174 protein-coding genes, 1 pseudogene and 1 riboswitch (1 of these 176 cut by a window edge) are annotated in these 230686 nt (G+C 43.7%); of the genes and pseudogenes, 51 read left to right on the plus strand and 124 right to left on the minus strand.

The genetic code is table 11. The features are described from left to right. Positions 1 to 497 precede the first annotated feature (497 nt). From FAM09_RS01505 to FAM09_RS01530, 6 genes are all read right to left on the minus strand, one after another. Positions 498 to 1097, minus strand: a complete 600-nt coding sequence (locus tag FAM09_RS01505; RefSeq protein ID WP_166436994.1) for an RNA polymerase sigma factor — start codon at positions 1095 to 1097, stop codon at positions 498 to 500. 47 nt (positions 1098 to 1144) lie between these two features. Beyond that, a complete protein-coding gene (locus FAM09_RS01510) occupies positions 1145 to 2365 on the minus strand; it encodes a FecR family protein (protein ID WP_136575309.1) in 1221 nt (406 codons plus the stop codon). A gap of 148 nt (positions 2366 to 2513) precedes the next feature. After that, positions 2514 to 3110, minus strand: a complete 597-nt coding sequence (locus tag FAM09_RS01515) for an RNA polymerase sigma factor (RefSeq protein ID WP_136575310.1) — start codon at positions 3108 to 3110, stop codon at positions 2514 to 2516. A 601-nt stretch (positions 3111 to 3711) separates the two neighbouring features. Beyond that, positions 3712 to 4350, minus strand: a complete 639-nt coding sequence (locus tag FAM09_RS01520) for a DUF6266 family protein (RefSeq protein ID WP_136575311.1) — start codon at positions 4348 to 4350, stop codon at positions 3712 to 3714. 500 nt (positions 4351 to 4850) lie between these two features. Further along, a complete protein-coding gene (locus tag FAM09_RS01525; protein WP_136575312.1) occupies positions 4851 to 5060 on the minus strand; it encodes a hypothetical protein in 210 nt (69 codons plus the stop codon). An 18-nt stretch (positions 5061 to 5078) separates the two neighbouring features. Beyond that, positions 5079 to 5447: a hypothetical protein gene (locus tag FAM09_RS01530; RefSeq protein WP_136575313.1), complete on the minus strand. Its 369-nt coding sequence runs from the start codon at positions 5445 to 5447 to the stop codon at positions 5079 to 5081. A gap of 337 nt (positions 5448 to 5784) precedes the next feature. Between FAM09_RS01530 and FAM09_RS01535 the strand changes: the two genes are divergently transcribed. Further along, positions 5785 to 6228, plus strand: a complete 444-nt coding sequence (locus FAM09_RS01535; protein WP_136575314.1) for a lipocalin family protein — start codon at positions 5785 to 5787, stop codon at positions 6226 to 6228. Positions 6229 to 6374: 146 nt separating this feature from the next. Here the strand turns inward: FAM09_RS01535 and FAM09_RS01540 are convergent, their stop codons facing one another. The 3 genes from FAM09_RS01540 to FAM09_RS01550 all read right to left on the minus strand — a co-directional run bounded on the left by FAM09_RS01540 (position 6375) and on the right by FAM09_RS01550 (position 8485). Beyond that, a complete protein-coding gene (locus FAM09_RS01540; protein ID WP_166436995.1) occupies positions 6375 to 6770 on the minus strand; it encodes a protease inhibitor I42 family protein in 396 nt (131 codons plus the stop codon). A 124-nt stretch (positions 6771 to 6894) separates the two neighbouring features. Beyond that, on the minus strand, positions 6895 to 7320 hold the full coding sequence (locus FAM09_RS01545) for a hypothetical protein (protein WP_136575316.1): 426 nt from the start codon (positions 7318 to 7320) through the stop codon (positions 6895 to 6897). A gap of 52 nt (positions 7321 to 7372) precedes the next feature. Then, a complete protein-coding gene (locus FAM09_RS01550) occupies positions 7373 to 8485 on the minus strand; it encodes a C1 family peptidase (RefSeq protein WP_136575317.1) in 1113 nt (370 codons plus the stop codon). 566 nt (positions 8486 to 9051) lie between these two features. Here FAM09_RS01550 and FAM09_RS01555 point away from each other — a divergent pair. After that, on the plus strand, positions 9052 to 10767 hold the full coding sequence (locus FAM09_RS01555) for a hypothetical protein (protein WP_136575318.1): 1716 nt from the start codon (positions 9052 to 9054) through the stop codon (positions 10765 to 10767). A 47-nt stretch (positions 10768 to 10814) separates the two neighbouring features. On the opposite strand, the gene FAM09_RS01560 is transcribed toward FAM09_RS01555, so the two are convergent. The 9 genes from FAM09_RS01560 to FAM09_RS01600 all read right to left on the minus strand — a co-directional run bounded on the left by FAM09_RS01560 (position 10815) and on the right by FAM09_RS01600 (position 21131). Next, positions 10815 to 11318 (minus strand): RrF2 family transcriptional regulator, encoded by a 504-nt coding sequence (locus FAM09_RS01560; RefSeq protein WP_136575319.1) that lies wholly within the window; start codon positions 11316 to 11318, stop codon positions 10815 to 10817. A 121-nt stretch (positions 11319 to 11439) separates the two neighbouring features. Next, a complete protein-coding gene (locus FAM09_RS01565; protein ID WP_136575320.1) occupies positions 11440 to 11751 on the minus strand; it encodes an iron-sulfur cluster assembly protein in 312 nt (103 codons plus the stop codon). After that, positions 11717 to 12190 carry a SufE family protein gene (locus FAM09_RS01570; protein WP_136575321.1) on the minus strand — a complete coding sequence of 158 codons (474 nt, stop codon included), beginning with the start codon at positions 12188 to 12190 and terminating at the stop codon, positions 11717 to 11719. The genes FAM09_RS01565 and FAM09_RS01570 overlap by 35 nt, the downstream gene beginning before the upstream one ends. A 2-nt stretch (positions 12191 to 12192) precedes the next feature. Continuing rightward, entirely contained in the window at positions 12193 to 13434 is a 1242-nt protein-coding gene (locus tag FAM09_RS01575; RefSeq protein WP_136575322.1) for a cysteine desulfurase, read from the minus strand. Next, positions 13431 to 14735, minus strand: a complete 1305-nt coding sequence (sufD, locus tag FAM09_RS01580; RefSeq protein ID WP_136575323.1) for a Fe-S cluster assembly protein SufD — start codon at positions 14733 to 14735, stop codon at positions 13431 to 13433. Before sufD ends, FAM09_RS01575 begins: the two co-directional genes overlap by 4 nt. A gap of 143 nt (positions 14736 to 14878) precedes the next feature. Then, positions 14879 to 15637 (minus strand): Fe-S cluster assembly ATPase SufC, encoded by a 759-nt coding sequence (gene sufC, locus FAM09_RS01585; protein WP_136575324.1) that lies wholly within the window; start codon positions 15635 to 15637, stop codon positions 14879 to 14881. A gap of 119 nt (positions 15638 to 15756) precedes the next feature. After that, positions 15757 to 17202: a Fe-S cluster assembly protein SufB gene (gene sufB, locus FAM09_RS01590; RefSeq protein WP_136575325.1), complete on the minus strand. Its 1446-nt coding sequence runs from the start codon at positions 17200 to 17202 to the stop codon at positions 15757 to 15759. A gap of 354 nt (positions 17203 to 17556) precedes the next feature. After that, positions 17557 to 20211 carry a T9SS type A sorting domain-containing protein gene (locus tag FAM09_RS01595; protein ID WP_136575326.1) on the minus strand — a complete coding sequence of 885 codons (2655 nt, stop codon included), beginning with the start codon at positions 20209 to 20211 and terminating at the stop codon, positions 17557 to 17559. A gap of 200 nt (positions 20212 to 20411) precedes the next feature. Then, positions 20412 to 21131, minus strand: coding sequence for an arylesterase (locus FAM09_RS01600; RefSeq protein ID WP_136575327.1), 720 nt, complete (start codon positions 21129 to 21131; stop codon positions 20412 to 20414). A 294-nt stretch (positions 21132 to 21425) separates the two neighbouring features. Between FAM09_RS01600 and FAM09_RS01605 the strand changes: the two genes are divergently transcribed. Together FAM09_RS01605 and FAM09_RS01610 are read left to right on the plus strand one after the other, a co-directional pair. After that, positions 21426 to 22097, plus strand: coding sequence for an ABC transporter ATP-binding protein (locus FAM09_RS01605; RefSeq protein WP_136575328.1), 672 nt, complete (start codon positions 21426 to 21428; stop codon positions 22095 to 22097). A gap of 70 nt (positions 22098 to 22167) precedes the next feature. Beyond that, the gene (locus tag FAM09_RS01610; protein WP_136575329.1) at positions 22168 to 24726 is read left to right on the plus strand and encodes an ABC transporter permease; all 2559 of its coding nucleotides are present in this window, start codon (positions 22168 to 22170) and stop codon (positions 24724 to 24726) included. 236 nt (positions 24727 to 24962) lie between these two features. Here FAM09_RS01610 and FAM09_RS01615 read toward each other — a convergent pair whose 3' ends face one another. From FAM09_RS01615 to FAM09_RS01625, 3 genes are read right to left on the minus strand one after another with little or no spacing between them, the layout of a single operon-like run. After that, the gene (locus FAM09_RS01615) at positions 24963 to 25697 is read right to left on the minus strand and encodes a hypothetical protein (RefSeq protein ID WP_136575330.1); all 735 of its coding nucleotides are present in this window, start codon (positions 25695 to 25697) and stop codon (positions 24963 to 24965) included. Then, complete coding sequence (locus FAM09_RS01620; RefSeq protein ID WP_136575331.1) at positions 25697 to 26440, minus strand: LVIVD repeat-containing protein; 744 nt, start codon at positions 26438 to 26440, stop codon at positions 25697 to 25699. The genes FAM09_RS01615 and FAM09_RS01620 overlap by 1 nt, the downstream gene beginning before the upstream one ends. Positions 26441 to 26451: 11 nt before the next feature. Next, positions 26452 to 26985, minus strand: a complete 534-nt coding sequence (locus FAM09_RS01625; protein ID WP_136575332.1) for an LVIVD repeat-containing protein — start codon at positions 26983 to 26985, stop codon at positions 26452 to 26454. Positions 26986 to 27369: 384 nt separating this feature from the next. Here FAM09_RS01625 and FAM09_RS01630 point away from each other — a divergent pair, with 384 nt between their 5' ends. Together FAM09_RS01630 and FAM09_RS01635 are read left to right on the plus strand one after the other, a co-directional pair. Then, a complete protein-coding gene (locus tag FAM09_RS01630) occupies positions 27370 to 32460 on the plus strand; it encodes a PKD domain-containing protein (protein WP_136575333.1) in 5091 nt (1696 codons plus the stop codon). A gap of 56 nt (positions 32461 to 32516) precedes the next feature. Further along, positions 32517 to 33746, plus strand: a complete 1230-nt coding sequence (locus FAM09_RS01635) for a PorP/SprF family type IX secretion system membrane protein (RefSeq protein ID WP_136575334.1) — start codon at positions 32517 to 32519, stop codon at positions 33744 to 33746. A gap of 195 nt (positions 33747 to 33941) precedes the next feature. Here FAM09_RS01635 and FAM09_RS01640 read toward each other — a convergent pair whose 3' ends face one another. Further along, positions 33942 to 34172 carry a hypothetical protein gene (locus FAM09_RS01640; protein WP_136575335.1) on the minus strand — a complete coding sequence of 77 codons (231 nt, stop codon included), beginning with the start codon at positions 34170 to 34172 and terminating at the stop codon, positions 33942 to 33944. A gap of 140 nt (positions 34173 to 34312) precedes the next feature. Further along, a complete protein-coding gene (locus FAM09_RS01645; RefSeq protein WP_136575336.1) occupies positions 34313 to 35140 on the minus strand; it encodes an MOSC domain-containing protein in 828 nt (275 codons plus the stop codon). 502 nt (positions 35141 to 35642) lie between these two features. Here FAM09_RS01645 and FAM09_RS01650 point away from each other — a divergent pair. From FAM09_RS01650 to FAM09_RS01670, 5 genes are all read left to right on the plus strand, one after another. Then, positions 35643 to 36452 (plus strand): MBL fold metallo-hydrolase, encoded by an 810-nt coding sequence (locus FAM09_RS01650; RefSeq protein ID WP_136575337.1) that lies wholly within the window; start codon positions 35643 to 35645, stop codon positions 36450 to 36452. A 368-nt stretch (positions 36453 to 36820) separates the two neighbouring features. After that, positions 36821 to 37492 (plus strand): RNA polymerase sigma-70 factor, encoded by a 672-nt coding sequence (locus tag FAM09_RS01655; RefSeq protein ID WP_136575338.1) that lies wholly within the window; start codon positions 36821 to 36823, stop codon positions 37490 to 37492. Positions 37493 to 37591: 99 nt separating this feature from the next. After that, a complete protein-coding gene (locus tag FAM09_RS01660) occupies positions 37592 to 38881 on the plus strand; it encodes a FecR family protein (RefSeq protein WP_136575339.1) in 1290 nt (429 codons plus the stop codon). Positions 38882 to 39265: 384 nt separating this feature from the next. Next, positions 39266 to 42727, plus strand: coding sequence for a SusC/RagA family TonB-linked outer membrane protein (locus tag FAM09_RS01665; protein ID WP_136575340.1), 3462 nt, complete (start codon positions 39266 to 39268; stop codon positions 42725 to 42727). Positions 42728 to 42819: 92 nt separating this feature from the next. Further along, positions 42820 to 44094: a RagB/SusD family nutrient uptake outer membrane protein gene (locus FAM09_RS01670; RefSeq protein WP_166436996.1), complete on the plus strand. Its 1275-nt coding sequence runs from the start codon at positions 42820 to 42822 to the stop codon at positions 44092 to 44094. A gap of 165 nt (positions 44095 to 44259) precedes the next feature. Here the strand turns inward: FAM09_RS01670 and FAM09_RS01675 are convergent, their stop codons facing one another. The 5 genes from FAM09_RS01675 to FAM09_RS01695 all read right to left on the minus strand — a co-directional run bounded on the left by FAM09_RS01675 (position 44260) and on the right by FAM09_RS01695 (position 47500). Then, positions 44260 to 44517, minus strand: a complete 258-nt coding sequence (locus tag FAM09_RS01675; protein WP_136575342.1) for a DUF6520 family protein — start codon at positions 44515 to 44517, stop codon at positions 44260 to 44262. Positions 44518 to 44668: 151 nt separating this feature from the next. Beyond that, positions 44669 to 45100, minus strand: a complete 432-nt coding sequence (locus tag FAM09_RS01680) for a MauE/DoxX family redox-associated membrane protein (RefSeq protein WP_166436997.1) — start codon at positions 45098 to 45100, stop codon at positions 44669 to 44671. Between the two features lie 842 nt (positions 45101 to 45942). Next, positions 45943 to 46209, minus strand: a complete 267-nt coding sequence (locus FAM09_RS01685) for a DUF6520 family protein (RefSeq protein WP_136575344.1) — start codon at positions 46207 to 46209, stop codon at positions 45943 to 45945. A 676-nt stretch (positions 46210 to 46885) separates the two neighbouring features. Further along, on the minus strand, positions 46886 to 47251 hold the full coding sequence (locus FAM09_RS01690) for a phage holin family protein (RefSeq protein WP_136575345.1): 366 nt from the start codon (positions 47249 to 47251) through the stop codon (positions 46886 to 46888). Positions 47252 to 47278: 27 nt separating this feature from the next. Next, the gene (locus tag FAM09_RS01695) at positions 47279 to 47500 is read right to left on the minus strand and encodes a YtxH domain-containing protein (protein ID WP_136575346.1); all 222 of its coding nucleotides are present in this window, start codon (positions 47498 to 47500) and stop codon (positions 47279 to 47281) included. A gap of 262 nt (positions 47501 to 47762) precedes the next feature. Between FAM09_RS01695 and FAM09_RS01700 the strand changes: the two genes are divergently transcribed. Beyond that, complete coding sequence (locus FAM09_RS01700; protein WP_166436998.1) at positions 47763 to 49844, plus strand: PAS domain-containing sensor histidine kinase; 2082 nt, start codon at positions 47763 to 47765, stop codon at positions 49842 to 49844. A 53-nt stretch (positions 49845 to 49897) separates the two neighbouring features. Here the strand turns inward: FAM09_RS01700 and FAM09_RS01705 are convergent, their stop codons facing one another. The 6 genes from FAM09_RS01705 to FAM09_RS01730 form a co-directional block, all read right to left on the minus strand. Then, a complete protein-coding gene (locus FAM09_RS01705) occupies positions 49898 to 51532 on the minus strand; it encodes a RagB/SusD family nutrient uptake outer membrane protein (RefSeq protein WP_136575348.1) in 1635 nt (544 codons plus the stop codon). A gap of 67 nt (positions 51533 to 51599) precedes the next feature. After that, positions 51600 to 54536, minus strand: coding sequence for a SusC/RagA family TonB-linked outer membrane protein (locus FAM09_RS01710; RefSeq protein ID WP_243751557.1), 2937 nt, complete (start codon positions 54534 to 54536; stop codon positions 51600 to 51602). Positions 54537 to 54809: 273 nt separating this feature from the next. After that, complete coding sequence (locus FAM09_RS01715) at positions 54810 to 55826, minus strand: LacI family DNA-binding transcriptional regulator (RefSeq protein ID WP_136575350.1); 1017 nt, start codon at positions 55824 to 55826, stop codon at positions 54810 to 54812. A gap of 12 nt (positions 55827 to 55838) precedes the next feature. Further along, entirely contained in the window at positions 55839 to 58130 is a 2292-nt protein-coding gene (locus tag FAM09_RS01720; RefSeq protein ID WP_136575351.1) for a GH92 family glycosyl hydrolase, read from the minus strand. Positions 58131 to 58256: 126 nt separating this feature from the next. Beyond that, the gene (locus tag FAM09_RS01725) at positions 58257 to 59396 is read right to left on the minus strand and encodes a formylglycine-generating enzyme family protein (RefSeq protein ID WP_243751558.1); all 1140 of its coding nucleotides are present in this window, start codon (positions 59394 to 59396) and stop codon (positions 58257 to 58259) included. Positions 59397 to 59398: 2 nt separating this feature from the next. Beyond that, complete coding sequence (locus FAM09_RS01730) at positions 59399 to 60862, minus strand: arylsulfatase (protein ID WP_136575352.1); 1464 nt, start codon at positions 60860 to 60862, stop codon at positions 59399 to 59401. A gap of 188 nt (positions 60863 to 61050) precedes the next feature. On the opposite strand from FAM09_RS01730, the gene FAM09_RS31185 reads away from it, so the two are divergent. Further along, positions 61051 to 61290: a nucleoside phosphorylase-I family protein gene (locus tag FAM09_RS31185; RefSeq protein WP_243751559.1), complete on the plus strand. Its 240-nt coding sequence runs from the start codon at positions 61051 to 61053 to the stop codon at positions 61288 to 61290. Positions 61291 to 61302: 12 nt separating this feature from the next. After that, a pseudogene (locus FAM09_RS31190) lies at positions 61303 to 61872 on the plus strand (purine-nucleoside phosphorylase); the annotation flags it as partial. A 98-nt stretch (positions 61873 to 61970) separates the two neighbouring features. On the opposite strand, the gene FAM09_RS01740 reads toward FAM09_RS31190, so the two are convergent. Then, a complete protein-coding gene (locus tag FAM09_RS01740) occupies positions 61971 to 62357 on the minus strand; it encodes a response regulator (RefSeq protein ID WP_136575353.1) in 387 nt (128 codons plus the stop codon). A 209-nt stretch (positions 62358 to 62566) separates the two neighbouring features. On the opposite strand from FAM09_RS01740, the gene FAM09_RS01745 reads away from it, so the two are divergent. Continuing rightward, positions 62567 to 63400: a serine hydrolase gene (locus FAM09_RS01745; protein WP_243751561.1), complete on the plus strand. Its 834-nt coding sequence runs from the start codon at positions 62567 to 62569 to the stop codon at positions 63398 to 63400. 16 nt (positions 63401 to 63416) lie between these two features. Here the strand turns inward: FAM09_RS01745 and FAM09_RS01750 are convergent, their stop codons facing one another. The 7 genes from FAM09_RS01750 to FAM09_RS01780 form a co-directional block, all read right to left on the minus strand. Then, positions 63417 to 64370, minus strand: a complete 954-nt coding sequence (locus FAM09_RS01750) for a cation diffusion facilitator family transporter (protein WP_136575355.1) — start codon at positions 64368 to 64370, stop codon at positions 63417 to 63419. A 334-nt stretch (positions 64371 to 64704) separates the two neighbouring features. After that, positions 64705 to 65394, minus strand: coding sequence for a hypothetical protein (locus FAM09_RS01755; RefSeq protein WP_136575356.1), 690 nt, complete (start codon positions 65392 to 65394; stop codon positions 64705 to 64707). A 175-nt stretch (positions 65395 to 65569) separates the two neighbouring features. Further along, positions 65570 to 67636 carry an alpha-ketoacid dehydrogenase subunit alpha/beta gene (locus FAM09_RS01760; RefSeq protein WP_136575357.1) on the minus strand — a complete coding sequence of 689 codons (2067 nt, stop codon included), beginning with the start codon at positions 67634 to 67636 and terminating at the stop codon, positions 65570 to 65572. A 233-nt stretch (positions 67637 to 67869) separates the two neighbouring features. After that, positions 67870 to 68481 carry a fumarylacetoacetate hydrolase family protein gene (locus FAM09_RS01765; RefSeq protein ID WP_136575358.1) on the minus strand — a complete coding sequence of 204 codons (612 nt, stop codon included), beginning with the start codon at positions 68479 to 68481 and terminating at the stop codon, positions 67870 to 67872. A 148-nt stretch (positions 68482 to 68629) separates the two neighbouring features. After that, positions 68630 to 69205, minus strand: coding sequence for an aminoacyl-tRNA hydrolase (gene pth, locus FAM09_RS01770; protein WP_136575359.1), 576 nt, complete (start codon positions 69203 to 69205; stop codon positions 68630 to 68632). Positions 69206 to 69477: 272 nt separating this feature from the next. Beyond that, positions 69478 to 70113 (minus strand): 50S ribosomal protein L25, encoded by a 636-nt coding sequence (locus FAM09_RS01775; RefSeq protein WP_136575360.1) that lies wholly within the window; start codon positions 70111 to 70113, stop codon positions 69478 to 69480. A gap of 139 nt (positions 70114 to 70252) precedes the next feature. After that, positions 70253 to 71203, minus strand: a complete 951-nt coding sequence (locus tag FAM09_RS01780) for a ribose-phosphate pyrophosphokinase (RefSeq protein ID WP_136575361.1) — start codon at positions 71201 to 71203, stop codon at positions 70253 to 70255. A gap of 485 nt (positions 71204 to 71688) precedes the next feature. On the opposite strand from FAM09_RS01780, the gene radC reads away from it, so the two are divergent. Then, entirely contained in the window at positions 71689 to 72381 is a 693-nt protein-coding gene (radC, locus tag FAM09_RS01785) for a RadC family protein (RefSeq protein WP_136575362.1), read from the plus strand. 133 nt (positions 72382 to 72514) lie between these two features. On the opposite strand, the gene FAM09_RS01790 is transcribed toward radC, so the two are convergent. From FAM09_RS01790 to FAM09_RS01825, 8 genes are all read right to left on the minus strand, one after another. Continuing rightward, positions 72515 to 72829 (minus strand): DUF3467 domain-containing protein, encoded by a 315-nt coding sequence (locus FAM09_RS01790; RefSeq protein WP_166436999.1) that lies wholly within the window; start codon positions 72827 to 72829, stop codon positions 72515 to 72517. A 152-nt stretch (positions 72830 to 72981) separates the two neighbouring features. Beyond that, positions 72982 to 74409 (minus strand): SusD/RagB family nutrient-binding outer membrane lipoprotein, encoded by a 1428-nt coding sequence (locus FAM09_RS01795; protein ID WP_136575364.1) that lies wholly within the window; start codon positions 74407 to 74409, stop codon positions 72982 to 72984. An 11-nt stretch (positions 74410 to 74420) separates the two neighbouring features. Beyond that, complete coding sequence (locus tag FAM09_RS01800; protein ID WP_136575365.1) at positions 74421 to 77615, minus strand: SusC/RagA family TonB-linked outer membrane protein; 3195 nt, start codon at positions 77613 to 77615, stop codon at positions 74421 to 74423. A gap of 397 nt (positions 77616 to 78012) precedes the next feature. Continuing rightward, positions 78013 to 78894: a BT_3044 domain-containing protein gene (locus FAM09_RS01805; RefSeq protein ID WP_166437000.1), complete on the minus strand. Its 882-nt coding sequence runs from the start codon at positions 78892 to 78894 to the stop codon at positions 78013 to 78015. A 54-nt stretch (positions 78895 to 78948) separates the two neighbouring features. Further along, positions 78949 to 80445: a SusD/RagB family nutrient-binding outer membrane lipoprotein gene (locus FAM09_RS01810; protein WP_136575367.1), complete on the minus strand. Its 1497-nt coding sequence runs from the start codon at positions 80443 to 80445 to the stop codon at positions 78949 to 78951. Positions 80446 to 80465: 20 nt separating this feature from the next. Next, complete coding sequence (locus FAM09_RS01815; RefSeq protein WP_136575368.1) at positions 80466 to 83675, minus strand: SusC/RagA family TonB-linked outer membrane protein; 3210 nt, start codon at positions 83673 to 83675, stop codon at positions 80466 to 80468. A 436-nt stretch (positions 83676 to 84111) separates the two neighbouring features. Then, positions 84112 to 86184 carry a helix-hairpin-helix domain-containing protein gene (locus FAM09_RS01820; RefSeq protein WP_136575369.1) on the minus strand — a complete coding sequence of 691 codons (2073 nt, stop codon included), beginning with the start codon at positions 86182 to 86184 and terminating at the stop codon, positions 84112 to 84114. Next, the gene (locus FAM09_RS01825; RefSeq protein WP_136575370.1) at positions 86181 to 87002 is read right to left on the minus strand and encodes a hypothetical protein; all 822 of its coding nucleotides are present in this window, start codon (positions 87000 to 87002) and stop codon (positions 86181 to 86183) included. Before FAM09_RS01825 ends, FAM09_RS01820 begins: the two co-directional genes overlap by 4 nt. Positions 87003 to 87111: 109 nt before the next feature. On the opposite strand from FAM09_RS01825, the gene folD reads away from it, so the two are divergent. The 6 genes from folD (at position 87112) to FAM09_RS01855 (ending at position 97308) form a co-directional block, all read left to right on the plus strand. Next, on the plus strand, positions 87112 to 87987 hold the full coding sequence (gene folD, locus FAM09_RS01830) for a bifunctional methylenetetrahydrofolate dehydrogenase/methenyltetrahydrofolate cyclohydrolase FolD (protein WP_136575371.1): 876 nt from the start codon (positions 87112 to 87114) through the stop codon (positions 87985 to 87987). Positions 87988 to 88048: 61 nt separating this feature from the next. Continuing rightward, positions 88049 to 88777: a 7-carboxy-7-deazaguanine synthase QueE gene (locus FAM09_RS01835; protein ID WP_243751562.1), complete on the plus strand. Its 729-nt coding sequence runs from the start codon at positions 88049 to 88051 to the stop codon at positions 88775 to 88777. 389 nt (positions 88778 to 89166) lie between these two features. Then, a complete protein-coding gene (locus FAM09_RS01840) occupies positions 89167 to 91074 on the plus strand; it encodes an OmpA family protein (protein ID WP_136575372.1) in 1908 nt (635 codons plus the stop codon). A gap of 212 nt (positions 91075 to 91286) precedes the next feature. Continuing rightward, complete coding sequence (dprA, locus tag FAM09_RS01845; protein ID WP_136575373.1) at positions 91287 to 92405, plus strand: DNA-processing protein DprA; 1119 nt, start codon at positions 91287 to 91289, stop codon at positions 92403 to 92405. 550 nt (positions 92406 to 92955) lie between these two features. Then, complete coding sequence (gene secA / locus FAM09_RS01850; RefSeq protein ID WP_136575374.1) at positions 92956 to 96276, plus strand: preprotein translocase subunit SecA; 3321 nt, start codon at positions 92956 to 92958, stop codon at positions 96274 to 96276. Positions 96277 to 96804: 528 nt separating this feature from the next. Further along, positions 96805 to 97308, plus strand: a complete 504-nt coding sequence (locus FAM09_RS01855; RefSeq protein ID WP_136575375.1) for a methyltransferase family protein — start codon at positions 96805 to 96807, stop codon at positions 97306 to 97308. A 100-nt stretch (positions 97309 to 97408) separates the two neighbouring features. On the opposite strand, the gene FAM09_RS01860 is transcribed toward FAM09_RS01855, so the two are convergent. The 4 genes from FAM09_RS01860 to FAM09_RS01875 all read right to left on the minus strand — a co-directional run bounded on the left by FAM09_RS01860 (position 97409) and on the right by FAM09_RS01875 (position 103650). Beyond that, positions 97409 to 98230: a 3-keto-disaccharide hydrolase gene (locus FAM09_RS01860; RefSeq protein ID WP_136575376.1), complete on the minus strand. Its 822-nt coding sequence runs from the start codon at positions 98228 to 98230 to the stop codon at positions 97409 to 97411. A gap of 185 nt (positions 98231 to 98415) precedes the next feature. Beyond that, positions 98416 to 99006, minus strand: a complete 591-nt coding sequence (locus FAM09_RS01865) for a c-type cytochrome (protein ID WP_136575377.1) — start codon at positions 99004 to 99006, stop codon at positions 98416 to 98418. A 203-nt stretch (positions 99007 to 99209) separates the two neighbouring features. Continuing rightward, the gene (locus FAM09_RS01870; RefSeq protein ID WP_136575378.1) at positions 99210 to 100517 is read right to left on the minus strand and encodes an amidohydrolase family protein; all 1308 of its coding nucleotides are present in this window, start codon (positions 100515 to 100517) and stop codon (positions 99210 to 99212) included. Between the two features lie 46 nt (positions 100518 to 100563). After that, a complete protein-coding gene (locus tag FAM09_RS01875) occupies positions 100564 to 103650 on the minus strand; it encodes an amidohydrolase family protein (protein WP_136575379.1) in 3087 nt (1028 codons plus the stop codon). 100 nt (positions 103651 to 103750) lie between these two features. On the opposite strand from FAM09_RS01875, the gene deoC reads away from it, so the two are divergent. From deoC to FAM09_RS01890, 3 genes are all read left to right on the plus strand, one after another. Then, positions 103751 to 104425, plus strand: coding sequence for a deoxyribose-phosphate aldolase (gene deoC / locus FAM09_RS01880; protein WP_136575380.1), 675 nt, complete (start codon positions 103751 to 103753; stop codon positions 104423 to 104425). Between the two features lie 253 nt (positions 104426 to 104678). Beyond that, positions 104679 to 105104: an SPOR domain-containing protein gene (locus FAM09_RS01885; RefSeq protein WP_136575381.1), complete on the plus strand. Its 426-nt coding sequence runs from the start codon at positions 104679 to 104681 to the stop codon at positions 105102 to 105104. Between the two features lie 37 nt (positions 105105 to 105141). Further along, entirely contained in the window at positions 105142 to 106329 is a 1188-nt protein-coding gene (locus FAM09_RS01890; protein WP_136575382.1) for a M20 metallopeptidase family protein, read from the plus strand. A 19-nt stretch (positions 106330 to 106348) separates the two neighbouring features. Here the strand turns inward: FAM09_RS01890 and FAM09_RS01895 are convergent, their stop codons facing one another. The 8 genes from FAM09_RS01895 to FAM09_RS01930 form a co-directional block, all read right to left on the minus strand. Beyond that, the gene (locus tag FAM09_RS01895) at positions 106349 to 107125 is read right to left on the minus strand and encodes an ABC transporter permease (RefSeq protein WP_136575383.1); all 777 of its coding nucleotides are present in this window, start codon (positions 107123 to 107125) and stop codon (positions 106349 to 106351) included. 2 nt (positions 107126 to 107127) lie between these two features. Continuing rightward, the gene (locus tag FAM09_RS01900; protein ID WP_136575384.1) at positions 107128 to 108036 is read right to left on the minus strand and encodes an ABC transporter ATP-binding protein; all 909 of its coding nucleotides are present in this window, start codon (positions 108034 to 108036) and stop codon (positions 107128 to 107130) included. Positions 108037 to 108043: 7 nt separating this feature from the next. After that, positions 108044 to 108238 carry a hypothetical protein gene (locus FAM09_RS01905; RefSeq protein ID WP_136575385.1) on the minus strand — a complete coding sequence of 65 codons (195 nt, stop codon included), beginning with the start codon at positions 108236 to 108238 and terminating at the stop codon, positions 108044 to 108046. Between the two features lie 5 nt (positions 108239 to 108243). After that, entirely contained in the window at positions 108244 to 108945 is a 702-nt protein-coding gene (locus FAM09_RS01910; RefSeq protein ID WP_136575386.1) for a hypothetical protein, read from the minus strand. A 77-nt stretch (positions 108946 to 109022) separates the two neighbouring features. Continuing rightward, complete coding sequence (locus FAM09_RS01915; RefSeq protein WP_136575387.1) at positions 109023 to 109394, minus strand: GntR family transcriptional regulator; 372 nt, start codon at positions 109392 to 109394, stop codon at positions 109023 to 109025. A gap of 17 nt (positions 109395 to 109411) precedes the next feature. After that, positions 109412 to 110239: a hypothetical protein gene (locus FAM09_RS01920; protein WP_136575388.1), complete on the minus strand. Its 828-nt coding sequence runs from the start codon at positions 110237 to 110239 to the stop codon at positions 109412 to 109414. Between the two features lie 9 nt (positions 110240 to 110248). Then, positions 110249 to 111082 (minus strand): ABC transporter ATP-binding protein, encoded by an 834-nt coding sequence (locus FAM09_RS01925; protein ID WP_136575389.1) that lies wholly within the window; start codon positions 111080 to 111082, stop codon positions 110249 to 110251. A gap of 347 nt (positions 111083 to 111429) precedes the next feature. Continuing rightward, entirely contained in the window at positions 111430 to 112968 is a 1539-nt protein-coding gene (locus FAM09_RS01930; RefSeq protein ID WP_136575390.1) for a DUF1565 domain-containing protein, read from the minus strand. Between the two features lie 1327 nt (positions 112969 to 114295). On the opposite strand from FAM09_RS01930, the gene FAM09_RS01935 reads away from it, so the two are divergent. The 4 genes from FAM09_RS01935 to sucD all read left to right on the plus strand — a co-directional run bounded on the left by FAM09_RS01935 (position 114296) and on the right by sucD (position 119731). Then, on the plus strand, positions 114296 to 116617 hold the full coding sequence (locus FAM09_RS01935) for an NADP-dependent malic enzyme (protein WP_136575391.1): 2322 nt from the start codon (positions 114296 to 114298) through the stop codon (positions 116615 to 116617). A gap of 256 nt (positions 116618 to 116873) precedes the next feature. Then, positions 116874 to 117614 (plus strand): MlaE family ABC transporter permease, encoded by a 741-nt coding sequence (locus tag FAM09_RS01940; RefSeq protein WP_136575392.1) that lies wholly within the window; start codon positions 116874 to 116876, stop codon positions 117612 to 117614. A 132-nt stretch (positions 117615 to 117746) separates the two neighbouring features. After that, a complete protein-coding gene (locus FAM09_RS01945; RefSeq protein ID WP_136575393.1) occupies positions 117747 to 118556 on the plus strand; it encodes an ABC transporter ATP-binding protein in 810 nt (269 codons plus the stop codon). Between the two features lie 302 nt (positions 118557 to 118858). Further along, on the plus strand, positions 118859 to 119731 hold the full coding sequence (gene sucD, locus FAM09_RS01950) for a succinate--CoA ligase subunit alpha (protein ID WP_136575394.1): 873 nt from the start codon (positions 118859 to 118861) through the stop codon (positions 119729 to 119731). A 145-nt stretch (positions 119732 to 119876) separates the two neighbouring features. On the opposite strand, the gene FAM09_RS01955 is transcribed toward sucD, so the two are convergent. Beyond that, entirely contained in the window at positions 119877 to 120620 is a 744-nt protein-coding gene (locus tag FAM09_RS01955; protein ID WP_136575395.1) for a DUF4476 domain-containing protein, read from the minus strand. A 271-nt stretch (positions 120621 to 120891) separates the two neighbouring features. Between FAM09_RS01955 and FAM09_RS01960 the strand changes: the two genes are divergently transcribed. The 3 genes from FAM09_RS01960 to FAM09_RS01970 all read left to right on the plus strand — a co-directional run bounded on the left by FAM09_RS01960 (position 120892) and on the right by FAM09_RS01970 (position 128811). Next, positions 120892 to 127023 carry an alpha-2-macroglobulin family protein gene (locus tag FAM09_RS01960; protein ID WP_136575396.1) on the plus strand — a complete coding sequence of 2044 codons (6132 nt, stop codon included), beginning with the start codon at positions 120892 to 120894 and terminating at the stop codon, positions 127021 to 127023. A 211-nt stretch (positions 127024 to 127234) separates the two neighbouring features. Then, a complete protein-coding gene (locus tag FAM09_RS01965) occupies positions 127235 to 128290 on the plus strand; it encodes an NAD(P)/FAD-dependent oxidoreductase (protein WP_136575397.1) in 1056 nt (351 codons plus the stop codon). A gap of 95 nt (positions 128291 to 128385) precedes the next feature. Further along, complete coding sequence (locus FAM09_RS01970; protein ID WP_208025464.1) at positions 128386 to 128811, plus strand: hypothetical protein; 426 nt, start codon at positions 128386 to 128388, stop codon at positions 128809 to 128811. A gap of 3 nt (positions 128812 to 128814) precedes the next feature. Here the strand turns inward: FAM09_RS01970 and FAM09_RS01975 are convergent, their stop codons facing one another. From FAM09_RS01975 to FAM09_RS02010, 9 genes are all read right to left on the minus strand, one after another. After that, positions 128815 to 129894 (minus strand): hypothetical protein, encoded by a 1080-nt coding sequence (locus FAM09_RS01975; RefSeq protein WP_136575398.1) that lies wholly within the window; start codon positions 129892 to 129894, stop codon positions 128815 to 128817. Between the two features lie 71 nt (positions 129895 to 129965). Further along, positions 129966 to 131573, minus strand: coding sequence for an FAD-dependent oxidoreductase (locus tag FAM09_RS01980; protein ID WP_136575399.1), 1608 nt, complete (start codon positions 131571 to 131573; stop codon positions 129966 to 129968). 1 nt (position 131574) lies between these two features. Then, positions 131575 to 133077, minus strand: a complete 1503-nt coding sequence (locus tag FAM09_RS01985) for a polyamine aminopropyltransferase (RefSeq protein ID WP_136575400.1) — start codon at positions 133075 to 133077, stop codon at positions 131575 to 131577. 15 nt (positions 133078 to 133092) lie between these two features. Then, positions 133093 to 133293, minus strand: a complete 201-nt coding sequence (locus FAM09_RS01990) for a DUF350 domain-containing protein (RefSeq protein ID WP_136575401.1) — start codon at positions 133291 to 133293, stop codon at positions 133093 to 133095. Between the two features lie 33 nt (positions 133294 to 133326). Next, positions 133327 to 133479 carry a hypothetical protein gene (locus tag FAM09_RS30595; RefSeq protein ID WP_153825435.1) on the minus strand — a complete coding sequence of 51 codons (153 nt, stop codon included), beginning with the start codon at positions 133477 to 133479 and terminating at the stop codon, positions 133327 to 133329. A gap of 9 nt (positions 133480 to 133488) precedes the next feature. Further along, positions 133489 to 135378, minus strand: a complete 1890-nt coding sequence (locus FAM09_RS01995; RefSeq protein WP_136575402.1) for a DUF4178 domain-containing protein — start codon at positions 135376 to 135378, stop codon at positions 133489 to 133491. A 7-nt stretch (positions 135379 to 135385) separates the two neighbouring features. Continuing rightward, entirely contained in the window at positions 135386 to 135739 is a 354-nt protein-coding gene (locus FAM09_RS02000) for an S-adenosylmethionine decarboxylase family protein (protein WP_136575403.1), read from the minus strand. Positions 135740 to 135935: 196 nt separating this feature from the next. Beyond that, complete coding sequence (locus FAM09_RS02005; protein ID WP_136575404.1) at positions 135936 to 136736, minus strand: zinc-dependent peptidase; 801 nt, start codon at positions 136734 to 136736, stop codon at positions 135936 to 135938. A 209-nt stretch (positions 136737 to 136945) separates the two neighbouring features. Next, a complete protein-coding gene (locus FAM09_RS02010; protein ID WP_136575405.1) occupies positions 136946 to 137758 on the minus strand; it encodes a zinc-dependent peptidase in 813 nt (270 codons plus the stop codon). 607 nt (positions 137759 to 138365) lie between these two features. Between FAM09_RS02010 and aspS the strand changes: the two genes are divergently transcribed. The 6 genes from aspS (at position 138366) to FAM09_RS02040 (ending at position 144371) form a co-directional block, all read left to right on the plus strand. After that, the gene (gene aspS, locus FAM09_RS02015) at positions 138366 to 140192 is read left to right on the plus strand and encodes an aspartate--tRNA ligase (RefSeq protein WP_136575406.1); all 1827 of its coding nucleotides are present in this window, start codon (positions 138366 to 138368) and stop codon (positions 140190 to 140192) included. A 51-nt stretch (positions 140193 to 140243) separates the two neighbouring features. Next, positions 140244 to 140744 (plus strand): hypothetical protein, encoded by a 501-nt coding sequence (locus tag FAM09_RS02020; protein WP_136575407.1) that lies wholly within the window; start codon positions 140244 to 140246, stop codon positions 140742 to 140744. Positions 140745 to 140977: 233 nt separating this feature from the next. Further along, entirely contained in the window at positions 140978 to 142237 is a 1260-nt protein-coding gene (locus FAM09_RS02025) for a replication-associated recombination protein A (protein ID WP_136575408.1), read from the plus strand. 13 nt (positions 142238 to 142250) lie between these two features. Further along, the gene (locus FAM09_RS02030; RefSeq protein ID WP_243751563.1) at positions 142251 to 142769 is read left to right on the plus strand and encodes a GNAT family N-acetyltransferase; all 519 of its coding nucleotides are present in this window, start codon (positions 142251 to 142253) and stop codon (positions 142767 to 142769) included. Between the two features lie 149 nt (positions 142770 to 142918). After that, entirely contained in the window at positions 142919 to 143875 is a 957-nt protein-coding gene (locus tag FAM09_RS02035) for a DUF6089 family protein (protein WP_136575409.1), read from the plus strand. An 88-nt stretch (positions 143876 to 143963) separates the two neighbouring features. Then, positions 143964 to 144371, plus strand: a complete 408-nt coding sequence (locus tag FAM09_RS02040; RefSeq protein WP_136575410.1) for a T9SS type A sorting domain-containing protein — start codon at positions 143964 to 143966, stop codon at positions 144369 to 144371. Positions 144372 to 144817: 446 nt separating this feature from the next. Here FAM09_RS02040 and FAM09_RS02045 read toward each other — a convergent pair whose 3' ends face one another. The 4 genes from FAM09_RS02045 to uvrA form a co-directional block, all read right to left on the minus strand. After that, entirely contained in the window at positions 144818 to 146308 is a 1491-nt protein-coding gene (locus FAM09_RS02045; protein WP_136575411.1) for a RagB/SusD family nutrient uptake outer membrane protein, read from the minus strand. 26 nt (positions 146309 to 146334) lie between these two features. Beyond that, the gene (locus FAM09_RS02050; protein ID WP_136575412.1) at positions 146335 to 149412 is read right to left on the minus strand and encodes a SusC/RagA family TonB-linked outer membrane protein; all 3078 of its coding nucleotides are present in this window, start codon (positions 149410 to 149412) and stop codon (positions 146335 to 146337) included. 363 nt (positions 149413 to 149775) lie between these two features. Then, positions 149776 to 150300: a 5' nucleotidase, NT5C type gene (locus FAM09_RS02055; protein WP_136575413.1), complete on the minus strand. Its 525-nt coding sequence runs from the start codon at positions 150298 to 150300 to the stop codon at positions 149776 to 149778. 7 nt (positions 150301 to 150307) lie between these two features. Continuing rightward, positions 150308 to 153241 (minus strand): excinuclease ABC subunit UvrA, encoded by a 2934-nt coding sequence (gene uvrA, locus FAM09_RS02060; protein ID WP_136575414.1) that lies wholly within the window; start codon positions 153239 to 153241, stop codon positions 150308 to 150310. Positions 153242 to 153461: 220 nt separating this feature from the next. Here uvrA and FAM09_RS02065 point away from each other — a divergent pair, with 220 nt between their 5' ends. From FAM09_RS02065 to FAM09_RS02090, 6 genes are all read left to right on the plus strand, one after another. Beyond that, the gene (locus tag FAM09_RS02065; RefSeq protein ID WP_136575415.1) at positions 153462 to 154136 is read left to right on the plus strand and encodes an OmpA family protein; all 675 of its coding nucleotides are present in this window, start codon (positions 153462 to 153464) and stop codon (positions 154134 to 154136) included. 63 nt (positions 154137 to 154199) lie between these two features. Continuing rightward, a complete protein-coding gene (locus FAM09_RS02070) occupies positions 154200 to 154853 on the plus strand; it encodes a porin family protein (protein ID WP_136575416.1) in 654 nt (217 codons plus the stop codon). Positions 154854 to 155094: 241 nt separating this feature from the next. Further along, on the plus strand, positions 155095 to 155763 hold the full coding sequence (locus FAM09_RS02075; protein WP_136575417.1) for a porin family protein: 669 nt from the start codon (positions 155095 to 155097) through the stop codon (positions 155761 to 155763). A 183-nt stretch (positions 155764 to 155946) separates the two neighbouring features. Next, a riboswitch (SAM riboswitch) is annotated at positions 155947 to 156067 on the plus strand. 307 nt (positions 156068 to 156374) lie between these two features. Then, positions 156375 to 157559: a cystathionine gamma-synthase gene (locus FAM09_RS02080; RefSeq protein ID WP_136575418.1), complete on the plus strand. Its 1185-nt coding sequence runs from the start codon at positions 156375 to 156377 to the stop codon at positions 157557 to 157559. 49 nt (positions 157560 to 157608) lie between these two features. Beyond that, positions 157609 to 158061 carry a preQ(1) synthase gene (queF, locus tag FAM09_RS02085; protein ID WP_136575419.1) on the plus strand — a complete coding sequence of 151 codons (453 nt, stop codon included), beginning with the start codon at positions 157609 to 157611 and terminating at the stop codon, positions 158059 to 158061. 56 nt (positions 158062 to 158117) lie between these two features. After that, complete coding sequence (locus FAM09_RS02090) at positions 158118 to 159374, plus strand: homoserine dehydrogenase (protein ID WP_136575420.1); 1257 nt, start codon at positions 158118 to 158120, stop codon at positions 159372 to 159374. Positions 159375 to 159459: 85 nt separating this feature from the next. Here the strand turns inward: FAM09_RS02090 and FAM09_RS02095 are convergent, their stop codons facing one another. The 4 genes from FAM09_RS02095 to thrA all read right to left on the minus strand — a co-directional run bounded on the left by FAM09_RS02095 (position 159460) and on the right by thrA (position 165501). After that, positions 159460 to 160416 (minus strand): DUF2167 domain-containing protein, encoded by a 957-nt coding sequence (locus FAM09_RS02095; RefSeq protein ID WP_136575421.1) that lies wholly within the window; start codon positions 160414 to 160416, stop codon positions 159460 to 159462. Between the two features lie 130 nt (positions 160417 to 160546). Further along, complete coding sequence (thrC, locus tag FAM09_RS02100; RefSeq protein WP_243751564.1) at positions 160547 to 161902, minus strand: threonine synthase; 1356 nt, start codon at positions 161900 to 161902, stop codon at positions 160547 to 160549. 83 nt (positions 161903 to 161985) lie between these two features. Beyond that, the gene (locus tag FAM09_RS02105) at positions 161986 to 162939 is read right to left on the minus strand and encodes a homoserine kinase (RefSeq protein WP_136575422.1); all 954 of its coding nucleotides are present in this window, start codon (positions 162937 to 162939) and stop codon (positions 161986 to 161988) included. 111 nt (positions 162940 to 163050) lie between these two features. Then, positions 163051 to 165501 carry a bifunctional aspartate kinase/homoserine dehydrogenase I gene (gene thrA / locus FAM09_RS02110; RefSeq protein WP_136575423.1) on the minus strand — a complete coding sequence of 817 codons (2451 nt, stop codon included), beginning with the start codon at positions 165499 to 165501 and terminating at the stop codon, positions 163051 to 163053. 454 nt (positions 165502 to 165955) lie between these two features. Here thrA and FAM09_RS02115 point away from each other — a divergent pair, with 454 nt between their 5' ends. Further along, positions 165956 to 168535: a phosphoenolpyruvate carboxylase gene (locus FAM09_RS02115; RefSeq protein WP_136575424.1), complete on the plus strand. Its 2580-nt coding sequence runs from the start codon at positions 165956 to 165958 to the stop codon at positions 168533 to 168535. Positions 168536 to 169506: 971 nt separating this feature from the next. Here FAM09_RS02115 and FAM09_RS02120 read toward each other — a convergent pair. From FAM09_RS02120 to FAM09_RS02190, 15 genes are all read right to left on the minus strand, one after another. Then, complete coding sequence (locus tag FAM09_RS02120; RefSeq protein WP_136575425.1) at positions 169507 to 170577, minus strand: outer membrane beta-barrel protein; 1071 nt, start codon at positions 170575 to 170577, stop codon at positions 169507 to 169509. 101 nt (positions 170578 to 170678) lie between these two features. Continuing rightward, positions 170679 to 172073: an ammonium transporter gene (locus tag FAM09_RS02125; RefSeq protein WP_136575426.1), complete on the minus strand. Its 1395-nt coding sequence runs from the start codon at positions 172071 to 172073 to the stop codon at positions 170679 to 170681. 407 nt (positions 172074 to 172480) lie between these two features. Beyond that, on the minus strand, positions 172481 to 173986 hold the full coding sequence (locus tag FAM09_RS02130) for a glutamate synthase subunit beta (RefSeq protein WP_136575427.1): 1506 nt from the start codon (positions 173984 to 173986) through the stop codon (positions 172481 to 172483). A gap of 125 nt (positions 173987 to 174111) precedes the next feature. After that, the gene (gene gltB / locus FAM09_RS02135) at positions 174112 to 178638 is read right to left on the minus strand and encodes a glutamate synthase large subunit (RefSeq protein ID WP_136575428.1); all 4527 of its coding nucleotides are present in this window, start codon (positions 178636 to 178638) and stop codon (positions 174112 to 174114) included. 255 nt (positions 178639 to 178893) lie between these two features. Then, positions 178894 to 179148 (minus strand): hypothetical protein, encoded by a 255-nt coding sequence (locus FAM09_RS02140; protein WP_136575429.1) that lies wholly within the window; start codon positions 179146 to 179148, stop codon positions 178894 to 178896. A 1226-nt stretch (positions 179149 to 180374) separates the two neighbouring features. After that, complete coding sequence (gene ilvA / locus FAM09_RS02145) at positions 180375 to 181631, minus strand: threonine ammonia-lyase (RefSeq protein WP_136575430.1); 1257 nt, start codon at positions 181629 to 181631, stop codon at positions 180375 to 180377. A 209-nt stretch (positions 181632 to 181840) separates the two neighbouring features. Then, a complete protein-coding gene (gene ilvC, locus FAM09_RS02150; RefSeq protein ID WP_136575431.1) occupies positions 181841 to 182908 on the minus strand; it encodes a ketol-acid reductoisomerase in 1068 nt (355 codons plus the stop codon). Positions 182909 to 183006: 98 nt separating this feature from the next. Then, positions 183007 to 183594 (minus strand): acetolactate synthase small subunit, encoded by a 588-nt coding sequence (ilvN, locus tag FAM09_RS02155; RefSeq protein WP_208025465.1) that lies wholly within the window; start codon positions 183592 to 183594, stop codon positions 183007 to 183009. A 67-nt stretch (positions 183595 to 183661) separates the two neighbouring features. Beyond that, entirely contained in the window at positions 183662 to 184438 is a 777-nt protein-coding gene (locus FAM09_RS02160; protein WP_136575433.1) for a class I SAM-dependent methyltransferase, read from the minus strand. Between the two features lie 16 nt (positions 184439 to 184454). Beyond that, positions 184455 to 186200, minus strand: a complete 1746-nt coding sequence (gene ilvB / locus FAM09_RS02165) for a biosynthetic-type acetolactate synthase large subunit (RefSeq protein ID WP_136575434.1) — start codon at positions 186198 to 186200, stop codon at positions 184455 to 184457. Between the two features lie 70 nt (positions 186201 to 186270). Further along, positions 186271 to 187956 (minus strand): dihydroxy-acid dehydratase, encoded by a 1686-nt coding sequence (ilvD, locus tag FAM09_RS02170; protein ID WP_136575435.1) that lies wholly within the window; start codon positions 187954 to 187956, stop codon positions 186271 to 186273. A gap of 108 nt (positions 187957 to 188064) precedes the next feature. After that, a complete protein-coding gene (locus FAM09_RS02175) occupies positions 188065 to 188958 on the minus strand; it encodes a branched-chain amino acid transaminase (protein ID WP_136575436.1) in 894 nt (297 codons plus the stop codon). A gap of 440 nt (positions 188959 to 189398) precedes the next feature. Next, complete coding sequence (gene leuB, locus FAM09_RS02180) at positions 189399 to 190514, minus strand: 3-isopropylmalate dehydrogenase (RefSeq protein ID WP_136575437.1); 1116 nt, start codon at positions 190512 to 190514, stop codon at positions 189399 to 189401. 53 nt (positions 190515 to 190567) lie between these two features. Beyond that, a complete protein-coding gene (locus FAM09_RS02185) occupies positions 190568 to 190786 on the minus strand; it encodes a hypothetical protein (protein ID WP_136575438.1) in 219 nt (72 codons plus the stop codon). A 102-nt stretch (positions 190787 to 190888) separates the two neighbouring features. Further along, positions 190889 to 192052 (minus strand): 2-isopropylmalate synthase, encoded by a 1164-nt coding sequence (locus FAM09_RS02190; protein WP_136575439.1) that lies wholly within the window; start codon positions 192050 to 192052, stop codon positions 190889 to 190891. A gap of 215 nt (positions 192053 to 192267) precedes the next feature. Here FAM09_RS02190 and FAM09_RS02195 point away from each other — a divergent pair, with 215 nt between their 5' ends. Beyond that, a complete protein-coding gene (locus tag FAM09_RS02195; RefSeq protein ID WP_136575440.1) occupies positions 192268 to 193833 on the plus strand; it encodes a hypothetical protein in 1566 nt (521 codons plus the stop codon). A gap of 72 nt (positions 193834 to 193905) precedes the next feature. Here FAM09_RS02195 and FAM09_RS02200 read toward each other — a convergent pair whose 3' ends face one another. The 5 genes from FAM09_RS02200 to FAM09_RS30600 all read right to left on the minus strand — a co-directional run bounded on the left by FAM09_RS02200 (position 193906) and on the right by FAM09_RS30600 (position 199758). Then, on the minus strand, positions 193906 to 196269 hold the full coding sequence (locus tag FAM09_RS02200; RefSeq protein WP_166437001.1) for a TonB-dependent receptor domain-containing protein: 2364 nt from the start codon (positions 196267 to 196269) through the stop codon (positions 193906 to 193908). 146 nt (positions 196270 to 196415) lie between these two features. Continuing rightward, positions 196416 to 197744, minus strand: a complete 1329-nt coding sequence (locus tag FAM09_RS02205) for a hypothetical protein (RefSeq protein WP_136575442.1) — start codon at positions 197742 to 197744, stop codon at positions 196416 to 196418. A 53-nt stretch (positions 197745 to 197797) separates the two neighbouring features. Further along, positions 197798 to 199105: a cupin domain-containing protein gene (locus FAM09_RS02210; protein WP_136575443.1), complete on the minus strand. Its 1308-nt coding sequence runs from the start codon at positions 199103 to 199105 to the stop codon at positions 197798 to 197800. A gap of 21 nt (positions 199106 to 199126) precedes the next feature. After that, entirely contained in the window at positions 199127 to 199534 is a 408-nt protein-coding gene (locus FAM09_RS02215) for a hypothetical protein (protein WP_136575444.1), read from the minus strand. Positions 199535 to 199602: 68 nt separating this feature from the next. Beyond that, positions 199603 to 199758: a hypothetical protein gene (locus tag FAM09_RS30600; protein WP_153825436.1), complete on the minus strand. Its 156-nt coding sequence runs from the start codon at positions 199756 to 199758 to the stop codon at positions 199603 to 199605. Positions 199759 to 199878: 120 nt separating this feature from the next. On the opposite strand from FAM09_RS30600, the gene FAM09_RS02220 reads away from it, so the two are divergent. Then, entirely contained in the window at positions 199879 to 202098 is a 2220-nt protein-coding gene (locus FAM09_RS02220) for a peptidase domain-containing ABC transporter (protein ID WP_136575445.1), read from the plus strand. A gap of 29 nt (positions 202099 to 202127) precedes the next feature. Continuing rightward, a complete protein-coding gene (locus tag FAM09_RS02225; RefSeq protein WP_136575446.1) occupies positions 202128 to 202847 on the plus strand; it encodes a putative HlyD family type I secretion protein in 720 nt (239 codons plus the stop codon). Between the two features lie 3 nt (positions 202848 to 202850). Here FAM09_RS02225 and moeB read toward each other — a convergent pair whose 3' ends face one another. From moeB to FAM09_RS02245, 4 genes are all read right to left on the minus strand, one after another. Next, positions 202851 to 204008 (minus strand): molybdopterin-synthase adenylyltransferase MoeB, encoded by a 1158-nt coding sequence (gene moeB, locus FAM09_RS02230; RefSeq protein ID WP_136575447.1) that lies wholly within the window; start codon positions 204006 to 204008, stop codon positions 202851 to 202853. Positions 204009 to 204140: 132 nt separating this feature from the next. After that, entirely contained in the window at positions 204141 to 204416 is a 276-nt protein-coding gene (locus FAM09_RS02235) for a MoaD/ThiS family protein (RefSeq protein WP_136575448.1), read from the minus strand. A gap of 399 nt (positions 204417 to 204815) precedes the next feature. After that, the gene (locus FAM09_RS02240; protein ID WP_136575449.1) at positions 204816 to 205241 is read right to left on the minus strand and encodes a Mov34/MPN/PAD-1 family protein; all 426 of its coding nucleotides are present in this window, start codon (positions 205239 to 205241) and stop codon (positions 204816 to 204818) included. Position 205242: 1 nt separating this feature from the next. After that, entirely contained in the window at positions 205243 to 206181 is a 939-nt protein-coding gene (locus FAM09_RS02245; protein WP_136575450.1) for a PLP-dependent cysteine synthase family protein, read from the minus strand. Between the two features lie 701 nt (positions 206182 to 206882). Here FAM09_RS02245 and FAM09_RS31360 point away from each other — a divergent pair. Continuing rightward, complete coding sequence (locus FAM09_RS31360) at positions 206883 to 207008, plus strand: hypothetical protein (RefSeq protein WP_262711629.1); 126 nt, start codon at positions 206883 to 206885, stop codon at positions 207006 to 207008. 92 nt (positions 207009 to 207100) lie between these two features. Here FAM09_RS31360 and FAM09_RS02250 read toward each other — a convergent pair whose 3' ends face one another. The 20 genes from FAM09_RS02250 to FAM09_RS02345 all read right to left on the minus strand — a co-directional run bounded on the left by FAM09_RS02250 (position 207101) and on the right by FAM09_RS02345 (position 229676). Beyond that, on the minus strand, positions 207101 to 208399 hold the full coding sequence (locus FAM09_RS02250; protein ID WP_136575451.1) for a BNR repeat-containing protein: 1299 nt from the start codon (positions 208397 to 208399) through the stop codon (positions 207101 to 207103). A 1-nt stretch (position 208400) separates the two neighbouring features. Beyond that, positions 208401 to 209255: a fumarylacetoacetate hydrolase family protein gene (locus tag FAM09_RS02255; RefSeq protein ID WP_136575452.1), complete on the minus strand. Its 855-nt coding sequence runs from the start codon at positions 209253 to 209255 to the stop codon at positions 208401 to 208403. A gap of 65 nt (positions 209256 to 209320) precedes the next feature. After that, positions 209321 to 210424, minus strand: coding sequence for a glycosyltransferase family 4 protein (locus tag FAM09_RS02260; RefSeq protein WP_166437002.1), 1104 nt, complete (start codon positions 210422 to 210424; stop codon positions 209321 to 209323). 35 nt (positions 210425 to 210459) lie between these two features. Continuing rightward, positions 210460 to 210852, minus strand: coding sequence for a VanZ family protein (locus tag FAM09_RS02265; RefSeq protein ID WP_136575454.1), 393 nt, complete (start codon positions 210850 to 210852; stop codon positions 210460 to 210462). Next, positions 210842 to 212233, minus strand: coding sequence for an undecaprenyl-phosphate glucose phosphotransferase (locus tag FAM09_RS02270; RefSeq protein WP_136575455.1), 1392 nt, complete (start codon positions 212231 to 212233; stop codon positions 210842 to 210844). Before FAM09_RS02270 ends, FAM09_RS02265 begins: the two co-directional genes overlap by 11 nt. A gap of 206 nt (positions 212234 to 212439) precedes the next feature. Then, complete coding sequence (locus tag FAM09_RS02275; protein WP_136575456.1) at positions 212440 to 213198, minus strand: WecB/TagA/CpsF family glycosyltransferase; 759 nt, start codon at positions 213196 to 213198, stop codon at positions 212440 to 212442. Between the two features lie 28 nt (positions 213199 to 213226). After that, positions 213227 to 213784 (minus strand): acyltransferase, encoded by a 558-nt coding sequence (locus FAM09_RS02280; RefSeq protein WP_136575457.1) that lies wholly within the window; start codon positions 213782 to 213784, stop codon positions 213227 to 213229. Positions 213785 to 213835: 51 nt separating this feature from the next. Continuing rightward, entirely contained in the window at positions 213836 to 214936 is a 1101-nt protein-coding gene (locus FAM09_RS02285) for a glycosyltransferase family 4 protein (protein WP_136575458.1), read from the minus strand. Then, positions 214936 to 216168 (minus strand): glycosyltransferase family 4 protein, encoded by a 1233-nt coding sequence (locus tag FAM09_RS02290; RefSeq protein ID WP_136575459.1) that lies wholly within the window; start codon positions 216166 to 216168, stop codon positions 214936 to 214938. The genes FAM09_RS02285 and FAM09_RS02290 overlap by 1 nt, the downstream gene beginning before the upstream one ends. Positions 216169 to 216198: 30 nt before the next feature. After that, on the minus strand, positions 216199 to 216723 hold the full coding sequence (locus FAM09_RS02295) for a serine O-acetyltransferase (RefSeq protein ID WP_136575460.1): 525 nt from the start codon (positions 216721 to 216723) through the stop codon (positions 216199 to 216201). A 299-nt stretch (positions 216724 to 217022) separates the two neighbouring features. Beyond that, positions 217023 to 218189, minus strand: a complete 1167-nt coding sequence (locus FAM09_RS02300; RefSeq protein WP_136575461.1) for a glycosyltransferase family 4 protein — start codon at positions 218187 to 218189, stop codon at positions 217023 to 217025. 33 nt (positions 218190 to 218222) lie between these two features. After that, entirely contained in the window at positions 218223 to 219686 is a 1464-nt protein-coding gene (locus FAM09_RS02305) for a lipopolysaccharide biosynthesis protein (protein ID WP_136575462.1), read from the minus strand. Continuing rightward, positions 219646 to 220971 carry an O-antigen ligase family protein gene (locus FAM09_RS02310; protein WP_136575463.1) on the minus strand — a complete coding sequence of 442 codons (1326 nt, stop codon included), beginning with the start codon at positions 220969 to 220971 and terminating at the stop codon, positions 219646 to 219648. The genes FAM09_RS02305 and FAM09_RS02310 overlap by 41 nt, the downstream gene beginning before the upstream one ends. A 36-nt stretch (positions 220972 to 221007) precedes the next feature. Continuing rightward, positions 221008 to 222105 (minus strand): GDP-mannose 4,6-dehydratase, encoded by a 1098-nt coding sequence (gene gmd, locus FAM09_RS02315; protein WP_136575464.1) that lies wholly within the window; start codon positions 222103 to 222105, stop codon positions 221008 to 221010. Positions 222106 to 222158: 53 nt separating this feature from the next. Beyond that, positions 222159 to 223100 (minus strand): GDP-L-fucose synthase, encoded by a 942-nt coding sequence (gene fcl / locus FAM09_RS02320; RefSeq protein WP_136575465.1) that lies wholly within the window; start codon positions 223098 to 223100, stop codon positions 222159 to 222161. Further along, positions 223084 to 223632 (minus strand): UpxY family transcription antiterminator, encoded by a 549-nt coding sequence (locus FAM09_RS02325; RefSeq protein ID WP_136575466.1) that lies wholly within the window; start codon positions 223630 to 223632, stop codon positions 223084 to 223086. Before FAM09_RS02325 ends, fcl begins: the two co-directional genes overlap by 17 nt. A 177-nt stretch (positions 223633 to 223809) precedes the next feature. After that, positions 223810 to 226239 (minus strand): GumC family protein, encoded by a 2430-nt coding sequence (locus FAM09_RS02330; protein WP_136575467.1) that lies wholly within the window; start codon positions 226237 to 226239, stop codon positions 223810 to 223812. 10 nt (positions 226240 to 226249) lie between these two features. Continuing rightward, positions 226250 to 226987, minus strand: a complete 738-nt coding sequence (locus tag FAM09_RS02335) for a polysaccharide biosynthesis/export family protein (RefSeq protein ID WP_243751617.1) — start codon at positions 226985 to 226987, stop codon at positions 226250 to 226252. 306 nt (positions 226988 to 227293) lie between these two features. After that, on the minus strand, positions 227294 to 228430 hold the full coding sequence (locus tag FAM09_RS02340; protein ID WP_136575469.1) for a mannose-1-phosphate guanylyltransferase: 1137 nt from the start codon (positions 228428 to 228430) through the stop codon (positions 227294 to 227296). A 520-nt stretch (positions 228431 to 228950) separates the two neighbouring features. After that, positions 228951 to 229676 (minus strand): hypothetical protein, encoded by a 726-nt coding sequence (locus FAM09_RS02345; protein ID WP_136575470.1) that lies wholly within the window; start codon positions 229674 to 229676, stop codon positions 228951 to 228953. Positions 229677 to 229845: 169 nt separating this feature from the next. On the opposite strand from FAM09_RS02345, the gene FAM09_RS02350 reads away from it, so the two are divergent. After that, positions 229846 to 230376, plus strand: coding sequence for a DinB family protein (locus FAM09_RS02350; RefSeq protein WP_136575471.1), 531 nt, complete (start codon positions 229846 to 229848; stop codon positions 230374 to 230376). 210 nt (positions 230377 to 230586) lie between these two features. Then, positions 230587 to 230686, plus strand: partial view of a right-handed parallel beta-helix repeat-containing protein gene (locus FAM09_RS02355; protein ID WP_136575472.1) — the beginning only. 803 nt of this gene lie beyond the right edge of the window; only the first 100 of its 903 coding nucleotides appear in the window; the start codon lies at positions 230587 to 230589; the stop codon falls past the right edge of the window.

Here is a 230686-nt window from a genome sequence, read left to right on the forward strand (position 1 = left end):
CCAGCTTAAATAAAGAAGAATAGATAGCAGAGAAAGTAAATTGAATGCCCCTGAGAACACACAGGAGAAAAATAACTGCGTAGCATGCTATGGTCATACCAATAACCAAACAGAGGCTCATAAATTGCCTTGTTGCTTTCATGTTCGTAGCGGTTTTTAACAGTTTACTATACATAGGTTGTAACGCTCAGGCCATACAACCGTTAGATGCTTTTCATATGCCTGGCAGTTGCACTAACGCTGCTCAATCATATGAAACTTTGTATCTTTAAAACAGTGCTACCGTCATATTACATATAGCATTATCCTAAAAACTTCTACGCAATCTTTTTCGGCAGCACTGTTTTCAACTAATTTTCAATACCAGGCCTTAACCAGCTTGTAAAGAAAGCCCCTACCCTGCAGTAGATAAGGGCTTTTCAGTCGGTGAAGTATCCACTATCTGGATTTCTTATAATCAGAGTTAATGAGAAAAGAACTGTTGAATAAGGTTTGATTTATGCAGCGGTTGACAATTCCAACTCCCGGCTTACATATTGTTGCACTTTCTTCATGGCTATATTTATACTGTTGTCAATCGTGTTGACTGAAACTTTCATTATATCAGCGATCTCTTTCCGCCCCAATCCCATATCCCGGTATATAAACACTTTCTTCTGCTTCTCCGGTAATTTCTGTACTGCTTTCAAGGCAATCCGGCTTATTTCCTTTACTACTACTTCGTCGTGGTAATACGCATCTTTATGAGACTGACAATAGTTTTTATACAGTGGCCTTTTCCGTACTTCCTTTTTATAATGTGTGTGGCAACTGTTCCTGGCCATTATGAACAGGTAACCTTCTGCATTTTTCAGTATACTGCTGATGCGGTCGAACTGCAGCCACAGCTTCAAAAAAACTTCCTGCGCCATATCTTCCGCCTCTTCCTTCGATCCTGTATATACATACGCATAACTGTACACTTTGTACCAGTTATGTTTGTAAATATTGCCAAAGAACTTCTCTTTTTCTGGCTCGCCCGCCTGTAGCTCTAGCGAAGGCTGGGGCGTCTGCAGTTCGTTTTTTTCTACTGTCGTATATGTACATTCGGGTTTCATGTTGCAATCCTTTTCATTCATGCTACATGCTGTATGTCACATGAACGTTATCCTTTAATAATTAACTTTTTTCCTTCTATTTTGAAATTTACTTCCAACACATTCAGGAGTTTCAACACTTCGGATAAGTTTGCAGTTCGATATATTTTTCCGCTGAATTCCTCATTGCTTATAGTACCCTCGTACACCACATCGACATCGTACCAGCGGGAGATCTGTCGCATAATAGTTTTCAAATTCTCATTCTTGAAATAGAACAGCCCATTCTTCCACGCAACTTCCTTGCTAATATTTACACCAGTCTTTACATCAATACTTTTATCTGTTGCCTCTGCCTGCTCGCCTGGCTTTATCATCACCTGTTGATCTCCCTTTTTCACTTTCACCGCACCTTTCAGCAAGGTGGTCTTCACAGCGCCTTCATCAGTGTATGAATTAACATTAAACACGGTGCCCACTACCTGCACTTCCATGCCAGCCACCGAAACTATAAATGGCTTCCGGCTGTTATGGGCAATTTCAAAATACGCTTCACCGGTAATATCAACTCTTCTTTCCTGTTCATTAAATGCTACAGGAAAACGGATTGAAGAGGAAGAGTTGAGCCAAACAGCACTACCATCAGAAAGTCTTACAGGGTACATTTGTCCCCGCGATGTTTTCAATGTATTGTATAGCGCTTTCGTTTCCAGGGTCGCATCTCTTTTATACACCAGTTGCCCATCAGCATTCATCACCTGCATGTTTCCCTGTTGCGCCAGCTTTCCTGAACCGGCACTGTCAAGGTCAATAGCTGAACCGTCTGACAGGATCAATTGTGCTTTATAGCTGCCCGGTGTTACATCATTCTTTAATTCGTTTTCAACTGGTTGAATTGTAGCAACGGGTTGTTTCGTATCTTTCTTTAACAATAACCAGGCGCCCGTACCAATCACTGCTGTTACTACTGCTGCTGCGGCCACTGTTTTCCAAATACTATGCGTGGCGCGCTTCATGGGTGTTACCAGAGCGCCGGGAAAAAGCAGGTCGGTAACGCGTCTTCTTACATCTTCCTTTGTCCCTTCTATTTCATGACGCTGGTTCAGCTTTGCCTGTAATTCCTCGTCATTCGTTAATGACGCAAAAAGCCGTTTATTTTCCGGTGATGCATTTGTCCAATTATCCAGTATTGTTTTTTCTTCTTCGGTGATCTCTCCCTGGTAGTACTTAAATATAAGGCTTCCCACTTCGAACAACTCATTGGATTGATTATAGGATTCTTCAGCCATTCATTAAGCATTTAAAAATGTGATCTGATTAAGTTTACTTGCCCTGCCTTAACCGAAAAAAATAACAATTTGGTAACCGTTATATAATAGAAACGGATGGCAGAGTCACTTTGTCCAAGAAATTTTAAAATATTTTTTTTTAAGATCTCTACAGGTCTAAACCAGCCAGGGCCAGGCAAAAGAATACATAGCCTTCCTGCGAAAATGCATGCTTCAAATGTTTGATGGCCAAAGACCTTTGTGTAGTTACCGCGCTCTCGGATATTTGTAGAACGGATGCGATCTCCTTCGTCTTTAAGCCCTTAAAATAGGTAAGAATGAAAATCTCGCGGCACCGGTTGGGCAGTTTCTGCACCTCTTTGTAGATCTTATTGATGAGGTCTGATTCGATGATAAGATGATCTGACTGCTTTTTTTCTTCCTCGCTGAGCAGGTGCGTTTCATATTCCCTTTTCACTTCGTTCAACCGTTGTCTGTACCGTAAATAATCAAGACACTGGTTACGGATAGTGATATATAAAAAGGCCTTTATATTGTTGGCTGTTTGAAAGTTGTCTTTTAAACTCCAGAATTTACGAAAGACGGTGATCACAATGTCCTGCGCCTCTTCGCGATTGCTAACCAGGCGCTCGGCGAAGTATTGCAATTGCGTATAATATTCGTTAAATAAATAATCGAATACCCGGCTGTCGTTGCTCTTTAAGCCGTCAATAATTTGAGTCTCAGTAAATTGGCTAGATTTCATTGATTACTCCTGTGGCATTCATAGGGGAATTGAACGTATAATTTAATTTACTGAAAGACAATGCAATCAATTGCAATGGAATGCTTTGCATTCATTGTAAAAGCCGCGGTATTTTGCGGCGGATGCGCTAGGTTAATGATTATTTGAGTGCGAGAATAAGGCGGATAGGTTATATGGATAACAGACACCCATACGGCACGAATTTAAGGGGAAAAAACGGCTTATCCAATGGAGCCCGAAAACAAGAATTTCCACATTTTCAACATCGACTGGATATTAAGTTACAAAAAAACAGCTTTCTTTATAATTAATGTTACGAATTTAATTTTTTCCCTTACCTATTATTTTCATACGTTATATCTTAGAAAACAAAGGATTTATGAAAAGATCTGCATAAAAATTCATGCCGTACTACTAACGTCTCCTTGGATAGTGTAATACAATCCAATAATTATAATAAGATTCCCTTCTTTGCCAAATTAGCCAATTCCGCTTAAAACGCCTGCTTGTCTTGATCTGACCACTCTATAAGTATGTTTAATCAAAAAAAGCCATCCCGCTTTCGCGGAACAGCTTCTTTTTAGGGTACCGATACCTGCCGTTAGGTGATCATTACCTCACCCGCATAAGAACTGTCGTAAACAGTTACTCCATCGGCTGAAATGAAAGCCACCCAGGCATGTACCTTTTGTCCGCTGAAACCGGGCATTTCAAGAGAACCTGTGCCTGTACTGCGGTCTGGTCCCTGTATTGTAAATACACTTACTTTATGTGTTTCACAATGCGCAACCAGGATCGCCTTGTCTGTAGGCTTGTTCAGGTTCGAAGCATACCCATAGTTCCATTTGAACGTAATGGTCTCTGCCACAGTTGACGCAACTGAAGCTCGAAGTAGCCCGTCGCGTTCGCCACGACTTACCATTACCTGGGTGTAATCGATCCTGTAATCAGGCGAGTTGCCGGTGACAGCAGTTTTTAATATCTGCTTCACTGCAGCGTTGTAACCTGACATTTTAATTGCCTTTTCGCGGAAACTAATCTTCACCACCGATTTGATGGATCGTACAAAGTCAACCACCAGAGACAATTTGGATCTGTGTTCTTCCTGACGTGGGGTGGTAGGTTGATTGCTACGTGTTCCGATACTGCGGATGTAGTCTACACCATTCCATTTACCACCCACTAATTTGCCGACTTTTCCTTTAAAGGCGCCGTGCATGCCTTCTTCAATTCGTGCCATAAAACTTGTTTTTAAAATGTGAATGAATAATTGTTAATGCACATAGCGCATGTTCATAACCGGTATTTGTTCAATTGCCTTGTGCGATACAAATGTAAGGTCAATAAAATATAAAAAACAACAGTGATGAATATCCCACAGCCGTAAACGGTACGATTGAGCCGAAATGGTTCATAATAGCCGAAATTGTACAAAACAGCCGTTTTTGGTCAAAAGCAGCATGTGAAAACGTTCACCTGTTGCTTACCTATGGCTTACCATTCCCTTACCTCCCGCTTACCTGTTGGTTATATTTCCCTTATACATACCTTACTATTCCTTTACCTTTTCTTTACCTCACAGGTAGAAAAAGGTAAGTCAGGTATAAAGGAGGTATAAAGAACAAGTAAGACGGGTAGTACAAAAAGGTTAAGAATAAGTAAAAGCAACCTAATGGTATATAATGCAAAATCCTTCACAGATAACTGTGAAGGATCTCTAATTTCATGATTACTTATTTCCTACATCTGCCCTACGCCATTCTCGGCCATTCGCCGCATCTTCCTGATCATTCGGCCCGCACGGCGTTCCTGTATATGCCTGGGTATAAAGTCAGGGTCCTTTTCATCATGGCACCCGCCACCTCTTTGCTTGATCTTAGCGCGTGGCACTATCACTTTTTTCTTTTTATATCCACGGTTCCTGACCGTTTTCTTATTTCTTAACTTCATAGCAATCGTTTTTAATTATTAGTTGTAATAAATTTCGTGCATTGCCAGCAAACCTAACACGTACTGCTCTACCCGCTTTTCAGAAACGCCTGTGTACTTAATGAACTCAGTGATGAGCAGCCCACGGCCAGGCGCCTTGCCTTCCTTTTGACGAATTGCGGTAACCAGCCAACTGGCTTCAACAGGCTTTATGCCCAGGAGGTAAATAATATCTTTCTTATAAAAAACCTTCTTTCTTAAAATCCCTTCATACTTTAGAATATTGTCGAAAAGCGCATCGGGCGGCGCCGTGAAAGCGCCTTCTGAAACGAAATACATCTCTAATATAGCAAACTCCAGCGGGTTCTCCTTCGGCGTCTTTCCCTTCCTTTTTGATGAACCAGCCATATAGTTTAATGTTTAATTGTAAAGTCAATATCGCCAGTGGCGTTTGGGTAAACAACTGATGTAAATCAGGAATTATGCCTTCGCGTTGGCATATACATATCTTTTTTTCTTATTTTTATGCTACCCATCATTCTTGAAAAAACCATCGGTTAATGGCACTGACATTGGTTGCAGCGTTTTTATCCTTCCAGTAGCTGACAGAATCTGATGGGCTATCTCACTCTGCTCACCATGGCCGGTCAATAACCAGCCCTCCCTTCAAAACTATAGACATATGTACCTGGCAACGCCTTACCAGCGTGCCTCTTGTTCGTTAATCAAAACCTTGGGGAATTTCATGATGCACATTGTACCAAACCGTGTTACCGGGTTGCGCCCGTTAACATCCTTCGCCTGTATGGCCTTTTTCACTGTATTGATCGCCGGGGCCTGTAAAAAAAAGGACGAAAAAGGGGTAACAGAAAGACTGATGAATAAATGGAGCCTCGTTCAAATGTTGGATACCGTCTATGCTTCCGGCGCCGCTCCTGTACCTGGCCAATACTCCGGTAAAAGCGGTGATTATATGGACTTCCGGAAAGATGGCAAGCGGTATTCCTTCATCGACAACAACTACGACACGGCCAATTACACCTATTCTGAGCAAAATCTCAAAGTGAACGTGAGTGGCCGCAAATACAACATCCTCATCTTAACCGATAATACCATGGTCCTGCACGAACCTAAATATGCCACCTCTAGTACCGATTATGTTGCTTACAAGATCACGTTGAAAAGGTGAATGGTCAATGGTGAAGAACCGCTTTAAGCTGTAAGCCGTAAGCTACAAGCTGCAAGCAAATACAGCTTCCGCGCAGTGTTTTGTCTTTTGCCTTTCGCTTGCGGCTTGAAGCGTGAAGCTTGTAGCGGTATTTCATTAGCACATTATCATTGAATCTGATAACTAATACTAAACTGCTTACCTGCCTTCGACGCGTCTTCCCAGGAACGCCGGTATAAAAATCGGATGGAACCATTCTGCACCTGGGTTTGCGGGTTCAGTTCAAATACGTCCATGCCGCCTGCCCCTATGCCGGCATCGGCCTGCGTTCTGTATTGATGCGACACACTGAAATGATTATTGGGCAGCACCTCCCAATTGTATCCTGTGCCCGGACTGGCGGGCAATTTTATCACTACATGATCATCCATTTTCAATTGCAACTTCCTGCCATTATCGGCTTCACTTAATTGATACTCCTGCATACAATGCATATTTAAAAAACTAAACAATACTATCAGCACAAATACTACTTCGGCAGGCCATATATGCTGCTTCGCCATACGCCGTTTATGGGTATTTTGCCTCTCCATAATATAGCCTGCCAAAATAGTTTTGCCCCGTGACACGGTTTCCCTTCAACTTAGGTTGGTACCGTGGCACGGATTGAATGAAACTTACGACCGCTTACCATGCATACATCTCAATGATCTGGTCATTCTCGATCAACACATTTACAAAGGTTTGCTTTTCCAAAGCATGTGTAGTAAGTATATTAAAGGCAACGATCGAAGAATCTGAGCCACTATACAATTTCTTCCAGCCCAGATCGGTGAGGTTTACCCATGCATTGCGCGTTTGGGCAATGGTCCATACACCAACCACTTTCTTATTGGTATGCCACACCCCGGCGCCATAGGCTTCTTCTGCCTGTCCTTTTTCAAACTCTTTAATAGAGTCGAATGGTGTAGCAAGGGCGCTGCCGCCCGATTTACCGTTCTCTCCTTTTGAAACCGGTAATAAAGGTTGTGCATCCGGAATAATGGTGTCGCTTACTGATGCTGAAACTGATGCTGCTGACGGCAGTTCAGTTGGTATGTTCTTCTTGGACATGTTATAATTTTTTGGGTGATTATTACAAACTGATGAACTCATGAACCTGCATTTATGCATACACTTCTGTAATGATGCCATCTACAATATGGGCAGAAACATTACGTCCGGCTGTTTTTGCAGTTGCCAGGTCATTCAACAGGAGGTAGAAATTGGCATCGTTAGAGGGAGAGATCCTTTTCCAACCTTCGTTACCCAGGTAAGCATATGCATTGCGGTCGCTCTTGTTGTTCCACAAACCTCTTACGCTGATATTGTTCAACCAGGCTGTATCAACAAGCGCATCAACACCCTGCATGGCGCTATCGATACCACACTCGCCGTAGCCGATGCGGAAATAACCACTTTCGCCCCAGCCTGCGCCCCAACTGTTCTTACAGATCCAGAACTGTTGCGCATCGTTATACCCTACGCAGCATACGCAGTGGCCGCCACGGAATTGTGCATTGGCCGATTTACGATACACACCACTGTTATAAGCGAAGAAATCGGAGTATACAGAGAAACAGGCGATCATTGGGCCATTGGTGCTCAACCACTCTTTAATAGCGGCAATGTTCGTTTTGTTTGAGTAGGTTTGAACCTTGGTTACACGATTTTGCCAATCGGCGCAACGTCCGGTACAGTTTTGATCGCCGGGCGTATACGGATAACAGGCTTCATCTGTAACACCGGTAGTTTTATAATTTTCAAGGGCTCTTTCAGGCCACCAGCCGTTACCGCAGTTACGGCTTTCAGCTCTTGCCAAACAATAAAAGAGGTGAGCTTCGGAATGGTCAACCGCATAAGCGGCATTGTTCTTAATGATCTTGATCCTGCTTTCTACAGCAGCAATGGTACCAAAGGCTACGCAGGAACCGCAACTACCCTGGTCTTTAATGGGTGTTAAGAAGTTGAGGCCGCCTTTGTTGCGCCAGTCGAATGATGCCGGAGCGCCAAACTCATTGCCATAAGCGCTTTTACGTACATTAAAATTAAGCAGGTTGGCCTGGGCCATAGCTTCCTGTTCAGAAAAGCTTGGCTCGCCCGGACCGGGGGTATAACCCAGGCGTTTGCTCTGCTCTTCTTCTGAGAGTTCAAAGATCATGTTAGTTCCAGCATTCCAGGTGCTGTCATTTTGCAGCAGGTTGCTGCGGAGCGCATTCAGTTCTTCTGACTTGTTCATAAGCGCATGATTTAAATGGTTAAAGAAAAAATAATTACAAGTGCATTCAGGCCGATATTTTCACATCGATCGGGTATTGCTTATTGTAAGGCGTACAGATAAATGTGCTTTGTTGAAAAAAACAAAGCATACAGGATCCTTAACCGTATTGTTTCAAACTGTGCCTACTGCCAGAGCTGCTGCTGAAAAACTTAATTTGGTTGAGAAGAAAAGTTTAGAAGGGATATACGGAACTGTTAGAAAATTCTGCCTAAGCTACATTAAATAAATTTAATAATCAATACCTCAAAGTGGTTATATCATTCATTAATGATCACTTATTGTACATTATTGTACAACACGACTTACTTGTTGCCAGTATAAAAATTGAACCGCTTATCTGGCAACACATAGCGTACATGCGACCCTAACAATTGAAGTACACCATATTATCCACATTATTAATGAATTATATTCTTTTTATATACCAAAAAACAATAATAAACGTTATTAATAATAACACTCCCTGCTTTTTATACAATGCATTGAAAACCAGGCGAGCGTTCACTCTATAAAACCAGTACCTCATGAATTACCAACAACTCGTATCGGTATGCTCTTACACCGGCATCGTAATTTTACTAGTTGCGTGCCATACTACGCACCACACTACGGTATATACTAATGGTCAACCACCCCCACAAACCAAGGTCATTGTAGTTAAGGAACCGCCTCGTGTTGTTGAAAAGGTGGTGATCGTTAAAGAACAACAACCCGTTCAAACTGAGCGTGTAGTTGTAGTAAACAATACGCAAACCACTTATAAGAATACCCGCACCACTACCCCTGCTACAACCCAAAATAATAATAACCCTACTCCGCCTCCGGCGCAGCGGCCAACATACCCTTACAAATCAAAAGAGCAGAAAGAGCGTGAAGAGAAAGAACGTCTTGAAAAGGAACGATTGGAAAAAGAACGCATTGAAAAAGAAAAGAAAGATAAAGAGGACAAGGAACGACTGGAGAAAGAAAGAAAAGAATGGGGTCAAAATATGCGCAAGGATAAAATCATTCCGGGCGGCGGCGTGAAAGAGCGCGAAGAAAAAGAAAAGAAGGAGCGTGAAGAGAAAGAGCGTTTTGAGAAAGAAAAGAAAGATAAAGAAGACAAAGAGCGGGCTGATAAGGAGAAGAAAGATAAAGAGGATAAAGACCGCGCTGACAAGGAAAAGAAAGACAGGGAAAATAAAGAACGCGTAGCCAAAGAGCAGAAAGATAAAGAGGACAAAGAGCGTGCTGACAAAGAGAAGAAAGATAAAGAGGACAAAGACCGCGCTGACAAGGAAAAGAAAGACAGGGAAGATAAAGAGCGTGCTGACAAAGAGAAGAAAGATAAAGAGGATAAAGAGCGTGCTGATAAAGAGAAGAAAGATAAAGAGGATAAAGATCGCGCTGACAAGGAAAAGAAAGACAGGGAAGATAAAGAACGCGTAGCAAAAGAGCAGAAAGATAAAGAGGATAAAGAGCGTGCTGACAAAGAGAAGAAAGATAAAGAGGATAAAGACCGCGCTGACAAGGAAAAGAAAGACAGGGAAGATAAAGAACGCGTAGCAAAAGAACAGAAAGACAAAGAGGAAAAAGACCGTGCTGATAAAGAAAAGAAGGATCGTGAAGAAAAAGAACGCGTAGCCAAAGAGCACAAAGACAAAGAGGACAAAGAGCGCGCAGAGAAAGAAAAAAAGGATCATGAAGAGAAAGAACGCGTAGCCAAAGAGCAGAAAGATAAAGAGGACAAAGAGCGCGCTGATAAAGAAAAAAAGGATCGTGAAGAAAAAGAACGCGTAGCCAAAGAGCAGAAAGATAAAGAGGACAAAGAGCGCGCTGATAAAGAAAAAAAGGATCATGAAGAAAAAGAGCGCATAGCTAAAGAGCAAAAAGAGAAGGAAGAAAAAGAACGCGCCGAGAAAGAGCAAAAGGACCGTGAAGAAAAAGAGCGGGTAGCTAAAGAGCAAAAAGACAAAGAAGAAAAAGAGCGCATCGCCAAAGAGCACAAAGAGAAGGAAGAAAAAGAGCGCGCCGAGAAAGAACAAAAAGATCGTGAAGAGAAGGAAAGAATAGCTAAAGAGCATAAGGAAAAAGAAGAGAAAGAACGCGTAGCTAAAGAGCAAAAAGAGAAGGAAGAAAAAGAACGCGCCTCCAGGGAACAAAAAGACAAAGAAGAGAAAGAAAAAAAGGACAGCGAAGAAAAGAGCAAAGGGGAGAAAGAAGGCGGTGAAGAAAAAGAAAAGAAAGGAAAGAAGGATTAATAACAACCAAAGACCCCGGCAGACAATGTTCCGTCGGGGTCTTTGCTTTATTGTTCAGGAGCAATGATCTGCATGATGCTCCGCTTCAATGCCGGATCGGGTTCCAGCATCTGGTATAAGATCTTGATGGATTCTTTCTCTGAATTAACGAGGTCGTGGAGGGTGACCTTATCTAATAACTGGTCTAACGTATACTGGATCATTTGCCATAAAGAACGGGCCGAACAATCTACCGAGTTGGTACATAACTTCATGGTACCAGTATGCGAACCGCAGAAGGTGCTGTTAAACATAGGACCACCCAATGCCTTCAACGCATCATTGATCACGATTTCCTTCGCAGGCTTGGCCAGTACGTAACCACCTTTATAGCCGGGCGTACTGTTTATAAATCCTTTCATTCGTAAAATACGGGTCAGCTTGGCAACATACGTGCCGGTAAGCCCTTCCGCTTCACTTAACTGCGGAATGCTCATACCATTGGTATCCTTGCACGCCGCAAGTCGTATCAATATCCGCAGACCGTATTCTTCCTGTGCAGTTATTTTCATTAGTTCTTATTTAAAGCTAGTGGCGAGTGGCGAGTAGCTAGTGGGTTTATTCTCATAACCCGCTACTTTCTGTAACTTCCTGTATTCCCCTACTCGCTTCTAACTACTTACTACTTGCCGTCTACATAAATCCCAATTCCAATTGTGCCGCTTCCGACATCATGCTTTTATCCCAGGCCGGGGTCCAGGTTACTGCTACATGCACGTCGTTCACCCCTTCTATTAAGCGTACCTTCTGATCAACTTCTACCGGTAACGATTGGGCTGCCGGGCAACCGGGCGCCGTTAACGTCATCACGATCTGAACATTATTGATCGGCAGCACATTTATTTCATATATCAAACCCAACTCCCAAATACTTACCGGTAATTCAGGATCGAAAATGGTTTGTAATACCTCAATTACTTTTTGTTTCAGTGCTTCGTTCTCCATGCTGCATCGAATTTTTGATTTTATAGGCAAGCGCAAAATTCTTCATCTGCTTTACCATCGCCAGCAACCCGTTTGAGCGGGTTTGCGCCAGGTGGGTCGTCATGCCTATCTTTTGAATAAATCCCAGGCTCGCTTGTATAATTTCATCCGGCGTATGTCCCGACAGTACCCTGATCAGCATACTGATCAATCCCTTCACGATCACCGCATCGCTATCGGCTTTAAAATATACTTTTCCATTCTCACTATCTGCTACCAGCCATACGGTGCTCTGACATCCGCGCACCTTATTCTCATCCAGCTTGTGCTTGTCTTCCAATACAGGCAGCTTCTTTCCCAGGTCGATGATATATTCGTATTTATCGTCCCACGAATCGAACAGCGAAAACTCTTCCACTATTTCGTTCTCTGTTTCCTGTATTGTTTTATGATCGCTCATTATTATAATAACATTTTTATAGCCTTCTGCAATCCTACGATCAGTTGATCTACTTCTTCCTTCGTATTGTACATGGCAAAAGAAGCACGGATGGTTCCGGGTATCCCAAAGCAATGCATCAATGGTTGCGCGCAATGGTGGCCGGTTCTTACCGCAATACCGCGGTTATCGAGCAAAATGCCAATATCCTGCGGGTGTATTTTGTCTATCACGAAGGAAACCACGCTCACTTTGGTGGCGGCAGTGCCAATGATGCGTACACCTGGTAACTGTACCAACTGTTCCGTTGCATAGGCCAGTAATTCAATTTCATGATTCCGCACCTTTTCTTTGCCGATCCTGGTCACAAAATCCAACGCCGCTTTTAACACCACGGCATCGCCGATATTCGGGGTACCGGCTTCAAATTTATACGGCAGATCATTGAAGGTGGTCTTTTCAAGCGTTACTTCTTTGATCATTTCTCCCCCACCCTGAAATGGCGGCATGGCTTCCAGCAAATGCTTCTTTCCATACAATACGCCAATACCGGTTGGGCCGTATACTTTGTGCGAGGAGAAAGCAAAAAAATCGCAATCCATCGCCTGTACATCAATATCCAGGTGAACGGTTGACTGAGCGCCATCCACCATCACCAAAGCGCCGGCCTGGTGCGCCAGTTGAATGATGGCTGATACCGGGTTCACAGTTCCCAATGCATTTGACACATGCACTACAGAAACCAGTTTTGTTTTTGAGCTCAGCAGCTTTTTATATTCATCCAGCAACAACTCCCCGTCTTGCTGAGGAATTACTTTTAGCACCGCGCCTTTTTCTTCACATAACATTTGCCAGGGAACGATGTTGGAGTGGTGCTCCATTTCTGTAATAATGATCTCGTCCCCTGCATTTATATTTTTACGTCCCCAGCTATAGGCTACCAGGTTAATACCTTCGGTAGTGCCCCGGGTAAAGATGATCTCTTCTCTTGAGGAAGCATTGATAAAACGTTGGGCTGCATCGCGACTGGCTTCAAAAGCAGCGGTTGCTTCTTCGGCCAGCGTATGGATACCCCGATGCACGTTTGCGTTATAGTTGGTATAATAATCAACCAGTGCATCTATCACCACCTGCGGCTTCTGCGTAGTAGCGGCATTATCAAAATAAACCAATGGCTGTCCCTTCACTTGCCGGTTCAGCGCCGGGAACTGTTTGCGTATGGCAAATACGTCCAGCTCCTTTGTTATGGTGTTGCTCTGTATCATGCAAATTCAAATTCCAAACGTTCTGAAATCAGTTTATCAACATACTCGCGGATGGGAGTGAGTTTAATTTGCTCCAGGATATCAACGGCAAAGCCATGCAACAACAAAGAGCGGGCAATGCTTTCTGAAATACCTCTCGAGCGCAGGTAAAACAAACTTTCTTCATCGAGCTGGCCAATGGTACAACCGTGCGAACATTTTACATCATCTGCAAAGATCTCCAACTGCGGTTTGGTGTTTACACTGGCGCCTTCTGACAGCAATACATTTTTATTGCTCTGGTACGCATTGGTTTTCTGCGCATCCTGCCGTACAAATATTTTTCCATTGAACACACCGGTACTTTGATCGTCGAGCATGCCTTTGTACAGCTCATTGCTTTCGCAATTGGGTTTTGCATGATCTACAACGGTATGGTTATCGATGTGGCTTTGGCCTTGTTGTAAATAGATACCGTACAAATGTGCTTCGCAATATTGTTCGTCGAGCACAATGTTCAGGTTATTGCGAACCAGGCCCGAATTCAGTGAAACCGTTACGGTATGTGTAGAGCTTTTTCCAATTTGCTGAATGTGCGTAGTAGCTACCTGGCTGGCATGCGATGCATCGGTTTGTATTTTATAATACTCGGTGATGGCATCTTTCTCCACCACGATCTCTATAACGCGGTTGGTAAAGCTTTCCTGTGTGCCCAGGGTATTGAAGGTTTCTACAAACTTCACCTGTGCGTTCTCGCCAACATATACGAGTGTACGCGGCTGCGCCAGTACATTGGCCTGGCGGGCATCGGTAATGTTGTAAATGTAAATGGGATGTTCAACGATCTGGCCTTTCTTCACGTGCACAAATAACCCATCCTGCACAAATGCCGTACTCAGGGCATTGATGCCGTCTTTTAAATAATTGCTGCTATGGCCCAGGTGCTTTGAAACAATATCCTTGTATTCGTTCCTGGCTGCTTCCTGCAAGAACTGCACTGTTAATCCTTTTGATCGGATCACAGATAGCTCAGCGGAATAGCGGCCATTTATGTAGAATAATTCGTTGGCCTGCTCATAACCCGGTAAACGAATGGCTGCCAGGTCTGCTGCACTTACTGCAGACTGGTTTGCCTGGTACTGGTATTCTTTATTGAAGAAGCTACCGATACGGGTATACTTCCACTCTTCGTGGCGGGTGGTGGGAATGCCCATATTATTTAACGCCTCAAATGCCTTTTGACGAATAACGCCCAGTCCATTCAGGTCGTTTACAGAAGGTAGTTGGTTAAAACGTTCCTTAATATATTCTAAATTATTCATTTTAATTTATCGCATTTCAGTTTCCAAATTCCGCCCGGTTACCAGTTTCGGGTTACCGGGGTCTTGAGCTCTCGGATCTCTAACTATTAATCGAACACCCTGCATTGGGGGCCTGGTAACCGGTAACCGGCGACCGGTAACAATTACGCTTCTACTTTATTCTCATCCCTGATAAAGTCGTATCCTTTCTCTTCCAACTCAAACGCCAGTTCTTTAGGTCCTGATTTTACAATTCGTCCGTTATACAATACATGCACATAATCAGGTACGATATAATCGAGCAGGCGTTGATAGTGGGTAACCACCAGCACCGCGTTATCCTTGTTGCGTAATTTATTTACGCCATTGGCTACGATACGGATGGCATCGATATCCAGACCAGAGTCTGTTTCGTCGAGGATAGCCAGTTTGGGTTGCAACATGGCCATCTGAAATACTTCGTTCCTTTTCTTTTCACCGCCTGAAAAACCTTCGTTCAGTGAACGGCTCAGTAATGACTGGTCGATGTTAACCATCGCCATTTTCTCTTTCATAAGCTTCAGGAATGCTACTGCATCCAGTGCTTCTTCGCCACGGTACTTACGTACTTCATTCACCGCAGTTTTTATAAAGTTGGTGGTGCTTAAACCTGGAATTTCTACCGGGTATTGAAAAGCGAGGAACAACCCTTCGCCGGCTCTTTCTTCGGGCGACAGTTCCAGCAGGTCTTTTCCGGCAAACTCAACTGTACCTTCTGTTACTTCATAATGTTCACGGCCGGCCAATACCGACGCCAGGGTGCTTTTACCAGATCCATTCGGTCCCATGATGGCATGCACTTCACCTGGTTTAATTTCGAGGTTAATACCTTTCAAAATTTTCTTCTCGTCAATATTTGCATGCAGGTTCTTAATTGATAACATAGTTGTTGATATATTTATCTTAATCGTAAATTTTATTCGTGAATGGTCAAAGGTGAATTATGAAACGGCAAACGTGAATGGATTTCATTTTCAAATTTTCAAATTTGCACATTTTCAAATTAACCAACACTGCCTTCAAGACTAATCGCCAATAATTTCTGCGCCTCTACCGCAAACTCCATCGGCAGCTGGTTCATAACTTCTTTGGCAAAGCCGTTAATGATGAGGGCAACGGCTGTTTCGGTATCAATACCGCGCTGGTTGCAATAGAAGATCTGGTCTTCACCGATCTTTGAAGTAGTAGCTTCATGCTCTACTACGCCTGTATTGTTTTTCACTTCAATGTAAGGGAAGGTATGTGCGCCGCATTTGTCGCCCAGCAACAAAGAATCGCACTGGGAGAAGTTACGGGCATTGGCGGCGTTCTTACCAACATGCACCAGTCCACGATAACTATTGTTACTTACACCGGCCGAAATACCTTTTGATACAATGCGGCTGCGGGTATTTTTACCCAGGTGCATCATCTTGGTGCCGGTATCGGCCTGTTGATGGTTATTGGTTACCGCAACGGAGTAAAACTCCCCTACTGAATAATCGCCTTTCAGAATTACGCTGGGGTATTTCCAGGTAATGGATGAACCGGTTTCTACCTGCGTCCAGCTTATTTTTGAATGGGCTCCCTGGCAAATGCCGCGTTTGGTTACGAAGTTGTAAATACCACCCACGCCGTCTTTATCGCCGGGATACCAGTTTTGAACGGTTGAATATTTGATCTCTGCATTTTCCATGGCGATCAGCTCTACCACGGCAGCGTGTAACTGATTTTCATCGCGAATGGGCGCTGTACAACCTTCGAGGTAGCTAACGTAGCTGCCTTCATCGGCGATGAGCAGTGTACGCTCAAACTGACCGGTACCTTCCGCATTGATACGGAAGTAGGTTGATAATTCCATGGGGCAACGAACGCCTTTTGGAATGTAGCAGAAAGAACCATCGCTGAAAACGGCTGAATTCAATGCCGAGAAATAGTTATCGGTGATAGGCACTACTGATCCTATATATTTCTTTACCAGTTCAGGATGTTCCTGAATGGCTTCGCTGATGGAGCAGAAGATGATGCCCAGCTCAGCCAGTTGCTCCTTGAAAGTGGTGCCGATTGAAACGCTGTCGATCACTGCGTCGATGGCCACACCGGAAAGGCGTTTTTGCTCGTCGAGCGAAATACCCAGCCTTTCGAATGTTTTGCGTAACTCAGGATCAATTTCGTCGAGGCTGTTTACTTTCTTTTTTTGTTTGGGAGCAGAATAATATATAATGTCCTGATAATTAATTTTATCGTACTTAATATTGGCCCAGGTAGGCTCTTCCATCTTAAGCCAGTGTTTATAAGCTTTTAGCCGCCATTCCAACATCCACTCCGGTTCGTTCTTTTTGGCAGAAATAAAACGGATCGTGTCTTCATTTAATCCGGGAGGCGCTTCATCCGCTTCAATTTCAGTTACAAAACCATATTTGTAATCACTGAGAACCGTTTTCTCAATTGCACTAAGCTCATTATTCATATCAAAATCTTTTGAATTGACCTGTTTTCGATTTAGGAGTCACAAAGGTACAATAATCTATACTAAAAAGTATAAACAGTGTTATATCATTTCTTCTTATAAAGGGATAAATTATTTTTATCACGACGTTTTGACTGATTATCAACGTGTTTGAAGTAGATCAGCAGGTGGTTTTCCTGCTTCTGTGATAAATGTGTTCAGCGGGTGGTAATGGCCGGGTATCTGGTTGCGCCGCAAAGGTAGGGGAAAAGGAAGTTATCCCCAACCCTAAAGAGGAGCCTTTAAAAGCTAAAAAAGGCAGGACTGCCTTTTCCGGCTGCCCTACCCTTTGTTTTATAATATAAATAATGCCTTCTATTGCTTAATCAGGCTGATCTGTTTGTTCAGGGAACCGCCCCGTATATGAAGATAATACATGCCTTTTGCTAACTGACTCATATCTATTGTCAATGAGGTGCTACCTGCGGCCAGGTCCCAATGCTGCACTTGCACCAGTTTACCTATGTTATCGATAAGGCGGGCCTGCACCTTTGTGGCCTTATCGAGGGTGATGGTGAGGCTGGCTTCGCTATAAACCGGGTTGGGGTAACATACCACCTGGTTGCCTGTTTTACCAACCGGTAACAGCACAACCCGGCTATAGGTGCTCTTGCCATCCAGATCTTTCTGTTTAAGGCGGTAATAAAGGACAGGTGCGCTTAACAAATGAACATCCCGATCGGTAAAGGCATATTGATGCACGCCATCGCTATTGGCAGCGGGCACGGTACCTGCAGTTGTATAGTAACGGCCATCGGTACTTCTTTCTACAATAAATTCCCGGGTATTTATTTCGTTATCGGTTTTCCAGGTCAACAGGGCGTTGTTGTTGTTGATGCGGCCATTGAATTCGGTTAGGCGAAGGGGGAGAATGGTCAGCGGGCCGAGGCTCTTTACATAAACACTGCCATTCATATAGGAGACTACAGGAGAATTAACGGCATCAAAAGCAAGGGAAACGCCCACATAAAGCTTGCCGGCAATCATGCCGGGTGTTCCCACAGCCACCCAATTGGCGCCATCAAATTTTTTCACAGCAATATCAGTCCTGTCCGGATAGGAATAAGCTACATAAAGAACATCATTTCCATCCACCGCCAACACCACATTACCATTCGGGCCAACATCCACCGGTCCCATATCAATCCAGTTGCTCCCATCAAACTTTTTAACTTTAACTTCTGAATCAGAATACGCCCCATAAAGCGTACCGTTGCCATCGAATGCCAAACAAGTACGGTAGGTTGTACTGGCGAAAATACCGGGCGTGCCTACATCGACCCAGGCGCTGCCGTCATACTTTTTAACCATGGCCATATCGCCGTTCCCTGCATCGGAGTATGTTACATAAGGAGTGCCGCTGGCATCCAGCACTAAAGAAATATAATTAACGGCTCCTGCCGAAAAACCAGCCTGCCCAACATACACCCAATTACTGCCATCAAATTTTTGAACGTTGATCTTAGTCGACACCAAATCTTTATAAGCTATATACGGCGTGCCGCCCGCGTCAATTGCTATGGCAGTATTATCTATTCCGGAAGCAAAAAAACCGGGCGTTCCCACATTTACCCAATTACTGCCGTCAAATTTTTTGACTATAACGCCATCATTATTATCACCATAAAATACATACGGAATGTTATTGGGCCCCATAGCAATGGCGGGCTCACCTGCCCCATTAAGTGAAAGTGCTCCCTGGCCTACGGGCGCCCAACTGCTGCCATCGTATTTTTGTACCGTTGCATTCCATTTATTATATAGATCCGAATACACCACATAAGGCACGCCGTTGCTATTTGTTACCATCCTGGCAGCACGGACGCCGCCTGCTGAAACGCCCTGGCCGCCTAAGGTTGTCCATGTACTGCCTGTTAACTTTTTTACTATAGCTTTATTGACAACTGCAGATTGAGTGAATATAACATAAGGGATACCTGCTGCATCGAGCGCCATTCGCTGCCGGTTTTCCGCTCCTACGGAGATATCAGATGCGGCATCAATCCAGTTACTGCCATCAAATTTTTTCACCATGGTTTTACTACTGTTTCCCGCATCGCCATAAACAAGGTATGAGGTACCGCTGCCATCAATTTTTAATCCAACATTTTGTGCTGCGCCCACTGAAAAACCAGGTGTTCCTACATCGATCCAATTGGCCCCATCAAATTTTTTTACTGCTATTTTGTTTCCGTTAGCACCGTCTGTGAAAGCGACATAAGGCGTGCCGGCGGCATCCATTGCAATGGAAGTATAACTTACGCTTCCGGCCGAAAACCCTGCTGTACCTACAGGTAACCAACCGGTTGCCGTAAACCTTAATACAGAAATTGCGCCACCATTGCTGTTATCCCTGAAGGCTACGTATGGCAATCCATTGGCATCTAATACCATGGAAACAGCAGCAACACTCCCGGATGTAATTCCTGTAGAAGGTCCCCGGTCAAACCATGTGTTACCAAAACTAGCCTTCACCATTAGTTTACCACCAATGTTAAGATCAGTGTAGGCAACAAATAACGTATTGTAGACCCCTTCTGCCATAGCAATATTAACAGCTGTACTGGCCGACAAGCCTCCTGTTCCCTGTTCAACCCAGCTACCGAACACAAAAACTTTAACGGTTGCCCTGCCGATATTAGCAGCATCCTGGTATACAACTGTCGGAAGGCCGTCAGCACTGATCAAAATTGAAAAATCAGCATTCGAGAATAAAGAAATGCCCGGGTTGCCCACTTCTTCCCAGGTACTGCCGTTAAACTTTCTCACATGCCCGGTACCGGTATATTCGTCCCTATAGGTTACATAAGGATGTCCACTGGCGTCAATGGCAATTGATGTACTGGTACATTGGTTCAAAGAAGGCTCATTAAAATCATCGGGCCCCAATGGCTGCCAGGTTTGGCTTTTGGCTGAAGAAAATAAAAGAACAGAAGTTACAAGAACTAAAAAAGAATAAAGAACGCGCATACAAGTTTTGGTTGGGTTTTTGAGCTCCTGATTTAATTTTCAAGGATTACGGGCGCGAAATTACCTCCAAAACATATATTATCTATTTTAAATAAATAGACGTGCAGTTTAAGCAATAGACGTGTTATTTCAGGCAATAAGTGTGTACGGGACAAATACAGAAGTACCGAAACCTGGAACTGAAAACTGAAAATTGAAAACTATGAACTAAGAACTAACTCCCTCAACACCTGCCACACATTCTCCGCAACGATCTTATGTCCTTCGGGATTGGGATGAATGCCATCGGGCAGGTTCAGGGATGAAACACCGCCCACCCGTTCGAGCAGGAAGGGAATGAGCACCAGGTTGTTCCTGGCCGCCAGTTGCTGAAACGTTACGCGGAATGCCGTAGCATAGGTACGGCCCATATTCGGCGGCACCTGCATACCAGCAAGGATGATCCTGGCGTCAGGATATTTTTCTCTTACGCGGTCAATAATAGCCTGCAGGTTACGGGAGGTTTCTGCAATGGGAATGCCACGCAGTCCGTCATTACCGCCCAACTCCAGAATAAATATGTTTACGGGTTGACGCAGAATCCAGTCGATCCGGCTTTTGCCACCGGCTGTTGTTTCACCGCTTAACCCGGCATTGACCACTTTATATGGTAATTGCAACGAATCTATTTTTTCCTGCACCAGGGCGGGAAACGCTTCCGACGGATCTACGCCGTATCCGGCCGTTAGACTGTTGCCATAAAACACAATTGTTTTTGCTTTTTCCTTTTCCGGCGTTGACGGCACCTGTTCCCGCTTTTGCTTCGCTGCCTCATTTGTTTTATCTGAATTGCTCCCGCAACCGGTCAGCAATCCTATCAACAGCACACTGACCACCATAAATTTTCCACCCATATAAAAATTACTGCTAAACTGTTTCATCGGCGCCTCCGTTTAAAAATTTCCTCGTATATTTTAATTACCGACCAGACCTGTGTGGTGTTCGCTTTCCTCTTCAAAATAACATTAATTTAAGCAACTTTATTACCACATAACTGTAATTAAAAGTTTAATTTATTAGCTGGTAGTAAGTGGCGAGTCGCGAGTAGGTATTCCATCCTGCCCCCTGATAAAACGCTAATTATTCAGAACAGCAGGCAAGCAGAAAATAGGGAGTTACGAATAGAACTCCCACTAGCTACTTGCTACTAGCCACCAGCTTTAAAATATGATTAAATGCTCAACGTAAAAAATGTAAGTAAAACCTACCAGGGCGCCGGGCAAACCCTGACGGTGCTCAATGATGTGAATTTTACGGTAGAAGCGGGTTCTACCGTTTCTATTGTGGGGCCTTCGGGAAGCGGCAAAACCACGCTGTTGGGTTTATGCGCCGGGCTCGACCGCGCCAGCCTGGGTTCGGTTGAACTGAATAACATCCGGCTCGACCAACTGAGCGAAGATGAGCGGGCACAGGTACGCAACCGGTATGTGGGTTTTATATTTCAGAACTTTCAGTTGTTGCCCACCCTTACCGCACTGGAAAATGTGATGGTGCCGCTGGAATTGCGCGGCGAAAAGAATGTGCGGGCTAGAAGCATCAGCCTGCTCGATAAAGTGGGATTGCATAACCGCTTGCATCACTACCCTGCCCAGTTATCGGGCGGTGAACAGCAACGGGTATCGCTGGCCCGGGCTTTTGCCAATAATCCCCGCATTTTATTTGCCGATGAACCAACCGGCAACCTCGATGTTGAAACCAGCGATAAAGTGATCAAATTATTATTCGACCTGAACCAGGAAGCCGGTACTACTTTAATTATTGTAACGCATAACCTGGAACTGGCTTCGCAAACGAAAAGAATTATAAGGATAAAAGGCGGGCATATAGTTGCTGACGAAAATAATTAATGGTTTGATTGCCTGATCGCTGATACTAACCATCAAACAATTAAGCCATCTGAACAGAAAGCATGCAGGAATGGATATAGCAAGATTTAAATATAAAAGAAAACTTCGCTTTGGCTGGTTATTGAAGATGGCCTGGCGCGATAGCCGCCGTAACCGGTCGCGCTTGTTCTTATTTATCTCATCTATTGTGTTGGGCATTGCGGCACTGGTAGCCATTTTTTCGCTGGGCGATAATGTGCGTAGTGATATTGAATCGCAGGCAAAAACACTGGTGGGCGCCGACCTGGTTATTGAAAGCAATAAAAGAGTAAGCTCCCGCATTAAACCCCTGCTCGACTCGCTCGGCGATCAGCGCTCCGTAGAACGCACCTTCGCCTCCATGATCTATTTTACCAAAAACGACGGCACCCGGTTAGTGCAGGTACGGGCGCTCGATGGCGATTACCCCTATTACGGCAATATAGAAACTACGCCGGCCCGGGCAGCCAGGTCTTTTCGCAAAGCCCGGCAGGCGTTGGTAGATAAAACCTTAATGCTGCAGTACAATGCACAGGTAGGCGATTCCATTCAAATTGGCGATGTAACGTTTGCCATTGCCGGGGTAATCACTAAAGCACCGGGCAGAACCGGAATTTCCACTACGGTGGCGCCGCCGGTTTATATTCCGCTCCACTACCTCGACTCAACCGGTCTTATTCAAAAAGGGAGCCGCATTGCTACAACCTATTACTATAAATACAACCAGCCCGCTGTTATTGAAAGCATTATTTCGGATATAGAGCCCCGTTTAGAAAAAGAGGGACTTGATTATGATACCGTAGAAGAAAGAAAAAGAAATACCGGGCGGGCTTTTGAAGACTTCAACCAGTTCTTAACCCTCATCAGCTTTATTGCCCTGCTGTTGGGTTGCATTGGCGTGGCCAGTGCCATTCATATTTACATGCGCGAGAAGATCGCGTCTATAGCCATTCTGCGTTGTCTGGGCGTGAACTCGTCGCAGGCGTTCTTAATTTATTTAATACAGATCGTTACTATTGGTTTGATCGGCTCCATACTCGGCGCTGTACTGGGCATTGTGATTCAACAACAATTACCGGCGGTATTTAAAGACTTTTTACCGGTACAGGTAACTACCACTATTTCCTGGAAGGCTATTACACAAGGTATTATTTCAGGCGTTGTAATATCCTTACTATTTGCCTTGCTGCCGCTGGTGAACGTGAGAAATATTTCGCCGCTGTACACTCTTCGCCTGGCAGTAGAACAGATCAGGTTCCGCGATCCGCTTAAATGGCTCGTGTACGCCGCCATCTTATTCTTTGTAGCCGGTTTTACCTGGTGGCAGATCCATAACTGGCGACAGGCCATCATTTTTACACTCAGTATACTCGGCGCATTCCTGGTATTGTCGCTGGTTGCCCTGCTATTGCGCTGGCTGGTACGCCGCTTCTTCCCAAATTCATGGAATTACCTGTGGCGGCAGGGGTTTGCCAACCTGTACCGGCCCAATAATCAAACCCTTATTTTAATTGTGACCATTGGGTTGGGCGCTGCCTTTATCGGTACGTTGTATTTTATCCAGGACATCCTCATCAGCCGGGTAACGTTATCGGGTAGCGGCAATCAACCCAACATGGTGCTATTCGATATTCAGAACAGCCAGAAAGACAGCGTTGCCGTGCTGACCAAACAATATAAGCTGCCCGTAATGCAACAGGTGCCCATTGTTACCATGCGGGTAGAAGAGATCAATCACCAAACATCGGCGCAAGTAAAATCAGATACCAGTACGGGCTATCGTACCGAAGCCTATGAATGGGAATTCCGCGTTACCTACCGCGACACGCTAACCAGTTCTGAAAAATTAACCGCCGGTAAATTGTACGGCCCGGTAAGATCATCAGATGATGTGATCTACATTTCCATGGAGGACAGGTATGCCAAACGCATTCATGTTAATATCGGCGATCATATCATTTTTAACGTGCAGGGCACCCTGATCCCCACCGTGGTGGGCAGTCTCAGACAGGTTGACTGGCAACGGGTGCAAACCAATTTCAGGGTGGTGTTCCCAACCGGGGTATTGGAAGAAGCGCCGCAATTCCATGTATTGGTCACCCGCGTACCATCGCCTGAAGTATCGGCCCGTTTTCAGCAGGCCATTGTTCGAAAATACCCGAACGTATCGGTCATTGACCTCAACTTAATTCTTACGGTGCTGGATGAAGTGTTGGATAAGATCGGCTTCGTGATCCGGTTTATGGCCGGGTTCAGTATTATCACCGGTTTAATAGTATTGATCGCTTCGGTGCTCATCAGCAAATTCCAGCGCATACAGGAAAGTATTCTGTTGCGTACGCTGGGCGCCAGCCGAAAACAAATACTCTTTATTACGGCGTTTGAATATTTCTTCCTGGGCGCACTGGCAGCAGCCACCGGCATCCTGTTATCCATGGGAGCCAGTTGGGCATTGGCCAAATACAGCTTCAATGCGCCATTTACGCCACATTGGTTGCCCATTCTGATCTTATTCGCGGCCATTTCGTTATTAACGGTGATCATTGGTTTATTTAACAGCCGGAGCGTATTGAATAAACCACCTTTGGAGGTGTTGCGAAAAGAGGTTTAACTAACAAGGTTTCAGTTATTGTTTGCAGTTTGTGGTTTGTTGTTTGTGGTTTGTTGTTTGTGGTTTGTTGTTTGTTGTTTGTGCTTTGTTGTTTGTTGTTTGCGGTTTGCGGTTTGCGGTTTGCGGTTCCTTAATTCCCGGGCTCACGCAATCGCTCAAAATTCATTTTGTCTTAGGCGTTTTGCGTTCAGCATTTAGCGTTCTGCGTTCAGCCTTCAGCGTTTTGCGTTCTGCATTCAGCGTAATCGCCACACCAATCTTATACCTCCCGGTAAAGCGGGCAGAACACTTTTTCCGTCAGAGGTGTTATCAGATGAATTAGTTGTTCCTCTGTTTGCACCGAACGTAAAGGGCGGATCGTAGCGGCTGTTAGGTTCATTATACAGGTATTCATTTTTAAAATGAACCCCTACTCCCAGGTATAATTCAATAAAGAACCGGTCACTGCGGAACAGTTTTTCTTTTACCCCAGCCATCATGTTTACCCCCATCACCTGTTTCCGGTACCGGAAAGTTTTAAACTCCTCATAAGAAGCTACGCCATTCACCACATCTTTTTCAAGCCAGTCCCTCACGCGGTACGTCACCTGTTTATAATGAAACTGCAGGTCAACAAATACATCTTTGTATTTGCCGGGATAGATCCGCACGCCGGGACGCAGCAAAACGCCGGTAGCCTGCCGGTTCCTTGGAAAATAGGCCGAATACAAAATGGCGCCTGCATCCATTGTTGCAGCCCAGATCTCGTTGAACCGGTACTCAGCACCAAACGTTATATTCCCATCCATAAAATCAATTAAACCCAAAGGATTATGCCGCAGATACAGTGTACCGGTATCCCGTTGCATAACCGGCACTTTTTTATATAGTTCCCTATATCGGGCATTTTTATACCGGGCATTTTTAAATTGGCCAATGCCATTCACTGCTACCAGCAGCAAAAGCAGGCAATACAAACTGCAACGAAGCATTATTTAATTTTTGTAATGAGGGTAGGATTCATACAATTGGTGATATCATACAAGGTCAGTCCATCCTGCACCTGGCAGATAAGCGTATTGTTGTAAGGAATAACATCCAGGTACCAGCCATCGGTAAACTTCTTACTTAACTGTGGCGTGAAAGCGTTTTTGATATTAAAGACAAACAATCCATTCCGGTCGCATACATACAGTGCCGTATCCGCATATCCCAATCCGTATGGTTCACTTACGGGGTAGGTTGCTTTCTGAACAGGGTTGGTTATGTTCTTAATATCATAGGCCGCCAGAATACTTTGTGTGCCACCGCAGGTACTATTGGTTCTCAGCGTAGCATAGGCTACTGTATCTTTAGCCACCACCGGATCGCAACGACGTAACACCTCGGGCGAAATAGCCGTACTTAATTTTTGAGGATGTTCAGGATCGTCAACGGAAAATATATGCACAACGCTTGTTGAACCGATGAACAGCTTGTCTTTAAACGGATAAATGGTCTCAATTTCAAAACCAACGGGGACCGTATTTTTCAATACAGGATTTGCCAGATCTGAAATATTGAACACTTTCAGGTTCGATTTATCAACGGTATACAGATAGTTGCCCTGAATGGCAAACCGGGCTGTTGATCCCCCGCTGCCAGTGGTGTTGGCGCCCGATGATGATGATTTAGCACATTGAACAGCTGCTACCAGCACTACTGATAACAGTATATAAAATAATAGTTTGTTCATACTGGTAATTTTTAGCGTCTGCAGGCAGGTGATTTAACAGTTTGTAATTCCCAGGCCACTACGATGCCTTTTGAAGGGTCGGGACAAACAAAATACCCAGGTTCCGTAGGATATTCCTGGTTCACATATGGAAAGGCATTTTCCATTCTTTTTACTACTGTTGGGTTGTTTATATTGCCGATATCGATCACCACCAGGTCGTTTACATTATTGGCGTAGAGATAGCGCCCTTTCACCGCGAACTCAGTATTGTAGGGGATATTTAAAAAAGCGATCTTTTGAGGATGTGCCCGGTCGGTATTATCTATAATGTGAATGCCTTTATTGAGGTCGTTCTGAAAAATGTAATTTCCGTAAGCATAAATTTTTCCGGATCTATCGGTTGAGCGGACACTGCTGATGGAGATGTTATTCTTTTCTGTAGCAGCCATATACACCGGTACATAAGCCTTACCGTTCTCAGTTAAACCTCTATCATCAGGATCACAACCATACAGGCAAAAACAAAGCCCTATGCCTGAAGCAGTTAGTAATGGTAGTTTCATGAGTTTAATTTGAAGGAAGGTAGACACCGGCTTTTTAATGGCCGTTGCAGGTTTCTGTTCCTTTACTTTCTGTTTAAGAATTCCTTAACGTTTATAAGTTTCCCAACGTAAGAAGTAAGAAGCTGGAAGCCCCTGAATTTCGTAACTCTTACTTCCGACTTCCTACCTCCTACTTCTTACTGTCTACTTCTCCCTTATCCAACCTGTCAACTTATTAACTTATCAACTCATCAACATACCTCTTACTTCTTTTCCTTATCTTAGCGCCCGTCTTTGCTAACTACCTCTCCTACAAACAAAAGAAAACCTTCCCTCCAATACTATATCCTTTTGTGAAGAAGCCGCAGAACCTTTCCTGATCCTATCAACCCCTAACCCGTATGTATGCGCCAGACCAGCAAGCCGTCTGTCTTTTTTTTATTGTTGCTACCATTACTCTATGCTTTGCCGGCATTTACCCAGGTGGTACCTGGCATCAGGGCCAATGGACAAGTGGTAAACCATGGAGATACCGTACGAATATGTGAAGGCAATAACCTCATTTACCAAAGTTCGGCTCAGGGTTCAATGAACATCTCCTGGCAGTTTACCGGTGGCAGCATAACAACTGCAACAGGGCTGGGCCCATTCATCGTGAATTATCCAACAGCGGGTTTCTATACTACCAATCAACTGATAACCGGCGGCAATATGGCCGATTCCATGTTTATTGTAGTACATGTTTCAAACAGCAGACCCACAGCCGGGTTTAATTTCACCCCCAATAACGTTTGTGGAAATATCAATATTCAGTTCACCAATAATTCCAGCGGTGCGGGCTTATCCTACTACTGGAATTTTGGCGATGGCAGTACCAGCACATTGGCCAACCCTACCCATCAATTCTTACAGGCCATTGGCATGCCGGGTACTATTACCTATCCCGTAAAGCTGGTTGTAACCAACCTCTTTGGTTGTAAAGATTCAATAACCCAAACAGTTACGGTTAATAAAGTTCCTGATGCGGAAGTGGGCAATGCCGATCTGTCAATTACATATGGTACGTTCAATGGCATCCCCACCTTTAAGCGCTGCTCCAATATACCTTCCTATATTTTCAGTTTCATAAACCAGTCTACTACTACAGCTATCAATTCCAGCTACACCATCTCCTGGGGCGATGGTACGCCCGATACCACCTTCACTACCTGGTCAACAGGTTCCATCATAAAACACCTGTTTCCGTTAGGCAGCAGCACCATGACGGTGAGCGTAACCGGCGCCGACGGTTGCGTAGGAATAAAAAAATATATTGTGTTCCTGGGTTCTACCCCGGCAGGCGGATTAGCGAGCCTTGGTAACACAGATGTTTGCGCATCCGACTCCCTGCGGTTTGCCATCAATAATATTTCAGCCAATCCGCCAGGTACGTTATACACTTTCCTTATTAATGATGGTTCGGCAGCGCAGGTGTTTCAGCATCCGCCGCCCTCTATAGCCGCGCATTTCTTTTCGCAAGGCTCCTGCTCTTTTGCTAGCAGCAGCGGTAATAATATTTTCAACAACGCCTTTGGCGCTTATCTCACTATCGAAAACCCCTGCGGTACAACCAGTCCATCGGTAGTGCCTATTTATGTTTCGGGTAAACCACGCGCCAGCATACATGTGTCTCCTTCCGAAACCGTATGCACCAACACAAACGTAGCCATCATCAGCACCTCGGCATACGGTTCAGTGATCACGCCCACCGGCGGCACCGGTTCTACCTGTACCAATTCGGGTAAACAGGTTTGGACCATTTCACCGGCTACTGGTTATACGATCACGTCGGGCATCACCGGTTCATTAAACGGAAGTTCATCGAATGGTTTGTTATGGACCAATGGTTCCAATTTCCTGAATGTAAATTTCAATACAACCGGCACCTACACGGTGAAGCTGTATGTTTTTAATGACAAGTGTGGTTTGGATAGTACAGTAAAAGTGATCTGCGTTCGCAATGCGCCCGATGCCCAATTCACTATGAGCAGCAAAAGCAGCTGCGGCGCCGGCAGCGCAGTATTCACCAATGCCTCCCCTAGTAATGGATGCCAGGGCGATAAATACACCTGGAAAGTAACGTACAGCGATCCGCTGGGATGCAGTACCGGTCAACCCCCCGCCTGGCAGTTTATAAACGGTTCAACCCTGAACACTCCTTCACCAGAAATACAGTTCAATGTACCCGGACGGTATGTTATTCAACTTACGGTAACCGCCATAGATGCCGGGCTCGCCTGTCCGGAATCGTTTAAAGAAGACACCTTTTATGTGAAGGGATTGCCCAAGGCGGCCATCAACCCCATCAATGCAGTATGCATCAGCAATGGCCTTACGCCATCGGCAACCGCAAGCACCTGCTACTCCCCTGGTCCCGTGGGTTATCAATGGACATTCACCAACGGAACGCCGGCTTCTTCCAATTTACTTAACCCAGGAACAATTCAATATGCCAGCATAGGAACACACGCGGTTCAATTGAAAGTGATTGACAGCAGTTGCAATACAAGTGCGATCGTGAATACAACCGTTACCATTACCGACAAGCCTGTGGCCAATGCGGGCAATGATACCGCAATTTGCGGCCGCACAACCATTGCCATCGGTTCGCCTGGTGTAAATGGCGTAACGTATCAATGGTCACCCGCCACGGGGCTCAGCAATGCCGCCAGCGCCAACCCGTTGTTAACCCTCGATTATACCGGGGCTGCCGCCGATACCACGTATGGTTTTAAATTAACGGCCTCAATTGGCGCCAATTGCGCCAGTGAAGATTCTATTTATATCACAATAAAACGCCGGCCGGTAGTAACCATAACTACCACCGCCGCTACTATATGTATTGGCAATAGCACCAGGCTGGAAGCTGGTGGCGCCACGGTATACACCTGGTGGCCAACAGCTTCCCTGAGTAGTATTGCGACAGATACAATGCTGGCAACGCCAACTGCAACAACCAGGTATTACGTTGCCGGTTCTTTGGCCAACGGATGCGCTGATACAGCCAATGTGCCAATCATTGTTAACCCCGACGCCAAAGCGCAGTTCACCGCAACCGGCACCACCAAATGTGCACCGGTAAATCTGGATTCCGTTATAAAAACAATTCCATTCCCGCAAGGCAATAGCCTGTATACCTGGTATGCCAATGGAGCACAAATTGGCTCCAATACGACCGGCGCCTTTCCCAGTTACCCTATTTCCGGTCAGGCACAAACCGTGGTGATAAAACTGGTTACCGCCAGCACTTACGGTTGTAAAGCCGACAGTATGAACATGACCTTCCATACCGTTCCGGGTGTTACGGCTGGTTTTACAAAAAACCAGGCAAAAGGCTGCGGCCCCCTGACGGTAACGTTTACCAATACCTCCAGCCAGTTGAATGGCATACAATTCTTCTGGAGCTTTGGGAACGGCACTACCAGTAACGTTACTTCGCCATCTCCTGTTACTTTTAATAACAATCCTGCATTTCGCGATACCACTTATTATATTACCCTGAAGGCTTTTAACGGTTGCGATACCTCGTACCATCGCGACAGTGTATTGGTATATGCCGATGCCAAGGCCCGGTTTACGGTAGATACCACAAAAGGTTGTTCGCCTTTTGATGTAACCATCACCAATAAATCGGCCGGTAACAATTTCGCCTACTATTGGGATTTCGGCGATGGGTTTAAAGATACCACTACCAGCAACAACACCTTCGTACATATTTATCGCACCGGGGTGATCTCTACATTCGATCTTCGTTTGATCGCCGAGAACCAATGCCGGCGCGACACACAAACCATCAGCCTGCTGGTATTGCCCAATAACATTGATGCACAGGTGTCGGTGAATGGCAATCAACTGGAAGGTTGCGCCCCGCATACCACTATTTTTAATAACAGCAGTACCGGAGCATCGCAGCTTACCTGGAATTTTGGCGATGGATCACCATTGGCCAAAACCCCGAACGTACAAAATACCGTGAGCCATACTTACACCAATGGCGGAATATATACGGTAACCATTAAACTGGAGAACGAGTGTACCGATACGGTGATCTACCGCCAGGTCACCGTTCACAACAAACCCATTGCCGGGTTCAATCTTAAAAACGACATCATTTGCGCCGGCAACAATGTGTTTACCACCAGCACCGCACAAAATGCTACCGGTTATGACTGGCTGTGGGGCGACGGACAAACCTCCCCGTCATCAACTAATACACACACCTACGCGGCAGCGAGCACTTACACCATTCGCCAGGTAGCCAAAAAATTGAACAATTCAGGCATGGTGTGTACCGATACCGCTTCGCGTGTATTGGTGGTAAACAATAAGATCCCGCCGCAAATAAGCATCCGACCCGGCAAAGCATGCATTCCCTATACCATGCAAACGACCGCTACCGGTGCCGCCAATGCGAAACGCATTGAATGGACCTTTTACGACAGCGCCCAAACGCCCAATACGTTCAAAGGCACCGGCACTTCCGCCGCTCATATTTATAATAAACCAGGCACGTATTGGGTAAAGCTGGTAGTGCATACCACAGATGAATGTGCAGACAGCACTACGTATTCTTTTGAGGTGCATAATACACCCGTAGTGCAATACACGCCCGCCAATAACAGCACCTGCAATCACGATACCACCATTTCGTTCAAAGCCAATATCAGGTATACCGGCACAGATGAGGTGCACCTGAAATGGTTTATCAACAACGACCTGGAGGGGATGGACAGTCCGTTCAATTACCGTTTCCTTGCACCGGTGCAAAGCACTACGCCTGCCGTATTTACCATTCGGGTACTGGCCGAAAATGAAGCAGGGTGCGGTGATACAACTGCCGGCGGCACATTGGTAATTCAGCCGTTGCCGAACCCGGCCATTGCGCTATCACCATCGAGCATATTGCAGCAACCCGATTACACCTTTACGTTTTGGGACGAGATGCCCACCAACCCCAATAAGATTTATACATGGGATATGGGTGACCGTACCCGCCAGCAACGTTCGGGGCAAAAGATCACCTATCAATATGCCGATACCGGCTTGTACAAGGTGCAGGTATTGGTACAGGATTATGGAACCGGTTGCAGTGGGTACGATACCGTGCAGGTACGCATCCTGTATATACCCGGCTATTTGTATGTGCCCAGCGCTATTTGTCCGGGTTGCAGCAACCACTCCTTACGGCAGTTCCTGCCCATGGGTAAAGGCTTGTCGCACTACCGGCTGCGCATTTTCAATTCGTGGGGGCAAAAAGTTTTTGAAACGTCCCGGCTCGATAACAATGGATCGCCGAGTGAACCCTGGGATGGCCGGTACAACGGACAACCTTTGCAACAGGACAGCTATGGCTGGCAGATAGAAGCGCGGTATATAAACGGTACCGAATGGAAGGGAATGCAATATCCCGGCAGCGATAAACCGGTAAAGGCAGGGTTTATTACGATTGTGAAATAATGAATATCGAATGTTGAATATTGAATGTTGAAGTGAAAGGAAATGAGAAATGAAGAATGAAAAATGAGAAACAGAGGAATGAGGAAGTAAGTTGGAAAGTTGACAAGTTGAAATGCACAGGCAAATTGAAAAAGAATGAGGCCAGGAAGAATATTATGAGCCAGGAAAGCAAAGAACCAGAAACCACAAACCAGAAACTGAAATTTAGAACTCAAATGTTCAAATATCTACTAACAGCCATCATAACCATATTGGTAATTCGCCCGTTACAGGCGCAAGACCCGGTATTCTCTCAACCGTTTCTGTCACCCATTTACCTCAACCCGGCGGCTACGGGAGCAGGCGATTACGATCTTCGGTTCAGCGCCATCTATCGCCGGCAATGGTGGAGCATTCCTTCGCAGATCTCTTACAGCGCCATATCGGTTGATAAATTCATGCCCTCCCTGCACGGTGGCTTCGGCCTGTTGGGCACGCATTCCACAGAAGGCTACCTGAAAAAGACCGGTATCTATGGTTCCTACGCCTATACTATTTGTTCGGGCACATTATCAGCCGCTGAAAACGGCGATGTTCCCCGCTGGTTTGCCAGCGGTGGTTTACAGTTTGGATTTGTACAACGCCGCATCGATTACAGCAAGCTGGTGTTTGCCGACCAATTAGATGTGGATGGCGTAATCCCCGGCAGCGTTTCATCTGCCGATCGTGCAGTGAACAGTGGCAAATGGTATCCTGATTTTTCAGCCGGCCTGTTCTTCAATTATAACTTCAACGACAATAACCGGTTATTACTGGGCGGTAGCGCGCATCATATTAACCGGCCCGATGAATCGCTTACCAATACAGCCGATTCCTTTCGCAGCCAGTTGCCCGTTCGCTGGACGGGGAATGCCATGTATACTTATACCAATCCCGAACAAACCTGGTCGTATAGCATAGCGGGCATTGTGTATACGCAGGCCTCGCACAATTCATTTCAGGTGGGAACCGAAGTAACCCAAAACCAATACGACATCAGCCTGGGGGTATGGTACCGCGGCGGCATTAACTTCCGCAATTACGATGCGTTTACGGTTACGCTTTCTATAAACCTGGCAGGCAGGGGCGATGGTTATAAGGTGCGGGCCGGTGTAGGCCACGACGCGCCAACAGGCCAGAACCGGTACTCCTATACCACCGGCAGCACTGAATTGGGGGTTGTTTGGGACCAAAGTACGTACGACCAGGAATCGGGCAATGCCTGCAAACCGCGGATCAATAGTAAGAGCGCCTGCCCTATTCCATAAGGCTGGGCAAGTAGTGATGTTCCTGTTTCTCATTTTTAATTCTTCGTTTCCCGTTGTCTTCCCACCCGGCGACCCCTTTTTCTGACTCGTGAAACGTCAAACGTGAATGCTTTTAGCTTTCGGCTGTACTCGCGTGCAGCGCGAAGCCAGTATTTGTATTTGCTTAGCTTTCAGCTTATGGCTTTGAGCTGTATTCTACAACGGATCGTGGTCCTTGCACTTAAACTTATAGTCGTTAAAAAGCGGAAGCGGTTCTTTTACAAAAAGTTTGTTGGGAGTTTTCGCCTGGGGAGCAGTCTTCTTTTTATCGCTTTCGGCATGGGTGGTTTCTTTAATCACTTCTTCGTTCTTATAAACCAATCGAAGCGATGGCGATTCATTGATGGCGGATAATTGACTTACTTTTTTAGTACTGTTATTTTTCATGAGCAGTGCATTTAGTGAGTTTATCAGGGCCTTACATAGTAAAAAAAACAGGCCACCCTCTTTTTATCGGGTTCTCACTAAAATGCACTCAGTCTGTTGACGTTTTTCCTCAAATAATAAAAACTATTTGTGGGCAACCGTTAGTCGGGTATTATTTCCACCAGCTTTTGTTCGTGAATAGTTATTGGATCGCCCAGGGTGATCAGGCCATTTCCCTGGTGAAGTACATTCTGGCCAAAAAAGATCTTATTGTTTTTGAGGCGGTATGTGCTAAGCGTTTTAAGCGGCTCTCTTGCTTTTTCGGCAGTTTGTTGATCGATGGTGGTCATTACGCAACGGGCACAAGGTTTCACCCCCAAAAAAGTAATGCCGTTGATCTCAAAATGTTTCATGGAATCTTCCAGGAAAGGCGTTCCGCCGGTAAATACAATATTGGGGCGAAACCGGTTCATGGGCAATGAGGTCGCTAACCGGCTGTTCAGATCATCGAGCGACGCTTGCCCGATCAGGAGCAAGGGATACCCATCAGTAAAGCTGGTCACCTCCTTATTATGTGCATACCGACCATCAACATAACGACGGGTACTGTTGGGCATGTAAACCAGTTTGCACAACCTGCCTAATTGCTGGCTGAACCAGGCATCGGCTTCATCGCTCACCCTCTGAGCGCGGCAATGGTTGCTCCATACGGTAACCATAAAGGTGTCGGTAGTTGCAGGTAGAAAAGGCACCAGCAGTTCAGCGCCTGGCGCTTTACTATTTCTGATCAACAACCCCTGTTCGGTAACCTGCACTTTTAGTAAAGCCATGGCATTCACTTCGCGCTGCGACATAAACTGGTTATGCTCGTCTACCAGCATCCATCTTCTATCGTGCTCAAAACCACGTTCGGTAAGGGTAACGCTGTTCAGTGCAATGCCGCCCAATGATTTAATGGGATAGATATATAATTCACTAACTGAAAGCATACGCTAAGGTAAAGTGGTGAATTGTATTTTAAACGTCCTGCAAATAAAAAAGCCATTCCGGTTTATCGGAATGGCCCTCCCGGCATTTTTTGTCGGGACAGATATTTTGATGGAACATACCCCGGCTAGGCGATACCAACCGAAAGTGCCCATGAATATTCTGTAGATTTCATGAATACCTCCTTTTCTTTGGTGAACAGTAAATATACGCAAAAAACGACAAGCCATAAAAAGGCCAAAAAACATTTACATCTACATACATGTTTTTGCCGCTGATCTTTACGTAGTTGGCCTTAATTCCCAGAGAAAAAATTTCTGGTATTAACTTTGCATTATCAGAAACCCTGATATCATGATAATATCGGAATAAGCGTAATGCACATACTTACGGGCAGGGAATAATTTAATAATATCATGCTATCATTATTACGCAACACCGGCAGCGCACCTGTTGGTTAAAGGTCTGAATTTCTATTGCAGTAATTTTACGCAAACTCTTATTATGATTATTTCGCCTTCGGCAAAGAACATTTGCAACACTTGTGGTGTGCGATATGGTACCTCTATTATTCCTTCTATTTGTGATATCTGTGCCGACGACCGGCAATACCTGGGTTTTACCGGACAAATATGGACAAGCTACAATGAACTGGCCGCCAAAAGCAGTATTCGATTTTCCCGCTTACAGTCTACCATATACGATTTAAGAATAACACCGGCCTTTGCCATTGCACAAAAGGCGCACCTGGTTTTATCTTCTGCCGGCAATGTGCTGTGGGATTGTTTACCTTTTATCGACGATCAAACCATTGCCTTTATCAGGTCGTTGGGCGGCATCAGCGCCATTGCAATTTCACACCCGCATTATTACAGTTTAATGCAGGACTGGGCTACAGCGTTTGACTGTCCGATTTATTTACACGCCAGCGATAAGGAGTGGATCAAAGATCCGGGGGGATATATTGAGCTGTGGACGGGCAGCGAAAAAAAGCTTTGGGATAATATAAGTATTGTACATGTGGGCGGGCATTTTCCCGGAAGCACCATACTTCATTTGCCCGATCATGGAAGAGCAGGTTGTTTGCTCACCGGCGACAGTATTTATGTTGCCCCCAGCCGCAAGCATATGGCCTTCATGTATAGTTATCCGAACCTTATTCCTTTACCTAAAAAAGATCTTGAATTTATATATGAACGCGTACGACCGCTTCAATTCGATGCTATGTATGGCGCATTCGAATGGATGAATATGGCTGAAGGCGCCCGCGCCGTTTTCGAAAAATCGATCAGCCGTTACCTTTCTATATATTAACTGCTAAAAGTTTTACTGATTGATGACAATCAAATTTTTCGCTTTTTTTCGCTTACGGAATTAGGATAATTACTTAGCACAAATTAGAGAAAACACTTAAGTCATTTTTTAATATATTTTTGTAAACTTGCATCCCGCCGTTAGCTGCTTTTTAGGATGGGCAGGTAACGCGTTTTTTAGGTTCCACGACTGCCCTGATTATAGCAACCTCCGTATTGAAACTGGATAATTATTCCTGTACCATCAGCAATTTATTGATAGTCACCAACCTTATCTTTATAAACTTTTCGGTTTATATACCGGAGTTTCATGGAGATATGTTGCCAATAGATGGTTCGCGATAATAGATGATTATAAATTGAAACCCGATGAAGAAGAAATTTTTGGAAAAGGATGATTGGCTCACAGCTTTTAATCAGGGGAATAGTAGTGCTTTTCGAGTGATTTTCGAGAACTACAACCGACTGCTTTTTACTTGCGCAATACAATTGGTTAAGGACAAAGAACAGGCCGAAGATATTGTTTCAGAAGCCTTTACAAAACTATGGCAACGTCACGATGTTTTTCAGACCGAAGATCATATAAAAGCTTTTTTATTTGTTACCACGCGGAACGCCAGTTTGAATTACCTGAGGCATATACAAAGAAAAACTGCCTCCCAAAGTGAATTGTCGTACCTGCAAAAAGATAAAGACGATCAGGATGTTATAACGGATATGATAGAAGGCGAACTTTTAAGGAAGATCTACCCGCTGATCGAAACCCTTCCTCACAAATGCAAAACCATTTTTAAACTGATCTATTTTGAAGATGCCAGCACCGATGAGGTAGCGGAAAAACTGAATATTACGCCCCGGAATGTTTTAAATCAGAAAAGCCGCGCCATTCAATTGCTGAAAAAGAAATTATTGGTAGCTGTGTTTATAATCTTCTGTTTACAGGACTCAATTGACTGTAAGCCGAAAGTAAAAACGCCCGATCCTAAACAGTCAGTTTTTCCAAATTGCATTGAATACCAAGCACCTTTATTTATTTTTTGATTTTTTTTTGTCAAAAACGGCCTTTAGTTGTTTTTATATAAATAGATTTTGCAGGGCCTGAGAGTTTTGGATGACTTTCAAGTTTTAAATACCACAACTATGCAGGAAAAGGTAAATAGAATAACAAGTCTGATAGAAAAGTTCCTGGAAGAGAAGTTAAGTGTGGAAGAAGAAAGGGAACTTAAAGAATGGTTGGCAGAAGCCGGGCATAATGACTCGTTTTTTCAGCAGATTACCAATAAAGAGGTTTTACGCGAAAAAATGAAAATTTATGCAAGCACTGACAGCGAAGCTATCTGGCAAAAAACGCTGCAAAAAATTGACAGCGCTGCAGTTGATGGTGCTAAATTGGTAAGCCTGTATCCCGAAAAGAAAGTATTCAGAATACCATTTGGCAAAATTGCGGCGGCAGCATCTATTATTCTCCTTATTTCGGCTGGAACCTGGTATTATTTCGGCCAGTCCACTGAAAATAAAACTGCAAAAACAGATACGAACGAAACCGGTATCAAACACCACATCGTTCCCGGTAGCAATAAAGCTACTTTGACCCTGCACGACGGATCAACTATTGCACTCAACAGCGTGCAAAATGAAAGTCAGATCGATCAGGGGCATACACAAATAACCAAGATTGACGGACGGTTGATATATAACAAGAAGCTGGATTCAGATAGATCTCAGTCTGAACAAGACCTGTATAACATAGTTACTACCCCCAGAGGAGGGGAATACCAGATCACTTTACCTGACGGAAGTAAAGTATGGTTGAATGCGGCTTCATCATTGCGTTTTCCTATAGCCTTCGCCGGGAACGAGCGAATTGTTGAGCTCACCGGCGAAGCTTATTTTGAAGTGAACCATCAGGATCAGCCAGCTACAAAAGACGTGGCCGCACAAAAAGGAAAAGTAGCCAAAACACCCTTCATCGTTAAAATAAATACGCCTGCCGGCAGCAAAAATGAAGTAGAAGTGCTGGGAACGCATTTTAACGTGATGGCCTATACTGAAGAAGGAACAATCAAAACAACTTTAATAGAAGGCAAAGTAAAAGTAACCTCCGGAAATAACTTTCAAACCATTAAGCCAGGCGAACAGGCAAGGCTGAAAGAAGGAAATATTTCCATTCAAAACGTTGATGCTGAGGATGTAATTGGATGGACAACCGGATTCATACCGGTAGGCGGACCTGATATTGAATATACAATGCGCCAGATAGAACGTTGGTATGATGTAAATATCGTATACGAGGGAAAGAAACCTGAAGGTTCATTTGAAGGTAAGCTTCCCCGTGCAGCCAGCATTGAAAATATTATAAAATTGCTGAATGCCAATAACATAAAGGCGCGGCTAAACGAAAAAGACCGAACAATTATAGTAACATCATAGCTATCAACTAATTATTGTAGTACGAGCAACCCCACCTCTAAAGTCTACAACGTTATTTCCGTTAATCATTAAACCACATCTAACGCTGTTTCTTCCATGGAACATTATAAGCAGCGTTGAGCCAAAAGAGCTACCCTGCGACCATGAGCTTTTCCCGCTCATGGTTCGCAGTAAGGTGGCTTAATTTTTTTTTAATATATCTTCAATGCGAAAGTGTAATTTTATTGACCGAATGTTAACGTGGTTGCCTTTGCTTTGAAAATGTGTGTTTAGTCAACTTTTTTCCATACATGCGGGATTACAGTTGACTATTTTTATTTTTACACAAACTAAAGGTCTCAAATTAAGGCTACTGCTTAGTGTTCGCATTTGGAGGTTCTGATTATGAAACTTATAACTGCTTTTCTAATCATTGCTTGTTTGCTGTTGAGTGTAACTGCACTTGCACAGCAAATAACATTCTTCAAAAAGAATGCAACCATTAGCGATATACGCAAAGCGCTGGAGAAGCAGGCAGGCTATACCATATTCAACTCAAATTCCATATCTACCCAGCTAAAGCCTGTTACTATAAATATCAGGAACGGAACCGTTGAAGAACTACTTAATGAATACTTTAGATATCAATCCTGCACCTATACCATTATTGACAAGGTGATAACCGTGATCCCCAGAGGAAAACCAGTAACATCGGCTACCAAACTGGCCGACATCAAAGGCAAGATCTTAAATGAAAAAGGTGAACCGGTACCAGGCGCTACCATTACAGTAAAAGGCACTAACCAACAAACCAGTACCAACGAAAATGGCGAATTCAGGCTGAAAGCGGTAAATGAGATCGACCTCAACATTGTTGTAACCAGTATTAATTACGAAACCGAAGAAGTTAGCTACCAGGGCGAACCGGAATTGAAAGTTCACCTGAAACAGCATATCAGTGAATTGGGGAAAGTACAGGTATTTTCAACCGGTTACCAGAAAATTTCAAAAGATAAATCGCCAGGCTCATTTGTAAAGATCGATAATGAATTAGTAAACCGCCGGGTATCTACCAATATAATTGATCGTCTGGAAGGCATTACAAGCGGGTTGATATTTAATAAGAATGTAAATCCCAGCTTAAACCAGTCCTCTTTATCCATAAGAGGCAGAAGTACCATTTTTGCCAATCCCAACCCATTAATTATAGTTGACAATTTTCCCTATACCGGTGATATCAATAATATTAATCCCAATGACGTAGAGAGCATTACCGTATTAAAAGATGCGGATGCCGCATCCATTTGGGGCGCCTATTCAGGTAATGGGGTGATAGTAATTACTACCAAAAAAGGTAAATACAACCAACCGCTTAAATTGGCTATCAATAGTAATGTAACGGTAGGTCAAAAACCAGACTTGTATTATACGCCGGTAATGAATTCTTCCGATTATGTTGATGTAGAGGAGGAATTGTTTAATAGAGGTTTTTATAAATCTTTTGAAGCAAACCCGCTTCGCCCCGATCTATCGCCGGTAGTGGAAATACTGATCCAACAAAGAGACGGGAAAATTACATATGACGAAAAGGAGGAGCAGTTAAATGAACTCAGGACCAAGGATAAGCGAAAAGACCTTGAAAAATACTTTTACCGACCCAGTGTAAACCAGCAATATGCGTTAAGCGCCAGCGGCGGCAGCAGCAACAATAACTATTACTTTTCGCTTGGTTACGATAAGAACCTGGATAATCTCGTAAGAAACCAGTATAACCGCATTACATTAACGGCAAATAACTCTTTCTCCTGGTTGAAAAAGAAACTGGAACTGAACACCGGAATTATATTTACTGAATCTAATTTAAAAAATAATAATACCCAGTTGCCAAATCTTATATACCCTTATCTTGATTTGGTAGATGAGAATGGCTATGCGCTAACTGCACCTGCAGATATACGACAAGCCTTTAAAGACTCGATCGAGAAATCAATGCCACAAACACTACTCGACTGGAATTACAAACCCTATAATGAACTGAAGTACAGCGATAATACCATAAAGACCACCGATTACCGCGTTAACGCAGATGCGAAATATTCATTTACCAAATGGCTCGATGCTACGGTGCAGTATCAATACAATAAGGGATTTATTGAACAGGAAGATTATAAAAGCCAGCAAACCTATTTTACCCGAAACCTCATTAACCAGTTTACAGAAGTTGATTCGAGCAACCGGGTTATTCATCATGTTCCCCTGGGCGGCATTTTAGACCAGGGCGCCAGCCGGTACGAGGCGCACAACATCAGGACCCAAATAAATTACAATCATGGCTGGTATAATCGTAATCATAGCAAATATCACCAGATCATCGCTATGGCCGGTGCAGAGGTAAGAGGCATAAAAACATTGAATGAAATTCACCGCACTTATGGGTATAACAAAGACCAGCCAACCAATAGTCCGGTCGATTATGACAATACCTATCCAATGTACTATGCCCCTTTCGCCTATAAAAAAATTGATTACATTAATAGAAACAGGACCACATCAGATCGGTACATTTCTTATTACCTGAATGCAAAATATATTTTTCAAAGAAAGTATATCCTGTCTGCCAGCACCCGTAAAGACGAATCGAACCTTTTTGGCGTAAGTGCTAACCAGAAAGGCGTACCCTTATGGTCAGTAGGCGCAAGCTGGGAAATGAGCCAGGAAAACTTTTACCATATAGGCTGGCTGCCCTTCCTGAGATTGCGTATTACAAATGGATATAAAGGCAATGTTGACAAGTCGGTATCTGCTTATACTACCGCGCGCACAGATGATCGAAATATCTGGGGACAGTTGACAGGTTCTATTATCAATCCGCCTAATCCTTCTTTGCGCTGGGAAAAAAATCACATGATCAACTTTGGGGTCGATTTTGCTACAAAAAATAACACCTTCGAAGGCAGCATGGAATATTATCTCCGCAAAGGAACCGACCTCATTGGTAATAGTCCATTAGACCCTACCACCGGTGTTACGATGTTCAGGGGTAATACGGCCGATATGAAAGGGCAAGGTGTAGACCTTATACTTAGGTCAAAAAATATCAATAAACAGTTTAAATGGTTCAGCACGCTACTGTTCAGTTATACTTCAGATAAAGTAACCAGTTATAAAGTGCAACAAAGCGCCATCTGGTATTATTGTGATCCACGATTTATCAGCCCTGTAGCCGGTAAACCGCTTTATTCCATATACAGCTTTAAATGGATGGGGCTCGATCCACAAACCGGTGAAGCACAAGGTTATTATAATAAGCAGATAAGTAAAGATTATGGATCGATCTTTAACTCAAAAGACCTCTCCGATTTAATTTACAGGGGGCCTGCCAATCCTACTTTTTTTGGCAGCCTGCGAAATAATTTCAGTTATAAACAACTTGATCTCTCCTTTACCATTACCTGGAAAATGGGTTATTATTTCAGAAGAAGTTCCATTAATTATTTTAACCTGTTTTATGGCTCATCGGAAGGCCATTCAGATTACGCATTACGTTGGCAACAACCGGGTGATGAAGAATTTACATCAGTTCCTGCTTTACGACCTGTTACCGATGCTACCAGTAGCAGCTTTTACGCGTATTCAGATGTGCTGATTGAAAAAGGCGATCATCTCAGGTTACAGGACATTCAGTTAAGCTACCAGCTTAACAAAAATGAGATTAAATGGCTGCCGATGAACCAGTTTCGCATATATGTATATGCCAATAACCTGGGTATCCTCTGGAAAGCGAATGATAAAGGCATTGATCCGGATTATATTTCCGGCATTCCTACCCCCAGAACAATAGCAGCAGGATTAAGGATTGATTTTTAAACCAAATTCCTTTTCCCATGAACAAAAAAAATATTATCCTGAGTGTTACTATAATTTGTTGGAGCCTTATTAGCTGCAATAAAAAAGAATTTTTGGATGAAAGACCGGATTCTGATGTATTTGTGCCCACTACCCTGGAGGATTTCCAGACCCTGCTCGACAATTATGAGAAAATGAGCGTAACACCGGCTTTAGGAGAGTTGTCGGCAGATAATTATTATCTTGTTCCTTCCTTCTGGGAGTTACTCAGTACCAAAGAAAAAAATGCTTATATCTGGACCCCGGACACTTATAACGGTGAAGGCAAAATAGCAGACTGGAACTCTCCTTATGAACAAATATTATATACCAATGTGGTGCTGGATGGCTTGAAAAAAGTAACCATATCGCCAGGCAACCGGCAACAATGGGAGCATCTCAAAGGCGCAGCGCTGTTTATCAGGGCTTATGCTTTTTATAACCTGGCCCAGGTATTTGCCCTGCCCTACGATGCAGCTACAGCCAATACTGATTTAGGCATTCCGCTAAAACTTACTCCCAATGTAGATGAACCGATTAAAAGGTCAACCCTGGAGCAGACCTATTTACAGATCCTGAATGATCTGAAGGAAGCTACGGAGCTTTTGCCAGATTCAGTATCTGATGGCAATAGAAACCGGCCGAGCAAACCGGCAGCCTATGCCCAACTGGCCCGGGTTTATTTAAGTATGCGTCAGTATGCAAATGCCGGCCTCTATGCAGATAGCAGTCTGCAATACTATAGCACGCTTATTAATTATAATACGAGAGACGTAAATGCCCCAAGGCCTTTTGACCGGAATAACCCGGAAACAATGTATCAAAGCAGGTTAATTGAAAACAATGTATTAAAAGGAGGGACAACTATAAAAGATATAATAGTGGATACAGCATTGTATAGATCATATGCAACAAACGACTTGAGACGTGTACTTTTCTTTTCAACCAGTTCTGGCAATCCCACTATTAAAGGAAGTTATAATGGAACGATCTTCGTATTTACCGGACTGGCTACCGATGAAATGTACCTGGTACGGGCAGAATGCCGCGCGCGGACAGAAAATATTGCCGGCGCCATGAATGATCTTAATCACTTATTGCAGCAACGGTGGAAGACCAATACTTATGTTCCCTATACTGCACAAACCGCCAACGAGGCATTGAATATTATTCTTCAGGAAAGAAGAAAGGAAATGCCTTTTCGGGGCGTACGATGGACTGATATCCGGCGCCTGAACCTGGAAAGCGCAGGCATTATACCCCGAAGAAAAATCAACAACCAGGTGTATACCTTACCGGTGAATAGCCCATTGTATGCGCTACCAATTCCTCCTGATGTAACATTATAACCCAGATAGAGCTAAACGAGAGATAACGTACGTTATATTAAAATAAAAGCCGGCCATTTAAATAAATGACCGGCAGTATAGGAATAATTTTTACTAATAATTGGTCCGGGCAAAATATCGGAAACATTTTAATCCCAAATCAATTATGCAGAGCACTGGTAACTGTTACTGGGGAATATAATACCCTTCATGGCAGGGTGCATATACATTAGGCTGCCAGGGATCCGGTCTCCAAAAGGTACATACCCCTGCGGTAATATAGCAATCAAAATCTTCACCATACAAGCCAACAGCTACGTAACCGGAGCCAGTATAAATGTATTGCTGTGAGTTTTCACAGGTATCACATGGCTTGGTTGCAAAGGCGCCCCCAACGGCAGCTAGTATTGCTATAGCAATAAATGCCAGTTTAATTTTGTTCATACTTGTCCTTTTTTAATGGTTAATTTTTCATGCCTACTCTTTTATTCAGGTTTTCGGCTTCCCCTTACCTGTAACATAGGTGCACACTTATTCCGGAATAAGTGACGCAGCAAAAAACAGGAAAAAATTATTCGCATTTGAACTGTGCCATTTATACTTCTACAGCATGTACTGGTTCACTTTTTTTCAAAATGATCCCCGCCAGTGAAATCCCTACAAAAAACAGATTAAAGAAAAGGTGTTGAGGCCAGGTGAGTTTTCTTATTACTCCACCACAGGAACAGGGAATAAACTTGAATGCATGTAACAATATTGCTACTGTATAAATTGTAAACGCCAGCATCAGCAACAATGATGCGTACAATGCCGGTACTCTGGTTTTCTCGAAGATCAATCCAACGGCTATCAATACTTCAAGGATCGGAACACTCCACACGATCCATGGAGTAAGCCAGTTGGGGAACGGTTGGTTATTCATATCGCCAATAAAAAGTTTAAATGCAAGCCATTTACTTACGCTTGCATACAAAAAAAGTAATATCAATAAGGAAGATATTATTTCAATAATTATCTTTCTTTTCATAAATATGAAAGGGTTGTTAGGGGGCATCAGTTATTGACGAATGGAAGCATCCCAAAATTCACTAATTCCTGCTATACGTTAGATGTAGATTAGAATAAGGCATTCAGGGGGGATAAGGCAGATTTGGTAGAATTGAGGGCGATGGTAGAACTAAAGTTATATACTAATAGACTATGTTCAAAAATTTATATCAGTTATTTTTAGCTTATTTAAGTAACTAAAAAATGTTTAACAATTTATGCAAAAAATCATCCCTCTTAAAACTAATTGATTGAAAATTTATTGCACTATTGAATAACTGGTTTAGCGAAGCATACTTATTACATTTTTTTATAGTTCGTTTGATCATGATTAATGGGACACTAAAATTTTACAATAACCTATAAACGATCTATTACATATTTTTTAAATAAGAAAACGACAAAACCACCTGCTAATGCAGTTTAGCGACAAAACAGTATACCACCTGCTCTAATCATAGCCGCCAATTACTCAAAAAAACCGGTCATTTTAAAAACAACCGGATCCTTTCAATGAAATTTCACCATATGTAACCAGAATATAAAGTTGCGCTTATACCAGGCAAGAACCGATATTTTAAACTGCAGGTTCCGGATCGAAGATTGGAGATCTGAGGAGAGATAAAAACTCCTGGGAAATCTCCCGGTTGTATAAAGTACCTGCAATTACTATACAAAGTAACAAGTGTTGTTACTATTCAACTAACAATTTAAGATAGCAGCTTTTGATTATACGAGTATTCGCGTACAATTCAATACAAGTTTTCGGTTATACATTTTATACATAATAGCAAAGCAGTCTTTGTGCGGCAGGCAGGGCTATTATTTTATAATAGGTGCATACTGTCCCTTACGGTAGGGTAAATATTCTTTTGGACTGGCAACTGAATCGGGTTGATAATACGTACATACATTTTGAGAATCGTAACAATTATAATCAAAACCAAAATTACCTGCAGGCTTATATGCATCATTTACCGGAATATATTGAGTGGGATCACCGGGTACCATACAAAAGCGGGTTGCAAACGCACCGGCAATAGCAGCAGTAATGGCAATAGAATTTAATATAATTTTAATTCTTTTCATATCTAGGTGTTTAATGGTTAATGGTGGCCACGGCATCACCGGAAGCCATATTATGCATACTGACTCGCATGATTACGATTATATAAATACCCCATGTATTCAACACATGCGTATTATAAATAACCTGCCAACAATAAACCTTAATTTTTGCAAAAAGCTGTACCAGTTGGAGAGCCACAAATAGTCAGAAACGGCAGATTACTCATATGTTATGAATACAATCAGGCCGAACAACTGCTTTGAGTTATGAAAAACAGAAGCACTTTCAAATAATACTTTGGTTCAGTTACCGGAGTATAAGGAATCTTGATATATAATTCAACTTACGGTATAGGTGCTACTGTTTTCGTAATAGTTCTTACCAGGGAATCCGGTTAAAAGTAAAAAGAAATAAAATTGATTCAAAAAAAATCAATGAACAATACCCATCCCCAATTATATTATCCGTTATATATTCATATCTAACAGGACTTCATAGAATAATATAAATAACAATTTTCCATATAATACTTAAAATAACACTTTAAGTATAAAAACAAATAATAATTAAATCCATTTTATATACTCCAGGTTATATAGGGGCATTCGACCTCGCTTCTTCATATGATCTTTACATGCATTATATTATATACGGTAAGCGTAACCGTTAAAAAGCAATTGCAGCAATGGGAATTGATTATATTACGCTTTCATCCTCATCGTTTTTATGTAACTGTTTTATTATAGCATTCATCACCGGAAAACGGATAAACCGGCTTCTTGTCACCCATACTATAATACCTAATATAAAATAAAAACCAGCTACAATTAAAAAACCCGAATATGGTTTTCCTATCAGGTCACTCAACGCCCAGGCACCGGCAATGCTTCCAAAAACAATAACAAATAAAAATAACAGCACAACAACTGTAACCGCTATCAGGTTACTTATGATCAACGATGTTTTCTCGGCGAGGTGCAGCTTGGCTAGTTCAACTCTGGTATTTATATACTCCTTTACGTGATCGGTTAATCCTTCCAACTTTTCGAATGTATCGTTCATATTTTACCGTATTATAGTAATTACCGGTTATGCAAAATCTTCGCGCTGCTGCTCCATATCATCTTTCACCGCATTCATCTTTTCTTTCATTTCATTGAACTTGTTTTTAATGGCGTCTGACATTTTTTTGCCTTCTTCATTAATTTTTTTCCGTGTTTCTGATCCTTTATCCGGAGCAAACAAAATACCTAATGCTGCACCAACAGCAGCACCTACAACAAGGGCGGTGATGACTTTACCACTGTTCATAAAGATTAATTTTTGTTTAAAATAAAATGATTGATTAAACCTGTTCCTCTACAAAGTTAACGGCATGCAGCTTACGTTTACATGATTATTATCATTTTACCCGTACCTGATTTACCCATTTATTAAAATTCGTAGAAGCAGATAAATTGCAAAACTGATTATATTACAATACGTTATGTTTTCATGAGGGCAATACCTGTACGCTGGCACAGATTTTTAAAATCATATAAGACGCACATCATCAATTATGAAATCAAAAGAAATGCCTCAGTCCGAAAGAATAAAGCGTAAAGGTACCAATACCCCGCCAATACCTCAGTCAATTTCCGAAAATGGTTCGCATACGGTAGCCAATACCAGCTTCGAACAAATACATAATTTTATTGCATTCAGTTCAACTAATACTGCAGCAGATATTAAAGAGATCGAATTCCGGTATCAACAACTCATACAGGGATTACCAGTAGCCGTTTATACCTGTGATGCCAATGGATATATTTTAACGTATAATCAGGCAGCTGCCGAGCTTTGGGGACGTGAGCCGGAAATTGGGAAAGATGCCTGGTGCGGTTCCTGGAAAACTTATACAACAGAAGGTGCTCCACTACCACCTGACCAATGCCCGATGGCTATTGCCCTAAAGGAAGGAAAAGAAGTGTACGACAGGGAGATCATTGTTGAACGTCCGGATGGCATAAAACGTACTATTATGCCGCATCCCAAACCCTTCTTTAATGCCGCTGGCAAAGTGATTGGCGCAGTAAACATGCTGGTTGATATTACAGATCGAAAAAACATTGAGGAAAGGAACGGGCATTTTGCAGCCATCATTCAATCATCTGATGATGCCATTATTAGTAAAACACTCGATGGTGTTATCACAAGCTGGAACAATAGTGCAGAAAGGATCTTTGGTTATACCGCCCAGGAAATGATCGGGGCCCAGATTACCAGGATCATACCTTCTGACAGGTTAGATGAAGAAACCAGCATATTGAAACGGTTAGAGAAAGGAGAACGGATCGATCACTTTGAAACCAAACGCGTTACCAAAGACGGACGGTTGCTGGACATATCTTTAAGTATTTCACCGGTTAAGAACAGCAAGGGAATTGTAATTGGCGCATCAAAGATCGCACGGGATATTACCGCTCAAAAGAAAGCCGAGCAACGCCTACGGGAAAGTGAAGAACGGATACGCGAAAGCGAAGAACGGTTGCGCCTGGCCGTGGAAATATCCGAACTGGGAACGTGGGACCTGGACCTGACAACAGGATTAACAACCACTTCTCCCGAGCACCGGAAAATTCTGGGTTATTCAAAAAAAGATCAATGGAGCAGAATGCTTTTTATGGAAATGCTTCACCCGGCCGACCGGCCCTGGGTAGAAAAAGCATTTCAAACAGCTTTAATAACAGGGAACATTTCCTATGAAGCCCGCATCATTCGAAAAAATAATTCAGAGCGGTGGATACGCGTGAACGGAACTACTATGTACGATAAAAAACACGTACCGGTTCGAATGCTGGGTACTGTACTTGATATAACCGAACAGAAAAAAGCTAAAGAAGAATTGGAAAAAATGGTCCTGGCGCGTACCAGTGAATTACAAACATCCAACGCTGAGCTCGAAAAATCGAACCATGAACTGGAACAATTTGCCTATATCGCCAGTCATGACCTGCAGGAACCATTACGTAAAATTCAAACCTTTGCCGATTTGGTTAAAGAACATCTTCATGATAGTGAGATCACTGAAAAATACTTTAATAAAATATATTCTTCCGCCAAACGGATGTCGAAGCTCATCAATGATGTGTTAAACTATTCCCGACTTACCAAAACAGGTGAACAATTTGTAAATACCGATCTGAATAAAGTATTAAAAGAGGTTCTCTCTGACTTTGAATTACTCATTGAACAAAAGCAGGCAGTTGTTACGCATACAGATTTGCCAACTATTAAAGGCATGCCATTACAATTACACCAGCTATTTTCAAACCTGATCAGTAACTCTTTAAAGTTTTCAGAAAGCAAACCTGAAATTTCTATAACGGCTCAAATACTTTCGCCGGAAGAAGTACAGGACTATGCACATTTAAAAATGGACACAGCGTATGTGCAACTGGTTTTTAAAGATAATGGTATTGGCTTTGAACAACAGTATGCTGAGCAGATCTTCATCATTTTCCAAAGATTGAACAACATGAGATCCTATAGCGGTACTGGTATTGGCCTGGCTTTGTGTAAAAAAATAGTTGATCATCACGATGGAAATATTACAGCGAAAAGCGAACCCGGACAAGGGGCCACATTTACCATTTTATTGCCCCTCACTCGCTAAATAAAAAAACTGTCAGGCCAATATCGTCTTTGACCTGACAGATCGTATATTACTTAATAGCCATCGTTCTGTTTTAATTTATTATTGATGACCAGTTGTTTTCTGGGAATTGGGAAAAGCGTCCATTTAGTATCGTTTGACGGCTGATGATCCCACCAACTGGCGGTAACAAATTTTCCAAAGCGGATCATATCTGATCGGCGTTTGCCTTCAAAAACAAACTCCCGCCCTCTTTCAGCCAGCAATTCATCCAGGGTTAAAGTACTGGTAGTATACTCTTCCCCAGGCCAGTCGCTGGCGGAAAAAGCCCGCTTTTTACATTGATTAATGAGATCAACAGCAACCGGTGTGGCCGCGCCGTTATTCTTACGCATCAAGGCTTCTGCTTTGAAGAAATAAATTTCCGTTAACCGGTAAACGACGAAATCGTTACCCAGGTAATTGGGGTCAGTTACTGTTCCAGGCCGGTATTTGTTAAATCGCGCGCCGCTGTTCTCTTCGCCCCTGGTCATCCCGCCTTCACCTGTTTCTCCCTCGCTGTTCCTGCGGATATTGTTAACAAATACCAGTGGCTTATTAACGTACTCTTCTGACCCCAACACAATGGAATCGGCCACGCTTGTACGTAAAGCAGGATGCTTATATTGAAGACCGAATAAAAACCATTCTTTTTTTCTCAGGTCATTTTCCTTATACGCATTATATGCATTGGGAGTAGTCACCCATGCGTTATTGCCATCCCGGTCAGTATTATAGATCTGTCGTGAACGATAATGCCAGAAAGTCCCATTATAAGAAGGTGCATCACCGCTGGCCCTGTAATCATACGCAATTTGGAACAGGTTTTCTTTCGACAAGTGATTAGTTACACTAAATGCATCCAAAATGGAACCATCGAGTGCGATCTTCCCGTTCAAACCGCCCATATCACCCAAAATGATGTTATCGCAGGCAGCTATGCAATCGTCCCAGCGAGCGGCCCCAGACCAAACTGCAGCATTGATATACAATTCGGCCAGCATAGCATAAGCGGCAGGTTTGCTTACTCTCCCCACCATAGCTGCAGATAACGGTTGCAAAGCATTCAGGTTATCTTTTAATTCCTTTTCTACAAAAGCAAATACTTCTGCCCGTGGCACCGTTGGCGGATCTGTTGGCTGCCCGCCTTTGGCTGTTGTTACAATAGGAATGTTTCCGTACAGGTCCATCAGTTTCAAATAATGCCATGCTCTGATAACCTTTATCTCAGCTATCAAAGCTGCTTTTTCCGCTTCAGCTATTCCTAATTTTGAAAAATCTACTTTTTCAAAATCATCGAGTGTATTGTTGCAAAAACCAATTCCCAGGTATAACAATTCCCAGGGCTCTTCAATAGCCCGGTCGGTAACCGTCCATTGATGATAATGCTGCCTTATCCATTGCGCGCCGTCATAACCATGCCGCCCTTTTTGCGGCCATGCCTGTTGGTCGGCCGTTAGTTCCTGCAACCGCCAGTACCCATGCCGGTCTTGTATGGTAGCCCAGGCCCTGGCGTGCGTAAACGGACGCAACACAGCCGTCATAACTTCAAACTTGTTATTATAAAAATTATTTGCAGGTATTTGACTGTATAAGGTTTCATCGAGTTTGGTACAGGAACCTGCCACCAGTAACAAAGCCAATACTGTATATAAGAATATCTTTTTCATCTGATTTTTTTTAAATTTTAAGAAGATGAAATGCCGGAAGGACCTTCATCGTTTCAAAGGGCAGCTACTAGAAGCCCACCCGTAAACCTGCGGCCAGCGATTTTGTTCTTGGATAAAAACCACGATTATCGATGCCGGTGGTAAATCCGGTATCTTCCAATTCAGGATCAAGTCCGTTGTACCGCGTAAAGGTGATGAGGTTTCTACCGGTTACATACAAGTATAAATTCCGTATGTAGCTTGTTTTCAATTTAACCGTATAGCCCAGGGTTACATTATCCAGTTTAATAAACCCACCAGGCTCCAGGTAGTAATTGGAATATTGAGGCGATTCATTCAACTGCGCATGTTTTGAAAGCACCGTACGCAGCATGTTATTGGGCGACCAGTTAATATTTCCGAAATACATTTCTTTTGTATTCAACAGATCATAGCCCAGTTTACCCCGGAAGAAAAGGGTGAGATCGAAATTCTTATATTTGAATTGATTGGTTAGCGAAACCATATACTTTGGTATGCCGTTTCCAATCACCACTCTGTCATCATCGCTCATAGCACCAGCGCCGGCTTTTGCACCATCTTTCTTATAAAAGATCCATTTCCCCTGGTCGTCAAAACCTGCAAACCGGTACCCCCAGAAGTCACCAATGGGGCCGCCTTCAAATACCCGAATGGCATTGCCCAGGTTGCCCGGAGAAGGAAGCCCGCCGAATTCCAGCCGGTCTACCTTATAAAACTGATTGGAAAGGGATGACATTTTATTTTTCTGGTAATTCCATGTAGCGTCCACATTCCAGCTAAAATTATTATTCCGTATTGGAACAGCGCTAAGCGTCAGTTCTATTCCCTTGTTTGAAATACTGCCTACATTGGTGTACAAGGTGGTGAGGATATAAGGAGGTTGCGGCGCATTATAACTGTATAACAGGTCTTCTGTTTTTCGGCTGTATAGGTCAATCGCTCCACCCAGGCGGTTATTCAACAACGCGAAATCGATCCCTACGTTCAATTCCTTCTTTTTCTCCCAGCGCAAGTCGGGGTTAGGGTTCCTCGATGGGCCAAAAGTTTGCATCCATACGCCATTCTGTATATAATTACCACCGGTACTTAAGGTAACCAGCGATTGGTAATTGGGAATACCCTGGTTACCAGTAACCCCGTAGCCTATACGCAACTTGAGGTTATCGATCTGGCGTATGTCTTTCATAAACGATTCGTCGCTGATCACCCAACCTGCTGATACGGCCGGAAAATTTCCCCATTTATTATTGGCACCGAACCGCGATGAGCCTTCCCGACGAAGTATGAACTGTGCCAGGTACTTGCCACGGAATGCATAATTCAATCTGCCGAAAAAAGCAATGAGGGTATTATCTTCTTTAAAACTACTAATGCCGGGAGCGGGTAACAGCGTGTTTCTTATAGCCGTACCATTTCCCATATTCCAGTCCTGAAAAACATCTGTTAAAAACCCATTGTTACTTACACTAAAGGTTTCAACCGAATTATACTGGTAGCTATAACCGCCTATCAAGCCCATGACATGATCAACGGCTACTGCTCTACTGTATTCAGCTATAGTTTCAAACGTGCGGCTCATATCTTGTTGGTTGCCTTTATAAGCATACCCACCGCCGTTATAGCTCTGCATAGATGAACGGGAAGCCTTGAGCCGGTATTGGCGGTCGTTCCAGCCATCGCGTACCATAGCGCCGAATGCAGAAACTTTCAATCCCTTTATGATCTCCAATGTAAGCCGGGCGTCACCGGAAAATGTTTGCTGCTCTCTTTCAGACAATTCCTGGTGTAAGCGGGCAATTGGATTATAATTGTTAAAGGCATTGGTTTCTAAATAGGTGCCATCCTGATTAAAAACGGGCGCAGTGGGATTTCGCTGAACGGCTTGCTCAAAGTCGCCGGAGCTGCCACCCAGTAAATCTGCTTTATTAAAATTGGCAGCCAGGTTAACCTGAAGCGTTAGTTTATCCTGTAACCCGCGTTGATTAATATTCAATCTACCGCCATATTCTCTCTTTGTATTCCTGATCGCAATGCCATTTGCATCGCGAAAATATAACGACGCGCGATAGTTGGATTTCGCGGTTCCACCCGAAGCAGAAAAATTATGGTACTGACTGATATTTTGTTTATCAATCAACATGGCATAAATGTCAGTGCGATCGTTCAGGTCTACTGCTTTGGGCATTTCAATGTACTCTTCCGGACTAAGGATCTCCGGCTTTTTATCAATTAATTCCCGTTGTACATACGTATTATACTCATAGCGTGGATCACCAGCCTTTCCTTTTTTAGTAGTGATGATTATAACACCCCCGTTTGCGCGGGTACCATAAATAGCCGCCGCAGAACCATCTTTCAGTACATCGAACGATTCAATATCATCCATCTGTAACAGATCGAGATTGCCACCGGGAATTCCATCAATAACAATCAGCGGAGCAATGGAACCGGTTAAAGAAGTTACTCCCCGCAATTGAATGGAAACACCTGAATTGGGGTTGTTACCATTGGTGCGGGTAAGGCTTAAACCGGCCACCTTTCCCTGTATCAGGTCAAGCGGGGAACGCACACCACCCTGGTTAAAATCTTCCGACTTTACAGTAGCTACGGCTGCGGTTACCTCTTTCCGTTTTTGCGTTCCATAGCCCACTACCACTACACCTTCTAAAGAACTTGACGACAATTGCATGGTAACATCCAGGGTTGTTCCTGAACCAACAGGCAACTCCTGGCGGGCAAATCCAACAGCAGAAAAAACCAATACAGAAGAAGCTGATGGCACTTCAATACGATACAGTCCATTTAGATCGGACTGAGTTCCCTTTGTGGTTCCTTTAATTTGCACCGAAACATTAGGCAAGGGTTGATTTTCGGCCCCGGTTATTTTTCCGGATACCACTTTCGATTGCGAAAGCGCAGATAGCGACATAAACAGCAAGCTCATAAGAGCGCCCATCTTACATAGTAACTTTTTCTTTTCCATATGTGACAGTTTTAGTTGTACTACAACGATTTTGCTAAACATGCCAAAATAATCCTGCTTAGCAAACAGGATTGCACTACAAATACTTCAAATACTGAATTGGCCAATAAAGGCTAAACCAGGTAAATTAACAGTTTTAAAATGCTGTTGGTCGTTCTACTGCTGGGGGTTGTTAAACGGTAAATAGTAACCGTAGATAATATATTAAACCATACCAATACAAAAACCTGATATATAAACGAAGTTCTATTTTACAATTTGCACAATGTTCTATTAAGTAGACCCTCTCACGATCAATTTTGCTGCAAGTTCTACCGCTGCTTTTTCAATTTTATTTTCCCCATTTTCGCATTGATCCATTAATAATGCCACTGCTTTTTTAGCAATTGCTTCAACAGGTTGTTGAATGCTTGTGATACCGGGCGGATATATCCGGAAAATGTCGTGGTCGTCAAAACTAATAACGGCAATATCCTGAGGGATAGACATTTTTAACCGGTTGATACTTTCAAGCCCCAGGATAGCCAGGTAATTGGTCGCAAAAAACAATGCATCCAGGTGCGGGTTGTTTTCCAATAGTGTGGCAATAAGTTCCACCGCCTCATCGCGTTGATGGGTATATGGAATTTTCAGAATATTGTCTTTATTCAGCCGAATGCCTTCCTTGGAAAGCGCTCCAATATATCCGTCGAGCCGCTGTTCCATTTGCATGATATCGAGGTCTACCGTAACAAACCCTATTTCACGATAGCCCTGTGAAAATAAATGCGACATCCCCTGCTCTACAGCGTCTGTATTATTCACCAATACATGCGAAGCTTCTACAGCAGGTAAATACCGGTCAATTAAAACAACCGGACGTTGCAATTGAACCAACTGCTGAATATCCTCTTCCATATGCGGCGCCGGCGTTATCAGGTAGCCATCTACCTGCCGTTGCGAAAGCATACTGATCAATTCTTTTCCTTTCGATGCATTGTTCTCTGTGCTGCAATACACAACCCGGTACCCATATTGTTCGGCTTCCTCTTCAATCGTTTTTGCCAGTGTAGCAAAAAAAATATTGCCGATATTTTCTACAATCAATCCCAGGGTTTTTGATTTACCGGTTCGCAAACTAATGGCGAGTTGATTGGGATAATAACCTGCATTGCGGGCAACTTCCAGCACACGCTTTTCAACGGTTTCGCTGATGCGCATTTTGCGGGCTTTACCGTTCAATACAAATGAAACGGTAGACGATGCCACGCCTGCCATTTGTGCAATATCCTTTATAGATACCTTCTTCATACGGTTATAGTCTTACCGGGCAGATGCCGGGGATACAGAAAACGGAAATGCAGCCGGTGTTGTTCCTCTGGTATAGGAAGGCACTTTTTTTACATCATAAAGCAGTGTGCCGCCTTTCTGTAATTGGCTGTGATTGATCCAGTTCTTCGTATGCGCAACTCCGTTTACTGAAATGTTATGAATATAGAAATTGTTTTTGTCTGTAGCGGGCGCCTGAATAACGAGCTTATGGCCGTTTTCAAACGTAAGGGTCATTTTACGGAACAACGGCGTTCCGAAAACGTATTGGGTTGTACCTGGACAAACCGGGTAAAAACCCATGGCAGAAAAAATATACCAGGCCGAGGTTTGCCCATTGTCTTCATCGCCACAATATCCATCAGGTGTGGCATGATATAATTTATCCATTACCTGGCGTATCCAGTATTGTGTTTTCCAGGGTTCGCCTGCGTAATTATATAAATAGATCATGTGCTGGATGGGCTGGTTGCCATGTGCATACTGCCCCATATTCATGATCTGCATTTCGCGAATTTCATGAATAACACCGCCATAATAACTTTCATCGAACACAGGTGGCAGCGCAAATACCGAATCAAGCATTTTAGAAAACATTTTCGAACCGCCCATCAGGCTGGCCAATCCCTGCACATCATGAAAAACACTCCAGGTATAATGCCAGCTATTGCCTTCGGTAAAAGCATCGCCCCATTTGAATGGATTGAATGGCGATTGAAATTTACCATCCTTATTTTTTCCGCGCATCAGGCGGGTGGTACTATCATAGAGATTGCGGTAATTCATGCAACGACGGCCAAAGCGGTCAATTTCTTCTTTTGGCCGGTTTAATGATTTGGCCAGTTGAAAAATCGTAAAATCGTCATATGCATATTCCAAAGTACGGGCCGCATTCTCATTGATCTTTACATCATAAGGCACATACCCCAGCTCGTTATAATACCGGACGCCTTTTCTTCCCACTGAAGTTAGCGGACCTTCATTCTCTGTATTTTTTAAAATAGCCTCATACAAGGTATTGATGTCGTACCCGCGTATGCCCTTGATATAAGAATCGGCAATAAGCGAGGCGGAGTTTGAGCCAATCATGCAATCGCGATGGCCCGGGCTTGCCCATTCGGGTAACCAACCGCTTTCTTTATAAGTATTCACCAACCCCTGCATGATCTGGCTGTTCAGGGTGGGGTACATTAAAGTAAAAAACGGGAATACAGCCCTGAATGTATCCCAAAAACCATTGTCGGTAAACATATAACCGGGTAACACCTGCCCGTTGTACGGACTATAATGCACCACTTCATTGGTTTTGTTGTATTCAAAAAATTTACGTGGGAACAACAGCACCCGGTATAAGCATGAATAAAACGTTTGTAATTGGTCGGGCGTACCACCTTCTGCAACTAACCTGCCTAATTCACGATTCCAGATCTGGCGGCCTTTGTTACAGGTATTATCAAATGAATCATTTCCCAGCTCACGTTGCGCGTTCAATTCGGCCTGTTCAAAACTGATGAACGAAGAGGCTGTTCTTACATGCACCTTTTCTCCTTTCGCTGATTTAAACCCGATGATAGCACCCGTATGATTCGACTGGTATTCGAGGGTATCTTTTGCAAGTGTTTTATCGTGCCAGGTATGCGCTACTGTAAAATCCTTATCGAAATAAACAATAAAATAGTTTTTGAAATTGGCAGGCACTCCCCCGCTGTTGGCTGAGGTATAACCAATAATTTTTCTTTCGGCGGGAATGATCCTTATATAAGAGCCTTTATCAAAGGCATCTACCACTATAAATGAACTATCGCTTGCAGGGAAGGTAAACCGTAGCTGGGCTGCTCTTTCGGTTGGGGTAATTTCAGCAGTTACATCAGCATCTGCCAGGTAAACACTATAATAGTATGGAGTTGATCTTTCTGTTTTATGAGAGAACCAGCTTGCACGGCTATCCTGGTCGAAATGCATTTTTTTGGTAACAGGCATAATACTGAATTGCCCGTAATCATTGATCCAGGGAGAGGGTTGATGGGTTTGTTTGAAACCTCTTATTTTATCGGCATTGTACTGATACGTCCAGCCGCTACCCATGGTATTGGTTTGCGGTACCCAGCAATTCATTCCCCAGGGCAATGCTATAGCTGGATACGTATTTCCGTTAGAAAGCCCGGGCTTTGAATCGGTACCCATTAAAGGGTTCACATAATCTACGGGCTCAATGGCCTTTTGAACAACCTGTGCCTGGGAAAACACGCAGCAAAAAGTTATTGCGAGGAAAATAATTGCTCTCATGTAATCAGCTAGTTTATTGTACCCAAAGAGTGTCAGCAATAGGTAATTTTGTAACAATGTTACACTTCTAAAACGATTTTGCAAAATTAAAAAAAGCTAGCCTACATATATTTTTTTCTGAAATCTCTAATTCTTCACGCATCGAAATCCTGTATGCTCCAATCCTGTATCGGGTGAAGTTTTCATCCGCGCCGATACGCGGTAACTGGCGCAATAGGAAGCATGACATAAAAAAGAACCGCCCCGCACTACTCGTTTGGGAACAGTGGGTTCTTCCGGATCATAGCTGGCAGCAGGGCCTGCCGGGTTAATTAATTTTTTGGAGCCTGCCTGGTTATAATAATCCGGGCGATACCAATCAGCACACCACTCCCACACATTGCCGGCCATATCATACAAACCATATGAATTGGCGGCAAAAGACTTTACCGGTGCTACACGGTCGTATCCGTCACCCTTCGTATTGCGATCAGGGAAATGTCCTTGCCAGATATTAGCTTTCGGTTGGCCTTTATCGACAGATTCATTCCCCCAGGTATATGGTTGATTGGTTAGTCCCGACCTTGCCGCCCATTCCCACTCCGCTTCTGTAGGCAGCCGCTTGCCGGCCCATTTGGCATAAGCCATCGCATCATCCCACGACACTTGAACAACGGGAGAGTTTTCCTTTCCTTTTATGCTGCTGCCTGGCCCTTGCGGATGTTTCCAACTGGCGCCTTTTACCCATTGCCACCACTGGCTTACATCATTCAATTGAATAGGTTTGGCAGGCGGAGTAAATACGAGTGAAGCTGCTACCAGCAAGCTATCAGCCGGCCTGGGCGTACCAGATGGTAATTGCTTTTTTAATTCTTCCCAATCGGGCGCGCGCTCAGCCGTTGTTATATAACCTGTTGCTTTTACAAATTTCATGAACATGGCATTCGTCACTTCAGTTGCATCCATCCAAAAACCATCTACATGAACAGCATGTTGCGGGTACTCGTCTGGCCTGCCCTCCTTATCAGCAGCGCCCATTAAAAATTCACCACCAGGTATTTTAACCATGCCTTCCCTGGAGCTGTTACCGTTTGCAACTATAGAATCTGTTGAAGCATTCACCGCAAAACGCGATGGCAAATTAGCCGTACACGACATCACGGTATCACCTGCCGGAATTGCCTCTTTTGCTGCCGTTTTACCACTTAACTGTTTGCAGCCAACGATCGTTACCATAATTACCCCGGCGCAAAGCCAGGCTGGCCTGTTCATAATTTTAATTGTCATAATCATTCACTGAACTTGTTATTGAGCGCGCCAGAAGGTTTTGCAAACAGGGGAAAGTCTGGGCTCTCCCGGTGTTGTTGCTGCATTATTCTTAGAATCGATAGTACTATATAAGTATTTTTATCAGCAACATTATTTTTTTCGGAAACATCTTTTTGCAGATCGTACAATTCAATAGGGCCATTGGGATCACTGGCGGCATTTAATCTTATTCCTTTCCATTTTCCCATCCGTACAGCCTGTTTCCCTCCCTGCTCATGAAATTCCCAATATAACCATGGATGTTCAGGCGCCTTTTTTTGTGAGAACAAAACCGGGACTATTGAAATGCCATCAATGTTGTTGGGTTGCGGCTGTTGGGCGAGTTCGGCAAAAGTGGGCAGAAAATCCCAGAATGCGCCGATATAATCGGACGTGCTGCCGGCTTTTACTTTGCCAGGCCACCACGCAATCATCGGTTCACGAATACCGCCTTCATACAGATCTCTTTTAATACCACGCAAAGAACCGTTACTATTAAAATAAGAAGGATCGTTACCGCCTTCTTTATGCGGACCATTATCACTGGAAAAAATCACCAGTGTATTTTTGTCAATCCCATACTCCTTTAATTTTTGAAGAACCTGCCCTACATACGCATCTAACCTGCTTACCATGGCAGCATAAGCGGCACGCGGATATGCTTGCGGTGCATAACCTTTGCCATTCCAGGGTTCTACCGGTACTGGTTGCTCATTAAAAAGTTTCTTGTATTTTTCAAACAAGCTATCGTTTGGCACCTGCAATGCAGCATGTGGCAAGGTATAAGAGAGATATAAAAAGAACGGGTTAGTTTTTTGTTGTTCAATAAACTTCAGTGCTTTTTGTTGTATCAATTCAGCTGCATAATCTGTTGGACGACCGGGCGTATTAGCGGCGAAGTCAATACGCGTATCGTTCTCCCATAAATGATCGGGATAATAGTTATGTGCTTTCGATTGGCAATTGTATCCATAAAAAACATCGAACCCCTGCTTAACCGGATCGCCGGATGACGCTACCGGCCCCAACCCCCACTTGCCAAAATCACCGGTTGTATATCCGCCCTTTTTTAATACCTCGGCTATAGTAATTGCAGAATCCGGTATAGGCCATTGGCCTTCGGGCTCTACCCCTTTATTCCCACGAATGGGCGTATGCCCGGTATGCTGCCCGGTAAGCAATGATGAACGGGACGGTGCGCATACCGACGTACCTGCATAAAACTGTGTAAACCGCATTCCCTGTTTTGCCATGGCATCGAGATTAGGCGTTTGGATCAATTGTTGTCCATAACAACCCAGATCGCCATAACCCAAATCATCGGCCAGGATAAAAATAATATTTGGACGTACTGCTTTTGCCTGCTGGCCCAAACTATGGCCAGGTTGAAGCAGGTTAAACGTACAGATCAAGGCAACTGCGATAAAAGGTTTGCTTATTTGCATGGGTATTTGATTAACAAATCCTGTTACTCCACTAAATTAGTGGATTTTACAATATTGATCACATGTATAAAAAGAATACTATCATATTTATCACAAGACTGGTACATAACACACACATTACTGAATAAAAATATCCAAATGCTTCAAAATAACCGCTGGAATACTTTATTTTGAAAAAAAATCACGGGATGGACCAAATCATTGAAAAAATCTCACAAACAGTCCGCTTTTTAGAAGAGAAGGGTTTTACCGGTGCTTCCACCGCTATTGTTTTAGGGACCGGGCTGGGATCATTTATTGATCGGGTTGAGGTGGTTCAGCAAATTTCTTATAATGAGATCCCGCATTTCCCCACATCTACCGTTGAATTTCACAAGGGCAAGCTGATACTGGCTACTGTAGAAAATAGAAAAATTTTGATCATGTAAGGCCGGTTTCATTACTATGAAGGCTACAGCATGCAGCAAATTACTTTTCCGGTACGGGTATTTAAAGAACTGGGAGTAACCAGCTTATTGTTAAGTAATGCAGCCGGTGGTATGAATCCTGAATACAAAAAGGGCGACCTGGTGTTGCTCACTGACCATATAAACCTTCAACCTGAAAATCCTTTACGGGGAGTGAACGAACCGAAGCTCGGTCCACGGTTCCCGGATATGAGCCAACCTTATGATGTTCGCCTGAACAAACTCTTCATTAAAACGGCGCTGGACCTATCGGTGCCGCTCAAACAAGGTATTTATGTGGCGGTACCAGGGCCTAACCTCGAAACAAGGGCTGAATACCGCTTTCTTCGGGTGATCGGTGCAGATATGGTAGGCATGAGCACCGTGCCTGAAGTCATTGTAGCCAATCAAATCGGGCTGCACTGTGCTGCTGTTAGTGTAATCACCGATGAATGCGACCCCGATAACCTGCAGCCGGTTAATATTGAAGAAATTATTGCAGTAGCCGGTAAAGCCGATCAAAAATTGAGCGCCGTGTTTAAAGGAGTAATTGAACAATTGTAATCCAATGTCGTCAGGTAAGCGTGTTTCGGCTACGCTCAACGCTTCATATGCCCATTCGACTTCGCTTGGGGCCTTCCTCTCTAATGCAGAAATAACGCTTAAGAAGTAATCAACGATTGCAAAAAGCTGCAAAGATCTGAAAACCGGGAAGGCTTGGTAACGAATGATACGGCGCCTAATTCTTTGGTTTTGGCAATATCGCCCGGGTTTGAACTGGTTGAGTAAATAATAACCGGGATATTTTTTAGCGTATCCGTTTGCTTTATCTCTTTTAGAAATTGTAAGCCACCCATCCGGGGCATATTAAGATCAACAAAAATATAGTCGGGTAAAGTTGCTGCCGCCGAAAGCACATCCAGCGCCTCATAACCATTGGTAGCAGTTAACAAGGTAAGATCTTCATCAACTTTCGCCAAAGCCGATTTGAATATTTCATGATCATCCATGTCATCATCTACAAGAAACAGCAGTTGATTTTGGAGCATTCATTCAATTTACAGATAATGAGAAACAACTATCCTATTCAAGGTAATATTTTTTTTCAGAAAACCGGGTAGTCTTTTTAACAGCGGTTCCCTGCCAAATACATTTTCTATTATCTTCGGCGCTATAACTACAGGTTATGCTCAAAAATTATCCTAAAACGTTCCTCTTGCTTTGCAGCGTATTCATGGTATGCGCATGCTCAAATCGGATGACACTAAACAAACTTCAGGACCAGATCAGCTCCAGGCTGGCAGAACAACCCGGTGATTTTGCCGTTGCCTTTAAAGACCTGACCACAGGAGATACATTACTGATCAATGACCAGGCTTTTTTTCATGCAGCGAGCACCATGAAAACACCGGTTATGATTGAAGTATACAAACAGGCAGCGGCTGGCACTTTTACTCTGAACGACTCCTTTGTTCTAAAGAATGAATTTAAAAGTATTGTTGACAGCAGCGTTTTTAGTTTAAATGCCAATGATGATAGTGAAAAGGAGCTCTACCGGCATTTAGGTGAAAAAAGAACTTTGTACAACCTGGTATACGATATGATCATCAAGAGCAGCAACCTGGCAACCAATATGGTTATTGAGTTGGTAAACGCACGGAATGTTACCCAAACCATGCGTCAACTGGGTGCTAAACGTATACAGGTATTACGGGGTGTAGAAGATTCAAAGGCTTATGAAAAAGGATTCAATAATGTTACCACTGCCCATGACCTGATGGTGATCTTTGAGAAAATGGCCAAGGGCGAAATTGTTGACAGCGCTTCCTCGCAGGCTATGATCAATATTCTATTAAATCAGCAATTTAAAGAGATCATCCCGGCCCGGTTACCCAGGGACGTAAAGGTAGCCCATAAAACAGGCAATATTTCCCACGTTCAACACGATTCGGGTATCGTGTTCTTACCCAATGGAAGAAAATATGTGTTAGTGCTATTATCTAAAAATCTGCAAAAAGAAGAACAGGCAATTAAGGCAATGGCAGACGTATCGGAAATGATCTATAACTATGTGAGCAATCCCGATAAGTGACCGCAATGATCGAAATTTAATGAGAATGTGTATGGGAATGTGGCTCTAACTTTTCATTCTCATTGGCACAGTGAATGGTTTGCGACTCCAGTTCAATAGTGCTGTGATGTATATTATGGTGAATCAACTCGTGCTTGAGGTGTTGTATCACTTTCAGCTTTTCATCAAACGGTATGCAGTCTTCGATAATGATATGCGCTGTTAATGCATTTTCTGTTGTGCTTAATGGCCAGATATGAATATGATGCACATTCACAATGTGCTTCACCGATAATATAACCTTGGTTACTTCATCCAGTTCAATGCCTGCCGGCACCCCATCAACCGACATTTTAAAACTATCTGTCAGCAACGACCAGGTGCTAATGAGTATAATGATCATTATCGCCAACCCAATAGCAGGGTCAAGCCAATACCAATTGGTATAGGAAATTACAACACCTCCAATCACAACGCCTACCGATACCATGGCATCGGCCAGCAAATGCCAGTACGCTCCTTTAATATTGAGATCGGTGTCTTTGTTCTTGAAGAAAAGAAAGGCGGAAATACTGTTCACAACAATACCTATGGCAGCTACCCAGGCAATACCTGTACCCTGCACAACCGGTGGCCTTTGCAAACGAAGTACTGATTCGTACCCAAGCGTACCGATGGCAACCAGTAATAATAATGCATTGAAAAGAGCCGCTAATACAGTTGTTTTTTTATACCCGTAAGTAAACCGCAACGTAGCCTGCCGGTGCGCAAGTTTGAAAGCAATATAGGAAAGCAGCAAACTGGCTACATCTGCCAGGTTATGGCCGGCATCGCTCAACAACGACATTGACTTATACGACAATCCCGCCACTACTTCCACCAGCACAAACAAGATATTCAAGCCAATACCTATCTGGAATGCCTTTAGACTTGCTTCATTGAACGATACGGCATGTGAGTGAGCATGTGCATGTGAATGATCGTGCGCCATATTACAGGAGTTTGGATCAGTAAGACCTGCAAATTAGCAAATTTGTTTATCATGAGGCGTTAACCAACGGTTAGGACCGACATCAGCGGTTTTTAATTAGGTTGCAGGAGTAAAGGAGCATATAAAAAGCAGGTGGTAGAAACCACCTGCGAGTCACATGAGAAAAATTCTATTACCGCAACTGTTTTTATTTTTAATCCAGGGATGAGTTGCGATATGCTATAGAATGAAATCCCCGGAGTTCGTTTACGTGAAACGTGAATCGTGAATAACTGCCCAATTTCAGAACAGCTCACCATTTCCAATGATGTTTATTTGCCGTTTCACGTTGCCGTTATCGTACTGCTTTGGAATAATGCAAAGGACGTTTATGCAAAATTTCCATCAGCAGTTCAAACAGGTCGTTATCCCTGTAATTGTACCGGAATTCTGTTTCTTTTACGTGCAGATAAAGTGTACCGCTGTTTAATCCACGGAATTTTATTAACCGCGATTTCAGCATGCCCCAGAACATATCGATTTCATCGATGTGGGATTTACCACGCGTTATACCGGGAATCGATTCATTAATACGGTATAACCGGATGCTGTTAAAATCGGCAATGCCATTGTAAACATGCAGGCGATGTTGCTCAATGAGCTCTCTCCCACCCTCTGTTTTTCCTTTTAACCAATCATACATCCACTCTGCATCGATATTTGCAATTTTATCGGTGTGAATGGCATCATCGTTTTTAAAGATCCCATAAAACGATTTTTTTGAAACTGCCCCGTTTGTGGCAGCGATCCCATTTTCCGATGCATGGTAAGAAACCGTTCCATTAGTGAAATGAAATGGATTTCTTTCCTCGCAAAACTTTGCAATGTGTGTACGGATTAGCTTAAAGTACGCATTAACCGTAATCCGACTAATTCCTGTAATGTTGGCGATCTGTGTGGCTGTCAGATCTTCCGAGAATAATTTAATAAGTTCCCGAACTTTCCGCTCAGAAAGATGGGCCCCCTTAAGGTATCTGTTTTTCATGGCTGCTTAGGTGGTTTGAAGTACGTAACTCTACGTAAATAAGACAAATTTTATTATACGCCGCGTGTTAAAATATTATAAACGGCAGAAGTATAGGATGTACGATACAGCCTACTTATCTTGTAGAATATAACGAAGAAATAAAATTATCTTGAAGAGTATAAAACGATCATAATTAAGAAAATAATAAGTTCTTAAGCAGAGCCGTCACTTTTTCACCATTTGGCAACATAGCTTGTTCTAAATACATATTCATGGGTACAGCCGGCACATTTAATGCCCCCAATACTTCAACCGGCGCATCAAGCCATTGAAAACAAGCGCGTGATATTCTTGCGGCCAATGCTTCGGCAAATGAATTGTTTTGCTGCTCCTCGGTTAATACCAGGCACCTGCCATGCTTTTTTACCCTTTCAAAAATGAGGTTTTCATCAAGCGGGTATAGTGTACGTAAGTCTATGACATCTACCTGCCCGGGAAAGTTTTTGGCAGCGGAACGCGCCCAATACACGCCCATTCCATACGTAACAATACAGCACGATTCGCCAGCATTGATCTTTTCTTTATCAGCTTCAATAACCAACCCGGCTTTGCCTAAGGGCAATACATAATCCCGGGATGGTTCAATTGTTTTTGCATCTTCCGTACCAGGCACTTTACTCCAGTATAACCCCTTATGTTCCAGCATTATTACCGGGTTGGGATCAAGAAAGGCCGCTTTCATCAACCCTTTCATATCCGCTGCGTTGGAGGGGTACACTACTTTAATGCCTTTAATGCTTAATAAGGTAGTTTCTACGCTCCCGCTATGATAAGGCCCGCCACCGCCATATGCGCCAATAGGAACGCGTATTACTGTTTGAACAGGGAACTTACCACAACTCAGGTAGCACGATTTTGAGATCTCTGTTACGAGCTGATTAAACCCGGGATAGATATAATCGGCAAACTGTACTTCAACTATTGGTTTCACCCCTACCGCACTCATTCCCACAGTTGAGCCTATAATGTATGCTTCCTGGATAGCAGTATTAAACACACGCACATCGCTGAATTTTTCGGCCAGGGTAGCCGCCTCGCGAAAAACGCCCCCAAGGCGCCGGCCTACATCCTGCCCATACAACATGGCTTCAGGAAATTCTTCCATGATCTCCCTGATGGCGAACAGCGCCGCATCGACCATTATTATTTTTTCAGCGCCGGCGGGCTGGCGTTGTCCCTTCTCCTCAGTAATTGGTGTTGGTACAAAAATATGATCTGTTACAGTGGCAGGGTCGGGTTCCGGCGATTGTACGGCTTGTTGAAATTGCCGGCTTACTTCTTCCCATGCCTCTTTTTCTATGCTTAATAATTGCTGTTCATTGATGCCATGGTGTAATAACCGTTGGCGCAGCTTCGGGCCAGGATCATTCACTGCATGTTTCTCCAAATCCTGTTGGGTGCGGTAAAACTCTTTGCGCACGCCACTGGTATGATGCCCCAGCAAAGGCACTTTTGCCTGCACCAGGTAAGGTGTTCTTTGTTGCCTTACGTATTGCACTACGCGATGCATGGTTTCGAAACTTTCTTCAAAATTACTTCCGTCGATCCGTACCCGATCTAAGCCCGGAAAACCGGCAGCATAGTCATAAGCATCCATCACGCGTACCTCTTCTGCACTGGCGCTAATGCCCCAGCTATTGTCCTGTACCAGGTATATTACCGGCAGCCTTTTTAATATGGCAAATTGCAATGCTTCACTTACCTCGCCTTCCGTTACACTGGCATCGCCCAGCGAGCAGATCACTACAGGCATTTCGCCATTGGGCCCTTTTATTAATTTATCGGAATTTATTTGTTCAAGGTATTGTAGCCCCTGTGCAATGCCGGTGGTGGGTATTACCTGCATACCGGTTGCGCTGCTTTGGTGTATGATGCCAGGTTTATCGTTGCCCCGATAGTTTGGGTGAGAATAATATTCGCGGCCCCCGGTAAAGATATCATCGCGCTTGGCCAGTAACTGCAGCATTAACTGATAGGGAGAAAAACCCAATCCCAGCAAGATGCTTTCATCGCGATAATACGGGCTAATATAATCGCAGGGCAATAATTGAAAGGCGGTTGCCAGTTGAATGGCTTCATGCCCGCGAGAGGTGGAATGAACGTATTTACAAACGGCACGATTGGCTTCATAGGTTTCGGCCATGGCTTTGGCAGTGCACATAAGCCGGTAGGCTTTCAATAAAATATCGGTATGCATCATAGATATCCGACAAAAATAATAATAACAAATGTTAGTTTGGGAAAAAAGAAGTACGAAGTCGGAATTACGAGGTCGGAAAATTTCCGAATTTGAAAAATGCCTGTAAATTTCAGTTCCCTCAATTTCAAAAAGCTCAGATGTGGCTTCAGATTTCTGACTTCGGATTTCCGGAATAAAAAAGCCCTTCCCGAAGAATCGGGAAAGGCTATTTCCTTGTAATGATGATCTATTTGTTATTTGATCTCTAAACTTAATAAGCTGTCGTCTTCGATAAAGGCTTCCAGCTCGTCACCAACCACACATTCGCCTACACCAGCCGGTGTGCCGGTAAACACGAGGTCGCCAATATTCACTGAAAAGTAATTGGAGATATACGCAACTACTTTATCAAAGTTATTGATCATTAAACCCGAGTTACCCTGCTGCACCAATTCTTTATTTTTATACAAACAGAAGTTGATGTCTTTTTTGTTCTTGATATTCGGTAATGGTATCCACTTGCCAATCACTGCAGAATTATCCCAGGCTTTTGCTTTTTCCCATGGCAACCCTTTTTCTTTCAATTCAGTTTGAATATCACGGGCAGTAAAGTCTATGCCAACTGTTACTGCATCATAATACTTACTGGCAAACCTATCCTGAATGTATTTACCATTCTTTGATATACGCAATACCAGTTCACATTCATAATGTAATTCATTAGTGAACTCGGGGTAATAAAAAGGGGTATGAGCCTGTAGTAAAGCACTTTTAGGTTTCATAAAAACGATAGGTTCATCTGAAACCTCGTTACCCAGTTCTTTTGCGTGAGCCACATAATTACGGCCTACACAGAAAATTTTCATACTCAACAAAGGGTTTAATTGAGATAATTGTTTTCAAGTTTCATGCGCCTGGAAAAGCCGGGGGTACGTGGGCATAGAGATATTGAATATCAAATTATTACTCACCACAAATATTGGCATTGCGAAAATAAAGATTCAAATTAACAAATCATAGTGTAAACTCCAATTTATTCGCTTCATTCATAGTTCGTTCGATGCCAATGGTGATAAAATTTTCTATCACTTCTACACACTTTTCAACCTTTCGTTTTACTAAGGGCGATTCCTCGGACGTCCAGCGGTCAAGTACAAAGTCCGCCTGCCCTCCCTTGGGGAAATTGTTACCGATACCAAATCGTAATCGGGGGTATTTATCGGTAAGAAGGGTCTCCTCTATGCTCCGCAATCCGTTATGACCGGCACAGCTACCCGAAGGTCGAAGCCGTATCCGGGAAAGCGGTAGTGCAATATCGTCTACTATTACCAATAATTGTTCCAAAGCGACGGATTCTTTTTCCATCCAATACTTTACTGCCTTGCCGCTCAGGTTCATATAGGTCGTGGGCTTGACTAATGTCAACTTTTTGCCCTTCCATTTCAATTCACAAACTTGTGCCAGTCTTCCCACCCCAAAAAAGCCACCATGCTTTTGAGCAAAAGCATCCACTACATCAAAACCTATGTTGTGACGCGTGTATTCGTATTCACTTCCAATATTACCTAATCCTATCAACAGAAACTTCATAATGGCAATAATTGAACAACGGGTGTGGTGTGGGGGTAAGCAGAGGCAGAAAAAGGCCCTTAACGATCAACAGCCTAATGAATAATCAGTCAAGCCGGATAAATGGATCAATTGTGGTCAAATGAGTCAATTCAGTCGGGTGGTCAGATTACTAAAAAGGGTCAAATCAGTCAATGATTCCTTTTTCTCAGTTCCTCATGTGACTCACCTGACCTTTTTTATTTTGACGATAAAGCCCAGCTTATAGCTGGGCTTATATGCATTGATCTATTTTACTTTTTTGCAGCGGGTGCTTTGGCAGCAGGTGCCGCAGCAGGCGCTTTAGCAGCAGCCGCCGCAGGAGCAGCAGCTTCTTCCTGTTTCAACTGACGCGTCATTACTACAGAAGCAATGGGAATACGCTGTGAGTTCAGGATCTCGTAATTCGCTTCCTTCACATCTTCTACACGAATGTTGCCATTCAGTTGCAGGTTAGTGATATCAACCTCGATATTCTCTTTCAGGTGCTGGGGAAGTGTTTTAATTTTTAAAGCCTTCACTTTTGTAATGAGGCGACCACCATCTTTTACCCCTACAGAGGTACCAGTAAATTTAATAGGAATAGTAGCAATTACTGATTTGTCCTGAACCAGTTCCAGGAAGTCAAGGTGCGACAGTTCATCAGTTACCTTGTTGAACTGAATATCCTTTAAAATACATTTGTAGCTTTTACCATCTACTTTAATGTCAGCTAACTGGAAATCAGGAGTATATACGATGGATTTGAAAGCCAGCACAGGAGCTGCAAAGTTAATTTCCTGTGTACCGCCGTAAATTACACCAGGCACCAGTCCCTGAGAGCGAAGTTCCCGGGCGGCTTTTTTCCCGGTTCCGGTCCTCAGTTGTCCTTCGATTGTAATTGTTTTCATTGTTTATTTTAATTTAGAATTTCCGTGAATCGGCTGTCGTGAACCGGCAATGGTTCCTCAAACTTCAGCTTTTCTGCCTTCAAATTATGCCTTCGCCTTTCCTCAGCACATTAGCACATTATCAAATCAGCACATTCTGCTATGAATTCCGTCGCTGGCTATGAATAAATAAACCAGTGATACTTCTGTTCTCATATGCATTGCGAATGGCTACTGCAAACAGTTCGGCAACGCTTATGATCTTCACTTTCGATAGCTTTTGCTTCATGGGTATCGTATCACACACTACCAGTTCTTCCAACACGCTGTTCTCAATATTTGAGTATGCATTTCCGCTCAAAACCGGGTGTGTACACAATGCACGAACGCTACGAGCTCCTTTTTCCTTCAACAACCCGGCCGCTTTTGCCAGGGTTCCCCCGGTGTCGCAAATGTCATCTATCAACACCACATCCTTGTCGGTAACGTCCCCAATAACTACCATGCTGGCAATTTCATTGGCCCGTTTCCGGTGCTTATCGCAGATCACCATTTCAGCATTAAAATAGGATGCAATTTCGCGAATACGGTTGGCGCTTCCCACGTCGGGGGCCGCAAAGGTAAGGTTTTCCAACTGAAGTTGCTGGATGTAAGGAATAAAAATAGCGGAGCTATCGAGGTGGTCAACAGGTATATCAAAATACCCCTGGATCTGCGGAGCGTGCAGGTCCATGGTTATCACACGATCGGCGCCGGCAGCCACCAACATATTGGCAACCAGCTTAGAACCAATGGCCACGCGTGGCTTGTCTTTTCTATCCTGCCGCGCGTAGCCATAATATGGTATCACAGCCACCACTTTGTAGGCCGAAGCCCGCCGGGCGGCATCGATCATTAATAATAATTCTAAAAGATTCTCCGCCGGGGCAAAAGTGCTTTGCACAAGAAAAACCATATCGCCCCGGATACTTTCCTGAAATACAGGCTGAATTTCGCCATCACTAAATTTAGAGATGGTTATTTTTCCAAGGACAGCTCCAAATTTTTGAGCTATTTTTTCGGCCAGGTATTGTGAACCTGTGCCTGAAAAGATCTTGACTGACATTTGCATACCGCAGTAAAATGTGCGGCGAAGATAACGCGAAGCTTGGTATTTGCCCGATAACCGATGTACAAAATTTATTTCATCTTCTTGCAGAAAATAGCTTTCAATGGTTACTGATCAATCGGTGCATCCCCAATAAACGTGTTACTTGGTTACAGTCAGCAGCATTCGTGACCCGCCGGGCGCCATGGAAGCCGTTTTATGGCTTGTTTGGCCCTCTTTGGCTATCGCCTTTTTGGGATAAAATGCATAAAAAACTGCGGAACAAATAAAAATTGAGAAGAAAAGGGCAACAAAGTACATGCCTATGCAAAAAAGGAATGGTTGGTAACCTCCTATTGCGGCTAGAGTAGTTTTTCTGTTCATGGGGATTAGATTAAATAGTTTTTAAATAGATCTGGATTTTATACTGAAATAACGTACAAACTAGTACTTAAAGTACATTTTGTGGTTATAGTATTTGTCCGAAAAGTACTAGAAATATTTGAACTATGCAAGAGATAAAATTTTCAATAAAAAAATGGGCTAAGGACGACCGGCCCCGGGAAAAGCTACTTGGGAAAAATCCATCTACTTTAAGCGATTCAGAACTGCTGTCGATCCTCATCGGGAACGGTCATCGGGAAAAGAATGCTGTTGAACTGGCAAAAGAGGTCCTCCGACTGGGAAAGAACAACCTAAATGAACTTGGTAAAGTTACCATCCAGCAAATGATGCGCATAAAAGGGATTGGTAAAGTAAAAGCCATAACCATCGTTGCGGCCCTTGAACTGGGGCGCCGCCGGCAGGCTGCCCTTTCATTAGATAAGCCCATTGTTAAAAGCAGCCGGGAAATAGCCCATTACCTGCAGGCCCTGTTTCGCGACCTGCCTCATGAGGTGTTTGCCGTGGCCTATTTGAACCAGGCCAACCGCATAAATCATTTAGAAATAATAAGCAAAGGCGGTATTACGGCAACCGTAGCCGATCCCCGGGTCATTTTAAAGAAAGCCATACTGGAAGAGGCCGTGAGCCTGATCCTTTGCCATAACCACCCTTCGGGCAATTTACAACCCAGCCGGGCCGATCAGGAATTGACCCGAAAACTAAAGGAGGCCGCAAAATTGTTCGACATTTCCCTATTCGACCATATTATAGTTAGTGAGAACGGGTATTTCAGCTTTGCCGATGCGGGAATGTTGTAGTTTGTTGTTTGTTGTTTATGGTTTGTTGTTAATCTCAATTCTGAAATTGCTGGCAATTCTTATAACCCCTGCAATTGCAGGCTTTCAACTCTTTGAAGCAACCACAAACTACAAACCACAAACCATAAACAAACTAAGCCTGAGCGGTTGGCCCGCCAAAATTCATCGGAATTTGTACTTCCTCCAGGTCCTGGATCTTACCATTGGCGGCTTCAAAACGCTGAATATTTTCGGTTAAAGCCTTCATGAAGCGCTTGGCATGCTGCGGTGTTAATATAATACGTGATTTTACCTTGCTTTTTGGCGTACCGGGCATTACGTTCACAAAATCAATTACAAACTCGGCATGGGAATGCGTAATGATGGCAAGATTGGCGTACTCCCCTTCTGCTACTTCTTCAGAAATTTCAATATTTAACTGGTTTTGCTGCTGATTTTGTTCTTCCATCATTAAAAGTTTAAGGCCCAAATGTAAGAAACCGGCCGAAATCGGTTGTACTGAATTTTATTTTCCTGCCCGGATGCCCTAAAATACCCGTGCCACGGTTTTGAACCGTGGCACGGGTTGATACTACTATGATACCTACTAAAAGAGAGATATTAAAATTTATCCCAGAACAATTTGGTTTCCACTTTATCATTACCCATGATAGCGGCTGCAGCGGTATAATTGGTACCATTCAACTGCTGCTCGTTGCCCGGATAAGGGAACCGGTTGGGGAACCCTGAAACGGCATTCAGCGCCAGCGTCAATACCGGGTAATCCAGCCTTCTCAATTCAACCCAGCCATCAAATGGACGGTTGTACAAAGCGATCCATTTTTGAAAACCTATTTTTTGCTTATAGTTACCGGTAGCGGTAGCATAGGCTACATCCGACTGAGCGAGGTAGGTAGCTGCATCTGTAGCCGTTCCACCCCAATATACGATTGAAGCGGTAATAGCATTGTTATAATGCTCTTCTGCAGTACCAGCTACATTGTAGCCACGTTCTTTGGCTTCTGCCCGTATAAACTCGGCTTCAACATAATCGGCTAATAAATTAGCTGCATCGGGAGCAATAACCCTTGAACTCGGTTTACTAAAATCGGCAAAGGTGTTTACTTTACCTACAATTCCACCGGCATAATCGCCTGCATTGTTAGTACCGAAATACAACGACTTGCGGGGATCGTTTAAAGAAATCAACGGGTCCATCAGGTCTTTTGCTGCCAGATAATCTGAACGGCCTCCCAATACGATATCTGTATACAACGGATTTGTGTTCGGACTGGCGGTCAGGTATTTCAGTTGGGCATTATCTGCTGCTGCAGAAATAGCTTTTGAATCTGCGGCTTCAATAGCTGCTTTAGCCGCTGCATTATCTGCATCTGCTAAAACAATACCCATTTTCAATTGCAGCGTATTGGCAAATTTGATCCATTTGGCAACGTTGCCTGCATAGATCAGGTCATCGGTTGAAGCAAAACCACCACTTGATGCATTTAATTTACTGATGTCATCTGCCAGTCTTTTTAACAGATCAGTATAAACTGTTTTCGCATCATCGTATGCAGGAAACAGGTTATTGGGGTCCAATGCATCTTTATAAGGAATGTTACCAAACGTATTTACCAGAATATTGTAAGCATACACCTGCATGATATCGATCATGGCCAGTTGATTTTGCTTAACACCGGCATCCAGCGCAGCATCGGCAGTAATAACCCGAGAAGCTTCTTTCAGGTCATTCAATACATCGCGGTACATTCTCGTCCACCATGCCTGAGGAATAGCCCTGGTAGTAAAATCATATTGCGCTTCATCCTGGTAAACAGCCATAGCCCAGTGCTTTACCGTAAACCTGAATACGTTTATGTTTACGCTGGCATTGGCCAGGCCATCAGAAATATTTTTTATCGCATTTGAAAACAGGGTAGCGCCCGGAACGGCAGCGGGCTTCTTTGTTTCATTATTGAACCGGGAGATATCTTTTGTACATGCCGCTAATAGTATAACCGGCAGTGCTATATAAACGAGTTTTCTCATGATTTTCATTTTTAGAATTTCAACCTAAGATTCATACCAATTGAACGGGTAGTGGGATAAGCACCACTTTGCATGCCCAACAAATTACCGGCCGACAGGTTTTCTTCAGGATCAGCATAAGGCAGATTTTTATGGATGATCCACAAATTCCTACCGAACAAAGAAATGTCGATACCTTTTATAGCTTTAATTTTTGAATAAACGCTGGAAGGCAATGCATAAGAAATGTTGGCTTCTCTCAGCTTGATATAGCTTGCGTCGTATGCATAGTTAGCTTGCGGATTAGAGGGTGAATTGGCGTCTATCACCACACGTTTAGTATTTACTTTGCCGTCTTTGTCTACACCATCGAGTATCACACCACCGCCATCAGCGAGGCTGTTCCTTACAGGATTGCCCAGGTCGTTAATACCGGCAGACTCTTTCAACACACCGGTATATTGTGCGTAGAACAGGTCGAGCGACCAAACATCACCACCTTTACGCATGTCGACCAAAAAGCCGAGGGTGAAATCTTTGTATTTAAATGTATTGTATATACCGCCGATCCAATCGGGGTTTACGTTACCGATGATATTAGATGTGGTAGACGTTACTGTATAATATCCATTATCACCAACCAGGCGTTTTCCATCTTTCATTGCCCATGTTTTACCCTGGATAGTGCCATAAGGCTGGCCGATAGAAGCGTTTATACTAACACCGCCCTGAAACGAACCGATCTGCAGATTTTTACTGTCATTATACAACGACAATACTTTGTTGCGGTTACGTGTCCAGTTTACATTCACAGTCCACGAAAAGTTTTGAGTGCGAACGGGCGTACCATACACCGTTAATTCAATACCCTTATTTTCGATCTCACCTGCATTTACGTATTTGCTGATATAACCAGTGGCAGCAGAAACAGATACAGGAATGATCTGATCGATCGTGTTGGTAACATAGTAGGTCGCATCAAACCCTAAGCGGTTTTTCACAAATGCCATTTCCAAACCAATTTCACGGCTCTTTGTTTGCTCAGGCTTTAAATTGGTATTGTTCTTTGTATCGGGCAAAGAGAATAAGATCGTACTTCCGAACGGATTGGGCTTATCATAAACATCTTTTACGCTACCCCAGGGGGCGCTGTTACCTACCGTTGCATAGTTCACGCGAATTTTACCTGACGACAACCAGGGCACTGTTGGCAAATGATGCGAGAACAGCCAGCTTCCTGAAACCGCGTAATAGTTATAAGCGTTTACATCAACAGGTAAGGTTGAAGATCTGTCTCTGCGGAAAGTAGCGTCCAGTGACAGGTAATCCTGATAGCTCAGTGTAATGCCACCAAAATAACCGTCTACAGCAATAGGCTGATAGGTTTCGGTTGGTGCAGGCACTGTTCCTTTTGAATTGGCGATGCTGTACAAACCAGGAACAATGAGGCCACCTGATGTAGTTGCCAATGTAGAACGTGTAGTGGTTCTGCGCAAGTTGGTACCCAGCAGGGCTTTCAGGTTAAAGTCTTTGGTCAGTTGCTTATCAAAATTGGCCATCAGGTCGTAGTTAAGCTCGGTGAAAGTGCGGTCGAAGCGGGTATATGAAGCTACACCATTGCTTCCCACAGCCACCCGCTCTTCCTGCAGTTCGGTATAATTATCAACTGAAATACGGCCTAAAAAGCTTAACCAGTCGGTTGCTTTAAAATCGAGTGTTGTATAACCGAAAACACGTTGGCGGGTATCAGTTTCATAATTCTCGTATGCTGTCCAGTAGTAGTTATCGGTATAAATAGGAACAAGACCGCTGGCCTGAGAAGGATCTTTCCAGTTCCAGGTAACGTTCTTACGGTTTCTGAAATAAGCTTCTTTTTGCTCTTTAATATCAACGTTGGTTTGATACCATTGTCTGAAATTCTGGTTTACGTTAAGGCCGCTGTACCCTGTTCCATAACGGCCCTTGCCATCGATCTTGGAATAGTTTACTGATGCGGTAGCCGTTAATCTCGGAGTGATGTTATAGCTGGCACCGAAGTTGACAATATTCTTAATGAGTTTGCTGTTGGGCAATACACCACGCTCATCGTTCCTGGTGTATCCTAATTTAAATGAACCTTTATCGGTAGCGCCATCCAACATTATATTCGTATTGTTCGACAGGGATGTTTCATAATATGTGGAAGGATCGTTTTCCGCTGCTACCCAGGGGCGGGCTTTTTTATAATTAGGCGAAGCCGGATCAAATGCATCCCAATGATAAACCATTAAATTGGGATCGAACTTTGCACCATAAGATGCATCTTCCGAGGTGGGCACTACCAGGTCTCTATTTCCGTCACCATCTACATCAAAGTAGAAGAATCCATCTTTCTGATAGGGATCAGAATACCCGGCGCCATATTGCTTCTGGTATCCGGGAAAGGTTTTCTTGTCTATTGAATTAACAGTAAGGCCTGTGTTAACTGTTAAACCCAATCCTCTTTTAGCCTTTTTGGTGGTGATCATGATAACGCCATTCGCAGCTCTTGAACCATATAAGGCAGTAGCGGCAGCCCCTTTCAATACGTTGATATTTTCAATATCATCAGGGTTTATATCAGAAGCTGCATTACCGTAATCGTAACCACCTCTACCGGTTTGTTGCGTGCTTCTGTTATTAATGGTGTTATCAACCGGTACTCCATCAACAACAAATAAAGCCTGGTTGCTACCGGAAATAGATTTCATACCGCGGATCACAATGTTGGTTGAGCTACCCATACCGTTACCCTGTTGAATTTGCAATCCGGAAACTTTTCCAGACAGCGCGCTGAAGGCATTGCCCGACCGTAAACGGCTTACATCTTCTCCGTTCACAGTTTGCGCGGCATAAGGCAGGGTATTTTTCGCTCTTTTAATACCCAACGCGGTTACTACCACTTCGCTCATTGCGTCCATTGTATTCAACGAAACAGTAAGCGTTCCTGAACTGTTGGCTTTTAATTCTGTTTGCTCAAAGCCCACGGCGGAAATAATAAATGTGGAATTTTGCGGAGCGTTGATCGAGAAGTTGCCGTTTGCATCGGCGGCAACGGCATTGGTGGTGCCTTTGATCTTAATTGTTGCAAAGGGAATAGGGTCTCCCTTCGAATCCTTGACCTGGCCGGTCACAGTTTTGGCTTGTTGACCGAGGGCCATAGCAGTGCATAGCACTAACACTGCTAGCAGTGATAGCATTTTTCTCATGTGACTTGTAAGTTTTAAAATTTGAGTTCTAAATGTATTGAAAATCCTGATTCAGGATAAAAAAAAGTTAAAATAGGGGAACGGACGGCTAAATCAATATTTGAGGTAGACAAACCGGATATGCGAAAAGCTGCAACTCTTTTTATCATGAAAATGTAGATAAGTTCTATGATAATCAGCAGAAATTGTATTCAGGAAGTTGCAAAGCATTATTAAAAGGAAAGTAATATATTATTTTTTCATACAAATTATTATTTTCCACATTCGTTTACTAATGGAAGAAAATAGTCACACCCTGCGTTATTGCCGAAACGCTAAACCTTTAGCTATATAAAATAAAAAAAGGTTGTTCAAGTGTTTGAACAACCTTTTTTGAAATATATTAGATTATACTAATCTACCTTACCCCCACATACACCACTTTTTCAGTGATCGTTCGTGTAGGTGTTGGCATAGGATAACCGTATGATAACATGAAAGTTTTAGTAGCCGGATTATATGTATTATTATATGCCGGACGGGTAGGATCAAGGTAGTTTCCTACCAGGGCTGTAGAACCACTTGCGCCAGGGCCGGGAGTAATAGTTACAGTATTGTCGGCATTAACAGTAATGTTTATAGGTGTGGCATCGCCTAAATCGCCCAATGCTTTGGTAACCGTATTGGCGTTATAGGTTTTCACTTTTTGACTTTCAAAACCAAATGCCCTTGGTACCGTAGGGTGCACAAAAAATCCGGCAGCATCATATAAACCATCATACTGATTTTTGGTGGCAACCGCTACCACAGCCGTGCTTAAATTACCGCTGATGGTGTACGACGATTTATCAATACTATTAATAACAAATCCAATCGCCCAGTCATGACCGATAAAATCGGCAGGTACCATTTTTATCTGCAGGTAACCTACATTCGATCCTTTCGGAATGGTAACAACACCATTATTAACAAGCGAAAACATAGAAGGGGTGGGCACATCATAGGCTGTTCCATTACCTGTATTGTAATCAGTGACCAATGAAGGCCTCAACCCTACTGTTACGTTTATATCTTCCCCGGCTGCGCCGTTGGTTGCCAGGGTAACCGGTACCAGGTTAACCACAGTATCCTTGGTGCTGTTGGCAAAGGCCAAAGTAACAAAGCGGGTGAGGTTATTGGCCGATACTTTCAGCTCAATCACGCTCGGTTGCCCGTCAATAGGCCGGTTCGATTGTATTTCATGATCTTCGTACGCATTATCCTTCAAACAGCCGGTCATGCCCAGGGAAAGCAGGGACATAACAAAAATTGATTTTATATATAGTTTCATATTAATCGTATTTGTTTTTCACGTTTATGGTTGCCAGAATATTTTTGAAGTAAACTGGTTGATGGTTCCCTGTGCTCTTACATTGCTGCCATTGGCCGTATATTCACTTTGAGGATATAGCAACCTAACAGGTAACGTATTTGAAATACGCGACGGGTTTACTGAAATATATCCGTTATCGGGAATCATGTTCAGTCTTCTCAAATCACTCCATGATTCAGTAGGGTCAACACCACCCAGCGCGATATATTTTTGAAAAGCAATGAACTTCACCTGATCAGATACGGAAGAACCGGCATTCGCCCATATTGCGATATCAGCAGTGGTGAGGTATTCATGCGCCCAGTCAGCAGCATCTTCAACACCCAGCCAAACAAAAGATTCAGTTACGGCAGCTTCATAAGCAGTTTGCACATCACCGGGCATCCATCCACGTGCTATGGCTTCTGCTTCCAGGAACATGCTCTCATATGCAGGAAATATCCAGGCATCCTGGGTTGCACTACCGGCGAGGCCGGGCCCTATTCTTGAGCTTGCTGCACCGCCAGGGTTTCCTTCTACAAGCCCATACGTGGCGCCAACGAAAGATGTACCAACGGGATTGAAGAACCGCTCGATCCGTGCATCATCATAGTGCCCAAGCAGATCTACAAAATAAGCGTTTGCCCGGGTGCTGGTACTGGCATCGGCGCCGGTGGGTGTGTTACCAAAGTTGGCATAGAAAGGAGACTGCTTGGCATTCTCGTTTACAAAACCGGGATTTACATCAATGTCTTCCCCGGCATGTAATACTCCGCCATTGCTGATAATTTTAGCGATCTCGGGAGCTGGGTTAAAGCCTGCCATCTGTGACTGATGGATCAATAAGCGCAATTTTAAAGTATTGGCAAACTTTATCCATTGTGTAGCATCGCCATGATTTACTATATCAACAGCTTCAAAATTATCAGAAGGAGTAGCATGCAGGAATGTAATAGCAGAATCGAGGCTCTTTTGCAAAGCATTGTATACATCCTGTCCTTTATCGTATGCAGGCTGGCGATAGATCAAAGTTTGGAAAGCCTGTGAATACGGGATATTTCCAAAAATGTCTACGAGGTCCTGAAACAGGCGGGCCGAAAGGACCATTGCACTACCGGCCAACACGGAATCCTGCACAGCCAACGCTTTTACTTTGGTCAGGTACAGGTCGTACAACGCGTCGTAATGGTTCTGCCATAAGTTATCACCAAAAGTAAAATCAATGCTGTAAGAGGTTTCATCCTGCAAAATGGCAAAGTCGCCGGGTTGTGCAAAATAACCCATCCAGCAATTCAGGAAGCGTAAATTGTTAGTAGCCATCCGGTTTCCAACATAAACCGCGGCTTGCGGAAAAAGCAGATCGGCTCTTATATTTTTATCAGTAGATCTGTTTGGATCATCATTAACATCTAAAAAGCCTTTTTTGCAACTGGTGCCAGCAATGATCACCAGCAACGCCGCCACACAAATTATCGATTTATTTATATTCACGAATTTCATCTGGTATGCATTTAATATGATTAGAATTGTACTGTGATGGCTCCACCAAATAAACGGGAAGCAGGAGACTGGAATGAGCTGCTTATACCAAACGTGTTGTTGGTAGAAGAATAGTTAAACTCAGGATCGCCCCATTGGTTTGATTTTGGCACAATAAGAAGCAGGTTCTTCCCGATAGCGCTCACAGTTAACCGTTGAATGATCTTACCACCACCGATCCATTTAAGCGGAATGTTATAAGAGATATTCACCTCTCTTAACCGCCATGCAGCAGCGCTTGCAAAATAGTTGGTACCAATTTGCGCATTGGTAGAAGCACCGGTCCAGAAACCATAGTTACCATCCTGTACCTGAATATTGGTATTCTGTACATACTTTCCACTGGCATCTTTATAAACTGAATTAGGGAATACAAACCGTTGACGGCCATATTCTGCACTACGTTCAGAAATACCGGCAAAATCCATATCAGATCCCATACCGGCATAGAAATAATGACCGCCTTTGTAATCCCAGGTCATGCTGGCAGAAAAGCCACCAATTGTATAAGAAGGAGTAAAACCTAATACCCAAAGAGGTAATGATCTTCCTCTGATCACCATTTCACCTGATTGTGTAGGATTACCGGTTTTTGAATCCACGATCACTTTTCCGGTTTCAGGGTCTCTTTCATAATCGGTTAATTGAAAACCGAAAGCAGGTTTACCTACTACAGCAATATTATTTGCAGTTGGTGAGCTGGCTGAGTTTTGAGTAAAACCAGAGTTACCACCAATCACCACAGGCGCATCGTTTAAAGTGCGGGTTACTTCATTATCGTTGTAAGTAACATTCATCCTGAATTCAATACGTCCCTGACCAATCCTTACCAATGGCGTCAGATTCAGGTCAAACTCTACCCCTTTGTTTTTAAAATCGGCAGCATTGGCCAGACTTAAAGGATAGCCGGTAGCTGCAGATTGGGTAACAGCCAGGATCTGATCGGTATTATTCTGATTGAAATAGTTGGCTTCTACATTGATGCGGTTACGCAAAAAGCCTAATTCAATACCAACTTCTGTTGTTTTCACAAACTCTGGTTTCAGATCAGGGCTTGGGAAAATATTATCAGCAGTGAATCCGGATACGGTACCAAAAGGGAAACCGCCTGCTTGCGAGAACGTAGCTTCGAGCGCATAAGCTCCCAGGTTTACGTTACCCGATTTTGATAAGGCACCTCTTATTTTTGCAAATGAGATTATTTTACTATTCTGAATGAAAGGTAAAGCGTCTGAAAGGATCACCGCGGCATTGGCGCCAGGATAAAAGAAAGAACGGTTTTCTTTTGACAAACGGCTGTCCCAGTCATTTCTTCCGGTAAACTCAATATTTGCCCATCCTTTATAACTAAAACCTACAGTTCCATAAGCAGATAACAACCTGGATTCTATAACAAAGTTATTTCCGCCATCAACCGTTGTTGAACTACCGGTATATTTAGGAACAAATGCATCACCGCTGCGTATGGCCACATTATATAAATAAGGTATTACCAGGTTATTACCGCCTATAGCCACATTTTTTGCGCGGTTCTGGCGTACCATACCACCAGCCAGGTAGCGAACATTGAAATCTTTATTGATCTTTTTATCACCACTCAGGTAGTAATCGAGGTTTATCCTTGAAGAGAAAGACTGTTCGTCATATACATTACCGGGCCGTGGAGTATATTGGGTAGCGTTACGATTTTCATCGGCCCATTTGCTTACTTCTACCGGCGCTGTGGTATTTTTAAAATTATTAAAGCCCAGGTTGGTGCTCACCCTTGCAGTGGCTTTCAACCAGTCGGTGATTGTAAAATTCACATCCAAATTACCGATCAGGTCATCTGCACGGCCTTTTTGGCGAACGTTTCCGATAACCCAATATGGGTTAACCGCAAACTCATTGTAATAATTTGAGAACTGTGCAAACTTATCGTTCCTCCAGTCTTTATAAGATAATAAAGGAATGTTGCTGGGGGTTTGCATTACCAGGAAAAAGATACTACCATTGTAGGCAGGGAACAAATTGGCAAAACCTGCTTCGTTAACTACATCGTAGTTCTGTAAAATATAGTTCAAGCCATAGTTCACTGAAAGCCGGCCATAAGTTTTTGCCGCATTGAAACGGAAGCTGGTCCTGCGGTTCTCATCATGAGGCATTAAACCCTGGATCTTGGCATCCTGTATACTTGCATAAAAATCTTCACCGGAAACCGATACGGTATTCTGCCAGGTTAAACCGGTGTTCCAGAATTTTACTTTGTCTTTATAATGCAGATCTGAATAAGGACCAGACTGAATAGTACCGTCTTCCAGCTCTACACCTATATCTTTAGTAGTACCATCGAACCGGGGCCCGAATTGCTGGTTTTCGTATGGCACATACAGGTAGTTACCATAATCATCAACTTCTTCACCGGCACCAGCGCCAAATGAGCGTTGCATTTTAGGGAAATAAGCTACGCGGGCAGCCTGTAAAGCTGAGCTGAATGTAACGTTCAGCTTTTTACCCGATCCCTTTTTAGTTGTAACGACAATTACGCCGTTCACCGCATCGGGGCCATACAACTGGGCAGAAGCCGCACTTTTCAGTACCGTTAATTCCTGGATGTCATCAGGCGGAATAGAGCTCAGGAACCCCAGCGGTGTTGGCGCTCCGTCTACAAGCAGCATAGGTTGGTTGTTACCGGTAAGCGAGCGAATACCGCGAATGTTTATCTTGGCATTTTCAAACACCCCGCTATTAACGGTAGTTACCGATACACCTGATACTTTACCATTTAATGCTTGTTGAACGTTCACCGATTTAGCCTGGTTAAGTGTTTTACTGGTTACCGTAGTAGCCGCATATCCTAATTCTTTGGCCTGCCTTTTAATACCCAATGAAGTTGTCACCACTACAGTAGACAATTCGTTGGAGATCCTTGTAAGGGAGATATTAAATACATTCCCTGCACCGGCTGTGCTTACTTCCTGCGTCTCCAATCCAGATGCACTGATCTCCAGCACAGCATTAGGCGGAACACTTAATTTAAAATTACCGGCTTCATCAGCAGCGGTCCCAACTTTTGATTTTTTGATTTTGATGGAAGCGAAGGGAACCGGGTCTCCTTTATCATCTGTAACCCGACCCGAGATATGGCGATCTTGCGCGAACGCCACAACCGATAGCGCTAATGCTATCAGTAGTGATAGAATTTTTCTCATGAGACTTGTAGATTTTTTTAATTGATGTGTGTAATCCCGAAAACGAAACGTTTAACAAAAAAGTTAAATCTTGTGCAAATAAAGTAAATTTTACTAACCGGTAGACAAACCGAATTCTACAAATGCTGCAAGCAGGCACCACACAATATTTTTCATTTCTAGAAAACTTCAATACTATTTCAATCACGCTGAAACGTACGCCTGCACTGGCTTACAAGCAGCCACTACACTGGGTTTCAAAGCTTTTATTTTAAACTAAAGATTATGAGTTGTTAATAATTTTTTCCTATCATGACAATTTAGGTATTTCAGAATTACACAAGCGGCAAATTTATATAATCATAAATCACCGTATGATGTATAACCGAATACACCGTAACCTTTAATAAAATTTTAATTCGCTTAACAATTGTTAAACAAACACCAGGCAGCATTGTTACCGCTTTGTAAAAATAATCTGCAGTTTGAAATCAGCTTTGTTATACGCCTCAATTGCATCTTCCATTGCCTCAACTGCAGGTTTAGATGGATAAACAGTTTGTGCAAACGATAAAGAGAAGAGGCAATTAAACTTTTTTGAATGCTGCTTCACCTGACGGGGCATTAACCGGTAGTTAACATTGATAACATACCGCAGGGCTTTATTAAATAATGCGGGGATAGAAAAATTATACAAAACCGTGTTTTCCCAGGCATAGATCCTGCTGTTATACCCATCCGTTTCAATATATTGAATGCGGGCATTGAAGAAAAATGGTTTGAAAGCAGGCTTCACATGCACATCGGTATAAAACATAAAACCGGTTTCATTTTGCTGTTTATTACTGGCATACCAAACCGTTTCAACCCGGCTGCGTAATTCAACTACCCTATTAAGCCGGTAACTGATGTGCGTACGCCAGTTTAACCGGGTAACCGGTGCTAGCGGCTGAATAGCCCTACTTGTATCAGCCATATTCTGCCATTTTGTTTCATGCCTGAACCGGGTATATATCTCTACATACTTATTAGGAGTAAAATCTATCTGTACCAGGTATTCATGTCCGCCCGATGGCGCATTCACCTGGTGTTTCAGCCAGGGAAAACTGAAAATATCTGCATATACATCCAACTTCCAACGTGGGACCGGCCGAATGGATAAGCCGGCATAGCAGCCATTTTCATTTACCGGCAAACTGTTTTCAGTAAATGCATTGCTGAAAAGGGATTGGTACTGACTGCTGATATTACGATAAACAATAGCCAGATCTACTTTCGGATCAAGGCTGGCCAGCAGTCCATGCACCATAGCCCTGTTAAACAATTTATCAACGGCTACCTCGCCATATACATGCATATTGCGGAACGTATAGCCATAATCGAAACTATAATTACTCCAGCGTTGACCATTGATGGCGAACAGATCATAGGCCGCACCAGCCGGTTGTAAGGGTTTCGAAAAACTATACTGCACTGCATTTATGCCAAGATGCGATCTGTTATTGGCCAGCTTCAAAGCGCCACCGGCTGTAACACATTGCACATTATTACGGTCATTGAGCTCGGCCAGGGTTCTGTTATACCCGCTGGTTATTATAGAAGAAATATATTCCTGCCCATTCAGCAAACTATCTATCACCAGGTTGGTATTCAATTTACGGAACGAACCAAAGATCGTACACTGGATGCGTTTCTTTTGCAACGTAATGCCAACGCCCCGGTGAAAATTATATTCACCGGCGGAATTATACGGTTGTAACGCCGGCCCCTGCCGTTTTATAAATAATGCATTCGCGCTTTTCTTAAATGCCATTCCCTGCCATTGTATCAATCCCTGACCAAAGCCAACGGTGAAATCACCAATAGCCAGCGATTGAATAATACCCAACTTGCGGGCAAAGAAATGGAAGGAATAAAAATCAAACCCGTTCTTTTGCGCGCCTTTAAAAAATTGTTCGCCCGCATCTTTATCGCCGGTTATTCCATATTGTAACAGGCCTTTAAAATTGTATTTATAACGGAATAAAATAGCTGCTGCATTACCCAGGTAGGCGTTGGTGGTTTTACTGTATTCGCTGGAATTGTTTACCCTTCTGGCAAACCGCCATAGCATCGTTTGCTCGCCATGGCCAAAACGTTCACCCAAACGCTCCACTATATTTTTTGGATTGCTAACCGTAACAAAGGGCAGTAGTTGCTTAATGACAGGTATATCCCAGGCCGGCACAGCCTGTAATTCGTTCACATCTAACAAAGGCCCCAGCATTTTACGGTAAAGCAGGAAATTGCTGATCTGCAGGTCATTCAATAAACGCAGCCCTTTCAAATCGTTCTCAGTTGCTTCATTCAGGTTCAATGGATGCTTTTGCCAATACTCCAACTGTTGCCAGTGGGTATCATCTTCTGTAAGGCCTTCCTGCCGTTCGGCCTGGCTTTCGAGTTGTTGTTCATTAACCGGCGCCGTTTGCCTTTCCTGTGCTGAAACAGCTATTCCCTGCAGGGTTAACCATATGGCAAACGGCCATTTCACGGTTCGGCTTTTTGTTTTCCATAAAACAATAATAACAACCCGGGCGAAAGCCCCAGTTGAGGATGGTAACGCACACTTACATCGGCGCGGCAGTTTTTCCATTGCCAGCCCATTCCCACATATGGCGATGAAGTAGCCGTAGTAATACCAGCCCGTACAAAAAACCTTTCGGGTACAATTATATATTGTAATCCCGCCTGCACATTTACAGGCTGGTCTTCTTCTTTTGTAATTTCCGCGCTCAGGAATAATTGCTTCGACACTTCATAGCCAGCGCCAAACTGGTAAACGGAAGCCAGCTTTTCGGTTGAATGATTGCGAAAATGGCCGCCCACCGGGTTAGCTATATGAATACCGGTGATGAGGGTTTCACTTATCTGCCACTGGCTGCCCACTTCAAAACCCACCGCCGCATCATTGCCATAGCCCGCTATATGCATCAAATTATAATTACACTGAATGCCCAGGCTAACACGCCCCAAATTCTTTCCATAAGCAACTGCCACCTGGCTTTCGTTAAAATCGCCGAACCCCGCATATTGCAATGCAACACCTACCCCACCCCGGTTCACCGGCATGGCCGCGGTAGCCATGTACATGGAAAGCTCCTTCAACCCATACTTTTGTTCGGTGTAAAAACCAGCACTGGTGCGGGAAAGGCTGCCCAGGGCAGCCTGGTTGGCAAGAAAGGAAAACGATTGGGTAAAATGATGACTATATGCGCCCAGGCCGGTGTATAATGTACCCGGCGAGTAACGAATTGACTGGCCAACAGCCAGGCAGGGGATAAGATAGAATGGCAATAACAGTTTTCTCACAACAGCAAGCTTTCAGAAATTAAGCCATTAAACATATTCAAAATACATAATATAAAAAATTTTTTATTCTCCTTTAGGGCAACTTACCGCAGCCCTTTACCTTTGCGCCATGAAAATTTTAGATGGGCAGCTTGTATCACAGGCTACAAAGGATGAATTGAAGATTAAAGTGGCTCAACTGGTAGCCGAAGGAAAAAAAGTGCCACACCTGGCCGCCATCCTGGTAGGAACCAATGGCGCCAGTGAAACTTACGTAGGCTCAAAAGTAAGAACCTGTGAAGAGATCGGGTTTCGCTCTACTCTCGTGCGCCTCGAAGATACCATCAGCGAATACAAACTGCTGGAAACCATTGAACAACTGAACAATGACATGGATGTTGACGGCATTCTGGTTCAATTGCCTTTGCCCAAGCACATTTCAGATGAAAAAGTGATCAACGCCATTCATCCTTCAAAAGACGTAGACGGATTTCACCCCGTGAGCGTAGGCAAAATGGTGCAGTCGCTTCCCACTTTTATACCAGCTACTCCGCACGGCATTATGCTAATGCTGGAACATTATAAGATCAATACCAAGGGTATGCATGCGGTAGTGATCGGTCGCAGTAATATCGTTGGCCGTCCCATGAGCATCCTGCTCAGTGCCAATACCAATCCTGGTAATTGTACCGTTACAATTTGCCATTCAGCCACCAAGAACTTAAAGGAACTGTGCCTGCAGGCCGACATCATAGTAGCTGCCTTAGGCCGGCCGGAGTTTGTTACCGCCGACATGGTTAAAGATGGCGCAATTGTAATTGACGTAGGCATTACCCGCGTAGCCGATGCTACCAAAAAACGTGGCTATGCGTTAAAAGGGGATGTACAATTTGATACCGTTTCGCCCAAATGCTCCTGGATCACTCCTGTACCAGGTGGCGTTGGCCCCATGACCATTGCCGCGCTGATGAAGAACACGTATAATGCTTGTCTCACAAAACACTAATGTTTCATTGTTTGTAGGTTGTAGCATTAGAGAGTGTAGGACATAATTAGCAAATTCGAAAATGTGCCAATTCGCGCATTCGGTAAGCCTGCCTGAAACCGGTTTGCACGAAATTCAGGCATTTTCGAATTTTCACATTTGCCCGGTTTTTATTACGAATTTTGTATTGATGACAAAAGCTTCTATAGATACGATTCAATATCCCGTTATGGAATCCTTCTACACTTTGCAGGGAGAAGGGTATCACCAGGGAAAAGCCGCTTATTTCATTCGCCTGGGCGGATGTGATGTAGGCTGTGTGTGGTGCGATGTAAAAGAAAGCTGGGATGCATCAAAACATCCTACACAAACAATTGAAGAAATAGTAGCTGGCGCCAGTGCTGAGCCCGGCCGAATGGTGGTGATCACCGGCGGTGAACCGTTGATGCATAACCTCGATGAACTCACCAACGCCTTGCACGAAGCCGGCTTTCAAACCAATATAGAAACATCCGGCGCCTGGCCGGTAAGCGGTTCCTGGGACTGGATCTGCCTTTCTCCCAAAAAATTCAAAGCCCCCCTGCCCGAAATATTACCCCTGGCCAACGAATTGAAAGTGGTGGTATATAACAAAAGCGATTTTGAATGGGCTGAAAAATATGCCGCGCTTGTTTCGCCTGCCTGTAAATTATTCCTGCAACCCGAATGGAGTAAATCGGCTACTGTAACGCCGCTTATTATCGACTACATCAAGAATAATCCCCGGTGGGAATTTTCCTTGCAATTGCACAAGTATATACATGTGCCGTAATATATGGCTGGATGGTTGATGGTTCAATGGTTGAGATGCCTGCATTTCGGATAGCTCGCAAATAATGCGAAATTCCCGAATTTCGGAATGCGCAGCCATCAAACAATCTAACAATCACGCCATCTTGTTAATAATCAGGTTTTTCTTTAAAGCTTTGCACTTTTTTTATCTTTAGTTACCGAAATTGGTCTGGTTTTGAGGGAAGTTGACAAGTTGATAAGGTTGATAACGTTGATAAAGGAAAAGGCGAGGAAGGAAGAAGAAATAGGAGGCAAGAAATAGGAAGTAAGGAATTTGCCTCCCGACTTCATCCGCCGAAGCCTTGGCGAAGGCGGATTCACGTTTGCCGTTTCACGTTTCACGGTTGCCGATTCACGAAAAATCTTCAGATGATTAAAAAGCTTATTACAATATCCATTATTGCCGGACTGGTTTGTTCTGCTCAGGCGCAATACGACCCTGGTAAAGTAAATAAAAAAGCAAAAGCCCTGTTCGAAAAAGCATATGGCATTGCCATGAACGGCCTCTATAATGAAAGCATAAAGACGTTGCAGGATGCCATTAAAATAGAACCGCAGTACCTGGAAGCATTTTTATCGATCGCGGGCCTTTACTTCGAACTAAAAAATTACCAGGGCGCTATTGAGAACTATGAAAAAGCAAAGGCGATAGACAGCGTCTGGTTTAAAGATTATAACCTTCCCTACTCTATTAACCTGGCAGGCAAAGGAGAATTTCAAAAAGCCTTAATGGCCATTGATGACTTTTTATCATTGCCTAACCTGAACCCCCAAAGCCTCAAAGCGGCTAATTACCGTCGTAAGACCTACCAGTTTGCGATTGATTACAGCAATCAACACCCGAACGGCAATTACCGTTTTGAACCGCAGAACATGGGTGACAGCATCAACAGCACTCACCTCGAATATTTCCCCACGCTTACCATCGATGATAAAGAATTCATTTTTACCCGCAGGGTCAACGGCAATGAAGATTTTTATGAATCAAAATTCGAAAACGGCCATTGGACAAAAGCCAAACCGTTACCCGGAGATATCAACAGCAATCAAAACGAAGGCGCACAGAATATTTCGCAGGATGGGCAATGGCTTATTTTCACCGGCTGTAATTTCCCCTATGGGCATGGAAGCTGCGACTTGTATATTTCTTACCTGACACCCGAAGGATGGAGCAAACCCGAAAACCTGGGGAACAGGATCAATACCGAAGCCTGGGAATCGGCGCCGAGCCTGTCGCCCGATAAACGCGATCTGTATTTCGCCAGCAGTCGCTTCGGCGGGTATGGCGGCCAGGACCTGTATGTATGTCACCTGTTGCCCAACGGGCGATTTAGCGATCCCGAAAACCTGGGCCCTGAAATAAATACTATCGGCGATGAGAGTGCGCCGTTTATTCATGCCGACAATCAAACCTTGTATTTTACCTCTGGCGGACATTTAGGCTATGGCGGCAGCGATCTTTTTATGGCTAAAAAACAGGGCAAAGGATGGAGCAAACCCGTTAACCTGGGTTTTCCCATCAATACCATAGAAAATGAAGGCAGCCTGGTAATAGCAGCCGATGGTAAAACGGCTTATTATACCAGTGACAGAAACGATAGCAGAGGCGGGCTCGATCTGTATTCATTTACATTGCGTGAAGATGTTCGCCCCGCCCGAACGTTGTGGGTAAAAGGAAAAGTGTTTGACAAGAAAACACAAAAAGGACTTCCCTCCGCCGTTGAACTAACAGATTTGAGTACCCTTAATGTAATAAGCCGGGTTCAAACCGATGCAACGGGCAATTATTTGGTCACATTACCGGTGGGAAAAGATTATGCGTTCAATGTAAAAAGAAGAGGATACCTTTTCTTCTCCGAGAATTTCCCATTGAGCCAGAAAGCGCCTGATTCTACCTACAATATCGACATCCCATTACAACCTATTGAAACCAATGCCAGTGTTGTGCTGAAAAATATTTTCTTCGACCTGGGCAAGTTCGATCTGAAACCTGAATCAACTATTGAGCTGGATAATATTTACCAGTTATTGAAAGAAAACCCAACGCTTAAGATCCAGATCAGCGGCCATACCGACAATATTGGTAAAGCTACCGACAATATGACTTTGTCGAATAACCGGGCGCAGGCAGTGGTAAAATACCTGGTGAGCAAAGGGGTTGAAGCACCACGCCTCACTTTTAAAGGTTACGGCGCCACCCAGCCTGTTGCAGATAATAGTACTGAAGAAGGGAGAGCGCAGAACCGGAGAACGGAATTGCAGGTGATAAGTCAGTAATTCATAATTGACAGGTTATTGAGAATATAACCATCCTAAATAGTCGCCGGTTACCAGTTACCGGTTGCCAGGAAATACAGCCGTTCCGACTAAGTCAGGACGGCTGTATTTTTTAATTGTATTGCCCGGAAACTGGTACCCCGTAACCGGTAACAGTTCCTTAATACCACGAAAGCATGTATCTTAGATAAAGTATCAATGGACCATTAACCATGACGACGATAACCAACGATCTGCTTTACCAGTTGGCTTTAACGCAGGTGCCACAAATTGGCTGCGTTCATGCCAAACTGTTGATACAACATTTTCATTCTGCTGAAGCTATTTTTAAAGCCAGGCCCACTGAGCTCGAAAAAATAGAAGGCATTGGAACGGTGCGCGCCCGGTGCATTAAAACATTTAACGCGTTTGCCCAGGCTGAAAAAGAGATCGCCTTCCTGGAGAAATTCAGGATAAAACCACTTTTTCTTAACCAGCCCGAATACCCGCAACGGTTGTTGCATTGTTACGATTCGCCCACCCTCCTTTTTTACCGCGGAAATGCCAACCTCAATGCAGCCCGCATAATCGCAGTTATTGGCACCCGCAGTAATTCAACGTATGGCAAACAGGTTACAGAAAATTTAATAAAAGAGCTTGCCTCCTACAACATTCTTGTGGTAAGCGGACTGGCACTGGGCATTGACGCCATAGCTCACAGAGCTGCCGTGAAAAATAATCTGTCAACGGTAGGTGTGCTGGCGCATGGGCTCGAATCACTTTATCCGTCGGAACATACCAACCTGGCGAAAGAAATGATACAGCACGATGGCGGATTGCTAACGGAATATTATAGCGATATCACCGCCGAAAAACATCATTTTCCTATTCGCAACCGGATTGTAGCCGGCATGTGCGACGCTGTGGTAGTAATTGAAACGGGGATAAAAGGCGGCAGCATGATCACCGCAGACCTGGCCAATGGTTATAACCGCGACGTGTTTGCATTTCCCGGAAAGGTAACCGATGCCAAAAGCGCAGGCTGCAACGCCCTTATTAAAAACAATAAAGCCATTTTGCTTACCCAGGCGCAGGAATTGGCAGAAATGCTGGGCTGGAGCATGCCCGCCACTAAAAACAACCAGCCGCAAAAAGAACTCTTTGTTAATTTAAATGCAGAAGAAAAGACCATCGTTGATATTTTAACCGAAAAGCAATCGGTGCACATCGATGAATTGAACCTCCGGTGCGGTCTCAGCACCAGTTCCATGGCGGCGGCCATCCTCAATCTCGAACTTCAGAACATTGTACTGGCTTTGCCGGGTAAAATGTACCAGTTGGTATCGACCTGACCGTTTTATTAAACCAGGGGTTGTAATGGGTTATTTTACAAGCGAATAAACAGTTTACTACCCAAACACTACCTAATACAATTATAAGCAGTTGATAATTAATTATTATAGCGTTTGCAGACTACCTATTTACTACCTTTTTACTACCCAAACACTACCTAAACACAACCCAAACACTACCCATTTACTACCCCTGCACTACTCTTTCACCGTTCCTCCTTCGTATTTGGGCTACCCCTTTACTACCCACGGGGGTATAAAACAGGTAGCGAAGCACTGGAGAAAGAACGAAGCAGGAACGGTGGCATATCGGTTGACGGGATAATAGTAACTGGCAATAACCATATATTCCATTTCTCGCATGTGTTAACCCCGAATTCACACCAAACCATCAATTATTCCCTGCAAACCATTGACTTCTGTACACTGCCAACTCCCCGCTTTTTCTTACCTTTGACGTCCCTGTCAAATTGGCTCGCTATCAAAGTGTAGCATTCTTTTTGACCGGAGGTAACTTTGAAATCTTTAAAAAATAATTAACCGCTATATCATGTTAGGTTTTCTTTCAAAAATGTTCGGGGGAAGCAAGTCCGAAAAGGATGTTAAGCTGATTCTGCCGGTAGTTGAACAGATCAACAAACACTTTGCTGCCTACCAATCTCTGACTAACGATCAATTGCGCAATAAAACCCAGGAATTCAAAACCCGTATCAAAGCGCATCTCGAAAAAATCGATGCAGATATCGCCAATCTGAATAAACAAGCTGAAGAACTGCCTTTTAGCGATATTGTAGGGAAAGATGCCCTTTATCAGCAGGTAGACGCCCTTTTAAAAGACCGCGATAAACAAATTGAGGAGGTGCTGAAAGAAATTCAGCCCGAAGCCTTCGCTGTGGTGAAAGAAACGGCCCGCCGCTTTAAAGAAAATACTGAACTGACGGCTACTGCTACCGACCTCGATCGCGACCTGAGCGTTAAAAGAGATTACGTTACCATACAAGGCAATCAATCTATTTTCAAAAATTCCTGGACTGCCGGTGGTAACCTCATCACCTGGAACATGGTGCACTACAATGTGCAGCTTATAGGTGGTACCGTATTGCACCAGGGTAAAATTTCTGAAATGGCCACCGGTGAAGGTAAAACCCTCGTTTCTACCCTGCCGGCTTACCTGAACGCATTGGCCGGCGAAGGCGTGCATATTGTTACCGTGAACGATTACCTGGCCAAACGTGACTCTGAGTGGAACGGAACGATTTTCGAATGGCTGGGGTTGACGGTTGATTGCATCGACAAACACCAACCCAACAGCGCCGAAAGAAGAAAAGCTTACCAGGCCGATATTACCTACGGAACCAACAACGAATTTGGTTTCGATTACCTGCGCGATAACATGGTGCATACGCCTGAAGAAATGGTGCAACGCAAACACCACTTTGCCATGGTAGATGAGGTGGATAGCGTATTGATCGACGATGCGCGTACACCGTTGATCATTTCGGGCCCGGTGCCCCGTGGCGAAGATCAGCAATACCATATTTTACGCGAGCGCGTTCGTAACCTGTTTGAAATGCAGAAACAGGTGGTGAATAAGAACCTGAACGACGCGAAGAAATTATTTGAAAGCGGCGATGACGATCCTAAAACAGGGGGGTTATCGCTGATGCGCGCTTATCGCGGATTGCCCAAACACAGCGCCCTCATTAAATTCACAAGCGAACCAGGAATAAAAGTAAAACTGCAAAAGGCAGAAAACTATTACCTGGCCGATCAGCAAAAACAAATGCCCGTAGTTGATGAAGAACTGTTCTTCCACATTGATGAAAAGAACAACTCCGTTGACTTAACCGATAAAGGTATTCAGGCCATCACCAGGTCGGGTGAAGATCCTGAATTCTTTGTACTGCCCGATATTGGCGTACACCTGGCAGAAATTGATAAAAGCGAAATAGCCGCTGAAGAAAAATTACAACGCAAGGAAGCTATCCTAAACGAATACACTGTTAAAGCCGATCGTATTCATACCGTACAACAATTGCTGAAAGCCTATACGTTGTTCGATAAGGATGTTGAATACGTAGTAATGGATGGGCAGGTAAAGATCGTGGATGAACAAACCGGTCGTATCCTGGATGGCCGCCGCTACAGCGATGGTTTACACCAGGCCATTGAAGCAAAAGAAAACGTAAAGATCGAAGCGGCTACCCAAACGTACGCCACCATCACTTTACAGAACTACTTCCGTATGTATCATAAACTGGCAGGTATGACGGGTACCGCGGTAACCGAAGCCGGTGAGTTCTGGGATATATACAAACTAGATGTAGTAACCGTTCCTACGAACGTTGCCGCCATTCGTAAAGACCAGGAAGACCTGGTATACAAAACCAAGCGCGAAAAATACAAAGCAGTAATTGACGAAATAGAAAATCTGCGCAATGCAGGCCGGCCTGTACTGGTAGGTACAACTTCTGTTGAAGTGAGTGAGTTGCTGAGCAAGATGATGAGTGGTAAAAAAATTCCGCACAACGTATTAAACGCCAAACAGCACGCCCGTGAAGCGCAGGTAGTAGCAGAAGCCGGTTTGGCAGGCGCCGTTACCATTGCCACCAACATGGCCGGTCGTGGTACCGACATTAAGCTAGGACCCGGCGTAAAAGAAGCTGGTGGTTTGGCCATCATTGGTACGGAGCGTCACGAAAGCCGTCGCGTTGACCGCCAGTTACGCGGTCGTGCCGGTCGCCAGGGCGACCCCGGTACTTCCCAGTTCTATGTATCACTGGAAGATGACCTGATGCGTTTATTTGGTAGTGAGCGTATTGCCAGCATCATGGACCGTTTTGGATACAAAGAAGGCGAAGTGATCCAGCACAGCATGATCACAAAGAGCATTGAACGCGCACAAAAGAAAGTTGAAGAAAACAACTTCGGCATACGTAAACGCCTGCTCGAATACGACGACGTAATGAACAAACAACGTAATGTGGTTTACAAGAAACGTAACCACGCGCTGTTTGGCGAACGTCTCGCGCTTGACCTGGATAACGCATTCTATATTGTTGCAGAAGGACTGGTGAATTCGTTCCAGGAACAAAATGATTACGAAGGCTTCAAGCTGGCTGCCATCGTAAACTTCGGAATAGATAGCGCAATTGCGCCTGAAGAATTTGAAAAAGGAAAAGCCAATGATCTGGCTGAGAAATTATACCAGGAAGCCATCAACCGCTACCAGCATAAAACGGCTGAACTGCAAAGACAGGCTGTTCCGGTATTCCAGAATATCCGCACTACACAGGGAAGCCATATTGAGAACGTGGTGGTGCCATTTACCGATAACAAAAAGGGCTTACAGGTACTGGCCAGTTTGAACAAGACGCTTGAGACGCAAGGCCGCGAGCTGATCAGCGCCCTGGAAAGACAAATTACCCTGGCGGTTATTGATGAAGCATGGAAAGAGCATTTGCGTGCCATGGACGACCTGAAGCAAAGTGTGCAAACCGCTTACCTTGAGCAAAAAGATCCGCTGGTAATTTATAAGATCACCGCGTATGATCAGTTCAAGCAAATGGACAGCGATGTAAACAAAGACATCATCAGTTTCTTATGCCATGCCGCTATACCTGTAGAACAACAAGGCAATGGCCAGATACGGGAAGGTCGTGAACAAAAGACCGATATGAGCCGCATGCGCGCCAATAAAGAAGAGATCGATGCCCGTGGTGATGATTATGCCGCCAATGAACAGGACCAATACAATGACCCGGTAAAATCAGAACCGGTTCGTGTAGGCCCCAAGGTTGGACGTAATGACCCTTGTCCTTGTGGCAGCGGTAAGAAATTCAAGCAATGCCATGGCAAGGATGTGGTTTAATAGTTTGTGGTTTGTGGTTTGTTGTTTGTGGTTTGTTGTTTATGGTTTGTGATTAGGTTGAAGTTCGGGGACCACTGATTGAATTCATAGTTCTATAAATTTTTAAAGCATCTGCTGTTTGGCGGGTGCTTTTTTTATCCTTACCCATGTTAAAAAATCATTAGAACAGGTAGTTTTTCTAACGGAACAGCTTAAAACAATTGCTATCAAATAGTTATTTGCATTCAGCCAAAATCAAATTTTTTTTTTAGCTGCCAATTCAAGATAATATTTCATCATATCAGTATCGTAAGACTACTACTTAGTGGTAATTTTCCTTTTACGGCAACTCAATTTCTGCCAAAACTATGTATATTAGATTTTCAAATGCATAGCGGTGTATCCGCATACCTGCAACAATATAATCACGTATTACCTGAAGACTCCGGAGCATCTTATTGCCACGATAAGAACTTGCCTGATCGCCCTGAAAAAAGATATGAATTTTAGTGAGTAGCATTCGTATCAAAAGCTTAAAAAAACTGACATATGGAGTCGCCTTCGATTTTAAAACACTTACGTGACATCATTCTTTTACCTTTTACCGTTACATTCATTGTTCCGTATTTATTATACGACAGTAAAGATGTGGTGATACCGCATACCGTAACGCTTAAATTAATCGGCTGGCTAATAGCCGTGGCCGGTTCTGCATTGTTTGTGTATACTGTTTTCCTTTTTAAAATGCTGGGACAGGGAACGCTGGCGCCCTGGCAGCCTACCCAAAAACTGATAGTGGAAGGGCCTTACCGGTATTGCCGCAATCCCATGATCTCCGGGGTATTTTTTATGATAGTTGGGGAAGGACTTATGCTTTATTCAACCAACATTCTTGCATGGGCTGTAGCCTTTTTTATTATCAACACCCTGTATTTCATATTTGTTGAAGAACGCAGCATGATGCAACGCTTCGGCAGCGATTACCTGAAGTACAAGAAGCATGTTCCTCGTTGGATTCCAAGATTTACACCGTTCAGATTGTTGAATAGCTAATAAGCTAGTGGCTAGTAGTAAGTGGCTAGTAGGGGAATTTCATAACTCGCTACTTTTCGCAATTCCCTGTCTTTCCTACTCGCTACTAGCTACTCGCTTCTTACTTCTTGCCTAATTCAAAAGTCAAATCCTTAATCTCAACCTTCCTAAAATCAATCGGCTGCCCCTCGCTTTGCAGGGCAATGAATCCTGACGATAATATTTTGCCATCCTGTTTGATCTTCGGATCGAAGTTATTAACCACTTCGCCGCCGATCTGCGGTTTGGAATAGCGCAATACCGTATCGCCATTAATGATATGGGTGATCGATGAATCGCCCAGCACGATCAGCTCGGCACGAACCCACTGATCGGCGTCGTATGTTTTGGAAGTAGAATTTATACAGTGACGGGAATCGAGCTGGCCATTATATACAATATGGGTGCCGGGCGAACACATATTGCCGGTAGTACGCGGCTTGCCATCACCTAAACCAGCCAGCAACTGGAATTCAATAGAAATTGGCCAGTTCTGTTCTTTAGGCATAGTGCGGGGGTCCTGCGAATGGAACATGATACCGCTATTGAGCAACGTATAAGACGGTGCATCTTCTTTCCAATTACCGGTAAACCGGTATTCAACCACCAGGTGGTAGTAAGAAAAAGGCGTTTTATAATACAGGTGTCCGAACTGATCGTTATAAGCGCCGTACTGATCGTACCGCACTTTGATCATGCTATCTTCTACCCGGAAGGTATTCCCGAAATTTTCACCCACCTCATGGTGATGGATCTTTACTATCCAGTCGTTGATATCGCGGCCATTAAACAGCGATACCCAGCCGTTCTTACCAGAAGATACGGTACGTGCACTTTGGCAGGCAGCAATCGAAAAAGCAATAAAACAAAAAACGCAGTAACGAACGAATAATCCTGTTTGCATAGCGTATAGTGTTTCTAATACGGAATGAAGTTACAGGAAAGTCGGGAAATACGGTTATAAGCAGAAAGCTATAAGCCAAAAGCTGAAAGCCGAAAGCAAATACAAAATACTGCTGCAAGCTGCAAGCAAATACAGATTACGATTTACTTTATGCCTTTTGCCTCGTTGCCTTTATGCCTCTCTTATTATTGTCTATTGATCTTCGCCGTCGGCACTATATTCTTAACCGGCTTGAGGGATCTCAAATAAGCAAAAACAGCTCTCAGATCTTCATCACTCGCTTTTCTATATTCCTGCCAGGGCATAGGCGGCAACAGCGGACGGGTATTATCAAGCCCTTTGTATTTTCCTTCCCTGATAGCTTTAAAAAATTGCTGCTCGGTCCAGCTACCAATACCGGTTGAGTCAGGCGTAAGATTGGCAGAGTAAGAAATGCCCCAGGGACCTACATAATTTGTAAGCATCTGGTTAAACAAGATCCAGTTTCTGGCAGTTCCGGTATCAAACTTCGCCACTGGCATTTCAGCAGGGTGGCCAGACAACGTTCTCTCCTCATCGAAAATGGGCCCTTGCGGTCCAAACTTCTTGGGTGTATGACAGTCGTTACAACCCATGATATTTACCAGGTAGGCGCCTCGTTTTACCAGGCTGTCGGGCGAAATGGCTTCCGTATTTGTTGTAGCTGCCGTTTTTTCCTCTGCTGCGGGTTGATTACAAAAAACGAGTATTACAGCGGCCAATACAGTAACAGTTATCAGTACAGGAATTTTTTTCATAATGTGAAGCGTTTTGGTTACTAACAAATAGTGTGCGTGTAACCTGAAATTTACTTCATTATAATCCTGTATTGTATGACTTAAGAAAAAACATAATGTTTTTTGATCTTTATCAACTCAACCTCATAAAAAAAGATGTGCCACGTTCCAGCACAAAGGAAACGTGGCACAAATTATTGTGTAAACTTTATACATTCTACAACTTACTTCAACTCATATTTATACTTATATCTCTCATACAGTTGCTTTTGTTTGTTCTCCAGGCTTACTTCGCGCCCCTGAATGTAAGCATGAATAATAATGCTGGTGCGCATGTCGAGCAGGTCGCCTTCACTCACTACAATGTTCGCATCCTTTCCTGCTTCCAGCGAACCTGTTTTATCATCAACACCTAAAATTTTGGCCGAATTCAACGTTATGGCTTGCAAAGCTTGTTCTTTGGTTAAACCATACGCTGCGGCTGTGCCCGCATTAAAAGGAAGGTTACGGTAACGGCTTTCGCCATGTTCATCGTTCATTGCGAATAACACACCGGCTTTCTGCAGCATGGCAGGTGTTTTAAAAGGCTGATCAACGTCATCATCTTCGGTAGCTGGCAATGCGTGTTCATCACCCAGTACCACCGCGATATTGTAAAGCTTCAACAGGTCAGCAATTTGAAAACATTCACTGGCGCCAACGAGCACTACATCAAAGCCAAATTCTTTTACAAAATCAATTGCGATCAGCATTTGTTTAACCTGGTCGGCATGCACAAACAGTTTCTGTGTTTTATTAAACAATCCTTTCAATGCTTCATACTTCAGGTTGGTTTCCTTATGCGTGGTTTCCTGCAGGTAAGCCTTTGCCTGGCGGAACAGGGTTTTTATTTCATCGATCTTGTTCAATGCTTCTTTAGTGGGATCGGGCTGCGCTTGCTGTGTGCCTGTAAGTATCGCAAAGCGGTTGGGCCGGCTGATAAAGGAGGGCATGTTCAGGTGAATGGCATTATCCATTTTATAGGCAGCATCTTCCCAGTTCCATGCATCCAGTTGCACCACTGAAGAAGAACCGCTGATAGTGCCACCCTGCGGCGTAATACCTGCCAATAAAATTCCGTTTGCTTTCAGCGTGTTGATGATCTTTGAATCGGTATTATAGGCCACAATAGCGCGGATGCTGTTATTGTATTCACCCAGTTCCTGGAAGTCGTTTGAGCCTCTTACGCCGTTGGCAATCTCTTTCAAACCAAGGTCGGTTACCGGTAAGATCATGCCGGGATACACCTGTTTTCCTTTAACATCAACCACTTTGGCATCGGCAGGCACAGTGATGTTGGTTCCTACCTGCACGATCTTGCCATTATTAATTTCAATGGTACCGTTCTCAATAACCTGCCCGTTTCCTACATGTATGGTACCGTTAGTGAGAAATAGCTTGCCGGCATACCCTTTCGCCGGGTATACATCTTCCTGCGCCTGTATGGCCGCCCAGCATACGAGGCAGTAAATGATTATAATTAATTGTTTCATTGCTTAATTGCTTGTTTGGTTATTTGCCAATTGCAAATGTCTATTGCTAATTGGTATCATTTCCATCTATATCAACAGTGATCAGGCCATCGTGGTGGTCATGATCGCCACAGCTCAGCACAACCTGGAAACTGGGGGTTGCCGGCTGAACCGCACCACCGCTTTTTTTCTCACCCAGCATCTTTTGCACCAGGCGATTTCTTTCTGCAGCGATCTTTTTGCGCAGTTCCAGGTCGCGGGCACGGTCGAAATAAATAATACCATCAACGATCGTTTGCTCAGCCTTTGCATAAATGCTCAACGGATGATCGTTCCATATTACCACATCGGCATCTTTACCCGCTTTCAAGCTGCCTACTTTATCATCTACATGCAGCGCTTTGGCCGGGTTCAACGTAACCATTTTAAATGCTTCTTCTTCCAACATGCCGCCATATTTTACGCTCTTCGCCGCTTCCTGGTTCAGGCGACGCGCCATTTCCGCATCATCTGAGTTGATACACACATTCAACCCTACGCGTTGCATCAGCGTAGCGTTATGCGGAATGGCATCCTGCACTTCTGTTTTATAAGCCCACCAATCGCTAAAGGTAGAAGCGTTAGCGCCATGGGCTTTCATTTTGTCGGCTACTTTATAGCCTTCGAGAATATGCGTGAACGTATTTACTGTGAAATTGAATTTCTCAGCCACGCGCATGGTAGCGGTGATTTCGCTTTGTACATACGAGTGGCAGGTAATGAAGCGCTTTTTATTCATGATCTCTACCAACGCTTCCAACTCCAGGTTGCGACGCACAGGAGCTACAGGAGTGGGAGCAGTGCCTTTCTTTTTAGTAGCATTAGCAGCAGCCTCCCCTTCTTTACAACCTTTCTCATATTCGCAGGCACGGGTAAAGGCATCCATCAACACTTCTTCTACTCCCATTCGCGTATCGGGAAAACGATTGTTACTCTGTGAGGGCGTACGTTTCACATTCTCACCCAACGCAAACTTTATAAAGGGATCAGCGCCTTTAAATTTCAGTTCTTCGTCATTTACCCCCCAACGCAGTTTTATCAATTGGGTTTGTCCGCCGATGGTATTGGCCGAACCATGCAGAATGTGAGAAGAGGTAACGCCACCGCTCAACTGACGATAGATATTGACGTCTTCGGGGTTGAGGTTATCAGCGATGCGCACTTCAGAGGTTACCGATTGCGCGCCTTCATTGATAGAGAAAGCGGCAATGTGCGAGTGCTCATCAATAATGCCGGGCGTAACAAACTTGCCGGTTGCATCAATCACTTTTGCAGTGGCATCTGACAAGTTCTTTCCGATCTGTACTATTTTGCCATTCTTTATCAGCACATCGGTATTCTCCAGTATGCCCTCTTTTTCATTGGTCCAAACGGTACCATTTTTAATAAGAATGGTTTGGGCCTGGGGCAGCGAATCAAATCCATAGCCATCGAATGGATAAACTATTTTACCTAATTGCGTTTGTGGTTTTTTCTTGCTGGTATCAGGCGCCGGGGTGCCTGCTTTTGAAAAACTGGCAGTCCACAATACGTTATTACCTTCCGCATCAACGCCATTACCATTCCACACATCGCCATTTACCGTTCCGCCTAAGCGAATGGCTGCTGTGCCTGGTCTTTTCACTGTTGCAAAGCTGATGTTCACCAGTTTGCCATCATAACTGAATTTTGTTTTGATAGTATCTTTTAAAAAGATGCTGGCGTCGGTATTGCTTTTTACATCCAGTGTATAACTGTTGTTTCCATTGGCCGACTTTACCTGTAAAGTGTATTGTCCGGCAATGGGCGTCCAGTTCTCTTCTTTTACATTGTATTTATCGCCCTGGATCCAGTTTTGCAGGATCACTGTTTTTTCTTTAAACACTTCACCGGTGGTTATAATAAAACTGGCCACTTTACCGGCATCAAGGCTTCCTACTTTATCGTAAACACCCAATACGGTAGCCGGCGTTTTGGTAAGCGCTTCCAGCGCTTTGGTTTCGCTTAACCCAAATTCAATGGCCTTGCGCAAATTGGTTAGAAATTGCTTGGCATCTTTTAATTCAGTTGCAGTAAAACAAAAAGGAATATTCGCTTTTTCAAAAGCTGCAGGGTTACCAGGCGCCAGTTCCCAATGTTTCATATCGCCCAGGGAAACAAAACGCGCTTCATTGGGATCTTCCACATCCATTGCCTGCGGAAAGTTCAATGATAAAATATAAGTAGCCTTTGTAGCAGCCACGTCTTTTATGCGTTGGTATTCGTTGCCGCCACCCTTAATGATATATTGAACGCCGAACTCATCGCCAATGCGATCGGCACGCAGGTCATTCCATTTATCACCCGCATCAAAAATTTGCGGTAAAGATTGGATCTCGTTCCATGATTTCAACGACAGGTTCACACCTTCAGTAGCCGGATTGCTCTTATACCATTGCGCATCGAGGTAAGTCTGGCGCAGTAAGGCAACAGCCCCCATCATCGATGTGGGATAGCTTTGAGAAGAAGTTCCTTTACTAAATGAATAATGCGCGGAGGCTTTCTCTTTCAGCATCACCAGGTTTTCTTTTTCACTTGCCAGGCTTACCAGCGCGCCGGTACCACGGGCAATGCCATCTTTGTGGTGGGTTAATACGGTGCCAAAACCAATATCGCGCAACAGTTTTGCTTTTGCGTTATCAGTGTTGAACAATTTGGCGGCATCCGTTTCGCTTTTGATAGCCTGGTTCCAGCCAAAAACGCCTTTGATGTTAGACGTGAGTTGTGCCGGGCCCCGGTAATCGTACCCAATACTTGCTCTTTGCGCAACCGATACACCGTAATCGCTGTAAATATCAATAAACGAAGGGTAAATGAATTTACCGCTGCAATCGATCACCACCGCATCTTTGGGAATGGTTATGGAACTACCCACTGCCACTATTTTTCCCTCCCGAATGACCAGGGTGGCGTTCGTGAGCGTGGTTTGAGCATCTTTTACAATGGTAGCATTGGTGAATGCAAAACATTTTACCTGGGGATCAGCAACGCCATTTACAGGAAACGTAACCTGTGCGTTGATCACAGTTTGCATCATAAATAGCAGGCCCAACAGGAAAACGAACTTTCCTGGAGGAAAGAAACAGTACTTTCTCATGTGCTTTTTAGTTTTTATTAAATACCGGAACAAAGGCCGAATTTAGTTAAATGAACTAATTTCGGCAGGTTAAAAAGTTTTTAACCGGTTAATACGCTCCATGAACATCGCTCAATACATAGATCACACCTTGCTAAAACCCGCAACTACCATACATGAACTAAAAAAAATATGTGAGGAGGCCATTCAATACAATTTTTTTGCGGTTTGTGTGCCGCCGCCGTTGGTGAAAAATGCCCGGTCGGTATTAGCTAATAGTTCGGTAAAAACGGCCACTGTTATTGGATTTCCGTTTGGGTATTCCGTTGCCCGCGCCAAGGTGGCCGAAGCGCAACAGGCCATACAGGATGGCGCCGATGAGCTGGATGTGGTGATCAACCTTATAGCCCTTAAGAACAAAGCCTGGCAGTACCTTGAACTGGAAATGGAGTCGATCGTTGAAATAGCGCATGCCCAGAACAGGCTCGTAAAAGTGATCATTGAAAGCGGTATACTTACCAACGAAGAAATACTACAATGTTGTGAATTGTATGCAAAAACCGGGGTCGATTTTTTGAAAACCTCAACCGGTTATGCCGAAAAAGGCGCTACTATTGAAGCGGTGCAACTGATGCGGGCCAACCTGCCGTCTACTATTAAAATAAAAGCCTCCGGAGGCATTCGCACCTACGAACAGGCCGAACAATATATTCAGGCCGGAGCCAACAGGCTGGGATGCAGCGCGAGTGTGGCTATTGTGACGAGGGGTGGTTCAAATGGTTCTGCTGGGTATTAAAAGAAGCTCATTTCCAATAAGTAACTGTTGCAGGTTACAGGTCTTAAGTTACAAGGAAAGCCAAACCCTGAAACCTGGAACCTGCCTGCCGGCAGGCAGGCTTGTAACCTGAAACTACCGGGTACTTGCAACTGGCAACCCGTTGAATTATCTTTGGCGAAGATTTTGCAGAATAATCTGTAGAAGCTGCATGAAATCGATCATTATTCCAGACCAGCTCAATTTTATGCAGTCTTTAAAAAATATATTTCGCATGAAATACATTATCAGTTGTGCCTTATTAATCCTGTCCCACACTTTGTTTGCCCAAACAGATAGCAATTCCATAGTGGTTCATAAAGACCCCCGGATCGATATGCTGATCAAAAAGCAGATCCAGATCAATGAGCTTACCACACGCGACGCCCGCAGCCGTGTGCAGGGGTTCAGAATACTGGTGTTGAACACCAACGACCGCAATAAAGCCAACAGCGCAAAGGTTAAAATATACCAGGAGTTTCCCGAGTTAAAAGCCTACCTCGAGTGGAAATCGCCCTACATGAAAGTGAAAGTAGGCGATTTCAAAACCCGCGATGAAGCAGAGCCCTACATGTCTGCCATTCAGCGTTTCTTTCCTACCGGCGTATATATCGTTCGCGACATCATTGAAGTAAACCCAGATAAGTCGGGAACGTTGTAGGGTGGTTTTTACCACATTCCAACTATCTTTGCTGGCTATGAGCACTTTACAACAGAAGATCCAAAGCCTGGCAAAAACATACTCAGCCGAGTTTATTGATATTCGCCATCATTTACACGCGCATCCAGAACTGAGTTATCAGGAATTTGAAACTTCCCGTTTCGTTCAAAACAAACTTACTGAATTTGGTATCCCCTTTTCGGTAATGGCTCAAACCGGTGTGGTGGGTTTGATAAAAGGAAAAAATCCTGAGAAGAAAGTGATCGCCCTGCGGGCCGATATGGATGCCCTCCCCATTACCGAACAAAATAATATTCCCTATAAATCAAAGAATGAAGGCGTAATGCATGCCTGCGGGCACGATGTGCACACCACCTGCCTGCTGGGCGCCGCAAAAATTTTACAGGAATTAAAAAATGAATGGGAAGGTACTGTAAAGCTCATTTTTCAACCGGGGGAAGAAAGAAATCCCGGTGGCGCCAGTATCCTGATCAAAGAAGGTGTGCTCGAAAATCCCAAGCCGCAAGCGATCTATGGATTGCATGTGCATCCGCAACTGGAAATAGGTAAACTGAGTTTTCGCGGTGGTCAGGTTATGGCCAGCGCCGATGAAATTTATATTACCATCAAAGGCAAAGGCGGTCATGCGGCAGCACCGCATTTAATAGTTGACCCCATTCTCATTGCCTCACATCTCATTGTTAGCCTGCAACAGATCATCAGCCGTAACAGGAACCCATTGGCTCCTTCTGTGTTGTCTATCTGCTCTATCCAGGGCGGACATACTACCAATGTGATCCCAGGCGAAGTAAAATTGATGGGCACTTTCCGGGCGCTGGATGAGGAGTGGCGTTTTAAAGCGCATGACCTCATCCGTAAACTGGCTACCGAACTGGTGCATAGCATGGGTGCTGAAATTGATCTGCATATTGACGTAGGCTATCCTACCTTATACAATAATGAAAAGTTGAACGCCACTGCCCGCTCGCTGGCAGAGCAATATATGGGTAAAGAAAAAGTAGAGACCACTGAAGTACGGATGGGTGCGGAAGACTTTGGGTATTACACCCGGCTTATACCCGGTTGCTTTTACCGGTTAGGTGTAATGAATGAAGCCAAAGGCATTACTTCCGGTGTGCATACACCCACATTCAACATCGATGAAAGCGCTATTGAAACCGGTATGGGCGTGATGGCCTGGCTGGGCGGTAGTACCGAGTTTTAAAGCTGTACCTGTTGCCCTTTCAGCCCTTTTCCTTACGTTGAACTAGGTCAAAAAAACCGATCAACAACACCATCACAAACCAAATCGCATTAAATAGTTGTGCTTTTTGAACAAATGACGGGATCTTTTCAAAATTGGGCAGGAACGATATCGCCGGATACATATAAGGGTAGTAATACAGGTGTTCCCACGAATGAATAGTTAAACCTGTTATCAGCAAGGCTAACCCTATGCCAACCGGTACAATAAAATTGCGAAAGCGCAGACTTAACCAATATTGAATGGAAGTAATGGCCAGTACTGAAAAATAAATCTTTACGCTTATCAAAAACATTCGCTTCCACGGAACAGCGTGATCAAAAAATGTATACTGTTTATGCACCAGGTTGGCAGCACAGGATGCAATAACGATGGATGCATTAAACAGGATCAAACAAAACAGGATAAGTGAATGAATAACAACAAACCTCGAAAAGAAGATGTCGGCCAGGGTTCGGGGCAACGTGTACACCTGCTTCCAGGTATTATTCCTGTATTCTATTTGTACCACCAGGCTTATTACCAGTATAACATACATAGGTAGTATAAAAACGGTAGCAACCTGCCAGTTTTCGTTAATAATTTGTTGCCAGGGATTATCTTTATAAACGCGAACAAAACGATCGGGTCGGGCTACCAGACTTATAAAATTTATCCCAGGAACAAAAGCTGCACCTACAACCGTTAACCAGAAAGCCATCGTTCGTTTGCTTTTCAGGAACTCTGCTTTTGTATTGAGTAAAAATGAGGCGACCATAATTATTGAGCAGTAATTTGAATAAATAAATTTTCGAGGTCATTTTGCGCAACAGCCAGCTGATATACTTCCACATCCTGCTGCACCAGCAGTTTATTCAACAATGCCGATCGCTCCCTGCTTTCATAATCAACCACCAGCCGGCTTCCATGTACATGTTTTAAAGGAAAATGGTCCTTTATTGCCAGTTGCGCCTTTGTTATATCATTCACTTCTATTTCAACGACCGATTGTTGCGATTGCAATTGCTGCAATTGTTGCAGACTGCCCTGGAATAATAATTTTCCTTTATGAATGATACCAACATGTGTAGCCATTTTCTCCACTTCGCTTAACAGGTGGCTCGAAACAAGGATCGTTTTCCCAAATTCACGATTCAGTTGTTTGATCAATTCCCTGGTTTCAATAATGCCATTGGGATCTAAGCCATTCGTTGGTTCATCAAGTATCAGTACATCAGGGTCGTGCAACAAAGCAATGGCAATGGCCAGCCGCTGTTTCATGCCCAGTGAATAGTTTTTTGCTTTTTTATTCGCCGCTTGCTGCAACCCAACCAGTTTAAGCACTTCGTTAATCCTGTTTTTATCACACTGATACGTTAACCGGAAAATTTCCAGGTTTTCTTTACCGGTCAAATGCAGGTATAAGGAAGGCTGTTCAATCAGTGAACCAATGCGACGTAATATGTGAAGCCGGTGCCGTTGAAAATGCTGCCCGAATAGCGTTAAATCACCATCCTGCTTTTTTAATAACCCAAGCAATAACCGCAAGGTGGTGGTTTTGCCGGCGCCATTAGGACCTAAGAAACCATAGATGCTACCGGTGGGTACCTGCAGATTCAGATCATCCAATATTTTTTGACCGGTTTGAAAAGCAAAATGCAGGTGCTGTGTTTCAATAATTGTATGCATATGGGTATTAGTTAACGATCATATCGAACCGCGAATAATATATAGAAAGCACGTCAGTATGGTCAACAGTAGTAGCTTTCTTTGCCTTTACGTTCTGATTTTTCATGACCATACTGTTTTTTCCTGCGGTTACTTTCATCCGCCCATTGCCAGCAATGACTGTCAGCAATAGAATTGATAATGCCAGCACCACGAGTTGCATACAAATTATTTTAAGGCTTTGAGATTATTACTTGAAAGGGTAATAGTCGAATTGCTATCCAGGTCCATGGCCATTTTCCTGATCGTTGCTTTTTTATAGTCAATACTTGAATTTGACAGGTGAACGATCAGGTCATTCACGATAGCACCATTGCTCAATTCAACTTTTGATACATCACTGAAAATGTTCAACTCTTTATAATATACCGCATCCTGGTTTCGATCGTCCATTTTAAAATCGGAATATCTTTCCAGCTTAATTTTATAAGAAGGCGCATGTACAGAATCCCGGGCCCCGGTTAACTTAAAGCTGCTATAATTTGCATTGATCTGCATAGTAGCAGGCAGGTATAAACTCACCAACTGAAAATTTCGCACTCCATGGTCCAGTTGATCGCTGTTCAGGGTTGTATCGCCGTGAATGATCAGCATATCGTTTACAATTCGGTATGTAACCTGGGCGCCTTTAAAGTTTTGCAATTCCAGCCTGGCAGTGTCGGAAGTTATTATTTTACAATTACCCAGGCCGTTTAGAGAAACAAGGCGCAGGGGTGGTAATGTATGCTTATCTGATGGAAAATACTCCTCTCTATTAAATTTCACATACTCCCCATTCTTGTATCTGGCATATACCATCAGTTGAATGGCCGTTGTTAATATTAAGATCGAAAGAAAAATGCCTAATAATACTTTATTGCTTGTTTTCATAATGCTAAGTTCTGAGTTTTTAGTTCTGAGTTCTTAGTTCTGTATATGCCTGCAGCCTATGGCTTTCGGCTGTTTTCTCAGGCAAAATGTTGTTTCTTAAATTTATCGAACCGGGGCTTTAATTCATCCGGTTCCATTCCCAATAAATACATGGTGCGAAAAACCTGCGGCAGGTCTTTTTCAACGAAATCATTTTTCCGGTATTGCTGTGCGTTTTTCAATGCCGTAGGTGAAACGAAATATCCGATGCCTCGCTGGTTATGAATAATTTCCTGTTGTTGCAGAAATTCATAGGTGCGCATAACGGTATTAGGATTCACTTCCAACTGCACCGCCAGTTCCCGTACGGATGGAATACGTTCTTCAACCTTCCATTCTTTCAACAGGATCTTCTCGCACACATAATCGGCAATTTGTAAGTATATAGCTTGCGATTCGCGGAATTGCATAATTTATAATTTAATCGTTAAACTTCTTTTTCTTTCAACCTGAGGTATGTAACAACCCAAAACATCGGCGCAAAAGAATATTTAATAAGAAAAAGCAATATCGTACTTATCCATTCGGGCAGGTGTACACTTAAAGACTCATTTGAAACAAAAACCCGGTAAACGGTAAATGGTTTAAAGAAACCACCTGGCGGCATAAACGAACCAAGGACCTTATGAACAAAAAACATCAGGAACAAAAACACAACCAGTCCCGAAACAAGGGTCTTTATATACTGGAACCGGACAAAATATACCGACCCCATCAGGAAAATTGACTGTATGCTTAAATAAGCCAGCAGGAAATAAACTAAAATATTATCACCATCTTTCCATGAAACAAATACATTGGCTATTTTCTCTGCAGGGTAAGGTATCCTATGCTCCTGTTCCGCTATTGTTTTGGCTATACTGTTCGCCAAATTCACCATAGGGAAATCAACAATGTAAAAAATAACAGTATAGCAGATAAAATACAGGACAACCCCAAACAAGATGGCTGTCAATAATTTCTCCAGTACAGATACCGGTATCAACAAAAATTGAATGCCTTTTGGGCCATCTGACAATTCATTAAAAATTATGCTGGCATACAAACAGCCGGTTAAGAATAAGCCTACATAATAAGTGATCGCCTGTATATCTCTAGAGATCGGGTGATCGCCATTAACCAACATCAGAAATGAATACCACAAAATCAATAAGCCGCCAATAGCGCCCAATGAAAGCAGGTATCTTTTCTTATTCTCATTCCAGTGTTTGCCTATATATAATGACCAGCGTTTAAGATCAAAAACGGAATTCATAGCAATAGTTTAAGCGTTAAAAACAGATTTAATGGCATTGCCATTAAGAACAATGGCCTTGTACAATAATTCAAGATCCAGTTTGCTTTCATCACCCAGTGTATTACGGGTAATGACCGCACTACCCCGTAAGGAAGGTTCGCGGAACAAAGCCTGTTTTATTTCATCATTATCAAATGAAATATGAAAACTCAATTTGCGCGTAATGTCATCAACCGTTTGGTCGAATAAAATGCGGCCTTCATCAATAATGGTAACGCGATCGATGAGGCTTTCCAGGTCTTTTACCTGGTGGGTGCTTATCACTATGCATTTGTTTTCATCGAGGCAACCGGCAATTACCTTGCGGAACTGGCTTTTACTCATAATGTCCAGTCCGTTGGTAGGTTCATCCATTAATAACACAGAGGTATTACAGGCCAGGCCAAAACTGATCAACACTTTCTTTTTCTGCCCATAACTCATTTTTTGCAATGTGTTGGAGCGGGGAATATCAAATTCGGTGATGAACCGGTTAAACTGATCGTCATTGAATTTGGGGTAAAAAGGGGCAGTATGTTTTACCAGTTGTTCAATGGGCACATCGGGCAGGTAAAATTCTTCAGGCACCATAAAGATGTCCTGTAAAAAAGCAGGCTGCCGTTTAGCAGGGTTAAAGCCGAGCACACTGACATTGCCTTCTTTGGGAAACAGCAACCCGGCCATGTTTTTAAGGAGGGTCGATTTGCCGGTCCCGTTCTTACCAAGCAATCCGTAAATGTGACCGGCTTCCAGTTTCAGGCTAAGGCCGGTGAATATCTTTTTCTTCCGATACCCAAAATGCAGGTTTTGGATCTGTATCATGTTTGGCGTTTTAGTGTACTAGTTTAATAGTACACGCAAACATAATAGCTTTTTCCGGATTTGCAAATGCTTTGGTAAAAAATTGTGATGAACGGGAAGGAAGCTGCAAGCCGCAAGCTATTAGCGGCAAGCAAGTATAAACCCAAATAGCTAATGCCTAAGGCTTTACCAATAAGAACGGAGATTGAAGCAATACGCATGGCGCACGTAAAAAAACCCCGGCTGTGTATTAACAGCCAGGGTTTATAGTTGTCAGGTACTCTTACGTCAATTCAATATTCTGTATCAATCCCAGATCATGCGACCCTTCAAATGTATTGATGGCAATAACGGTGACGCCATAAACATTATTGAATTATTTCAATTGCTCCAATAGTTGGCGTATTTGATCTGTTCCTGCCATAAAAATCATAGGTAGCATATCCGGTTGCTGCGGCATTAATGGCAGGGCTTCCTGACTGAGGCTCTAAATTTCCGGGAGCCAGGGAGAGCAATGGGTTCACGTTGTTCATACTGTTATCTACACCGCCATAAATTTCCAAATAAGCGGCCAGCCATTGGGCAAAGGGCTTATCATTATAAAATTTAGGTCTCCATACAAACGTAGGTATGGCGCCGGAACTCCAGTAAACATTGTTTTTAAACACCAATGGCCCTTCCGTAGGTTTGGTATATTCCCGATCGGTGCTGGTTAAAATTCGCGGCCTTGCTGCTGGTTGAATAAAAATGTTATTTACAAACTCCACACCCTTATTAGGCGTGTAACTGATACCGCCTTCGGTGCTGATAAGCATACCGCTATGAATACGCTGCCCAGACAGGTAACAGGTATTGTGATAAAATCGGGCATTGTAACTGGAACTGGCTGCTAAAGCAGCGCCTGACACATTACTGATGAGGTTATTTACCACCAATCCGTCGTATGATTCGTAAGGCCCGTCTACCAAACGGTTCTCGTCAGTTTGTTGACCCAGCATGATGGCATTGTATCCTGTTCCGGGTGTACCAAAACCGGTGTTGCTGATCCTGTTTACCGCAAAGATGGGATTACGGGCATTTCCCTTGGCGTACATGGCTACATCGGGTAAATCATGGAGGTAGTTACCGATCACCCGCACATTGTCTGCGCCGGTAATATCAATACCTTGTGAATTTCTGCCAGGTATTACAACAGAAGAGTCTGCATAAATTTCGCAATTTAAAACCGCTGCAAAATTTGCGGTACGAACGATCTTAATGATATCTGGCACAGCGCAACACAATGTGCAGCTATCGATTTGTACATGGGGCATGTCGATTTTTACTGCATTTGCATCGGCGCCACCTCCGGCTATTGACATGATCTTAAGGCCTTTGATGCGCCAATACGCAGATGCGCACACTGAGCCAGCAGGCGCATATTCATCACAACCACTATTATAAAAATAAATGGTGGCTACAGAGGTTCCCCTGGGATTGCCTTGTAAGGTAACCGCTTCGCCAGGTGCAGCCGTAAGCGTAACCCATGCACTGTCTGTTCCAAACCCTCTGTTTATAACAGCGCCCTGGTAGGTGCCGGCGCGCATGATGATTGTACCGCCAGGCTTTACCAGCGTAATGGCTTTGGTAAGTGTTTTCAGCGGCGCATCGATGGTTCCGGTAGCGGCATCATTGCCATTGGTGGCAACGTAAATTGATGCAGCAGTTCCTGCACCTTTTACTTCTTCCACATCATAAATATTACCGGGATTGGAGTTGGTGGTGTTCACTCTTGCGATGTTGCCGGGAGAATTGGAAAAACCGGAATCGGGCGTTACCTGTTCGTTATTACTAACTTTTTTACAGGAAAACAGGAGCATGCATGGTATTGCAAAAACCATGGCTGAACGAATAAGGCTTTTTTTCATAGAGAATAAAAATTAATACTTGTTTAAATAGTAGGCACAAACGTAAATCTAATTTTGACAATGAACGAACGGAATGGCCACTATAGTTTGTCACGATGGGTGCTTAGATTAGAGTAGAAGAAAAACATGTGTTATTATAACAATTCAATTACTAAGTTCCTTCATGCTTTTGAATGTTGCTGTCACACACTGCTTGTTTTCACTTATTCGTTTCGTGAATTTAATTGTGTACCTGGCAGTTTTGATTGTCCGTTTGCTGGTTTTGATGAATAGCCAAACGACTTTGATAAACCGCGTTGCGGGTTTTATTCCCTGCCTGCCAACTTGAGCAGAACACTTGCAGATTTTCATACTAAACTGGCAAATTGGTTATCTATTCCCATCAACCGGGTAATTAAAAACCGGTGAACTGGTTGCCAAAAACGATAAACAAACAAGTAAAACCTTCAAACCATGTAGCAAAGTCGTAAAGCAGTTAACCAAAGACGAAAAACTGATAGCCCGGCCCGTGAAACAAACAGGCAAAAATGAGCAACCTGTGAGCTAAGTTGCTATGCAAACAGGTAAACCCTGAAAGCAGATAATAAAACTCGTTAACCCAACAGTCAAAACCACGCAACTGATGAGCTAAGTTGATGGAAGAATTGGACAGACTCGTAACAGGCGCTCAATTCCCGAAAGGAAAAGAGCATACCTTCAGGGAATTGTCTTTTCCTGAAAGATTTTCTGAGTTCCTTCCAGGAATTCGGGATTGCTGAAAGGCTTTGAGATTTCCTGAAAGGAAATAGGAATTCCTTCCGGGTTTTGAAGATTCCTGGAAGCTTTTATGTTTTCCTGGAACCATTTGTGATTTCCTGAAAGCTTTTATGAATTCCTGGAAGGATTGGCGGTTTCCTGAAAAGTTTTCTCTTTACCCATAAAGAAACCCGGAATCCTTCAAATAATCACCTTTTTCTTACCGAATTTAACCGGAAAATGAGGGGGTTTATTGAAAACCAAACACATACAACAATTCCACCATACATTCTGCCTATGGCCTCCTACTTTATACTTTCTACCTTATCCACCCGTTTTACCGTAAATTGCGCGCCAATCGTTTGTAAATAATTTCTATGAATCGCCCCATGTTCTCATTTTTTTCAAACCCTAAGAATTAAAATGATCTCATGGTAAACCACAGTCCAATCGGCCAAGCCGGTAACTGGTGAAAAATTAAATAATAACTGATGAAACGTCTATGCCAAAATTTTCATTATAACATTTTAATGCAATGAAAATTTTGGCATTGTAAGTTCCATCTGGCTAAACGAAAAATTATCAATTTCAGATGAAAAAAGAACTGCGTAAGGAATCCGCATTAGAGTACCATGCCAAAGGAAGACCTGGCAAGATCGAAGTGATCCCAACCAAAGAAGCAAAAACGCAACGCGACCTATCACTCGCCTACTCTCCCGGTGTTGCCGAACCTTGTTTGGAAATTCATGCAAATCCGGAATCTGTTTATAAATATACTGCCAAAGGAAACCTGGTTGCCGTTATCAGTAACGGTACCGCCGTATTAGGATTAGGCGATATTGGCCCTGAAGCCGGCAAACCCGTTATGGAAGGGAAAGGCGTATTGTTCAAAATATTTGCCGACATCGACGTTTTTGATATCGAGATCAATGAAAAAGATCCTGAGAAATTTGTTCAGATAGTAAAAGCGCTGGAACCCACTTTTGGTGGCATCAACCTCGAAGATATTAAAGCGCCTGAATGCTTTTATATTGAGCAGCACCTGAAAGCGCAAATGAAAATACCGGTGATGCACGATGATCAGCATGGTACAGCCATCATCAGCGCTGCCGCCCTGTTGAACGCCCTGGAAATACAAAAGAAAAAGATCGAAAAATGCAAGTTCGTAGTGAACGGCGCCGGCGCTGCTGCCATTGCCTGTATAAAATTATATGAAGCACTGGGCGCTATCCGCGAAAACATCCTGGTCTTTGATAGTAAAGGCCTCATTCATGAAAGCCGTACCGACCTCGATGAACTGAAAAAAGAATTTATTTCGAAAGGCAAAAATGTTACGCTGGAACAATCGCTCGATGGCGCAGATGTATTCATCGGGCTCAGCAAAGGTAATGTGCTTTCGCAGGAAATGGTAAAGAGCATGGCGAAGAACCCAATCGTACTGGCCATGGCGAACCCCGATCCGGAGATCACTTATGAAGATTGTACTGCCGCCCGTAAAGATGTGATTATGGGCACCGGCCGCAGCGATTATCCTAACCAGGTGAACAACGTACTGGGCTTTCCCTTTATCTTCCGCGGCGCCCTCGATGTTCGCGCCACGCAGATCAACGAAGCTATGAAGCTGGCCGCCGTTAGAGCGCTGGCCGAACTGGCTAAAAGCCCCGTGCCCGATATTGTGAACATTGCCTACAACGAAAAGAACTTATCGTTCGGCCCCAACTATATCATTCCCAAACCGCTCGATCCGCGGTTGTTGAGCACCGTTGCCCCGGCCGTTGCCAAAGCAGCTATTGAAAGTGGTGTTGCTCAAACCAAGATCACCGACTGGGAAACATATGCCATTGAACTGAACAAACGCCTGGGCCTCGATAATCAACTGATGCGTGTACTGGGCGCCAAAGCCCGCCGCAACCCTAAACGCCTGGTGTTTGCCGAAGCCGACAACGTTAAAATATTGAAGTCGGCCCAAATTGCTGCTGAAGAACGCATCTGTTACCCCATTTTGTTGGGTGATGAGAGAAAAATAAGGGAGTTGGCGCTGGAGAACAAGATCGATCTCGATGATATGGCCATCATTGACCCGCGCGATGATGAGTATGAAGAAAAACGCAAACAATACGGCGAGCTGTTCTTCAAAAAACGCCAGCGCAAAGGGGTGAATCAGTATGAGGCCTGCAAGATGATGAAAGAACGCACCTATTTCGGTTGCATGATGGTTGAGAATGGCGATGCCGATGCAGTGATCTCGGGTTTAACGCGCAATTATGCTGAAGCCATTCGCCCGGCATTGCAGATAATCGGTATGGAAGAAGGCGTGAAAAAGATCGCCGGTATGTATATGTTGCTTACAAAAAGAGGTCCCCTGTTCCTGGCCGATACCACAGTGAACTTCAATCCTACTGCCGAAGAACTGGCAGATATCACTTTACTGGCTGCCAAGGAAGTACGCAGCTTTAATCTTGTTCCGCGTATTGCCATGCTGAGCTATTCCAACTTCGGCAGCAGCGATTCACCGGAAGCTAGACTGGTAGCCCAGGCGAAAGACATCGTTAAACAAAAAGATCCCACAATTATTATAGATGGTGAAATGCAGGCAAGCATTGCTTTCAACCAGGAAATTCTACGTGATAACTACCCGTTCAGTGAGCTGGTGGGCGAGGAAGTGAACACGCTTATCTTCCCAAACCTGGCTTCGGGTAATATTGCCTACAACCTGATGCAGGCAATTGGCGGCGCCGATGCAGTAGGTCCTATTTTGCTGGGCCTGAAGAAACCGGTGCACGTGCTGCAGTTGGGCAGTTCGGTTCGCAGCATTTACAATATGGCGCTTATTGCCGTTATTGACGCCCAGTTAAAATGTGGTAACGCTACCCAGGACTCTGCCAAGAAGCCGGCCTGGTGGAAGAAAAAATAGTTATAGTTTGGGGTTTATGGTTTGTAGTTTGTTGTTGCTTCGCGGTTTGAGCAGGTCCTTTATTATCGAGCGCGCTATATAATTTGCAGCTCATCATAAATACCGGTTTCTGAATGCCCGGTTTTCGGGAAATGGTAACAAAAATCGAACACTTTGAACTGAAGATAACTACAAACAACAAACCACAAACAACAAACAGCCAGCCGACTTGCCATTTCCGGGTTAAACCGTATTTTTACACTATTGCTTATATCTCATGACTTTATTTACCGAGTTTGGCCGTTACCTGCTGATGATCAAAGGAATGTTTTCGAAACCTGAAAACTGGAAGATGTATTGGAAAGAACTTATGCACCAATGCAATGAAATTGGTTTCGGCTCATTAGGTATTGTAGTCATCATTTCTGTGTTTATGGGGGCGGTATCTGCGTTACAAACTGCGTACCAGTTGGTTAGCCCCGTTATTCCCCTTTCGGCCATTGCCACCATTGTTAGAGATACGGTTATCCTGGAGTTTGCCCCTACCCTGGTGTGTATTGTGCTTGCAGGTGTAGTAGGGAGTAAAATTGCCAGTGAGCTGGGCAACATGCGGGTAAGCGAACAAATTGACGCCCTTGAAATTATGGGCATCAATACCAAAGCGTATCTGGTATTGCCAAAAATTCTGGCAGCCCTTATCATGATACCCCTGCTGGTGATATTTTCAGCCGCATTAGGTATTTATGGGGGCCGGTTGGCTGTGACCACTTCAGGTATAGTGGCGGCCAATATGTATGATAAAGGCTTATTGGAGAACTTTCAACCGTATAATGTATTTTTTGCGCTGGTAAAAGCTTATACATTCTCTTTCATAATTTCCAGTATCCCTGCTTATTATGGCTATCATGTTCAGGGAGGGGCCCTTGAGATCGGCCGTTCCAGCACCAAGTCGGTGGTAGTAAGCTGTGTGAGCATCCTGTTTGCCGATTATGTACTGGCCGCATTATTGTTACAGTAACGGTTGAACAACAACAGGCTAACCCAAACAGAGGGAATACGACAGGGAATACAACTATAATAAGTTATACGTGTTAAAGTGCCGGTAGCCGGGTACGTGCGGCAGGGACCTATAGCATGAATTCATACAACCATGATCGAAGTAAAAAACATAAGGAAAGGATTTGGTGAGAAAACCGTACTGAACGGTGTAACTGTTACTATGCAGCCTGGTAAATGCAACCTCATTATCGGCGCCAGTGGTAGCGGTAAAACGGTTTTTATGAAATGCATGGTAGGTTTGCTGGTGCCCGACCAGGGTGAGATCTGCTACGATGACAAAGACTTCAATAAGCTGGTTGAGGAAGAAAAGAAAGAGATCCGTCAGCAGATCGGGATGCTGTTCCAGGGCTCGGCTTTATTCGACAGCCTGACGGTTGAACAAAATATTATGTTCCCGCTGAACATGTTCACAACCGACAATTATTCGCAGAAATTAAAACGGGTGAACGAAGTACTGGATCGGGTGAACCTGAAAGACGTTAATAAGAAATTTCCTGCCGAACTGAGCGGGGGGATGAAAAAACGGGTGGGCATTGCACGCGCCATCGTGTTAAATCCTAAATATCTTTTTGTTGATGAGCCCAACTCGGGGCTCGACCCGCAAACCTCGCTGGTAATTGATAAACTGGTTAAAGAAATTACGACTGAATATAACATCACAACGGTGGTGAATACCCACGATATGAACAGCGTAATGGAAATCGGCGATCATATTATTTTTATGCATCAGGGTAAAAAAGAATGGGAAGGCAACAATAAAGAGATCATTTTTAACAAGAATGAGCGCCTGAACGAATTCATTTTTGCATCTGAGTTTTTAAAAGACGCCAAGGATATGAGAATGTTGGAACAAACCGGTAAAATAGACGAGAATAGGAATATGGATGATTTGACCAAGTAAGCCCCCCAGCCCCTGAAGGGGGAGTAGTAACCGGTTACTGGTTACCAGTTACCGGTTCGCATCTCGCGAAATTCAGGTTTCAGGTTACACGCTTGCCGATTGCCGTTTCACGATTCATCATTGACCATTCACCATTCACGACAACCGTTTCACGTCTGCCGTTTGCCGTTTCACGCCTCCGCAATCGTTCCCGTAATTAACCTTTGTATACCGCTTGCCTGTCGCCAATTGTCTATTGCCAATTGACGATTCTCCCCTATTTTTGCACACCCGATAAATTTCGGGAAACTAAATTTCCGCTGATGAGTATTTTAGTAAACAAACAATCAAAGATCCTGGTGCAGGGCTTTACCGGTACAGAAGGTACCTTTCATGCTACACAAATGATAGAATATGGTACCAATGTAGTGGGTGGCGTTACACCAAACAAAGGTGGCACATTGCATTTGGACAGGCCGGTATTTAATACCGTAGCGGAAGCAGTAAAGGAAACCGGGGCCAATGTGTCGATCATATTTGTACCACCGGCTTTTGCATCCGATGCTATTATGGAAGCTGCCAATGCCGGCATTGAGCTGGTAGTGTGTATCACTGAAGGTATTCCCGTACAGGATATGGTGAAAGCCAAATTGTACCTGCAGAGCACTAAAACACGCCTCATTGGGCCTAACTGCCCGGGCGTTATTACGGCCGGTGAATGCAAAGTAGGTATCATGCCTGGCTTTGTATTCAAAAAAGGTAAAATAGGTATCGTATCAAAATCAGGTACCCTCACTTACGAAGCGAGTGACCAGGTAGCTAAAGCCGGATTGGGTGTTTCTACAGCCGTTGGTATCGGTGGCGACCCCATCATTGGCACTACTACCCGCGAAGCCCTGGAAATGTTCATGAACGATCCTGAAACCGAAGGCGTGGTAATGATCGGTGAAATTGGCGGTGGAATGGAAGCTGAAGCTGCCCGTTGGTATAAAGAAAATGGCAAAAAACCCGTAGTTGGTTTCATTGCCGGTCAAACTGCTCCTCCCGGACGCAGAATGGGTCACGCTGGCGCTATTGTTGGCGGCGCAGAAGATACGGCTGCTGCTAAAATGAAGATCATGCAGGAATGCGGTATCCATGTAGTATCGAGCCCCGCTGATATTGGCGTAACTATGGCCAAGATCATTAAGAAGTAATCTTTCCCGCTATTATATAGTAAAACCTTGCAGATTAGTCCCGCGATAAAAGCCGGACGAAAACTGCAAGGTTTTTTTATTATTGAAACGCAGAACGCAGAACGCGAGCCTTTAGCATTAAGCGTTAAGCGTTAAGCCTTCAGCCTTATTTGTAATTCCTGATGAATTCGGCCAGTTCTTCCTTGCTTTTGCTGAAGGAGAATGCATTGTAAACTACAAAGTAGTTCTTCGGGTCGATCGTTTTGCCATACATATACTTGGCTATCTCCAGCTTACTGCTTTCAAACGAAAACATCGAAACCAACTGCTTCGCCTGAGCGGAAGTAAAATAATTCTGATCTACGATCGGTCTGGCAATGGCCATGCGCGAATCGTCGAAGCTTTCGCGGGCTATCGTTTCCTTAAACGCATTAAAGGTTTCATCGGCTATTGGTTTGGGTATTACATTTGTGTTCCTGGGTGGCCATGGATTAGGTGTATTGTTGTTTCCATTGTTGTTATTACCATTGTTGTCATTGTCATTCCAGCCTCCGTTATCATATCCGTTATCGGTTATCTGCTGTTCATCCATTAACGCCCGGCCAAAGCGGTTGATAATAATATCCACATAAAATCTTGGCTTCACATACACATTCTTGTTATAGATCGTTATTCGCCTGTTGCCGAAAGCTCTGCCTTTATCGATATACACTTTTACCAGGTGATTACCTGCCGGAAGATCGCGAAGGATAAGCGCATTGTTACACTCAGGATATGGCCGGCCATCTACTTCAATCAGCACGTCCTGGCGGCTTAAATTGGTAATGGTTAATATGCCATCATTGTGACCGGCATGCGCAGTAAGGGCAAGAACAATTAAAAGAAGGAACTGAATACACGTCTTTTTCATACTGGATGTTTGTGCAGATTAAGGGTTAGGTATCAATTTTATAAAGAACGAAATTTGGGGCACTTACGTTGCATAAACGGTTCACGACCGACCTATATTTAATATTACCATATAATAATGCGGCACTTCGTTTGCCGTCATGGGATTGATTGTGAAGTACTTTAACAATTTGCAATATGCATTTTATTAGCATCTTGCATCGGTATTAGGAAGTAAGAGGTAAGAAGAACCTACTTCAGTTTTTCACTAACTTGTAACAAAACCAGGTGGAATGAATATTAAGAGAATTTTATCAGTGGTATGTGCAACCTTAATTGCATTAGCCACCAATGGCCAACAGAAGATGAAAACCTATGACAAAGAATGGAAACAGATTGACAGTCTTATTCAAAAAAGCGGCCTCACCGAATCGGCCCTTACTGCGGTGAAAAATATTTATTCGCTTGCAAAAAAAGAAGGGAATGATGCCCAGATGATCAAGGCCCTGTTATACCAGGCAGGATTGCAGCAGGAGAAACAAGAGGACGCTGTTAAAAAAAGTATTCAACAGTTAGAAGGAGAAATAGCTGCTTCCAAAGAGCCGGTACGGGCCGTTCTGCAAAGCATAACCGCTCAAAAATACTGGGTGTGGTTTCAACAGCACCGCTGGCAGTTGTACCACCGTACGCAAACCGTGAACTTTAAAAAGGATGACCTGGCCACCTGGAGCACAGATGATTTTCATAAAAAGATCAGCGAGTTGTACCTGGCCTCCATTAGTAACGAAAAGTTATTACAGCAAACAAAGCTCGAAGCCTTTGACCCGGTGATCATAAAAGGTAATGTGCGCCACCTGCGCCCTACCCTGTTCGACCTGCTGGCACACCGCGGGTTGGATTATTTTAAAAATAATGAAAGCACTATTACCAAGCCGGTAAATGCATTCGAGATAGATGATGCAGCGGCCTTTAATGAGGCTAAAAAATTCATGAACCATGCTTTCACTACCCGCGATAGCCTTTCCCTGCAGTTCAAAGCCCTGCAATTGTATCAGCGCTTATTACAGTTACATGCCGCAGATACTAAACCCGATGCTTTCATAGATGTTGATGTTGAAAGATTGCAGTATGTTTATAACAATGCAACAATGGAGAACAAAGATGCATTGTATATAAAAGCGCTGGAACAGATCGGCGCTCAATACGGCTTAATTCCTGCCGCTACGCAAGCCTGGTATTTAATGGCGCAATGGCACGTTAACCAGGCCCGTGAATATGACCCCCTGAAAGGCGATACTAACCGGTACGATTACCTTAAGGCAAAAAGCATTTGTGATAAAGTGATTGCCCGGGCAGACAGCAGCGAAGGAAAATTAAACTGCACCAACCTCATGCAGGAAATAGTACGTAAGGAGATGAACCTGCAAACCGAAAAGGTAAATGTGCCCGGCCAGCCTTTTCGTACCCTTATCAGTTGGCGCAATTTTACCAAAATGAATTTCCGCGTGGTTAAGCTGGATGCCAAAACACGCGAATCCCTTGGCACCGAAACCTGGGACGATGACTATTGGAAAAAATTAGTACAATTACCAACCATTAAAACGTTCAGCCAGGAATTGCCCGATACAAAAGACTATCAAAAACATACTACAGAAATAAAAATAGATGCCTTACCAATTGGTGAATACGCAATAATAGCCAGTGTAAACGATAAATTCATATTAGCTGATAACCAACTGGCAGTGCAATACTTTTATGTATCCAACATTGCATACATCAATAAAGGCCCCGATTATTTTGTAGTACATCGCGAAACCGGGCAACCATTAGCTAATGCAAAAGTTCAGGTATGGTATCGCTCCTATGATCATAACAAACGCAAGTATACCGCCACCAAAGGCCAAAGCGGCGTTACCAATGAGAACGGATACATAAAAGTTATTCCGGACCAGAACAATAATGAACGTAATTATAAATTGGAAATCACCAGCGGCGATGATCATTTGATGTTGGAGGATTATAGTTACAATTACACCTATCCCCAATTTGAGAATGTATTTAAAGATTCGAAGATCGCTTTCTTATTCACCGACCGGTCTATTTACCGGCCTGGTCAAATAGTGTACTTTAAAGGCATATTGATTAGCAGAAATGCTAAAAACGGGGAATCGGTCATTCTGCCCAATTTTGCCACCAGCCTGTCTATCTCAGATCCCAATGGCCAACCCATAGATACCATACAGGTTACCACCAATGAATACGGCGCTTATTCAGGCAAACTGACCTTACCTACCAATGTGTTGAATGGAGTTTTTAACATCACCGATGTTATGGCGGCCAACGGTATTTCGTTTTCAGTAGAAGAATACAAGCGGCCTAAATTCCTGGTAGAGATCAGCAAACCAACCGGCACTTACCGGTTAAACGAAAACATTACCGTGAACGGTATTGCCAAAGCCTATGCAGGCAATGCCATTGATGGGGCAAAAGTGAAATACCGCGTAGTACGTAAGACCATAATGCCTTTATGGTTTTATGGCGGGTTCAGAAAAATGATCTGGCCGCCCTATGGCCGCGAAGAAGTGGAGATTGCCCATGGCGAAGTAAGCACCGATGCCAAAGGCGAATTTAAGATCTCCTTTAAGGCGCAGCCTGATAACAGCATTGCGAAAAAAGACCAGCCTACTTTCTATTATGAAGTATCGGCCGATGTTACCGATATAGCCGGTGAAACCAGAAGCGCCAACACCCAGGTAGCCGTTGCGTACCAGGCGTTGAAGCTAAAGCTGGATGTGCCTGAAAAAATACATGCCGATAGCCTGAATAAGGTCAGGTTATCGAGCACCAACCTGAACGAGTTGTTTGAAAAAACAACAGTTACGGTCTCCGTACATAAATTGAAAATGCCCGATCGCCTGTTCAGGGAACGCTATTGGCCACAGCCCGATACCTTTGTGTTATCGCAGCAGGAATTCTATGCCGCCTTCCCATACGATGTATATAAAAATGAGAATGATCCGTCAAAGTGGGCTAAAGAGCAAAAGGTTGCGGAAAAAACAGACACTACCTCAGGCAGCAAGCCATCCACTATCGGCCTCCCGATAACTATCGGGACACCATTGGCGCCCGGCTGGTATACCATTGAGGCTACTACTAAAGATAAATATGGCGAAGAAGTAAAAGATGTGCGGTATGTACAGGTGTACAACCAGTCAATTGTAAGCCCGCTGGCCACTGGTGGTATCGAAAGCAACAATACTACCCTGGAACCGGGCGACAAGGCCAGCTACCAGGTAAGCACAACTGTAGATAACGCTTTTGTGATTCACGACCTGATGAAAAAAGATGATTTCAACGAGAGAAGCTTTTTCACCCTGAATAAGAACAGCCGTTCTTTTGAACGGACCATTACAGAAAAAGATCGCGGTGGTTTTGGCATACAAACAGTCTTCGTAAAACATAACCGGGTATATACCGATAACCTTACATTCTCGGTTCCATATACCAACAAAGAGCTGACAATTGCCTACGAAACCTTTCGCGATAAAACCCTGCCCGGCAGTGAAGAAAAATGGAAAGTGAAAATAAGCGGCTATAAAGGTGATAAAGTAGCGGCAGAAATGCTCACCGCCATGTACGATGCCTCGCTGGACCAATTTAAGCCACACAGTTGGCAGAAGCCTGATCTTTGGGATATTTATTACCCGAATAAAAAATGGGATATTAATTACAATTTCAGCCTGGTTCAGTCATTGGAAAAAAATAATGAAATTCAGGCATATGCCCCCATTGACAAGACCTACGATCAACTGGGGATCGCTCTTTTTGACATAAGCATAGGATCTGGCTTCCGTAGCGATAGAATGCTGGCGAAAAGCGCAGCGCCAGGCGATGTACCGGCAATGGCTGCGGCTGAGAATGTAATAGCGAATCAGAAAAATGAAGCAGTGGGGGGGTACAAAGACCTCTCTGCTAATGGAGTTGTCCAGGATTCGAACGCAGCACTGGATGAAGCAACCACTCAGGGTAAAAAACCTGAGGCTCCTGAAGCAGCCGTTCAGCTCCGCAAAAACTTCAATGAAACGGCTTTCTTCTTCCCCGATCTGCATACCGATGCCAATGGCAATATTGAGTTCTCCTTTACCATGCCCGAAGCAGTTACCCAATGGAAATGGATGAGCCTGGCGCATACCAAAGACCTGTCATTCGGTTACAATGAAAAAACCATTGTTACCCAAAAAGACCTGATGGTACAACCCAATGCACCACGCTTTTTACGGGAAGGTGACCGCATGAATTTCAGCGGCAAAATTGCCAACCTTACCGATAAAGAAATAACCGGCCAGGTACAATTGGTGTTGATAGATGCCACCACTAACCAATCGATTGATGGTTGGTTTAAAAATGTAATTCCCAACCAATACTTTACAGTACCGGCCCAACAAAGCGTTCCGGTTACCTTCAGTATTGAAATTCCTTATCAGTATAATAAACCAGTTACATACAGGCTCATTGCCAAAGCGGCCAACATCAGCGATGGTGAAGAAGCCATGCTGCCGGTGGTGAGCAATCGCATGTTGGTAACAGAAAGCCTGCCTTTGCCTGTTCGCGGCAACACCACAAAGAACTTCACATTTGAAAAACTGGTAAAAAGCGGCAGCAGCGAAACACTGAACCATCATGCACTTACAGTTGAATACACCAGCAACCCGGCCTGGTATGCAGTACAGGCATTGCCTTACTTAATGGAATATCCTTACGATTGTGCCGAGCAGGTGTTTAACCGGTATTATGCCAATGCACTGGCCAGCACTATTGCCAATGCTTCGCCCAGGATCAAACAAATATTTGAACGTTGGAAAACGGCTGATACCGCAGCCCTGTTAAGCAACCTGCAAAAGAATGAAGAACTGAAATCAGTGCTGTTGCAGGAAACGCCCTGGGTATTGCAAGCCAAAAACGAAGCGCAACAAAAAAAGAACATCGCGCTGTTGTTCGACCTGGTTCGCATGAGCAGTGAATTGAACAAATCAATTACCAAATTAAAAGAACTGCAAAGCACCAATGGTGGTTTTGTTTGGTTCAAGGGTGGACCAGACGATCGCTACATCACACAATATATTTTAACCGGCATTGGTCATTTGAAAAAACTGAAAGCCATACCGGCAGGCGACGAAACACTGGATGCCGCTATTAAAAAGGCCATCCCTTACCTCGATGAGCGGATTAAAGAAGATTATGAAAACATGCTGAAATACAGCAAGAAGACACCAAACGATGAGTATGTAAGCCCATTGCACATACAGTATTTGTACATGCGTAGCTTCTTCCCTGAATACGGGGTACCGGGTAGTGTGTTTAAAGCGTATAATTATTACCGCTCACAGGCGCAGAAAAGCTGGGTAAAACAAAGCAGGTACATGCAGGGGATGATCGCGTTATCCCTGTTCCGTACCGGCGATGTGCAAACCGCCCGCAACATCGTAAAATCAATAAAAGAAAACGCCCTCACCAATGAAGAAATGGGCATGTACTGGAAAGAATTCACTGGCGGTTATTATTGGTACCAGTCGCCCATTGAGTCGCACTCATTACTGATGGAAACTTTTTCAGAAGTAACGAAAGATGTTGCGGCTGTGAACGACCTGAAAGTATGGTTGCTGAAACAAAAGCAAACCCAGAACTGGCGGACCACCAAAGCAACGGCCGATGCCTGCTATGCATTGTTGTTGCAAGGCACCGACTTGTTGACCAATACGCCTGATATTACCATTGCGCTCGGTAGCACTACTGTAAGCAGTAAAGATCAAAAACAGGAAGCCGGCACCGGTTACTTCAAAAAAGTGTTTGATGAAAAGCAGGTAAAACCGGAGATGGGCAACATTAAGGTTACTGTTAGTAATTCCTCCTCCCCTAACGGGGGGGCCAACCAGGCCTCGGCTTCATGGGGCGCCGTATACTGGCAATATTTTGAAAACCTCAACAAGATCACCAGCGCGGCCACGCCATTACAATTAACGAAGAAGTTATTTGTAGAAAAGAATACCGATCGCGGCCCCGTATTACAACCCGTGAATGAAGGCGATGCAATGAAAGTAGGCGACAAGGTAAAAGTGCGCATTGAACTGCGTGTTGACCGCACCATGGAATATGTGCACATGAAAGATATGCGGGCTGCCTGCATGGAACCGGTGAATGTGATCAGTGAATACAAATGGCAGGGTGGACTGGGTTATTACGAATCAACCAAAGATGCCAGCACCAATTTCTTCTTTGGTCAGCTTCCAAAAGGCACTTACGTATTCGAATATCCTTTGTTCGTTACCCATACCGGTACGTTCAGCAATGGCATTACTACCATTCAATGTATGTACGCCCCTGAATTTACCAGCCATAGTGAAGGCATTAATGTGAAGGTGGAGTAATGAAAGTTGTTTAATCTATAGCTAAGGAGGATCACCCGTAAAAAGGTGGTTCTCCTTTTTATTTGGGAACCGTTATTCCCTGCAACCAGCAACCTGTAACCTGTATTTCTGGTAACTTGTAACCTGAAACCTGTAACAGCCACGCTATTCAAAGACGTTGCAGCCAAACCCTTAGTTTCTTTTCATAAAATTCCTCCATTACATTTGCACCATGCACGTTGACTTTCTACTAATCGGACAAGGTATCTGCGGAACATTCCTGAGCTGGTCTTTACAAAAAGCGGGGTATTCTTTTTTGGTGATCGATGACAATCGCCCGGATGCAGCTTCCAAAGTTGCTGCCGGCATTATAAACCCGGTTACCGGCAGACGCATTGTAAAAACCTGGATGATAGATGAAGTGATGCCTTTTGCCTGGCAGCAATACACCGAACTGGGAAAGCAATTACAGATCACGGCCATTGAACAAAAAGACATCATTGATTTCTTTCCCACCCCGCAAATGAAGCTGGCCTATGAAAAACGATATGCAGAGGACACACAATATCTTTCTTTACAAAACGATCCCGGCGCCTGGAGTAATTTCTTTAATTATGATTTCGGGTATGGCGCCATTACCCCTTGCTACCTGGTAAACTTACCGGAGCTCTTGCCGGCATATCGTCGTTTATTGTTGAGCGGTAACAACCTGCTGGAAGAAAAATTCAATAGCACGCAATTGCAAGTTCAACCAGATAAAGTACAGTATAAAGACATCACGGCGCAACGCATTATTTTTTGCGATGGCATTGCTTCCTTTAACAGTCCCTGGTTTGCCAACCTGCCTTTTGCACCCAACAAGGGTGAAGTATTGCTGGTAGAAGCGAAGGATATGCCTACGCAACATATCTTTAAAAAAGGCATCAACTGGGTGCCCTGGCGTGAGAATATCTTCTGGGTAGGTTCTTCGTATGAATGGGACTTTGCCAGCGATCAGCCTACGGCTGCCTTCCGGGATAGAATGCTGGCCACGCTACAGCACTGGATAAAAGTGCCTATCCGGTTACTGGAACATACAGCGGCTGTACGTCCGGCTACCATTGAACGGCGGCCTTTTATTGGCTTCCATCCTATGCATCCGGCCATCGGTATTTTCAATGGTATGGGTACCAAAGGCTGCTCTTTAGCGCCTTTTTTTGCACCCCAACTAGTACAACATATTCAGCATCAGTTGCCACTGCAACCCGAAGCCGATATACAGCGATTTAAGCGCGTATTATCGAAATAACATATTTTTGCTTCGCCTCGCCGAAGCCCTGGCGCAAGGCGGTAGTGAAGGATCGAAAACGCTTTTATTCAATACAATTGTCAAATTAATTGCCTGTGACGCAGTACGAAAAGGATTTGTATATTATACCAGCCAGGTTCCGGAAAATGGAGAATCTGCACATTCTGTTCTGGCTGATAAAAGATATTTGCTGGTGCATGATCTTTAAGGCATTGGGTATAGCCATGATCTTTCCTACGTTGGCCATTGCAATTTTTATTTCCTGGCGTACCCGGCATATCATGGCCGAGCTCACCCATAATATTGCCATTACCTTATGGATAAGCGCCAACTCCATGTGGATGATCTCCGAGTTTTTCGGTGTAGATGAGCAGGTAAAACCGTACTGCCTTATTCCTTTTTCACTGGGGCTGTTAGTGCTTTTCTATTACTACCTTATATACTCTCCTTTACATAAAAAGAAAGAAGCGGCTACACAGTCGCCTGTCACAGAACAGGTACCGGTAAATAAAGAATCCTGACTATCAGGAACGCTTAAACGGAATATGACCGCGCGATACTTTCCAGATGTAACCATCAATAATGTAGTGCGTAATTTGCGGTAGCGCCAGCAATGGCACCAGTAAGGCCAGCACTTCCTTTGGCGGCTGAAAAGAGAAGGTATAGAAAATACTAAAGGCGCTTTTATGTTCTTTCCAGATCCACGCGTCCCAAAAGCCTTCTTCCACATAAGCCATCACGATCATACTTAGCAGGAACAGCACAATGCCGTACCGGGTGAAGAACCGGGAGATCAGTTTGCCGTAGTTACTACTAGTTCCTGCTTCCGTTTTCTTTTTGCCATACACCCATATCAACGCCATATACGGCACGCCATGCGATACTACATTGAGCAGGGTAAACGCCATATCGCCGTTGTAATAAACAATGCCAAAATACCACGATAAAAAAGTGCCGGCCATCACCAGGTTCCGCGGAACATTCACCTGCTTTTCCTTCACGATAAACACTACTTCTTTCACCAGGTAGGCGGCAATTACCAATAGATATAATATCGTTGCAATTACCAGTAACCACTCAGCCCGGAAATAAACAAAATCACCTTCCACAAACCAGTTAAAATTCCGTGGTGCATTCAAATGCCAATATAATATCGGGAAAACAGTAGCCATATAAATGGCGGTTTGATCAACCCTATAATACCATTTATTAAATAGCTCTTTGCGCGAATAAATACGCATGAACCCATATTGCTGACGAACAAAATGAAAAACAGCGAGGTAAGCCAACACCCGCCAGAAGACCATATCATCAATGGAATACAATATTACCGCCACCACAAAACCCACTACCGGAATACCGATCAAAATATTCTTCTGTTGTTGAAAGGTATCCCTGTCAAAATAAGTACGGTACAAGGTGCTGTACACATGCGCCACATCAATACAAACAATCAAAACGATCCACCAGAAAACAGGAATGCCCTCCCCTGCCCTGAACAGACCGGGCAATAAGAATACAACCAGCAATGAAACAAACGGCGGCGACAGAATAAACAGCCCGTCGAGTTTCATTGAATAGATCCACGGTTGCAATTTCTTCATGGTGATTAGCTTTAGCAGGCTTGTCACGGTTTCTCGCTACAGCGGCACTTCGCCAGGTAACCGCGGCACGCCTACAATGATTTTATAACTGCATCAGCAGCCTGTATGCCCTGGTAAAACCCTTCTTCAAAAATGGAAATCCCGGCCAGATCAGTATGCGCAAAAAATACCTTGTTGTTGATGGGTTGCCCAATGTCATTACGTACCGTACTATGAACAAAATTCACCGTTGGCTGTATCATGGCATGTCCCCACAACATAACATCAATATGTTGAACCGCATCCTGAATATTGCTGTGCGCTCTCTGCAGATCGTGCAGGATCAATTGCGTCCAATCAGTATGTTTCAGAGAAAGCGCGTGCTTACGTTCAGCGGCGGCATTACTTTTGGTTAACGGCAGGTAATAAGTAAGTACTTTGTCGGGCACGTGTTGCTGCAGCAACTGGTGTGTGGCTTCCACATAGCCCAACGATTCGCTATCGTACAGAACATTATCCCAGCACAATCCTTCTCCCTGCCGTTCCGCTAATTCTTTCACGGTTATATTGGCCACCATCCAGGGCGAGTAAGAAAAATGCCGATGGAGCATTGATTGCCGTTCGTTGTTCTTTATTAATCGTTGCGCTACAAATTGCGGTGCTGCTATAATACATTTCCGGGCGGTGATCTTTTTTAATCGTTTGGCAGGTACATCCAGGTACACCACATCAACACCGGTGCTTGTTTCTTCAACACCTGTTACCAGGCTATTCACTTTAACGTTTTCTGAATATCCTTTTTGTAATTGCTGCGCCAGCCAGGCATTGCCTTGCGGCCAGGTGATCACATCCTGGTGTTCGGCATTGGCCGCTTTGCCTTTGCGACCGGCAAAATAATGGATACCAGCCCAGGCCGATGCTTCATCGTACCGCGTGCCAAAATCATCGCGCGTACAATAATTACAATACCAGTGCAGGTAGTTGGAAGTATACCCATTCTGCAGCAACCATGCCTTCATGGTTATCTGGTCCAGTTGCACATATTGCGTATCCTTTGACGAATTATTGACCGGAATGGCAAATGCATCTTTTCCATCGGTACCTTTTGCATACCGGAACGTTTCCATTTGTTCCAGGAACCGTTTTATCTGTTCTTGCTCTTCATTGGGCACGCCTATATGCGGCACCAACCCGGCCTGCCAAACGCCATTTATGTATAGCCGTTCTTCCGGCGCAAAGCAAAGGTGATATTCGTTATATTCAGGTAATCCTGCAGCATTATAACCGGTAATTACATTACACTCCTGTAGAAAAGACAGGTATTCGGTAAGATCATTATTGGGAACCGGAATGTAATGTGCGCCCCAGGGATAGTGGCAGATTTTGTTTTGTCCGCTGGCCGCATTACCCCCAACCTGTTTTTCCAGGTCGAACAATACAAAATTATTGATGCCCTTCTTTCGCAGCCACCGCGCAGCCGATAAGCCGCTGATACCGCCGCCTGCAATTACGACATCCGTTGAACCGGCATGTTCCGGTGTATCGTTCAACACGCCATCCCGAAGTAAATGCCCAACAGCCGCAGCGGCGCCAACGATCTCACCCGGTATTTGCTTTGCTGATCGTACAGCACAGCCCGGCAGCAACAAACCCGTTCCGGCCAGTGTAGACAAACTTTGTATAAAGCGGCGACGATGCATATTATTCAAGGTAAGCGTTCCATTCCTCTTCAAAATAATTTACCAATACCTGGTTGTTCAATTTGTTTACGGCCAGCGGTTGTTTTGTGCGCATATCCTGCGGGAAGACAAACATTTGCTGTGCAATGTCGGAACTCAGGAATTTTAATCCGGGCAACCAGGATACAGGTACGGTGTACGAAGGACGTTTAAATGCCAGGATGTATCCCCACTCACCAAATGAAGGCACCAGGTTATGATAAGGTGCCGTATGAAAGCCAACAGAACGGATGGTTTCATCGATACACCAGAATGATTTAGGCGCCACGTAAGGCGAGGTAGATTGTATAACCGCTACGCCGGAATCGGCTAATGCCTTTTGTAAGAGCCGATAAAACGTATTGGAGTATAATTTACCTATAGAAAAATTAGAGGGATCTGGAAAATCAATTACAATAAAATCGTATTTAGTTGAATTGTTTTTTAAAAACATAAAGGCATCTTCATTCAACACTTTTACTTTGGCATTTTTCAATGAACCCTGATTCAGTTCCATCAAGATGCTGTTCGATGAAAACAATTGCGTCATTTTTTCATCCAGGTCAACCAACGTGACCGAAGTAACAGAAGGGTACTTTAGTATTTCGCGAACAGCCAGCCCATCGCCACCGCCTAACACCAGCACCTGGCGGGGTTGTTGTAAAGCCTGTAACCCGGGATGGATGAGCGCTTCATGGTAACGGTATTCATCGGCCGAACTGAATTGCAGGTTACCATTCAGGAACAACCGCAACTCCCGTTTATTTTTTGTGAGCACAATTCGTTGATAGGGCGAAGACGTAGCGAAAATAACATGGTCGTTATAGGTAAGCGTTTCAGAATAATTTAAAATGCGCTCCGAAAAAACAAACGCCACCAGTTGTGTTATCAGTATTAAAATGGCAGTCGCTTTAACAGCACTGATCCGGCGGATCTCTTTTCCAAATTGCATGGCGAGGAAAAAGCCAACCAGTACGTTTAGTATCCCAAAAAACAAAGAAGTCCGGATCAATCCCAGGTGAGGCACAAGGAGCAATGGGAAGATGAGCGCTGCCAGTAAAGCGCCAATGTAATCAAAAGTAAACACCCGCGATACCAGTTCTTTGAATTCTACCTTGTCTTTCAGGATCCGCATCAGCAATGGTATTTCTAACCCAACCAGTGTACCGGTAAAAAATACCAGCGCATATAATATAAGCCTGAAAGAGGAGGCAACCGGAAATAAAATAAATAACAATGGTGCACTGAATCCACCGATCATTCCCACCATTAACTCAATTTGAATAAACCAGCGCAACAGGTTCCGGGTAAAATAGCGGGAAAGAAAAGCGCCCACTCCCATGGAGAAAAGGTAAACGCCAATGATGGTGGAAAACTGGGTAACAGAGTCGCCTAACAGGTAACTCGCCAGCGTACCCGCTACCAGTTCATAGATCAGTCCACAGGTAGCAATCACAAACACCGCCAGTAACAACAACAATTGCATAATGTAGTAGAATGATTAATGAACAGCGGAGGCAATAATGATAGCAATCGAAAGCATAAAGAATCCGGCGACAATAGCCAACGCCATGTTCTGCTTTTCCACTACTTCTTTCCATAAGTTATGCCGGGGTGTTAACATTTCGACGATCCAGAACGCAATCACCAAAATGGCGATCCCTAAAAAGCTGTACAAAATAGAGTTTACTATTGGGTGCATTACAATTGGTTTTGATGATGAATAGTAATTTGATTATTTATGATAGCCAGGCCCGCCAGCATTCCACTGTTGCTGGCTGTTGAATGTAAATATCCGGTAGCCCGAATAGTTGGCATACATCATGCCGCCTGCCATCAACAGGGCCCAGATAAAAAACCAGCTTAATTTTTTGTACTCTTTAAACATAATGCTTAATTATTGGTGATAAAAAGGACTGTTTTGCCAGCGCCTTCCTTCTCTGATAACTGCAAGGACCAATACGGCCAATAACGGCAGCAAAGCGAATAAAACGAAAATAAAGAAGTTGCGCCACATGGGTACGTCATAGGTTGCCTTCAATGAAAAGGTTTCAATGTTACCCGGTCCTTTTGACGGGTCGATCCGCAGAAAATAGTTGCCGGCCGGTATGGCATTCATCAAAACATCTCCACTGCTGCTACCCTCGGTCCAATACTCTCCGCCATCATAGCCGCTATACATCTCCACGCCATTTTCCACAGCATATTCGTTTCCGTTATCTGCATTGACCAGAGTAATTGCCGTTTCGAACCAACTATTATTTATTGGCGCAGAGATATGAAACTCCAAATTTGCCCGCCATTTATCCAGTTTAAATGGGGGCGTTACAATAGGCGGTATCTCCGGGGTACCTGGCAACACGAACATATTTTCATAAACTACCTGCTCCCGGTTATATGTTATGGAGAACAGGAATAACAACAAAAAAACAAGCAATATTCCCGCCCCGCCCCGTAAAAGCAGACTTAAACCCACCATCCCAGGTGCAGGCTGAACAGCACCCACGCCCACTTTGAATGGCAGGCTAATGTCTTTTCCAAATGCCGCATACAATTCACTCCTTGAAATATGCTTTCCCTGAAACCAGCACAAGCCGCTGTCATGTAATTCGCGCGCCCAGATTTCAGGTGGCGCAATCCATTCTTTGCAATTCGGTTTTTTATTATCAAATACATTCCCGGGAAATTCGCCGCGGCTATCTACAACAGAATACCGGTATTGATTATACAGCTTGAAAACTTTACCATCATAGTCAAACTGCATTGTTTTGTTGTTTGTGATTACAGGCGCATGCCCTGTTTCCTGCAGAAAAATCCAATGGCCGTTGAATTCAGATAAATACGCATAGCCCTGGATGGGATTAAACAAGGTATATTCGCGCCATTTGTACGACTCATCGTCTTCCTTTTCCATAAACCCAACTACCTGGTATTGAATTCCCCTGATAACACCTGTTGCATGCAATGGAATGGCTGGCGATTTATTTAATCCTATTCTGCGTTTAAACTTCCTTTCCCCGTTTTCAAACGTATAAGAAGCGCCACAGCTGGTACAGGTATATGAATTGGCAAGGGGCCACGAATACAACCTGGTAACTTCATTACAGGTAGAACAGGAAAGTTCTTTAGTTACCGTACCTATAACCAGGCTGCGTGCATTTTTAAATGCAAAATCAGGGAATGGAACATAGTGAATGCGAAAGGTTATATAGCTTCCCTTATTATTTTCAATAAGTGCAAGCCGGCCTCCCCTCTGGGCAGCTACTTCCAACCTGGTGAATTTGCCATCATCGTCGAATAGCCAGGTTTCGCCTTCCACTTCCATGTATTCACAGGTAGTTTTTCGTTCGAGGGTATACTGTTTGCCGGCAATTAATTCCGCCGTTTCTGATCCGTAATCCAGCGCCGCAACCCGGGAAAAAGCGATATTTCTTTCCAACGTGGTCTTTTCATACACAGCAAACTGGCCGCAGTTCTCAACAAGCATCATTATTCCACCATCATCAAAATACATGGTCCAGTTGTTGGTAAACCCATCAGCAAAAACACACCGCAGCCGGCCAATGATCTCAAATTTTTTACCGCTCCATTCGCCTTGTGTACCTATTTGAATGGGCGTAACCTCATCTTTTGCAATCAGCAGGTTGACCCGTTGTGCCAAATGGCCATCCGCCGGTTTTTTAACCGGGGCAAAACAATGCGAACAGACAATTACATTGGTATCAGCACATCTGTACGTCAACGGCAGGTTGCAATCAGGACAAGTATGTATGCCAGTTATACTCATGGTAGCATCAGCGTTTTATTTGTTGGCAGGATATAACTTCGGCGCCAAAGAATTGAATGATCTCTTCAAATATTTGTTGTCCGGTTTTGTCGTTATTACGCTGGTAGTTGGATAAATAGATATCCATATTTATGCGTTCGTATTCAGGCCAGCTATGCAATGAAATATGCGATTCGCTGAGGCAAATTACGGCGGTGTAACCGGCCGGATCAAAATCATGGTACACTTCGCCTAATTTATTCAACCCATACTTATTAATTTGAATATTCAACAACTGCTGTACAAACGAAGATCTTTCAAGCAATTCTTTCCTGGAAGAGGAAAATTCGGCAATGATGTGTAAACCAGGTCGGTAATTCATATTGGGTTAGTTCCGGTTGATAAAACTATATAGAAATTAGTAGGCGGCAAAACCAAAATATTACATCAACCAGAAAATGCAGTGAACGGCGATGGATCCTGTTCAAAAAAAAATGTCGAATGCGCTCCTTTAAATCAGGATACATTCGACATACAAAACACAATACTCAATATTAGGCAACAAGTAAAATAGTGCGCTAGGCAGCCAGTTTATTTATATTCAATAATCCAATCGGGTCCTGACGAAGTAAAGAACTCATTGCAACATACAGCTCCGGCATTTCGTGGCGCATACGAATGGGATTCTCAAAAAATACTTCCACGCTCACCGCCCAAAATTCGTGGTAGTTAGTGCCTGCATAATCGCCGAGTAAATTCTTTGAGCCGGTTTGCATGCTCTCGAAAATTGGCCGGGCAACTTTTGAGAAGTTCTTGAATTCTTTTTTAAAGTGCTTGTCTTCCTCTGTCTGGGAAATGAAGTTTACATAAGCCAGCGCATGGCCCATTTCATGCAATCCCATATTGCAATTGGGCGTGAGTCCTTTCAATCCTTTAATAAAATTATCCCACGACAAATAAATGCCGCTGTGATCAACGTGCCCCTGAAACGGACGTGAATAAAATCCGTAATGATAATCGTCCTTCAGTACGTAGATATCCTTAAAATAATTGAACAGGTACTTTTCAAGGCCGAAAGTCAATTGCACCGCAACGGCACTGATAAGGATGGGCATTTCGGCGCCTTCTTCCACTTCGATATAATGGAATTTTTTGGCTTTCTTAAACAAATACGTCCTGAACAGGAACCTGTGCTGATCCTCGACAGGCAGCCTGTTATAGTGTTTCAGGTGTTGTGCAACAATAGTGTGGTAAACAGTTTCCTGACCAAGAAATAGCTTATACTGCCTTTTTTCATACAAGTAATTGTACCACTTGATAACAGGACCCTGCAAAACGATGATGCCGAAGACCACCAGAAAAATGATCAAAATCTCCATAAGGCTCTATTTTTCTTTCGTAAATGACGTGGACCGGGATCAGATCAACAGAGATGGTTTTCAAATAGAGATGGATCAGTACGGCTTTCAGGGATTCTGGGGAATGGCAATTAAAGGGTGGTGATCATTAGAGGGTAAATCCGGGTACAAAGTATAAAGAAAATTTTAAAAAAGGAAGCCCCAGGGGGAAATTTATATATCTGTCAGCACTAGGCGTATACTTCCTGCACAGGCTGCAGCAGTAAACCGGGTTTTAACAGATCCTGATTCAACAATTTACATATAGCTTCATATAATTCAGGAAGTTGCATTTTAAACGCTTCCGGCCTTTCGAAAAAGTTCTCTACACAAACCGCCCAAAACTCCTGGTAGTTGGTAGCCGCATAACTTCCCAGCATATTCATTTCCCCGGCTTTCATGCGGTTAAATACCTGCCGCCCGGTTATCGTAAACCGCATAAACCGGATCTGAAACGCTTCATCTTCCCCATCATGCACCGTAAAATTTACGTACGCCAGGGCGTGAGCCATCTCATGTAATGCAACATTATCGCCATCGGAATAGTTCGCGTAAGACCTTAAAAAATTATTCCACGAAAGATAAATACCATCGTCACTTACATGGCCCTGGAACGGCACATTAAATAACCCGAAATGGTAATCCCGTTTCATTATATAGATCTTGTCAAAATGGTCCATGAGGTAATGCTGCAGGCCAAATGTGAGTTGTATTGCAGCGGCACTGATCAAAAGCGACATGTGCTCTTCTTCCAGCATTTCTACAAACTCAAATTTTTTGGTACTCTTGAAAATGAGGGCCCTTTTCAGGAAGCGTTCCCGCTGTGCTGCATCTAAATTGCGGTAGTAAGGAATATACTGTTGTAAAATGGCATCGTATGATTGCTTTTTTCGGTCATACAATTCTTTCACCTTTTGGGCCCGATAAAAGTTGCGAATGTAATGCGCCAGCGAAAGACCGCCTATAACCACTACAACCAGTAAAAAGAAAATTCCGGAATCCATTATATGATATTGGTAATTGAGCTCCTTATTTTGTTACCAGTCTGCGCAACTTCTTCCCTAAAAACCTGTTATCCATTGCAAAACAATAACATCCAGGGCAGAAAAATAAATAAAATTACCTAACAAAATGCTAAACGCTGAATGCTTAACGCCTAACGCATGGTGTCAAATTCAGATTTCCACTTTCCCCGCTCAACCGGTTCCGGGCGGGCGTTTTGCCGGCCCCTGCCTGCCGGCAGGTTCCGCGTTTTGCGTTTTGCGTTCTGCATTCAGCGTTTTAGAAATAAAAAAAACCAAAATTCTGCCAGATTTTGAAAATCAAGCTCCTGGAAATCGATCCATTACCTTCCAGGCATATGAAAGCATACCCGTTTTGAATTACCTTTGCCACCCGCTAAAGAGCGGGAAATACCCAATCACAAATAACAAATCAAAAAAAAATCCAAAATACCGGATCGCAATTAACAAAAACCGCGTATTGGGTTCCTGGTTCTAAAATTTTTGGATCTTGGAATTTTAGATTTTTTTAGATCTTGGGGTTTGGTTCTTGGGATTTCAATTTGGTTCTTGAAATTTGTTTTTTTTGAGATTTATAAAATATTATAGGATGTACAGAACTCATACCTGTGGAGAATTAAGGATCGCCCAAACCGGGCAACAGGTTACACTGGCCGGCTGGGTACAAACCATTAGAAAGTTTGGCAGCATTACTTTTATTGACCTGAGAGACCGTTATGGCATTACCCAGTTGCTATTGGGTGAAGAACTGAATAATCAGCTCGACCAGCAACCGCTGGGTCGTGAGTTTGTATTACAGGCTACAGGTGTTGTTTCTGAACGCAGTAATAAAAATCCCAATTTGCCAACCGGTGATATTGAAATTAAAATAGCATCGTTTACAATTCTTAATAAATCAGTAACACCGCCCTTCACCATCCAGGACGATACCGATGGCGGCGACGACCTGCGCATGAAATTCCGCTACCTCGATCTGCGCCGGAACCTGGTGAAAAAGAACCTCGAGCTGCGGTATGCCGTTAACCGGGCTGCCCGCAATTACCTGCACGAGAATAATTTCATGGATATCGAAACACCCTTCCTGATAAAATCTACTCCCGAAGGGGCGCGTGACTTTGTGGTGCCATCCCGTATGAACCCCGGTCAGTTTTATGCTTTACCGCAGTCACCGCAAACCTTCAAGCAATTATTGATGGTGAGCGGCTACGACCGGTATTACCAGGTGGTGAAATGTTTTCGCGATGAAGACCTGCGTGCCGACCGCCAGCCGGAATTCACCCAGATCGATTGCGAAATGAGCTTTGTTGAACAGGAAGATATTTTGAACATGTTTGAAGGCATGATCAAACATATTTTCAAGGCTGTGAAGGGCATTGAAGTTACCGAGAAAGTGCAACGCATGACCTGGGAAGACGCCATGTGGCAGTATGGAAACGACAAACCCGACATTCGCTTCGGCATGCAGTTGCTCAATATAAAATCGGCCTTCAACAAAGATGGCAAATTGCCTGCAGCCGGCGAACTGATAGCCGGAAATGATTTTAAAGTGTTTAACGAGGCTGAAACCGTGCTGGCCATTGCCGTACCCGGCTGTGCAGAGTATACCCGCAAACAAACCGACGAGCTCACGGAGTGGGTAAAACGCCCCCAGATCGGTATGCAGGGCCTGGTATTCATTAAATGTAATGCCGACGGTACTTATAAAAGCAGCGTAGATAAATTTTTTACAGAAGATAAACTGAAAGCCATTGCCGATGCCGCTAGCGCCAAAGCAGGCGACCTGGTGCTGATACTGGCCGGTGCAGAAGAAAGGACCCGCAAAGCCACGAGCGAATTGCGGTTGGAAATGGGCGAACGCCTGGGCCTGCGCAAAAAAGAAGAATTTAAATTATTGTGGGTGCTCGACTTCCCGCTGTTCGAATACAGTGAAGAAGATAATCGCTGGGTAGCGCGTCACCATCCATTCACCTCACCCAAGCCCGATCATATAGACATTATGATCAAAAACAGCCCGGTGATTGACAATGCGGCTGAGTATTTAAAACATCCGTATGCTAACATTAAGGCCAATGCGTACGACATGGTGTTGAATGGTAATGAAATTGGCGGCGGTTCTATTCGTATTTTCCAGCGCGACCTGCAGGAAAAAATGTTCGCCGCCCTGGGCATGAGCCAGGAAGAAGCCATGCACAAATTTGGCTTTTTGCTGGGTGCTTTTGAATACGGTGCGCCGCCGCATGGTGGTATTGCCTACGGGTTCGACCGCTTATGCGCTATTTTGGGCGGCAGCGAAAGCATTCGCGACTTTATTGCCTTCCCCAAAAACAACAGTGGGCGCGACGTAATGCTCGATGCCCCCAGCGCCATCGATCAAAAGCAGTTCGATGAATTACAGATCAAACTGAATTTGCAATAGAATATTTTTTGAACTACTTTAAAGTCCCTCTATCCGGGGGACTTTTTTTTTATGAAAGGACTCACCACTTTTTGGAAAATATTCAGGGCCGTTTGCATTGTGCAACTGGTACTGGTGGCATTTCTGGGCGTACAGGCATTCGCGATGTTATTTTATAAAAGTAATATCCTGGTACGCTGCATAGATCTTGCTGCCTATACCCTGGTGTTCCTGTTTGTTTATCACGGGTTATCAATACTGAACTATAATTACCCCGATGTTCCCCTGAGTCCCAGGCAAAAGCGCGTATTCAATATACTATACCTGATCAACTTTATATTGATCGCTTATTTATTTGCCCAGGTAGTGAATACCTGGTGGATGGTGCACATTGTATTTGACTCTGAAATTCAGAAAAACAATAACTGGGTTATGGCAACCGCGGTTTTGTTGCTTTCATGGTTTATTTTCCTCATACATCTTGCTTTTTTGGCGGGTATGTTCAGGCTACGGCGGTTCATTCATCAAAATACCGTTGGCAGTTGGTACGAACAATTTGACCAGAAGCCATAATACCCGTACCAGTAAGATCATTGGCATTCTTAAAGGAGAACGTTCGGTAAGAAATGGTTTGATGGCTTTATTGTTTGATGGTTGGGATTACCGATTTATGAACAGTTTCATTAAGACATCTCGCAATCCCGAATAAAATTCCTCCTTTTAATCGAAGCGAAGGCAGCCATCTGCCAATTCAGCAATCATTCAAATTTCACTAACTTGAGGCTGTATTATTTCTTCCCATAATTATGGAAGCAACACCACTTGCAGAACGGTTACGCCCCAATACGTTGAATGAACTGGCGGGTCAGGAGCACCTCACCGGTAAAGGAAGCATTTTGCGAACAGCTATTGAACAGGAAAAAGTGCCTTCGATGATCTTATGGGGACCACCCGGCACCGGAAAAACTACCATTGCCAATATCATAGCCCAAACGTTACAGGTTCCATTCTACACGCTCAGCGCTATTAGCTCGGGCGTAAAAGAAGTTCGTGAAGTAATTGCAGAGGCGAAAGAAAAAGAACGGGCCATTTTATTCATCGACGAAATACACCGCTTTAATAAAGGACAACAGGACGCGCTGTTAGGCGCCGTTGAAAAGGGGATTGTTACGCTCATTGGCGCTACTACAGAGAATCCTTCTTTTGAAGTAAACAGCGCGTTGCTCAGTCGCTGCCAGGTATATGTATTAAAGCCATTGCAGGAAGAAAGTCTGGTAAAATTATTACAACATGCCATTGCCAAAGATCCGCTGCTGCAAAAAAAACATATTGAGCTAAAGGAAACAGCGGCCCTCATCACCATTTCAGGCGGCGACGCCCGCAAATTATTGAACCTGCTGGAACTCGTGGTTGATGCACTGGGCGAAACAGCCGTAGTGACCGACGATGCTGTTATGGAAATTGCCCAGCAACGGATTGCGCTGTATGATAAAAGCGGCGAGCAACACTATGATATCATCTCTGCATTCATTAAAAGTATGCGCGGCAGCGATCCCAACGGTGCCGTATACTGGCTGGCAAGAATGATAGAAGGCGGCGAAGATGTAAAATTTATTGCCCGCCGCATGTTGATACTGGCCAGTGAAGATATAGGCAATGCCAACCCTACGGCATTGGTACTGGCCAATGCAACTTTTGAAGCAGTAGATAAAATAGGATATCCTGAAGCAAGAATTATTTTATCGCAATGCGCCGTTTACCTGGCAACCTCGCCCAAAAGCAATGCTTCGTATGTGGCCATTAATGATGCTATAGCTGCAGTGCGCGAACACGGCGACCTTCCCGTACCATTGCACATTCGCAATGCACCCACCAGCCTGATGAAAAAGCTCGATTACGGCAAAGGATATAAATACTCGCACGATTATGAGGGCAATTTTTCGAACCAGGAATATTTGCCGCCACCACTTACCGGCCGCAAGTTTTATTCACCAGGTAAAAATGCCCGCGAAGAAGAATTAAGAAAATACCTGAAGAACCTTTGGAAAGATAAGTACGGATATTAATAGTGATAGCAACATGCTACACGCTAATATGTACTACTTACCAACTTTTACTAACAACATACTATTGATACAAGTGAACGATATAACCTTTACATATAAATCATTTAGCGAACTCACACCTTATGAGTTGTATGCTATTTTACAATTGCGCAGTGAAGTATTTGTTGTTGAACAAAATTGTGTTTTTCAGGATGCAGATAATAAAGACCAGGTGTCATTGCATGTAATGGCCTGGAAAAACGATTTATTAGCGGGATATACACGCCTGGTACCAGCAGGAGTTGCATACGAAGAACCATCAATTGGTCGTGTTGTTACATCGCCGAAAGTTAGGCAAACAGGCATCGGAAAACTACTAATGCAATACTCCATTCGTACAACATACAATGTGTGGGGGAAAACTACGATAACTATTGGAGCGCAATTTTACCTCCGTAATTTCTACACTTCACTGGGATTTAAACAATGCAGCGACATTTATCTTGAAGATGGTATTCAACACATTAAGATGTTTCTACCAGATAACAGTTGAAAACAGTAGACTAAAACACTTATTTGAATATTTTTTTAAATGCTGCACACAAAAAAAGAACAATTCTGCGTTTATTGTATGTGTGACTGGCGTTTACTATTTTAGCGCCGGATTTCTCTGACCGTCTGAAAACTAAATCTGATATTCTCATGAAACAAATTTTACACTCTGTATGGAGGTGTAGCTTGCTCTTACTGGTTGGTGCAGGCACTTGCATTTCTTCTTTTGGCCAGTACACCGAAAGTTCCTCCGTTATCGAAGTAGGCATTTCTGTTGGCCCCTCCAACTTCCTTGGCGACCTGGGTGGTAACGCCGGACGAGGCACCAAGTTTATCAAAGACAACAACTTTCCGATGACCAAATTTATTTTTGGCGCATACCTTACTTATCAGCCGAATGAATGGCTGGGTTTCAGATTAGCGCTCAACAGAGGTACATTGGGAGGTGATGATGCTATCATCAAAGGTAAAGGTGGTTTGGAAGAAGCCCGCAAATACCGCAACTCAAACTTCCGCTCGCGGATAACCGAAGGAATGGTGCTGGCAGAATTTTATCCAACCGTTTTCCTGGAAAACGATCCTTCTGATGTTTTTGGAAGACTCAGACCTTATTTGGTAGGCGGTGTTGGTTTTTTCCATTTTAATCCGCAAGGCACTGATCCGCTGACTAAAGAGTGGGTTGATCTGAAACCTTTGCACACCGAAGGACAAGGTTTTGCAGAATATCCTGGCCGTAAAGAATATAAATTAACACAATTGAACATTCCTTTAGGCTTTGGTGCAAAATATTTCCTCAGCGAAAGTGTTAACGTATCCCTGGAAATTCTTCACAGAACTACGTTTACTGATTATATTGATGACGTAAGTACTACTTATATTGACCCTGCTACTTTCTATGCTCATTTACCGCTGGCACAGGCACAACTGGCTGCAAGAATGGCTAATAAGAGTGGAAACTATGGCGCTACTACTCCATATGCAGTTGGTTCAAAAAGAGGAACCGCAACCAATAATGACGCATATTTCTCTATGAACGTAAAATTAGGTTTCAGATTAGGCAGAGGAAACAGTTATGGCAGCTCAACCCGTTGTCCGGTTAGATTCTAAATAGTTACAATTTCCGTATTCAAGATATCGTTGATCCGTACCCTTTTGAAAACTTTTTGGCCTCTAACGAGGTAGCAATTTCGAACCCATGATCACTAGCGAAACCGTAGGAAAGTATTGTCGTACCCTTAAAATCTCTGTGCTGTTAACAATAGCATTATTGTTGACAGGCGCACATACCTCCATCGGTTGTCCATTACCAGTACCTACTTATTCTACTGATACAATCCTGGTACAAAAACAAATTACCAGTAAAAAGCACAGGATCAAGTTGTATCCGAACGCTGAGCACGATGTGCTGTTCTTTAGTGTGCGTGGATCTGAGGGGAAAGTATACCAGCTATTTTTATTTGACGTTGCAGGACATCTGATCAGGCAAGCGAATATTAAAAGCAAGCAAACCACTGTTATCGACAACATTGAAAAAGGCAGTTACCTGTTCGAAGTATTCAGTGATGATGAACGGATCGAGAATGGGCAGGTGATCATAAGATAAATCCGTTGCCGGAAACGGCAACGACAACAAAGCTCTTTGCAACCACAACTTATAAACCAATAAGCTGCAGGGAAATTAGTAAAATCCATATATCCGGTTGAGTCAAAACCTGATCCGTTCCCTATTTTTAAGTACCCTGAAACACAAAGATTTTATTAATCACTCCCTGCGCTTGCTTATTGGCTTAAAAATTCTTCTGGTTAATTCCAGTATCCTCAGTAGCCGGCGATGAACAATTGCCGGCTACTTGTTTTTATGCCCATAGCTAAACACGCAACGCCTAACACCCGGCTCGCGCTTATGCCACATCTACAATAATTACAGGAACTTTATTCTGCCTTTTGCATTCAGCGTTCAGCCTTTAGCATTCTGCCTTCACCTTTCTGCATTAAAAAAGGGCAGGCATTTACGCCAACCCTTTTTGCGATAATTATTTTGTTCCTGTATCAATAGCCATCGTTTTGCTGAATACCTTTATTTACCAATACTTCATCATAAGGAATGGGAAATACAATATTCCTGGTTGCTGGCGATACCACAACACTCTTAACGATCACACTGTTGGCATCCTGCGCCTGCGGTTTGGTAAACGTTCTTTTCAACCGGTACAGGTCCCAGAACCGATAACCTTCAAAAGCCAGCTCTTTCTGCCGCTCGGTTAAAATAGATTCCAGCACGGCAGCACCGGTTGTTGTATAGCCTGCAAAGGAAGGATCTCTTTTTTGAGCTACCATATTCACATACTTCAATGCATTTGTTTCATCACTCGTATTATAGCAGGCTTCAGCTAGGATCAGCAACACATCTGCATAGCGAACAACCTTTACATCGTCATAAGAGATCGTGTTGATGGGATACTTAGTTACATAATAAGCAGTCCCTAATTGTCCGGTCCTTGTTGAAGGGTTGTACAGGCCTCTGCGTACATCAGTGGCCGCATAAGAGTCGTACAACGCTTTTGTAGCCAGAATATCCCCGTAACTGCCTGTAGGCTTCGGAACATATAAATTTGCCAGGGTGCCGTCAGAAACGCTGTTATTGGCGTCTGAGGTCACTTCAAACATGGTCTCCACTTTATCCTGACGCGGAGCCGTACCAGCCCAATAACCAACCAGTGCGGTGCTGGCAATTAATGAGTAACCGCCGTTATTCACCACATCCAGCGCTGCTGTTTTTGCCGCAGCCCAGTTACCCATATGCTGGTATACCCGCGCCAGCAATGCTTCTATAACATATTTTGTTACAAAAGAAGTATTCACAGCACGGGTAGCACCGGTTGAAAGGAAGGTCATGGTTGAACCAAGGTCATACTTTGCCAGTGAATACGCCCTATTCAGATCAGAAAGGATCTGGGCATACACTTTTGAAATAGTATCGCGGGCAGGTTTTATGCTTTGATTAAACTCCAGCACAATTGGAACACCTGGCTTGTTTTCATTACCAACGTAGGGTAAAGCAAAATTCCTTACCAGGTCAAAATAGATCATCCCGCGCAGTGCATACGCTTCTGCATATAGCTGGCTGATATTATCGTTGCTGATGGCCAGGTTCGAATTGATGATGAGGTTGGTATTTTTTATAGCCGCATAACTGTTTTGCCAGATGGCGCTTGGATAACCATTGGTTTTATCCATGTCGTAGTTGTTAAAACCAGTGTACCTTCCCGAGTTCTGCGTTGATAAAAACGCATTATCCGACATCAGATCGCCTTTGATAGCAAACGTTCTTCCATAGAAATCGGTAGCGCGAAGTGAAGAATACATGCCTACTACAGCCGTATACATACTTGCCTCATTGGTCACTGCGCTGGTTGCCGGAACGGCAGTATAAGGCGTTTGGTCGAGAAAAGATTTTTTACATGAAGTACCTGCTATTGCCAGCGTACCTAAAGCCAACAGGTATATTTTATAATTGATGGATAACATCCGATTTTTCATTACAACTGATTTTAATGATTCAAAAATTAAAAGCCGATATTAACGCCAACGGTATACGACCTGGAAGGTCTTACCGCTTGCTGGTTAATGCCCAAAATCCCCTGTTCTGGATCATTTAAAAGTTGATCGTCATACGTTTTTGTCCATAAATTGGTGCCTCTTGCATATACACTTAAAGAAGAAAGATGCAGTTTGTCCAATATGGTTTTGCTATTGAGCCTGTAGCCCATTTGCACATTTCTTAACCGGATATAATCTCCTTTGAAAAGCAACCTGTCGGAACCTGATGAAGTATTTAACACGCCGAAAGTGTATTTCGGCACATTGGTAACGTCGCCTTTCTTTTGCCACCTGTTCATGTTAATGGCATATTTACCACGGGTAGCATAACTGCCATCCATGAAGTACTGCATATAAGCCTCCATGATATAGTTACCATAGTTATAATAAAAATCAAATGACAGGGAAATATTCTTATAGGTTAATGTATTGCCAAGCGAACCGAAGTACTTGGGATCGGCATTTTTACCTACAAAAAATAAGCCTGCCTCCGCTCTGCTTTTTGTTGTAGTGGTTTTTGAACTGTCTTTATACCACATCGCCGCGCCATCTTCCGGATCTACGCCAGCCCAGCCGCGGTTAAAGTAGGAATACAATGATTTACCCTCGCTCAGGTAAAAGAGGCTGTTTTGCGGGCTGGGTTGATTTCCTGCTGGAAGGCTGGTTACTTTATTCGTATTGTGTGTGATGTTGAAATTGATCTCCCAGGCAAAGTCTTTTGTTTGAACAGGCATGGCATTTACGGTTAGCTCATACCCTTTATTTTCCATATCGCCTATGTTATTGATAAAGTTAAGGAAGCCGGTTGTACGGGAAATTTGCTGCCCCAACAGCGCATCATCTGTAATACGTTTGTAATAATCAAAAGATATATTCAACCTGTTTCGCAGAAAGCTTATATCCACACCAAGATCTAACTGCTTATTCTTTTCCCAGGTAAGCTCGCTGTTACCGATGTTATCAAAACGACCACCGGCTACACCATTGTAATTATAACCATAACCATAGGTCTGGCGCCACGCATAGTTTGGAATTTCAGCATTCCCATTGTTACCATAGCTCGCCCGTAATTTTAAATTGGAAACAACAGACAGCAACGGTTGAAAGAAATCTTCATTGCTCGCATTCCACGAAGCACCTACGGATGCAAAACTTCCCCATCGGTTGTTTAAACTGAACCTCGAAGAGGCATCCCTTCTGTAACTACCGTATAAATTATACTTATCATCTAAGCTAATATTCACGTTTGAATAATATCCTTCGAACGAATAATCTTCCCCAACGGCTTTACCATTTGTAGATGTAGCCCCATTGGTTGAATAATACAGATCGGCATTAGGAGGGAAACCGGTAACATCGCCTATCTGCCTGTAATAACTATTCTTAATAGACTCATGGCCTACTTTAAGATCTGCATACAACTTCTTATCCTTCCAGATGTCATAGTGATAATCCAACTGGTTGATCCAGTCCCACAAAAAGTTACGGGAGTATAACGAGATCCCTTCACCGGAAGCACCGGCAGCATCGCCATGGAATGGATTATTAAACTGGTATTCTTCATTGGTAGCATATTGAAGTCCCAGGGTACTGGTGAATTTAAGTCCCGTAATGATCTTATATTCCAATGACTGGTTTACCAAGCCCTGTACGGCCTTTAGCCATCTTTTATCGTTTTTGGCAATAAACAATGGATTATAATGGGAAGGAAACCCCGAAACGGTGGGGCTGATATTATACGTTCCGTTTGCGTTAAACGGGTTTTGTGTGGGACGTAATGTCAATGCTGCATAGGTTGGGTTGCCAAAATAACCACCACCACCGGTAGTACCGCTTGATGCCAATGCAGAATTTTGCCTAACATTACCAATGGTTATTTTGGTGCTTAGCGTTAGTTTATCTGTAACGGCATAGGAAATTTTCAAATTACCGGTATATCTTTTAAGATCGGTACCAATAGTAGTGCCCTGTTGTTTGAAATAGCCGCCCGATAAGAAATATTTCAATTTGCCCTCACCACCGGTAGCACTTACATTATATTGCTGCTGGGTACCTGTTCTTTGTATCAGGTTCAGCCAATCGGTATCAACGCCGCTGGTATCTCCATAATCGTGCAGTTGCTTATCAATTTCCTGCGAAGTAAGCTTTCCTTCATTTACCAAACTTTCGCGCAATAACATTAACCAGTCAGATGCACGCAATGGTTTGCCTGCATCGGGCAATGGAATAACCTTGTTATTACCTGATTCTGCATCGAATCTGAATTGGGCTTTGCCTTGTTTACCACTTTTGGTAGTGATAATAATAACGCCGTTAGACCCACGCGATCCGTAGATGGAAGTAGCAGCCGCATCTTTTAATACAGTAATACTTTCAATATCATTCGCATTTATAGTTGCCAATACGTTTGTACTGGGGTTGATACTAAATGAACCGGTACCGCTGGTACCAACACCATTACCATTCGACAGGTCACCGGAATTGATCTGAACGCCGTCAACTACATACAGCGGTTGTGATCCGCCATAGGAAAATGAACCGATACCCCTGATACGCACCCCCTGGTTAGCACCGGGCTGACCAGTAGAAGCAGTAGACTGCAAACCGGCCGCAGCTCCCTGCAACATCTGATCTACCGATACCAGGGGTCTGTTCTCCAGTTTATCGCCACCTACTTTTACTATGGCAGCTGTAGTGGTTGCTTTTTTCTGCGTACCATAACCTACCACTACTACTTCGGAAAGGTTCTTATCTGAAGCTTCCATAGTTACATTGATAACCCCTTTGTTACCAATAGAAAAACTGGTAGGCTGCATGCCAACGGCTGAAAAAATAATTGTTTTTGACTGCGGAGAGATGGTTATTGAATAGGTACCATCATTCAACGTAGAAGTGCCCGCATTGGTTTCTTTGATAATTACAGAGGCATTAGGAATGGGATTACCACTGCCGTCGATTACTTTACCGGTAATGTTTCTTTGCTGAGCCCGTAATTGCATGCACAGCAACATCACGAATCCCAGCATTAGCTGAAATTTTCTCATTGTAACATTAGTTTGGTTTACAAAAAAAAAAATCGCATATGGCAAGTAGCAACCATGCACTTATCATATGAATACAATCTCTCAATAAATGGAAATGGGATCAGCCTAAGGGATAAAGACTGAAGAAAGAAATAACCTGCAGGGAATTCGCCTTTCGGGGCTCAAGATAAGATAAATAAATGGTAATTTATTTGCATCCTTCAAAAGTCTTTCCGAAACCGTTTGCACAAATGAACAGTATGTTAATAAAAGTCACATTAACACCAATAATAATACAAAGCCAGGGCTAAAATGAAGCCTGTGAGCTAGCCTGTTATGGGGTGAGAATCAACCGCAGAAAGGTATCAGTGAAGGCGGTAAGTATTATTGTAGAAAAATTGTAGCGGCATCCTGCCAGTTATTGATCCGGTCGTAACCGGTAATATCTTTATTATGAGCAGCCGTAAAAAGGTGTTTTTTACCATTAAAATACTGCAGGTGACGTACATGATCGTCTATCATGTGATCGCCGTACACCATGCGCTTTTCACCACAAAGCACCAATTGCTTCCAGGAAAAGAATGGGAAATGTTCCAGTAACCAGTCCAGCTTATCTTTTAATGAATTGGGAAATTCAGTGGCAGCCGATACAATGAAGATCTCGTATCGTTTATTCATCTCTTTTAATACGTCTATACTATCTTTCATTACGGGCAGGTCCCTGAAAAAACCCGGTTCATGCAACCGCTCACGCACCAGGGAATGATGTTGCTCGGGAAAACCCAAAAGCCACGATCCTTTCATCTTACTAAAGTCAACTGGTAACTCATAAGCTTTTTCATACCAGGTAATCATGGCGCCCATAGGATCAGCTATTACCTCATCCATATCTATTATTACTCTTTCCATTGTCAACTTATTTTAATTCTTCTTTTAAAAACTTCGCTGTATGGCTTGCTTTCACTTTCAGCAGGTCTTCAGGGGTTCCTTCAAACAATATTTGCCCGCCGCCGTCGCCACCTTCCGGACCAAGGTCAATAATATGATCGGCTACTTTAATCACATCCATATTATGTTCTATCACTAACACCGTATTGCCCCGATCAACCAGCTTATTGAGCACATCGAGCAAATGCTGAATATCTTCAAAATGCAAACCGGTAGTAGGCTCGTCTAAAATGTAAAATGTTTTACCTGTATCTTTTTTCGATAATTCGGTAGCCAGTTTTACGCGTTGCGCTTCTCCCCCACTTAAAGTAACCGCGCTCTGCCCCAACGTAATGTACCCCAACCCAACTTCCTGCAGCACTTTTATCTTCCGGTATAAGTACGGCACGTTCTGGAAGAACTCAACCGCATCATCAACCGTCATATCCAGCACGTCACTGATGCTTTTACCTTTATACCTGATCTCGAGTGTTTCGCGGTTATACCGTTTACCCTGGCATTTTTCGCAGTGCACATATACATCGGGTAAAAAGTTCATTTCTATTACCCGCATACCACCGCCTTCACACACATCGCAACGGCCATTCTTTACATTGAAAGAAAAACGGCCGGCATTATACCCACGGATCTTGGCTTCAGGCACCGCCGCATACAATGTTCTTATATCGGTAAAGAAGCCACAATAGGTAGCGGGGTTACTGCGCGGTGTGCGGCCAATGGGCGACTGATCAATTTCAATCACCTTATCAATATGCTCAAGCCCTTTGATACTTTTATATTCAAGCGGCGTCATTCTTGAATTAAAGGCATGCTTGCTTAAGATGGGATACAGCGTTTCAATGATAAGGGTTGATTTACCGCTGCCACTCACACCGGTTGCCACAATAAATTTACCAAGCGGGAATTTTGCAGTTACCTTTTGCAGGTTATTGCCATTGGCGCCAATTAATTCCAGTACTTTTCCATTCCCTTTTCTTCTTTCTTTGGGAACAGCAATTTCCCGGATCCCATTCAGGTAGGCCGATGTAAGCGTATCTAACTTCAGTAACGCACCAGGTTCACCCTGTGCAACTACCCTTCCGCCATGAAAACCGGCTTTCGGACCAATATCAACCAGGTGATCTGCGGCCAGCATAATGTCTTTATCATGCTCTACCACCAGCACACTGTTCCCGATATTGCGCAGGTTTTTCAATGCTTCAATTAACCGGTGATTATCGCGTTGATGTAAACCGATGCTCGGTTCATCGAGGATGTAAGTAATGCCTTGTAATTGTGAACCGATCTGTGTAGCCAACCGTATGCGTTGCGATTCGCCACCGCTAAGCGTACGGGACGAGCGGTTGAGGGTAAGATAAGTTAACCCCACATCGAGCAGGAACTGTAACCGTTCACGAATTTCCTTCAACACATCTTTTGCAATGGTATTCTGTTTAGTAGATAATCTTTTTTCAATGCCTTTAAACCACAGGATCAGTTTATCGAGGTTCAGCTCACTCAGCTCTGAAATATTTTTTTCATCTACTTTGAACCAGAGGCTTTCTTTTTTAAGCCGGGCCCCGTTACAGGTAGTACAGGTTTTTAATTCCATGAACTGTTCTGTCCACTGACGCACCGAATCACTTGAGCTGGCGGCAAACCATCTTTTTAATTGTGGTACCACCCCTTCAAACTCTTCGGTGTAGATGTTCGCTTCGGGACCAATGGAATCAAAATCCAGATGTTCTTCCTGCGATCCGGCTTCATTACCATATAAGATCAGGTTCAGTGCTTTCTTCGGCATGTCTTTCATTGGTACATCCAAACTGAACTTGTGCTTTTTTGCCAGTCGTTGAGCCTGGTTAAATACATAATTATCTCTTTCTTCACCCAATGGCGCTATACCACCTTCATTAATGCTTAACGAAGGATCAGGTATAACAGCCTCCATGCTTATCTGGTACACATTGCCGAGCCCTTTACAGGTAGGGCAAGCACCATACGGGCTATTAAAAGAAAAACTGTTAGGTGAGGGTTCTTCGTAACTGATACCGGTTTCCTCACACATCAACTGCCGGGAATATTGCACAAGAGTCTCTGCCGCTACCGCTGCTTTACCGTTTTTTGCATTAGCAGGTGCAGCATCATGCACTAACAAAAACATCAGTTCCTTCCCCATTTGTAAGGTCTTCTGCACACTTTGACTTAACCGCACTTTCATATCATCAGTTACAGCCATGCGGTCAATAACCACTTCTATGTCGTGGATCTTGTAGCGGTCGACCTGCATTTTGGGAACAAGGTCTTTTACCTCGCCATCGACGCGTACTTTGAGATAACCTTTTTTGCGAATATCTTCAAACAGTTCGCGATAATGCCCTTTGCGCCCACGCACCAATGGCGCCAGTAATGTTATTTTCTTTGCTTTAAATTTTTTGTAGATATTATCAACGATCTCTTCTTCGCTGAACTTGACCATTTTTTTCCCCGTATTGTAACTATATGCCTCCCCAACGCGGGCAAACAAAAGCCGCAGGAAATCGTATACTTCTGTAATAGTGCCCACAGTGGAACGCGGGTTCTTGTTAGTCGTTTTTTGTTCAATGGATATCACTGGCGACAAACCAGTGATCTTATCTACATCAGGTCGTTCCATATCGCCAATAAACTGCCGGGCATAAGCGCCAAAGCTTTCCATATAACGGCGTTGACCCTCCGCATATATTGTATCGAAAGCAAGTGACGATTTACCACTGCCACTGATGCCTGTTATTACAACCAGTTTATTTTTAGGGATACTGATATCGATATTCTTAAGATTGTGAACCCGTGCACCAAAAACATGTATTGCCTCATCTGATTCAATGCCGGTTATTTGTTCGTTTTTTGTTTGTGCCGGCTTTTTAACTTTCACATCTGCCATAAGTGGTACGCCTTTTAAATTGTGTGGGAAATTACACCAACCCGATCAATTTTACTAAAAAATTTGTCAAAGATAACAACAAAATATCAGTAGGAAAGTTGATAATCCTTTAAGATATTTGCGCCTCATTTTCAATAATATACCGTTTAAAATTGCAATGTGGTATACAATTTGAAAGCTCTGGACTGTCATTACTGTGTCTTTACTAAAACAATATAATATGAGATCGTTCCAAAAAACCCTGACAAGTATCGTCGCTGTAGCTATTATTCTCGCTGGTTGTAAAAGCATGAACAAAACGCAAAAAGGAGCAATTATCGGAACTGCAGGCGGTGGCGCCGTAGGTGCCGTTATAGGTAAAGCAGCTGGTAATACAGCATTAGGTGCTATCATTGGTGCTACTGTAGGTGGCGTTACCGGCGCCGTTATTGGCCGCAAAATGGACAAACAGGCAAAAGAAATTGAAAACAAAGTACCTGGCGCAAAAGTTGAGCGTGTAGGAGAAGGCATTGTTGTTGAGTTCAGTGATAAAATATTATTCGGGTTCGATCGCTCTGATCTTTCAGGAACAGCTGAAAATAACCTGGGCAAACTGGTTGAAATTTTAAAACAATATCCCGATACTGATATTGAAATACAAGGTCACACAGATAACAAAGGAGCAGATGACTACAATATGAAACTTTCTGAAAGAAGAGCTTCTGCTGTTGCCAACTTTTTACGTGGCAGAGGTGTTGCCCCCAGCCGTGTAAGAATTAAAGGTTATGGAGAATCTGCACCTGTTGCCAGCAATGATACAGAAGCCGGCCGTTCACAAAACCGCCGGGTTGACTTCCTGATCACTGCCAATGAAAAAATGAAAGAAGAAGCCAAGAAAGAAGCAGCCAAACAATAACTGGCATTCAATCACACATACCATCATTAATCAAATTTTTGTAAACCTTCAACACTATTAGTTATGAAAAACAAAGCCCTGTTGCTCGCACTCGCAACTACTGTATTTGCACTCAGTTCCCAGGCTCAAACTACGTTTGGTGTACGGGCAGGTGTAAACTTTCAGAACATCAATGGAGAAGATGTTGATGGCGAAGACCTCGATTACAAACTAAAAACGGGTATTAATGTCGGCGTAAATGCAGAGATACCTGTTGCACCCGATTTTTACGTACAACCCGGTGTTTTGTTCTCTACAAAGGGAGCAAAAAGTAAAGTCGATGATGACAGTAAGATCAAATTGTCGTACATCGAAGTACCTATCAATTTCCTGTATAAACCTACACTGGGTACGGGCAAATTGCTGCTGGGAATCGGGCCCTATGTTGCGTTTGCAGTAGGCGGCAAAGTTTCAGATGCTAACGGTGATGATGAGGATATAGAATTTGAAAATGAAATTACGCTTACCCAATTTGGCTCAGGTACACCCTATGCAAGAAGATTGGATGTAGGCGGTAACCTTCTGTTTGGTTATGAATTCAGCAATAAATTCTCTGCCCAGTTAAACGCACAATTAGGCATGGTAAAGATCAATCCTGAGATCACCGGACCTGGGGTTGACGATGATTCAAAGGTCAAAAACACCGGCTTTGGTATTTCATTAGGATACCGCTTTTAAATGTTTGCGCAGCAGTGATATTGTTGTTGATGCGCTTCAGCAAACAGGCACATCGTAAAACCTACATATTAAAGGTTGCCTCCATACGGGGGCAGCCTTTTTTTATTGTACAGCTTACGTAAAAACACTTATGCAATTTTAATAGGGTTACTACGTTTATTAGCAAGCTTTCAGCTAAGTGTATCTTATTTAAAAATCCATGTTCTTATCTCTTCATTCACAAAAACCACAACGCTTAATTATGAAATCAAAAGTTCTGTTGCTTGCATTAGCAACCACTGCCCTTGCGTTAACTTCAAAAGCCCAGGTATCCTTCGGTCTCAGAGCCGGGGTTAATCTTCAAAACGTCAATGGTAAATTTCCTACTGGTGATGATCTTAAAAATGATCTGAAAGCAGGGTTTCACGCTGGTGTAAATGTTGAAGTGCCCATTGCTCCGCAATTTTATATTCAACCGGGTGTATTGTTCAGCAGTAAAGGCGCTAAAGGCGAAAACGATTTCTCCAAAAAAGAAATAAAATTAAGCCTGTCATATGTTGAAGTTCCCATTAACCTTTTGTTTAAACCAGCGTTAGGACCCGGCAAATTGTTACTTGGTTTTGGACCCTATGTTGCTTATGCAATAGGTGGCAGTGCAAAAACCGGAGATAAAGACACCGATATCGAATTCGAAAAAGACGTTACTTCCGCACAATATAGTACCGGATATGTTTCCGGAACTTACTATTACAAACGTTTAGATGTTGGCGGTAATTTATTGTTTGGTTATGAGTTCGCCAAAAAGATCTCCTTACAATTGAATGCCCAGTTAGGTATGGCAAAGATCAATGCTGAGCTCAATGATTACAGTGACGACAAAGGAAAAGCAAAAAATACCGGCTTCGGTCTTTCTGTTGGCTACCGGTTCTAATGCAACGAAATAATTTGGTTATATAATAACCATTGCAACTTCTTAAAATGTATATATAAAAAAGTCTTCCCCTATTGGGAGGACTTTTTTTATTGCATGCATGTTCTTGTTACACGGACATTAAAAAAAAGAAATTTGACAATTTAATTCCGGTTATTATCTTTGCGTCAGTTCTTTACACATCGCTTATCAAGAAAGGCTGAGGGAAATGGCCCGATGAAGCCTTGACAACCTGCACGCTGGTTTGAAAAATAACCGCTGTAAGGTGCCAACTCCATCCCGCGGAAGGCGGGACAGATAAGTCAGATAAAAGCTTCTACAATACTGAAATTCAACATATTGAAAGCTCTTCTGACTTACGGAAGAGCTTTTTTGTTTTAGATACTACCTACTACCGAAGCATTTGCGCTGGAGCGCGAAGGTTGAAGCAGAAAGGTATACAAGACCAAAGTATCTAAATCCAGATCGAGCATAGCGAGATCTGATAAAGTCTCCTCCAGTAAGAACTCCTCTTGATAAGTGCTGCCGCAAACAACTGTCTAAACAAATCAATCACGCCTGCAGCTACACAACTTAAATGATGGATACGCTGCAGCAAAAAAATGTTTATCATGCAAGCGACAACACAACTCATTCACAGCATTCCTGTTGATCCATTGACCGGCGCGGTATCAGTGCCTATTTATCAAACATCCACCTTTGTTCAGGAGGCGCCTGGCGTTAACAAAGGATTCGATTACGCAAGAACAAACAACCCTACAAGAGCTACGTTGGAAAACCTCATTGCGCAGTTGGAAAAAGGCCAGGTGGGTATTGCCTTTTCAAGCGGATTGGCGGCTATTGACGCCATTGCCAAATTATTACGGCCCGGCGATGAAATTGTAGCCGTAGATGATATTTACGGTGGTGCATACCGGTTATTCACCCAGGTATATCAGCAATTTGGTGTTACCATTAACTTTGTAGATACTTCAGATCCTGAAAAAGTGTTTAACGCCATTACGCCCAAAACAAAGCTCATCTGGCTCGAAACACCTACCAACCCTACTTTAAAGATCTCTGATATTGAGGCCATCGCCCAAATCGCAAAAGCCAACCGGTGTTTACTTTGCGTGGATAACACTTTTGCTTCACCGGCGTTACAACAACCTCTTTCGCTGGGAGCTGATATTGTAGTGCATTCCGCCACCAAATACCTGGGCGGTCACAGCGACCTGATAGCCGGACTGGTTGTAACCCGGGAAAAAGAGTTGGGAGAGAAAATTAAATTCTATCAAAACGCCTGTGGCGCTATCCTCGCTCCTTTCGATAGCTGGTTGGTGATCCGCGGTATTGAAACCTTACACCTGCGCGTACAACAACATTGCCGCAGTGCACAGGAAGTAGCCGAGTTCCTGCAACAACACCCTGCTGTTGATAAAGTATATTACCCCGGGTTGAAAGATCATCCCAACCATGCCATTGCCAAAAAACAAAGCAAAGGCTTCGGGGGTATCGTTTCTTTCACGCTTAAACAGGATAATATCGCTGCCGCCAACACTTTTGTAACCAGTACTCACCTGTTTAAACTGGCTGAGAGTTTAGGCGGTATAAAAAGCCTGGTAAGCCATCCGGCCAGCATGACGCATAAAACCATTCCGGCCGACAAACGCCGTGCAGCCGGGGTAACAGATAGCCTTATTCGCTTAAGTATTGGTCTGGAAGATGCCAGTGACCTGTTACAAGACCTGCACCAGGCGCTTGAGAAAAGTAATACTATAATTAATATAACAGCACACGACGCTGTGCCTTGTTAAGCAAAAGGGAAAGTATAGCCATTTAATAAGATTTTCTAAACAAAAAATTATGTCAGAACAAATTGTAAAGGAATCCGTAAAAACCTATAAAGACATTGACCGTAGAATTTTGAAACCCATTCCCAACCCTACTGATCAGGCTTACGAGATCAAGATCAAAATACCTGAGTTTACTTTCCTGGGCGTAAAAGAACAACCTGATTTTGCAGTTATTTATTGCACCTTCTATCCCGGCAAAAAAATAATTGAACTTAAATCACTGAAACAATACGTTTTCCAGCTACGGAATATCGTAGTATCGTATGAAAGATTGATCAACATAATTTATGATGATCTGTGTGCAGTGTATGAACCTTCCCGGTTACGACTGGTGATGATCTGCAACCCCAGAGGTGGCATCAGTTCAAAATTGACCATAGATTCTGACTGGAAAATACGCGGCGGCAAAGAACAGTTCAACGACTGGCAGATTGTTGAAGATGAATGGTCGGTGGAAATGTAAACAAGAGAAAGCATCAACTACATATTATAAAGTAAAAATTGCAAATTGATCAACTTATGGACGCACACAAGTCATTAACAATCGGTTTATTTGGATTCGGCGTAGTAGGCGAAGGTTTGTATAAAGTATTACAACAAACCCCTTCGCTGAAAGCCACTATAAAAAAGGTCTGTATAAAGAACCCTGAAAAAAAACGCAATGCGCCCGATGCATTGTTCACTACCAACAAAGATGAACTGCTTAACGATCCAGAGATCAATGTGATCGTGGAAGTGATCAATGAATCGGAACCCGCCTTTGAAATAGTTTCTACCGCATTAAAGAATGGTAAAGACGTGGTAAGCGCCAGCAAGAAAATGATCGCTGAGCATTTGCCCGAATTACTCGGCTTGCAAAAATTAACCGAGCGTTCTTTCCTGTATGAAGCCGCTGCCTGCGCTTCTATACCTGTAATTCGCAACCTCGAAGAATATTACGACAACGACCTGTTACACTCCATCAAAGCCATTGTTAACGGCTCAACCAACTTCATTCTTACCAAAATGTTTGAAGACAAGCTGGACTTTCAACAAGCCCTGTTACTGGCGCAGCAATTGGGATTTGCTGAAACCGATCCTACGCTGGATGTGGAAGGTTTTGATGCAGCCAATAAATGGAACTTTTTGCTCACGCATGCTTATGGTATTGTAATACCACCCGATGCCCTTGTATTTAATGGTATCCAAAGCATTCATCAAAGCGATGCATTGGTTGCTACTGAAAAACATTACGATATTAAACTGGTGGCCCAGGCTAAGAAACTGGAGAACGGCAAAGTGGCCGCTTTTGTATTGCCACAGTTTATTAAACATGAAGATCACCTGGCTTTTGTAAAGAATGAATACAATGGCGTTGTAATTGAAAGCGGGTTTGCCGATAAACAATTCTTCTATGGCAAAGGCGCCGGCAGTTTCCCCACCGCTTCCGCCGTACTAAGCGACCTTTCGGCCCTGCGTTATCAATATAAATACGAATACAAGAAATTATATCATCATAAACCCAACGAGCTTACCAACGACTTTTATGTGCGCGTGTACGTAAGCTTCGACGATTGGAAATACATTCCCAAAGAGAAATTTGAATGGATTGAAGAGTGGCATGCCGAAACAGATCGCAAATACCTGGTAGGTGTACTGCACTTTAATGAACTGGCGCAAAACAACTGGTGGCGCGATAATAAAACATCACTCATCCTGGCGCCTGAGGCGGTTATTGAAGATGTAGAAGTGCGCAAGTTAAAAAAGAAGAGCCTGGAACTGGCTGGTATTGTCTAATAAGCAAGGAGAGAATATATAATATGCAAGGAGTGCCACACTTTGAAAGCGTGGCACTCCTTTTCTATATAAATTTCAAAATTAATTAAGCGTTAGGCGTGTTACTTTGTTCATCAGCAGGTGGCGCAGGCACTGGTTCATAAACCAACGTTTCATCCTGTTTTTTCTTCTTAAAGAATTTTATAAGACCAGCAATCAATGCTCCAATTCCCAAAATAATAACCTTCAGAAATTTACCAAGAAAAGCAAAGGCGCCAACCTTGGCCAAAACCTTACCGGCAACCAGTGCGCCAATTCCCCAGGCAGCCACTTTATCAATTTTCGGATCAAAATCTGAATACTTGTTTCCGTCTGTAAATTCGGCGATGTGCAATACTTTATTGATATCCTTTTTTACCATCTCCAGTTCGCTCATGCTGGCCACGGCATTCATAGAAAGAATTCCTTTACGGCCCAGGATGCGAATGTCGTAGTTCAATGTTTGATGATCTTCAGTACCAAATTGTATGCGCTTCGCCCAGTGCAATACTTTATTCGTTTTATCATAGAACGGCTTCTGTGCCCAACCCACAATATGAATGGAAGGATAGCCTTGTTTTAAGCGCTCGGCATTGGCGTCTTTTTCTTCCTTTTGCATTTCCGTCAACATCTCATCGTAATTGATCTTATCAGCATCCTCATCTTTCACATACCCCATCGGGTTATACTTGATGATGAATGCGTATGAGCTGTCGGCATATGGACCGCCTGCTTCGGGGAACAACATCCCCATGATATTCTCCTGAGGTGGGTTACCCCACAGATCCGTCAGAACAAAATTACTTTGTTCGGCATTCAGGTATTTGAATCCCTGCGGCACGTTCAATTGAGCAATACCATTGGAAAATTTTACTACGCCGGTCTGGTACTTCATGGCCTTGTTTACCGAGTCCATCATTTTAATCTGCTGAACCAGTTGGGCTGTCAGGGAATCTTCATCGTTTGCACGAACCATTCCACCTGTCACCAGGAGGGCGATAAATAGGAAAAATGCTTTTTGCATAGTAGGGTTGGCTTTAGTATTGCACAAAAAAGCACCTTTCCTCCATAAATGGAAATGTTATTATAACATTTTTTTCAACCATTTTTCGACTTGTATACTAATGAAAGCGAAATGGTTATAAATGATGGAATTAATACCTGTCAAGCAAGGTAGCCTTCAAAGCGTCATAATCGGGGGCTATAAGACTGCTTTGCTTTGCTAATTTAAGCTGTTCTTTTATAGCATCAGGTACAGGAACGGTTTCGCCAATAACCGGTTCCACCACATCATAAAATTTCACCGGGTGGGCCGTTTCAAGGAACATGCCCTTTGCGTTGGTGTGTTGCCGTAAATAGCGCTCCAGGGCCAGGTAGCCTACTGCTCCATGTGGATCGGGCAGGTAATTGTATTGTTGGTATACTTCTTTCAACACCGACCTTGTTTCATCATCGGAAATGCTGTACCCCGTTAATACGTTCCTCAAATCGCCCAGTTTGTGATGGAACAATTCCAGTATCCTCACAAAATTGCTGGGATTACCCACGTCCATTGCATTGGAAATAGTGGCGATCGCCTTTTTTGGTTGGTACTCACCACTAGCCAAAAACGAAGGCACAACTGCATTTGCATTGCAGGCTGCAATAAAATGCTTTACCGGCAAACCGGAAATATGCGCCAGCAATCCGGCACAGATATTTCCAAAGTTGCCGCTGGGCACTGAGATTACCGGCGGATTCTTTTTATCGGCCCATTGCTTCCAGGCTAAAACATAATAGAATTGCTGGGGCAGCCAACGGGCTACATTGATTGAATTGGCCGATGTCAGGAAGATCTTTTTGGTCAGTTCTTCATCCACAAACGCCTGCTTCACCATTTGCTGGCAATCATCAAAAGTTCCGGTCACTTCCAGCGCGTGAATATTTTTTCCTAAAGTGGTCAACTGCTTTTCCTGTACCGAACTCACTTTACCTGATGGATACAGAATAACCACTTCTACCCCGGGAACATCATAAAAACCATGCGCTACGGCGCCGCCGGTATCGCCGGAAGTAGCTACCAGCACAACTACTTTCTCCCTGCGTTCCTTTGCAAAATAGCCCAGACAGCGGCTCATAAAGCGGGCGCCTACATCTTTAAACGCCAGGGTAGGTCCATGAAAAAGCTCCAGTGAGAAAATGTGCTCATTCACGGGCACCAGGGGTATGCTAAAGTTGATGGTTTCTTTTACGATATTCCGTAAAGCATCATCCGGTATGGTTCCGGCAACATATGGTTGTATGAGGCGAAAGGCTATTTCTTCGTTACTGTACTGCTCAATGTTATCGAAAAAAGCCTGCTCATGTACTGGAATAGTATGCGGGAAATACAACCCCTTATCAGGCGCTTGTCCTTTTATGGTAGCTTCCTTAAAATCTACATCGGGGGATTGTTTATTTAAACTATAATATTTCATAAATCGTGAATGGTCAATGGTCAATGGTGAGTGGGCTTTCGCCAGTTCAGCCATCTGCCATTACTTTTTACATCAAAAAATTTCAGGTTTGCCGTTTCACAGCCAGCCCCGACTTGTTGGGATTTGCCGTTTCACGACTATTGTACATCAACTACTTTAGCTCCGCTGTAATTGATCATAGTAACATAGGTTTTAAACTCTATTCCCAGCCTTGTATAAACGTCTATCATTACCTCTTCAACTCCCTTGGCCACGTATTCTTCTTTACTAAGCATAAAAATAGAAGGGCCAGAACCGGAGATACCGCCACCTAATGCACCGGCATCTTTGCTCTTCTTTTTCACATCATCAAAACCGGGTATCAGGATGCTTCGCACAGGTTCAATGATCACATCTTCCAGCGAGCGGCCGATCAATCCATAATCGTTCTTCATAAAGCCTGCTACCAAACCGGCTATATTACCCCATTGCTTGATCGCAGCTTTCAATTGTACCTCTTTGCGCAGGATCTGCCGGGCATCGGATGTGCGCACTTCAATCTGGGGATGCACTACTGTTACATACAATGGCGGCGCTGTTAACTGCACAATATCCAGAGGGAAAATAGACCGGATAAGCGTAATGCCGCCGTAGATACAGGGTGCTATATTGTCGGCATGCTTTACACCAGACGCTACTTTTTCGCCATTCATGGCAAAACGCACCAGGTCTTCTTTTGAGAACGGGTTACCCAGCAAATGATTGGCAGCCACTACAGCGCCGGCCGAACTGGCCGCACTGGACCCCAGGCCACTACCGGGTTTTATGCGTTTATCGATGAATACTTCAAAGCCCACTTTCTCTTTCCATTCATCCATTAAAGCCAGCAGGGAGGCGCCGGCCACGTTTTTCTCCGGTTCTACCGGTAATTGATAACCGTCTGCATGCTGTATTACAATGCCTGGTTCTTCGCGTAACCGAACGGTCATTACATCCTGAGGTTGCTGCAACGCCATTCCCAATACATCAAATCCGCAAACCAAATTAGCCACTGTTGCCGGTGCAAAAACCTGAACGCCCTTGCCCCCGGGGGTGTTTACATCATTTGCCATTTAAATTCTTTTGACTTGTTTGAACCATATAACCTTTCTGTATTCTGGTTGAGCTTTCCCCCATCCAGTTGCCCCAAACTTCGCGAACCTCATTATCACATTATCTCATTATTAGTGTGCCGCGCGAATAATATCCGCAAACACGCCCGAAGCTGTTACTTCAGCACCAGCGCCGGCTCCTTTAACAACCAATGGTTGATCGGGATAGCGGTTGGTATAGAACAACACCACGTTGTCTTTACCATACAGGTGATAAAAATCAGACTGCGAATCCACATGCTGCAATCCTACAGCTGCTTTGCCACCTTCAAACTTTGCAACAAATTTCAGTTTCTTTCCTGACTCAGCCGCTTTCTGGTAAATTTCTTTAAAATGCTTTTCCTGCTTCTCCATTTCTTTATAAAAATCATCCACACTGCCTACCATACACGAAGCCGGCATAAAGGTATTATTAGTGATATCTTCCATATCCAGTCGCTCACCGGCTTCCCGCGCCAGGATCATGATCTTACGCATTACATCGGTACCGCTCAGGTCTAACCGGGGATCTGGTTCAGTATAGCCTTCATCCTGGGCCTGCTTCACCACCTGGGCAAAGCTCCGGGTGCCATCGTAATTATTGAATACAAAATTCAGGGTGCCACTAAGCACGGCTTCAATGCGGGTAACCACATCACCACTGCGCATCAGGTCATTTAAAGTGCCAATAACCGGTAAGCCTGCGCCCACGTTGGTTTCAAACAGGAAGAAGGCGTTATATTCACGGGCCAGGTCTTTCAATTTTTTATAATATGCAAAGGCGGAAGAACAGGCCACTTTATTACAGGCTACCACCGAAATGCTCTTTGCAAGCAGTTGGTCATACACCTGTGCTACCAATTCGTTGGCAGTAACATCTACAAAAACCGAATTACGCAGGTTTTTTGAACGAATGGTTTCAACAAAATTTCCCAGGTCCATGGTCTCCCCTTTTTGCAGGTGGTCGCGCCAGTTATCCAGGTCAATGCCTTCATCGCTGAAAACCATTTTCTTGCTGTTGGCCATACCTACTATGCGTACCTGCAGTCGCATATTTTGTTGCAAATACTGTTGCTGCTGTTTTAACTGGGCCAGCAACTTGCCGCCCACATTGCCGGTACCGGCAACAAATAAGTTGATCTGTTTATAGGTAGTTTCAAAGAAGTCTTCGTGTAATACGTTAATAGCTTTTTTAACATCAGTTGCTGCGATCACGGCTGAAATATTTCTTTCTGAAGAACCTTGTGCAATAGCGCGTACATTCACCCCGTTGCGCCCGATAGCGCCAAACATTTTACCGCTGATGCCGGGGTGGCTTTTCATGTTATCACCCACCAGGGCAACAATGGCCAATCCTTTTTCTATTCGCAATGGCTCAACGCGACCTGTTTCTATTTCGTGGGCGAATGTTTTGTCAACAGCCAGCTTGGCCTTTTCGGCAAGGGCTTCATCAATACCCACACAAATGGAATGTTCTGAAGAGCCCTGAGTGATCAGGATCACATTTATGAAATCGTTGGCCAGCGATTCAAATAACCGGCGTGAAAAACCCGGGATGCCAACCATACCGCTTCCTTCCAGGCTGAGCAAAGCAATTTTACTGATGCTGGAAATACCACGGATGTTATTGCCATTTTTATGTACATCGTTCTCGATAAGGGTACCATGATCTTCAGGAGCAAATGTATTTTTGATCCATACCGGAATATTCTTGCTCATTACCGGTTGAATGGTAGGCGGGTAAATTACCTTGGCGCCAAAGTGCGATAATTCCATAGCTTCCTGGTAGGAAATGTGAGGTAATATCCTGGCGTTGGGCACCAGCCGCGGATCTGCCGTCATCATGCCACTCACATCGGTCCATATTTCCAATGATTGCGCACTTACTGCACCGGCAATGATAGCAGCAGTATAATCACTACCACCTCTGCCTAAAGTAGTGGTATTGCCTTTGTCATCAGCGGCTACAAAACCTGGCACTATAAATAATTTGGCAGCGGCGGCCGAAAAGAAATCGTTACAGAGGGAATTGGTAAGGGAGAAGTCTACCGAAGCACTTCCATAATGCGAATCGGTACGAATCAGTTCACGAGAGTCGACCCAGATATTTTCAATGCCCAGGGCATTTAAACGGGCGGCAATAATTTTAGAGGAAAGCAATTCGCCGAAACTTACAATTCGGTCTTTGGTGCGGGCGCTTAGTTCACCCAATAAGAACACGCCGTTGCAAATATCTTCAATTTCATTACAGCGTTGTTTTACCCAGCTTAGTACACTGCTTTGCTGGGTTACTGGTATCAGCGCTTTTACGGCTTCCAGATGGCGCTGCTCAACCTTCTGCAACAGCTCTTTATAGCTTTCATCGCCGGCTGCTGCCAATCCGCCGCTTTGCAATAATACATCTGTTACTCCGCCTAAAGCCGATACTACAACAATCGTTTTACTTTGTGGCATGCGTACTAAAGCCTGTTGAACAATGCTGCTGACCTTATTCATATTCTCGGCATTTGCTACAGAAGTACCGCCGAACTTTAAAACCTGCATAACCTGAAATTAAATGATTTGAAATTAGTTGTATAGCCTGATATGTTATTTTGATCTTACTTTTCTCTTCCTGAGAGAACAAGGTAGGCAAAAACCCCAATTGGTAATATGGAAATGTACAACCCTTAACGGGTTGTTGTAATAGTGGTAGTCGTAGCTGTGGAAGCTACCGTGCTGGAGGAAAGAATTATATGTTGAAAAAGTACCACTGTTTGAATTATATAACCAAAGATAACACGAAAAGTCTATAACATTTGTTAGTTTTTCATTTTTTTTGCCCGGCACCATTTTTACACCATGTCTGTAACCCAGTAGCAACAAGGGTTTTGCGCCTTAATTGAAAACAAATCGGCTGAACGTATTTATATTTAATTTTTTCAACGTACTTTCATTGCCCGATTTTCTGTTGCTGCTTGCTATATTTTTGCATTAATGCCATAAATTGAAAATACACATGGACCACCAGTCATCAAGAGGACTGCAGCAATTTAAAAATTACGTAGGCATAAAATTTCAGCTCTACAATAGCCTGTTTACCTCTCTCCCATTTCATCGTATCGAAAAAACCGGTATTCTGCTTTCGCTATTATTAAATAATTGTGAAGAAGGCTACAAGAAGAAGCAGAGCCCTGTTCAGATCATTGATGAATTTTTTGAAAAGCATACTTCCTACACCAGGGAGCAGGATAAGCTCGACCTGTTGTTCCGCTTTATTCAATACGTTGAACGGCAGGTAGTTTTGTTCGACGCCCTGGAAGACGCCTCTTTTAAAGAGATCAACGACCTGAATGGCATCGGTACGCTTAAATACCTGGCCACCGACGTTATACAGGAAGGCAAACAGGAAGAACTGGCTAAAAAGCTGGAAGACTTCTCCATTCGCCTGGTGTTAACCGCTCACCCTACCCAGTTCTACCCCGGACCTGTATTAGGTATTATTCATGATCTGTCGAAAGCACTGGCAGAAAATAATACCAACCAGATAAATATGTACCTGCAGCAGTTGGGTAAAACGCCTTTCTTCAAGAAGCAAAAACCCACACCATACGACGAGGCTATCAGCCTTATCTGGTACCTGGAAAATGTATTTTACAATGCAGCGGGCCGCATCCTTACCTTTTTGAACAACCAGTTCCCGCAAATGATACCAGATACCAATCCGGTGATCACTATGGGCTTCTGGCCTGGCGGCGACCGCGATGGTAATCCCAATGTTACAGTTGATACCACACTGAAAGTAGCCGATGCCCTGCGCGGCAGCATTATAAAATGTTATTACCTCGAAGTTCGCCGGTTAAAACGCCGCCTTACTTTCAAAGGGGTTGATACCATTCTGGCCGATCTTGAAAAACAGTTGTACGAAAACATCTTCATCCCCGGCCAACGGACCATCTTAAGCAAACAGGGCATCCTGGATGCTTTACAGAAAATAAGAGAGATCCTGATCTACCAGCACAATGGACTATTCCAACACCTGGTTGACAGCCTTATCAATAAAGTACATGTTTTTGGTTTGCATTTTGCCTCGCTCGATGTTCGGCAGGATAGCAGCGTGCACAACAAAGTACTGGAAGCAATAGCTGAAAAATCAGATATCCTTCCCCGTAACTATGCTGAATTATCTGCGGAAGAAAAGAAGAAGTTGTTATCAAATGCAAGCGGTGATATTGGTGGACATGTATTTGAAGACAGTCTTGAAAAAGACACCCTGCTTACCATTAAAGCCATTAAGGAAATACAACAGTATAATGGCGTTGAAGGTTGCAGCCGGTATATCATCAGTCAGTGCAACAGCGCTTTGAACCTGCTGGAAGTATATGGCTTGTTTAAACTGAGCGGCTGGAAAAATAATGACCTGAGCATTGACATTGTGCCTTTGTTCGAAACCATCGACGATCTGCAGGAAGCGGCCGATATAATGCAGGAGCTGTATACAAATGAAACCTATCGTAAACACCTGCAAAAACGCAGCAACCGCCAAACCATCATGCTTGGTTTTTCTGATGGCACTAAAGATGGTGGCTACCTGATGGCCAACTGGAGCATTTATAAAGCCAAAGAAAAGCTCACCAGCATTTCGGCTAAATATGGCATCGATGTGGTGTTTTTCGATGGTCGTGGCGGTCCACCGGCACGTGGCGGTGGTAAAACGCATAAGTTCTATGCTTCTATGGGTCGCAATATCTCCAATAAAGAAATACAGTTAACCATCCAGGGACAAACTGTTAGTTCCAACTTCGGCACCATCGATTCTGCTCAATTCAATATTGAACAGTTATTGAATGCCGGTATTTCGAACGATGTGTTTGCCGATAAAGACAAAACACTTACCAAAGAAGAAGAAGAAATTGTAGGCGAACTGGCCGTTGAAGGATTGAAGGCCTACAATGAATTAAAAAATAATCCCGACTTTTTAAATTACCTGGCGCATGTTAGTCCGCTGAAATTTTACAGCGAAACCAATATCGGCAGCCGGCCGGCCAAACGTGGCTCCTCATCGAAGCTGTCGTTAAAAGACCTGCGGGCCATTCCTTTTGTAGGCGCCTGGAGCCAGTTAAAACAAAACGTAACCGGTTATTATGGCGTAGGCACTGCCCTGCAGGCGTTGGAGAAAAAAGGCAAACTGAACGATATCAAGAAGGTGTACCGTCATTCGCTTTTCTTCAAAACGCTGATCGATAACTGCGAAATGGCTATGAAAAAATGTTTCTTCCCGTTAACGGAGTACCTGTCACAGGATCCCCGCTACGGTGAGATCTGGAACATGATCTACAAAGAATACGAACTAACACAACGGTATATTTTCCTTATATCGGGCAAGAACGAATTGATGGCTGATTACCCGGTTGAACAGTTATCGGTAACCATGCGCGAGCGGATCGTATTACCGCTTACGACCATTCAGCAATTTGCGATAGCGCGTATTCGCCTAATGGAGGAACAAATGGCGCAAACGCAGCATAAAGAGATCTTCGAGAAGCTGGTGATCCGCAGTTCATTTGGGATTATTAATGCGGGAAGAAATTCGGCTTAGTGAGTGGTGAGTAGTGAGAAGTAAGTGGGGCTCGCGAATTTTCAGAATTCTTTATTTTCGTGAGCTTCACATCATTTATCGCTCACTGTTCAAGAAAACGGGTAACCACATTTATGAGGTAAAAATTAAGCGGCTCCATTCACTATTCACCAAAAACAAACGCACCCGGCGAAACGGATGCGTTTTCTGATAACTAAAACAACGGTAATGAAAAAAAGCATTAAATACTATTTCATTAAATTACCGCACAACGTTTAGTTAGTTTTGGTCATAATTGAAATATAAAACACTACAGCTTATAAATTTGTTTGGCTATCGGCAAACAATATCCGCAAATCAATGACACACGTTTTTCTCACCCTATTGTATCCTTTGCAGGACCGTTTTTAAATATGACCAGCTAAAAAATTTCTTCTTTCTTTTTAAACAATGGTTTACCCTACATCAACACAGCAATAGCGCCAACACCAATAAGGGAAGGATGCTGCCAGAACGAATGTAAGACCGATTATATGGCAGGTAAAAAGGAAGGCCCCCATCTCTCCATAACCACTTATTTAAAACATTAAATAAAATACTATATATCCAAAACCTTCAATTACCACATCATACATCGTACCATTTCACAAAAATCTATACTTATAATAGTCAAAAATACCAATTTTTAGCCGCATCAGGCAAATTACACGTCACATAAAACAAAATATAATGTAAATATTTTATTGGTTGTACCGCCGTTTCATCGCTCCACATTCAATAAAAAAAGGATATTTCCTGGCAGGAAATATCCTCTATCGGATTTAAATACTTTAAGCCAGTTGGTTTAGGTTACGGACCGCAATTGCCTCTCGGCACAACTAGTTTTATAAAAATTGACGGTTGGTACTGCCATCCCGATAGTTATCGGAAACCAACCGTCAATCAGGTTCTCTATATCAACTAAAATCAACGATATACATTAGAACGGCGGATTAAAAATGCCAGGTAGCGCCCAACAGGAAAGTACCTGTGCTTTTAACCCCTGTGTTCGGGTTCTTCGCAAAAATGGCATCTTTCGAATTGTCTAACCTGAACTCAGGAATGATGGTCAGATTATCAATACGGATGTTGCCCGATAAAGTAGCTGCAAACACGCTGGTGCCAATACCTGAAGCAACTGCCAGGCCGGATAACGCATTTTTATCATCGAAATATTCTCCACGCAGCGTAACGCCGAATACTTTGGAAGGATCAATATTCAGGTACACGGCAGATCCCCACCAGGTGTCGCCACTGCTTTTACCATTAAGCTTAACCGATTGCACTGTACCGTTATAGCCTATGCTAAACTTGTCGCTTACTGTACCGGTAATTACGAGGTCGGCCTGGTTAATGGTGTTTTCGGCCATGTCTTTACCACCCTGGTAATTGAGGTAGCCTTTCAGCTTGCCGCTACTGTTAGCAGCACTAATCTGCCCGATTATCATTTTCTTGGCAAAGCTGGCGGTTACATTATCCGTAGGATTTGCCACGCCCAGCATGAAACCAAAATTGCCGGCGGTAAGTTCTGCCTTCAAACCAGTATGGAAGAAGGGACCGAACGAGAACATGTACGACATGCTGTAGTTACGGTTCAAATACGCATCAACCAGTTCATAGCCCACATGCGTAGCCCATTTACCCATGGTAAACTTTAATTTTTCGGAAGCGGCTACTGAAATGTATGCCTGCTTTATAGCTGTTCCCAGGCCAGTGCCTTTTTCATTATATGAAAATTCTTCTGCCCTTCTGCCAAAACCCAGATCCAATACACCGGTTACTTTACCTGTGGTATATTCTGCTTTTACAGAAGCCATACCTAACTCAAAAGAGTTTTGAGAGTTCGTAAAACTGGTGTAATTATTTATGTAGCCAGAATCTTTGGCATTATGGAAATTATAACGGTAGTATGCGTCAACAGAACCTGAAATGGTTAACGGACTTTTTTTCGTAGAGTCTTGTGCTTCAACATAGGAACCCAGGGCCACGGTGAAGATGGCCAATGAAGAAATTTTTCTTAACATTGCAGTTAGATTTTTTAAGTGTTAATGAAAAGGGTACGGTGGTAGAGTTGAACTTGTGTCAGAAGTTCAACTCTTATTAAAGCTGTACCTTTTTCTTTTAATTATAACTCTGCTTCTTTTTCAACGAGTTTTCCATTCTCTCCTTTAACAAGCAAAGTTCCTTGCATGTATTTTTCGTTGTGTTGAGATTCATCCAGACCGAGTTCTTCTTCTTCAGCAGTTACACGTAAAGGAAGAATGAAGCTGATGAATTTGAATATGAGGTATGAAACGATGAAGCTATAGGCTACAACTATGGCCATTGCTTTTAACTGTGTAAAGAAGAAACTTGCATTGCCATAGAACCAACCGTCGTTACCAGCGCTGTTCACTGTTTTGGTAGCAAAGAAACCAGTCATCAACATACCTACCATACCACCTAAACCGTGACAGGGGAATACATCGAGCGTATCGTCTAAAGTTGATTTTTGTTTGTAGTACACAGCAATGTTAGAGATAATAGCAGCTACCACGCCAATGAATATACTTTGAGGAATAGCTACGAAACCGGCAGCAGGCGTAATAGCAACCAAACCTACTACGGCACCGATACAAAAACCTAATACAGAAGGTTTTTTACCGCGCAATACATCAAAGAACATCCATGACAAACCAGCAGCAGCAGCGGCTGTGTTAGTGGTTGCAAATGCAGAAACTGATAATGCAGTAGCGCCTACGGCAGAACCGGCGTTAAAACCGAACCAGCCGAACCACAGCAAACCAGTACCGATCAATACATAAGGAATATTGGCAGGGGGAATTTCTTTATTCTGAATATGCGATTGTCTGCGTTTCAATACCAAAGCACCAGCCAGGGCAGCACAACCTGCAGAAATATGTACAACGGTACCACCGGCAAAATCCAGAACACCCCATTTAAACAGGAAACCTTCCGGATGCCAGCTCCAGTGTGCCAATGGCGCATATACCAACAGGCTGAAAAGGACGATAAACAGCGTATAAGCAGTAAAACGAATACGTTCTGCTACGGCACCTACTACCAGACCTGGAGTGATGATCGCAAACATTAATTGGAACAAAGCAAATAATGTGAGGGGAATGGTGGGGGCCAGGCTCCAGGGAGCACCGGAAGCTACATCTTTGAAGAAAAGGAACGTACCTGGATTTCCGATAATTCCAAGTCCACCAACATCTTCTCCAAAACACAAGCTAAAACCCACTAAGACCCATAATACACTTACAATACCGGCAGCTACCACGCTTTTCATCATGGTAGAAAGCACGTTTTTACGGTGCACCATGCCACCGTAGAAGAAAGCCAGACCAGGGGTCATTAAAAATACAAGCGCTGTTGCCACTATTATCCAGCCAATGTCAGCCGCGCTATACTTCCCACCATCATTGAACAGGGGAAGCGAAGGAATAAAGAGAGACGCTACGGCAACTATTGCCAGAATTAGAAAGGGGGCCACTTGTTTTAGGGAAACCTTTTTCATACCGTTGTGTTTTAGTTATAGATATTATTATTTTTTTGCATTTAATAATATTATATCGAAAATATCATTTTTTTGACAAATAACATTGAACAAATCATAAATATTATTATTTACTATATGTATCTTATTTATCTTTTATATTTGCCGTAACCCCTTGTCAGACCTAACTTTAAACAAACTTCTGTTTTGAAAATAAAAATGCCATCCTTTTTGGATGGCTTCAAAAAATGGGTATGGTTTTATCCTAAATTGTTAAAAGTATCAGAATAAAAATATTTTTTCAGCACGAATACTCAAAAATATTGCCCAACAGTAAAAATAATATCACATTAAATATTTTGATATTCATTCAATAAAAAAGCCACCCTCGAACTTGTCGGGATGGCTTCAAAATAGTGAGTTTTTATCTAAATCGCTAAAACTGTATTCTGGTCTTTACTTTCTAAAAAAGACACGCCTTCATTCAGAAACTCGTCTACCTTACGGGCAGCTTCCCGGCCTTCGCTGATGGCCCAAACCACCAGACTTTGACCACGACGCATATCCCCGGCGACAAATACCTTGTTAATACTTGTTTTGTACTCTTTTTCAGTAGCCCGCACATTACCCCGGCTGTCTAGATCAACACCCAGCTCATTTAACAGGCCTTCGTGTTGCGGATGCACAAAGCCCATGGCCAGTAATGCCAGCTCGCAGGGAAGTTCACGCTCTGAACCAGCTTTTTCAACAAACTGGGCAGGTTTGCCGTCTTCGGTCACTTTCCACTCCAGGTCAACTACCTTCAGCGCTTTCAGGTTACCCTTTTTATCGCCGATGAACTCTTTGGTGGCAATAGCCCAGTGACGGTTAGCGCCCTCTTCATGTGAAGTAGACGTTTTTAAGATCATGGGGAAGGTGGGCCAGGGCATAAACTCAGTACGGCCGGCAGGCGGCTTGGGCAACAGCTCAAACTGGGTTACCGATTTGGCTTTATGCCGGTTGCTGGTACCTACGCAGTCGCTACCGGTATCACCACCACCAATTACTACTACGTTCTTGTTGGTAGCTAATAAATTCTCGCTGAAAATATTGCTTTCGATATTGGCATTGGCCAACGGATCGATACCGGCATTGCGCTTGTTCTGTTGTTTCAGGAACTGCATGGCATAATATACACCTTTCAGTTCGCGGCCCGGGATCTTCAGATCGCGGGGAACAGTTGAACCACCCGCCAGTACAATAGCATGGAATTCGCGCAACAGGTCGTTGATGCGAACATTCTCGCCCACATTGGCATGACAACGGAAAGTAATGCCTTCTTCTTCCATCAGCTTGATCCTTCTGTCAATTACCCATTTTTCCAGCTTGAAGTCTGGTATACCATACCGTAATAAACCGCCCGGTTTATCATCGCGCTCAAATACGGTTACAGAATGACCAGCATAGTTCAACTGCGCCGCGGCAGCTAAACCAGCCGGACCAGAACCTACAACCGCTACTTTTTTACCAGTGCGTACGTTTGGTTTGCGTGGTTTTACAAATCCTTTATCGAAAGCTATTTCTATAATATGCTTTTCAATTTCTTCAATTGCAATGGCCGGTTGGTTAATGCCCAGTACACAGGCGCTTTCGCATGGTGCCGGACAAATACGGCCGGTAAACTCAGGAAAGTTGTTGGTAGAGGCCAGAATTTCATAAGCCTCCTGCCAGCTCTTGCGGTATACCGCATCGTTGAACTCAGGTATTACATTACCCAGCGGGCATCCGCTATGGCAAAAAGGAACACCACAATTCATACAACGAGCCGATTGCTGGTTCAGCTTTTCATCGCTGTACCGCTCAATGAATTCATTGTAATTTTTTAACCTCTCCTCTACTGGTTTTTTACCCGGCAATTCCCTGGTAAATTCTAAAAAACCCGTTGGTTTACCCATATTGTTTTAGTTCTATAAATTCTAAGTAATAAATATTTAAGTCCTGGTTACTTCTTTGGCGATGAATATCGAATGTCGAATACTGAATGATGAAGAGAATACAACTTCCATTCATCATTCAATATTTATTTATTCTTCTTCGCGCTTTGCTTAACCCTGCTCTTTTCCTGCAATGCTTTCTTATAATCTTTCGGGAACACTTTAATGAAGTTCTTCAATTGGTTCTCGAAATCATCCAACACAAAACGGGCTACGGCACTACCGGTATACGCGTAATGGCGGGTGATCATATCATTCAGCGCCTGTGCATCTTCTGCATCCAGCGGATCGAGGTCAACCATTTCTTTATTGCACATCAAAGCAAACTGTCCTTTCACATCATATACATAAGCGATACCACCGCTCATACCTGCGGCAAAGTTGCGGCCGGTAGCACCAAGGATCACCACGCGGCCACCGGTCATGTATTCACAACCGTGATCGCCTGTTCCTTCAACAACCACATCGGCGCCTGAGTTACGAACAGCGAAACGTTCGCCGGCTTTACCTCTTATATATGCTTCACCGCTGGTTGCGCCATAGAAGGCAGTGTTACCAATGAGGATGTTCTCTTCAGGTACAAAGCTCGATTGCTTTGGCGGATAAACGATCAGCTTGGCTCCGCTCAATCCTTTACCAAAATAGTCGTTGGCATCACCTTCCAGTTCAAGTGTTACACCTTTCGTATTGAAAGCGCCAAAGCTTTGTCCGGCCGTACCATTGAAGTTGAAATGAATGGTATCGTCAGGTAATCCTTCCGCTTTATATTTCTTCGAGATCTCATTCGATAAAATAGTACCGATAGTTCTGTCGGTATTCTTAACCGGGAACGAAGCAGCAATACGCTCCTGTTTTTCTAGCGCCGGTTTTGCAGCGGCCAGCAGTTTCCAGTCAAGCACATCGGCCATACCATGATCCTGTTCTTCCATTTTGTACAGGCCGGTGTAAGCAGCAGCTGGTTCTTTGTACAATATTGGCGACAGATCGAGTTTGCTGGTTTTCCAGTGTGTAATGCCTTCGCGTACTTCGAGGCAGTCAACCTGGCCCACCATTTCATTAATGGTGCGGAAGCCCAGTTCAGCCATGATCTCGCGCAGGTCCTGCACCATGAACTTGAAGAAGTTCACCACATGATCGGCATTACCGCTGAAGCGCTTGCGCAGTTCAGGGTCCTGCGTGGCCACACCTACAGGGCAGGTGTTCAGGTGACATTTACGCATCATGATACAACCTTCAACAACGAGGGCGGCGGTCGCAACACCCCACTCTTCTGCACCTAACAGGGTGGCGATAGCGATATCGCGGCCTGTTTTCATTTGTCCGTCGGCCTGTACAACCACACGGCTGCGTAATTTATTTTTTACCAGTGTTTGATGAGTTTCGGCAAGGCCTAACTCCCATGGTAAACCGGCATGTTTAATAGAACTGATGGGCGAAGCGCCTGTACCGCCATCCATACCTGCGATCAATATTACATCGGCTTTGGCTTTTGCCACACCGGCTGCAATTGTACCTACACCGGCTTTTGATACCAGTTTCACATTGATGCGGGCGGCGCGGTTTGAATTCTTCAGATCGAAGATCAGCTGCGCCAGGTCCTCGATAGAATAGATATCGTGGTGCGGCGGCGGAGAGATCAAACCTACACCAGGTGTAGAGTGACGGGTTTTACCGATCCACTCATCAACCTTGTGACCAGGTAACTGACCGCCTTCACCTGGTTTTGCACCCTGTGCCATTTTAATTTGCAGCTCTTCAGCTTCGGTAAGATAATAGCTGGTTACACCGAAGCGGGCGCTGGCCACCTGTTTAATGGCGCTACGCATACTGTCACCGTTAGGCAACGGCGTGTACCGAACTTCATCTTCACCACCTTCACCGGTATTGCTCTTGGCGCCTATTCGGTTCATGGCAATGGCCAGTGTGGTGTGCGCTTCCCATGATATAGAACCAAAGCTCATGGCGCCGGTAGCAAAGCGTTTCAAAATGCTTTCAGCCGGTTCCACTTCATCGATGGAGATCGCGGGCCTGTTCACTTTGAACTGGAACATGCTACGCAATGTGGCCGCTTTCTCACTTTGGTCATTTACTGCTTTGGTATATTTCTTAAATGTATTGTAATCGTTCATCCGGGTTGCATACTGCAACAGGTGAATGGTAGTTGGGTTGAACAGGTGAAACTCCCCTTTACGTTTCCATTGGTAAACACCACCAACAGGTAAACGATCAACAGGGATGTCTTTGCGGCTGAAGGCGAACCAATGCTTGGCAAGCGCTTCTTTAGCCAGTTCATCCAGGCCGATACCTTCGATACGGCTAACGGCGCCGGTGAAGCATTTGTCAACCAGCTCTTTATTTAAACCAAGTATTTCGAAGATCTGGGCGCCCTGGTATGATTGCAGGGTGGAGATCCCCATCTTGGAGAACACTTTCAACAAACCATCGCAAACGGCTTTAATATAGTTCTTGCGCAATTGATCCCAGTCGAGCTCAGTTTGCAGCGTGTTGTTCACTTTCATGTTGCGGATGGTAGCCAATGCCAGGTATGGATTGATGGCGGTAGCTCCAAAGCCTAACAAACAAGCAAAGTGATGTACTTCCCAAACGTCGCCGGCCTCTACAACAATACCAACCTTACCCCGTAAACCTTTACGAATAAGATAGTGGTGCACTGCAGCAGTAGCTAACAAAGAAGGAATTGCAGCGTGATCGGAATCTACCGCACGGTCGCAAAGGATCAACACTTCAAATCCATCATGCACCGCATCTTCTGCATAGCGGCAAAGCCTGTCGAGCCCTTTTTTCAATGAACCGGGTTTGCCATCGGCCCTGAAATAAGTTTGCAGGGTTTTGGCCTGGAAGATACCCGTATCGATACTACGCAGCTTTTCCAGTTCGGTGCTGGTAAGTATGGGATGCTTCAATGCCACGGTATGGCAATGCTTGGGATCTTCTAATAATAAGTTATCGTTGTTGCCCACAAAGGTTGCCAAACTCATTACCATTCGCTCGCGAATAGGATCGATGGGCGGGTTGGTTACCTGTGCGAATAATTGTTTAAAGTAAGAAGTGATGTGTTGTGGCTGATCGCTCAATACGGCCAGTGGCGTATCGGTACCCATAGAACCGATCGGTTCTTTGCCATCAACAGCCATAGGCGTTACAATGTCATCGATATCTTCAGTTGAATAACCGAAAGCTTTCTGGTATTTCAGAATAGATGAATCAGACAGGTGAGTGAACGCAACACGGGGTTCATCCAGCTCTTCCAAACGGATCTTGTATTGATTCAACCAATCGCCATAAGGCTTGCGGTTGCAGATATCGTTTTTCAGTTCTTCATCACTGATGATGCGGCCCTGCTCCATATCAACCACAAACATTTTACCGGGTTGCAAACGGCCTTTTTCCACTACGATGGCAGGATCAACCGGTAATGCACCAGTTTCAGAAGCCATGATCACACGATCATCGTTGGTAACGCAATATCTTGACGGACGTAAACCATTTCTATCGAGGGTAGCGCCGATAATTTTTCCATCAGTGAAAGAAATAGAAGCGGGACCATCCCAGGGTTCCATGATAGAAGCATGGTATTCGTAGAATGCTTTCTTCACGGGGTCCATTTGGTCGTTGCCATCCCATGCTTCAGGGATCAACATCATCATTACATGAGGCAATGAACGACCGGTTAATGCCAACAGCTCGATCATGTTATCCAGGCAGGCAGAATCACTCTGGCCTTCAGTAACGATCGGCAGCAAGGTTTCCATTTCCTGCGTGGTGAAGAACGGCGAGGTAAAACCATGCTCACTGGTCTTTAACCAGTTGAGGTTACCTTGCAGTGTATTGATCTCGCCGTTGTGTGCAATGAAGCGGAAAGGCTGAGCCAGTTTCCAGCTTGGGAAGGTGTTGGTTGCAAAGCGGGAGTGAACCAAACCAAATGCAGAAACCATTCTTTTGTTACCCAGGTCGGTAAAATAATTACGCACCTGGTTACTGGTTAACTGCCCTTTATATACAACGGTTTTGTAAGAAAGCGATGCAATGTAAAATCCGATCGCATCTTTCTTCACCGTATTGTTGATAGTGTGGCTGGCGTAGTTGCGAAGCACAAATAATTTGCGCTCGAAATCATCGGGGTTATTGATGTGATCGGGACAAGCGATGAACACATGCTCCATTTCAGGTTCAACACTCAATGCCGAAGGACCGATACCATCCGGATTAACGGGTACCTTTCGGTAAACAAGTACTTCCAATCCTAATTTTTCAGCAGCGCGATTGAAGATATCGCGGCACTCTTCACGCAAACGGATCTCGCGGGGGAAGAAAATTACCCCAACTCCGTAGCGACCGAAAGCTGGCAGATGAACGCCCAGCTTGATGCACTCGTCAAAGAAAAATTCGTGTGGAGTTTGAATCATAATACCGGCGCCGTCGCCCGTATTATTCTCACAACCGCAGGCCCCTCGATGTTCCATATTTTCCAATACGGTTAAAGCATCGCTGATGTTTTGGTGGCTTTTGTGTCCTTTAATGCTGGCTACGAATCCAATGCCGCAGGCATCACGCTCAAATGAAGGATGGTATAAACCCAGGTTACTTGCCATGGAAATGCATAGTTTTTTGAAAAATATTCAATAAATAGTCAAATTCTCAATAAATCGTTTAATAACATAGCAAGCAAGCGATTGAAATTACGAAAAAAAACCTGCATTTACTGGTGTTTCATGCAATTTTTTTTACAAAATAGCGATATGTATTTAGTCGCTCCGTAAGCACGATATGCTTGCAATAATTGCTTAATAAAAAGCCAATTGGCGCTTCTTTTTTCTCCCCTGCTTTTTGATTTCTGCGAAGATATTTCAATATCCTTTTTCCCCCACAAAATCAACCGCTTTAACTGTAACTAAGACAAATACAAAATAGGATTGTTCGCTTAGGAGAATAGACTGTCTTTTACCAGGGTTCGCTGCATATTTCATAACAACCATGCCGGGCATGCCAGGATGACAAGGACGGCCTGGGGCGCCATAAATCCGTAGGATCCCCGACGGTTCAAAAGCAAACAGTTGTGAGCAAGAATCAGCGGGAAATTTATCGTTAATTGATTTTAACATTTCCCATAGCATTTGTTTTTCACGCTAATTATTGCAGCACCATATAGCGCACTAAACATACCTGCTATTCATAATGTTTTTAGTAGCTGGTTGCGCTTTATAATAATACACTTGTTAAATGGTTTGTATAACTTAAACTAACGATGATCAATGTTCTAAGCATTTAATGTTATTCGTGTGTTATGACCTGTTATATGTTGATAAGTTTTTCCAAACACATTTGTATGCAACCCTGTAACGACGTAACTTTGCAGCGCCAATCCAATATATTTGATAGCGACCGCACCAAAATTACTCTGCGAATAGTTCTAACCATTGAAGCCATAGTTATCTTTTTTCTTTCAGGTTCTCTATAGCCATATAATCAATAACATTTGCCATATCATGCTTTGCCATAACGCTTTGCCGTAAGGCTTATCAGTTTGAATTTATTATGAATATCCTTCCCGATTCTGTCGGGACATGTATTCCATTATCCGTGGAAAACCGTTTCGCGCACTATATCCAATATCAGTTCATTGTACAGCTCTGTTATGTTTCAATATCCGTAGAAAGACCGTTTCATTGTACAAATCCAATATCAACCGTGTGCCCTTTTTGACACAGTTTTTCAATATCCATGGTAAAACCGTTGATGTAATCCAATATCGGCACTGTGCGCTTTTAACCTTAGTGTTCAATATCCGTGAGAAGACCAACTCAGGCACAAAAATCCGATAGCAACCGTGTGCCCTTTTACAATGTTTGCTTCAATATCCGTGAGAAGACCATTCACTTAAAATCCAGTATCAGCCCTGTGCGCTATTTAATCCTGTTTATCCAATACCTGAGAAAAACCATAACGTGTATAAATCCAATATCACAAGCCCTTGCACTTTTAAACCTATTAGTTTCACATCGATTCATACATGTTTCGATCCGCCCTTAGTAAACATTGGTGGTTCAGTATTTATGTAAAGACCATTACCGTTTAGCTAGTATTGCGACTCTTCGCTGTATCGCAGTATCCTTAAAAAGATCACCCGTCAGATTTTATGACATAAGCCTCCCTTCGGGGAGGTTTTTTATTTAGGGAATGGTGATTAAAAATGAGAAACAGAGAAATGAGAAAGTAAAAAATACTGAATATTGAATGTCGAATATCGAATGTTGAAGTGAATACCCCTGAAAATAAAAAAAGCCACGCCTCACGGCATGGCTACCACTTAAACAGATAACATATGTTATTATACCAAATACCCAAACAGCGTGTCATTCTTATTTAACGCTGTATAGTTTATGTTATAACGTTGCAGGTTTTGCAACAGTATATCGTAGTCTTCTTTATTCTTTAATTCAATCCCAACCAATGCCGGTCCTGATTCTTTGTTGTGCTTTTGCATATATTCAAACCGCGTAATGTCATCATTCGGTCCCAGCACATGATTCACAAACTCTTTCAGGGCGCCCGGTCTTTGTGCAAACCTGATCAGGAAATAATGTTTCAATCCTTCGTACTGCAGGCTTCTTTCTTTTATCTCCTGCATACGATCAATGTCATTGTTGCTGCCACTTACAATGCAAACAACAGTTTTACCTTTTATTACATCGGCATAATCATCCAGTGCGGCAATGGATAAAGCACCGGCAGGTTCTACCACTATAGCATCTTCATTGTATAGCTTCAAAATAGTAGAACAGGCTTTTCCTTCCGGAACCAGGTGCATATCATCCAGCACTTCTTTACATATAGAGAAGGTGATATCCCCAACTCTTTTTACAGCAGCACCATCTACAAATCGATCAATTTCTTTTAGGGTAACCGGCTCGCCTGCTTTCAATGCTTCAAACATGGAAGGCGCGCCTTCCGGTTCCAGCCCTATTATTTTTGTTTTGGGTGAGTACGTCTTTAAGTACGATCCTACCCCGGCGCTTAAACCGCCGCCCCCTACCGGCACAAACAGGTAATCTATATCTGTTTGCTCTTCCAGTATTTCAACAGCAACAGTTCCCTGTCCTTCAATGATCCGATAATCGTCAAACGGAGGAATGAAGGTCATACCGTTTTCTTCAGTATACTTCTTCGCGGCAATGGCACAATCATCAAACGTATCGCCTATCAGTTGGATCCCGATGTTCTCTTCACCAAACATTTTGGTTTGATTCACCTTTTGATTAGGCGTAATGATGGGCATGAAAACCACCCCTTTTACATTCAGTCTTTTACATGAATAGGCAAATCCTTGTGCATGATTTCCCGCACTGGCACATACCACCCCTTGCTGTAATTGCTCAGCAGGCAAACTGCTCATCATGTTATACGCACCCCGCAGCTTGTACGACCGCACCACCTGCAAATCTTCCCGCTTCAGGTATACATTGCACTGGTATTTCTTCGACAGGTTGTGGTTTAACATCAGCGGTGTTTTGTGCACCACTTTTTTTAACCGCAATGCTGCTTTATGAAATTCCAGCTCAGGCCTTGTATATGTGAATGTGCCCATATATGTTTTTATTAAAAAAAATTAGCCACCGTTGTTTTAGTTATCAAAAAACGCTGAACGCTTATCGTAGAACGCTTATCGCGAACATTGAAAACGCAAATGCTTTTTGTGAACGGTGGCTAATATTTTATCGCTTACAGCTCAATGCCTAACGAAAAATTCAATTTGAACCCGGCGTTAAGCGTAGTGCGTTCAGCGTTATACTTTTATTAAGCGGTAACTTCGGCTGGTTTTTGATTCTCAGGACGAAGACTGCGAACTGTTTTACCAGCTTGCCACATTTCGCTATCACGCAATTCCTTCAGTTCAGCTTCCAGCTTCTCACGATAATCAGCCTGGCTGTTGCTGTCGATAGAACGTTGAGATTCTTTACCGGTTGCAACGCTCTCATATAATTCGGTGAATACAGGTAATGTTGCATCGCGGAATTTCTTCCACCAGTCTAATGCGCCGCGTTGTGCAGTTGTGCTACAGTTGGCATACATCCAGTCCATACCATTTTCTGCAACCAGTGGCATCAGAGATTGCGTCAGCTCTTCAACTGTTTCGTTGAAAGCTTCAGAAGGCGTGTGACCTTTACTGCGTAATACCTGGTATTGTGCGGCAAAGATACCTTGAATACAACCCATCAATGTACCTCTTTCGCCAGTCAGATCGCTGTATACTTCTTTTTTGAAATCAGTTTCGAACAGGTAACCGCTACCTACGGCAATACCTAAGGCAATTACTCTTTCTTTTGCTTTACCGGTAGCATCCTGGAAAATAGCATAGCTACTGTTCAGGCCACGGCCTTGCAGGAACATACGGCGCAAAGAAGTACCAGAACCTTTAGGAGCTACCAGAAATACATCTACATCTTTGGGAGGTACGATGCCGGTTTGCTCGTTGAAGGTAATACCGAAGCCATGTGAAAAATATAATGCTTTACCAGCAGTCAGGTGTTTTTTAACAGTAGGCCACAATTGAATTTGTGCAGCATCGCTCAACAGGTAGCAAATAATGGTACCACGTTGTAATGCTTCTTCAATTTCGAATAAAGTTTCGCCGGGTACAAAACCATCCTTCACCGCTTTATCCCAGGTTTTTGAATTTTTACGTTGACCAACGATTACATTGATACCGTTGTCTTTCTGGTTCAGCGCCTGACCCGGTCCCTGTACACCGTAGCCGATCACCGCTACCGTTTCATTTTTCAATACCTGTTGCGCCTTGGCAAGTGGGAACTCTTCACGAGTTACTACATTTTCTTCCACCCCGCCGAAATTTAATTTTGCCATTGTGAGATGTTTATTGTTATTGGTTTTTTGTTTTGGTCCGGTGAATATTCACCTTTATCGTTGTTTTTATTGTGCGCTTTGCGTTAAGCGTTCCGCGTTTACATGGTAAACACTTCGTCGCCTTTACCTAAATATTCATTTTCTATTACGTCTTCACTGGGTTCTTTCTTTTCAAACTCTTTCAGTTTGCTGTGAAAACCGCTGCTGGCCTTAATAATAGCTACCCGGGCGCTGCGTACAAATTCAATCAATCCGTATGGTTCCAGTACAGCTATCAGTTTGTTCGTTTCTTCCCGCTGACCGGTTGTTTCAAAAACAGTGTAATCCTTTCTGATCACTACTGCGCGGGCGCCGTACTCACGTAATAAGCGTTCTACTTTTACTTTTTCCGCAATTTCATCGGTAGGCACTTTATACAAAGCCAGCTCCTGCCAGATGATCTCTTCGGCAGTATTGTAATATGCTTTCAATACTTCCACTTGCTTTTCTATCTGGCGCACCAGTTTCTTCACCACTTCTTCCAGTTCATTGATGACGATGGTAAAGCGGTGAATGCCTTCTACTTCACTGGGAGAAGTATTTAAACTCTCAATATTGATCTTACGGCGCGAAAACATGATAGCGATCCGGTTCAGTAACCCGATCTGATTTTCTGTATATACCGTAACGGTGAATTCCTGTTTCATAATTTAACTTATTTCAACCGTGCCAAGGTTCCGAACCGTGACACGGTTTCAAATGATTGACAATTTGTTAATTTTCTTTAATGGCCACTACGCGCAATCTTTTATAATCAGCATACCATTTTTGATTCCTGAAGTGGGTGTGCCGCAATGTTTCCTGCACTTCATCCAGTATTGCATCTTTTGCTGCATCTTCAACACCTTCGAGATAAGCGCCGCAAAACATGTGCACCCAATCCTTGATCCCCTGTTGTGTGTCTTTCAACTCGGTCTCCCGATTATAATGCGTAGCATATGTAACCCTGAATCCCTGCTTTTCGAGTAACCCGGTGTACTCACTCAATGAAGGGTAGTACCAAACTTCCCTGGTAGCATTTTGCGTGTACCCGTGATTGGTTAAAGCTATTTTCAACGCATGAACGATCTTCTCAACATTTCCCTTTCCACCCATTTCCAACACCAGTCGGCCACCCGGCTTCAGGTTGTTGTACATGCTTTGAATAGCCTGCTCTTTATCGGTTACCCAATGCAGCACGGCATTGGAGAACAGCGCATCGAATGGTTCATTAAAGTTAAAATCGGTTACAGAGGCCAGCCTGAAAGGAAGGTGCGGATATTCGTTCCTTGCTTTTGCGATCATGTCAATAGAACTATCCATGCCAGTTACCATAGCCCCTGAGGCAGCTATCAGGTTGGTCAAATGACCGGTACCACAGCCTATATCCAGAATGCGCTCCCCTTCCTGCGGGGTAAGCAACTGCACCAGGTATTCGCCGTACTTAAAAACAAAATCATGCTTTTTGTCGTACAGGGAAGAATTCCAGGTGATATTTTCTGTGATGGCCATTCGATGTTACCTTTTATTATTTTAAACGTATTTCTGCTACGCTGCAACCCTGCGGTACCATGGGGAATACATTGTTTTCCTTTCCGGTCATTACTTCCAGCAGGTAAGCGCCCTTTGTATTCAGCATTTCAGTAAGCGCCTTTTTCAGGTCATCCCTTTTTGAAATACTTTGTCCGGGAATTTTATATGCTTTTGCCAATTGTACAAAATCAGGGCTCTCTATATTAACAAACGAGTAGCGCTTGTCGTGGAAGAGCTGTTGCCATTGGCGCACCATGCCGAGGAATTGGTTGTTCAGGATCAGGATCTTTACATCGATGTCTGATTGCATGATGGTACCCAGTTCCTGAAGCGTCATTTGAAAGCCTCCGTCGCCAATAATGGCCACGGTTGTTCTTTCGGGAGCGCCTACTTTAGCGCCTATGGCTGCGGGTAAGGCAAATCCCATGGTTCCCAAACCACCGGAGGTAATATTACTTTTCGACTGCGTGAACTTCGCATAACGACAAGCTACCATCTGGTGCTGTCCTACGTCGGTTACAATGATCGCATCGCCGCCAGTTAATTCGTTCAGGGTTTTTATTACTTCACCCATGGTCAATTGTTCTGTGGTAGGATTCAGTTCAGGGGTGATACAGGTTTCTTCTTCCTGTTTCATCATATCCCTGAACTTTTGCAACCATTGCGGGTATACTTTCTGCTCAACCTGTGCGGTCAATAAAGGCAGGGTTTCTTTACAGTCGCCCCAAACCGGTACGGTTGTTTTTACGTTCTTATCAACTTCAGCCGGATCAATATCCAGGTGGATCACTTTCGCCTGCTTTGCATATTTATCCAGGCGGCCGGTAACGCGGTCGTCGAACCGCATACCGATTGCGATCAATACATCACATTCATTGGTCAGTACGTTCGGGCCATAATTACCGTGCATTCCCAACATACCTACATTCAGCGGATGATCTGAAGGTATAGCACTTAATCCCATGATGGTCCATGCAGTGGGAATACCTGCTTTCTCTATAAATTTTAAAAATTCTTTTTCAGCTTTACCCAGTATTACACCCTGACCAAAGATCACAAAAGGCCTTTCAGCTTCGTTGATCAGCTTGGCAGCTTCTGTTATATACTCTTTACGTACAATAGGAGCTGGCCGGTAGCTGCGTACATGATCACATTTTGTATATCCTTCGTAATCGAATTTTTGCAACTGGGCATTCTTGGTAATATCAATTAACACCGGGCCGGGGCGTCCGCTGCGGGCAATGTAAAAGGCTTTTGCCAGCACGGCAGGAATTTCGGTAGCGTCTGTTACCTGGTAATTCCATTTGGTAACCGGGGTAGTGATATTGATCACATCTGTTTCCTGGAAAGCGTCTGTACCCAACAAATGAGCAAACACTTGTCCGGTGATGCACACCACCGGCGTACTATCGATCATGGCATCTGCCAAACCTGTCACCAGGTTGGTTGCACCAGGACCACTGGTTGCAAACACAACACCAACATCTCCAGATGACCGCGCATAACCCTGAGCGGCATGTATAGCGCCCTGTTCATGGCGTACCAGTATATGATGTAACTTTTCCTGGTAATCATACAGTGCATCATAGATAGGCATGATAGCGCCACCCGGATACCCAAATATGGTATTGACACCTTCTGCCAGAAATGCTTCCAACACTGCGACCGAGCCACTGACATTTGTTATAGCTGGCTTCTTATCCGTCTTTTCTTTGGCAGGCGCCTTTTCGATTGTACTCATAAACTTTTTTTTGTGATTCAATTGTCGGTTTAGTTCCTGTTCTTAATGTTATCCCGATCGACGGCATCGTTTATTCCGCTTCATCGGTTACGCATCCTTCAGAAGCATCTTTTACCTGCTTCGCATATTTATATAGAATTCCTTTTTTCACTTTTAACGCCGGTTGTTTCCAGGCCGCTTTGCGTTTTGCCAGCTCCCCGGGACTTATTTTCAAATTGATGATATTCTTCACCGCATCCAGTTCAATGATGTCATTGTCCTGCACCAAACCGATCACTCCACCATCAAATGCTTCAGGCGTAACGTGCCCCACCACGAAACCATGGGTACCACCGCTGAAACGGCCGTCGGTGATAAGCGCAACACTTTTTCCTAAACCCGCACCAATAAGTGCAGAAGTAGGTTTCAGCATTTCAGGCATCCCGGGCGCGCCTTTGGGCCCAACATAACGGATCACTACTACATCACCGGGTTGTACTCTTTTGCTCTGGATGCCGGCAATCAGCTCAAATTCGCCATCGAATACGCGGGCAGGTCCTTCAAAGCGCTCACCTTCTTTACCGGTGATCTTGGCCACACTGCCTTTTTCGGCCAGGTTACCATACAGGATCTGTAAGTGCCCGCTGGCTTTTATCGGTTGTTCGAGGGGGAGAATAATTTTCTGGGTATCAAAATTCAGATCAGGTACTGAAGCCAGGTTTTCCGCCAGTGTTTTACCGGTTACGGTCAAACAATCCCCATGCAACAATCCTTTTTGTAACAGGTATTTCATTACAGAAGGCAATCCACCATGTTCGTGCAGGTCCTGCATCAAATATTTCCCACTGGGCTTGAAGTCGGCCAGCATCGGCACCTTGTTGCTGATCTGTTGAAAATCGTCTTGCGTTAAAGGCACATCCACGCTTTTCGCAATGGCGATCATGTGCAGCACCGCATTGGTACTTCCACCCAATACCATAATTGTTGTTATGGCATTTTCGAAGGCTTTGCGGGTCATGATATCGCGCGGCTTGATATCTTTTTCCATCAGGTTACGGATAGCCTTACCCGCATCCAGACATTCTTTTTTCTTTTCGTCGCTCAGCGCAGGGTTAGAAGAAGAGTACGGCAAACTCATACCCAATGCTTCAATAGCTGAAGCCATGGTATTGGCGGTATACATACCACCGCAAGCGCCCGCACCCGGGCAGGAGTTCATTACAACGCCCTTGAAATCGGCATCGCTTAACTGGCCGGCAATCTTTTGACCCAACGCTTCGAATGCAGAAACAATATTCAGATCCTGGCCCTTGTAATGACCTGGTGCAATGGTTCCACCATACACCATAATAGCAGGGCGGTTCAACCGTCCCATGGCCATTACTGAACCCGGCATATTTTTATCGCAACCAGGTATGGCAATCAACGAATCGTAATACTGAGCGCCACAAACGGCTTCAATAGAATCGGCAATGATGTCGCGGCTTACCAGCGAGTAACGCATACCGTCTGTTCCGTTCGACATACCATCGCTTACGCCAATAGTATTAAAGATCAAACCTACCAGGTCATTGCTCCATACACCATCTTTCACAATTTTGGCCAGGTCGTTCAGGTGCATGTTACAGGTGTTGCCATCGTAGCCCATGCTAACAATGCCTACCTGTGCTTTCTTCAGATCTTCGTCGGTTAAACCAATGCCATACAACATGGCCTGAGCGGCAGGTTGTGTTACATCCTGCGTCAGCGTCTTTGAATATTTGTTTATTTCAGCCATTTATTTACTTTATGCGTTCAGCTTTTATTTTTTCGTATAACCCGTACTTCAGTTTGTCGTTTGTGGTTCTTCCGGTTTCAACTCGCTGCTTTTCGTTCACTCATACTTTCAATCAATCAATTCGCCTTTTACTGCTTCTGTAACCCGGTTCTTATAAGCCAGTTGTATACGGCGGCCAAGGGTATTTTCCCACTTAGCCGGGAATACCGTGTCATCGAGCGATTGCCAGCCGATCACTTCAGCGGCTGTGCCACAAAAGAATACGGCGTCGGCCTGTTTTAACTCATCGGTAGTGAATAAGCGCTCTTCAACAGGTATATTCAGTTCGGTACATATTTCTATTACAGTTGCCCGTGTTATGCCGGGTAAAATATTTCCGGTGGCCGGTGTATACAGTTTGCCGTTCTTTTCATAAAATACGTTAGCGCCGGGCCCTTCCGCTACATATCCGTTCATATCGGTCAACAGCGCTTCGTCGAAGCCTTTTGCTTTTGCTTCCTGGCTGGCCAGGATAGAATTTACATAATGGCCGCTTGCTTTGGCTTCAATCCGAAACCCTTTGGGGTTAGGGCGTTGAAAAGAAGAGGTCATTACCCGCAGTAATTTCTCCCCTAAAAACAAACCCATTTCCCAGGCTGCGATCAGGAGGTATGATTCGGTATTGGGGTTGAAGCTCATATTGGCCGGCGCGTACACTACCGGTCTGATGTAAGCGTTCCGGAGGTTGTTCCGGCTTAATACTTCGTAGGTAGCTTCTATCAGTTCATCCGTATCCCAGTTGTAGGGCATATTCAGGGCAGTAGCTGAATTCCGCAACCGGTCATAATGCTCGGTAGCCTTGAATATTTTGGTTTCGCCGCTGGCGGTTTGGTACGATCTGATACCTTCAAATACGGCATAGCCGTAGTGCAGCGACTGACTGTAAAAGTCAGTAGTTGCCTCTGCCGCTTTTACAAAAGCGCCATTGAGGTAAATGATCGTATTGTTATGATAGTAGGCCATTAGTTATTATTTAGAATAAGGTTTATTGATCTGGTTTTCCGTTTCTTTTATCCGTGTCACGGGCCTAAAACAAAAAAACCCGCCTCGTTGGAGGCGGGTCGTTTATATTGATCTTTTGTATACGTTAAACTCCACCTCCGTGCGTTGCAGGAATAACCACCACCACAATAATAATTATTGCAGTTACCACAGAGATGATGTTATTAATGCTGCTTTTTTGCATAAGAGGACTTCGTGTGTCACAAATATACACCCGCCGGTTGATAAAAAGAGCTTAGTTAAAAAAAATTGTTTTTCTGATCCTGGCTACAAAACCAATTTCTGATTTTGATATTTTGTGATTTAGGGATTTGTAATTTCTTTTATTGAGCATTTCGGCAAATCTCAAAATCCCGAAATCCCTAAATCTGTATTTAACACCACTTCAGGTAGTTAACAAGCTAAATTATAGTTGACTTTCTCAATTCAATGTTAGCCTGATTCACCCCACCCGGTATTCTATTCGCCACATAATCACTCACCAGTTCGCCGATGGTTGACGTGAAATAAAAATTGATCGGGTCAATATCTTTTGTTACAAAACCATTCACCAGCGTCCACTCAACACCCAGGCGTACAGCCTCCGCTTCCTTGGCCAGTCCAAAATGATCGAGCAACATGGCTGCTGACAAAATACATCCCAGCGGGTTGGCAATGTCTTTGCCGGCTGCCTGCGGGTACGAACCATGAATAGGTTCAAACAGCGCCACGCCGGCACCAACCGATGCCGATGGTAACAATCCCAACGAACCACTGATCACACTCGCTTCATCACTGATAATATCGCCAAACATATTTTCTGTGAGTATCACATCAAACTGTTTCGGATTAATGATGATCTGCATAGCGGCATTGTCAACAAACAGGAAATCAACTTTCACCTCGGCATATTGCGATGCTATTTCCTGCACCACTTTACGCCACAGGCGCGATGTTTCCAGCACATTGGCCTTATCAACCAATGTTAGCTTCTTACGACGTTGCCGGGCATACTGAAAAGCGAGATGTGCAATGCGTTCAATTTCTGCACGCGTATATACGCAATCGTCAGCAGCACGGGTGCCATCTTCGCTCAGTTCCTTCTTCCCAAAATAAATACCGCCGGTAAGTTCTCTAAAGATTATAAAATCAACTCCTTCTAATTGCTGTACTTTCAAAGGAGATAAATGTTGCAAAGAGGGGTACGTGATTACAGGACGAATGTTGGCAAACAATTGTAAGCTTTTCCGCAATTTCAGCAAGCCCTGCTCGGGGCGAACCTTTGCGGAAGGATCGTTATCGTATTTTGGATGGCCGATGGCGCCAAATAATATGGCATCGCTGTTAAGGCAGGCTTCAATGGTTTCATCGGGTAACGGGTTGCCGGTTTTGTCAATGGCATCTGCGCCCATTAAACAATACCGGTAACTGAACTCATGACCAAATTGCTCGGCAACGGCATTCAATACCTTCACCGCCTGCCGGGTAACTTCAGGCCCTATGCCATCACCTTCTATTACAACAATATTCTTTTCCATAAAATGTAGTTTCAAAACACGGACTAACCAGTCCCCGCTTTTCACTCATACTCTCAATGCCACAACAGTACAGCACTATTGTATTGAAAAGCACGCTCCGTATGGGCGTAATTTCCATTCAATGACTGCACCTGCCGGCGCGTTAACTTTTCTTTTATTGGTAATTGTTGATTTTGTGTGGGAGCATGGCGGGTCGGATGTCCCGAACGGAGACATTCCATTTTATCACAGTTATTTGACCCTTCTTTCATTCTTTCTTTTCTTTTTTTCATTTTTCATCCCTTTAGGAGTGGGATGAGTAGTTTTGAGAAAAAGCGTGGTGCAGACGCACCACGCGTAACAAAAACTACATGATTATGAGAAAATACTGCTCACTAAACTGTGGCGGCCTGGTACTGGTTAGCCAATACCTTCAGATCCTCATCTTCCACTTCTTTCTTTCTATCTGCTACTTTCAGGAACTGCTCGTACAACACGTCAATGTCATTGCGTGTGAACATAAAACCCAGCTTGTGAAAGCGATGGGCCAACGCGCTGCGGCCGCTGCGCGCTGTTAATACAATTTTACTTCCATCAGCCCCAACCTGTTCGGGGTTAATGATCTCGTAGGTTTGTGCATCTTTCAGGAATCCATCCTGGTGAATACCCGATGAATGTGAAAACGCATTGGCGCCTACAATAGCTTTATTTGGTTGAACCGGCATCCGCATAGTATCGGAAACCAGTCTGCTCAATGGGTTCAGTTGTTGTGTTTTGATATCGGTATAAAAACCGAGGGTTTGGTGTTGTTGTATCACCATCACCACTTCTTCCAGCGAGGTGTTACCCGCTCTTTCTCCCAATCCGTTAATCGTACACTCGATCTGGCGGGCACCGTTCATAGCGCCGGCAATAGAGTTGGCGGTAGCCAGGCCCAGGTCGTTATGACAATGGCAGCTAAGCACTGCTTTGTCTACATTCGGTACATTGTTGATCAGGTAAGCGATCTTCTCGCCATATTGATGCGGCAGGCAATAACCTGTCGTATCGGGTATATTTACCGTTGTAGCACCGGCAGCAATCACTGCTTCTACTACTCTGGCCAGATATTCATTATCGGTACGGCCGGCGTCTTCAGCATAAAACTCAACATCATCCGTAAAGTTCCGCGCCCATTTTACACACTGGATAGCCCGTTGTAAAATGTCTTCGCGGGTTGAATTGAACTTTGATTTAATATGGTAATCAGATGTTCCGATACCAGTGTGGATCCGGGGTCTTTTAGCTGTTTTCAGCGCCTCGGCAGCTACCTCAATATCTTTCTGCACCGCCCGGCTTAATCCGCAGATCACAGCATTTTTTATGACTGAACCTATTTCACTCACGCTTTTAAAATCACCGGGTGATGAGATGGGAAAACCAGCTTCAATAATGTCTACACCCAGTTCTTCCAGGGCCAAAGCAATTTCTATCTTCTCCTTAGTATTTAATTTACAGCCTGGCACCTGCTCGCCGTCGCGCAATGTTGTGTCGAAAATATAGACTTTGTTCTTTGGCATAGGTATTCTCTCTATAAAGTAGGATATTATTTAAAAAAGCAGGCTGTTCGATTTTTTGTTGCTTGCTATAAATGAGAAAAACAACCTGCTGCTCCGAAATTATTCCTGTTTATTTAACTGTTAAAACCAAATTTGTACCTAATTTACACTATTTAAATAGTGCCAACCCGGCTAAAACCCTTGTTGGTAAAGGATTTTAACGATTTTTGATTACGATGCCCAACCGTTCTACAGATGCCTTGTTCCAGTTGATCAAATCGCTGGAAAAGTCGGAGAAGCGCAATTTTAAGCTGTATGTTCAACGTAATTCTTCAAGTGAAAACCTGAAGATCGTACAGCTATTTGACGCATTGGACAAGATGGAAACTTACGACGAAAATTTACTACTGAGTAAGTCCAAAGACCTGAAAAAGCAGCAACTTTCGAACATAAAGGCCCATTTATACAAGCAGATCCTCAGCAGTTTGCGGCTCATAAAGAACGAAAACAACATTGATATTCAGCTACATGAGATGATGGACCATGCCCGCATCCTGTACAACAAGGGGCTGTACCTCCAAAGCCTCAAGATGCTCGACCGCATGAAGGAACTGGCCCGGGCCAATAACCAGGTCACCTACTTATTACAGGTACTATTTTTCGAGAAAAAGATTGAGGCTCTGCACATTACGCGCAGTATGACCGACCGCGCCGAACAGCTCACCCTCGATGTGGATGAAACCAACCGCCGCCTGGTGATGGTGAGCAAACTCAGCAATTTATCGTTGTTGCTGTATAGCTGGTACATCAAGAACGGCCATGCCCGCGACGAGAACGATGAAAAGGAGATCCAGCAGTTCTTCGACCAGCATTACCCGCCCGGGGCCGATGAGGCCAAGGGTTTTTACGAACGCCTGTACCGGTACCAGAGCTATTGCTGGTACGCCTTCATTCGCCAGGACTTCCTGCTCTATTACCGCTATACCCAAAAATGGGTAGAACTGTTTGAAAAAGAGCCATTTATGATAGAAGTGGAGACAGCACATTACATTAAGGGCATGCATAACCTCATGGGCGCCCACTTCGACCTGCAGAACTATACCAAGCTGAAAGAGGCCCTGGAAACCTTTGAGGCCTTCTCCCAAAGCGACCTGGTGATCAACAACCACAATAACCGCATTCAAACCTTTGTTTACCTGAACGTAAGCAAGATCAACAAGCACTTTATGGAAGGCACCTTTACAGAAGGGTTGCAACTGGTGCCTTACATTGAAGAAAAGCTTAAGGAATACGAGATCTACCTCGACCGTCACCGCATCCTGGTTTTCTATTATAAAATTGCCTCCCTGTATTTCGGCAGCGGGCATTACGAGCAGGCCATCGATTACCTAAATAAGATCATAAACTGGAAGGTTGACCTGCGAACCGACCTGCAGTGCTACAGCCGCCTGCTGCACCTGATAGCGCATTATGAGCTGGGCAATTTTCAGTTGCTGGAATACCTGTTCAAATCGGTATACCGATTTATGGCGAAGATGGGCAACCTCAGCGTGGTGGAAGAAGAGATCTTCCGGTTCCTGCGCCGTACGTTCCATTTATCACCACGCCAGTTGAAACCCGAATTTGCCAAACTGCTTGAACAATTAAAACAACTACAGGCCAACCGGTTTGAGACCCGCGCTTTTGCCTACCTCGATATTATTAGCTGGCTGGAAAGCAAAATGGATAATATTCCGGCTACGGAAATTGTGATTCGACAGAAATTTTTGAGCAGGATGAAACGGAAAGCGGTAGAAGATTAGTTACCCGTTACCGGTTTCCTGTTACCAGTTACAGGTTTCAGGTTACAGGGCTTCTATTGCCGATTCACGATTCTACTCAAGCCCCTTAATGCGCTTGAGCTCGTCACTGTTTCCCTGGACCGGTTTGCGCGATTTTAATTTTTGGTTGCCGAACTTGTAGGTGAGATCAACGGAAAACACCCTCGTATCGCCCCGGTTAGTGAATTCCACATTTAAATTCTCGATCCGGTTATTTCCGTTCTTTCTGTAAGTATAAAAGACGTCTCGCACTGCCAGTTTTAAAATGAGGTTTTTATTCAACCAGCTCTTTTTATAACCGGCATCCATTCTGTAACGCGCATAATTTCTTTTAATACCGTCAATAGAGGGGGAACGGTATATACCCGTTAGCACAACGGAATTATTATTGGCAAATGAAAAGTCGTTTGTGAGGTTACCGCTTGCATTTATCAGCGCATTTTTAAAATCCCGGGTGCGGTAAAAAGAAGAATACTCTTCGTAAAACACATCCAGGTTACCCGAAACATGCCACCAATCGGTCAATTCTTTGTCAAGTGAAATGCTGGTACCGTAACTGATGTATCGCTTGAAATTGTTGATGGTTTCTTTTGAGATCTTCGTTATATCATCTAAGTAAGTTAAATAAGTAAAATAGTCTTTGGTATTACTATAATTCAATGATACCAGCAGTTCATCATTTAATGAATATCCCACTTCAAAGGTATTGGTAAGCTCAGGCTGTAAAAAAGAATTTCCCTGATAAAAAGAATAGGGCGAATTGTAATAAATAAACGGGTTTAGATCTTCATAGGAAGGCCGGTTAATTCTTTTTCCGTATGAAAAGTTCAGGGTTTCGGATTCATTCAGCTTTTTACTTACAAACAAGGAAGGAAATAACTTCAGGTAATCATTGCTATTGATTATGTTCCCGGTCAATAAATTGCCTTTGTTATGGGTATGCTCGCCGCGTAACCCGATCTGAAGTTCGTAATCTTTTATTTTCCTGGTCACATTCAGGTAAGCAGCTGTAATATATTCATCAAAAATAAAGTGATTGGTTTTACCCGGGTCTTCCTGCCAAACGGCGCCATTCTTTGTATCAAAACGAATATCGCTGTCGGTTCGCACCCAACTGGCTTTAACCCCGGCCCCAATGGTCATATTTCTTTTATTCACGGGATGGGTATAATCCAGCTTAACACTTCCAATTTTTATTAATACCTCACTATTATTTCTGAGCATTTCCAGGTCACGCATCGGCAGGCCGTCCTGATTCAGGTACGTATTATTATACAAGCCGGCGTTATTCCAGGTAAACCGCGAATAATCGAGATTGGTAGAAAGCGTTTTACCCAATGTATCGATCCTGAAGTCGTGGTTCAGGTTCCAACTCATATTGTTATAGTCGGAATTGGTTAAGTTATCTACCAGCAGCGAAGAATCCTTCTTCGCTTTGACAAAATCAGTATTAAAATCTTCTTTAAACCGGCTGTCTGAAATATTGCCGGTCATGGAAAAGCCGATCACATTTCTTTTTCCCGCCTGAAAGTCTATACCCACCAGGTAGTTGTGCGAAGTACTGGTAGTCTTGGATTTTCCCGATTCATCAAAATCAACACTATCAATAATCCGTTTACTGGTATAGCCACTGAATCCTGTACTGCGGTTTATATAGTAATTACCAAAAAGGTTGAACTGGTTCTCCTTGTAATTAAAGCTTCCTCCCCCATTGTATTTCGGGTATACGCCAAATCCCGACGACGCATTAACAGTACCGTTAAACCCTTTCACCCGTATTTTTTTTGTGACGATATTAATGATGCCTGCATTCCCCGCCGCATCATATTTCGATGAAGGATTAGCAATGATCTCAATGCGGGCTACCGAATTGGCAGGCAAGCTTTGCAGGATGTTGGCAATATCAGAGGAGGAAAGCGTACTTGGCCGTCCGTCGATCATAATGGTTACCCCTTTCCTCCCTTTCAGGGAAATAATATTATCATTAACTGTAACACCGGGGGAGGTTTGCAATACATCCATTACTGACCCGCCGGCAGCAACCGCACTGCTTTCTACGTTTAAAACCAATTTATCGATACGCCTTTCAATAAATGGCTTTTTAGATGATACGGTGATTTCTCCAAGCGTAGTTACCTTACTGTTAAGAAAGAGCGTATCAAGGTCAACATCGCCGGCAGTAATTCTTATTGTCTGTTGCAACTCCTTATGCACAATATCAGAGGCTGCCAGCTTGTATGTTCCGGTATCAACCCGGTCAAAAATAAATTTACCGGCAGAATCGGTTATTGCGTTCCGGGGTTTTATAGCCGGTGTTCCCCGGAAAAGGGTAATAGTTACAGATGGAAGCGGTTTTCGCATGGTTCCATCATAAACAACGCCCCGAACCTGGTGTTTCTTCGCCTCTTGCGAAAACACTAAACAGGTTATCGCCAGGCAAGCAATAATTAGTACGATTTTTTTTAATATAACGCCCCGTTTATTCAATCGCCCACAAGAAATTCTTAAAAGCATGTTTTGCCTTTTTATTAAAGAAAAGCAAGGTACAGTTCTTACGGTATTGTTCAATCGATCAGTTCAATACTTCTTTTATTTAACAGCAACGACAGCATATACAAGGCAACTTCTGCGGGCAACTCTTTAAAAACCTGTTCGGTGAGCAACGATACTTTATACGTACTGCCTTCATTCAATTTGTTTACCAGGTCAACGATCTCCTGGTGAAAGTTTAATTCTATTTTCGATCCGCGGGCATAAAGCTGTACTTTCTGAACTTCTGAAATGATCTTATATAAAATTTTAAAAGGATGTACAGCCCTGATCTCTTTATCGGCCAGAAACGCATAATCATTTTCATCAAAGTTATGCTCTTCCGAAAGCGACAACGGCAGCGTACTCCATCCCTGGTTACTGAACAGAGAGAACATATATTCTTCGTACACTACATTCAGGAATTCCGGAAATGTTTTCGTAGAAAGATGTTCATCTATTTTAAGCACAGCATCAATATCGGCATAGCCCTTCAGATCATTAAGCGTCTTTTCAGGAACGGTAACGGTTGTATCTTCCATATCCAGGTATTGAATGCGGAACGACTCCAGCAGGTTATTCAATACATGAGTCCGAACATGGTTATCGAACCACAAGGTTACCCCGATTGAAAACTCATCGGAATGACCGATATGAAACTGGTCCCAGGGCATGAAATAGATATCACCTTTTCCAAACGGGAATTTGTTGGCATGTGGCAATAATTCTTCAACAGGAACGTCTTTTTTATTTCTGCCGGCCAATAGTTCGTTAAACTGTTGCTCTTTCCAGGTGTACATTATTTTGCCACCGGGCCCCACATGAAAATGTATTACATTGGCGCCTCTATGGTCCTGGTGTATTCCGAGCGGAGTAAGTCCATAATTACCTACAAATATGGTTGAATGTAAGCCGTTCAGCGGAATCCCAACTTTCTCCAATAACGGCGCAGCGTATATTGATAATCGCTGAGCCAGTTCATTACAAAACTTTTCGCCCGAATTAATGATCATGCCTATTTTTTTACCGGGAAAAAGGCGTTCCCCCCAGCTCTCCACTTCTTCATTCAACTGCGGCGGTTGCGGGAAGATGGTATTTTCCAGTTCCTCACCACTCACCCGTACGCCGTCAACATATACCCTGAACCCATATTGATCAGTTTTAGCCCGGCAAACTTCCCTGATCACTTTTCCCACCATTTCTTTTATTTCGTTGCACTCAGTGCCAGACATAGCATCTTTAATAACCGTGGTGTTTGTAAAATGATTGGTCTTTTCCAGGAACAGGTCCCACCAGGTATTGTTAATGGTTATTGCGGGTTCGTTTATTTTAGCTGAAACAATTTCAGAACTTGAAGCATTCATGTTAAAAGCATTTGACAATTAAAAATCAGCACCCAACCTGTGGGTGCCTTTCATCAGGCGATTATTTGTATTCCCCGTTTGTTGTACAGGAGGGAGAGAAAATACAGTCCGGCTTCTTCTGGCCATTCTTTGGCCAGCCCGGCAACCAGGTCGTTTGTCACAAAGCTTTCACCTGAATTTAATTGATCAATAATGTTTATCAATTCAGGATGATAGTTTATTTCGATCTTTGAAGCCCGGCAGTATACGAACAGTTTACTATTATCGGTATTGATCTTGTAATGAAATACGAAGGGAGGCACGCGCTGTATTACCGCCCCTTGTAAATGCTCAAATTCATTCTCATTGTAATTTACTTCCTGCTCAAGCGATAATGGCCGGGCACGCCATCCGCCATTGCTGTAAAGGGCGCGCATATACTCATTATAGGTGTGCTTGAAAAACTGTTCAACTGTCAAATTCTGAATATTCTCATCATATTTGATCAGGGCTTCTATTTCCTTAAACCCCTGCAGGCTATTAAGGTCTTTCTCAGGTTTTGTAATTGTTTTATCCTCCTGGTCGATATACTGCAGCTGAATAGAATTAATGAGCTTGTTCATCATTTTCTTCCGCGTTATATTATTAAACCACAACGTAACGCCGATGGAAAGCTCATCTGAATAGCCAATATGGAATTTATTCCAGGGCATATAGAAAATATCACCTTTCTTAAAAGGGAATTCAGTAGCGTGTGGCAACATCTTCTCTACATCCATAAAATTCTGATGCCCGCCCAGCTTTTTGAATTCCTCCACTTCCCAGTTATACATTACTTTACCACCCGGCCCCAGGTGAAAGTGTATCACATTCTCTCCTTTATGGTCCTGGTGAATGCCGAGCGGTGTATACCCGTAATTACCAATAAAAATGGTTATACAGGTACCGTTAACGGGAATGCCTATTTTTTCCAGTAGCGGGCTGGCATACCGTCCAATGGTTTCTGCCATCAATGGCGAAAACTTTTCACCATAGTTCAGGATGATGCCAAATTTCATTTCCGGGAAAACCCGTTCGGCCCAGGTTGTAAGCGTTTCCCCCGGTAAAGGAGGAAACGGGTAGATATTCTTTTTAAGGTATTCTTCATCTGTGTTTTTGGTTCCCAGGTAGAACCTGAAATCGTAGTCGCCGGCTTGCCTGTTACATATTTCTCTTACAGCGTCAAGCGTCATCGTCGTCAAGTCGGCACAATCGTTGTCTGATAATACATCAGGAATAACAATCGTTTCGGTAAAATTTTTACACTTCAGCAGAAACTCGTCCCACCAGGCAGCAGTTATTTTTTGGTCAGCAGATTCGCCAACCTCGTTTTTTGTTAACATAAGAAAAGGTTTATAAAGGCTTCAGGATGCCTGAAGCTGATCATCAATATCTTTAATGAGGTTTTTTAAAAGTTCAACAATGTATCCACTACGTTCCTTGTAGCCCGAGTAATTGATCGTGATGCTGCCATTGGTTACTGTAACACCCAATTCGCCATTGGTTTCAGGTGTATTGTTTATTGCATTCCATTTCTTTTCTACAGCGTCTTCTATATAGGCGGGGCCAAGTCGTTGGGAAGTTAACTGATATATCGTATCGGTAAAGATGGGATCAAATAAGTGTATGTAATGGAGCGTATAAACAGGGTTGCCATTCGAATCCATCATGAGTAAATCGAAAATACGAGTATGCGTTCCGGTACCATTATTATAAACATTACGGTCACTTTCGCGCATAACTTCCCTGGTAGCATGAGTTTTTGGGATCATAGCTAAGGTTTATCGGTTGATGCCAGAAAATAGCAGATTGACCTGAGGCCAATCTGCATAATCACGGTTTAGTTCACTGACTTTTCTTTTTCTTTCTCTTTTTCTTTTTCTTTACCTACAGCAGAAACGCCACCAACTAATTTTTCCTGCTCCAATGGAGAGATTACTTTTGCACCTAAGAATGCTTTGGGGTCAACCTTTTTTACATCTTTCTCTTGATTCATAAAACAAGATTTTGTAGATTAATGAAATTGATTAAATGATAATTAAATTTAGGATATTGCTATTTAATAACTATAACAGATATTCGAATATATTTTATCAACATATCAACCTTTTCCTAAATGCAATTATACCCAAACACCTTTCCCTTCTTCAAGCAGCTAGATGCCAAAGACTGCGGCCCCACCTGCATCAGGATGATCACCAAATTCTATGGAAAGGACTATTCACTATCATACATACGCGAACTTTGCAACATTGGAAAGGAAGGGGTTTCGGTTCTGGGAATCAACAATGCTGCAGAACAACTGGGGTTTAATTCCGTTGCCTTAAAGGCTTCCTTTGCCGTTCTGGAGAAACAAATACAATTGCCGTGCATTGCCCACTGGAAACAAAACCACTTTGTGGTAATATATAAGATCACTAAAAAACATGTTTACATTGCCGATCCCGAACAGGGTAAACAAAAGCTGAGCCGGCAGGAGTTTTTGAACTATTGGGTAAGCGGGAAGGAACATGGTGAAGATTTTGGAGTTCTCATTGTACTGGAACCAACTACGGTTTTTTATGAAAAAGATAATGAAACACTCAAGACCGATCAAACCAAAACCGGCATTCGGTATTTATCAACGCACTTTAAACAACATCGAAAACCGCTCCTGAATCTGGCTGTAGGGCTGCTCGTAAGCACCATATTACAATTAACATTCCCGCTCCTTACACAAAGCATTGTAGATACCGGTATTGGCAACCGGGATATCAGTTTTGTTTACCTGATACTCATTGGACAAATAGCGATCTTCATCGGCGAAACAATTATTTCACTGGTGCAGAGCTGGACTTTATTATATGTAGGCACCCGGGTGAACACATCTATCATATCCGACTTCCTCAAAAAGCTAATGCGTAAACCGCTTCGCTTTTTCGACACCCGCATATCGGGCGACTTACTTCAGCGCATTGACGATCACAAGCGGATAGAAGATTTTCTCACCAATGGAACGTTCAGATTCATTCTATCAATATTTACCTTCCTGGTTTTTACTGCCCTGCTGATCTACTATAGCCTGATGATCTTCGCCGTTTTTGTGGCCGGCGGTATATTATTCCTGGGTTGGATCTCTTATTTCCAGCGAAAAAGAAAACAGCTCGATTATAAGCGATTTGCCGAATTAGCCAGCAACAAATCGAAACTGGTAGAGATCATCAACGGAATGCATGACATTAAATTACAGAATGCCGAACGGCATAAACGATGGGAGTGGCAAGCCATACAGGCCCGGTTGTTCAGGGTGAACGTCAAATACCTTACGCTTGAACAATTTCAGCGGGTGGGCGCCCAGTCTATTAATACCCTTAAAAATATTGCCACAACGTTTATCTGTTCGGGCCTTGTGATTAGTAATAAAATGACGTTGGGCGAAATGCTGGCGGTTCAGTTTATTGTAGGCGAATTAAATGTTCCCTTGTTTAATTTACTGGCATTTTTAAACGCCTACCAGGATGCCCGCATAAGTATAGAACGCATAGGTGAAATCCATTCGGGCGATCCTGAACAAAGCGCAACCGGTAATCATATTTCTGCCGATGAGTATTTCGTCAATGATGCTGTTATTATCAAAAACCTAGGTTTTAAATACGAAGGCACTCACTATTATAACGTACTGAATAATATTTCCATCACCATACCCAAAGGCAAGGTTACGGCAATTGTAGGGTTAAGCGGCAGCGGCAAAACAACTTTACTGAAGCTGCTCCTAAAATTTTATGAACCTTCCAATGGCTCTATATTAATAGGTAGCCTTAACCTGAACACGATCAATGAAGACTTTTGGCGTAGCAAGTGCGGGGTGGTATTACAGGATGGCTATATTTTTACCGATACGATTGCCAAAAATATTACCCTGGGCTTTGATGACATTGATAAAAGAAGATTGCTGCATGCGGTTACGGTAGCGAACATAAAGGAATTTATTGAAACACTGCCCTTACGTTATAATACAAAGATAGGCGCCGATGGAATGGGATTAAGCCAGGGACAAAAGCAACGGATACTTATTGCCAGGGCCGTTTACAAAAACCCTGAATATATTTTTTTCGACGAAGCCACGAATGCGCTCGATGCAAACAATGAACGTACAATTATTGAAAATTTGCAGAACTTTTTCAGGAATAAAACTGTGGTAATAGTTGCTCACCGCCTCAGCACTGTTAAAAATGCCGACCAGATACTGGTCATGGAAGGCGGCAGGATCATCGAAGCAGGTAATCATAATGAACTGATCTCGATAAAAGGGTCCTATTTTAATTTGGTAAAGAACCAGCTTGAGCTTGGCGTATAAATCTTCAGCTATTAAACGCATTCAATACAATGGAAAAAGAAATCGATATAGAAATAAGGGATAATTTCACCAACGATGCGCTAGACAAAACACCCACCTGGTTAATGAAATGGGGAGTAATCGCCATTTCGATTGGAATAACAGCCTTGCTTGGTCTGGCTGCCATCATTCCATATAATCAAACCACCAGCTTTCCCGTAACTGTTGGTAATGACCAGGCAACCTACATTGTTTCAAACGCCAGCGGCCGGGTGTTGGTGAATAATTTAACAGGAGCACAAAAAGTAAATAAAGGGGATACATTATTAGTTATATCAACTCCGGAACAACCGGATACTTATACTATTTCTTCAATTACCGGTTTTCCGGTCTATTCAAACAAGCAGGTATACAATGCCACACAGGTTGAAACCGGTGATACGTTGATGAAAATTATACCCATCATCAACCCGTTGGGTAAGATTATGGCAGCGGGGTATATTAATGAACAACTGCCCCGAAACCTGTTACATTCCGAACAGGTTTCCATCAGATTAGCAGAAGCAACAGGAAATAGGGTTGCTGTAAAAGGCAGGTTACAATATGCCTCGGCAATACCGGAAGCAGGCAAGGGCTATATGGTTATAATTACACCAGACAGCAACAGCCTGAAGGAGTTGGCTAAGCAGGTACCGCTTTACCATGGAATGAAAGCGGAGGCCAGTGTTATCCTGAAACAAAGAAGCATTCTGCAATGGATATTTGATTAACTTTTAATACTTCGTCAACTCCGGCTGCACTTCATCGATATACGCTAAAATGCCACCTTTGAGATTATACAGGTTGGTGAACCCAAATTTATCTTCCAACTCCCGGATGGCTTTGGCGCTTCGGCCGCCCACTTTACAATGCACGATCACGGGTTGGTCTTTATTGATCTTACCGGCCTGTTCGGTAACGGTAGCGAGTGGAATGAGTTCTGCGCCGATGTTTACAATATCGTATTCATATGGTTCGCGTACATCGATGAGTTGGAAGGGTTCGCCTTTTACCTGGAGCTCATACAATGCAGCGGGTGTTATTTCCTTTACCGGTTTTTCTACTGCTTTAACACCGCAGAATTGTTCATAATCGATCAGCTGCGTAATAGTGGGGTTCCTGCCATTCAGCGGATTGTCGTCACGACGGGAGATATTAAATGTACGGCTCTCAAAACCCAGTGCATCAAAAATATAAAAGCGCCCCGCAAGCGGCTCCCCTACCCCGGCGATCACCTTTATAACTTCCAGCGCCTGCAAACTGCCAATGATGCCGGGCAATACGCCTAATACGCCGCCCTCGGCGCAACTGGGCACTAAGCCCGGTGGCGGTGGGGTTGGGTATAGGTCGCGGTAGTTTGGTCCCAGGTCGCCGTTTGCATTGCGATAATTGAAAACCGAGACCTGTCCTTCAAATTGAAAGATGGAAGCGTACACATTGGTTTTACCCAACAATACACAGGCATCGTTCACCAGGTAACGGGTGGGAAAATTATCTGTGCCATCGGCCACCACATCGTAATCTTTAATAATGTTCAATGCATTTTGCGAAGTAAGCTGGGTGTTGTATAGCACAAATTCTATATGCGGATTCAATGCCTGCAAGCGTTGCCTGGCCGCTTCTACTTTGGGTTTGCCAATTTCATTTACACCGAATAATACCTGGCGTTGCAGGTTGCTGTCGTCAACAACGTCAAAGTCCACAATACCAATGGTGCCAATGCCGGCTGCAGCCAGGTACAACAAGACGGGACTTCCTAATCCGCCGGAGCCCACCACCAGCACTTTGGCAGCTTTTAATTTTTGTTGTGCCGCCAATCCAAACTCGGGTATGATGATATGCCGGTTGTATCTGGAAAGTTCCTCCTTTGAGAATGTTACATCAGTGCTCATAATAGAACTTTTAAAAGTATAGGTTAAAGTTTGTGGTTTGTGGTTTGTGGTTCTTTAATACCGGACCTCGCTACTGCACTCTATGCCTTTTTGTCTCGTTGCCTTTTCATTAGCACATTATCACATTGACCATTAGCTTCCGCCTGCTATCGCCGGCACAATACTTATTACCGAACCGGAGGTTACCTCCGTAGCGCCCTGCTGCAGATTGCGAATGTCGTCATTTCCTACAAAGATATTTACAAATGAACGGATCTGCCCTTTATCATCCAGCAGGTGCTTTTTCAGCCCGGGAAAATTAACCGTCAGTTCGTCTACTGTTTTTGCAATGGTATCGGCGTGAATTTCCAGCTTTGCCGTGTTATTGGTGAATTTGCGGAGCGGTGTGGGAATGATAATTATTGCCATATTTAATCCATTTACTAGTGAAAAATTGTGGTTTGTTGTACTTATGCCTTCCATTGAGCAGTTTATGGTTTATGGTTTGTGGTTTGTGGTTTGTGGTTTATGGTTTGTGGTTTGTGGTTTGTGGTTGTTTTTTTCCAGGCTCGCGACCACAACCAGGAATCGATTGCCTTACACTTTTTCATTTTTCATTCTTCATTCCTATTTCTCATTTCCCTGCCTTCATTTCAACATTCAATATTCGACATTCGATATTCAAAATGGGATTTCGTGGTTGATCCTTGAAATTTGATCGTTTCTATTCTTTTGCCTTACACTTTTTCATTTTTCATTCTTCATTCCTATTTCTCATTTCCCTGCCTTCATTTCAACATTCAATATTCGACATTCGATATTCGATATTCAAAAGGTGATCAAATGGTTGTTCTCTTCTTCAAACTGCCAATCGTCATTTAATCGCCAGGAGCGGATGGGCCCGGGTACCTTATCGTTCACCGAAATAATGAGGTACGAAAAGAAAGGCTGCGCGGCCGCGCGGTCGTGCTCAGATGGCACAGCCGGGTGATTGGGATGCGAATGGTACACACCCAGCAATTCAATTTGTTTCTCTTCGGCATATTTTTCGGCGTCCAGGTAATCTTTCGGTGCAATTTCAAAACGCCGGCGCCTGTCGCCTTCTTTTACATTCTTCACTACACGCGCTTCGGTAATGAACCGGCGGCCATTATTGTCTTCGTGACCAAAGACAAAACCGCAACATTCGTCAGGGAAAGCCTCAACGGCATCCTCGATGATTATTTTTTGTACTTGAGGTTCCAATACGATCATGTTATAATAGATTTTTGATGATGTCTTTGTATTTATCGGCATTGTCGGGCAGGATGGTCACCACAATGCCCTGATCTAATTTTTCCGCCACCCGTAATGCGCCTACCAGGTTGGCGGCGGAAGAAGGACTCAATAGTAGGTTTTCATAATGATAAGCGGCTTTGATCATTTCCCAGGCTTCTTCCGTTCCTACTTCCAGGCTATCATCAGCCAGGGAGCTGTCGTAAATGCCGGGCACGATGGCCGTTTCCAAATGCTTCCATCCTTCCAACCCATGTAAGGGATTATCGGGTTGCAGCGAAGTACAGTGAATGGCCGGGTTCAATGCCTTCAATCGACGAACAGTTCCTGTAAACGTTCCGGTAGTGCCGAGGCCGGCTATAAAATGCGTGATGCCGGGCAGGGCATCGAATATTTCCAATGCAGTTGAGTTATAATGCGCTTTCCAGTTGTTATCGTTCTTATATTGATCGGCATAAAAATATTTATCAGGCGATTTGTCGGCCAGTTCTTTGGCCACCTGTTGCGCGCCATCGGTACCTTCAAAGCGCGAGGTAAAAATGATATCCGCACCCAGCGATTGCAGGATCTCCTTTCTTTCCGGTGATGCATTCTCTGGCAAACACAAAGTAACAGGAACCTGTAACCGGTGACCGATGGTTGCATAGGCGATGCCCGTGTTACCACTGGTAGCATCCAGCAGCGCCTTTTGTTGGGTTAATGAACCGTTTTCGATGGCTGCTTTGAAAATGGCGTACCCCGCCCTTGCTTTTACACTGCCCGCCAACTGCTGCCATTCCTTTTTGGCATAAATGGTTACGCCCGGTTTGTTAAATAAGCGGCTGATGCGATGCAAGGGCGTTCGGCCTATTTGTGTTCCGAGCAACTGTACGTTCTTCAACAATTGCTCGTCGCTGGTTGATGTAATTACGGTTGACATAGAAAAAGGTATTAAATAAAAAAAGCCCCCCGATACGTCGGGGAGCTTCAGTTATGTGTATGTATAATGTTTACATAATTCTAAGCATGGCTATCCTCCACCATAATAACCACCTTTTGCTTACAACAGCAACAACAATTGGTGTATGTGTAAAAATTGGCCATCAGGTAGATTGATATCTAAATATACGGAGAAATTATGGAAATGGGGGGGAAGTTTTTCCTGCCGCGTTCCCCGCTGCCCTGCATCCGGCTGATCACTGGTTTTTGTTCGGGTCTTGTTCGCTCCAACGCCTGGGCACGGTCGGCATTTCTTCGGAAGTTGTTCGGAAAACACCCTATGAAACCCAGTACCGCTCCGAAGAGAACCCGAACATTTACCGAACAAAAATGAGTGTAGGCCCAATGCACTCCCGAAAAAAAACCGAAGAAAACGGCCATTGTAAGACAGTTGCAATACCACCGCATACCCTGACAAACCACATTACGTTGTTGTCTTATACAAAAATGTAAAGCCTTATTAGTATAATTGCTAAAACTGTAAAGTTCTCTTCAGTTTAACTCTCCCAAGTGTAAAGTGATTTTAGTTCGAGACAACGATGATTTTTACTACAAATCCTCCCGCTTATTTCCTGACCTCCTCCCGGACTTGTCCCGCACTTCTCCTGCTTTTCACTGGAGAAAGCGGGAAAAACCAGGAGAATGGCGGGAGAAGGTGTTGATCAGTCTGCCACCAGGTCAGGAGCAGGTTGGGAAGGCAACAGGGAAAAGTACAATCATGTACTCAATGCAGTTAATATCTGTATCATACATGCTATTGCGTTATAGAAAACATTTAGCATGCCGTTTGGAGTGAGAATCAAAATTGCAGAAGATCGTTGATTCGTGAGTGTTCTATATCGATATAGAAATCGCTTACCCTAAGGTTTCCACTCCAGCACCTGTACCGGCTGCGGTGGTATGGCCTTGGTGGTTTCGGCATCGCCCTGCTCTACGCGTTCTACAAACAAATGCAACACGCTCTTCTTCTTCCAAAGCTCCTTATCATAACTGGGTTCCCATAAACCAACAGGCGTAGTAGTAAGGTCTTTCACCTGCCATTTTCCCTGCGTTATATTATTACTAATGGCCACGCTCACCTGCCCGCCTTGTTCAATATCGCGGTAAATGAGGATGCCCTGCACCGCACCCTTTTTATTCGCCACAACTATTTGCGGACGGGATATAGGAATGCGTTTGGTGCCTGCGCCCGATAAAGAAAATGGCGTAATGCGGTTGGAGATCTGTTGTGCTTTCCATTGTTGCCCGTTGTGATATACCAGTCGGTACTGGGGTATGGTTGATGCTGAATCGCGCCAATACGTAGCAATGTACGGATGGCCGGCATCATCGGTGCTCATGGACGTGGAGTTGATGAGCTCGCTGTTTTGCGGAATGCGGCAGGCATATTCTGCCGTAGCAGCCGTTATAGGTAATGTATATTTTTCGCCGGTGCTTTTCTCCCAGGTACGTCCGCCATCTTTTGACCGGGCATACCCCATATCGTGGTTAGAAGCTACATCGGGACTTTCGCGCCAAACCCACGAAATATGTAAAGTACCTGCTTTATCAATAGTCATTTGCCAGTAAGCATTGCGCTGGCCTTCCCCGTTGATCCAGCCGTCCTGCAGTTGCGTCCACTTTTTTGTTTTAGTATCATAATGGTTCAGCATCAGGTTGCCATTGCCGCTGCCGCCATCGCGGTACAGGAACAGGAGGTTACCATTGGGCAGCCGGTAAAATTCAGGGTAAGTTACTTTTCCTTCTTTATTACCCGTCATGGGCATTTTATCTGTCAACTGTAAAGAACCGGGGCTTACACTACGGGCATATCGCAATGCATTGTTATGATGGTCCCACGACACATGCAAATAGCCTTCGCCGTCAGTCATAATGCTGATGGTGTTGTGCGCGTCGGTGGCTTTTCCGCTATAGGGCGTTGTTTGCAACGTCCATTTGGTGGAACCGATGGTCCTTTTACCAATGACCAGCCGTTGCGCCGAATCGTAATACGCTATGTATTGGGTATTGTTAAAACTGGTGAGGGAGTTATGGCGGAAAATGACGGCATTGACTGAATTGGCGGCCCAGCCTTTGCCGGCTGTTGATAGCCTAACCCCTGTTTGTGCAATAGTTGTTCCGCTAATAACAAGAAGAATTACGGCGAGCATTTTGGTCATCTTACTCCCTTCCTTTTACATCAACAATATTCACCAGCGTACCAATGCCATCGATGCTGATGGTAACCCGGTCGTTTGGTTGTAAGGTGAAATCGGCTGGCGGCACCAGGCAGGTACCGGTCATTAAAAAACAGCCTGTAGGGAAGTCGCATTCGCGATACAAATAAGAAACCAGTTCCGGCAATAACCGCTTCATGCGGCTGATGGTTGTACTGCCTTCATACATCTTTTTGTCACTGCGATGAATGGTCATATAAATTCCCGTCTCAGCGGAAATCGGGTGTTCGGTAACATATAAACAAGGTCCCAGCCCGGCGCTTTTCTCGTATACTTTGGCTTGCGGCAAATACAAGGGGTTCTCTCCTTCAATACTTCTTGAACTCATATCGTTGCCGATGGTATACCCCTGAATAACGCCTGCCGCGTTAATGTATAAGGCCAGTTCAGGCTCGGGCACATTCCAGGTAGAATCTTTGCGGATGTACACGGTTTGCCCGTGACCAGCTACCCGATGCGGCAATGCCTTGAAGAATAACTCCGGGCGCTCTGCTTCATATACGCGTTGATAGCAATCTGCCCCACCGGTATCTTTTGATTCTTCCATACGGGCATCGCGGCTTCGCAAATATGTAACACCGGCAGCCCACACTTCCTGCGAACCAATGGGCGGCAGTACATATTCCCGATTCCATTCTTCCGCCTGCTCCACGGTTAATTTCTTTCCACTCAAATATGCCGACAGCAAAAATGCGTATAAATTATCGCGGTTGATCAATGTATCCCAGTCGTGCGGCAATACATAATATTCCTCTTTAAACTGTAATACGGTCCCTTTGCTTGTTTTATATAGCTTCATGGTATGGCAGGCATTTTATTCCCGACACTAAAATACTGAATATAGAAAGATGAAGCACACCTTTCTTAATTGTGCATTTTACCTTTCAACACCTGCTCAAAAATACCTGTGAGCCCATCATAAAATTTTTCCAATGTATATTTCTGCATAAAACGCTCACGGGCGCTGTAGCCCATTTGTATCCTTGCCGTTTTATCAAGCAATAATTGTTTCAGTCTCTCAGACAGTTCTTGTGAACTGCCGGGGGATACCAGCAACCCGTTCACGCCATCCTGTAAAATATCGGGAATGCCGCCTACGCTGGTGGCCACTACCGGGATACCGAATTGCATGGCTTCCAATATAGAAAGCGGAACACATTCAGTAAAAGACGGCAGCACAAAAATGTCTGCCAATTCCAGTTCTTCAAACTTATCGGGGCCAAACTTCGGACCAATTACGTCAACCAAATGCGCAATACCGGCAGCAGCACAAAAAGCCTTTGCCTGTTCAATAGGATAATCTACCGGCGCTCCCACTACCCTTGCATGAAACCGGCAACCCTGCTGATGCAACTCAGCAAGGCTGTGCAGAAATATTTCGATCCCTTTACTTTTTACCAGGTTAGAAAGGTACAATATGCGGGGGGCGCCATTGTTTCGCTTTATAATGCGTGTGCTCACGACCTCAATACCATTTGGCAGCACATACGGATCGGGCTTATACACCGTACGGATATCCGCCGTTAGCTTTTCAGAAAGGCAGATGGCCGCTACACCTGTGAATGTTTTCCGCAACAACCATCTTTTATGGCGGCTATTATTCGCCATTTCCTCAATACCTCTTTTATGCAGATGGAAAACGATGCAACGGCAGAAGCGCTTGATCAAACTCGTGATCAGCGCATCCCGGTAAAATATTTTTCCGGTAGGCACGATCGTGAAATATACCAGGGAGGGTTTGAAGGTGATGAGAATGCGGAAGAGCCTGAAAAGAAAGCCCACCATGTGCAACATCTTCAGCGGCGTTATTTTACCAATATCATCCAGGGTTTGGCCAAAATGCAAGGGCAATGTTTTTACCTCATACTTTGATTGCCAGCCGGGATTATCAACCGTGTACTGGTTCATTACGGTTACACCGTGAATGGGGGGCGGAAGCTGAACTATGAATAGGATCCGTGGTTTCATCATTCGGATAGTTTGTTTTTTCATCAGGATATGGATCACCTGTAAAACAGGGAACAAATTAATGTAGCGAGCGAGATGCCCAGGAAATTACTGGTCAGGTCCAATAAAGAAACGGACCTTCCGGGTACAAAGGATTGTAGTGCTTCAAAAAAACAGGAGGATAATAAAATAGCCAGCCAGAATAAAAACTTATAGCGGCCTTTGCAAAAAACAATATAAAGAAATGCAGTGATCGCGAAATAATACCCGCCATGAAAAACCATATCGAGCCACCAATGATAATTGGCGCCAAAGAAATGTTCGGGATGAAAATTGGGCCACTCACAAAATACACCGGTGAGAGTAAGTAAAACAACAAACAAGGCCGTTTTACCCGCACCCTCTAACCGGTATCTAGTCGCTTTCGTCACATTTGTGTTAGAATGCATTTTCTTCGCCTTTTATAGTGTTAAATACCGTCAGGAAAATAATTTTAAGGTCCAGCCACATGCTCCAGTTCTCCATATACCACAGGTCGTACTCCACCCGCTTCTTCATTTGATCGAGCGTTTTTGTTTCACCCCTGAAACCATTCACCTGCGCCCAGCCGGTAATGCCTGGCTTCAGGAACTGACGGATCATATATTCATCGATGATCTTTGAATAATCGGCCGTGTGCTTTAACATGTGCGGCCGTGGGCCTACGATGCTCATATCGCCCATTAATACATTTATAAATTGCGGAAATTCATCGAGGCTCGTCCTGCGTAAGAATTGTCCCAGTTTAGTAATGCGCGCATCATTGCGGGTAGCCTGCAATACATTCGCATTGTCGTTCACCGTCATGCTTCTGAATTTCCAACACCAGAAGCTTTTATTGTCCTGCCCGCTTCGTTGCTGGCGGAAAAAGACAGGCCCTTTTGATTCCAGTTTTATAAGCAACCCAATAATTGGGATCAACCAGGAAAGAATGAACACGAGCACCAATGCGCTCACCACAATATCAAATAATCGTTTTTTGATCTTATTGCCCAGGTCATCTAACGGCTCCCGGCGCAGGGAAAGAACGGGAATTTCATTTAGATAGTCGATATACACCTGTCGTTTTACCAGGGCGCCAATGTCGGGTACTATCCTGAAGCGGATACAATTCTGGTCGGCATTCTTGATAAGCCGGTAGATACCCGGGTTCTGCTCCGGCACAATGGTAGAATATATTTCGGTAGCGCCATACCGTTTGCAAACATCCAGCGCGCCATTGATATTACCTAAAATAGGATAACGCGATAGTTCATGAATATTCTCCAACTCCTCACAATAACCCACCACCTCTTTATTTACGCCATCTTCTTCCAGGTAATCAACCAGTTTCCTCGACAGGTCGTTATACCCCAGCACGATCACTTTATTATGAAAGAAATCTTTCTTTTTAAAATAATGATATACGGCCAGGTACAAAAAGCGGTTACAGACCAGCAGCAATGGAATACCTACTATTATGGTAGCAATAAATAACCGGGAAATGATAAAGAAATGCGAGAAGAACAGAAAGCCGCAGATCATGAGCAGAAAATACAAAAAGGCACGGGTCGATCGTCCGGCAAACAATTCGAAGGAAAATATATTCCGCTCATGGTATACATTTCCCGATAAGGACACCACCAGCCAGGCAACGTTTAAATAAACACCAAAATAGGTGTACTCAACATACGCCTCTATCAACATTTCGCGTTGAAAGAAGAACCGCGCAATAAAAAACACTATGTTGATGGCCATCAGGTCCATGGCCAGTAAGGTCAATTGTAAATGGCGTAAGAATCTGTTATTCATAACTCACAGGTTTGTCGTGAATGGGGAATGGTCAATGGTGAATCGAAAAACGGTTACACGCTGCAAACTGCCCGCAGAATACAAGGCTATAAGCCGTAAGCAAATGCAGGTGCAGTATTTCTTGATCTTTTGGCTTTAGGCTTTAAGCTTTCCATCACTGCCTTTCAATTGGCACAATAGCTAATTAGCACATTGCCTTATTCCCATTATGCCTTTATGCCTCGTTGCCTATTAAAAATCTTCTTGAAGAATAAATAAATAAACAACGAATTGGTAATCACATAGCGGCGGAACAATCGGCGCGGCTCCTGCATTAAACGGAACAACCACTCCAGCCCCAGATGCTGTAACCACGCCGGCGCTCTTTTTTGCATGCCCACCATTACCGGTAAAGCACCGCCTACCCCGATCATTACGGCATTGATGCGCCCTTTCATAGAGGCCATCCATCTTTCCTGCTTGGGACAACCGAGTATTACCAGCACCACGGCAGCGCCCGAGCTATTGATCTTATCTACCAACTTGTCTTCTTCTTCTTTGGTAGCCGGCCTGAACGGCGGACTGTACATACCGGCAACAGGCAGATCGGGAAATGCATATCGCAGATAATTCTCTGTTTTCTCCAGCAACGCAGGCGTACCGCCATAGAAAAAGGCCGGCAACTTCTTCAACATCATTTGTTGCAATAGATCGGGTAACAGGTCCATACCGGCTACACGATCCTGCCTGATGCCATACACATAGCGCAACACCCAGGTGAGCGGTTTGCCATCGGGTGTTACCACCGTAGCGTCGTTGATGATACTATTGAACGTTTTGTCCTTGTACGCTTCAATAAACATGTGCACATTGGCCACACATACGTTGGCAGACTCCTTATGATGCGCCAGCGTTACAATGTGATTGACGAATGAAGAATAATTACCCGTAGTAATGCCAAAATTGATGATGCTTTTCCTTTCCATACCAATAAGTATTTTAGGGATGAAGATTTTACAGTTTGCCGTAGTATTTGGATTGAACCAGTTTAAGATGGGTTTGCAGGTCTACGTCATTATCGAACCTGCTTCGTACTTTTCGGGCGGGCACGCCTGCATAAATGGAATAGGGCTCCACGTCTTTTGTTACCAGCGAACCGGCGCCGATAATGCTTCCCTCACCGATCTTAATACCGCCCATAACAGTAGCACCATAACCGATCCATACATCGTCTTCGATGATGGTAATCATGCCCAGCCCCTTCCATTTATATGCAGGATCGCGGATCTGTGCTGCCAGGCGCATTGGTACACCTGGCTGTTGATAGTGATGGTCGTATCTACCTATAATGGCCACCCGGTTGCCGAACATGACGTTATCGCCAATGATCACATCTGCTTCAATAAAGGAATCCCTGCCAATATAGAAATTACGGCCGATCACTACTTTTTGCCTACCCCAAATACGTACCCGTAATCCGGCATGAAATCCTTTTGCTATGCTATACCTTCTGTACAGCACTTTACGAAGCAAAAGATCTCGTATTTGCCTGATTACATTTACAATCGACATATTGATTAGTTTCCGGGTTGTTGACGAATCGGTGCTGGCAGAAGCAGTTATTTATGCGTGGTTAATAGACATCATTACTTCATGCATGCCGGCACAAACCTGGCCGCGTGAAAACTTTTTGGCAATCTGCCGGTTGTTCTCCGACATGGTTTTGCGCAATGCATGATTTTCGTATAAGGTATTAATGGCTTTTGCTACACTTTCGGGCGATTCTCCATCTACCCATAACACATTATCAGGCGAGGACAAATGGTCCCTGGCCGCCCTGATGCGGGTAGTGATGACCGGTAAACCAGCGGCTACCGATTTAAACAGGGCCATCGGGAACCCTTCGTTGAAATAAGTAGGGAATGCGAGCATGTCGGCATTGGCATAAAAATGATCGCATTCATGATCGGGTATAAATCCCGGGAAACGCGTAAACTTCGTAATCTCCAATGCTTCCGTTCTCTTCTTCAGCTTTTCCAGGTCGGGGCCATCGCCCACAAATACAAACTGGCAATCATCTTTACACGTAAGCATGGGTATACTTTCCAACAAACTAAAAACGCCTTTCTCCCGTACTATGCGGCCAACAAACAACACTTTGAACTTTTGTTCATCCAGCGCATACTTTTCCCTGAATTCAACAGATGCCACCGACCTGCCGGGGTCAACGATATTGGCAGTAATAAATATTTTCCGGGCAAGCGCTTCGTCATATTGCCGCACCATTTCTTTTTCTTCATTCGATAAAAAGAACCAGGCATCTACATGCTTTCTCAAAAATGGTATCATCAGCTTCCGGTAAAAAAATGAGGCCTGCTGCAGCACAGATACATCGGAACCGTGGGTCTTTATAACAATTTTTACGCGGCGTAAATAAAAAAGCTTTATGATCAAAACTGTAATAAAATCACGGGTTGTACCTACCGGTTCAAACCGGGAGTTCAGGTATAAGATATCCGGTGAAAAAGCATACAACTCTTTCACGATGTTCAGGGCCTTCGCTATTACACCCCATAGCTTTTTTATTTTGCCGGCCGAACTATCATTACGACCGTATGGTACCGGTTTGCAGGTGTACCCCAGATCGGTAAAACCATCGATCTCGTCGTGCGATAAAAGAACGTGATGTTTTGGCGGAACTCCCACCAATATCCGCTGAGCCATTAATTGTAGAATTGAGAGGTTATTAAATGCACTTTGCGTTCCCAGGTATTTCCCTTGGCATAATTGTATGCGTTAACAGAGCATTTCTTTCTTAATTCAACATCTTTATACAACCTGGTTATTGCTTTGGCTATATCAAGTGCCGTGTTCTCTTTTGTTGAAGGCTTTATTTTAATGCCACATTCGTTACTTACTGCCAGGGCGGAACCATGAATATCCAATGTGATCACCGGCAACCCGAACGCCATGGCTTCGTTTAACTGGGCCGGGCAGGAATCACGCAACGAGCAGAAAATAAAAACATCTGCCTGTTCATAGTGGTGCACCACTTCATTAAACGGAATTTGTCCTAATATCCGCAACCGCTTTGTGTCTAATCCATATTGCTCTATCCATCCCGGCAGGAATTGGTATTGCTCTCCCCCACCCACTATGGTGAACGTATAGTCTACGTCTTCGGGCACCAGTGACAACGCATGCAGAATAAGGTTCAACCCTTTTCGAGGCAACATGCGCCCTACCCATAGCAGGTTCAGTTGCCTGCCTGGCTTTCGTTCTATGAACTCCATATGCTGCATAGATAACGGGATCGCATTATCCAGGATCAGGTGAACATTACCAGCTTCTGCTGACCGTATCTTTTGCACTATGTTGGCGGTATCCTGGTTGGTTACAAGAATATGATCTGAACGGGTAACCGTATTCTTTAAGTTGTTGCTGAATTTTATGCTCAGCTTTGAGATCAGGCTCCGTATTCTTTCAATTCTCCAGGCCGGTCCAAAATAATCTTTGAATGCAGGCAATGCTTCCTGTCCGCCACCCACCGGACCAAATATGATCCGGGTATTTTTTAGCTTCCATAAAAAAGTGCCTTGCTGAAAACTGCCGAACGTAACATGATGCGCTACGTCAAACCGCAATTTCTTATGCAACTGTACTGCGATACCGGCTGCTTTCTTCCGCCATAAATAGTAATGTAAGTAGATGGTTTTGGAAGAAGTGTTCAACAACATTTTATCGAGGTTCAATGCCAGCTCTACAAAAACGATATGCAGATTGGGCAACCCCAGTTTTTGCAGTTCCGCTTCTGTAGCCTCCCGGTCTTCTACATTGGTCAAACACCACACCTCATATCCCTGCAGGGCCAGGTTGAGCGCCCAACTCCATCCGTTACCCGGCTCACTTCCTTTAATAGGCGAGCAGGCATATGCACTTAATAAAACCTTCTTCATAAAAGATTGCTGTTTGCTTGCTGAAGTATTTTATGCCACTTCTACCGCTTGCAGCCGTGTTTTGATTTGTACAGCCGGGTTACCAGCCACGACTGCATTAGCAGGCATACTTTTGGTCACCACCGAGCCACAGCCAATGGTAACGTGATCACCGATTGTTATTTCTCCTATAATGCACGCATTACAGCCTACCTCTACGTAATTGCCGATCACCGGCGACACCGAGATGGCCCCGGTTGGCAGCTGTTTATTACCGATAGTAGTGCAATGCCGTAGCGTACAATAATTCCCTATTACAACCTGGCTGTTCAATACCAGCCCCTGCCCGTGATAGATCCTTAGTCCGCGGCCAATTTTGGTATTCCATGGAATTTCAATACAAAAGAACCATTCAACGAGGATCTTGTAAAAAATGCGATAGGGATACCCCAGGTAATAATAAATTTTACGGGTAGTGCAGAAATTGGCGATCCTGAATAATAACAGGATCACGCGACCTTTCGCACTGGTGCTATTGGCGGCCCAGTCCTGGAAGATAAATTCAATAAAATTCATAATGATTAAAGGTTATGGTGAAGGGAGATCGACAATGGATGTCGATGATTTCTTTCAAATGGGCAATCAAAAAACGTGAAACGGCAAACGTGAATGTTGCATCCACCTTCGCCCAGGCTTCGGTGCACAAGTCGTGAATCGGCAATCGTGAATCGGCTAGTAGTAAGTAGCTAGTGGGGCTCAAATTCAGTTACCAGCTACCTGATACCAGTTACCGGTCTCAAATCAAAAGCAGGCTGATTATCTGCCGGCATGCTGAAACTTAGGTCCTGGCAATGGGGAACCGGCAACCGGTACCCTTAAGATGCGTACGCATGTAACAAAATCTCGGTATTCCTGCTCCACAACTCTTCTACCTGGTGGTGATTGATGTTTTGTGCTAAAGTTTTATAATGGTCGTTTCGTAAGGCGAACCGGATACCTGCCGCCAGCTTTTCCGGATCACTGGGTGGCACCAGCAAACCATTCACATCGTGTTTTATAAACTCGGGGAAAGAACCCACATCCGTAGCTATTACCGGTGTCTTTAACCCAAAGGCGGTCATCAATACCCCGCTTTGCGTAGCGTCTTTATACGGACAAACAATAAATTTCGCTTCCTGTATCAATGTGGCCAGCTCATCGTTGGGAATATGCTTTTCAATCAGTGTAATGTTATTCTTATACGTGCTCAACATACCATCGTTAATAGCAAACCCCGGAAACCGTTTGCCGGCTATGATCAATTTCTCCTGCGGAAATTCCCTAAACACTTCTGGCATGGCCTGCAACAGATCATCAATTCCCTTGTATGGCGATAACCGGCCAAAGAATAAAATGTGTTTCTTTTTCTCTTGTTCAGCCGTTACCAGTTTTTGTAAATAACCATATGGGCTCATCTTCAGCACCATTTTGGTTTGCTTTCGTTTTTTATAATGCTGCTCGAATTGCTTCTTCGCAAAATGCGAGTAGAACAGGTAATTCTTCTTAACCGGCATGTTAAAAAAGAAAGTACGCGGCAGACTTATCTTCCAGCTATCTTCTCCGCTATGCGGAACCGGATCGTGGATGGTGATGCAGACGTTCTTGAATGCTTTTAAATAGAGCAACATGCCAATGGCCCGAAGACTAAAAGTTTCAAAATGGATAATATCGGGCCTGAATTGCCTGATGTATTTCCACACGTTGAATGAAACCTGTAATGTGCTATAGGAAAATCCTGTTTTATGCGGATGGATGACAAAATGCACACTGGCGGCGCCGTTAAAATAAGGTTTCAAATTCTGGTAACTTTCCCTGGTAAGTATTTCTTCCGGCTTTACCAGCGTTTTCCCTTCGGGAAACTGATCGATCTCCAGGATCGTCATATTCCTGCCATGCGGCGTTAACTCGATCAACACATGCAACTGCACGTGCTTTTTAAGTACATTGATCAACTCAATAGACACATCCAAAAAAGCTACCTGCATGTAATAAACAACTGTCATGGTATAATAGTTTCAAGTTACAGGGTACAGGTTTCAGGGGACCGGCTTCAAGGCACTTCGGGCATCATTCAATCTGTTGCCGGTAACAATGGCAACAATGATCACTATCAACAACCAATAACCGGTAAATAATACGATTGGTGAAAATTTAAATGATAATAAGATGTATATAACAACCAGTAACCCGGTCAGCAAATAGAATTTTAACACATGCCCTATCGTTACCATGCCCTTACGAACCAATAGCACGTCCTGGCAAATATGAAATATCAGGAAAGAAAAAAAGATGGCCAGGTTTACCGTAGTAAGACTTTTTACAAACATAAAGCCGGCAAAACAAAATACTACGTTCAGCACCAGGCTGGTTACATTGATCCACATATCGGCCCGTTCCATATTCATAGCCACCAGCACGTTGGCCTGTAACAGCGCTGTCGGGAAGATCAGGATCGTTAAAAACATTTCTTTTGTAAAAGCGCCGGTAGCATTATAGGCGCTTCCGAAAGCCCAGGGGATCAAAGTGTCGGCAAAAGAGTAAATGAAGGTGTAGGCAAACAACCCGAACAATAAATAATAATTGAACACCTTGCTATAATAGTTCCTGAAATCGTGAAAGGTGCCGGTCTTGAATTGTTGTACCAATGCGGGAAATACCGACATGGATACAATCAATGGTAAGATCTGTGCAATGGCAAACACCCGGAAAGAGATCTCAAAATGCGCAACATCCGCCAATGGCAACGTCTTTGAAATAATGATATTGGAAATGCGCCAATATGCAATAGAAACACTGCCGATGATAATAAACGGCCAGTTGGCAAACACGATCTTTTTAACTTCACTCCAGGCCAGCGGGTAATTCCATAAGGAACGCAGGCTGATGGTCTTCGACGAACCAAAGCCCAGGAAAAAATTCAGTGTTATAAACCGTACCGCTATCATTGAAATACACAGAGTCATAATAGAGAACGGAAAAAGGAACAGCAGGCAACCGATAGCGAACCTGAGGATAGAATCTATGATTAGAATGATAAAAGTTTTGTTCTGGTTGAACTCGGCTATGTTCAACGATTTGATGGCGTAGATGATATTATCGAAAATAATGTTCACGCCCAGCAATACGATCAGGTATTGCAACACCGGGTCGTGGTACAACAGGAAGGCGGTGATTACACTACATACATAAAAAAAGCAACCGCTGTACAATTGTATTTTAATAAACCGGCTTACCAACTCCTGCCTGTCGGTAATATCAACCAGCTCGCGGGTAAACCATTGCCCTAAACCCAGCGTTGAAAAGGCAGCCAGGAATTGATAAATAGTATTGGCAATAAGAAAGAAGGCAAATTCACCCGTGGTGTACTTGCGCGCTATTATCACAAAAAACAAACTGAGCAAAATACTTTGCAGGCCGTTGGCCGCAATGCCCCAGAAGCTGTTTTTTATTAACCTTGACTTAAACAAGTTCATTGTTTGCTGCATCAGGTTGCTCTTCATCAACAATTTTTGAACGATTTGATAAATAGATCAGGAATGTTGACAGGCATATCAGCACAATCAGATTCCTTCTATCGGTTATAGAGTACAGCGATATAAAGGATACCAGCCAGCAGATGATGGGCGCTATAAAGAGCAGGACCCGGCCATCTGCCTGTTTTTTTACCCAGGCCCGTATGGCGCCAATGGCAGGACCCACAATAAGAATGAATGCCACTATAAATGCCGGCCCACCGAACTCCGTTAGTATTTTCAAATATCCATTCTCAGGCTGATCAAGGAAAATGATCTCATCTTCCAGTACCAGGTATTGGTCCTGCGCATACCGCGAAACATAATCTTTATAATTTCCAATGCCAATACCTAAAAAAGGATGCGCCCGGTAAATATCATACGCCTCCTGCCAAATGGTAGCCCTGAAATCGAAGGAGTTATTAAAATCATCCTTGCGGTTAAACATGATCAGTGATTTGGAAAAGAAAGCGATCACCAACCCACCGGCCAAACACCCAACAATGATGTACTTTTTATATTGCATGCCGGCGAACAATAACAGGAACAGCACACCAGCGCTTAATCCCAGGAATGCCGATCGTCCGCCGGTTAAGAAAATAGCTACGGCCACCGACAAAAAAAGCAACAGGTTCTTAAACCCGGGCCGTTGAATATTTTTGTTGTTTATCAGGAACAAAAAGCTCAGCATAGCCAGGAACTGGGCATATTTCTGCGAATCGTGAAAGAAACTGGGATAGCGAATACCGTTGCTGTCTAATGTATTCTGGTTTAATTCCGAATAGAACCGCAGGTTGAGCCCCACCACCAACTGTGCCGCCAGGAATACCATGGAAAACAGGCAGGCAAACTGTAATCCATTCACCATTTTGTTTATGAACTTCTGATCATGCACACACTCTACCATCAACAGGCGCGCATAAATAAAAACCGGAAAGACCGTTAAAATGGTTAATAAGGAATTGGTGATGAAGGATGAGGTAAGGCTGCCAAGCAGTAATAAGAGTATCAACGTACAAAAACCACCAAAATAAAACCGGTTCGGTTTATAAATACTCATGAAATCCTTATACTGCATTAACAGCATAACATAGGAAAACCCGTCGAACAGGGACAGGCTTCCCCATTGATAAGGCGTAATTTTCAGATCTATCAGCGGCAGGGCGAACAACATATACAAAAGATAGGTTCGCCTGGGTTGCCTGCTGAACAACACACAAACTACAAATACCAGAATAGCTGCGGCGGTTAAAACCACCATCAGTGATTGCATATAATATGATTTGGAAAGTTCTGTAAGAACTCACTATCAGCTTATCAAATGTTCAAATTGTACTTTACCTGACTTTTCAATTTCTATTACATCACTCTCTACCATTTCTTTTACGAGCATAGAAAGATCATACTTTGGTTCCCAGGCCAGTTTGGTTTTCGCTTTGGTAGCATCACCTATTAATAATTCCACTTCAGTAGGCCGGAAGTAATTGGGATCCACAGCCACCACCTGTTTACCTAATTCCAATTGATAGTTGTCGTTGGTACAGGCAGCCACAAAACCGCGTTCATGCAAGCCTTCACCGGTAAATTCCAGCAAAATGCCCAACTCTGCAAAAGCCATTCTTACAAATTCCCGCACTTCGGTGGTGATGCCGGTCGCAATCACAAAATCTTCCGGTGTTTCCTGTTGCAGTATCTTCCACATCGCTTCTACATAATCCTTTGCATGGCCCCAGTCGCGTTGCGCGTTCAGGTTACCCAGGAACAAACAATCCTGTAAGCCAAGTGCTATGGCGGCGGCAGCGCGGGTTATTTTACGCGTAACAAAGGTTTCACCGCGTAATGGACTTTCATGGTTGAACAAAATACCATTGCAGGCGAACATGCCATACGCTTCCCGGTAATTCACCGTGATCCAATAAGCGTACAGTTTTGCTACTGCATACGGACTGCGCGGATAAAAAGGTGTTGTTTCTTTCTGCGGAACTTCCTGCACCAATCCGTACAACTCAGACGTAGAAGCCTGGTAAATACGGGTTTTCTTTTCCAGCCCCAGGATCCTGATCGCCTCCAGTAATCGCAAAGTGCCAATGCCATCGGCGTTGGCCGTGTACTCAGGTGTATCAAAACTTACTTTCACATGGCTCATAGCGGCCAGGTTATAAATTTCATCTGGCTGCGTTTCCTGAATGATGCGGATCAGATTGGTGCTGTCGGTCATATCGCCATAATGCAACCGAAAGCGAACATTCTTTTCATGCGGGTCCTGGTACAAATGATCTATACGATGGGTATTGATGAGCGACGACCGCCGCTTTATGCCATGTACCATATATCCTTTCTCTAATAATAATTCCGCCAGGTACGCACCGTCCTGGCCGTTGATTCCGGTTATGAGCGCTGTTTTCATTTGAGAATAGTTATTTTTTTTTCAGATGGGACCTGCCGGCAGCAGGCCTGCCATCAGGCCATTGTTTTTTCGGGAGTTGTTATGTAATCTTCATATACCTGCCGCAAGCCTTCTTTCAGGGATATTTTATGACGCCAGCCCAATGCATGCAGTTTGCTTACATCAAGTATCTTTCGGGGGGTGCCATCGGGCTTGGTAGCATCCAGTACGATGCGCCCTTTGTAGCCCACCAGGTTTTTGATCAGTTCGGCCAATTGTATGATACTGATATCTTCGCCAACACCAACGTTAACCGGTGCTTTGTCATTATAATGCTCCATTAAATGCAGGCAGGCATCGGCCAGATCATCTGCATGCATAAATTCACGCAACGGCGATCCGGTTCCCCATATCACTACCTGCGGTTCCTCCCGCTCTTTAGCTTCATGGAATTTTCTTATCAATGCAGGCAGCACATGACTGCTTTGCAGGTCGTAATTATCGTTGAAGCCATACAAATTGGTTGGCATTACTGAAATAAAATTGCAACCATACTGATCGCGATACGCCTGGCAAAGTTTAATACCTGCAATCTTGGCAATGGCATACGGTTCGTTGGAAGGTTCCAACAGGCCAGATAATAAATATTCTTCTTTTAATGGCTGGGGCGCCAGTTTGGGATAAATACAGGAAGAACCGAGGAACAGCAGTTTCTTCACCCCGCTTCTGTGTGCCTGGTGAATAATGTTGCTTTCAATCATCAGGTTATCATATAGAAAATCGGCCCGCCAGGTATTGTTGGCTACAATGCCTCCTACTTTAGCGGCTGCCAGGAATACATAATCAGGTTGTTCGGTTTCAAAAAATTCGGTTACAGCTAACTGATCGCGCAGGTCCAGTTCTCGGGAACTACGGGTGATCAGGTTATTGTACCCTGCCCCTTTCAATTTCCTGGTAATTGCACTGCCAACCATTCCCCGATGACCGGCGACAAAGATCTTATCTGAAGAGCGCATTATAAAAATAGTTATTGGTGTATGAAGTTGTGATTGGTATTATCTCTACGTTGCCCTTTTCTACTTCTGCGGTCATGGCATAACCCAGGGAAGGCAGATGTACTTTCACCGTTCTGCTTCTCACTTCAATTACATCGCCTTCATGCGCCATAAGCGGACCGCTGGAGATTCTCACCCGGTCGTGCATGTTAACGTTTATCTTTTCCAACTTAACGTCATGGTATTCATTGAGGAATTGTTTAACCGCATCAATTTCTTCTTCGCGGATAACAGCCGGCTGACCGAGCCAGTATACAAAATTCAGGATGCCATCGGTTTGTTTTATTGCCAGGTGTTCCTGCGGAGTGGTGTGTACAAAAACATAGGACGTAAATAAAGGCTCATACACCAACTTCTTTCTATCGGCCCATTGACGTACTACCTTGTTTAGCGGACAATAGTTCTCTATATGCTTTTTACCCAGCAGATCAGCTACCTTTTTTTCCCAACGGGGCCGTGTATACACAGCGTACCATTTCTTGTTTGTGTCCATATCCTTCATTTAAGTTTGTGTTAAGAACAGGCTCCGCCCAACTCAGTTACAGACACCTGTAACTGGCAATCAATTTCTAATCTATGTCAGGGCTGTCGTGAGGTGTTTGCGGACTATCTGGTTTTACAGTAGGTGAGCCTTCACCAATTTTCGGTGACCCACCTTTAATCCGTCACTTTATACAGGTTTAAACGATGTCTTTTGTTTTCTTTTCTCTTTATAGGCATAGCCATCTCCATACCCATAGCCATAACCATAATGGTGCTTGCCAAATCCACGCGGGCGAATCCCATTAAATACAATAGCCATGTTCTTCAATATATTCACCTTGCTGTTCTTGTCGATCTGTTCTACCAGCACTTTTGGCGTATGCCGATGCCTGATGATATATAAAGTAGCATCGCAATATGGAGAGATAATATATGCGTCGGTTACAGGCGCAACAGGCGCCGAGTCAATGATAATATAATCAAAAATGCCGTCGAGGTAATTCAGTAAGTCTGGCAACCGGTTGCTCATTAACAACTCTGTTGGGTTGGCCGACAATGGTCCCGCGGGAACAAAGAATAAATTCTCGTTTACTTCTGTTCGCCTAATAATTTCTTCAGGTTCCCTGGTTCCCAATAAATAACTCGAAATACCAACATCAGCACTGATCTTCAGGTATTCACTGATGGCCGGACTATGCAGGTCCATTTCAAGCAGCACTACTTTTTTACCGGTGAGGGCCATGCTTAACGCCAGGTTGGTGGCAATAAAGCTCTTTCCTTCCCCGGAGATACCGGAAGTTACCAGCACCTTTTTATTCGTAGTATTCACACCGAGGTAGTTGAGCGCAACCCGCAGTTTACGGAACTGCTCTGCCACAAACGTGCGGTTGTTGGCGCCGATCACGATCGGGTTCTTTGATTTATCGACGGATATTTCTGCAATGATCGGATGATTTGTCAGTCGCTCAATATCCTGGCGGTACATGATCTTCCGGTTGAATAATTCTTTCAGGGTTATCCAAACCACACCAACAGTCAGGGCAATTATAATAGCGATGGCAAAAACAACAGGCGTTTTAGGACTCACCGGCACTACTGTTGATGAGGCCCTATCCACCACGCGGCTATCAGAAACGTTCGCCGCATAGGACAGCGCTGTTTCCTCTTTCTTTTGCAGCAGGAAAGCATAAATGCTTTGCATGGTGCTTTGCTGACGGCTTATCTCAATGAGATCACGTTCCTTTTTAGGAATGGTTTGTAATACGGAGGTATAACCACTGTTTGTTGAAGCCAGGTTAGTTCTGCTTGCCTGTAAACTTCTTCGCTGGTTTTGAATATTCTCCAGGATACCTGGTTTTATGCGGTTGATCTGATCAGTTACCGAGGAAAGCAACGGATTATTTTCAGCGGTAGTTCCTTTCTTCTTTTCATATTCCAGGTCCAACTCGTATAATTTATCCAGCAGGTTCGATAACACCGGATCGGTTACGCCCAGGGTAGAAGGCGCAATGCTACTGTTGTTATCTTTTTGTTTTACATAATGCTCTACCTGGTCAAGTACGGCCAGCTTCATATCTATTTCACTCAACTTCTGGTCATTGGCGCTTACATTCTCCAGGAACAATTTACCTTGCTCGCTCACGTCTACTGCTTCCTGGGATGATTTATATTTTTCAATCTTATTTTCTATCCCGCTCAGGTCACGCGCTACGTGGTTCAACCTGTCTTCAACAAAGCGCAGCGTATTTGCGGCAAGGGTATTTTTATCTTTCAACATTGCCACGTTATAGGCCGACAGCAATTCATTTAATATATCCTCGCCACGTTCAGGCACTTCATCGCGAATGGTAAGATTCAAAATAGAAGATAGTTTACTGGCCGAGGCAATCACCAGGCGGTCCTGAATATCTGCAATTACTTTTTTAGGTTCCAGCAAGGTGAAATACAATTGACCTTCGGGCACATAAGCGGTATCGCTCAATCGGTTATTGGGTTCAAATTGTAACGTACCATATGGCGTTTGTACCCATTCTTTTAACGGGAAGCTATCTACACCAATAATTACTTTCTGTTCGGCTTTGCTATAAGTAAAAGGTATTTTCTTTACTTCTCTCAGGCTATCCGGGCTTTTTGCCTTAATAGTGATCGGAGAAATTGTATAGGCTGGCAATCCGCCCGGCGCAACACCTCTTTTCGCTAACCAGGCAGAAGCTTTATTTGTGTTTTCGGAGATCCATTTATTTTTCGGCAGCCAGGAATCAAGTTCCCGTTCTTCATAAACGGGTGCATACAATTGCAAATTGTTAACCACTTCCTTTACCAGTGAGCGTGATTGCAGCACCTCCATTTCATTCTCCAATATCTTTTTGGTAGATATCAGGTTAAGCGATTCAAGTCCTTTGGAATCTTCCACGCCTTTTTTCTCATCTTTAATTAACAGGCGGGCAGTAGATTCGTATTTAGGAATTGCATACCGCATAAACAAGCAGGCTGCTCCTACTGCCAGTAACAACAGAAATACAAACCATGGCCAGTAAGAAGCATAACGGTTCCACAACTGGTTTAAACTGGTTTCCTTACTCTCCATCTCCAATCCGTTTTTGTGTGTCACTTGCATAAAAAAAATTTTATCTTGTTAAACGATCTACTACAATTACGCCCAGCGATAAAGCACTAAGAACGATAGGTAACCACTGATTACTACGACTTGTACTGGCTACTTTTGCTTTATTCGGTTCCACATACACAACATCATTCGTCTTCAAATAATAATATGGTGAATTAAAAAGCTCGGTTGAATTCAGGTTCAGGCGATGTGTTACTTTTTTACCATCTTCATCCCTTATCACCAATACATTATCACGTTGCGCATAGATGGTAAGGTCTCCGGCCAGTCCAATAGCTTCCAGCAGGGATATCCTTTCACTGGGCACGGTAACCACTGTGGGATGCGCCACTTCACCTAAAACCGTTACTTTAAAATTGAGGAAGCGAATAGTTATGATGGGATCTACCAACAGCTTTTTATCAACCAGCGATTTGGTCAATTTATCTTTCAATTCATCCTTTGATAAGCCGGCAGCTTTTACAGCTCCTAAAAAAGGGAATTGAATATTGCCTTCTCCATCTACCAGGTAACCAGTGGCTGAAGTGGTAGTGGCGGTGTTATTGTTTGCAGGTGTATTATTAGGTTGATTGAATATAGCTGATGCTTCAGGATTCAAACTGCTAACCGAAATGCTTAACAGGTCATTATTTTGTATAACCAGTTTTGGGATAGCCGGTGATTCAAAAGAACCGGTCTTCTGACCTGAAAAATAAACTGCCTTCTGGGTATTCACGCATGATGATATGCTCACCAGCATTATTACCAAAATACTATAAAATTGTAAAGCCCGCCACTTATGTGGCCATGCCATTGTTCTCCTATAACCCATATATGAATTTTAATTTTGCCCGACAAGCATACTACGCTACAGGATACAGATCCAATTCAATCAGGAGTAAAACCAAAGACAAGAGGTATTTATATAGCAAGCATAGGATCGTTAAGGTCTCGGTCTTATATCAAAAAGCTTGCACATTATCCGGTATATGGGATTTAATTTTTCAGTGCCAGCTACCTATTCTATTCGTTTAGGAATGATTATCAGTATACAAACAAAATTTATTTAATATACACGTTCAATTCCTGTAAGCGTTGGTTTTAATTTGTTGTTAACAGAATACAGATACCGTTCGCCTTTTAATTTTTTTACCTCGCTTACATAATTCTTTATATCCTGCTCTTTTTCTTTCTGGCATATCAGCAGTACATCTGTAGTATCAACCACAATGTAATTTTGCAATCCCTGCAAAACAACCAGCTTTTCATCTGACGCATGCACCACACATTGTGCTGTATCTATTACCACCACCCCATTGCCGGCCACTGCATTGTTACGCACATCCTTTCCCATATTTTCCCAGGCGCTGTTCCATGTTCCCAGATCACTCCACCTGAACGATGCAGGTATTATATATACATTCTTCGCCTTTTCCATAACCCCAACATCAATTGATACATTTTCACATACTGCGTATATATCGGCGATCATTAATCTCTCAAAACTTGTTCCAAGCCAACTTTCTTTTTCTTTAAACAATTGATACAGATTGCCCAGGTGCTTTTCAATTGAATGAATGATCGAACGTGCCTTCCACACAAAAATTCCTGAGTTCCACAAATATTCCCCACTGCTCACAAATTTTGTGGCTCGTTGTGCATCTGGTTTCTCAGTAAATGTTATTACTTTATGGATGCCGGGTTGAAAAACGGCTTTATCAAATTGTATATATCCATACCCAGTATTGGCATACGAAGGAGTGATACCTATTGTTAGTAGGGCATCGTGTATATCCACAAATTGCAAAGCCTGTGTACAAACTTCTTCAAAATCGGGTTGATCGAGGATGAGGTGATCGGCCGGCGCCACAATAATAGAAGCATTCCAGTCTCTTTGTAGAATTTTAAAAGAAGCGTAAGCAATACATGGCCCGGTATTCTTTCTTTCCGGTTCGGTCAATATATTTTCTTTGGGTATTAAGGGTAATTGCTTATCTACAATACCGGCATAATCTGTAGAAGTAACTACATAAATATTCTCTATAGGCGCTATCCTTTCAAAACGCCTGAACGTTTGCTGGATCAGGGTTTCACCTGTACCCAGTATATCAAGAAACTGTTTGGGATAATCTGTTCTGCTAACCGGCCAAAAACGGGAGCCGATCCCCCCTGCCATAATTACCACATAAGTAGATCGTTGCATACCTTTCATTTTGTTTCAGAAATAAAATACCCTAACAAACACTAGTTCTGTTTGTGAAATGTGAATAGCAATCGTTAATTGTTGAAATGGAATAGCTAAACCCTTTGAAGCATTATACTATATACGCCACTGTTCAATTAGCATTTAAAATTCGCCCTTCATTCAGATAATTAATTGGTTAAGGGATCTTATTTCCTGAAATCACAAATATCAAATCACAAGATCCAAATTTGAGATCCGTTTAGGAAGTTTGGTTCTTGGAATATGTTTATTTGGAATTTTGCATGGAACCCCAGTCTTTAATGCAAATTACAAGCCCGGATAATTATCGTGTGTGCGGTGTGGTTTATATTAAGAAATTGCCGAAAGTTTGGGTAATAAAATACTCAAACCATATTTATTTTTGATACAACGATCAAAAAGAATGGGAAAGAAAAGGATTACCCAATATTATTAATGTTTGTTATGTTTATGTTACTGCCAGTATTAAAGGTAAAATACACAGTAAAAATTACTATGGCTATTCAAAAAGGCAGATGGCTGTGGCGTTCTGGATGGGTTTGCCGTCTTTAACTCTGAGCAGCATAAACATGATGATGCTTTTGCCATTTTTAAGCTGTCCAATATCGAACGTAATTTTTGTAGTAGAGAAGTTGGTCATATTCGCATCTATATCGTCTAACATCTCGTAGGTGTAATGGTATCCCGTCCAGGGACTTTTAAAAGGATTGTTGCTATCTTCTGAACCCGATTTATTGCCAAACTCCAATTCCATTCCATTATAGATCGGTTCATTCAATACTACATTGAACTTAAGCGAATCCAATGCTTTTAACCGGCCGGTACCACGAAAAGTGAGTGTATTCTTCTTTCGCTTTATCACCAGCGTTTCATCGCCTGTTTTTACCAGCTCCTGTTTCTTATCTGTATCATCCATGGCGATATACTCATTATACTCTGCCTTTGTTAATCCAAACTTGGCATAGATAATAGCGGAATCGGTAACAGTGGCCATTGAATCCCGGATCCAGGCGGCGTTCTTCTGGGCAGCTTTCATTATTTTGGAGGTAAGCTCTAACTGGCGGGGATTTACCGTTGACTTAATGCTCATAAGTTCCACCTTATGTTCGCCCGGCTTCAGCCATAGCCTGATGTCTTCCCCAAACTCCTGCCCTTCGGCAGACTGACCATAACCTTGACCAATAAAAGACGCCAGGGAAACCAGGGACACCAGGATGGATTTCATATATATTATTATAATGTACCGCCCCAAGATAAAATATGTTTTTCGAATATAAAAGAACAGGATGGCGGTTGCCGGTTTTCATTAGCACATTTGCAAATTATCACATTGACTACTGACATACTGTTGTCACCACCCATACTTTTCTTTGTAATAATAAAAAACAACTATTATGGCTACTGATATCATTGATCCCCCAACAACAAGCCCCATTACCTATTTAATGAAGAACTATGCGAATTACAATCTTTGGGCTAATACAACATTGATAAGCTGGTTAAAAACCAAACCGGCCGCCAGCCTGGAAAAGGAAATGCCCTCCAGCTTTGCCGGCATTAAGCTTACCCTGCTTCACATTTGGCAAACCGAACGCTACTGGTTGTCTATTCTCAAAAAAGAAAAGCCTGTAACCCAAAGTGAATTTAATGGTAGCGTATATGACGTTTTTGACGTTTTATTGAAAACGTCGGGCGAGCTGGCTGACTATATTAATAAGATGACAGATGAAAATGTGCAGGACAAAACCCTCATTGAAAGCCAATGGTTCCGGTGCAACTTCAGGAATTTCGAATACATCATGCATTATGCCAACCATAGCACGTACCATCGCGGGCAGGTAGTAACTATTGGGCGGAACCTTGGATTTACAGATGCACCTATGACCGACTATAACTTCTACAATATAGATGGTAAGGAATACTGATCAATAGCGGGTAGTCGCGATAGCTATCGGGAGCTAGTGGCAGGTGGGAGGAAGGCAGCCACTTACCACTAGCCATTACAGGCAGGGTTGCAATCGTTACCGGCAACGATTGCATAAATTATTGTTAAAGCCTCTTTCTAACTATTTTGTACAAGTGCTACATTTAATTAGAGAACTACTTTTTTTTAAACGATTAAATTGCCTTCAAGTATGAAAAAACACATTGGCGCTATGGCGCTCGTGATCCTTTTTGCCAGTTGCCTAAAGGTAACTGAACAACCAGCCACTGATTCCTCCTCTTCTTCCAACC

The sequence above is a fragment of the Niastella caeni genome, from assembly GCF_004834005.1.
Taxonomy (GTDB): domain Bacteria; phylum Bacteroidota; class Bacteroidia; order Chitinophagales; family Chitinophagaceae; genus Niastella; species Niastella caeni.

What these genes read in the sequence shown, in the direction of transcription:
- FAM09_RS01700 (WP_166436998.1), top strand. Translation starts at nt 47,763, where the DNA reads ATGCCTCAGTCCGAAAGAATAAAGCGTAAAGGTACCAATACCCCGCCA.
- FAM09_RS01835 (WP_243751562.1), top strand. Translation starts at nt 88,049, where the DNA reads ATGTGCCAATTCGCGCATTCGGTAAGCCTGCCTGAAACCGGTTTGCAC.
- FAM09_RS01560 (WP_136575319.1), bottom strand. Translation starts at nt 11,318, where the DNA reads ATGAAAATAACTGCACAGGAAGAATACGGTCTGCGGATATTGATACGA.
- FAM09_RS01935 (WP_136575391.1), top strand. Translation starts at nt 114,296, where the DNA reads ATGAAAAAAGAACTGCGTAAGGAATCCGCATTAGAGTACCATGCCAAA.
- sufB (WP_136575325.1), bottom strand. Translation starts at nt 17,202, where the DNA reads ATGAATAATGAGCTTAGTGCAATTGAGAAAACGGTTCTCAGTGATTAC.
- FAM09_RS01790 (WP_166436999.1), bottom strand. Translation starts at nt 72,829, where the DNA reads ATGGAAGAACAAAATCAGCAGCAAAACCAGTTAAATATTGAAATTTCT.
- FAM09_RS01615 (WP_136575330.1), bottom strand. Translation starts at nt 25,697, where the DNA reads ATGCTTCGTTGCAGTTTGTATTGCCTGCTTTTGCTGCTGGTAGCAGTG.
- FAM09_RS02330 (WP_136575467.1), bottom strand. Translation starts at nt 226,239, where the DNA reads ATGCAAGTGACACACAAAAACGGATTGGAGATGGAGAGTAAGGAAACC.
- FAM09_RS01545 (WP_136575316.1), bottom strand. Translation starts at nt 7,320, where the DNA reads ATGTCCAAGAAGAACATACCAACTGAACTGCCGTCAGCAGCATCAGTT.
- FAM09_RS01995 (WP_136575402.1), bottom strand. Translation starts at nt 135,378, where the DNA reads ATGAGTATAACTGGCATACATACTTGTCCTGATTGCAACCTGCCGTTG.
- FAM09_RS02160 (WP_136575433.1), bottom strand. Translation starts at nt 184,438, where the DNA reads ATGGCCATCACAGAAAATATCACCTGGAATTCTTCCCTGTACGACAAA.
- ilvC (WP_136575431.1), bottom strand. Translation starts at nt 182,908, where the DNA reads ATGGCAAAATTAAATTTCGGCGGGGTGGAAGAAAATGTAGTAACTCGT.
- FAM09_RS02140 (WP_136575429.1), bottom strand. Translation starts at nt 179,148, where the DNA reads ATGTTAAAATCAATTAACGATAAATTTCCCGCTGATTCTTGCTCACAA.
- FAM09_RS01745 (WP_243751561.1), top strand. Translation starts at nt 62,567, where the DNA reads ATGACACTAAACAAACTTCAGGACCAGATCAGCTCCAGGCTGGCAGAA.
- FAM09_RS01890 (WP_136575382.1), top strand. Translation starts at nt 105,142, where the DNA reads ATGAGCACTTTACAACAGAAGATCCAAAGCCTGGCAAAAACATACTCA.
- FAM09_RS01920 (WP_136575388.1), bottom strand. Translation starts at nt 110,239, where the DNA reads ATGAATTCCGTTTTTGATCTTAAACGCTGGTCATTATATATAGGCAAA.
- FAM09_RS01805 (WP_166437000.1), bottom strand. Translation starts at nt 78,894, where the DNA reads ATGTCCCTGCTTTCCCTGGGCATGACCGGCTGTTTGAAGGATAATGCG.
- FAM09_RS01755 (WP_136575356.1), bottom strand. Translation starts at nt 65,394, where the DNA reads ATGAAAAACAGATACCTTAAGGGGGCCCATCTTTCTGAGCGGAAAGTT.
- FAM09_RS02080 (WP_136575418.1), top strand. Translation starts at nt 156,375, where the DNA reads ATGCAAGCGACAACACAACTCATTCACAGCATTCCTGTTGATCCATTG.
- FAM09_RS01795 (WP_136575364.1), bottom strand. Translation starts at nt 74,409, where the DNA reads ATGAGAAAACTCGTTTATATAGCACTGCCGGTTATACTATTAGCGGCA.
- FAM09_RS01710 (WP_243751557.1), bottom strand. Translation starts at nt 54,536, where the DNA reads ATGGAAAAGAAAAAGTTACTATGTAAGATGGGCGCTCTTATGAGCTTG.
- FAM09_RS02195 (WP_136575440.1), top strand. Translation starts at nt 192,268, where the DNA reads ATGCCCAACCGTTCTACAGATGCCTTGTTCCAGTTGATCAAATCGCTG.
- FAM09_RS01750 (WP_136575355.1), bottom strand. Translation starts at nt 64,370, where the DNA reads ATGGCGCACGATCATTCACATGCACATGCTCACTCACATGCCGTATCG.
- FAM09_RS02295 (WP_136575460.1), bottom strand. Translation starts at nt 216,723, where the DNA reads ATGAATTTTATTGAATTTATCTTCCAGGACTGGGCCGCCAATAGCACC.
- FAM09_RS01810 (WP_136575367.1), bottom strand. Translation starts at nt 80,445, where the DNA reads ATGAAATTCGTGAATATAAATAAATCGATAATTTGTGTGGCGGCGTTG.
- FAM09_RS01930 (WP_136575390.1), bottom strand. Translation starts at nt 112,968, where the DNA reads ATGAAAAAAAGCCTTATTCGTTCAGCCATGGTTTTTGCAATACCATGC.
- FAM09_RS02065 (WP_136575415.1), top strand. Translation starts at nt 153,462, where the DNA reads ATGAGATCGTTCCAAAAAACCCTGACAAGTATCGTCGCTGTAGCTATT.
- FAM09_RS01815 (WP_136575368.1), bottom strand. Translation starts at nt 83,675, where the DNA reads ATGAGAAAAATTCTATCACTACTGATAGCATTAGCGCTATCGGTTGTG.
- leuB (WP_136575437.1), bottom strand. Translation starts at nt 190,514, where the DNA reads ATGGAAAAGAATATTGTTGTAATAGAAGGTGATGGCATAGGGCCTGAA.
- gltB (WP_136575428.1), bottom strand. Translation starts at nt 178,638, where the DNA reads ATGGCAAGTAACCTGGGTTTATACCATCCTTCATTTGAGCGTGATGCC.
- FAM09_RS02350 (WP_136575471.1), top strand. Translation starts at nt 229,846, where the DNA reads ATGGCTACTGATATCATTGATCCCCCAACAACAAGCCCCATTACCTAT.
- dprA (WP_136575373.1), top strand. Translation starts at nt 91,287, where the DNA reads ATGACGACGATAACCAACGATCTGCTTTACCAGTTGGCTTTAACGCAG.
- FAM09_RS02210 (WP_136575443.1), bottom strand. Translation starts at nt 199,105, where the DNA reads ATGTTAACAAAAAACGAGGTTGGCGAATCTGCTGACCAAAAAATAACT.
- FAM09_RS02290 (WP_136575459.1), bottom strand. Translation starts at nt 216,168, where the DNA reads ATGAAGAAGGTTTTATTAAGTGCATATGCCTGCTCGCCTATTAAAGGA.
- FAM09_RS01565 (WP_136575320.1), bottom strand. Translation starts at nt 11,751, where the DNA reads ATGGAGAACGAAGCACTGAAACAAAAAGTAATTGAGGTATTACAAACC.
- FAM09_RS02235 (WP_136575448.1), bottom strand. Translation starts at nt 204,416, where the DNA reads ATGGCAATAATTATCATTCCCACACCGCTCCGCAAATTCACCAATAAC.
- FAM09_RS01655 (WP_136575338.1), top strand. Translation starts at nt 36,821, where the DNA reads ATGAAGAAGAAATTTTTGGAAAAGGATGATTGGCTCACAGCTTTTAAT.
- FAM09_RS01705 (WP_136575348.1), bottom strand. Translation starts at nt 51,532, where the DNA reads ATGAAAAAGATATTCTTATATACAGTATTGGCTTTGTTACTGGTGGCA.
- FAM09_RS02055 (WP_136575413.1), bottom strand. Translation starts at nt 150,300, where the DNA reads ATGGAAAGAGTAATAATAGATATGGATGAGGTAATAGCTGATCCTATG.
- FAM09_RS01945 (WP_136575393.1), top strand. Translation starts at nt 117,747, where the DNA reads ATGATCGAAGTAAAAAACATAAGGAAAGGATTTGGTGAGAAAACCGTA.
- FAM09_RS02245 (WP_136575450.1), bottom strand. Translation starts at nt 206,181, where the DNA reads ATGTCAACCGTAATTACATCAACCAGCGACGAGCAATTGTTGAAGAAC.
- FAM09_RS02000 (WP_136575403.1), bottom strand. Translation starts at nt 135,739, where the DNA reads ATGAATTACCGACCTGGTTTACACATCATTGCCGAATTTTCCTCTTCC.
- FAM09_RS01780 (WP_136575361.1), bottom strand. Translation starts at nt 71,203, where the DNA reads ATGCAAATGTCAGTCAAGATCTTTTCAGGCACAGGTTCACAATACCTG.
- FAM09_RS01685 (WP_136575344.1), bottom strand. Translation starts at nt 46,209, where the DNA reads ATGAAAAGAATTAAAATTATATTAAATTCTATTGCCATTACTGCTGCT.
- FAM09_RS02340 (WP_136575469.1), bottom strand. Translation starts at nt 228,430, where the DNA reads ATGCAACGATCTACTTATGTGGTAATTATGGCAGGGGGGATCGGCTCC.
- FAM09_RS01975 (WP_136575398.1), bottom strand. Translation starts at nt 129,894, where the DNA reads ATGAAGAAATTGCAACCGTGGATCTATTCAATGAAACTCGACGGGCTG.
- FAM09_RS02240 (WP_136575449.1), bottom strand. Translation starts at nt 205,241, where the DNA reads ATGATCGTATTGGAACCTCAAGTACAAAAAATAATCATCGAGGATGCC.
- FAM09_RS02185 (WP_136575438.1), bottom strand. Translation starts at nt 190,786, where the DNA reads ATGAAAAAAAGAAAAGAAAGAATGAAAGAAGGGTCAAATAACTGTGAT.
- FAM09_RS02105 (WP_136575422.1), bottom strand. Translation starts at nt 162,939, where the DNA reads ATGGCAAATGATGTAAACACCCCCGGGGGCAAGGGCGTTCAGGTTTTT.
- FAM09_RS02090 (WP_136575420.1), top strand. Translation starts at nt 158,118, where the DNA reads ATGGACGCACACAAGTCATTAACAATCGGTTTATTTGGATTCGGCGTA.
- FAM09_RS02305 (WP_136575462.1), bottom strand. Translation starts at nt 219,686, where the DNA reads ATGAAGAGCAACCTGATGCAGCAAACAATGAACTTGTTTAAGTCAAGG.
- FAM09_RS02270 (WP_136575455.1), bottom strand. Translation starts at nt 212,233, where the DNA reads ATGAATAACAGATTCTTACGCCATTTACAATTGACCTTACTGGCCATG.
- FAM09_RS02325 (WP_136575466.1), bottom strand. Translation starts at nt 223,632, where the DNA reads ATGGACACAAACAAGAAATGGTACGCTGTGTATACACGGCCCCGTTGG.
- FAM09_RS01800 (WP_136575365.1), bottom strand. Translation starts at nt 77,615, where the DNA reads ATGAGAAAAATGCTATCACTGCTAGCAGTGTTAGTGCTATGCACTGCT.
- thrC (WP_243751564.1), bottom strand. Translation starts at nt 161,902, where the DNA reads ATGGCTGAACTGGCGAAAGCCCACTCACCATTGACCATTGACCATTCA.
- FAM09_RS01985 (WP_136575400.1), bottom strand. Translation starts at nt 133,077, where the DNA reads ATGCAATTGTTGTTGTTACTGGCGGTGTTTGTGATTGCTACCTGTGGA.
- pth (WP_136575359.1), bottom strand. Translation starts at nt 69,205, where the DNA reads ATGAAGTTTCTGTTGATAGGATTAGGTAATATTGGAAGTGAATACGAA.
- FAM09_RS02250 (WP_136575451.1), bottom strand. Translation starts at nt 208,399, where the DNA reads ATGACCAAAATGCTCGCCGTAATTCTTCTTGTTATTAGCGGAACAACT.
- FAM09_RS02175 (WP_136575436.1), bottom strand. Translation starts at nt 188,958, where the DNA reads ATGGCCTACTATCATAACAATACGATCATTTACCTCAATGGCGCTTTT.
- ilvD (WP_136575435.1), bottom strand. Translation starts at nt 187,956, where the DNA reads ATGGCTGAAATAAACAAATATTCAAAGACGCTGACGCAGGATGTAACA.
- FAM09_RS02005 (WP_136575404.1), bottom strand. Translation starts at nt 136,736, where the DNA reads ATGGAGATTTTGATCATTTTTCTGGTGGTCTTCGGCATCATCGTTTTG.
- FAM09_RS01520 (WP_136575311.1), bottom strand. Translation starts at nt 4,350, where the DNA reads ATGGCACGAATTGAAGAAGGCATGCACGGCGCCTTTAAAGGAAAAGTC.
- deoC (WP_136575380.1), top strand. Translation starts at nt 103,751, where the DNA reads ATGAACATCGCTCAATACATAGATCACACCTTGCTAAAACCCGCAACT.
- FAM09_RS01775 (WP_136575360.1), bottom strand. Translation starts at nt 70,113, where the DNA reads ATGAAAACAATTACAATCGAAGGACAACTGAGGACCGGAACCGGGAAA.
- radC (WP_136575362.1), top strand. Translation starts at nt 71,689, where the DNA reads ATGCAAGAGATAAAATTTTCAATAAAAAAATGGGCTAAGGACGACCGG.
- FAM09_RS01620 (WP_136575331.1), bottom strand. Translation starts at nt 26,440, where the DNA reads ATGAACAAACTATTATTTTATATACTGTTATCAGTAGTGCTGGTAGCA.
- FAM09_RS02285 (WP_136575458.1), bottom strand. Translation starts at nt 214,936, where the DNA reads ATGGCTCAGCGGATATTGGTGGGAGTTCCGCCAAAACATCACGTTCTT.
- FAM09_RS01660 (WP_136575339.1), top strand. Translation starts at nt 37,592, where the DNA reads ATGCAGGAAAAGGTAAATAGAATAACAAGTCTGATAGAAAAGTTCCTG.
- FAM09_RS02070 (WP_136575416.1), top strand. Translation starts at nt 154,200, where the DNA reads ATGAAAAACAAAGCCCTGTTGCTCGCACTCGCAACTACTGTATTTGCA.
- FAM09_RS02335 (WP_243751617.1), bottom strand. Translation starts at nt 226,987, where the DNA reads ATGCTGGTGAGCATATCATCATGCGTGAATACCCAGAAGGCAGTTTAT.
- FAM09_RS01895 (WP_136575383.1), bottom strand. Translation starts at nt 107,125, where the DNA reads ATGGTCGCCTCATTTTTACTCAATACAAAAGCAGAGTTCCTGAAAAGC.
- FAM09_RS02265 (WP_136575454.1), bottom strand. Translation starts at nt 210,852, where the DNA reads ATGCATTCTAACACAAATGTGACGAAAGCGACTAGATACCGGTTAGAG.
- FAM09_RS01905 (WP_136575385.1), bottom strand. Translation starts at nt 108,238, where the DNA reads ATGCAACTCGTGGTGCTGGCATTATCAATTCTATTGCTGACAGTCATT.
- FAM09_RS01630 (WP_136575333.1), top strand. Translation starts at nt 27,370, where the DNA reads ATGCGCCAGACCAGCAAGCCGTCTGTCTTTTTTTTATTGTTGCTACCA.
- FAM09_RS01665 (WP_136575340.1), top strand. Translation starts at nt 39,266, where the DNA reads ATGAAACTTATAACTGCTTTTCTAATCATTGCTTGTTTGCTGTTGAGT.
- FAM09_RS30600 (WP_153825436.1), bottom strand. Translation starts at nt 199,758, where the DNA reads ATGAATCAAGAGAAAGATGTAAAAAAGGTTGACCCCAAAGCATTCTTA.
- FAM09_RS02120 (WP_136575425.1), bottom strand. Translation starts at nt 170,577, where the DNA reads ATGTTAAGAAAAATTTCTTCATTGGCCATCTTCACCGTGGCCCTGGGT.
- ilvA (WP_136575430.1), bottom strand. Translation starts at nt 181,631, where the DNA reads ATGGGCACATTCACATATACAAGGCCTGAGCTGGAATTTCATAAAGCA.
- FAM09_RS01860 (WP_136575376.1), bottom strand. Translation starts at nt 98,230, where the DNA reads ATGCAAACAGGATTATTCGTTCGTTACTGCGTTTTTTGTTTTATTGCT.
- FAM09_RS02130 (WP_136575427.1), bottom strand. Translation starts at nt 173,986, where the DNA reads ATGGGTAAACCAACGGGTTTTTTAGAATTTACCAGGGAATTGCCGGGT.
- FAM09_RS02095 (WP_136575421.1), bottom strand. Translation starts at nt 160,416, where the DNA reads ATGCAAAAAGCATTTTTCCTATTTATCGCCCTCCTGGTGACAGGTGGA.
- FAM09_RS01540 (WP_166436995.1), bottom strand. Translation starts at nt 6,770, where the DNA reads ATGGCGAAGCAGCATATATGGCCTGCCGAAGTAGTATTTGTGCTGATA.
- FAM09_RS02310 (WP_136575463.1), bottom strand. Translation starts at nt 220,971, where the DNA reads ATGCAATCACTGATGGTGGTTTTAACCGCCGCAGCTATTCTGGTATTT.
- secA (WP_136575374.1), top strand. Translation starts at nt 92,956, where the DNA reads ATGTTAGGTTTTCTTTCAAAAATGTTCGGGGGAAGCAAGTCCGAAAAG.
- FAM09_RS01870 (WP_136575378.1), bottom strand. Translation starts at nt 100,517, where the DNA reads ATGAAACAATTAATTATAATCATTTACTGCCTCGTATGCTGGGCGGCC.
- FAM09_RS01980 (WP_136575399.1), bottom strand. Translation starts at nt 131,573, where the DNA reads ATGCATCGTCGCCGCTTTATACAAAGTTTGTCTACACTGGCCGGAACG.
- sufC (WP_136575324.1), bottom strand. Translation starts at nt 15,637, where the DNA reads ATGTTATCAATTAAGAACCTGCATGCAAATATTGACGAGAAGAAAATT.
- FAM09_RS02260 (WP_166437002.1), bottom strand. Translation starts at nt 210,424, where the DNA reads ATGAAACCACGGATCCTATTCATAGTTCAGCTTCCGCCCCCCATTCAC.
- FAM09_RS02125 (WP_136575426.1), bottom strand. Translation starts at nt 172,073, where the DNA reads ATGAAAAAGGTTTCCCTAAAACAAGTGGCCCCCTTTCTAATTCTGGCA.
- FAM09_RS02220 (WP_136575445.1), top strand. Translation starts at nt 199,879, where the DNA reads ATGCAATTATACCCAAACACCTTTCCCTTCTTCAAGCAGCTAGATGCC.
- FAM09_RS31185 (WP_243751559.1), top strand. Translation starts at nt 61,051, where the DNA reads ATGGACCAAATCATTGAAAAAATCTCACAAACAGTCCGCTTTTTAGAA.
- aspS (WP_136575406.1), top strand. Translation starts at nt 138,366, where the DNA reads ATGTACAGAACTCATACCTGTGGAGAATTAAGGATCGCCCAAACCGGG.
- FAM09_RS02225 (WP_136575446.1), top strand. Translation starts at nt 202,128, where the DNA reads ATGGAAAAAGAAATCGATATAGAAATAAGGGATAATTTCACCAACGAT.
- FAM09_RS01645 (WP_136575336.1), bottom strand. Translation starts at nt 35,140, where the DNA reads ATGCTTTCAGTTAGTGAATTATATATCTATCCCATTAAATCATTGGGC.
- FAM09_RS01965 (WP_136575397.1), top strand. Translation starts at nt 127,235, where the DNA reads ATGCACGTTGACTTTCTACTAATCGGACAAGGTATCTGCGGAACATTC.
- FAM09_RS02020 (WP_136575407.1), top strand. Translation starts at nt 140,244, where the DNA reads ATGAAAGGACTCACCACTTTTTGGAAAATATTCAGGGCCGTTTGCATT.
- FAM09_RS01720 (WP_136575351.1), bottom strand. Translation starts at nt 58,130, where the DNA reads ATGAGAGCAATTATTTTCCTCGCAATAACTTTTTGCTGCGTGTTTTCC.
- moeB (WP_136575447.1), bottom strand. Translation starts at nt 204,008, where the DNA reads ATGAGCACTGATGTAACATTCTCAAAGGAGGAACTTTCCAGATACAAC.
- gmd (WP_136575464.1), bottom strand. Translation starts at nt 222,105, where the DNA reads ATGAAAACAGCGCTCATAACCGGAATCAACGGCCAGGACGGTGCGTAC.
- FAM09_RS02075 (WP_136575417.1), top strand. Translation starts at nt 155,095, where the DNA reads ATGAAATCAAAAGTTCTGTTGCTTGCATTAGCAACCACTGCCCTTGCG.
- FAM09_RS01600 (WP_136575327.1), bottom strand. Translation starts at nt 21,131, where the DNA reads ATGAAACAGTTTAGCAGTAATTTTTATATGGGTGGAAAATTTATGGTG.
- FAM09_RS01855 (WP_136575375.1), top strand. Translation starts at nt 96,805, where the DNA reads ATGGAGTCGCCTTCGATTTTAAAACACTTACGTGACATCATTCTTTTA.
- FAM09_RS02255 (WP_136575452.1), bottom strand. Translation starts at nt 209,255, where the DNA reads ATGAAGCTATATAAAACAAGCAAAGGGACCGTATTACAGTTTAAAGAG.
- FAM09_RS01925 (WP_136575389.1), bottom strand. Translation starts at nt 111,082, where the DNA reads ATGATACAGATCCAAAACCTGCATTTTGGGTATCGGAAGAAAAAGATA.
- FAM09_RS01900 (WP_136575384.1), bottom strand. Translation starts at nt 108,036, where the DNA reads ATGCATACAATTATTGAAACACAGCACCTGCATTTTGCTTTTCAAACC.
- FAM09_RS02215 (WP_136575444.1), bottom strand. Translation starts at nt 199,534, where the DNA reads ATGATCCCAAAAACTCATGCTACCAGGGAAGTTATGCGCGAAAGTGAC.
- FAM09_RS01875 (WP_136575379.1), bottom strand. Translation starts at nt 103,650, where the DNA reads ATGAGAAAGTACTGTTTCTTTCCTCCAGGAAAGTTCGTTTTCCTGTTG.
- FAM09_RS01650 (WP_136575337.1), top strand. Translation starts at nt 35,643, where the DNA reads ATGATTATTTCGCCTTCGGCAAAGAACATTTGCAACACTTGTGGTGTG.
- FAM09_RS01760 (WP_136575357.1), bottom strand. Translation starts at nt 67,636, where the DNA reads ATGATGCATACCGATATTTTATTGAAAGCCTACCGGCTTATGTGCACT.
- FAM09_RS01940 (WP_136575392.1), top strand. Translation starts at nt 116,874, where the DNA reads ATGACTTTATTTACCGAGTTTGGCCGTTACCTGCTGATGATCAAAGGA.
- FAM09_RS01505 (WP_166436994.1), bottom strand. Translation starts at nt 1,097, where the DNA reads ATGAAACCCGAATGTACATATACGACAGTAGAAAAAAACGAACTGCAG.
- FAM09_RS01840 (WP_136575372.1), top strand. Translation starts at nt 89,167, where the DNA reads ATGATTAAAAAGCTTATTACAATATCCATTATTGCCGGACTGGTTTGT.
- FAM09_RS02030 (WP_243751563.1), top strand. Translation starts at nt 142,251, where the DNA reads ATGCTACACGCTAATATGTACTACTTACCAACTTTTACTAACAACATA.
- thrA (WP_136575423.1), bottom strand. Translation starts at nt 165,501, where the DNA reads ATGCAGGTTTTAAAGTTCGGCGGTACTTCTGTAGCAAATGCCGAGAAT.
- FAM09_RS01575 (WP_136575322.1), bottom strand. Translation starts at nt 13,434, where the DNA reads ATGATACAGAGCAACACCATAACAAAGGAGCTGGACGTATTTGCCATA.
- FAM09_RS01690 (WP_136575345.1), bottom strand. Translation starts at nt 47,251, where the DNA reads ATGAACGATACATTCGAAAAGTTGGAAGGATTAACCGATCACGTAAAG.
- FAM09_RS01635 (WP_136575334.1), top strand. Translation starts at nt 32,517, where the DNA reads ATGAAAAATGAGAAACAGAGGAATGAGGAAGTAAGTTGGAAAGTTGAC.
- FAM09_RS01610 (WP_136575329.1), top strand. Translation starts at nt 22,168, where the DNA reads ATGGATATAGCAAGATTTAAATATAAAAGAAAACTTCGCTTTGGCTGG.
- FAM09_RS02190 (WP_136575439.1), bottom strand. Translation starts at nt 192,052, where the DNA reads ATGCCAAAGAACAAAGTCTATATTTTCGACACAACATTGCGCGACGGC.
- sucD (WP_136575394.1), top strand. Translation starts at nt 118,859, where the DNA reads ATGAGTATTTTAGTAAACAAACAATCAAAGATCCTGGTGCAGGGCTTT.
- FAM09_RS01955 (WP_136575395.1), bottom strand. Translation starts at nt 120,620, where the DNA reads ATGAAAAAGACGTGTATTCAGTTCCTTCTTTTAATTGTTCTTGCCCTT.
- FAM09_RS01730 (WP_136575352.1), bottom strand. Translation starts at nt 60,862, where the DNA reads ATGCAAATAAGCAAACCTTTTATCGCAGTTGCCTTGATCTGTACGTTT.
- FAM09_RS02010 (WP_136575405.1), bottom strand. Translation starts at nt 137,758, where the DNA reads ATGGATTCCGGAATTTTCTTTTTACTGGTTGTAGTGGTTATAGGCGGT.
- FAM09_RS01570 (WP_136575321.1), bottom strand. Translation starts at nt 12,190, where the DNA reads ATGAGCGATCATAAAACAATACAGGAAACAGAGAACGAAATAGTGGAA.
- FAM09_RS01535 (WP_136575314.1), top strand. Translation starts at nt 5,785, where the DNA reads ATGATGCACATTGTACCAAACCGTGTTACCGGGTTGCGCCCGTTAACA.
- FAM09_RS01555 (WP_136575318.1), top strand. Translation starts at nt 9,052, where the DNA reads ATGAATTACCAACAACTCGTATCGGTATGCTCTTACACCGGCATCGTA.
- FAM09_RS01605 (WP_136575328.1), top strand. Translation starts at nt 21,426, where the DNA reads ATGCTCAACGTAAAAAATGTAAGTAAAACCTACCAGGGCGCCGGGCAA.
- FAM09_RS02035 (WP_136575409.1), top strand. Translation starts at nt 142,919, where the DNA reads ATGAAACAAATTTTACACTCTGTATGGAGGTGTAGCTTGCTCTTACTG.
- FAM09_RS01525 (WP_136575312.1), bottom strand. Translation starts at nt 5,060, where the DNA reads ATGAAGTTAAGAAATAAGAAAACGGTCAGGAACCGTGGATATAAAAAG.
- FAM09_RS02345 (WP_136575470.1), bottom strand. Translation starts at nt 229,676, where the DNA reads ATGAAATCCATCCTGGTGTCCCTGGTTTCCCTGGCGTCTTTTATTGGT.
- FAM09_RS01765 (WP_136575358.1), bottom strand. Translation starts at nt 68,481, where the DNA reads ATGAAAATTTTCTGTGTAGGCCGTAATTATGTGGCTCACGCAAAAGAA.
- FAM09_RS02040 (WP_136575410.1), top strand. Translation starts at nt 143,964, where the DNA reads ATGATCACTAGCGAAACCGTAGGAAAGTATTGTCGTACCCTTAAAATC.
- FAM09_RS01990 (WP_136575401.1), bottom strand. Translation starts at nt 133,293, where the DNA reads ATGCACCCAATAGTAAACTCTATTTTGTACAGCTTTTTAGGGATCGCC.
- folD (WP_136575371.1), top strand. Translation starts at nt 87,112, where the DNA reads ATGAAAATTTTAGATGGGCAGCTTGTATCACAGGCTACAAAGGATGAA.
- ilvN (WP_208025465.1), bottom strand. Translation starts at nt 183,594, where the DNA reads ATGAAACAGGAATTCACCGTTACGGTATATACAGAAAATCAGATCGGG.
- FAM09_RS02205 (WP_136575442.1), bottom strand. Translation starts at nt 197,744, where the DNA reads ATGAATGCTTCAAGTTCTGAAATTGTTTCAGCTAAAATAAACGAACCC.
- FAM09_RS02300 (WP_136575461.1), bottom strand. Translation starts at nt 218,189, where the DNA reads ATGACAGTTGTTTATTACATGCAGGTAGCTTTTTTGGATGTGTCTATT.
- FAM09_RS01910 (WP_136575386.1), bottom strand. Translation starts at nt 108,945, where the DNA reads ATGAAAACAAGCAATAAAGTATTATTAGGCATTTTTCTTTCGATCTTA.
- FAM09_RS01865 (WP_136575377.1), bottom strand. Translation starts at nt 99,006, where the DNA reads ATGAAAAAAATTCCTGTACTGATAACTGTTACTGTATTGGCCGCTGTA.
- queF (WP_136575419.1), top strand. Translation starts at nt 157,609, where the DNA reads ATGTCAGAACAAATTGTAAAGGAATCCGTAAAAACCTATAAAGACATT.
- uvrA (WP_136575414.1), bottom strand. Translation starts at nt 153,241, where the DNA reads ATGGCAGATGTGAAAGTTAAAAAGCCGGCACAAACAAAAAACGAACAA.
- FAM09_RS01960 (WP_136575396.1), top strand. Translation starts at nt 120,892, where the DNA reads ATGAATATTAAGAGAATTTTATCAGTGGTATGTGCAACCTTAATTGCA.
- FAM09_RS01675 (WP_136575342.1), bottom strand. Translation starts at nt 44,517, where the DNA reads ATGAACAAAATTAAACTGGCATTTATTGCTATAGCAATACTAGCTGCC.
- FAM09_RS01915 (WP_136575387.1), bottom strand. Translation starts at nt 109,394, where the DNA reads ATGCAATTCCGCGAATCGCAAGCTATATACTTACAAATTGCCGATTAT.
- FAM09_RS01695 (WP_136575346.1), bottom strand. Translation starts at nt 47,500, where the DNA reads ATGAACAGTGGTAAAGTCATCACCGCCCTTGTTGTAGGTGCTGCTGTT.
- FAM09_RS01595 (WP_136575326.1), bottom strand. Translation starts at nt 20,211, where the DNA reads ATGCGCGTTCTTTATTCTTTTTTAGTTCTTGTAACTTCTGTTCTTTTA.
- FAM09_RS01550 (WP_136575317.1), bottom strand. Translation starts at nt 8,485, where the DNA reads ATGAACAAGTCAGAAGAACTGAATGCGCTCCGCAGCAACCTGCTGCAA.
- FAM09_RS01510 (WP_136575309.1), bottom strand. Translation starts at nt 2,365, where the DNA reads ATGGCTGAAGAATCCTATAATCAATCCAATGAGTTGTTCGAAGTGGGA.
- FAM09_RS02280 (WP_136575457.1), bottom strand. Translation starts at nt 213,784, where the DNA reads ATGTCGATTGTAAATGTAATCAGGCAAATACGAGATCTTTTGCTTCGT.
- FAM09_RS01625 (WP_136575332.1), bottom strand. Translation starts at nt 26,985, where the DNA reads ATGAAACTACCATTACTAACTGCTTCAGGCATAGGGCTTTGTTTTTGC.
- FAM09_RS01530 (WP_136575313.1), bottom strand. Translation starts at nt 5,447, where the DNA reads ATGGCTGGTTCATCAAAAAGGAAGGGAAAGACGCCGAAGGAGAACCCG.
- FAM09_RS01740 (WP_136575353.1), bottom strand. Translation starts at nt 62,357, where the DNA reads ATGCTCCAAAATCAACTGCTGTTTCTTGTAGATGATGACATGGATGAT.
- fcl (WP_136575465.1), bottom strand. Translation starts at nt 223,100, where the DNA reads ATGCGCTCTTCAGATAAGATCTTTGTCGCCGGTCATCGGGGAATGGTT.
- FAM09_RS31360 (WP_262711629.1), top strand. Translation starts at nt 206,883, where the DNA reads ATGGCGGGAGAAGGTGTTGATCAGTCTGCCACCAGGTCAGGAGCAGGT.
- FAM09_RS01725 (WP_243751558.1), bottom strand. Translation starts at nt 59,396, where the DNA reads ATGACAATTAAAATTATGAACAGGCCAGCCTGGCTTTGCGCCGGGGTA.
- FAM09_RS01715 (WP_136575350.1), bottom strand. Translation starts at nt 55,826, where the DNA reads ATGAAGAAGGTATCTATAAAGGATATTGCACAAATGGCAGGCGTGGCA.
- FAM09_RS02045 (WP_136575411.1), bottom strand. Translation starts at nt 146,308, where the DNA reads ATGAAAAATCGGATGTTATCCATCAATTATAAAATATACCTGTTGGCT.
- FAM09_RS01680 (WP_166436997.1), bottom strand. Translation starts at nt 45,100, where the DNA reads ATGAAAAGAAAGATAATTATTGAAATAATATCTTCCTTATTGATATTA.
- sufD (WP_136575323.1), bottom strand. Translation starts at nt 14,735, where the DNA reads ATGAATAATTTAGAATATATTAAGGAACGTTTTAACCAACTACCTTCT.
- FAM09_RS02275 (WP_136575456.1), bottom strand. Translation starts at nt 213,198, where the DNA reads ATGGAAAGGAAAAGCATCATCAATTTTGGCATTACTACGGGTAATTAT.
- FAM09_RS01515 (WP_136575310.1), bottom strand. Translation starts at nt 3,110, where the DNA reads ATGAAATCTAGCCAATTTACTGAGACTCAAATTATTGACGGCTTAAAG.
- ilvB (WP_136575434.1), bottom strand. Translation starts at nt 186,200, where the DNA reads ATGAGTACAATCGAAAAGGCGCCTGCCAAAGAAAAGACGGATAAGAAG.
- FAM09_RS02050 (WP_136575412.1), bottom strand. Translation starts at nt 149,412, where the DNA reads ATGAGAAAATTTCAGCTAATGCTGGGATTCGTGATGTTGCTGTGCATG.
- FAM09_RS30595 (WP_153825435.1), bottom strand. Translation starts at nt 133,479, where the DNA reads ATGTTTAAAGAGTACAAAAAATTAAGCTGGTTTTTTATCTGGGCCCTG.
- FAM09_RS01885 (WP_136575381.1), top strand. Translation starts at nt 104,679, where the DNA reads ATGAAATACATTATCAGTTGTGCCTTATTAATCCTGTCCCACACTTTG.
- FAM09_RS02025 (WP_136575408.1), top strand. Translation starts at nt 140,978, where the DNA reads ATGGAAGCAACACCACTTGCAGAACGGTTACGCCCCAATACGTTGAAT.
- FAM09_RS01640 (WP_136575335.1), bottom strand. Translation starts at nt 34,172, where the DNA reads ATGAAAAATAACAGTACTAAAAAAGTAAGTCAATTATCCGCCATCAAT.
- FAM09_RS02115 (WP_136575424.1), top strand. Translation starts at nt 165,956, where the DNA reads ATGGACCACCAGTCATCAAGAGGACTGCAGCAATTTAAAAATTACGTA.